Annotated in this window: 210 protein-coding genes, 1 tRNA gene and 5 pseudogenes (1 of these 216 cut by a window edge); 109 read left to right on the top strand and 107 right to left on the bottom strand. The window is 65.6% G+C overall.

The window, feature by feature from the left end; all coding sequences use genetic code 11:
• Nucleotides 1-248, top strand: the 3' portion of a protein-coding gene (locus AOA14_RS05175; protein WP_062901036.1) for a dihydroneopterin aldolase. 124 nt of this gene lie to the left of the window's left edge; 248 of the gene's 372 nt are visible here — the last part of the coding sequence; the start codon falls outside the window, past its left edge; it ends in the stop codon at nucleotides 246-248.
• Nucleotides 245-1,012 (top strand): SDR family oxidoreductase, encoded by a 768-nt coding sequence (locus AOA14_RS05180; RefSeq protein WP_062901037.1) that lies wholly within the window; start codon nucleotides 245-247, stop codon nucleotides 1,010-1,012. The genes AOA14_RS05175 and AOA14_RS05180 overlap by 4 nt, the downstream gene beginning before the upstream one ends.
• A 112-nt stretch (nucleotides 1,013-1,124) precedes the next feature.
• Here the strand turns inward: AOA14_RS05180 and AOA14_RS05185 are convergent, their stop codons facing one another.
• Both AOA14_RS05185 and AOA14_RS05190 read right to left on the bottom strand, forming a co-directional pair.
• Nucleotides 1,125-2,558, bottom strand: a complete 1,434-nt coding sequence (locus tag AOA14_RS05185) for an NAD-dependent succinate-semialdehyde dehydrogenase (RefSeq protein WP_058811182.1) — start codon at nucleotides 2,556-2,558, stop codon at nucleotides 1,125-1,127.
• Between the two features lie 76 nt (nucleotides 2,559-2,634).
• Nucleotides 2,635-3,234 (bottom strand): TIGR02466 family protein, encoded by a 600-nt coding sequence (locus AOA14_RS05190; protein ID WP_062903018.1) that lies wholly within the window; start codon nucleotides 3,232-3,234, stop codon nucleotides 2,635-2,637.
• 46 nt (nucleotides 3,235-3,280) lie between these two features.
• On the opposite strand from AOA14_RS05190, the gene AOA14_RS05195 reads away from it, so the two are divergent.
• The 3 genes from AOA14_RS05195 to AOA14_RS05205 are packed head-to-tail and all read left to right on the top strand — an operon-like array spanning nucleotide 3,281 to nucleotide 6,052.
• Nucleotides 3,281-4,201 (top strand): SMP-30/gluconolactonase/LRE family protein, encoded by a 921-nt coding sequence (locus tag AOA14_RS05195; protein WP_062901038.1) that lies wholly within the window; start codon nucleotides 3,281-3,283, stop codon nucleotides 4,199-4,201.
• 28 nt (nucleotides 4,202-4,229) lie between these two features.
• A complete protein-coding gene (locus tag AOA14_RS05200; RefSeq protein ID WP_062901039.1) occupies nucleotides 4,230-4,931 on the top strand; it encodes a VIT1/CCC1 transporter family protein in 702 nt (233 codons plus the stop codon).
• A gap of 14 nt (nucleotides 4,932-4,945) precedes the next feature.
• Complete coding sequence (locus tag AOA14_RS05205) at nucleotides 4,946-6,052, top strand: DUF2855 family protein (RefSeq protein WP_062901040.1); 1,107 nt, start codon at nucleotides 4,946-4,948, stop codon at nucleotides 6,050-6,052.
• Between the two features lie 32 nt (nucleotides 6,053-6,084).
• Here the strand turns inward: AOA14_RS05205 and AOA14_RS05210 are convergent, their stop codons facing one another.
• Nucleotides 6,085-6,831, bottom strand: a complete 747-nt coding sequence (locus tag AOA14_RS05210; protein WP_062903019.1) for an SDR family oxidoreductase — start codon at nucleotides 6,829-6,831, stop codon at nucleotides 6,085-6,087.
• Between the two features lie 118 nt (nucleotides 6,832-6,949).
• On the opposite strand from AOA14_RS05210, the gene AOA14_RS05215 reads away from it, so the two are divergent.
• Nucleotides 6,950-7,600, top strand: coding sequence for an HAD-IA family hydrolase (locus tag AOA14_RS05215; RefSeq protein ID WP_238929731.1), 651 nt, complete (start codon nucleotides 6,950-6,952; stop codon nucleotides 7,598-7,600).
• A 110-nt stretch (nucleotides 7,601-7,710) separates the two neighbouring features.
• Here the strand turns inward: AOA14_RS05215 and AOA14_RS05220 are convergent, their stop codons facing one another.
• Together AOA14_RS05220 and AOA14_RS05225 are read right to left on the bottom strand one after the other, a co-directional pair.
• Nucleotides 7,711-8,520: a universal stress protein gene (locus tag AOA14_RS05220; RefSeq protein WP_062901042.1), complete on the bottom strand. Its 810-nt coding sequence runs from the start codon at nucleotides 8,518-8,520 to the stop codon at nucleotides 7,711-7,713.
• A gap of 98 nt (nucleotides 8,521-8,618) precedes the next feature.
• Nucleotides 8,619-9,512 carry a LysR family transcriptional regulator gene (locus AOA14_RS05225; protein WP_062901043.1) on the bottom strand — a complete coding sequence of 298 codons (894 nt, stop codon included), beginning with the start codon at nucleotides 9,510-9,512 and terminating at the stop codon, nucleotides 8,619-8,621.
• Nucleotides 9,513-9,625: 113 nt separating this feature from the next.
• Between AOA14_RS05225 and AOA14_RS05230 the strand changes: the two genes are divergently transcribed.
• Genes AOA14_RS05230 through AOA14_RS05250 form a run of 5 tightly spaced genes read left to right on the top strand, consistent with a single transcriptional unit; the run spans nucleotide 9,626 to nucleotide 13,860 of the window.
• The gene (locus AOA14_RS05230) at nucleotides 9,626-10,336 is read left to right on the top strand and encodes a CoA transferase subunit A (RefSeq protein WP_062901044.1); all 711 of its coding nucleotides are present in this window, start codon (nucleotides 9,626-9,628) and stop codon (nucleotides 10,334-10,336) included.
• Complete coding sequence (locus AOA14_RS05235) at nucleotides 10,333-11,232, top strand: HAD family acid phosphatase (protein ID WP_062901045.1); 900 nt, start codon at nucleotides 10,333-10,335, stop codon at nucleotides 11,230-11,232. Before AOA14_RS05230 ends, AOA14_RS05235 begins: the two co-directional genes overlap by 4 nt.
• Nucleotide 11,233: 1 nt before the next feature.
• Entirely contained in the window at nucleotides 11,234-11,875 is a 642-nt protein-coding gene (locus tag AOA14_RS05240) for a CoA transferase subunit B (RefSeq protein WP_003042921.1), read from the top strand.
• Nucleotides 11,876-11,885: 10 nt separating this feature from the next.
• Complete coding sequence (locus tag AOA14_RS05245; RefSeq protein ID WP_062901046.1) at nucleotides 11,886-13,166, top strand: serine hydrolase domain-containing protein; 1,281 nt, start codon at nucleotides 11,886-11,888, stop codon at nucleotides 13,164-13,166.
• A gap of 13 nt (nucleotides 13,167-13,179) precedes the next feature.
• Entirely contained in the window at nucleotides 13,180-13,860 is a 681-nt protein-coding gene (locus AOA14_RS05250) for a glutathione S-transferase family protein (RefSeq protein WP_062901047.1), read from the top strand.
• Between the two features lie 120 nt (nucleotides 13,861-13,980).
• Here the strand turns inward: AOA14_RS05250 and AOA14_RS05255 are convergent, their stop codons facing one another.
• Entirely contained in the window at nucleotides 13,981-14,499 is a 519-nt protein-coding gene (locus AOA14_RS05255) for a sterol desaturase family protein (RefSeq protein ID WP_062901048.1), read from the bottom strand.
• A 135-nt stretch (nucleotides 14,500-14,634) separates the two neighbouring features.
• Between AOA14_RS05255 and leuC the strand changes: the two genes are divergently transcribed.
• The 5 genes from leuC (at nucleotide 14,635) to AOA14_RS05280 (ending at nucleotide 18,338) form a co-directional block, all read left to right on the top strand.
• Nucleotides 14,635-16,065, top strand: coding sequence for a 3-isopropylmalate dehydratase large subunit (gene leuC / locus AOA14_RS05260; RefSeq protein WP_062901049.1), 1,431 nt, complete (start codon nucleotides 14,635-14,637; stop codon nucleotides 16,063-16,065).
• Nucleotides 16,062-16,658: a 3-isopropylmalate dehydratase small subunit gene (gene leuD / locus AOA14_RS05265; protein WP_003042939.1), complete on the top strand. Its 597-nt coding sequence runs from the start codon at nucleotides 16,062-16,064 to the stop codon at nucleotides 16,656-16,658. Before leuC ends, leuD begins: the two co-directional genes overlap by 4 nt.
• A gap of 27 nt (nucleotides 16,659-16,685) precedes the next feature.
• Nucleotides 16,686-17,681, top strand: coding sequence for an NADPH:quinone oxidoreductase family protein (locus AOA14_RS05270; RefSeq protein WP_062903020.1), 996 nt, complete (start codon nucleotides 16,686-16,688; stop codon nucleotides 17,679-17,681).
• Nucleotides 17,682-17,749: 68 nt separating this feature from the next.
• Nucleotides 17,750-17,959 carry a DUF167 domain-containing protein gene (locus AOA14_RS05275; RefSeq protein ID WP_320248640.1) on the top strand — a complete coding sequence of 70 codons (210 nt, stop codon included), beginning with the start codon at nucleotides 17,750-17,752 and terminating at the stop codon, nucleotides 17,957-17,959.
• Nucleotides 17,960-18,044: 85 nt separating this feature from the next.
• Complete coding sequence (locus tag AOA14_RS05280) at nucleotides 18,045-18,338, top strand: hypothetical protein (protein ID WP_234181134.1); 294 nt, start codon at nucleotides 18,045-18,047, stop codon at nucleotides 18,336-18,338.
• Nucleotides 18,339-18,388: 50 nt separating this feature from the next.
• Here AOA14_RS05280 and sdhA read toward each other — a convergent pair whose 3' ends face one another.
• The 5 genes from sdhA to ald form a co-directional block, all read right to left on the bottom strand.
• Nucleotides 18,389-20,191, bottom strand: coding sequence for a succinate dehydrogenase flavoprotein subunit (gene sdhA, locus AOA14_RS05285; protein ID WP_062901050.1), 1,803 nt, complete (start codon nucleotides 20,189-20,191; stop codon nucleotides 18,389-18,391).
• A gap of 1 nt (nucleotide 20,192) precedes the next feature.
• The gene (gene sdhD / locus AOA14_RS05290) at nucleotides 20,193-20,597 is read right to left on the bottom strand and encodes a succinate dehydrogenase, hydrophobic membrane anchor protein (protein WP_003042951.1); all 405 of its coding nucleotides are present in this window, start codon (nucleotides 20,595-20,597) and stop codon (nucleotides 20,193-20,195) included.
• On the bottom strand, nucleotides 20,590-21,033 hold the full coding sequence (gene sdhC, locus AOA14_RS05295) for a succinate dehydrogenase, cytochrome b556 subunit (protein ID WP_062901051.1): 444 nt from the start codon (nucleotides 21,031-21,033) through the stop codon (nucleotides 20,590-20,592). Before sdhC ends, sdhD begins: the two co-directional genes overlap by 8 nt.
• Nucleotides 21,034-21,179: 146 nt before the next feature.
• Entirely contained in the window at nucleotides 21,180-21,410 is a 231-nt protein-coding gene (locus tag AOA14_RS05300; RefSeq protein ID WP_062901052.1) for a hypothetical protein, read from the bottom strand.
• A gap of 27 nt (nucleotides 21,411-21,437) precedes the next feature.
• On the bottom strand, nucleotides 21,438-22,553 hold the full coding sequence (ald, locus tag AOA14_RS05305) for an alanine dehydrogenase (protein ID WP_062901053.1): 1,116 nt from the start codon (nucleotides 22,551-22,553) through the stop codon (nucleotides 21,438-21,440).
• A 158-nt stretch (nucleotides 22,554-22,711) separates the two neighbouring features.
• Between ald and AOA14_RS05310 the strand changes: the two genes are divergently transcribed.
• The 5 genes from AOA14_RS05310 (at nucleotide 22,712) to AOA14_RS05330 (ending at nucleotide 27,297) form a co-directional block, all read left to right on the top strand.
• Nucleotides 22,712-23,185 (top strand): Lrp/AsnC family transcriptional regulator, encoded by a 474-nt coding sequence (locus AOA14_RS05310; protein ID WP_202988398.1) that lies wholly within the window; start codon nucleotides 22,712-22,714, stop codon nucleotides 23,183-23,185.
• A gap of 128 nt (nucleotides 23,186-23,313) precedes the next feature.
• Nucleotides 23,314-24,666: a methyl-accepting chemotaxis protein gene (locus AOA14_RS05315; protein ID WP_062901054.1), complete on the top strand. Its 1,353-nt coding sequence runs from the start codon at nucleotides 23,314-23,316 to the stop codon at nucleotides 24,664-24,666.
• Nucleotides 24,667-24,717: 51 nt separating this feature from the next.
• Nucleotides 24,718-25,425 carry an SDR family NAD(P)-dependent oxidoreductase gene (locus AOA14_RS05320; protein ID WP_062901055.1) on the top strand — a complete coding sequence of 236 codons (708 nt, stop codon included), beginning with the start codon at nucleotides 24,718-24,720 and terminating at the stop codon, nucleotides 25,423-25,425.
• Nucleotides 25,415-26,329, top strand: a complete 915-nt coding sequence (gene bla / locus AOA14_RS05325) for a subclass B3 metallo-beta-lactamase (RefSeq protein ID WP_062901056.1) — start codon at nucleotides 25,415-25,417, stop codon at nucleotides 26,327-26,329. Before AOA14_RS05320 ends, bla begins: the two co-directional genes overlap by 11 nt.
• On the top strand, nucleotides 26,326-27,297 hold the full coding sequence (locus AOA14_RS05330; protein ID WP_062901057.1) for a 50S ribosomal protein L11 methyltransferase: 972 nt from the start codon (nucleotides 26,326-26,328) through the stop codon (nucleotides 27,295-27,297). Before bla ends, AOA14_RS05330 begins: the two co-directional genes overlap by 4 nt.
• A 3-nt stretch (nucleotides 27,298-27,300) precedes the next feature.
• Here the strand turns inward: AOA14_RS05330 and phhA are convergent, their stop codons facing one another.
• The 5 genes from phhA to AOA14_RS05355 are packed head-to-tail and all read right to left on the bottom strand — an operon-like array spanning nucleotide 27,301 to nucleotide 30,948.
• Complete coding sequence (gene phhA / locus AOA14_RS05335) at nucleotides 27,301-28,170, bottom strand: phenylalanine 4-monooxygenase (RefSeq protein ID WP_062901058.1); 870 nt, start codon at nucleotides 28,168-28,170, stop codon at nucleotides 27,301-27,303.
• Between the two features lie 38 nt (nucleotides 28,171-28,208).
• Nucleotides 28,209-28,829 carry a molybdenum ABC transporter ATP-binding protein gene (locus tag AOA14_RS05340; protein ID WP_062901059.1) on the bottom strand — a complete coding sequence of 207 codons (621 nt, stop codon included), beginning with the start codon at nucleotides 28,827-28,829 and terminating at the stop codon, nucleotides 28,209-28,211.
• Nucleotides 28,819-29,514 carry a molybdate ABC transporter permease subunit gene (modB, locus tag AOA14_RS05345; RefSeq protein ID WP_202988399.1) on the bottom strand — a complete coding sequence of 232 codons (696 nt, stop codon included), beginning with the start codon at nucleotides 29,512-29,514 and terminating at the stop codon, nucleotides 28,819-28,821. Before modB ends, AOA14_RS05340 begins: the two co-directional genes overlap by 11 nt.
• A complete protein-coding gene (modA, locus tag AOA14_RS05350; RefSeq protein WP_238929732.1) occupies nucleotides 29,514-30,278 on the bottom strand; it encodes a molybdate ABC transporter substrate-binding protein in 765 nt (254 codons plus the stop codon). Before modA ends, modB begins: the two co-directional genes overlap by 1 nt.
• A 19-nt stretch (nucleotides 30,279-30,297) precedes the next feature.
• The gene (locus tag AOA14_RS05355; protein ID WP_082819832.1) at nucleotides 30,298-30,948 is read right to left on the bottom strand and encodes a Crp/Fnr family transcriptional regulator; all 651 of its coding nucleotides are present in this window, start codon (nucleotides 30,946-30,948) and stop codon (nucleotides 30,298-30,300) included.
• A 70-nt stretch (nucleotides 30,949-31,018) separates the two neighbouring features.
• Between AOA14_RS05355 and AOA14_RS05360 the strand changes: the two genes are divergently transcribed.
• The gene (locus AOA14_RS05360) at nucleotides 31,019-31,897 is read left to right on the top strand and encodes a sterol desaturase family protein (protein WP_062901062.1); all 879 of its coding nucleotides are present in this window, start codon (nucleotides 31,019-31,021) and stop codon (nucleotides 31,895-31,897) included.
• Nucleotides 31,898-31,972: 75 nt separating this feature from the next.
• On the opposite strand, the gene AOA14_RS19660 is transcribed toward AOA14_RS05360, so the two are convergent.
• On the bottom strand, nucleotides 31,973-32,143 hold the full coding sequence (locus tag AOA14_RS19660; RefSeq protein ID WP_202988400.1) for a hypothetical protein: 171 nt from the start codon (nucleotides 32,141-32,143) through the stop codon (nucleotides 31,973-31,975).
• A 19-nt stretch (nucleotides 32,144-32,162) separates the two neighbouring features.
• Here AOA14_RS19660 and AOA14_RS05365 point away from each other — a divergent pair.
• Nucleotides 32,163-32,825, top strand: a pseudogene (locus tag AOA14_RS05365) (nucleotidyltransferase domain-containing protein); the annotation flags it as partial.
• Between the two features lie 272 nt (nucleotides 32,826-33,097).
• Here AOA14_RS05365 and AOA14_RS05370 read toward each other — a convergent pair.
• Nucleotides 33,098-34,141, bottom strand: a complete 1,044-nt coding sequence (locus AOA14_RS05370; protein WP_202988401.1) for an IS110 family RNA-guided transposase — start codon at nucleotides 34,139-34,141, stop codon at nucleotides 33,098-33,100.
• A 77-nt stretch (nucleotides 34,142-34,218) separates the two neighbouring features.
• Here AOA14_RS05370 and AOA14_RS19175 point away from each other — a divergent pair.
• Nucleotides 34,219-34,521 (top strand): annotated as a pseudogene (locus tag AOA14_RS19175) (hypothetical protein); the annotation flags it as partial.
• A 34-nt stretch (nucleotides 34,522-34,555) separates the two neighbouring features.
• Here the strand turns inward: AOA14_RS19175 and AOA14_RS05375 are convergent.
• Nucleotides 34,556-35,919 (bottom strand): IS3 family transposase gene (locus tag AOA14_RS05375; RefSeq protein ID WP_409372266.1). Its coding sequence is split into 2 segments (ribosomal slippage): nucleotides 34,556-35,569 and nucleotides 35,572-35,919, totalling 1,362 coding nucleotides; the frame shifts between segments, so codons are not numbered across the junction.
• Nucleotides 35,920-35,995: 76 nt separating this feature from the next.
• Between AOA14_RS05375 and AOA14_RS19180 the strand changes: the two are divergent.
• Nucleotides 35,996-36,226, top strand: a pseudogene (locus AOA14_RS19180) (tyrosine-type recombinase/integrase); the annotation flags it as partial.
• 393 nt (nucleotides 36,227-36,619) lie between these two features.
• On the opposite strand, the gene AOA14_RS05385 reads toward AOA14_RS19180, so the two are convergent.
• The 5 genes from AOA14_RS05385 to groES form a co-directional block, all read right to left on the bottom strand.
• A complete protein-coding gene (locus tag AOA14_RS05385) occupies nucleotides 36,620-37,810 on the bottom strand; it encodes an IS91 family transposase (protein ID WP_062901064.1) in 1,191 nt (396 codons plus the stop codon).
• A gap of 5 nt (nucleotides 37,811-37,815) precedes the next feature.
• Nucleotides 37,816-38,724, bottom strand: coding sequence for a site-specific integrase (locus AOA14_RS05390; RefSeq protein ID WP_062901065.1), 909 nt, complete (start codon nucleotides 38,722-38,724; stop codon nucleotides 37,816-37,818).
• A gap of 211 nt (nucleotides 38,725-38,935) precedes the next feature.
• Entirely contained in the window at nucleotides 38,936-39,550 is a 615-nt protein-coding gene (locus tag AOA14_RS05395; RefSeq protein WP_202988402.1) for a hypothetical protein, read from the bottom strand.
• A gap of 450 nt (nucleotides 39,551-40,000) precedes the next feature.
• Nucleotides 40,001-41,620, bottom strand: coding sequence for a chaperonin GroEL (gene groL, locus AOA14_RS05405; protein ID WP_062901068.1), 1,620 nt, complete (start codon nucleotides 41,618-41,620; stop codon nucleotides 40,001-40,003).
• Nucleotides 41,621-41,668: 48 nt separating this feature from the next.
• Nucleotides 41,669-41,983 (bottom strand): co-chaperone GroES, encoded by a 315-nt coding sequence (gene groES / locus AOA14_RS05410; RefSeq protein WP_062901069.1) that lies wholly within the window; start codon nucleotides 41,981-41,983, stop codon nucleotides 41,669-41,671.
• A 263-nt stretch (nucleotides 41,984-42,246) separates the two neighbouring features.
• On the opposite strand from groES, the gene AOA14_RS05415 reads away from it, so the two are divergent.
• On the top strand, nucleotides 42,247-42,474 hold the full coding sequence (locus AOA14_RS05415; RefSeq protein ID WP_062901070.1) for a hypothetical protein: 228 nt from the start codon (nucleotides 42,247-42,249) through the stop codon (nucleotides 42,472-42,474).
• Nucleotides 42,471-42,740: an usg protein gene (locus tag AOA14_RS05420; protein ID WP_062901071.1), complete on the top strand. Its 270-nt coding sequence runs from the start codon at nucleotides 42,471-42,473 to the stop codon at nucleotides 42,738-42,740. Before AOA14_RS05415 ends, AOA14_RS05420 begins: the two co-directional genes overlap by 4 nt.
• 83 nt (nucleotides 42,741-42,823) lie before the next feature.
• On the opposite strand, the gene AOA14_RS05425 is transcribed toward AOA14_RS05420, so the two are convergent.
• The 17 genes from AOA14_RS05425 to ffh form a co-directional block, all read right to left on the bottom strand.
• Nucleotides 42,824-43,303 (bottom strand): Hsp20 family protein, encoded by a 480-nt coding sequence (locus AOA14_RS05425; RefSeq protein WP_062901072.1) that lies wholly within the window; start codon nucleotides 43,301-43,303, stop codon nucleotides 42,824-42,826.
• Between the two features lie 355 nt (nucleotides 43,304-43,658).
• Entirely contained in the window at nucleotides 43,659-44,150 is a 492-nt protein-coding gene (locus AOA14_RS05430; RefSeq protein ID WP_062901073.1) for a hypothetical protein, read from the bottom strand.
• 33 nt (nucleotides 44,151-44,183) lie between these two features.
• Complete coding sequence (locus AOA14_RS05435; RefSeq protein ID WP_062901074.1) at nucleotides 44,184-45,065, bottom strand: hypothetical protein; 882 nt, start codon at nucleotides 45,063-45,065, stop codon at nucleotides 44,184-44,186.
• 176 nt (nucleotides 45,066-45,241) lie between these two features.
• On the bottom strand, nucleotides 45,242-45,871 hold the full coding sequence (locus tag AOA14_RS05440) for a hypothetical protein (protein WP_202988403.1): 630 nt from the start codon (nucleotides 45,869-45,871) through the stop codon (nucleotides 45,242-45,244).
• A gap of 353 nt (nucleotides 45,872-46,224) precedes the next feature.
• On the bottom strand, nucleotides 46,225-47,613 hold the full coding sequence (locus tag AOA14_RS05445) for a PepSY-associated TM helix domain-containing protein (protein WP_062901075.1): 1,389 nt from the start codon (nucleotides 47,611-47,613) through the stop codon (nucleotides 46,225-46,227).
• A gap of 14 nt (nucleotides 47,614-47,627) precedes the next feature.
• Entirely contained in the window at nucleotides 47,628-49,640 is a 2,013-nt protein-coding gene (locus AOA14_RS05450) for a TonB-dependent receptor family protein (RefSeq protein WP_062901076.1), read from the bottom strand.
• Between the two features lie 69 nt (nucleotides 49,641-49,709).
• On the bottom strand, nucleotides 49,710-50,102 hold the full coding sequence (locus AOA14_RS05455; protein WP_202988404.1) for a hypothetical protein: 393 nt from the start codon (nucleotides 50,100-50,102) through the stop codon (nucleotides 49,710-49,712).
• A 49-nt stretch (nucleotides 50,103-50,151) separates the two neighbouring features.
• Nucleotides 50,152-51,321, bottom strand: a complete 1,170-nt coding sequence (locus tag AOA14_RS05460; protein WP_062901078.1) for a sterol desaturase family protein — start codon at nucleotides 51,319-51,321, stop codon at nucleotides 50,152-50,154.
• A 48-nt stretch (nucleotides 51,322-51,369) separates the two neighbouring features.
• Complete coding sequence (gene ligA, locus AOA14_RS05465; protein WP_062901079.1) at nucleotides 51,370-53,514, bottom strand: NAD-dependent DNA ligase LigA; 2,145 nt, start codon at nucleotides 53,512-53,514, stop codon at nucleotides 51,370-51,372.
• Entirely contained in the window at nucleotides 53,511-53,909 is a 399-nt protein-coding gene (locus AOA14_RS05470; RefSeq protein WP_318153197.1) for a putative quinol monooxygenase, read from the bottom strand. Before AOA14_RS05470 ends, ligA begins: the two co-directional genes overlap by 4 nt.
• Complete coding sequence (locus AOA14_RS05475; protein WP_062901080.1) at nucleotides 53,906-54,589, bottom strand: GNAT family N-acetyltransferase; 684 nt, start codon at nucleotides 54,587-54,589, stop codon at nucleotides 53,906-53,908. Before AOA14_RS05475 ends, AOA14_RS05470 begins: the two co-directional genes overlap by 4 nt.
• The gene (recN, locus tag AOA14_RS05480; RefSeq protein WP_062901081.1) at nucleotides 54,586-56,271 is read right to left on the bottom strand and encodes a DNA repair protein RecN; all 1,686 of its coding nucleotides are present in this window, start codon (nucleotides 56,269-56,271) and stop codon (nucleotides 54,586-54,588) included. The genes AOA14_RS05475 and recN overlap by 4 nt, the downstream gene beginning before the upstream one ends.
• A 49-nt stretch (nucleotides 56,272-56,320) precedes the next feature.
• On the bottom strand, nucleotides 56,321-57,115 hold the full coding sequence (locus AOA14_RS05485) for an outer membrane protein assembly factor BamD (protein ID WP_062901082.1): 795 nt from the start codon (nucleotides 57,113-57,115) through the stop codon (nucleotides 56,321-56,323).
• 96 nt (nucleotides 57,116-57,211) lie between these two features.
• Entirely contained in the window at nucleotides 57,212-57,925 is a 714-nt protein-coding gene (locus AOA14_RS05490; RefSeq protein WP_062901083.1) for a peptidylprolyl isomerase, read from the bottom strand.
• A gap of 84 nt (nucleotides 57,926-58,009) precedes the next feature.
• A complete protein-coding gene (gene rimM / locus AOA14_RS05495; RefSeq protein ID WP_062901084.1) occupies nucleotides 58,010-58,519 on the bottom strand; it encodes a ribosome maturation factor RimM in 510 nt (169 codons plus the stop codon).
• Between the two features lie 4 nt (nucleotides 58,520-58,523).
• Nucleotides 58,524-59,105: a 30S ribosomal protein S16 gene (gene rpsP / locus AOA14_RS05500; RefSeq protein ID WP_003043030.1), complete on the bottom strand. Its 582-nt coding sequence runs from the start codon at nucleotides 59,103-59,105 to the stop codon at nucleotides 58,524-58,526.
• 46 nt (nucleotides 59,106-59,151) lie between these two features.
• The gene (ffh, locus tag AOA14_RS05505; protein WP_003043033.1) at nucleotides 59,152-60,597 is read right to left on the bottom strand and encodes a signal recognition particle protein; all 1,446 of its coding nucleotides are present in this window, start codon (nucleotides 60,595-60,597) and stop codon (nucleotides 59,152-59,154) included.
• A gap of 267 nt (nucleotides 60,598-60,864) precedes the next feature.
• On the opposite strand from ffh, the gene AOA14_RS05510 reads away from it, so the two are divergent.
• Genes AOA14_RS05510 through AOA14_RS05530 form a run of 5 tightly spaced genes read left to right on the top strand, consistent with a single transcriptional unit; the run spans nucleotide 60,865 to nucleotide 66,234 of the window.
• A complete protein-coding gene (locus tag AOA14_RS05510; RefSeq protein WP_062901085.1) occupies nucleotides 60,865-62,496 on the top strand; it encodes a putative bifunctional diguanylate cyclase/phosphodiesterase in 1,632 nt (543 codons plus the stop codon).
• A gap of 51 nt (nucleotides 62,497-62,547) precedes the next feature.
• Nucleotides 62,548-63,354, top strand: a complete 807-nt coding sequence (gene dapF / locus AOA14_RS05515) for a diaminopimelate epimerase (protein ID WP_003043039.1) — start codon at nucleotides 62,548-62,550, stop codon at nucleotides 63,352-63,354.
• Entirely contained in the window at nucleotides 63,351-64,649 is a 1,299-nt protein-coding gene (locus AOA14_RS05520; protein ID WP_062901086.1) for a MiaB/RimO family radical SAM methylthiotransferase, read from the top strand. Before dapF ends, AOA14_RS05520 begins: the two co-directional genes overlap by 4 nt.
• Nucleotides 64,646-65,572 (top strand): signal recognition particle-docking protein FtsY, encoded by a 927-nt coding sequence (gene ftsY / locus AOA14_RS05525; protein ID WP_062764286.1) that lies wholly within the window; start codon nucleotides 64,646-64,648, stop codon nucleotides 65,570-65,572. The genes AOA14_RS05520 and ftsY overlap by 4 nt, the downstream gene beginning before the upstream one ends.
• On the top strand, nucleotides 65,569-66,234 hold the full coding sequence (locus AOA14_RS05530) for an inner membrane-spanning protein YciB (protein WP_082819833.1): 666 nt from the start codon (nucleotides 65,569-65,571) through the stop codon (nucleotides 66,232-66,234). Before ftsY ends, AOA14_RS05530 begins: the two co-directional genes overlap by 4 nt.
• 38 nt (nucleotides 66,235-66,272) lie before the next feature.
• Here AOA14_RS05530 and AOA14_RS05535 read toward each other — a convergent pair whose 3' ends face one another.
• The 5 genes from AOA14_RS05535 to AOA14_RS20255 form a co-directional block, all read right to left on the bottom strand.
• Entirely contained in the window at nucleotides 66,273-66,827 is a 555-nt protein-coding gene (locus tag AOA14_RS05535) for a gamma carbonic anhydrase family protein (protein ID WP_062901087.1), read from the bottom strand.
• A complete protein-coding gene (locus tag AOA14_RS05540) occupies nucleotides 66,824-69,079 on the bottom strand; it encodes a spermidine synthase (protein ID WP_062901088.1) in 2,256 nt (751 codons plus the stop codon). The genes AOA14_RS05535 and AOA14_RS05540 overlap by 4 nt, the downstream gene beginning before the upstream one ends.
• Nucleotides 69,076-69,618, bottom strand: a complete 543-nt coding sequence (locus AOA14_RS05545) for a GNAT family N-acetyltransferase (RefSeq protein WP_062901089.1) — start codon at nucleotides 69,616-69,618, stop codon at nucleotides 69,076-69,078. Before AOA14_RS05545 ends, AOA14_RS05540 begins: the two co-directional genes overlap by 4 nt.
• Nucleotides 69,615-70,613 carry a porphobilinogen synthase gene (gene hemB / locus AOA14_RS05550; RefSeq protein ID WP_062901090.1) on the bottom strand — a complete coding sequence of 333 codons (999 nt, stop codon included), beginning with the start codon at nucleotides 70,611-70,613 and terminating at the stop codon, nucleotides 69,615-69,617. Before hemB ends, AOA14_RS05545 begins: the two co-directional genes overlap by 4 nt.
• An 85-nt stretch (nucleotides 70,614-70,698) precedes the next feature.
• Nucleotides 70,699-72,285 (bottom strand): M23 family metallopeptidase, encoded by a 1,587-nt coding sequence (locus AOA14_RS20255; protein ID WP_275261242.1) that lies wholly within the window; start codon nucleotides 72,283-72,285, stop codon nucleotides 70,699-70,701.
• A gap of 241 nt (nucleotides 72,286-72,526) precedes the next feature.
• Between AOA14_RS20255 and AOA14_RS05560 the strand changes: the two genes are divergently transcribed.
• From AOA14_RS05560 to fdxA, 3 genes are all read left to right on the top strand, one after another.
• Entirely contained in the window at nucleotides 72,527-75,343 is a 2,817-nt protein-coding gene (locus AOA14_RS05560; protein WP_062903027.1) for a helicase-related protein, read from the top strand.
• Entirely contained in the window at nucleotides 75,343-75,672 is a 330-nt protein-coding gene (locus AOA14_RS05565) for an RNA-binding S4 domain-containing protein (RefSeq protein ID WP_062901092.1), read from the top strand. Before AOA14_RS05560 ends, AOA14_RS05565 begins: the two co-directional genes overlap by 1 nt.
• Nucleotides 75,673-75,753: 81 nt before the next feature.
• Entirely contained in the window at nucleotides 75,754-76,092 is a 339-nt protein-coding gene (gene fdxA, locus AOA14_RS05570) for a ferredoxin FdxA (RefSeq protein ID WP_003043060.1), read from the top strand.
• A gap of 395 nt (nucleotides 76,093-76,487) precedes the next feature.
• On the opposite strand, the gene AOA14_RS05575 is transcribed toward fdxA, so the two are convergent.
• The gene (locus tag AOA14_RS05575; RefSeq protein ID WP_238929733.1) at nucleotides 76,488-78,185 is read right to left on the bottom strand and encodes a Fic family protein; all 1,698 of its coding nucleotides are present in this window, start codon (nucleotides 78,183-78,185) and stop codon (nucleotides 76,488-76,490) included.
• Between the two features lie 550 nt (nucleotides 78,186-78,735).
• On the opposite strand from AOA14_RS05575, the gene tldD reads away from it, so the two are divergent.
• From tldD to AOA14_RS05620, 9 genes are all read left to right on the top strand, one after another.
• Nucleotides 78,736-80,178, top strand: a complete 1,443-nt coding sequence (tldD, locus tag AOA14_RS05580; protein ID WP_062903028.1) for a metalloprotease TldD — start codon at nucleotides 78,736-78,738, stop codon at nucleotides 80,176-80,178.
• A 213-nt stretch (nucleotides 80,179-80,391) separates the two neighbouring features.
• Nucleotides 80,392-81,603 (top strand): hypothetical protein, encoded by a 1,212-nt coding sequence (locus AOA14_RS05585; RefSeq protein ID WP_062901094.1) that lies wholly within the window; start codon nucleotides 80,392-80,394, stop codon nucleotides 81,601-81,603.
• An 88-nt stretch (nucleotides 81,604-81,691) separates the two neighbouring features.
• A complete protein-coding gene (locus AOA14_RS05590) occupies nucleotides 81,692-82,093 on the top strand; it encodes a hypothetical protein (RefSeq protein WP_062901095.1) in 402 nt (133 codons plus the stop codon).
• Between the two features lie 12 nt (nucleotides 82,094-82,105).
• Entirely contained in the window at nucleotides 82,106-82,684 is a 579-nt protein-coding gene (locus tag AOA14_RS05595; protein ID WP_062901096.1) for a DUF924 family protein, read from the top strand.
• Between the two features lie 28 nt (nucleotides 82,685-82,712).
• Nucleotides 82,713-83,288, top strand: coding sequence for a pyridoxamine 5'-phosphate oxidase family protein (locus AOA14_RS05600; protein ID WP_062901097.1), 576 nt, complete (start codon nucleotides 82,713-82,715; stop codon nucleotides 83,286-83,288).
• Nucleotides 83,289-83,501, top strand: a complete 213-nt coding sequence (locus AOA14_RS05605; protein WP_003043073.1) for a putative signal transducing protein — start codon at nucleotides 83,289-83,291, stop codon at nucleotides 83,499-83,501.
• A gap of 74 nt (nucleotides 83,502-83,575) precedes the next feature.
• On the top strand, nucleotides 83,576-84,292 hold the full coding sequence (locus tag AOA14_RS05610) for an endonuclease/exonuclease/phosphatase family protein (protein ID WP_062901098.1): 717 nt from the start codon (nucleotides 83,576-83,578) through the stop codon (nucleotides 84,290-84,292).
• A 218-nt stretch (nucleotides 84,293-84,510) separates the two neighbouring features.
• On the top strand, nucleotides 84,511-84,849 hold the full coding sequence (locus AOA14_RS05615) for a P-II family nitrogen regulator (RefSeq protein WP_003043080.1): 339 nt from the start codon (nucleotides 84,511-84,513) through the stop codon (nucleotides 84,847-84,849).
• A gap of 17 nt (nucleotides 84,850-84,866) precedes the next feature.
• A complete protein-coding gene (locus AOA14_RS05620; RefSeq protein WP_062903029.1) occupies nucleotides 84,867-86,237 on the top strand; it encodes an ammonium transporter in 1,371 nt (456 codons plus the stop codon).
• 440 nt (nucleotides 86,238-86,677) lie between these two features.
• On the opposite strand, the gene AOA14_RS05625 is transcribed toward AOA14_RS05620, so the two are convergent.
• From AOA14_RS05625 to AOA14_RS05660, 8 genes are all read right to left on the bottom strand, one after another.
• Nucleotides 86,678-88,264: a GMC family oxidoreductase gene (locus AOA14_RS05625; protein WP_062901099.1), complete on the bottom strand. Its 1,587-nt coding sequence runs from the start codon at nucleotides 88,262-88,264 to the stop codon at nucleotides 86,678-86,680.
• Nucleotides 88,265-88,360: 96 nt separating this feature from the next.
• Complete coding sequence (locus AOA14_RS05630) at nucleotides 88,361-89,278, bottom strand: sterol desaturase family protein (protein WP_062903030.1); 918 nt, start codon at nucleotides 89,276-89,278, stop codon at nucleotides 88,361-88,363.
• Entirely contained in the window at nucleotides 89,271-89,678 is a 408-nt protein-coding gene (locus AOA14_RS05635; protein ID WP_062901100.1) for a hypothetical protein, read from the bottom strand. The genes AOA14_RS05630 and AOA14_RS05635 overlap by 8 nt, the downstream gene beginning before the upstream one ends.
• Nucleotides 89,679-89,680: 2 nt before the next feature.
• On the bottom strand, nucleotides 89,681-90,109 hold the full coding sequence (locus tag AOA14_RS05640) for a protein tyrosine phosphatase family protein (protein ID WP_003043089.1): 429 nt from the start codon (nucleotides 90,107-90,109) through the stop codon (nucleotides 89,681-89,683).
• Between the two features lie 75 nt (nucleotides 90,110-90,184).
• Nucleotides 90,185-91,960: a DNA helicase RecQ gene (recQ, locus tag AOA14_RS05645; protein ID WP_062901101.1), complete on the bottom strand. Its 1,776-nt coding sequence runs from the start codon at nucleotides 91,958-91,960 to the stop codon at nucleotides 90,185-90,187.
• A 61-nt stretch (nucleotides 91,961-92,021) separates the two neighbouring features.
• Nucleotides 92,022-93,668, bottom strand: a complete 1,647-nt coding sequence (gene ybaL, locus AOA14_RS05650) for a cation:proton antiporter domain-containing protein (RefSeq protein WP_062901102.1) — start codon at nucleotides 93,666-93,668, stop codon at nucleotides 92,022-92,024.
• 763 nt (nucleotides 93,669-94,431) lie between these two features.
• The gene (locus AOA14_RS05655) at nucleotides 94,432-96,246 is read right to left on the bottom strand and encodes an ABCB family ABC transporter ATP-binding protein/permease (protein ID WP_062901103.1); all 1,815 of its coding nucleotides are present in this window, start codon (nucleotides 96,244-96,246) and stop codon (nucleotides 94,432-94,434) included.
• 131 nt (nucleotides 96,247-96,377) lie between these two features.
• A complete protein-coding gene (locus AOA14_RS05660; RefSeq protein WP_062901104.1) occupies nucleotides 96,378-97,598 on the bottom strand; it encodes a polyhydroxyalkanoate depolymerase in 1,221 nt (406 codons plus the stop codon).
• A 383-nt stretch (nucleotides 97,599-97,981) separates the two neighbouring features.
• On the opposite strand from AOA14_RS05660, the gene AOA14_RS05665 reads away from it, so the two are divergent.
• Together AOA14_RS05665 and AOA14_RS05670 are read left to right on the top strand one after the other, a co-directional pair.
• Entirely contained in the window at nucleotides 97,982-99,784 is a 1,803-nt protein-coding gene (locus tag AOA14_RS05665; protein WP_062901105.1) for an ABC transporter transmembrane domain-containing protein, read from the top strand.
• Nucleotides 99,785-99,786: 2 nt separating this feature from the next.
• A complete protein-coding gene (locus tag AOA14_RS05670; RefSeq protein ID WP_062901106.1) occupies nucleotides 99,787-100,326 on the top strand; it encodes a DUF1993 domain-containing protein in 540 nt (179 codons plus the stop codon).
• Nucleotides 100,327-100,368: 42 nt separating this feature from the next.
• Here AOA14_RS05670 and AOA14_RS05675 read toward each other — a convergent pair whose 3' ends face one another.
• The 3 genes from AOA14_RS05675 to AOA14_RS20295 form a co-directional block, all read right to left on the bottom strand.
• Nucleotides 100,369-100,791, bottom strand: a complete 423-nt coding sequence (locus tag AOA14_RS05675) for an ExbD/TolR family protein (protein WP_062901107.1) — start codon at nucleotides 100,789-100,791, stop codon at nucleotides 100,369-100,371.
• 271 nt (nucleotides 100,792-101,062) lie between these two features.
• Nucleotides 101,063-102,178 (bottom strand): OmpA family protein, encoded by a 1,116-nt coding sequence (locus AOA14_RS05680; protein ID WP_062901108.1) that lies wholly within the window; start codon nucleotides 102,176-102,178, stop codon nucleotides 101,063-101,065.
• A gap of 129 nt (nucleotides 102,179-102,307) precedes the next feature.
• Nucleotides 102,308-102,793, bottom strand: a complete 486-nt coding sequence (locus AOA14_RS20295; RefSeq protein ID WP_313906778.1) for a DUF2793 domain-containing protein — start codon at nucleotides 102,791-102,793, stop codon at nucleotides 102,308-102,310.
• A 286-nt stretch (nucleotides 102,794-103,079) separates the two neighbouring features.
• Between AOA14_RS20295 and AOA14_RS05690 the strand changes: the two genes are divergently transcribed.
• Entirely contained in the window at nucleotides 103,080-103,415 is a 336-nt protein-coding gene (locus tag AOA14_RS05690) for a hypothetical protein (protein WP_062901109.1), read from the top strand.
• Nucleotides 103,416-103,699: 284 nt separating this feature from the next.
• Here the strand turns inward: AOA14_RS05690 and AOA14_RS05695 are convergent, their stop codons facing one another.
• The gene (locus AOA14_RS05695; protein WP_062901110.1) at nucleotides 103,700-103,879 is read right to left on the bottom strand and encodes a hypothetical protein; all 180 of its coding nucleotides are present in this window, start codon (nucleotides 103,877-103,879) and stop codon (nucleotides 103,700-103,702) included.
• Nucleotides 103,880-104,123: 244 nt separating this feature from the next.
• A pseudogene (locus tag AOA14_RS19670) lies at nucleotides 104,124-104,243 on the bottom strand (phage major capsid protein); the annotation flags it as partial.
• 397 nt (nucleotides 104,244-104,640) lie between these two features.
• On the opposite strand from AOA14_RS19670, the gene AOA14_RS05705 reads away from it, so the two are divergent.
• From AOA14_RS05705 to AOA14_RS05720, 4 genes are all read left to right on the top strand, one after another.
• On the top strand, nucleotides 104,641-106,782 hold the full coding sequence (locus AOA14_RS05705) for a S9 family peptidase (RefSeq protein ID WP_062901112.1): 2,142 nt from the start codon (nucleotides 104,641-104,643) through the stop codon (nucleotides 106,780-106,782).
• Nucleotides 106,783-106,920: 138 nt separating this feature from the next.
• Nucleotides 106,921-108,570 (top strand): M28 family metallopeptidase, encoded by a 1,650-nt coding sequence (locus AOA14_RS05710; protein WP_062901113.1) that lies wholly within the window; start codon nucleotides 106,921-106,923, stop codon nucleotides 108,568-108,570.
• A 98-nt stretch (nucleotides 108,571-108,668) separates the two neighbouring features.
• Entirely contained in the window at nucleotides 108,669-109,247 is a 579-nt protein-coding gene (locus AOA14_RS05715) for a phosphoribosyltransferase (protein WP_062901114.1), read from the top strand.
• Nucleotides 109,240-110,268: an adenosine deaminase gene (locus AOA14_RS05720; protein WP_062901115.1), complete on the top strand. Its 1,029-nt coding sequence runs from the start codon at nucleotides 109,240-109,242 to the stop codon at nucleotides 110,266-110,268. The genes AOA14_RS05715 and AOA14_RS05720 overlap by 8 nt, the downstream gene beginning before the upstream one ends.
• On the opposite strand, the gene AOA14_RS05725 is transcribed toward AOA14_RS05720, so the two are convergent.
• From AOA14_RS05725 to AOA14_RS05740, 4 genes are all read right to left on the bottom strand, one after another.
• Nucleotides 110,265-112,373: a TonB-dependent receptor plug domain-containing protein gene (locus AOA14_RS05725; protein ID WP_062901116.1), complete on the bottom strand. Its 2,109-nt coding sequence runs from the start codon at nucleotides 112,371-112,373 to the stop codon at nucleotides 110,265-110,267. The two genes, AOA14_RS05720 and AOA14_RS05725, sit on opposite strands and share 4 nt — an antisense overlap.
• A complete protein-coding gene (locus AOA14_RS05730; RefSeq protein WP_186401242.1) occupies nucleotides 112,373-113,128 on the bottom strand; it encodes a hypothetical protein in 756 nt (251 codons plus the stop codon). Before AOA14_RS05730 ends, AOA14_RS05725 begins: the two co-directional genes overlap by 1 nt.
• Nucleotides 113,129-113,241: 113 nt before the next feature.
• A complete protein-coding gene (locus AOA14_RS05735) occupies nucleotides 113,242-114,942 on the bottom strand; it encodes a M56 family metallopeptidase (RefSeq protein ID WP_062901118.1) in 1,701 nt (566 codons plus the stop codon).
• Complete coding sequence (locus AOA14_RS05740) at nucleotides 114,939-115,247, bottom strand: BlaI/MecI/CopY family transcriptional regulator (protein WP_231292882.1); 309 nt, start codon at nucleotides 115,245-115,247, stop codon at nucleotides 114,939-114,941. The genes AOA14_RS05735 and AOA14_RS05740 overlap by 4 nt, the downstream gene beginning before the upstream one ends.
• A 207-nt stretch (nucleotides 115,248-115,454) precedes the next feature.
• Between AOA14_RS05740 and AOA14_RS05745 the strand changes: the two genes are divergently transcribed.
• From AOA14_RS05745 to AOA14_RS05765, 5 genes are all read left to right on the top strand, one after another.
• Nucleotides 115,455-117,269, top strand: coding sequence for a DUF885 domain-containing protein (locus AOA14_RS05745; protein WP_062901119.1), 1,815 nt, complete (start codon nucleotides 115,455-115,457; stop codon nucleotides 117,267-117,269).
• A 59-nt stretch (nucleotides 117,270-117,328) separates the two neighbouring features.
• Entirely contained in the window at nucleotides 117,329-118,300 is a 972-nt protein-coding gene (locus AOA14_RS05750; protein ID WP_062901120.1) for a magnesium and cobalt transport protein CorA, read from the top strand.
• Between the two features lie 130 nt (nucleotides 118,301-118,430).
• On the top strand, nucleotides 118,431-120,035 hold the full coding sequence (locus AOA14_RS05755; RefSeq protein WP_062901121.1) for an ABC-F family ATP-binding cassette domain-containing protein: 1,605 nt from the start codon (nucleotides 118,431-118,433) through the stop codon (nucleotides 120,033-120,035).
• Between the two features lie 59 nt (nucleotides 120,036-120,094).
• Nucleotides 120,095-120,170, top strand: a tRNA-Val gene (locus tag AOA14_RS05760).
• Nucleotides 120,171-120,282: 112 nt separating this feature from the next.
• Nucleotides 120,283-120,474 (top strand): YgaP family membrane protein, encoded by a 192-nt coding sequence (locus AOA14_RS05765; RefSeq protein WP_062903031.1) that lies wholly within the window; start codon nucleotides 120,283-120,285, stop codon nucleotides 120,472-120,474.
• On the opposite strand, the gene AOA14_RS05770 is transcribed toward AOA14_RS05765, so the two are convergent.
• The 8 genes from AOA14_RS05770 to AOA14_RS05805 form a co-directional block, all read right to left on the bottom strand.
• On the bottom strand, nucleotides 120,452-120,718 hold the full coding sequence (locus AOA14_RS05770) for a CBU_0592 family membrane protein (protein WP_003043326.1): 267 nt from the start codon (nucleotides 120,716-120,718) through the stop codon (nucleotides 120,452-120,454). The genes AOA14_RS05765 and AOA14_RS05770 overlap by 23 nt on opposite strands.
• A 71-nt stretch (nucleotides 120,719-120,789) precedes the next feature.
• Nucleotides 120,790-123,462 carry an aconitate hydratase AcnA gene (acnA, locus tag AOA14_RS05775; protein WP_062901122.1) on the bottom strand — a complete coding sequence of 891 codons (2,673 nt, stop codon included), beginning with the start codon at nucleotides 123,460-123,462 and terminating at the stop codon, nucleotides 120,790-120,792.
• Nucleotides 123,463-123,732: 270 nt separating this feature from the next.
• A complete protein-coding gene (locus tag AOA14_RS05780; RefSeq protein WP_062901123.1) occupies nucleotides 123,733-124,743 on the bottom strand; it encodes a LacI family DNA-binding transcriptional regulator in 1,011 nt (336 codons plus the stop codon).
• Nucleotides 124,744-124,795: 52 nt separating this feature from the next.
• Nucleotides 124,796-125,794 (bottom strand): DUF2891 domain-containing protein, encoded by a 999-nt coding sequence (locus tag AOA14_RS05785; RefSeq protein WP_062901124.1) that lies wholly within the window; start codon nucleotides 125,792-125,794, stop codon nucleotides 124,796-124,798.
• Between the two features lie 122 nt (nucleotides 125,795-125,916).
• Nucleotides 125,917-126,855 (bottom strand): DUF979 domain-containing protein, encoded by a 939-nt coding sequence (locus AOA14_RS05790; RefSeq protein ID WP_062901125.1) that lies wholly within the window; start codon nucleotides 126,853-126,855, stop codon nucleotides 125,917-125,919.
• Complete coding sequence (locus tag AOA14_RS05795) at nucleotides 126,852-127,532, bottom strand: DUF969 domain-containing protein (RefSeq protein ID WP_062901126.1); 681 nt, start codon at nucleotides 127,530-127,532, stop codon at nucleotides 126,852-126,854. The genes AOA14_RS05790 and AOA14_RS05795 overlap by 4 nt, the downstream gene beginning before the upstream one ends.
• Nucleotides 127,533-131,162, bottom strand: coding sequence for a hydantoinase B/oxoprolinase family protein (locus AOA14_RS05800; protein ID WP_062901127.1), 3,630 nt, complete (start codon nucleotides 131,160-131,162; stop codon nucleotides 127,533-127,535).
• Nucleotides 131,146-132,771 (bottom strand): CHASE domain-containing protein, encoded by a 1,626-nt coding sequence (locus AOA14_RS05805; protein WP_062901128.1) that lies wholly within the window; start codon nucleotides 132,769-132,771, stop codon nucleotides 131,146-131,148. The genes AOA14_RS05800 and AOA14_RS05805 overlap by 17 nt, the downstream gene beginning before the upstream one ends.
• Nucleotides 132,772-132,939: 168 nt before the next feature.
• On the opposite strand from AOA14_RS05805, the gene AOA14_RS05810 reads away from it, so the two are divergent.
• The 8 genes from AOA14_RS05810 to AOA14_RS05845 all read left to right on the top strand — a co-directional run bounded on the left by AOA14_RS05810 (nucleotide 132,940) and on the right by AOA14_RS05845 (nucleotide 142,465).
• On the top strand, nucleotides 132,940-133,593 hold the full coding sequence (locus AOA14_RS05810) for a glutathione S-transferase family protein (RefSeq protein WP_409372279.1): 654 nt from the start codon (nucleotides 132,940-132,942) through the stop codon (nucleotides 133,591-133,593).
• Nucleotides 133,590-134,231: an energy transducer TonB gene (locus AOA14_RS05815; RefSeq protein ID WP_062901129.1), complete on the top strand. Its 642-nt coding sequence runs from the start codon at nucleotides 133,590-133,592 to the stop codon at nucleotides 134,229-134,231. The genes AOA14_RS05810 and AOA14_RS05815 overlap by 4 nt, the downstream gene beginning before the upstream one ends.
• 168 nt (nucleotides 134,232-134,399) lie before the next feature.
• Nucleotides 134,400-136,535 carry a TonB-dependent receptor gene (locus AOA14_RS05820; RefSeq protein WP_062901130.1) on the top strand — a complete coding sequence of 712 codons (2,136 nt, stop codon included), beginning with the start codon at nucleotides 134,400-134,402 and terminating at the stop codon, nucleotides 136,533-136,535.
• Nucleotides 136,535-137,614 (top strand): PepSY-associated TM helix domain-containing protein, encoded by a 1,080-nt coding sequence (locus AOA14_RS05825; protein ID WP_062901131.1) that lies wholly within the window; start codon nucleotides 136,535-136,537, stop codon nucleotides 137,612-137,614. The genes AOA14_RS05820 and AOA14_RS05825 overlap by 1 nt, the downstream gene beginning before the upstream one ends.
• Before the next feature lie 106 nt (nucleotides 137,615-137,720).
• Nucleotides 137,721-138,095: an ArsR/SmtB family transcription factor gene (locus AOA14_RS05830; protein ID WP_062901132.1), complete on the top strand. Its 375-nt coding sequence runs from the start codon at nucleotides 137,721-137,723 to the stop codon at nucleotides 138,093-138,095.
• A complete protein-coding gene (locus AOA14_RS05835) occupies nucleotides 138,092-138,571 on the top strand; it encodes an SRPBCC family protein (RefSeq protein WP_062764366.1) in 480 nt (159 codons plus the stop codon). Before AOA14_RS05830 ends, AOA14_RS05835 begins: the two co-directional genes overlap by 4 nt.
• A 98-nt stretch (nucleotides 138,572-138,669) precedes the next feature.
• Entirely contained in the window at nucleotides 138,670-140,838 is a 2,169-nt protein-coding gene (locus tag AOA14_RS05840; RefSeq protein ID WP_062901133.1) for a primosomal protein N', read from the top strand.
• A 46-nt stretch (nucleotides 140,839-140,884) separates the two neighbouring features.
• A complete protein-coding gene (locus tag AOA14_RS05845) occupies nucleotides 140,885-142,465 on the top strand; it encodes an alpha/beta hydrolase (RefSeq protein ID WP_062901134.1) in 1,581 nt (526 codons plus the stop codon).
• Here the strand turns inward: AOA14_RS05845 and AOA14_RS05850 are convergent.
• The 3 genes from AOA14_RS05850 to AOA14_RS05860 are packed head-to-tail and all read right to left on the bottom strand — an operon-like array spanning nucleotide 142,459 to nucleotide 144,742.
• On the bottom strand, nucleotides 142,459-143,217 hold the full coding sequence (locus AOA14_RS05850) for an isocitrate lyase/PEP mutase family protein (protein WP_062901135.1): 759 nt from the start codon (nucleotides 143,215-143,217) through the stop codon (nucleotides 142,459-142,461). The two genes, AOA14_RS05845 and AOA14_RS05850, sit on opposite strands and share 7 nt — an antisense overlap.
• Entirely contained in the window at nucleotides 143,214-144,248 is a 1,035-nt protein-coding gene (locus tag AOA14_RS05855) for a bifunctional transcriptional activator/DNA repair enzyme AdaA (protein ID WP_082819837.1), read from the bottom strand. Before AOA14_RS05855 ends, AOA14_RS05850 begins: the two co-directional genes overlap by 4 nt.
• Entirely contained in the window at nucleotides 144,245-144,742 is a 498-nt protein-coding gene (locus AOA14_RS05860; protein WP_082819838.1) for a DUF1203 domain-containing protein, read from the bottom strand. Before AOA14_RS05860 ends, AOA14_RS05855 begins: the two co-directional genes overlap by 4 nt.
• 159 nt (nucleotides 144,743-144,901) lie before the next feature.
• On the opposite strand from AOA14_RS05860, the gene AOA14_RS05865 reads away from it, so the two are divergent.
• Both AOA14_RS05865 and AOA14_RS05870 read left to right on the top strand, forming a co-directional pair.
• Nucleotides 144,902-145,723, top strand: a complete 822-nt coding sequence (locus tag AOA14_RS05865; protein ID WP_062901138.1) for a DUF2306 domain-containing protein — start codon at nucleotides 144,902-144,904, stop codon at nucleotides 145,721-145,723.
• Between the two features lie 36 nt (nucleotides 145,724-145,759).
• On the top strand, nucleotides 145,760-147,319 hold the full coding sequence (locus AOA14_RS05870) for a S1C family serine protease (RefSeq protein WP_062901139.1): 1,560 nt from the start codon (nucleotides 145,760-145,762) through the stop codon (nucleotides 147,317-147,319).
• 27 nt (nucleotides 147,320-147,346) lie between these two features.
• Here the strand turns inward: AOA14_RS05870 and AOA14_RS05875 are convergent, their stop codons facing one another.
• Complete coding sequence (locus AOA14_RS05875) at nucleotides 147,347-148,015, bottom strand: dienelactone hydrolase family protein (RefSeq protein WP_409372280.1); 669 nt, start codon at nucleotides 148,013-148,015, stop codon at nucleotides 147,347-147,349.
• Nucleotides 148,016-148,284: 269 nt separating this feature from the next.
• Here AOA14_RS05875 and AOA14_RS05880 point away from each other — a divergent pair, with 269 nt between their 5' ends.
• Genes AOA14_RS05880 through AOA14_RS05900 form a run of 5 tightly spaced genes read left to right on the top strand, consistent with a single transcriptional unit; the run spans nucleotide 148,285 to nucleotide 153,220 of the window.
• A complete protein-coding gene (locus AOA14_RS05880; protein ID WP_062901141.1) occupies nucleotides 148,285-148,851 on the top strand; it encodes a F0F1 ATP synthase subunit delta in 567 nt (188 codons plus the stop codon).
• A 38-nt stretch (nucleotides 148,852-148,889) separates the two neighbouring features.
• A complete protein-coding gene (gene atpA, locus AOA14_RS05885) occupies nucleotides 148,890-150,419 on the top strand; it encodes a F0F1 ATP synthase subunit alpha (protein WP_003043389.1) in 1,530 nt (509 codons plus the stop codon).
• A 57-nt stretch (nucleotides 150,420-150,476) separates the two neighbouring features.
• Nucleotides 150,477-151,352, top strand: coding sequence for a F0F1 ATP synthase subunit gamma (locus AOA14_RS05890; RefSeq protein WP_062901142.1), 876 nt, complete (start codon nucleotides 150,477-150,479; stop codon nucleotides 151,350-151,352).
• 24 nt (nucleotides 151,353-151,376) lie between these two features.
• Complete coding sequence (gene atpD / locus AOA14_RS05895) at nucleotides 151,377-152,915, top strand: F0F1 ATP synthase subunit beta (protein ID WP_082819839.1); 1,539 nt, start codon at nucleotides 151,377-151,379, stop codon at nucleotides 152,913-152,915.
• Between the two features lie 47 nt (nucleotides 152,916-152,962).
• On the top strand, nucleotides 152,963-153,220 hold the full coding sequence (locus tag AOA14_RS05900; RefSeq protein WP_003043394.1) for an ATP synthase F1 subunit epsilon: 258 nt from the start codon (nucleotides 152,963-152,965) through the stop codon (nucleotides 153,218-153,220).
• 75 nt (nucleotides 153,221-153,295) lie between these two features.
• Here AOA14_RS05900 and AOA14_RS05905 read toward each other — a convergent pair whose 3' ends face one another.
• Nucleotides 153,296-154,012, bottom strand: coding sequence for a Crp/Fnr family transcriptional regulator (locus AOA14_RS05905; protein WP_202988405.1), 717 nt, complete (start codon nucleotides 154,010-154,012; stop codon nucleotides 153,296-153,298).
• Between the two features lie 156 nt (nucleotides 154,013-154,168).
• On the opposite strand from AOA14_RS05905, the gene AOA14_RS05910 reads away from it, so the two are divergent.
• Nucleotides 154,169-155,560: a DUF1254 domain-containing protein gene (locus tag AOA14_RS05910; protein ID WP_062901144.1), complete on the top strand. Its 1,392-nt coding sequence runs from the start codon at nucleotides 154,169-154,171 to the stop codon at nucleotides 155,558-155,560.
• A gap of 42 nt (nucleotides 155,561-155,602) precedes the next feature.
• Here the strand turns inward: AOA14_RS05910 and AOA14_RS05915 are convergent, their stop codons facing one another.
• Entirely contained in the window at nucleotides 155,603-156,787 is a 1,185-nt protein-coding gene (locus AOA14_RS05915; protein WP_062901145.1) for an SPOR domain-containing protein, read from the bottom strand.
• A gap of 258 nt (nucleotides 156,788-157,045) precedes the next feature.
• Here AOA14_RS05915 and AOA14_RS05920 point away from each other — a divergent pair, with 258 nt between their 5' ends.
• The 8 genes from AOA14_RS05920 to AOA14_RS05955 all read left to right on the top strand — a co-directional run bounded on the left by AOA14_RS05920 (nucleotide 157,046) and on the right by AOA14_RS05955 (nucleotide 163,364).
• A complete protein-coding gene (locus tag AOA14_RS05920) occupies nucleotides 157,046-157,768 on the top strand; it encodes an AAA family ATPase (RefSeq protein WP_003048766.1) in 723 nt (240 codons plus the stop codon).
• 17 nt (nucleotides 157,769-157,785) lie between these two features.
• Entirely contained in the window at nucleotides 157,786-158,502 is a 717-nt protein-coding gene (locus tag AOA14_RS05925; protein WP_062901146.1) for a hypothetical protein, read from the top strand.
• Between the two features lie 27 nt (nucleotides 158,503-158,529).
• The gene (locus tag AOA14_RS05930) at nucleotides 158,530-159,933 is read left to right on the top strand and encodes an SPOR domain-containing protein (RefSeq protein WP_062901147.1); all 1,404 of its coding nucleotides are present in this window, start codon (nucleotides 158,530-158,532) and stop codon (nucleotides 159,931-159,933) included.
• Nucleotides 159,934-160,209: 276 nt separating this feature from the next.
• Nucleotides 160,210-160,587: a fluoride efflux transporter CrcB gene (gene crcB / locus AOA14_RS05935; RefSeq protein WP_062901148.1), complete on the top strand. Its 378-nt coding sequence runs from the start codon at nucleotides 160,210-160,212 to the stop codon at nucleotides 160,585-160,587.
• Complete coding sequence (locus AOA14_RS05940; protein ID WP_062901149.1) at nucleotides 160,584-161,822, top strand: RluA family pseudouridine synthase; 1,239 nt, start codon at nucleotides 160,584-160,586, stop codon at nucleotides 161,820-161,822. The genes crcB and AOA14_RS05940 overlap by 4 nt, the downstream gene beginning before the upstream one ends.
• The gene (locus AOA14_RS05945; protein ID WP_062901150.1) at nucleotides 161,822-162,445 is read left to right on the top strand and encodes an FMN-binding negative transcriptional regulator; all 624 of its coding nucleotides are present in this window, start codon (nucleotides 161,822-161,824) and stop codon (nucleotides 162,443-162,445) included. The genes AOA14_RS05940 and AOA14_RS05945 overlap by 1 nt, the downstream gene beginning before the upstream one ends.
• On the top strand, nucleotides 162,442-162,678 hold the full coding sequence (locus AOA14_RS05950; protein WP_003048754.1) for a hypothetical protein: 237 nt from the start codon (nucleotides 162,442-162,444) through the stop codon (nucleotides 162,676-162,678). The genes AOA14_RS05945 and AOA14_RS05950 overlap by 4 nt, the downstream gene beginning before the upstream one ends.
• A complete protein-coding gene (locus tag AOA14_RS05955; protein ID WP_062901151.1) occupies nucleotides 162,675-163,364 on the top strand; it encodes an ATP12 family chaperone protein in 690 nt (229 codons plus the stop codon). The genes AOA14_RS05950 and AOA14_RS05955 overlap by 4 nt, the downstream gene beginning before the upstream one ends.
• A gap of 26 nt (nucleotides 163,365-163,390) precedes the next feature.
• On the opposite strand, the gene AOA14_RS05960 is transcribed toward AOA14_RS05955, so the two are convergent.
• The 7 genes from AOA14_RS05960 to mutM all read right to left on the bottom strand — a co-directional run bounded on the left by AOA14_RS05960 (nucleotide 163,391) and on the right by mutM (nucleotide 170,358).
• Nucleotides 163,391-164,194 (bottom strand): crotonase/enoyl-CoA hydratase family protein, encoded by an 804-nt coding sequence (locus tag AOA14_RS05960; protein ID WP_062901152.1) that lies wholly within the window; start codon nucleotides 164,192-164,194, stop codon nucleotides 163,391-163,393.
• An 11-nt stretch (nucleotides 164,195-164,205) separates the two neighbouring features.
• A complete protein-coding gene (locus AOA14_RS05965) occupies nucleotides 164,206-164,817 on the bottom strand; it encodes a 2-hydroxychromene-2-carboxylate isomerase (RefSeq protein WP_062901153.1) in 612 nt (203 codons plus the stop codon).
• Between the two features lie 29 nt (nucleotides 164,818-164,846).
• A complete protein-coding gene (locus tag AOA14_RS05970) occupies nucleotides 164,847-165,497 on the bottom strand; it encodes a TetR/AcrR family transcriptional regulator (RefSeq protein WP_062901154.1) in 651 nt (216 codons plus the stop codon).
• On the bottom strand, nucleotides 165,494-167,017 hold the full coding sequence (locus AOA14_RS05975) for an acyl-CoA synthetase (RefSeq protein WP_062901155.1): 1,524 nt from the start codon (nucleotides 167,015-167,017) through the stop codon (nucleotides 165,494-165,496). Before AOA14_RS05975 ends, AOA14_RS05970 begins: the two co-directional genes overlap by 4 nt.
• 193 nt (nucleotides 167,018-167,210) lie before the next feature.
• The gene (gene dnaA / locus AOA14_RS05980; RefSeq protein WP_062903034.1) at nucleotides 167,211-168,581 is read right to left on the bottom strand and encodes a chromosomal replication initiator protein DnaA; all 1,371 of its coding nucleotides are present in this window, start codon (nucleotides 168,579-168,581) and stop codon (nucleotides 167,211-167,213) included.
• A 503-nt stretch (nucleotides 168,582-169,084) separates the two neighbouring features.
• On the bottom strand, nucleotides 169,085-169,348 hold the full coding sequence (gene rpsT / locus AOA14_RS05985) for a 30S ribosomal protein S20 (RefSeq protein WP_003048739.1): 264 nt from the start codon (nucleotides 169,346-169,348) through the stop codon (nucleotides 169,085-169,087).
• A 197-nt stretch (nucleotides 169,349-169,545) separates the two neighbouring features.
• The gene (gene mutM, locus AOA14_RS05990; protein WP_062901156.1) at nucleotides 169,546-170,358 is read right to left on the bottom strand and encodes a bifunctional DNA-formamidopyrimidine glycosylase/DNA-(apurinic or apyrimidinic site) lyase; all 813 of its coding nucleotides are present in this window, start codon (nucleotides 170,356-170,358) and stop codon (nucleotides 169,546-169,548) included.
• Between the two features lie 92 nt (nucleotides 170,359-170,450).
• Between mutM and AOA14_RS05995 the strand changes: the two genes are divergently transcribed.
• The 8 genes and pseudogenes from AOA14_RS05995 (at nucleotide 170,451) to AOA14_RS06030 (ending at nucleotide 178,019) form a co-directional block, all read left to right on the top strand.
• Nucleotides 170,451-171,188, top strand: a complete 738-nt coding sequence (locus AOA14_RS05995) for a class I SAM-dependent methyltransferase (RefSeq protein WP_062901157.1) — start codon at nucleotides 170,451-170,453, stop codon at nucleotides 171,186-171,188.
• A complete protein-coding gene (gene ubiB, locus AOA14_RS06000; protein ID WP_062903035.1) occupies nucleotides 171,185-172,732 on the top strand; it encodes a 2-polyprenylphenol 6-hydroxylase in 1,548 nt (515 codons plus the stop codon). The genes AOA14_RS05995 and ubiB overlap by 4 nt, the downstream gene beginning before the upstream one ends.
• Before the next feature lie 58 nt (nucleotides 172,733-172,790).
• Nucleotides 172,791-173,972, top strand: coding sequence for a glycosyltransferase (locus AOA14_RS06005; RefSeq protein ID WP_322787189.1), 1,182 nt, complete (start codon nucleotides 172,791-172,793; stop codon nucleotides 173,970-173,972).
• Nucleotides 173,960-175,072: a hypothetical protein gene (locus AOA14_RS06010; protein WP_062901159.1), complete on the top strand. Its 1,113-nt coding sequence runs from the start codon at nucleotides 173,960-173,962 to the stop codon at nucleotides 175,070-175,072. Before AOA14_RS06005 ends, AOA14_RS06010 begins: the two co-directional genes overlap by 13 nt.
• Before the next feature lie 52 nt (nucleotides 175,073-175,124).
• Complete coding sequence (coaBC, locus tag AOA14_RS06015) at nucleotides 175,125-176,387, top strand: bifunctional phosphopantothenoylcysteine decarboxylase/phosphopantothenate--cysteine ligase CoaBC (protein WP_062901160.1); 1,263 nt, start codon at nucleotides 175,125-175,127, stop codon at nucleotides 176,385-176,387.
• Nucleotides 176,350-176,811, top strand: a pseudogene (gene dut / locus AOA14_RS06020) (dUTP diphosphatase); the annotation flags it as partial. The gene coaBC and the pseudogene dut, both read left to right, overlap by 38 nt.
• A gap of 105 nt (nucleotides 176,812-176,916) precedes the next feature.
• Nucleotides 176,917-177,666 carry a HesA/MoeB/ThiF family protein gene (locus AOA14_RS06025; protein ID WP_062901162.1) on the top strand — a complete coding sequence of 250 codons (750 nt, stop codon included), beginning with the start codon at nucleotides 176,917-176,919 and terminating at the stop codon, nucleotides 177,664-177,666.
• Nucleotides 177,645-178,019, top strand: a complete 375-nt coding sequence (locus tag AOA14_RS06030) for a DsrE family protein (protein WP_238929735.1) — start codon at nucleotides 177,645-177,647, stop codon at nucleotides 178,017-178,019. Before AOA14_RS06025 ends, AOA14_RS06030 begins: the two co-directional genes overlap by 22 nt.
• Here the strand turns inward: AOA14_RS06030 and AOA14_RS06035 are convergent.
• The 7 genes from AOA14_RS06035 to AOA14_RS06065 form a co-directional block, all read right to left on the bottom strand.
• Nucleotides 178,016-178,759, bottom strand: a complete 744-nt coding sequence (locus AOA14_RS06035; RefSeq protein WP_062901164.1) for a class I SAM-dependent methyltransferase — start codon at nucleotides 178,757-178,759, stop codon at nucleotides 178,016-178,018. The genes AOA14_RS06030 and AOA14_RS06035 overlap by 4 nt on opposite strands.
• A complete protein-coding gene (prfB, locus tag AOA14_RS06040) occupies nucleotides 178,759-179,886 on the bottom strand; it encodes a peptide chain release factor 2 (RefSeq protein ID WP_040590389.1) in 1,128 nt (375 codons plus the stop codon). Before prfB ends, AOA14_RS06035 begins: the two co-directional genes overlap by 1 nt.
• A gap of 61 nt (nucleotides 179,887-179,947) precedes the next feature.
• Complete coding sequence (locus tag AOA14_RS06045; protein ID WP_062901165.1) at nucleotides 179,948-182,464, bottom strand: penicillin-binding protein 1A; 2,517 nt, start codon at nucleotides 182,462-182,464, stop codon at nucleotides 179,948-179,950.
• A gap of 58 nt (nucleotides 182,465-182,522) precedes the next feature.
• Entirely contained in the window at nucleotides 182,523-183,146 is a 624-nt protein-coding gene (locus AOA14_RS06050) for a TetR/AcrR family transcriptional regulator (RefSeq protein WP_062901166.1), read from the bottom strand.
• Nucleotides 183,143-184,288 carry a DSD1 family PLP-dependent enzyme gene (locus tag AOA14_RS06055; protein WP_062901167.1) on the bottom strand — a complete coding sequence of 382 codons (1,146 nt, stop codon included), beginning with the start codon at nucleotides 184,286-184,288 and terminating at the stop codon, nucleotides 183,143-183,145. The genes AOA14_RS06050 and AOA14_RS06055 overlap by 4 nt, the downstream gene beginning before the upstream one ends.
• Nucleotides 184,285-185,553, bottom strand: coding sequence for a D-arabinono-1,4-lactone oxidase (locus AOA14_RS06060; RefSeq protein WP_062901168.1), 1,269 nt, complete (start codon nucleotides 185,551-185,553; stop codon nucleotides 184,285-184,287). The genes AOA14_RS06055 and AOA14_RS06060 overlap by 4 nt, the downstream gene beginning before the upstream one ends.
• A 71-nt stretch (nucleotides 185,554-185,624) precedes the next feature.
• A complete protein-coding gene (locus AOA14_RS06065) occupies nucleotides 185,625-186,893 on the bottom strand; it encodes an N-acetylmuramoyl-L-alanine amidase (RefSeq protein WP_062903036.1) in 1,269 nt (422 codons plus the stop codon).
• A gap of 602 nt (nucleotides 186,894-187,495) precedes the next feature.
• Between AOA14_RS06065 and AOA14_RS06075 the strand changes: the two genes are divergently transcribed.
• The 6 genes from AOA14_RS06075 (at nucleotide 187,496) to AOA14_RS06100 (ending at nucleotide 199,066) form a co-directional block, all read left to right on the top strand.
• Entirely contained in the window at nucleotides 187,496-190,114 is a 2,619-nt protein-coding gene (locus AOA14_RS06075) for an Rne/Rng family ribonuclease (protein ID WP_062901170.1), read from the top strand.
• Nucleotides 190,115-190,282: 168 nt separating this feature from the next.
• Nucleotides 190,283-191,689 carry a M48 family metalloprotease gene (locus AOA14_RS06080; protein WP_409372291.1) on the top strand — a complete coding sequence of 469 codons (1,407 nt, stop codon included), beginning with the start codon at nucleotides 190,283-190,285 and terminating at the stop codon, nucleotides 191,687-191,689.
• Nucleotides 191,690-191,745: 56 nt separating this feature from the next.
• The gene (locus AOA14_RS06085; protein WP_234179258.1) at nucleotides 191,746-193,359 is read left to right on the top strand and encodes a DsbA family protein; all 1,614 of its coding nucleotides are present in this window, start codon (nucleotides 191,746-191,748) and stop codon (nucleotides 193,357-193,359) included.
• Between the two features lie 11 nt (nucleotides 193,360-193,370).
• Complete coding sequence (locus tag AOA14_RS06090) at nucleotides 193,371-195,185, top strand: tetratricopeptide repeat-containing sulfotransferase family protein (RefSeq protein WP_062901172.1); 1,815 nt, start codon at nucleotides 193,371-193,373, stop codon at nucleotides 195,183-195,185.
• A gap of 142 nt (nucleotides 195,186-195,327) precedes the next feature.
• Entirely contained in the window at nucleotides 195,328-197,715 is a 2,388-nt protein-coding gene (locus tag AOA14_RS06095; protein ID WP_062901173.1) for a TonB-dependent receptor, read from the top strand.
• Between the two features lie 4 nt (nucleotides 197,716-197,719).
• Entirely contained in the window at nucleotides 197,720-199,066 is a 1,347-nt protein-coding gene (locus tag AOA14_RS06100) for an amino acid permease (protein WP_062901174.1), read from the top strand.
• Here the strand turns inward: AOA14_RS06100 and AOA14_RS06105 are convergent.
• The 3 genes from AOA14_RS06105 to AOA14_RS06115 are packed head-to-tail and all read right to left on the bottom strand — an operon-like array spanning nucleotide 199,043 to nucleotide 203,027.
• Nucleotides 199,043-200,647 (bottom strand): phytoene desaturase family protein, encoded by a 1,605-nt coding sequence (locus AOA14_RS06105; RefSeq protein WP_062901175.1) that lies wholly within the window; start codon nucleotides 200,645-200,647, stop codon nucleotides 199,043-199,045. The two genes, AOA14_RS06100 and AOA14_RS06105, sit on opposite strands and share 24 nt — an antisense overlap.
• A complete protein-coding gene (locus AOA14_RS06110; protein ID WP_263588151.1) occupies nucleotides 200,644-201,864 on the bottom strand; it encodes an FAD-dependent oxidoreductase in 1,221 nt (406 codons plus the stop codon). The genes AOA14_RS06105 and AOA14_RS06110 overlap by 4 nt, the downstream gene beginning before the upstream one ends.
• Nucleotides 201,861-203,027 (bottom strand): aromatic ring-hydroxylating oxygenase subunit alpha, encoded by a 1,167-nt coding sequence (locus AOA14_RS06115; protein ID WP_062901176.1) that lies wholly within the window; start codon nucleotides 203,025-203,027, stop codon nucleotides 201,861-201,863. The genes AOA14_RS06110 and AOA14_RS06115 overlap by 4 nt, the downstream gene beginning before the upstream one ends.
• Nucleotides 203,028-203,060: 33 nt before the next feature.
• Here AOA14_RS06115 and AOA14_RS06120 point away from each other — a divergent pair, with 33 nt between their 5' ends.
• Nucleotides 203,061-203,651, top strand: a complete 591-nt coding sequence (locus AOA14_RS06120) for a TetR/AcrR family transcriptional regulator (protein ID WP_238929736.1) — start codon at nucleotides 203,061-203,063, stop codon at nucleotides 203,649-203,651.
• 45 nt (nucleotides 203,652-203,696) lie between these two features.
• On the opposite strand, the gene AOA14_RS06125 is transcribed toward AOA14_RS06120, so the two are convergent.
• The 4 genes from AOA14_RS06125 to AOA14_RS06140 form a co-directional block, all read right to left on the bottom strand.
• Entirely contained in the window at nucleotides 203,697-205,070 is a 1,374-nt protein-coding gene (locus AOA14_RS06125; RefSeq protein WP_062901178.1) for a M20/M25/M40 family metallo-hydrolase, read from the bottom strand.
• An 84-nt stretch (nucleotides 205,071-205,154) separates the two neighbouring features.
• Nucleotides 205,155-205,346 (bottom strand): hypervirulence associated TUDOR domain-containing protein, encoded by a 192-nt coding sequence (locus tag AOA14_RS06130; protein WP_062901179.1) that lies wholly within the window; start codon nucleotides 205,344-205,346, stop codon nucleotides 205,155-205,157.
• A gap of 26 nt (nucleotides 205,347-205,372) precedes the next feature.
• On the bottom strand, nucleotides 205,373-205,768 hold the full coding sequence (locus tag AOA14_RS06135) for a bactofilin family protein (protein WP_086457467.1): 396 nt from the start codon (nucleotides 205,766-205,768) through the stop codon (nucleotides 205,373-205,375).
• Between the two features lies 1 nt (nucleotide 205,769).
• Nucleotides 205,770-206,975, bottom strand: a complete 1,206-nt coding sequence (locus AOA14_RS06140; protein WP_062901181.1) for a M23 family metallopeptidase — start codon at nucleotides 206,973-206,975, stop codon at nucleotides 205,770-205,772.
• A gap of 242 nt (nucleotides 206,976-207,217) precedes the next feature.
• Between AOA14_RS06140 and AOA14_RS06145 the strand changes: the two genes are divergently transcribed.
• A complete protein-coding gene (locus tag AOA14_RS06145; protein ID WP_234179265.1) occupies nucleotides 207,218-208,630 on the top strand; it encodes a methyltransferase family protein in 1,413 nt (470 codons plus the stop codon).
• Nucleotides 208,631-208,649: 19 nt separating this feature from the next.
• Here AOA14_RS06145 and nth read toward each other — a convergent pair whose 3' ends face one another.
• From nth to dapB, 3 genes are all read right to left on the bottom strand, one after another.
• Nucleotides 208,650-209,306: an endonuclease III gene (nth, locus tag AOA14_RS06150; RefSeq protein ID WP_062901182.1), complete on the bottom strand. Its 657-nt coding sequence runs from the start codon at nucleotides 209,304-209,306 to the stop codon at nucleotides 208,650-208,652.
• Complete coding sequence (locus AOA14_RS06155; protein ID WP_062901183.1) at nucleotides 209,303-210,463, bottom strand: M48 family metallopeptidase; 1,161 nt, start codon at nucleotides 210,461-210,463, stop codon at nucleotides 209,303-209,305. The genes nth and AOA14_RS06155 overlap by 4 nt, the downstream gene beginning before the upstream one ends.
• A 79-nt stretch (nucleotides 210,464-210,542) precedes the next feature.
• Nucleotides 210,543-211,268 carry a 4-hydroxy-tetrahydrodipicolinate reductase gene (dapB, locus tag AOA14_RS06160; protein ID WP_062901184.1) on the bottom strand — a complete coding sequence of 242 codons (726 nt, stop codon included), beginning with the start codon at nucleotides 211,266-211,268 and terminating at the stop codon, nucleotides 210,543-210,545.
• Between the two features lie 127 nt (nucleotides 211,269-211,395).
• Between dapB and AOA14_RS06165 the strand changes: the two genes are divergently transcribed.
• The gene (locus AOA14_RS06165) at nucleotides 211,396-212,100 is read left to right on the top strand and encodes an NAD-dependent deacylase (RefSeq protein WP_062901185.1); all 705 of its coding nucleotides are present in this window, start codon (nucleotides 211,396-211,398) and stop codon (nucleotides 212,098-212,100) included.
• Nucleotides 212,101-212,103: 3 nt separating this feature from the next.
• On the opposite strand, the gene tadA is transcribed toward AOA14_RS06165, so the two are convergent.
• Entirely contained in the window at nucleotides 212,104-212,559 is a 456-nt protein-coding gene (gene tadA / locus AOA14_RS06170; RefSeq protein WP_062901186.1) for a tRNA adenosine(34) deaminase TadA, read from the bottom strand.
• Nucleotides 212,560-212,688: 129 nt separating this feature from the next.
• Here tadA and rpmB point away from each other — a divergent pair, with 129 nt between their 5' ends.
• Nucleotides 212,689-212,982, top strand: a complete 294-nt coding sequence (gene rpmB / locus AOA14_RS06175; RefSeq protein ID WP_003050690.1) for a 50S ribosomal protein L28 — start codon at nucleotides 212,689-212,691, stop codon at nucleotides 212,980-212,982.
• A 37-nt stretch (nucleotides 212,983-213,019) separates the two neighbouring features.
• Here rpmB and AOA14_RS06180 read toward each other — a convergent pair whose 3' ends face one another.
• Nucleotides 213,020-214,021, bottom strand: coding sequence for an esterase-like activity of phytase family protein (locus tag AOA14_RS06180; RefSeq protein ID WP_062901187.1), 1,002 nt, complete (start codon nucleotides 214,019-214,021; stop codon nucleotides 213,020-213,022).
• 173 nt (nucleotides 214,022-214,194) lie between these two features.
• Here AOA14_RS06180 and AOA14_RS06185 point away from each other — a divergent pair, with 173 nt between their 5' ends.
• The 5 genes from AOA14_RS06185 to AOA14_RS06205 all read left to right on the top strand — a co-directional run bounded on the left by AOA14_RS06185 (nucleotide 214,195) and on the right by AOA14_RS06205 (nucleotide 219,230).
• Entirely contained in the window at nucleotides 214,195-214,596 is a 402-nt protein-coding gene (locus AOA14_RS06185; protein WP_062901188.1) for a glycine zipper 2TM domain-containing protein, read from the top strand.
• A gap of 175 nt (nucleotides 214,597-214,771) precedes the next feature.
• A complete protein-coding gene (locus AOA14_RS06190) occupies nucleotides 214,772-215,863 on the top strand; it encodes a Ppx/GppA phosphatase family protein (protein WP_082819843.1) in 1,092 nt (363 codons plus the stop codon).
• Complete coding sequence (locus tag AOA14_RS06195) at nucleotides 215,860-216,582, top strand: RlmE family RNA methyltransferase (protein WP_062901190.1); 723 nt, start codon at nucleotides 215,860-215,862, stop codon at nucleotides 216,580-216,582. The genes AOA14_RS06190 and AOA14_RS06195 overlap by 4 nt, the downstream gene beginning before the upstream one ends.
• 4 nt (nucleotides 216,583-216,586) lie before the next feature.
• Nucleotides 216,587-218,047 (top strand): S41 family peptidase, encoded by a 1,461-nt coding sequence (locus tag AOA14_RS06200; protein ID WP_062901191.1) that lies wholly within the window; start codon nucleotides 216,587-216,589, stop codon nucleotides 218,045-218,047.
• 19 nt (nucleotides 218,048-218,066) lie between these two features.
• On the top strand, nucleotides 218,067-219,230 hold the full coding sequence (locus AOA14_RS06205) for an iron-containing alcohol dehydrogenase (RefSeq protein WP_238929737.1): 1,164 nt from the start codon (nucleotides 218,067-218,069) through the stop codon (nucleotides 219,228-219,230).
• A gap of 561 nt (nucleotides 219,231-219,791) precedes the next feature.
• Here AOA14_RS06205 and AOA14_RS06210 read toward each other — a convergent pair.
• Together AOA14_RS06210 and AOA14_RS06215 are read right to left on the bottom strand one after the other, a co-directional pair.
• Entirely contained in the window at nucleotides 219,792-220,121 is a 330-nt protein-coding gene (locus AOA14_RS06210) for a hypothetical protein (RefSeq protein ID WP_062901192.1), read from the bottom strand.
• A gap of 11 nt (nucleotides 220,122-220,132) precedes the next feature.
• A complete protein-coding gene (locus AOA14_RS06215) occupies nucleotides 220,133-220,675 on the bottom strand; it encodes a recombinase family protein (RefSeq protein ID WP_062901193.1) in 543 nt (180 codons plus the stop codon).
• Between the two features lie 198 nt (nucleotides 220,676-220,873).
• On the opposite strand from AOA14_RS06215, the gene AOA14_RS19675 reads away from it, so the two are divergent.
• The 4 genes from AOA14_RS19675 (at nucleotide 220,874) to AOA14_RS06225 (ending at nucleotide 222,919) form a co-directional block, all read left to right on the top strand.
• Entirely contained in the window at nucleotides 220,874-221,173 is a 300-nt protein-coding gene (locus tag AOA14_RS19675) for a hypothetical protein (RefSeq protein ID WP_202988407.1), read from the top strand.
• Nucleotides 221,174-221,180: 7 nt separating this feature from the next.
• Nucleotides 221,181-221,816, top strand: coding sequence for a hypothetical protein (locus AOA14_RS19680; RefSeq protein WP_202988408.1), 636 nt, complete (start codon nucleotides 221,181-221,183; stop codon nucleotides 221,814-221,816).
• A gap of 102 nt (nucleotides 221,817-221,918) precedes the next feature.
• On the top strand, nucleotides 221,919-222,437 hold the full coding sequence (locus tag AOA14_RS06220; protein ID WP_202988409.1) for a hypothetical protein: 519 nt from the start codon (nucleotides 221,919-221,921) through the stop codon (nucleotides 222,435-222,437).
• A 2-nt stretch (nucleotides 222,438-222,439) separates the two neighbouring features.
• A complete protein-coding gene (locus tag AOA14_RS06225) occupies nucleotides 222,440-222,919 on the top strand; it encodes a hypothetical protein (protein WP_062901195.1) in 480 nt (159 codons plus the stop codon).
• Nucleotides 222,920-222,992: 73 nt separating this feature from the next.
• On the opposite strand, the gene AOA14_RS06230 is transcribed toward AOA14_RS06225, so the two are convergent.
• On the bottom strand, nucleotides 222,993-223,499 hold the full coding sequence (locus tag AOA14_RS06230; RefSeq protein ID WP_062901196.1) for a hypothetical protein: 507 nt from the start codon (nucleotides 223,497-223,499) through the stop codon (nucleotides 222,993-222,995).
• A 45-nt stretch (nucleotides 223,500-223,544) separates the two neighbouring features.
• On the opposite strand from AOA14_RS06230, the gene AOA14_RS06235 reads away from it, so the two are divergent.
• Complete coding sequence (locus tag AOA14_RS06235) at nucleotides 223,545-223,823, top strand: helix-turn-helix domain-containing protein (protein ID WP_202988410.1); 279 nt, start codon at nucleotides 223,545-223,547, stop codon at nucleotides 223,821-223,823.
• Between the two features lie 60 nt (nucleotides 223,824-223,883).
• Nucleotides 223,884-224,387, top strand: coding sequence for a hypothetical protein (locus tag AOA14_RS06240; protein WP_062901198.1), 504 nt, complete (start codon nucleotides 223,884-223,886; stop codon nucleotides 224,385-224,387).
• Nucleotides 224,388-225,109 lie beyond the last annotated feature (722 nt).

Raw genomic sequence — 225,109 nt, forward strand, 5'->3', positions numbered from 1 at the left:
CCGATCATTATGACCCGGCAACCCCGCTCAGCGCCTCCAAAAACTATATGAACCTGAAATTCGCGGCGACCGAGGGACTGCCCAAGGACGTGCATTTCGTGCTGATCGAAAGCGTCGCCGACCATATCATCGACACGCTGTTCCTGCAGGACGAAAAGGTCGAAGAGGTCGAGGTGAAGATCGTCAAGCTCGCGATCGCCGAGGACGGCGAAGAGATCGGCATCACGATGCGCCGGACGCGCAAATGACGGCGGCGCCGATCGCGCTCGTCACCGGTGGTCTGCACCGGATCGGCGCGGCGATCGCGGCGCGGCTTGCGCGCGGGGGTTATGCGCTCGCAATCCACAAGCGCAGCCCCGGCGAGGCCGACGCCGTGCTGGCCGAGGCGCTCGCCGAGACGGGCGCCGAATGTCACCGCTTCGCCGCCGATCTCGCCGATCCGGCCGCCGTCGATGCGCTGGTGCCCGCGGTGACCGCAAAGTTCGGCCGTGCGCCCGTGCTGCTCGTCAACAACGCCTCGCTGTTTCCCGAGGGCGAATGGGACACGCTCACCGGCGCCGCGCTGGCCGAAACGATGCAGATCAACCATCACGCGCCGGTGATGCTCGCGCGCGCGCTGGTCGCCGCGAACGAAGGCGGCAGGCGTCCCGCGATCGTGAACATCCTGGACCAGCGCATCGCCAACCCGGTGCCCGACCAGCTTGCCTACAGCCTGTCGAAGCAGGCGCTGTGGCAGGCGACGGCAACGCTGGCGGTCGCCTTCGGCGCGCGCGCGCGCGTCAATGCAGTTGCACCGGGGCTGACCCTCCCCACCGACGATTACAGTGCGGGACAGATGACGCGGCTTGCGGCGCGCATGCCGCTCGGCGCGCTGCCGACCCCGGACGATATTGCCGACGCCGTCGCCTGGCTTGCCCGCGCCGAGGCGGTGACGGGGCAGACGATCTTCGTCGATGGCGGCGCGCATCTGGCGCCGCTGGGCCGCGATTTCGTGGCGCTGGAGCGCGATTGACGCCCCGCCTGTCCCCGCGAAGGCGGGGACCCATAGCCAGATTAGGCGAGCTTCGCTTCAGGACGCTCCGGGCTCCCGCCTGCGCGGGAGCACACGCGAAGCTTTTGGCCGCTCAGTAAATATGCACCGCCTTGGCGACCAGATAACCGTCGAGACCCTCGGGTCCGCTCTCGCTGCCGAAGCCCGACTCCTTGATCCCGCCGAAGGGCATGTCATTGGCCGAGATGACGAAGCTGTTGATCCCGACCATGCCGCTTTCGATGCCGTCGGCGACGCGGTTGATGCGGCGGCCGTTTTCGGTGAAGGCGAAGGCGGCAAGGCCATAGGGCAGCCGGTTCGCCTGTTCGAGCGCGTCTTCTTCGGTCGCGAACGGCCGGATCAGCGCCATCGGGCCAAAAGGTTCGTTGTTCATCGCATCGGCGTCGAGCGGAACGTCGGCCAGCGCCGTCGGCTGGAAGAAATAGCCCTCGCCCGTCGCGGCGCCGCCCGCGATCACCCGTGCGCCCTTTGCGGTCGCATCGGCAATCATCGCCTCCAGCGCGGGGGCGCGGCGCGCGTTGGCGAGCGGTCCCATCTGGGTGCCGGCATCGAGCCCGCTGCCGATCTTCACGCGCGCGGTGCGTTCTGCAAAGCCCTTCACGAAGGCGTCGTAGATGCCGTCCTGCACATAGAAGCGCGTCGGCGAGACGCAGACCTGGCCGGCGTTGCGGAACTTCTGCGTCACGACGCGGTCGAGCGTCGTTTCAAGGTCGCAATCGTCGAACACCAGCACCGGGGCGTGTCCGCCGAGCTCCATTGTGATGCGCTGCACCCGGTCGGCGGCGAGCTTCATCAGATGCTTGCCGACCGCGGTCGATCCGGTGAAGCTGACCTTGCGGATCACCTCGCTGCCGAGCAGGTGGCGGCTGATCATGTCGGGATTGCCATAGACGAGCTGGACCACATCGCCAGGGATGCCCGCATCGGCAAGGCAGCGCATGATCGCGCTGGTGCAGCCCGGCGTTTCCTCGGGCGCCTTGGCGATCACGACACAGCCCGCGGCGAGCGCTGGCGCGACCTTCTTGATCATCAGATTGACAGGAAAATTCCACGGGCTGAACGCCGCGACCGGACCGACGGGCTGTTTCAGCACCATCGCGCGCTGACCCGCCGGACGCTGCACGACGCGGCCCTCGATCCGCTTGCCCTGTTCGGCAAAATATTCGAGCAACGACGAGGCCGAAAGCACTTCGCCGCGCGCTTCGGCGATCGGCTTGCCCTGTTCGAGCGTGAGCAAGGTCGCGATATGGTCGGCGCGTTCGCGGATCAGTCCGGCGGCCTTGCGCATCAGCGCGGCGCGCTCGTCAGGGGTCTTGGCGCGCCAGACCGGCCAGCCGCGCGCGGCGGCGGCAAGCGCTTCGTCGAGGTCGGCCGCGGTCGCCACCGGCAGCTCGGCGATCGTCGCCGCGGTCGCGGGGTTATAGACCGGCCGCGCCTCGCGCCCTTCGCCGCTCCGCCAGGCACCGTCGATGAAAAGCTGGAGGTCGGCGTCGTAGGTCGCGGTCATTGGGCAATTTCCTGTCTGATCCGTTCGCATCGAACGGGAAATGGAGGGTCATCAGATGGCGCCCATATAGGAGCGATCAGCGATAGTTAAAGCTGATGCTGATCCGTTCGTCCTTGCCGGCGTTCGGCATCACTTCGTGCCGCAGCCAGCTTTCCCACAGAAAAATGCGCCCCGCCGCGGGCGCGGCATAGATGAAGGGCTGCAGGCTCTCGGGCGCATCCTCGCTCCGCCCCGGCGCCGCCATCAGCATCGCGAGTCGCGGATCTTCGAGCTTCAGCGCCCCCGATCCGGACGGAACGGCGACATAGAAGGTGCCCGATACGATGCTGTGCGGGTGGATGTGCCCGCTGTGCGTGCCGCCGGGTTTGAGGACATTGACCCACAGGCTGTCGAGCTTGAGCGGCTTGGCGAGATCAAAGTGACACGCCTTGGCAAAGGCCTTCACATGCTTGTCGAGCAGGCGCTTGAGGTCGTGAAAGGCGGGGTCGCGGTCGGGCAGGTCGTCAAGGCTGGCGTAGCTGGTGTAGCCGCGATAGCCGTGCGCGCGGCTCCACGCCTTGCCCGCGCCATCCTCGCGAGCGAACAGCCGGCAGCTTTCCTCCAGCTCTTGCAATAGGTCGGGCGCGGCAATGTCGGCCTCGTAAAAATTTGTGGCGAAGAGCGTGCGAACGGGCATGATGCGCGCAAAGCACAGCAAGGGCATGAGAGCAAGGGAGACGAGAATGGCCGAGTTTGAACTGATCGCCGATGGATTGCGCTTTCCCGAGGCGCCGGTGGTGATGGACGACGGCAGCGTCATCGTGACCGAGATCGAGGCCGGCCGCATCACGCGCTGCTGGCCCGGCGGCCGCAAGGTGGTGGTCGCGGCGCCCGGCGGCGGCCCCAACGGTCTGGCGATCGGTCCCGACGGCAAGCTTTACTGCTGCAACAACGGCGGCTTCGAATATACCGAATCGAACGGCTATCTGGCGCCGCACGGCATCGCGAAGGATTATTCGGGCGGCCGCATCGAACGCATCGACATCGAAACGGGCGCGGTCGAAATCCTCTACAAATCGGGCGACAACGGCGTCGTGCTGCGCGGCCCCAACGACATCATGTTCGACAGCCACGGGGGCTTCTGGTTCACCGATCATGGCAAGGTCGATTATGAAAAGCGCTGCCACGACATCGTTGGCATCTTCTATGCCAAGGCCGACGGCAGTTTTATCGAGGAAGTGATCTTTCCGTCGAATAATCCGAACGGCGTGGGCCTCTCACCCGACGGCAAGGCGCTCTACGCCGCCGAGACCTACACCTGCCGCCTGATGAAGTTCAACATCACCGCGCCCGGCAAGGTCGCCCCCGACGCCGGTCCCGGCGGCCCCGGCATCCCGCTCTATCGCCCCGCCGGCTATAAATTCTTCGACAGCCTGGCGATGGAGGCGAGCGGCAATATCTGCGTCGCGACCATCGGCGAATGCGGGATCAGCGTCGTGTCGCCGTCGGGAGAGTTGGTGGAGTTCGTCGCGACCGACGATATTTTCACCACCAACATCGCCTTTGGCGGCGCCGACATGCAGGATGCCTATATCACCTTGTCGGGCACCGGGCGGCTGGTAAAGACGCGCTGGAACCGGCCGGGACTGACGCTGCAATATTGATCGGCCGCCGGTCGGAAAAGGGGAAGATATGCGCCGCGATACTCACCGCGAAACCCACGCCGTCGCGCGGATCGGATGGCTGCGCGCCGCAATCCTGGGCGCCAACGACGGCATCGTCTCGACCGCGAGCCTGATCGCGGGGGTCGCGGCGGCGGGCGCGGCGCAACCCTCCATCCTCCTCACCGGCACCGCCGGGCTGGTCGCTGGCGCGATGTCGATGGCGGCGGGCGAATATGTCTCGGTCAGTTCGCAGGGCGACGCCGAAAAGGCCGACATTGCAAAGGAACGGCACGAACTCGCCACCGACCCTGAATTCGAGCTGGAGGAGCTGACCCAAATCTATCAGGAGCGCGGGCTCGACCGTCCGCTCGCCGAACAGGTCGCCGCGCAGCTTACCGCGCATAATGCGCTCGACAGCCATTTGCGCGACGAACTGGGGCTGACCCACCATATGAAGGCGCGTCCGGTGCAGGCCGCCGTCGCATCGGCCGCCAGCTTCACTGCGGGCGCGGCGTTGCCTCTGCTGGTGGTTTTCCTCGATACGGGATCGTCGCTGCCATGGACGGTGTCCGGCGCGTCGCTCGTTTTCCTCGCAATCCTCGGCGCGCTCGGCGCGTGGGCGGGCAATGCGCCGATGCTGCGCCCCGTGCTGCGCGTTACCTTCTGGGGCGCCTTCGCCATGGCGCTGACCATCGCGATCGGATCGCTGTTCGAGGCGCCGCTGGGCTGACGGGAGAGAGAAGCATGAACGATACGGCCTGGACCATCGACATCGATCGCGACACGATTTCGAAGGCGGCACTTGCACGGGCAGATCATGCGCCGCTGCGCGCCGGCGAGGTTCGTGTGCGCGTCGACAGCTATGCGATGACGGCGAACAACATAACCTACGCCGTCTTCGGCAAGCCTGCGGGACTGTTCGGCAACGACCAGGGTTATTGGGACTTTTTCGCCGAGCGTGATGCGCCCGCCCGCCTGCCTGTCTGGGGGTTCGCCACCGTGATCGAGAGCGCCGCCGAGGGCATCGCGCCCGGCGATCGCTTTTACGGCTATTATCCGATGGCAAGTCATGCGGTGCTCAGCGCGGGCAAGATCGGCGCCAGCGGCTTCACCGACATCACGCCGCGGCGCACCACCCTGCCCCCCATTTACAATCAATATCAGCGGATCGAGGCTTTGCCCGACTATCGCGCCGATCATCATGATTATTGGCCGATCTTCCGTCCGCTCTTCCTCACCGGCTGGCTGATCGCCGACCAGTTCGAGGATGAAGGCGATTATGGCGCCGACCAGATCCTGATTGCCAGCGCGTCGAGCAAGACCGCGATCGGCCTCGGCTTCGCGCTCGCCCAGCGTGCGGGGCCCCGCCCCGTCAGCATCGGACTGACGAGCAAGGCCAATGTCGCGGCGCTGGCCGCGCAGGGCATCTACGACCGTGTGATCGCCTATGACGATATCGCTATGCTCGACGCTGCGGTGCCGTCGGCCTTTGTCGACATGGCGGGCAATGGCGCGGTCACCCGCGCGGTCCACGGACATTTCGGCGATGCGCTGAAGGTATCGATCATCGTCGGCAAATCGCACTGGGATGCCGAGGCCGACGCTGCGGCCTTGGCCGGCCCCGAACGGCAGGGCTTCTTCGCCCCCGGCCGCAGCCAGAAGCGCGTCGGCGACTGGGGCGCCGCGGGCTTCGGGCAGCGGATCGCCGAGGCATGGCTGGGCTTCATGGCGGTTGCGCCGCGCATCGCGCGCATCGACCGGCGCGAAGGTAGCGCCGCGGCGCTCGATGCCTATCGCGAAATGCTGTCGGGACGCGCCGATCCCGCGGCGGGGATATTGGTCATCCCCTGACGCAGCGCCCCCCCCCTGCGTCCCCCTCCCGGTCAGAGCTTGACCGCGGCGTTGCCGCCTTCGGCCCACAGCGCCGATCCCGAAACGAAGCTCGCCATATCGCTCGCCAGAAACAGCGCCGCCTGCGCGATCTCTTCGGGCTCGGCGATGCGCTTCATTGCGTGCAGGCTGGCGGCCCATGCCTTCGACTCGGCATCGCCCGCCATCGCCGTATCGGTCCCGCCCGGGATCAGCGCATTGGCGCGAATGCCCGCCGCGCCATAATCGGCGGTGATCCCGCGCACGAGCCCGAGCAGCCCCGCCTTGGCAGCGCCGTAACAGGCCATGCCCGGCAGGCCGACGCTGTTGCCGACAAAGCTTGAGGTAAAGATCAGGGCGCCCTTGCCGCGCGCCAGCATCGACGGAATCTGCGCGCGGGCGCCCAGAAAGGCGGCGGTCAGATTGGCCGCGATCACCGCGTCCCAATTGCCCGGCGCCTGATCGGCGAGCGGGGCGAGCGCGCCGACCGTACCCGCGTTGTTGTAGGCTATGTCGAGCCCGCCCCACGGCGCGCAGGCGGCAACCAGCGCCTCGTGCGTCGCCGCATCGGCAACGTCGCCCGCGACCGCGCGCGCCGTTCCGTTATCGGCGGCAATTTCGGCGACCACGGCATCAAGCCGCGCCCGGTCGCGTCCGCCGAGCACGAGCCGCGCGCCGTGACGCGCAAACAGCCGCGCGGCGGCGCGCCCGATTCCCGAACTGGCGCCGGTGATGATGACGGTCTTTCCTTCGAGCAGCATAAATCCTCCGGTGAATGAACAGCGCCGCCCCTTGCCGTAGCGGCAGGGGCGCGGCGTCCCGAAAGATGCGGTCAAATTCGCTTGATCTTGGACGATAGCGCGCGGCATGGCCGTCGGCATGGCTCAATATACGCATGTGATCTTCGACTTCGGCGGCGTCATCACCGCCTCGCCCTTCGAAGCCTTCAACCGGCTGGAAGCCGAACGCGGGCTACCGCGCGATTTCGTGCGCGGGGTGAATGCGCGCAACCCCAACACCAATGCCTGGGCGCTGTTCGAGCGCGCCGAGATCGACGCCGCGACCTTCGACACATTGTTCGCCGAAGAAGCGCGCGCGCTGGGCCACGACCTCGAAGGTGAAGCGGTTCTGGCGGTCCTCGCCGGCGCGGTGCGCCCGCAAATGGTTGCGGCGCTCGACACGTTGAAGGCCGGCGGTTTCACGATCGGCTGCATCACCAACAATGTGCCGTCGGGCAAAGGCGCCGGCATGGCGCGCAGCGAGGCGATGGCGGCCGAAGTCGCGGCGATCATGGCGCGCTTCGACCATGTCATCGAATCGTCGAAGGTCGGCGTGCGCAAACCCGACCCGCGCATCTATCAGATGATGTGCGCGGCGCTGGGCGTCGAACCCGCGGCGTGCATCTACCTCGATGACCTTGGCATCAACTGCAAACCCGCCGCGGGGCTTGGCATGCACGCGATCAAGGTGACGAGCGGCGAACAGGCGCTAGCCGACCTGTCCGCCGCACTGGGCGTGCCGCTACCCTGAGGGTCCAGAAGGGGACATTTGCCCGCGTCATCCCGGACTTGATCCGGGATGACGAGGGTGGATGTGGCAGGCTTCGGTCGTTCGCCGTCGTCCAGGCCTGTCTTTCCGGCCTAGTGCGCGAGCAGCAGCGGATAGCGGCCGCCCGTCACCAGATATTGCGTGGCGCCGCCGAAGATCGTCTCGCGCAGCCGGCTGCGACCGAAGGCCCCCATCACGATCAGACCGGCATCAAGCGCGCCGGCTTCCTTTTCGATCCGCTCCTCGGGGGTTTCGGCACCGCGCTCGATCGCGCGCAGTTCGGCGTGGATGCCGTGCCGTGAGAGATAGCGCGCCGCATCTTCGGCCGCGAAATCGCCCTCGTCGCCACCGATCGTGACGATCACGACCGGGCGGTCCTTCAGAAAGGGAACCGCGGCGCGCACCGCATGGGCGGCTTCGGGGCTGCCGTTCCACGCGATCAGCGCCGGCTTGTCGAAATCGAGCGCCTTGCTGTCCTGCGGCAGCGCCAGAACCGGAACCGAAGCGGTCAGCGCCAGATCGCCCGCAAGCATCGGCGGGCCGCTGCGGAAATCGCCCTTCGCCTTGGGCAGGCTGACGATCGCCAGATCGGCGAGCGTCGCGGCGCCCGACAAGGCGCTGACGATTTCACCGTCGGCCATTTCGATGTCCCACGGCACATCTTCCTTCGCCAGCCGGTCGGCAAGCCGGCTTTCGAGCGCCAGATCGTCGGCCTGCGCCTTCGCCAGCGCCTCGGCGGCGAAATAGGTGCCGCCGAACGGATCGAAGCTGACGAATTCGCGCAGCGGCGTCGCGATGAGCAGGCTGACATGGCCTTCGAAACGGCGGGCGCAATCGAGCGCGACCTGCAAACGTCCTTCGGACGCGGCATCGCTGTCGGCGTGAACCAGAATTGAGCGCATTGGGGGCCTCCTTTATCCAGTGAACATCAGAATAATGCGCCGCGCGATCCTATCGTTCATTGACCGGGGTCAAAAGCGGCGAATCTTCGCGTGCCGCGCTATCCCGCGGTCAGGCTGAGCCCCGCGGCCTGATCGAAGATGCGCGTCAGCACCGGTTCGGTATCGGACACGCGCATCGCGACGCGGAATTCGACCGGCGCGAGCGCGGGCAGCCCCGCCAGTTCGACGAGCGTGCCTGCGGCAACCTCGGCGCGCACCATCGGTTCGGGAAAGATGCCGACACCGCCGCCGGCGCGTGCGATGTCGATCATCATCCGGGCGTTGTTGCACAGGTTCAGCGATTTCTGCGCGATCCGCGATGCCGCGATCGCCTCGCGCATCCGGCCATGGATCGGCGAAGGGCTGGCGAGCGACCAGACGGGAACCTGCTGTTCGCCCGTTCCGCGCTCGAACAGCGCCGCGACCGCGGGATTGGCGAGCCAGAGCAGCGCAACCTCACCGATCGGGCTGGTCCGAAGCGCCGGATGCGCGATCGGCCCTGCCGCGAAGGCAAGGTCGGTGCGGCCGGTCAGCAGTTGCTGGATCAGATTCGCGGTCAGGTCGATCTCGATCTCGAGCGCTACATTGGGCATGTCGGCTTTCAGCGCCGCAACGAAGGGCGGCAGGCAGCTTGCGGCCGCGATCTCGCCCGCGCCGATCCGCACCACGCCGCTCGCCTCATTGAAGCCGCCGCTGCCGAGCAGCGCGAGCTGCATGTCGCGCAGCAGCGGGGTGCAGTCATTGACGAGTTTACGTCCCGCCGGGGTCAGCGACATGGTGCGCCCGTCGCGGCGGAACAGCGTCGAACCCAGGCGCTGCTCCAGCTCGCGCATCCGCGCCGACACCGCGGGCTGCGTCGTGTTGAGCCGTTCGGCAGCCGCCGAGAAGGTGCCGAGCCGGTCGATCCACAGCAAGGTTTCGAGATGATAGATGGAGATGCGATTGATCGACATCGGTTATGGATAATCGAAAAATAGAACAATTAGAATTGATGATTTATTTGCGCCAAGGTCGCCGCCGATCAGTGGGCCGATCCGCGAGCCGATCAGAGGAAGGGAGTCCCGTCATGGCGAACAAGCAATATCCCGATGCAGCATCCGCGCTCGAAGGGCTGCTCTTCGACGGCATGCAAATCTGCGCGGGCGGCTTCGGCCTGTGCGGCATTCCCGAACGGCTGATCGACGCGATCCGCGACGCCGGGACAAAGGATCTCACCATCGCCAGCAACAATGCCGGCATCGACGGCGAAGGGCTCGGCAAGCTGCTGCGTACGCGGCAGGTCAGGAAGATGATCTCCTCTTATGTCGGCGAGAACAAGGAGTTCGAGCGGCAGTATCTGGCCGGCGAGCTCGAAGTCGAATTCTGTCCGCAGGGCACGCTCGCCGAACGCTGCCGCGCGGGCGGCGCGGGCATCCCCGGCTTCTATACCAAGACCGGCGTCGGCACCGCGGTGGCCGAGGGCAAGGAGGTCAAGAATTTCGACGGGCAGGATTATATCCTCGAACGCGGCATCTTTGCCGACCTCGCGATCGTCAAGGGCTGGAAGGCCGACGAGAGCGGCAATCTGATCTTCCGCAAGACCGCGCGCAACTTCAACCAGCCGATGGCGACCGCGGCCAAGATCTGCGTCGCCGAGGTCGAGGAGATCGTCCCCGTCGGCAGCCTCGATCCCGATTGCATCCATTTGCCCGGCATCTATGTGAAGCGCCTGATCGTCGGCGCGCCCTATGACAAGAAGATCGAATTCCGCACCGTACGCCCGCGGGAAGCCGCATGATGCGCGCGCTTGCCCTGTCGGCCGGCCTGCTGCTCGCCGGCTGCGCCCAGACCGCTGCGACGACGGCGCCCGCCGCGCCCAGCGCCGAAGTGATCGCCTCGCAGGTCGGTGAAAAGCCGACGCCGACCTCGCCGCCGGCGGGACAGCAATGGCTCTATGGTTCGGCGGAGGGCGCGATTGCCTCGGCACAGGTCTATCGCACCATGGCCGATTATGTCCGCATGGCCGCGATTTCGGCGGCGCCGCGCCGCCAGGTCGTGCTCGCCGAAGGATCGACGCCTGTCGCGCCGAAGTTCGACGATTGCGGGGACAAGCCGCTCGCGGCGGTGTTCGACGCCGACGAGACGCTGATCTGGAACGTGGGCGCGATGCGCTACTTTGCCGAGCAGGGGAAGGATTTCGATCCTGCCGTCTGGGACCAGTGGGAAAAGACCGGCGCCGGCAAGGCGGTGGCGATGCCCGGCGTCATCGACGCGCTCGCGATCATGCGCGGTGCGGGGGTGACGATCATCGTCAACACCAACCGCAGCGCCGCCAATCCCAAGGGCAGCGAGGATACGCTGCGCGCCGCCGGCCTCGGCGACTTCAAGCATGGTGAGACGCTGTTCCTGATGGGCGACACGCCCGACGGCGCGAGCAAGGACGGACGCCGGGCGCTGATCGCCTCGCGCTGGTGCGTGATCGCGATGGGCGGCGACCAGCTCGGCGATTTCGCGCAGGCGTTCAACGCGCGCGGTCTGTCGGTCGCCGACCGCAGGACGATGGCGACGAGCGGACCGGTCGCGGGGCTGTGGGGCCATGGCTGGTTCCTCTTCTCCAACCCCGTCTATGGCCCGTCGATCCGCGGCGGCTTTGCCGACATCTTCCCCTCCGACAAGCAATGGGAGCCGAACTGACATGGCCTGGACGCGTGATGATATGGCGGCGCGCGCCGCGAAGGAATTACAGGACGGCTTTTACGTCAATCTGGGCATCGGCATCCCGACGCTGGTCGCCAACCACATCCCCGACGGGATGGACGTGACGCTGCAGTCGGAAAACGGCATGCTTGGCATCGGTCCTTTCCCGATCGAGGGCGAGGAAGACGCCGACCTCATCAATGCGGGGAAGCAGACGATCAGCGAACTGCCGCAGTCGGTCTATTTCAGCTCGGCGGAAAGCTTCGCGATGATCCGCGGCGGGCATATCGACCTCACTGTGCTGGGCGCGATGGAAGTCGCCGAAAATGGCGACATCGCCAACTGGATGATCCCCGGCAAGATGATCAAGGGCATGGGCGGCGCGATGGATCTGGTCGCCGGCGTCAAGAAGATCATCGTCGTAATGGAACATAATGCCAAGGACGGCAGCCCCAAATTCATCCCCGCCTGCACCCTGCCGCTGACCGGCAAGAATGTCGTCGACATGATCATCACCGACCTCGCGGTGTTCAAACGCGACGATCATGACAGCCCGTTCCGGCTGATCGAGCTCGCACCGGGGGTGACGGCGGACGAAGTCGCAGCTAAGACGACGGCCAAATATGAGGTCGCCGTCTGATCGAGAGTCCATGCTGCGTGCTTTGATGATATTGATTGCGGCCGGCGCGCTCGTTTTCGCCGGCTGGTTCGGGGTTCAGGCGCTGGGCGGCAGCCAGCCGCTGGCAAGCGTGCCGATCCCCTTCGCCGCTCCTGAAAATCTGCCCGACACGCCCGACAAATGGCGCGGGCGGATCGACTATCGCGCGCTCGACCGGCAATTGACCGATCTCGCCGCCCGCCCCGAAATGGCAGGGCTGGCGGTGGCGGTTGTCGAGGACGGCAAGCTGAGCTTCGTACGCACCTACGGCGTCGCCGACGCCGATAGCGGCGCGCCGGTGACGCCGCATACGCTGTTCCGCTGGGCGTCGGTGTCCAAGACCGCGACCGGCGCACTGGCGGCGGCGCTGAGCAAGGATGGCGCGGTGAACCTCGACCGGCCGGTCGCAAGCTGGCACAGTTCGCTGCGCCTCCCCGGCGGCGCCGAATCGCATGTGACGCTGGCCGAACTGCTCGCCCAGCGCACCGGCCTCACCAAAAATGCCTATGACGAAAAGCTGGAGGAAGGGCAGAGCCCGGCGCTCCTGCGCACCAGCCTCGCCGGCGCGCCGCTGCAATGCGAGCCCGGCACCTGCCACACCTATCAGAATGTCGCCTTCGACACGGCGAGCGAGATTCTGGGCGCCGCGGCGCACAAATCCTTCGGCGATGCCGTCGAGGACCGCTTTTTCCTGCCGCTCGGAATGGTCAGCGCCGGCTATGGCGCAGAGCGGCTAACGGGCGCGAAGGATTGGGCACGGCCGCACCGCGGGCGCCACGTCCAGCCGGTCAAGGAAGCCTATTGGCGCGTCCCCGCCGCCGCCGGCGTCGAAAGCGATATCGTCGATTTCGCGACCTGGATGCAGGCGATGATGGGTAATCGCCCCGACGTTCTGCCGAACGATGTGCTGCAAATCGCCCACCAGCCGCGCGTCGGCACAGCGCGGCTCTATGGCGGCGCGTTGCGGCAGGCGATCGGCGATGCCTCCTATGGCCTCGGCTGGCGTAACTTCACCTATGCTGGGCTCCACCTCCAGGGCCATTCGGGCGCGGTGTCGGGTTATCGCGCCACGATGATCTTCGAACCCGCGACGCGCACCGGCGTCGTCGCGCTGTGGAACAGCGACTGGGGCTTCCCCTTCCGCATCCCATTTGCCGCACTCGACAGCTACCACAAGCGCGCCGATGCGGCCTGGCTCGACCTCAGCGAACTGCCCAAGGTCAAGCGCGCGCCCGTCGCGACCGCCCCCAGCGCCGACGACAGCAATGGGTGAGGAGCCACCACGCATGTATGTGCTGATCACCGCCAACCGCAATTATTCGAGCTGGTCGCTGCGCCCGTGGATGCTGATGAAAGGGCTCGGCATCGGCTTCGAGGATCGCGTCGAGCCTTTCGCCAAACCCGTCAATTACGACGCCTTCCGCAGCTTTTCGCCGACTGGTCAGGTTCCGGCGCTGCTCCACGAGGGGCGCACCGTCTACGACTCGCTCGGCATTACGCTTTATCTCGCCGACCGGCACGATGGCGTCTGGCCCGACGATCCCGACGCACGCGCCTGGGCGCAATGCGCGGTGGCGGAAATGCACAGCGGCTTTGCCGCGCTTCGCAACGATTGCACGATGAACGTCGGCGTCCGCGTGACGCCCAAGCCGATGTCGGACGCCCTCACCGCCAATGTCGCGCGCATCCGCGAGCTGTTCGAGGAAGGTTTGACGAAGTTCGGCGGCCCATGGCTCGCCGGCGCCGACTTCTCGGCCGCCGACGCCTTTTTCGCACCGGTCGCCTTTCGCATCCGCACTTACGGCCTCGACGTCGGCGCGGGACAGGCGTGGGTCGACCATATGCTGGCGCACCCCGCCATGCGCGAATGGGAGCGGCAGGCGCTCGCCGAAGAGTGGCGCGAAGAAAGCCACGAAGCCGAGCTGGCAGCAGCCGGGGTAATTACGGCGGATTACCGGACCGCCTGAGCCCTCCTCCTTCGTCATTGCGACCCCGGCGAAAGCCGGGGGAAGCAATCTCCAGCGATCGGAATTTAACGCCGCCAGCCGGAAGTTGCTTGGTCGCTTCGCTCCTCGCAATGACGAGGTTCAGTCCGCCAGCGCCTCGCGCACCACGGCGACGCCTGCTTCACGCTGCGCCTTCAATTCGGCCTTCAGCCTGGCCGGGTCGCGCGCGAAGACGAAGCCGAAGCTGACCCCGCCTTCCTTGCCGATCGTCGCATGGTGCAGCTTGTGCGCCTGCACCAGCCGCTTGGCATAGCCGCGCCGCGGTACCCAGCGGAAATAGCGCTGATGGACCAGCCCGTCATGCACCAGCGTATAGATGATGCCATAGCAAAGGATACCGAGGCCGATCCACGTTCCTGGTTCCCACGCCGCCGCACCGAAGATCATCGGGCTACCGATCGCGAACATCGAAATGCTCATCGCGGCCCCGACGATGGCGAACAGGTCGTTCTTCTCCAGCCGACGCCCGTGCGGTTCGTGATGGTCGCGGTGCCAACCCCAGCCGAAGCCGTGCATGATATATTTGTGGCTTGCCCAGGCGACGCCCTCCATCGCGATGACGGTGGCAAGGACAAGGGCGATGATGGCGAGCGTCGACATGGGGGAGAGTATAGGCCGGTTAAGGCAGCCGCGCCATCATCTCCTCACTCCCCGCTATGGGTATCGGCGACCGAAAATTGCGTTTTTGATCGCCACTCGCTTGCAAAGTTGTGTGGGCAGCGTAAGTGAACCCGCATGACTCGGCCCCGCACGCTTTATGAGAAAATCTGGGACGCGCACGTCGTCGAACAGCGCCCCGACGGTACCTGCCTGATCTTCATCGACCGCCACCTCGTCCATGAAGTCACCAGTCCGCAAGCCTTCGCCGGGCTTCGCGCGAGCGGCCGTACGGTGCGCCGTCCCGACCTGACGCTGGCGGTTCCCGATCATAATCTGCCGACGACGGCGCGGCGCGATGCGGCAGGCAATCGGCTGCCGATCGCCGACCCCGAAAGCGCGGCGCAATTGGCGGCGCTCGAAAAGAACGCACCCGAATATGGCATCCGCTACATCGACGCGGTGGCGCCCGAGCAGGGTATCGTCCATGTCGTCGGCCCCGAACAGGGCTTCTCCCTGCCCGGCACGACGATCGTCTGCGGCGACAGCCACACCGCCTGTCACGGCGGCATCGGCGCGCTCGCCTTCGGCATCGGAACGAGCGAGGTCGAGCATGTGCTGGCGACGCAGACATTGCTGCTCCAGCCCGCAAAGACGATGGAAGTGCGCGTCGAGGGTGATGTCGGGCCCGGCGTCAGCGCGAAGGACATCATCCTTCACATCACCGGCGTGATCGGCGCTGCTGGCGGCACCGGCCACGTCATCGAATATACCGGCAGCGCGATTCGCGGCCTCAGCATCGAGGGCCGTCTGACTGTGAGTAACATGGCAATCGAGGGCGGCGCCCGCGCTGGCCTGATCGCACCCGACGATGTCACCTTCGCTTATCTGAAGGGCCGCCCCTACGCGCCGAAGGGGGCCGACTGGGAGGCTGCGGTCGCCTATTGGCGCAGCCTCGCGACCGATCCGGGCGCCAGCTATGACAAGACCGTCGTCATTGACGCTGCCGACATTGCACCGAGCGTTACCTGGGGAACCAGCCCCGAGGACGTGGTGCCGATCACCGGCATCGTTCCCGATCCTGCCAGCTTTGCCGACCCGTCGAAACAGGCCGCCGCCGCCAAATCGCTTGCCTATATGGGCCTCGAACCCGGCACGCGGATGCAGGACGTCGCGATCGAGAACATCTTCATCGGCAGTTGCACCAACAGCCGGATCGAGGACATGCGCGCTGCCGCTGCGGTCATCAAGGGCCGCAAAAAGGCCGACAATGTCCGCTGGGCGATCGTCGTTCCGGGATCGGGCCTGGTAAAGGCGCAGGCCGAAGCCGAAGGGCTCGACCGCATCTTCATCGACGCAGGGCTCGAATGGCGCGAGCCGGGCTGTTCGGCGTGCCTTGCGATGAACCCCGACAAAGTGCCCGCAGGCGAACGCTGCGCATCGACTAGCAACCGCAATTTCGTCGGCCGTCAGGGTCCGGGCAGCCGCACGCATCTTGTGAGCCCCGCCATGGCGGCGGCGGCGGCGGTGACCGGCAAGCTCACCGACGTGCGGGAGTTGATGGCATGACCCCACTGGAAAAGGTCGAAGGCCGCGCGATTCCGCTCGGGCTCAAGAATGTCGATACCGACGTCATCATTCCCGCGCACTGGCTCAAGACCACGAGCCGCGAAGGCATGGGCCGCGGCGCGTTCGAAAGCCTGCGCGCCGATCCCGACAATCTGTTCGACCGCCCCGAGAACAAGGGCGCTCCGATCCTGATCGCGGGCGACAATTTCGGCTGCGGGTCGAGCCGCGAACATGCCGCCTGGGCGCTCGGCGACCTTGGCATCCGCGTCGTCATCGCGCCCAGCTATTCCGACATCTTCTCGGGCAATGCGGTCAAGAACGGCATCTTGCCCGTGGTGCTGCCGCAGGCGGCGGTCGACCGGCTGATCGAGGTCGCGGCAACCGATCCGATTCACGTCGACCTCGACACGCAGACGGTGACGACGCCCTTTCAGGATCGCTTCACCTTCGAAATCGACCCGTTCCGCAAGATGTGCCTGCTCGGCGGTCTCGACGAGATCTCGCTCACCGAAAAGAGCGGCGGGGCGATCGACGCTTATGAGGCAAAACTGGCGGCCGAGCGGCCCTGGCTGCAGCCCGCGCTCACCGAATAACCAACGAAACAGGAAAAGGAGACGATGATGAAGGCTCTTCTGTCGACCGCGACCGGCGGCCCCGAAACGCTCGAACTGGGCGAGGTTGCGCGCCCCACCCCCGGCAAAGGGCAGATGGTCGTCGATGTGAAGGCCTGCGCGGTCAACTTCCCCGACGTGCTCATCATCGAGGATAAATATCAGTTCAAGCCGCAGCGCCCCTTCGCCCCGGGCGGCGAGGTCGCGGGCATCGTGGCCGAGGTCGGCGAAGGCGTGACCGATTTCAAGGTCGGCGACCGGGTGATTGCGGCGTGCGGCAACGGCGGCATGGCCGAGGCGGCGCTGGTCAATGCCGCCAATAGCTATCCGCTGCCCGAAGGGCGCGACTTTGCCGAAGGCGCGGCGCTCCTGATGACCTATGGCACCAGCATTCATGCGCTGGTCGATCGCGGCCATATCGAGGAAGGCGATACGCTGCTCGTCCTTGGCGCCTCGGGCGGAGTCGGCATTGCCGCGGTCGAACTGGGCAAGGCATTCGGCGCGCGCGTCGTCGCCGGCGTATCGAGCGAGGCAAAGGCCGACATCGCACGTCAGGCCGGCGCCGACGAAGTCGTCGTCTATGGCTATCAGCCGTTCGACAAGGAGGCCTCGAAGGCGCTCGCCAACACGTTCAAGGCGGCGGTCGGCGGCGACGGCGCCAATGTGATCTACGATGCGGTCGGCGGCGATTATTGCGAACCGGCGCTGCGCTCGATCGCATGGGAAGGACGCTACCTCGTTGTCGGCTTCCCCGCGGGCATTCCGCGCCTGCCGCTCAACCTGACCCTGCTCAAGAGCTGTGACGTCGCCGGTGTTTTCTGGGGGGCCTTCGCCGCCCGCGAGCCGCAGCGCAACCGCGCCAATATCGCGCGCCTGTTCCAGCTTTGGGAACAGGGCAAGATCAGCCCGCGCGTCACCGAACGCTTCGCGCTGGCCGATGGCGGCAAGGCGATCGCCAAGCTGGGCGACCGCAGCGCGGTCGGCAAGCTGGTCGTGACGATCTGAAATATCGCCCCGATCCCGCGCTGACCGAGGCGCTCGTCGCACTGGCGCGGCCGACCGGCCGGATCGAGGTGCGCGTGACGCCCGGCGCGGGGCGCGACGAGGTACGGATCGATGCCGGCGCCGTTTTGCTGCGCGTCACCGCCCCGCCCGCCGACGGCGCCGCCAACGAGGCGGTGCTGCGCCTGCTCGCGGCCGCGCTCGGCCGGCCACGCCGCGATCTGACGCTGCTGCGCGGCGCAACGGCGCGGATAAAACTGGTCGCGGTCGCGCTCGACTGATCGCAAAGCAAGGCCCCGCTTAACCATTTATCAGGGGCTCCCCCCTATCGTTCAATGCAGGACTATTGGGATTCAGGGATCAACGATGGCGGACCCCCGTTCGGCCAGTGATGGGCAGGCGATGAGCCTTGCGAATATTTCGCGGACTCGCCGTGCGCAGTTGATTGCCGAGTTCGAGGGCGAACTCGGCATCGATCACAAGGCGCGCGCGCGCGCCGCCTATGAAGAAAAGCGCTGGCGCATCATCAAGACGATCATCGTGTGGACGATCGCGCTGATGTTCTTCGCGGTTGCCTGCTACAAATTGTGGCTGATGGGCCTGCAGGTCGACAGGCCCTTTTCCGACCTCAATCCGATCGACAATATCCTGGGCAAATAGGCCGAGCGGCCGATCCGGGCACCCGAAGGCGCCCGGTCACAAACGCTTCCTCAGTAAACGCGCGCCTTCGGCTTGATATATTCGGCATCGTCGGTCAGCGTATATTCGTGGACCGGGCGGTAATCGAGCGTCACCTTGCCGTCCTTGCCGCCCCAGCCGTCGAACCAGCTGATCGTGTGCTTCATCCAGTTCGCATCGTCGCGGTTCGGGAAATCCTCGTGCGCGTGGGCGCCGCGGCTTTCCTTGCGGTTGAACGCCGAATGCATCGTCACCGTCGCCTGCGCGATCAGATTGTCGAGCTCGAGCGTTTCGACGAGGTCGGTGTTCCAGATCAGGCTGCGGTCGGCGACATGGACGTCGTTCATGCGCTCATAGGTCTTGGCAAGCTTGTCCTTGCCCTCGGCCATCAGCTCGTCGGTGCGGAAAACCGCCGCGTGCTGAGACATCGCGCGCTGCATCTCCGTGCGGATTTCGGCGGTCGGCGAATCGCCGCTCGCATTGCGGAAATGGTCAAGGCGGCCAAGCGCGAGGTCGGCGCTGTCCTTGGGCAGCGCAGGCTGCGCGGCGCCGGGCGCGACGATTTCCTTGAGCCGGTGCCCCGTCGCGCGTCCGAAAACGACCAGGTCGATCAGGCTGTTCGAGCCAAGGCGGTTCGCGCCATGGACCGACACGCACGCCGCCTCGCCGACCGCGAACAGACCGGGGACGACCGCATCGGGGTTGCCGTCCTTCAGCGTCACGACTTCGCCATGATAGTTACAGGGAATGCCGCCCATATTGTAATGGACCGTCGGCACGACCGGCAGCGGCTGGCGCGTCAGGTCGACGCCCGCGAAAATCTTGCCGCTTTCGGTGATGCCCGGCAGACGCTCCGCCAGCACCGCGGGATCGATATGATCGAGGTGCAGGAAGATATGGTCCTTGTGCGGACCGACGCCGCGGCCTTCGCGGATTTCGAGCGCCATCGAACGCGACACGACGTCGCGCGACGCCAGATCCTTCGCCGAGGGGGCATAGCGTTCCATGAAGCGCTCGCCCTCGGAGTTGGTGAGATAGCCGCCCTCGCCGCGCGCGCCCTCGGTGATGAGGACGCCCGCACCGTAAATGCCGGTCGGGTGGAACTGGACGAACTCCATGTCCTGGAGCGGCAGGCCCGCGCGCAGCACCATCCCGCCGCCGTCGCCGGTGCAGGTATGCGCCGAGGTGGCGGTGAAATAGCAGCGGCCATAGCCGCCGGTCGCGAGCACGACCGCCTGGCTGCGGAAGCGGTGGATGCTGCCGTCTTCCATGCACAGCGCGATCACGCCGCGGCACACGCCGTCTTCCATGATCAGGTCGAGCGCGAAATATTCGATGAAGAAGTCCGCGTCATACTTCAGGCTCTGCTGATAGAGCGCGTGGAGCATCGCGTGACCGGTGCGGTCGGCGGCGGCGCAGGTGCGCTGCACCGGCGGGCCTTCACCCATATTCTGCATATGGCCGCCGAACGGGCGCTGATAGATGGTGCCATTGGCGTTGCGCGAAAAGGGCACGCCGGCATGTTCGAGTTCGTAGACCGCGGCGGGCGCCTCGCGCACCATATATTCGATCGCGTCCTGGTCGCCCAGCCAGTCGGAACCCTTGACGGTGTCGTACATATGCCACTGCCAATGGTCGGGGCTGTTGTTGCCGAGGCTGGCGGCAATGCCGCCCTGCGCCGCAACGGTATGACTGCGCGTCGGGAACACCTTGGTGATGCAGGCGGTGCGCAGGCCGGCCTCGGCGCTGCCCATCGTGGCGCGCAGGCCCGAACCGCCGGCGCCGACGACGACGGTATCATAGGTGTGGTCGATGATCTTGTAGGCTTCGGTCATATCACATGCCCCCCGGGCCGAGCGCGGCGGGCGCCAGCGCGATGCGCACGATCGCGAAAATGCCATAGGCCGCGCCGCCGAACGCATAGAAATTCAACAGGACGATCGACAGCAGACGCGTCGCTTCGCCGTGGACATAATCCTCGATCAGCACCTGCAGCCCGAGGCGCAGGTGCCAGAAGACGCTGACCACGAGCAGGATCAGCGCAAAGGCGACCATCGGCTTCGACGCCCACTGCATCAGCGCGGCATGGTCGCCGAGCGGCAAGCGGAGCAGCGAGACGACGAACCAGGTGACGAGCAGCACATTGCCGAGCGCGGTCAGCCGCTGCTGCAGCCAGTGGCCGGTACCGTGGTGCGAAGCGCCAAGTCCGCGAACCCGGCCGAGAGGCGTTCCGTTACCCATTGAGCGCCTCCTTGGCGATATAGAGCCAGGTCGCGGCGGTCGCGAGGATCGCGCCCACGATCACGACGGTCGACCAGAGCTTGTTGGCCTTGAGTTCATAACCCGCGCCGGTATCGAGGACGAAGTGGCGCAGCCCCGAAAACAGATGCTGGAAAAAGGCCCAGGTCAGACCGACGAGCACGATCTTGCCCAGAATATTGGTGACCTGATGCACGCCGCCGCCCGCAGGGTCGTGCCAGACGCAGGCGACGAAGGCCGCATAGGCCTCGGGGCCCGCCGCGATCGCGCCGAGCCAGCCGAGAAACATCAGCGCACCGACGATGGCCAGCCCGTCACCGCTGACGCGGTGAAAGATCGAGACCGCCATGTGCGGCCCCCATTTATACACCTGGAGGTGCGGCGAGAGCGGACGCCCGCTCGGTTCTTTGCCAGCCATATCAGCCCCATTCCGTGACTCTAGTCGGTCGATGGGCGCCGGTTTAGCGCCGCGCGCACGATATGCAATTGCTTAGGGGGCGATGGAGGCAAGAAATCGCAGGCAGCCGGCCCCGCGATCGAAGGATCGTCCGGGGCCGACGCGCCTTATTTGATCTTGTCGCGGTTCGCGTAGAGCAGCGCCGCAAGCACTGCGGCCGAACCGACGCCGATCCCCGCCGCCGTCTTCCAGCCGATCTTGCGGGCGCCTTTCGCCGCCTCCCGGTCGGCCGCCTCGGTCGCCTCGGCGGCTTCCTTCTGGGCCTGCTGCTCGCGCGCGGCGCGCAGCACTTCATTTTCTTCTTCGTCCTGCGGGGGAGGCGGCACTTGCTCGGTCATCGTCTCTCTTGATCCTATGGTCTGGCGTCAGGCGAGTGCCTGCTCGACAGGCACATAGTCCGTTCCCACCGCTTCGGCTACGGCTTCGAACGTCACCTTACCATTCCATACGTTCAGGCCCTGCGAAAGATGCATGTCGCGGCGCAGCGCTTCTTTCCAGCCGAGGTCGGCGATGCGCAGCGCGTGCGGCAGGGTGACATTGTTGAGCGCATAGGTGCTCGTGCGCGCGACGGCGCCGGGCATGTTGGCGACCGCATAATGGACGATGCCGTCGACGACATAGGTCGGATCGGCGTGCGTCGTCGCATGGCTCGTCTCGAAACAGCCGCCCTGGTCGATCGCGACGTCGACGAGGACCGATCCGGGGCGCATCGTCTTCAGCATGTCGCGCGTGACGAGCTTCGGCGCTTCGGCGCCGGGGATCAGCACCGCGCCGATGACCAGATCGGCCTCGGCGACGCATTCGGCAAGGTTCGCGCGGTTCGAAAAGCGGGTCTTCGCGCGCGCTTCGAAAAAGGTGCCGACGCGTTCGAGCACTTCGGGATCGCGATCGAGGATCGTGACGTCGGCGCCCAGCCCCGCCGCCATCTGCGCCGCGTTGAAGCCGACGACGCCGCCGCCGATCACGCAGATTTTGCCCGGCGCCACGCCCGGCACGCCGCCGAGCAGCACGCCGCGGCCGCCATGCGCCTTTTCAAGCGCGGTCGCGCCGGCCTGGATCGACATGCGCCCCGCGACCTGGCTCATGGGCTTCAGGAGCGGCAGGCCGCCATGCGGGCTGGTCACGGTTTCATAGGCGATGCACACCGCGCCCGATTTCATCAGATCGCGCGTCTGCTCGGGATCGGGCGCAAGGTGGAGATAGGTATAGAGAATCTGGCCTTCGCGCAGCATCGCGCGCTCGACCGCCTGCGGCTCCTTGACCTTCACGACCATTTCGCAGCTCGCGAAAATTTCTTCGGCGCTGTCGACGATCTCGGCGCCCGCCTCGACATAGAAGCGGTCGTGAGCGCCAATGCCCTCGCCCGCGCCGGTCTGGACGAGGACGCGGTGACCATGTGCCACCAGTTCGCGGGCGCTCTCGGGCGTCAGGCCGACGCGATATTCGTGATTCTTGATTTCCTTGGGGGTGCCGATGATCATGCTGTCTCTCCGATTTGCCGGAACGGACGCGCGCATTTTCGCCTATCCGAAGCCTTCGGGCAAACATAACAGCGTATCGGCGGGATTTGCTTGCAAACTATCGTTCGCATGACGATAAACACGCAATATTTTTGCGTCTTTCTGGATAGACACGCGACATGATCGATCGAATCGATGCAAAGCTGCTCAACCTGTTGCAGCGCGAGGGGCCAAAACCCGTCGCTGAACTGGGCGAACGGATCGGACTTTCGGCCTCCGCCTGCCATCGCCGCATCCGCGCGATGGAGGCGGCGGGGATCATCACCGGCTATGCCGCGCGCATCGCCCCCGACACGATCGGCCTCGGTCTCGACGTGTTCGTCGACATCAGCCTGACCTCGCAGAGCGAAGAGGCGCTCACCGCTTTCGAAAGCGCGGTCAAAAGCTTCGACGAAATCCTCGAGTGCCAATTGCTGTCAGGCGCGTCCGACTATCGGCTGCGCGTCGCCGCGCGCAATGTCGCCGATTTCGACCGGCTGCACCGCCACTGCCTGTCGCGCCTTCCCGGTGTCGCCGCGATGCACAGCGCCTTTGCCCTGCGCACCATAAAGGGCTTCGAAGGCTATCCCGTCCAACCCACCGAGCGCCGCTGAACCGAGCGAAACCGGCCGCGCTGGTTAACGGTGAATTTACCAATTTCCTTCCATATCCGGCAGACGCAGTTTGGGATGATGGCGGGCGACAGACCTGCGCGTCCCGGGGTCGGCAAGGGAACAGGATCATGGTGAAGGAAAATCCGATTCATAAGCAGCAAATCGAGCCCGTTCTGATGGCCGATCGCTTCCCGACCTATGACCTCGACGGCCGGCTCGCCGCCGACGGGGCCGAAGTGCACATGATCCTGTCGGGGCTGGAGACGCAGCTGGCGACCGCCTATTGGGATGCCTTCAACGCGCTGCCCATCGTCACCCGCAAGATCGAGGGTGAACTGCTTGAATCCTATATTCGCGGCAGCGCGCGGCACATGCAGACCAAATATGCCGACGCCGGGGGGCAGGAGGCCGCGACCATTGCGTGCCAGAACACCCATATGGCGCTGCGCGTCGGCCTGCCGATCGCGACCGTGCTGTCGTGCATCGGCGAAAGCCACAAGCTCGCCATCCATTATGTGATCGAGGCGTGCGCCGGCGACACGGCGCGCCAGACGCGCCTGACCGCGGCGATCAACCGTCTCGCGCTGCTCGAAATGGACATCATGCTCGCCTATGCCGAAAAGCTCGACCGCGCAGCGATCTCGCAGGAGCGACAGGCGCTGGCGAGCGATTTCGACCGCTCGATCGCCTCGCTGGTCCAGGACAGCGACGGGGTGCGCCAGCAGCTCGCCAAACAGGCCACATCGGCCGATCATGCCGCGCGCGGCATGATCGCCAAGACGAGCGAAGTCGCCGCGGCGTCCGAGCAATCGGCGATGGCGATGCGCGAAGCCGCATCGACCGCCGCCGGGCTGATCCGCGCGATCGAGGATGCCCGCACCGAGGTCGAAGCATCGGCCAGCGTCGCGACGCGCGCCTCCGAACAGGCGGGCGAAGCGGTGGCCATGTCCGACGCGCTGTCGCGTCACGCCGAATCGATCGAATCCATTCTGGGCCTGATCCGCGAAATTGCGGGCCAGACCAACCTCCTCGCGCTCAACGCTACGATCGAGGCGGCGCGCGCGGGCGAATCGGGCCGCGGCTTTGCCGTCGTCGCGCAGGAAGTGAAGAGCCTCGCCAACGAAACCGCGCGCGCGACCGACGATATTGCGGGCAAGATCACCGCGATCCAGCAGGCAACGCGCGGGTCGGTCGCGGCGAACCAGTCGATCCAGCAGACGATCATCGAGGTGCAGCAGTCGGCGCAGCGAATTCGCGATGCGATGGACGCGCAGGCGCAGACGGTCACCTCGATCACCGCCGCCGTCGACGAAACCGCGCTCGCGGCCGACAGCATGTCGTCGACCATCGCCAGCATCCGCAACGATTCGGGCACCGTCGCCAGCGAAATCAGCGTGCTCAGCCAGGAATTTTCCAAGATGGGCGAGCGGCTGCAGGCACTGGAAACCGCCGCGAGCGAATTCAGCCGCCGCGTCGCCTGATCCGTCGCGCCCTGCTTGGCAAGCGGCCCGCCGCTCGCCTAAGGCGGGGGGATGAAAACCCACATCCTGATTACCGGCGCGAGCCGCGGCATCGGTGCGGCCATCGCCGACGCGCTTGCGACCGACGCGGCGAAGGTCGCCGCGCTGTCGAGCGCCGACGGCGACCTTGGCGACCCTGCGATTGCGGACCAACTATGGGCCAAAAGCCTCGACCGGCTCGACGGCCGGATCGACGTGCTCGTCAATAATGCCGGCGTTTTCGAAGCGAATCCGATCGACAGCAGCGATGCCGACTGGCTCGAAAGCTGGAACCGGACCCTCCAGATCAACCTGACCGCCGCCGCGCAGCTGTGCCGCCGCGCGGTGCAGCACTGGCAGGCGCGCCGGGCGGCAGGCGACACGAGCCATGGCCGGATCGTCAACATCGCCAGCCGCGCCGCCTATCGCGGCGACAGTCCCGCGCATTGGCATTATGCAGCATCGAAGGCGGGCATGGTCGCGATGACCAAGACGATTGCGCGCGGCTATGCTCATGAAGGCATCCTCGCCTTCGCCATTTGCCCGGGCTTCACGATGACCGGCATGGCCGAGGATTATCTCGCCAGCCGGGGCGGCGACACATTGCTCGCCGACATCCCGCTGGGCCGCGTGGCGAGCCCCGAGGAAATCGCCGAAATGGCGCGCTGGTGCGCGCTCGAGGCGCCGCCCTCGATGACCGGCGCGATCCTCGATGCCAATGGAGCCAGCTATGTCCGCTAAAAGTCTTGCCCTGGCCGCCCTGATGCTTGCTGCCCCGATGCTTGCCGGATGCGCGCCGCAGGCGAGCGCTCCGGCCGCGGCGCCTCCTGCCCCGACGGGCAAGGCGCTCGCCGCCGCCTGCGCCGATCGCGACGGCTGGAGCGATCCCGCGCCGCCGGCCAAGCTGTTCGGCAACACTTATTATGTCGGCACCTGCGGCATCACCGCGCTGCTCATCGACGCACCGGCCGGACCGATCCTGATCGATGCCGCAACCGCCGAAGCGGCGCCTGCGATCCTTGCCAATATCCGTGCGCTGGGCTTCGATCCCAAACGCATCCGCGCGATCCTGACCAGCCATGAGCATTTCGATCATGTCGGCGGTCTCGCGGCGCTGCATGCCGCGACCGGCGCGCCGGTGATCGCGCTTGCCGACGCCGCGCCGCAGCTCGAAAGCGGAACCCCCGACCCGCGCGATCCGCAGCGCGGCGCCCTCGATAGCTTCACCGGCGTGCCGGTCGCACAGCGCCTGCGCGACGGACAGCCGCTCGCCTTTGCCGACATCCGGATCACCGCCCACGCAACCCCCGGCCACACGCCGGGCAGCACGAGCTGGACGTGGCAATCGTGCGAAGGGTCCGCCTGCCGCACCATCGCCTATGTCGACAGCCTGACCGCCATTTCGGCCGACGGCTACCGCTTCAGCGACCATCCCGACTATGTCGCGATGCTGCGCGCGACCTTTGCCAGGGTGCCGACGCTGCCGTGCGACATTCTGGTCACCCCGCATCCCGGCGCGAGCAATTTGTTTGCGCGGTTGGCGGGCGAGGCTCCGCTGGCCGGCGCCGATGGCTGCGCCGCTTATGCCGCGGCAGCAAGCAAGCGACTCGACGATCGGCTGGCGAAAGAGGCGGCGACGCGATGAGCTGGATCGTCTCGCTGCCCTGCACGCGTGCGGAGGCCGAAGCGCTGTCGGGTGAAATCCCTGCGCTGGATGCTGCCCCCGAAGCGCCGGTCGTCGTGACGCGCGAGATCGACGAAGATGCCGGAACGTGGCAGCTCGACGCCTATATGGACGACGCGCCGGGCGATGATCTGCTGCGGCTGATCCAATCGCTCGCCCCGAGCGCGAAGGGCGTCGCGCCGACCGTCGCCGAATTGCCCGAAGAAGATTGGGTCACGCTGTCGCAGCAGGGGCTCGAGCCGGTGCGCGCCGGACGCTTTTTCGTCCACACCAGCAGCTATGCCGACCGCGTCCCGCCGGGCACGACATCCTTTCTGATCGATGCGAGCCAGGCCTTCGGCACCGGCGGGCACGACACCACTGCGGGCTGCCTCGCGATGCTCGACCGCCTCGACCGCGTGGGCGCCGCACCGCGCAATATCGCCGACATCGGGACGGGCACGGGCCTGCTCGCCTTCGCCGCCATGGCGCTATGGCCGCGCGCGCGCGTCATCGCGTCGGACATCGACCCGGCGAGCATATTCGTCACGCGTGACAATGCCGCGATCAACGATGTGCCACTGGGCCGCGGCGGCGGCCGGCTCGCGCTGGCGGTCGCGCCGGGGACCGACCATCCGGCCATAAGGCACCGGGCGCCCTATGACCTCGTCATCGCCAATATTCTCGCCGGGCCGCTCATCACTCTTGCTCCCGACATTGCCGCTGCGACCGCACCCGGCGGCCGCGCCATTCTTGCCGGCCTGATCGCGCGCCAGATGGATCCCGTAGTCGCCGCCTATCGCGCGCACGGCTTTCGCCTGTCCGCGCGCGGGGGCAGCGCGGAATGGCCCTGTCTGCTGCTCACCAAGCGGCGGCGCTACGGCTACCGCCGCAAGGAACGCGCCCTGCACCGCGCCAGCCCCTCGGACGCGAGCTTCGGGAGCTGGTGAAAATCAGGCTTTCGCCGCCGCATAGTCCTGCGTGCCGCGGGTGATGACGCTATCGTCCGGCAGGATGTCGGCGATCGGGATCGGCGGCAGCGCGGCGTTCGCGGCATAGAGCGGAGCAAAGTCGGTGTTGACCGTCGTCTCCAGAAGCTGGTCCAGACTATCGATCACGAAATAATTCTGCTGGAAATCGTCGATCCGGTAATCGGTGCGCATCACGCGCGCGAGGTCGAAACCGATGCGGTTGGGGCTGTCCGAATCGAGTGCGAAGACGCTTTCGGCGTAGGACGAGACGATCCCCGCGCCATAGATGCGCAGGTCGCCGCTCTCGCGGATCAGCCCGAATTCGACCGTGTACCAATAGAGCCGCGCGAGCTGCTTCAGCGCGTCGAACTGCAGGCTCCTGAGGCCGCCTTCGCCATAAGCGACCATATAATCGGCGAATATCGGGTCGGCGAGCATCGGGACATGGCCGAACACGTCGTGAAAGACGTCGGGTTCCTGCAGATAGTCGAGCTGCTGCGGTGTGCGGATGAAATTGCCCGCCGGGAAGCGCCGGTTCGCCAGATGGTCGAAAAACACGTCATCGGGGACAAGCCCCGGCACCGCCACGACCTGCCACCCCGTCGCCGCCATCAGCCGCGCATTGAGTTCGCGATAATCGGGGATGCCCGGCTTTTCGAGCTTGAGCACGTCGATCCCGCGCAGAAAGGCGTCGGCGGCGCGTCCCGGCAGCATCTCGGACTGGCGCGCGAACAGCCGGTCCCACATCGCATGCTCGTCGGCGGTAAAGGCGTCCCAATCCTGCGATATCGTCCAATCCGCCGCAGCGCCCGGCGGCGGCGTATCGTGGACGTGCGTAAACTGGCTTTCCATGCGTGCAATCTACCATCAATATGGTTTCAAGTGAAACTTTATTTGCCGACCTCGACGATTTGCGTTGCCAGCCGGTCGACCTCGGCCCGATCGTGGCTGACATAGAGGATCGGCACTTTCAGCTCGTCGCGTATCCGTTCGATCACCGTCATGATGTCGTCGCGCCGCGCCGCGTCGAGCGACGACAGCGGTTCGTCCATCAACAGGATTTGCGGCGCCGCGAGCAAGGCCCGGCCGATCGCGACCCGCTGCGCCTCGCCGCCCGACAGGCTTTGCGGCCAGCGACCGAGCAAATGGCCGATGCCCAGGAAATCGGCGGCCTCATCCAGCGTCATCCAGCGATTAGCCGGATCGGTGAGACGCCAGCCATAGAGGAGATTGGCCTTCACGCGCCGATGCGGAAAGAGACGCCCGTCCTGGAAGACATAGCCGACGCGCCGCGCCTCGGGCGGCAGGTCGGTGGCGCCGTCGAACAATGTCCGTCCGCCGATACGGATATGCCCGCGATCGGGGCGCAGCAGCCCGGCGACCATGTTGAGCAGGCTGGTCTTGCCGACCCCCGAAGGCCCGAACAGCGCGGTCAGTCCGGCTTCGGCCGTGAACTGCGCCGCGATGACGCTCGCGCCGAAGCGCCTTTCGACGTCGATATCAATCGCCATGCCGCGCCCTTTCGGCATGGGTGCGCCGCACCAGCCACTCGGACAGGATCAGCGCACCGAGCGACAGCGCGACCGACAGCAGCGCGAGCCGGGTTACCATCGCCTCCGCCCCCGGCACCTGCAGCGCCGAATAGATGGCGAGCGGCAGCGTCTGCGTTTCGCCGGGAATATTGGAAACGAAAGTGATCGTCGCGCCGAACTCGCCGATCGAGCGGGCGAAGCCGAGCACGAGCGCCGCCAGCACGCCGGGCAGAGCGAGCGGCAGGCTGACCGTCCGGAAGGCGTGCCAGCGCCCCGCCCCCAGCGTCCGCGCCGCGCCTTCGAGCTGCCGGTCGATCCCCTCGATCGACAGGCGCATCGCGCGTACCATCAGCGGGAGCGCCATGATCGCGGCGGCCAGCGCGGCGCCGGTCCAACGGAACATCAGCGTGACGCCGAGCCACTCCTGCAGCCGGCTGCCGATCGGGCCGAGCGGGCCGAAGGCGACAAGCAGCAGCCAGCCGGTGACGACTGGCGGCAGGACGAGCGGGAGATGGACCAGCGCGTCGAGCAGCAGCCGCCCCGGAAAGCGATAGCGCGCGAGCACCCAGGCGAGCGCGAAGGCAAGCGGCAGCGTCGCGAGCACTGCGACCCCGCCGACCTTGAGCGACAGCGCAACAATCCCCCACTCCTCGGCCGACAGCATCAGGGCGCCGTGAAGCCGTGGCGCGCAAAGATCGCGCGCGCCTGCCGCGACAACAGGAACGCGCGGAACGCTGCGGCCTCGCCGCTGCGCGACGTCTTGAGCAGCGCCAGCGGATAACGGATCGGCGGATGGCTGGCGGCCGGAAAGGTGCCAACGACGCGCACCGCGTGCGACGCCTGCGCATCGGTGGCGTAGACGATGCCGAGCGGCGCGGCGCCGCGTTCGACGAGCGCCAGTGCGGCGCGGACATTCTCGGCCGGGGCGAGCTTTTTCGCCACATCGCCCCACACGCCGAGCGCGGTCAGCGCGGCCTTGGCATATTTGCCCGCGGGCACCGCGTTCGGATCGGCAACCGCCAGCCGCCCGCCGCCGAGCGCGCGCGCCAGCGCGAAGCCGCGCGCGGGGGCAAGGTGCAGCCTGCTCGCCTTGGGGGCGATCAGCACGAGCCGGTTGCCGACCAGATTGGCGCGCGTGCCGGGACGCAGCAGTCCCGCCTTGGCGACGGCATCCATCCAGGGCTCGTCGGCGGAGATGAACAGGTCGGCGGGCGCCCCCGCCATGATCTGCCGCGCGAGCGCCGACGACCCTGCGAAGGACAGGACGGGGCGCGCATGCCCCTGCGCCGCCCACGCGTCGGCGGCGTCGGTCAGCGATTCCTGAAGGCTGGCCGCCGCAAGGATCAGCGGGCCGCGCTCGGCCGCTGCCGCCATGGGCGCCAAGGTGGTCAGCACAAGGAGGAGGAGCAGGCGCCGGAGGATCGTCATGGCGGCGACCATAGCCATGCTAGGCGGGGCGCGAAAGCGGCGGCAGGACACGAACATGGCGATAGCCGCGCTCGATCGTTCCACGCGCCGACAGATCGCGCAGCGCGGCGCCGAGCGTGACGCGCGACACGCCGAGCAGATCGGCGAGCTGTTGCTGCGTCGCGCGCACCGTCATCCCGTCGGCGGCGTCGGCGGCCATCGCCGCGAGCAGCCGCGCCAGCCGTTCGGCGACGGGCAGCCGCCGTTCGGCATCGATGATGTCGAGCGACACCGCAAGCTGGCGGCCCAGGCTGCGCAGCAGCAGCTCGGCCCAGCCGATGTCGGCGGTCATCAGCGCGCGAAGCACCGGGCGGTCGATGGCAACCAGCCGCGCCGGACCGCTGGCAATCGCGTCGACCTGGCGTTCGAGCCCGGTGAAGAAGGCCAGCTCGCCGAAGATATCGCCCGGCCCCAGCACGGCAAAGGCGGTGAACGCGCCATCCTCCGCATAACGTCCGACGAGTACATGCCCCTCGATCACGGCCCAGAAGGCATCGCCAGGATCGCCCTGATGCTGAACGAACTGACCATCCGCAAAGGATCTCGGCGACGTCATCGCGAGCAGCCGGTCGCGTTCGGTGCCCGACAGGCGCGTTCGCTCGGCAAGAGCCAATTGATAACTTCTTTGCATTGTCGAGTCGGTTTCTGTGCCACCGCGCGGTGAAAGACAAGTGGCACGATGCCATAGCGGGAGAATCGGGATGCAGCTTACCTCGGCCCAGTCGAGCCTGATCGTCGTTGCAATCTATGTCGGCTTCTGCCTGCTCGAGCTGATCCGCACGCGCCTGTTCGCCAAGTCCGAACAGTCGCGCCACGACGGCATCATCGAAATCGTCAGCACCTTCACGCTGCTGATCGCGACCCAGCCCGCAATCCTGCTGATCGTCAGCGCGCTCGGCCACGCCTGGTTTCCGCAATATGAAGGCGCGCTGGCGCACGCCCCCTGGTACGCCGCGCTCGCACTGTTCCTCGTCTTTGAAGACATGATGCAATATTGGTGGCACCGCGCGTCGCACAGCACCGCTTGGCTCTACAACCTGCACCGCGCGCACCATAATGCCCGCTATATGAGCGTCCGGCTCGTCTACCGGAACAACATCATCTATTATGCGATGATGCCGAGCATCTGGTTTGCCGGGGTGCTCGTCTACCTCGGGCTCGGCTGGTTCTACGCCTTCTATCTCATCGTGAAGATGGCGGTGATCATCGGCGCGCACAGCGACGTCGCCTGGGATGCGCCGCTCTATCGCATCCGGGCGCTCGCGCCGGTGATGTGGGTCGTCGAACGCACGATCAGCACCCCCGCGACGCATCATGCGCATCACGGCCGCCACGCCGACGACCCGGCGGTCAACTACAAGGGCAATTTCGGCAATCTTCTGTTTTTCTGGGACGTGCTGTTCGGCACCGCCAAGATCACGCGCAGCTATCCGCAAAGCTATGGCGTCGAAAATCTGCCGCCGGCCACGCTGGGCCAGCAGCTTTTGTGGCCGATCTTTCCCGAGAACAAGGATATGCATGCGGTCATCCCCGGCGCCGTGCCGGGGACCAGCGAACCGCATGCGGTCGCGGCGGGCTGAACGGGTCGCAGCACGTCCCGCCAGCGCGCGGCCCGGCACCTGTGGGGGATGCCGGGCCGTTTGCCGGTCGTGGGTTCAGCGTTCCGCCAGCTTGCCGAGCGCCATGGCGTCAGCATTACTGAGGTCGAGGACGCGATGATCCGCAGCTTGCGGGTCATTGCCCAGTCGGTCCACAGAAAGAACCGCAGGTGGCGGCAATTCTGTCGGCGTTAGCGCCGCTTCGACCTTGCCAAGCAGCCGCAGCACCGACAGGGTGCCGCCAGCGATGAAAACCGATCTCGACCATCTTCCAGCCAACAAGCAGCGCGAGCTGGAGCGCGTGAAGGCGATCATCTTCGAAGAGTTCGAGGATGCATTGGCGCTCGGCACGATGAGCTGGAAGAAGAAGGGGCGGATCGACAAGATCATTCTTTACGGCAGCTATGCGCGCGGCGGCTGGGTCGATGAGCCTCATACGGCAAAAGGCTATCGCTCGGACTTCGACCTTCTCATCATCGTCAACGACAAGCGGTTAACCGAGAAGGTCGATTTCTGGGGCAAGCTCGAAGACCGGCTCATTCGCGAGCTCGCGATCGACAAGACGCTCAAGACCCCCGTCAACTTCATTGTTCATACCCTGCAGGAGGTGAACGACGGGCTCGCCCACGGGCGCTATTTCTTCATGGACGTCGCGCGCGACGGGATCGCGCTCTACGAATATGACAACAAGCCGCTTCACACGCCGAAGCCCAAGACGCCCGATCAGGCATTGGCCATGGCGCGAGAATATTACGAGGAATGGTATCCTACCGCCGGACAGTTCCACGGCTCAGCAATGCATTCAATATCGCAAGGATGGCTTAAAAAGGCTGCCTTCGACATGCATCAAGCCACGGAGCGCCTTTACCACTGCGTCCTTCTGGTTTGCACCTTCTACACGCCGCATATGTGGACGGCCCCTCGCTTACAAGGTTCGAGCAGGATCTGATCGGATGGTTTGCGTTCATATGTCCGGCCTGTTGGTGCAGCCTCACATGACCGCTGGCCAAGATGGATTCCGCGGCGCCAGTTCCTAACACGTCCGCGACCTCGGGGGCCGATGAGGCGTACGGAGTATCTCGCGCTCTGGATCGATCGATCACACCATCTGCTCTTACTTGCAAGTTTCCGGTTATCGGCCTTACACGGTGCGCTTGCTGCGCTCCCCGTGGTCGGCTGATCTCATGCGGCGCTCGACAACGGCACTGCCGCGGTCGGAGCCCTGTAATCCTGGTCGCTCACCATCAGCTTCCATGCGACCCGCGCCATCTTATTTGCTAGCGCGACCGCGACGAGCTTCGGCGGTTTGCGCTTCAGCATGTCGAGGATCCATGGCGAAGCGTGTCGGCTTCGGCTGTTGCGGATATGGCGGAGCAGCGCGGTGGCGCCAACGACGAGCGTTCGCCTGAGCAGTGCGTCGCCAGCGCGGGTGATACTGCCGAGTCTCACCCTGCCGCCGGTCGAGTGGTCGCGCGGCGTCAGCCCGATCCAGGCCGCGAACGCGCGGCCCGACTGGAAGTCTTCGGGCGCCGGCGTCTTGAGCGCGAGCAGTGTTGCTCCGAGCGTGCCGACGCCCGGTATCTGCGCCACACGGCGGCTCCTCGCATCCGAGCGATGCCATGCCAAGAGCTTGGCATCGATATCCTTGATCCGCGCTCGCAGCAGCGTCAGTTCCTCGGCCTGCAGCGCGAACAGATCGCGCGCGAGCTGCGGCACATCGGGATCTCCGGCGACGCGCTCGAGCAGCGGTTCGACCCGGCAGGTTCCCGCACCGGCGACTAGCCCGAACTCGGCGGCGTTGCCGCGGATCGCGCTGCACAGCTGAGTGCGTGTACGGATCAGCCGGTCGCGCATCGTGACCAGCATCAGCGCCGCCTGGTTGTCGGCCGACTTGATCGGCACGAAGCGCATCGACGGCCTGCTCATCGCTTCGCAGATCGCTTCCGCATCGGCTGCATCATTCTTCCCGCGCTTGATGTAAGGCTTGATATAGGCAGGCGGGATCAGCTTCACGGCATGACCCATGCCAGTCAGCGTCCGGCCCCAGTTGTGCGACGCGCCGCACGCTTCGATCGCGACCTCGGTTGGTGGCAGCTTCGCAAAGAAGTCGATCATCTCCTTGCGGCGCAGCGTTTTGCGCAGCACGGCTTCTTCGGCGGCGTTGACGCCATGCAGCTGGAACACATGCTTTGACGTGTCCATCCCAATGCGGATAATATCACTCACGGACGGTCTCCTTCTTGAGCTCTTCAACGACTCTGTTTTGGCACATTTTGATGCCGTTTGGGGGCCGTCCACCCCAACACGTCCACAATCTTGCCTTCCTGCGCACCCAGGCCGAGCGCATTGATATGCGCCTCGTCGACGCTTGGCCACGCGAACTAAAATCGGATCGGTCTCGCTTCGAAAAGCTGAAGGAGGCCTATGTGAAGGCCCGCTATTCGAAGCATTACCGCATCACCGAAGAGGAGCTGACATGGCTCGGCGGCTGCGTCGAGGAACTCGGTCGCGCAGTTCACGCGGTTTGCTCAGAACGAATCGCAGCTTTGGAAGAGGGTGTACCCACTGTCTGTCGTCAGAACATTTGGCGCAGATCGCGGCGTTGATTAGCGGAGCGCGGGCCTCGTCCTGGGGTTGATATTAAGCGGCGAGCTTGCGGTGCTGCAAGCGTCGGTGTTCGATGGTCTTCCGTTTGATCCTTTCGCGCTGTTGGATGATGGCGTCTGCCCTGCCGAAGTAGGTGTCGGCGGGCGTCACATTGCCGAGGCTTTCGTGATATCGGCGGTGATTATAGTGGTCGATGAAGGCCTCGATCCGGGTCTCCAGATCGCCGGGCAGGAAGTAATTTTCCAGCAGGATCCGGTTCTTGAGGGTCTGGTGCCAGCGCTCGATCTTGCCTTGGGTCTGGGGATGCATCGGGGCGCCGCGGACATGGCTCATACCGTTGGCACCGATCCATTGGGCCAGCTCCTCGGCGATGTAGCTCGGACCATTATCGCTGAGCAGCCTGGGCTTTTGCACGACCCTGGCTGACGAACAGCCCGAGGCTTCAAGCGCCAGTTCCAGCGTGTCGGTGACGTCCCCGGCGCGCATGGTGGTGCAAAGCTTCCAGGCGATGACATAGCGGGAGAAGTCGTCGAGCACGGTCGACAGATACACCCAGCCCCAACCGATGATTTTGAAGTAGGTGAAGTCGGTCTGCCACATCTCGTTCGGCCGCGTCGTCTTGGTGTGGAACGCATCGGCCGCCTTGATCACGATGAAGGCCGGGCTGGTGATCAGGTCATGGGCTTTCAGAAGCCGGTAAACCGTCGATTCCGACACGAAGTAGCGCTTCTCGTCGGTAAAGCGCACAGCCAACTCGCGGGGCGATAGCTCGGACTCGTCCAGCGCCATCTCGACGATCTGCTGCTGGATATCGTTGCCGATGCGATTCCACACCCGGCTCGGCGCCGATGGCCGATCCTCTAGCGCCTCCGGCCCGCCTTCGAGGTAGCGGTCATACCATCGATAGAAGGTCCGGCGGGGGATGCCGAGCTGGTCCAGCGTCCGCTTGGCGGGCAGATGCGACTGCTCGACGATCCTGATGATCTCGAGCTTCTCAGATGCGGGATACCTCATTCTTCGTCGCCCCCATCCGCGATCATGCTTTTTTTGAGCAGACGGTTTTCCAGCGTCAGGTCGGCCACGCATTCCTTCAGGGCACGGGTTTCGCGGCGCAGATCGTGCACCTCGCCGGTGGTCGCAGCTCGGGCGGTATCGCCGGCCAGACGACGCTTGCCCGCTTCCATGAACTCCTTCGACCAGGTGTAATACAGGCTCTGGGCGATGCCTTCCTTGCGGCACAGCTCGGCGATGCTGTCTTCGCCGCGCAGCCCCTCCAGCACGATCCTGATTTTGTCCTCTGCAGAGAAGTGCCGGCGCGTCGCACGCCGTATGTCCTTCACCACCCGCTCCGCTGGGGCCTTCGGCGCCGATTTTTTCAAGGAGGATTTGGGCTTCATCTTCGTTCCTTCGTCACTACGACGAAGCCCAAATCCTCCTTAAATCACAACCTCAAATCTGTGCCATTGGCGCTGACGGCGGACAGCGCGTCTCGTCGATGAATGGGTAACGGCCGTTGGACTTCGAAGCGAAGACTACGGGACGCATTCGTTGCGCAGAACAAAAGCGTCGATCATTTACAAGGCGACCGGGAACTTGCGAGCTGTGCAGATTCTGCTCGGCCACACCAAGATTGAAAATACGGTACGATACCTCGGCGTCGATGTTGAAGATGCGTTGACGCTGGCAGAAGGCATCGAAGTCTAACCAGCAAATCGCGTATTCTGGAGAGCGAGCGTTCTAGCTCATGGTAGAACGTCCGCTCTCTTTGTTTGACACCTAAAAGCGGACTGTCTCCAAGCGTTGAGAGTTTCAGACGCCGCCAGGCGTCAGAAAGTCTTCGGTGGCCGAACCGCGGTGGTCATGGGCCGAGCTATGGGGAAAGCTGTTTTGCGCTGATGCTGGGGTAGCCAGATGCCGCCCAAAAGCAGGCGCATCTGAGAACGGTCCGTCTGGAAATGGGTCGCGAAAGCGGACGCTGAAAGTCGGACCGTCCGATTTTGCGGTTCCGGCGTCTGCTATTGGGCAGCACCGGCGCGAGCGGGTCCGCTTCCAGGCGCGGGTGCGCGCTGGATCGTGTCGGTGCCAGGCCGTGCCGGGTCACGGCGCATGTGTCCCGGGTGCGAGGGATGGCGGTGGCGGCGCGCGGGGCTGATAGCGGCGCTCGAACACTTCGATGATGATCATGATGCCGCCGCAGCACGGACAGGTCGGTCGGGGCTCTGCATCGTTGGCGGGCTCGACGGTCGGCGGAGGTGCGACATCGAGCAGGCGGCGCGCGCGTTCGAGATGATCCTTGCGGCGTGCGCTGGCGAGGAGGCCATAGTGGCGGATCCGGTGGAACCCGCGCGGCAGGGCGTGGAGGAGGAAGCGGCGGATGAACTCGTTGGCGGCGAGGGTCATGACCTGCTGCCGTGTGGCGCCGGCCTTGCGGTAATCCTTGTAGCGGAAGGTGACCCCGGCCTCGTCGAAGCGGAGAAGGCGGCTGTTCGATATGGCGACGCGGTGAGTGTAGCGCGCGAGGTAAGCGAGCACGGCCTCGGGGCCCGCGAATGGCGGCTTGGCATAGACCACCCAGCGCTTCTTCCTGACGGGTGAGAGGTGCCGCAGGAATGCACGCCGCTCGGCAAGATCCGACATGCTGCCGTAGAATGCGAGCTGCCCGCGATCATGGAGGGCGCGCAGCCGGGTGAGGAACAGGCGTCGGAAGAGCGCGCCAAGGACGCGGACCGGGAGCAGGAAGGCGGGGCGCGCCGATATCCAGCGCGTTCCATCGCGGGATATGCCGCCGCCGGGCACGATCATGTGGATGTGCGGATGATGGGTGAGCGCCGAGCCCCAGGTATGGAGGACGGCGGTGATGCCGATCCGGGCGCCGAGGTGCTTGGGATCAGCGGCGATGGTCATCATCGTATCGGCCGCGGCCTTGAACAAGAGGTCATAGACCAGCGCCTTGTTGTAATAGGCGATCGCGGCGACCTCAGCAGGCAGGGTGAACACGACATGGAAGTAACCGACCGGGAGGAGATCGGCCTCGCGCGCTTCGAGCCAGCTGCGCGCGGCGGCGCCCTGGCATCTGGGGCAGTGGCGGTTGCGGCAGCTGTTGTACGCGATCCGCCAGTGGCCGCAGTCGGTGCAAGCCTCGACGTGGCCACCCAAAGCGGCGGTGCGGCAATGTTCGATCGCCGACATGATCCTCAGCTGATGCAGGCTGAGATGCCCGGTATGGGACGTGCGATACGCAGGGCCAGCAGCACGGAAGATGTCGGCGACCTCGAGCGAGGCGCGCATCGGCCTCAGCCGTCGGGTGCCTCCTCGCTCGGTGATGCGAGCGCGAGCCTGTCGAGCGGACTGACGATCGACCGTACCGTCTTGGTCGCGACCTTCGTGTAAAAGGCGGTGGTGTTGAGTGCGGAATGACCGAGCAACACCTGGATGACGCGGATATCGACGCCATCCTCGAGCAAGTGGGTGGCGAAGCTGTGGCGCAGAGTGTGCGGTCCGACACGCTTGTCGATATCCGCGGCCTCGGCCGCTTCGACGACGATCCGATAGAGCTGGCGCGTGCTGATCGGCGCCGCAGCGCTCTGGCCCGGGAAGAGCCAGCCATCGGGAAGCAGCACGCCTTGCTGCCGTCCGGCACGCCACCAGTCGCGCAGCAGGAGGAGCAGGCCTTCGGGCAGCATGGCGTTGCGGTAGCGGCCGCCTTTACCGCGCTCGATCCGCAGCAGCATGCGCTTGCTGTCGATATCGCTGACCTTGAGCGCCGACACCTCGGCGACGCGCAGGCCCGCGCCGTAAGCGACCGACAGGGCCGCCTGGTGCTTGAGGGAGCGGGTCGCATCGAGCAGGCGCTTCACCTCGGCCATCGTCAGCACGACGGGGATCCTACGGACCTGCTTGGTGCGGATTAGCTTACGCGCGAGATCGGGGCGGTCGAGCGTGTGCGTGAAGAAGAACCGCAGCGCGCCAACGATGCTGTTCATCGTTGGTGCCGGGACGCCCGCCTGTTGCTGTTCGATCTGGAACTGCCGGACATCCTCGGCGCTCGCGGTGTGCGGCGAGCGCCCGAGCCAGGTCGCGAACCGGCCGACGTCGCGAAGATAGTTACGCTGCGTCTCCTTCGAGAAGCGGCGCATGGTCATGTCGTCGATCAGCCGCTGGCGCAGCGGGCTGATCGGGCCAATCTGGATAAGCTCGTTCATCGTTCGACTCCTCAGGTAAAGGAGTCGAAAGGGTCTGCCTCTGGCCGCCAGCGTTCAATCAGGCGTGACGCTCGCTGGGGTTCTTTACATCGAGGCTAGCACCAATCCGCGCAGCGGTTCGTGCACCGGCCAGACTCGGCGATTTCGCCAACGGGGAGGATCGCTCTTGTCTCAACGGCCAGAACCGGGTGGGATGCGGATGCTGGATCGTCTAAGTTACGTTGTCAGGCCTGGGCGCGGCATTACACTTTTCGACAAACCTCAGCACGTCGGACGCTCCGGCGCGGGCCCGAAGACTGTCCACACCGAAATCAGAAACTCCAATCGACGCATCTTGCGGTGCTCCCCTTTGAAACCAGCTGGCTATCGCGTCCTTGTCTTTCTCGAGCAATGGTGCGGTCACGATCGTGTCCACTTCGCCGAAGTCTATGATCGACGTCTTCGCCGTAAAGGAGTTGATGGTCACCAACCGGCCTTGGGACCGCTCCCAATCGAAAGTTACCTGAGCATGAGAGAAATATGAGTAGGGCCGTGGGCTAGCGTTGATATCTGCTCGTTCATCTGCCGTGTATGGTAACCGGGCTTTCGTCATCAAGCGGAGCCCGTCCGGAGTGCAGAGTAGCGACATCGATGCGCGCTTCAATGGATACCATCGAGACGCAATTTCAATCTTACTGGAAACTTTAAACGGAAGATGATCGGTCCCGACCCAGTCGACGAATAACCAACTCGGCCGAAAGCCGGTGACGAAAAGGATCAAAGCGAGAGACACAACTGCGACAGCGAACGCTCGGACGAGCCAACTTGATACTTTGCGTTCAATCATTGCGGCAGGATATAGGCGCTTGTTGTCAAGATCCCGTGAATACCCGCAATCGGTCTCTTCCAGCGCAGGTATTTGCCGCGAACGGCTGCTTTCTGAGATTCTCGCCCGAAAACGGCCTGACCGAAAACGGCCAAGACGGATTCTGCGCGGTGGCGCGGCGGTGACAACTTTATCATCCGTCGTGCCTATGGAACGCTAAGACGGCAGGCTCGCGAGGTCTTCAAGGACCGCGCTCCAATAAGCGATTTCCTGACCGTTGCCGCGTTCACGCGCCCATTCGAGTTGCCGAGCCACGAGCTGCTTGGCCTCGTTTCCGTGTCGCAGCTTCAGTTGGGCTGAGCAGCCGCGAACGCTTTGACTGCCGTAAAAGGGCATGACAGTTCCCTCCGCATTCTCCTTGGTTGCGAGCATGAAGGGGATAGGGCGGCGGTCGCCCGCCGCCCTATCTCGTCAGAAGTCCATCGCCGGCATCGGCGCGGCCTTCTCCTCCTTCGGCAGCTCGGCGACGAGCGCTTCGGTTGTGATCAGCAGCGAGGCGACCGAAGCGGCATCCTGCAGCGCGGTGCGCACGACCTTGGCGGGATCGATCACGCCGGCCTTGACGAGGTCCTGATACTCGCCGGTGGCGGCGTTGAAGCCCCAGTTATAGTCCTCGCTCTCGAGCAGCTTGCCGACGATCCACGCGCCGTCCTCGCCGGCATTGTCGGCGATCTGGCGCGCCGGGGCGCGGAGCGCGCGGCGGACGATGTCGATGCCCGACTGTTGGTCGTCGTTCGCGGCCTTCAGGCCTTCGAGGGCCTTGAGCGAACGGAGCAGCGCGATGCCGCCGCCGGGAAGAATGCCTTCCTCGACCGCCGCGCGCGTTGCGTGGAGCGCGTCGTCGACCCGGTCCTTCTTCTCCTTGACCTCAACCTCGGTCGCGCCGCCGACGCGGATCACAGCGACGCCCCCCGCGAGCTTGGCGAGCCGCTCCTGCAGCTTCTCGCGGTCGTAATCGCTGGTCGTCGTCTCGATCTGCTGGCGGATCTGCGCGATACGGGCGTCGATATCGGACTTCGAGCCGACGCCATCGACGATCGTCGTATTATCCTTGTCGATGACGACCTTCTTCGCGCGGCCGAGCATGTTGATCGTAACGCTCTCGAGCTTGATGCCGAGTTCCTCGCTGACGACATTGCCGCCGGTGAGTACCGCGATATCCTCGAGCATCGCCTTGCGGCGATCGCCGAATCCCGGCGCTTTGACCGCCGCGACCTTGAGGCCGCCGCGGAGGCGATTGACGACGAGCGTTGCGAGCGCGTCGCCCTCGACATCCTCCGCGATGATCAGCAGCGGCCGGCCCGACTGCACGACGCTTTCGAGCAGCGGCAGCATCGCCTGCAGGTTCGACAGCTTCTTCTCGTGGATCAGGATGTACGGATCGTCGAGTTCGACCTTCAGCTTCTCGGCGTTGGTGATGAAATAGGGGCTGAGGTATCCGCGGTCGAACTGCATGCCCTCGACCGTTTCGAGCTCGGTCGCGAGGCTTTTGGCTTCCTCGACGGTGATCACACCCTCATTACCCACCTTCTCCATCGCCTCGGCGAGGATGCGGCCGACCTCTTCGTCGCCATTGGCCGAGATCGTCGCCACCTGGGCGATCTCGCTGTTGGCCTCGACCGACTTGGCATGCGCCTTGAGGTCGTCGACGACGGTGGTCACGGCGAGGTCGATGCCGCGCTTGACGTCCATCGGGTTCATGCCCGCGGCGACCGCCTTCGAGCCTTCGCGAACGATCGCCTGCGCGAGCACGGTCGCGGTCGTGGTGCCATCGCCGGCCTTGTCGTTCTGCTTCGAGGCGACCTCGCGCAGCATCTGGGCGCCCATATTCTCGAACTTGTCGGCAAGCTCGATTTCCTTGGCAACGGTCACGCCGTCCTTGGTGATGCGCGGCGCGCCTAAGCTTTTGTCGATCACGACGTTGCGGCCCTTGGGGCCCAGCGTGACCTTCACTGCATTCGCAAGCGTATCCACGCCGCGCAGCATGCGATCACGCGCGTCCGACGCAAATTTCACTTCCTTGGCAGCCATTTTTTACCTCCTTCTTGCTGTCCTTTCAGTTGTTGGATGGATGTGGCGTCAGGCGGCCTTTTTGAGCGCCTCGGCCTCTTCGATGACGCCGAGGATGTCGCTCTCCTTCATGATGAGCAGCTCCTCGCCGTTGATGCGCACCTCGGTGCCCGACCATTTGCCGAACAGGATGCGGTCGCCGGCCCGAACGTCGAGCGCGGTCACCGTGCCGTCCTCGGCGCGGGCACCCGGTCCGACGGCGACGACTTCGCCTTCCTGCGGCTTTTCCTTGGCGGTGTCGGGGATGATGATGCCGCCCGAGGTCTTCTCCTCGGCTTCGATGCGGCGGACGACCACACGGTCGTGCAAGGGACGGAAATGCATGCATAACCTCCATGTTGCATAACGATATGATACAGACCGCGCGCCTGTCCGGGACGCGCGGCCGCCATGAACTAGGAAGCGCATTTTTTTGCTTCAAGAGGATCGCTCAAATTTATTGGCACTCCTACCAGCAGAGTGACAAAAATGCATGTTGTGGGCGGCCTGCGCCCCCTTGACTCGACTCGCTCCGTTACCAAACTCTGTCGTCGCGGCGCCATGCCGCACAACGAGAAAGGAATGGCGACAAGGAAGGAGGCACGATCATGTCGCAGCCATTTTCCCGGTTTCTACACCCGTTCGACGTAGCGCATCACCCGAGCCTCGAGCCCGAAGTCAAGCGCGCCCTTCTTGCATCCTGGGCATCGGACCGCGTGTCGGTCCGGGGCAAGCCCGCGCTGCGCAAGCCGCCGGGCGCGCGGCGCGCGGTGCCGGTCGACGATGTGCTCGCGGCGCTCCGCTCGCTCGACGGCGGCGAGGCGCGTTCGCCATGACCGACCGGGCGCTGATCGCACAGCTCGACGGCTACGGGCTGACCACCGCCGAGATCCATTATTACCGGCCCGATCATCCTTCGCTGCTCCAGCTGTACGTCTGGCAGGAATATGATCTTCCGCCGGACTTTCCGGTGCTGTTCGATTTTTTGGCGATGTGGCGCCGCCAGATCGAGGCGACGCTTCACTCGGTCCGGATCGCGCACAACAGGCTGATCAGGCCAGCCGAGTGGCGCGCGGCCGACGTCATCCGCGCGATCGACTGACCGAGCGATGGAGCGTCTCCAGCCCGTCAGCTGGACTTCACCAGATAAGCGGGGCCGCTGATGAACAGCGGCCCAAAGGATTGTCAGGCGTTTTCGAGCGTCTTTTCCTTCGATGATCCGATCCGGCGCGGTTCGGTGTTCCCGCTGCCGATCTCGATCTTGCGCGGTTTCATCGCCTCGGGAATGACCCGCTTGAGCTCGATCGCGAGCAGGCCGTCGGCGAAACTCGCGCTGCCGACCTCTACATAATCGGCAAGCTGGAAGCGCCGCTCGAAGGGGCGGCGGGCGATACCGCGGTGAAGGTAGTTGCTCTTCGCATCCTCTTCCGCCGGCTTGCCCGTCACGCTGAGCTGATTCTGCTGCGCGACGATCTCGATCTCCTCAGCCTTGAAGCCGGGGACAGCGAGCATGATGCGGAAGCGGTCGTCGGTCTCGCGCACGATGTCGAAGGCCGGGTAGCCGTCGGACGTCTCGCCGCGCTGCCCTTTTTCGAGCAGGTCGAAGAGATGATCGAAGCCCACCGTCGAGCGGCGGAAGGGGGTGAAGTCAAAATCGGTTCTCATTTCCAAATCCTCCTGATTGAAGCAATTCGGGCATGAGGCGCGCCGGTACATAGAGCCGACGCTCTCTATGTCCTCGGGACGCGGGAAATCCGGCGTCCGGGAAAAAATTAGGAAGCGGTTTTTCCGGTTTCAAGACCTGCGATCTATACCCGCCGGCAGCGCGTCGCAGAGCTCGCGAGGCCGGCCGCGACTGGAGCGCGGAGCCGCGGTGAAGCGCCCCAGTCTTCCGGATCAACGCAATGACCGCAGCATCAGTCGTGCGCCCCTTAAAGGCGACAAAGGAATGATCGCTCTTTGCTGATTTCCGCTTTCCGCTGCTTTCGATCCAAAAGCCGCCAGTCCGTTACCGGCCACCTCAAGCCCATCGCAGCAAGAAGTTGGTCAAGGCGACGTGCGGATATCGGGCGTCATCCCAAGGGATCGGGCGGTCGAGGGGATCTTCGTTCAGCGGACCATCGATATTCTGGAAATCGAGCGACAGTCCGGTGAGCGGCCGACCTGCTTGCATCATCGCGAGCAGCCGGTCGAAGGCGGCGGGCGACAGATCGATCGAAACCACATAGTCGGGCGCGTCGGGGGTGCCTGTCCCGAATGCGCTCCGGCGGATGCTGCCGCTCCAGTCGGAGCCGTCCTCTTCGGCGTCGAGGACGACCAGCATTCCTTGTAGCGCGCCGAGTAGCCGCGGCGCGCTGGTGATCGGCTGGCCCGCGATTGCACTGAGCGGAGCGGTCATGCACCGCTCCAGCCGTTCATAATCGCCATGCGCACCGCCCAGTTCGAGGCCGATCGCGCCGACCTCGAAACGGAGGAAATCCGGAACGATGGCGTAGGTGGCTGGGTTCGTCATGCCATCGTCCGATGGCGTGACGACGAACTCTTTTCAGAGATCACGGACTTTTTTCCAGTAGAGCGCCGAAATCTGGCTTCCATCGTCGGCCGTATACCAATCGACGACCGCCTTGCTGTGCTCGACCCGAAAGACGCGGTAGCCCTTCTCGGTCCGCAGATAATCGACCTTTTGTACATAGCCATATCCAGCGACCATCTTGCTTTCTTCGGCGCGTTTGGGATCGGCGATGCGGCGCAGCGACGCGGACATGTGGATCGTGGAAGGATAGTCGCTGCGGAGCCAGTAGAGGAGGATGGTATCCTCCAGCATCGCGCGAGACCGGGCGTTCGGATCAGCTGCAACGGGCGTGAACCGGATAGAGTCGTAGATGCGCGTTGAATCGGCGGGAACGTCGCCGGCGTCACCCCATACCCAGTTGAATGTGTAAAGCTTGTTTCCTCGCGCCACGATCAGATAGCGGTGGGTTGCCGGGGTGTTGAAATAGTCGATGGTGAACGAGAAGATGACCTCGCGGGCCGGGAGACCCTGGAAGGTCAAGGGACGGTTTTTCAGGACCTTGAAATTGTTGAGGCCGCCGCTGGCGATCTGATCGGCCTGGTCCTTCAGAAGGCCGGCGACGTCGGAAATTTCATAAATGCCGAAATCCACGACCCCGAAGTTGAAGCTGCTGCAGCGGCCGCCGATCTCTTTCCCGGGCCGCGCGCGCTCGGTTACCTCGACATTGACGAAATCTTCTGCCCCCAGGCTGTAGGTTTGATGCACATCGGTGCTGACGTCGAGCGTGACGCCGAGCCGAGGATCGGTGAAGCGTTGCCATTCCGGCCCGTAGCAATTCATCGTCGCGGCGGCTGGTGATGCGGCCAACACGCCCGCGAGAGCCACCAGGCCAAGGCGCCATTTCGTCATTTTCATTTCCCCAAAGCGCTTGCGATTAGCAAAAGCAGCAACCCCTTGGTCTGCATTGCCTATCTCGTCGCCGTTCGCAACATGCCTGTCTCTCGATGATGACGCTCTGTTTGCCGCGATCTTAGTCCGCTGCATCGGGCGGACGGTCGATGGCGGCTGTGGATCACGCCGTCACCGGCCGATCAACCGGCATATCTTCGATTGGCTTCGTAGGCCTCGAGTTCGAGTGGGGATTTGTCGTGGCCATGTTGGATCAATTCCGAGACATATTGGCCCGCATAGGCCGCGAAGCTCGTGCTCCGCTCGATCTGCCACACATGAACGAGCTCATGTGCGAGGCGCGGCTGGTCGAGCGTGAAGCCCTTCCGCACCCAGATTGTGTATCCAAAGGCCTGGGCGTTGTTGACGATGCCCGGACCGATGAAACCGAACGTCTCGCCGGCAAGCTTGATCTCGGGATTTTCCGTCGGGAAAGGGATTTCGTCGACGAAAACGAGGCGCACTTTTTCGGGATGTTTTATGCCGATCTCTGCGGCGAGGCGCGCTTGGTCCGGATCGAGAGGGATGCCCGTCGCTTGGCCGCGCGCTTCAATTTCCTCCGCCCATTTGACATAATAGGCCATGAATTTGCTCAGAAACTCTTCCTGGTTGGCCGAGACCGCTTTCTGACCTGCCTGCACTTCGGCTGCCAGAAGTGTGGCTGAGGGGGGCAAGGTGCACCCAACAAGTGCCGCGACCATGATGGCTTGCCTCAGCACGGAATGACGCTCTGGCCGTCCTGCAAAAGCAGGATGGGTGCTGATATGCTGCAATTTTTCGGCCTCCTGTTATGGAATGGTCTTCAGTGTTTGCAGGCGGCGTAGGTGCCGCGCCGCCGTCGACGGATGGAGCCGGCTGCTACGGCTTATTCATCGCTTCGTCGAGACGGGAAGCGCGAATGGCTCGCAAAGTCATTCATGCCATTGCAGCTGCGAATCCGGCGAGCCTGCTTCAGTTCGCAAGCTGGACCGAGGGGTTGGTCTGCAATAACGGCTTTTCGCAATCCTGTGGCTTTCGCCCCCGCGCCTCTCCAAGCTTATCTAGAAAGTCACCCACGCGCGCCACGACCTTTTCTCTGCCCTCGGGCGCAATGGCCGTGAAGGTCAAGCCCGCTGTGGCCATGAACTTATACTCTAAAAACCTCCCGCACCGCCGGAGCCATTCCCAGCCAGCGCGCCACCCGCGGCAGGCGCGGCAGGATCAGCAAGTCGACGAGCCACAACAGGATCAGCGACGCCGCAAGCAGCGGCAGCAGCGCGGCAAGGCACAGCACGATCGCCGCCACACCCTTCAGCCGCGCCGGATCGCGCGGCATGGGCGGCGCGCCGATCGCATCATAGGGCTTGCGGCGGCGCCACATCAGGAAACCCGACACGGCAAGCGTGATCATCGCAAGCGCCGTTGCGACGCCGACGAGTTGATTGACGACACCGAATAGCTGCCCTTCGTGCCAGGCGATGCCGTAGCCGACGGCGCGGTCGATCACATGCTTGTCGGCAAAACCGCTGCGCCCCACCTCGATCCCGGTCACCGGATCATAGCTGACCTTGCGCACGAGCGGGCGGTTCTGCGTCTGCGTCGTCAGCGTCCACACATTGCCGTTGGGCGGCCCGAACATATTGGGCGCCCCCGGCGGCTGGATGATCGCCGGCGCGGGCATATGTTCGGCCTGCGCGCGCAGCACGATCCGATCGAGCTTGACCCGCGGCGCATCGTTTGCATTCGCCATCCGATGCGCCGGCGTCGCCCCGTTCATTGCCTTGGCCATCGCGCCATGATCGTGCGCGGCGTGCGGATCTAGCCCCCCCTTCCAGTCCTGCACCCCCGACACCCAGCCCATCTCGGCGCGCACGGCGCGAAAGCCCGTCGCCCAGATGTCGGTCCACGGCAGCGCGGTGGTGAGGAGGACGAGCGCGAGGCCCGAAACCCAGAATCCCGTGACGGCGTGCAGATCGCGCAGCGCCGCGCGTCCGCCAAGGCGCAGCCGCGGCCAGACGACCCCGGCCAGTCCCCGCCCGCGCGGCCACCAGAGATAGAGGCCGGTCAGGATCATCACGATTGCCCAGCTTGCGGCAAGTTCGACCAGAATGCCGCCGCCCAGCCCCAAGAGCAGCTTGCCGTGCAACCGCGCAAGCCACGCCGTCCAGCGCAGCTCGGGATCGGCCGACCCGATGACGCCCCCCTGCGGCGACACCGCCACATCGAGCATTGTGCCGCCGGGCAGGCCGAGGTGGATCACCGCGGCGTCGCCCGGCGCTTCCGGGATGCGATAAGAGTGAAAGGCCGCGCCGGGAAAGGCGGCGAGCGCCGCCGCGACCTGCGCGTCGGCATCGACTGGCTGCGCGGCGGCCAGCCCGCGCCAGTCGCGCTCCTCCCACCGGTCGATCTGCGGCTTGAACAGATAGGCTGCGCCGGTCAGAGACAGGATCAGGATGAAGGGGATGACGAACAGCCCGGCATAGAAATGCCAGCGCCAGATCGTGCGATAGAGCGGCATGCGGCTGACGTCGGCCATCCCCCTCCTCCCCCTCAGAACCGCGCGCGAAGGCCGGCCGAAATGGCACGGCGTTCGACGGGGTAGTAGATCGCCGACCCCGGGGTAGCGGTGATCGTCGCGCTGATATCGCCGATGGCCTTTTTGCCGGTGATGTTGCGCACATCGACGAACGCGTCGATGCCGTCGGTAATCTGCGCACCGCCGGTGATACCGATCAGCGCATAGCCCGGCGTCCGCACCAGATTGCGATAATCGGCAAAGGGGCCGTCGGGCACCCATTCGACATTCGGCGCGACGTGCAACGCCTCGCTCCCCAGCCGCAACTCGGCGCGATAGACATGCTTCGGCACCACCGGCAGGCGGTTGTTGCCGAACTGGCTGTCGCCGCGGAAGCGGAAGTCGCTGTAGGTATAGATCTGGCGCAGCCGCACCCACGGCGCGAAATTGAGCTCGAGCGCCGCCTCTATCCCCTGATGCAGCGTCCGGTCGGCGTTGAAGGTCGCGGCCGGAATGCTGCTGTTCGTCGAGAATTGCAGCATCTCACCGGTCAGCGTCGAACGGTAGAGCGCCAGATCCCAATGCGCGATGCCGACGCTGCCGCGCGTACCGATCTCGGCCGTCCACGCGCGCTGCGGGCGGATGGCGGAGACGACGGCGCTGGTCGGCGGGGTGCCGATCGTCTGGAACACCTCGCCGAAACCGGGGAATTCGGCCGAACGGCTGTAGTTGGCGAAAATCTGGATGCGGCTCGATGGTTCGAACAGCAATCCGAATTTCGGCGAAAAGGCGTCGAGATCGACGCGCCCGTCGCTCGCCGGAGAGGCCGAAAAATTGACGTGCCGCTTGCGCCAGCCATCGGCATAGACGCCGCCCGCGATCAGCGAAAGCTGGGGCACCGGGCGCACGCGGACCTCGCCATAGAGGCTCGCCGTCTGCGCTTTCTGGTCGGCATCGAAGGTCAGCGCGCCGCGCGACCCGCTGATGTTGACGAACTGCTTCGCCTTGGTGCTGCCATGGCGAATTTCGCCGCCCAGCGTCAGTTCGACCGGCCCCGCCGCATAGTCGAGCCGCGCGAAGCTGCCGACATCGGTCGATTTCTGGTCGATCACCTGAAAGATCGGGTGGAACAGCGATTTGGCGTTGATGAAGCCGCCAACCTCCAGCGTCGCCGATCCGAAATCGAAGGTCGTGCGGTTCTGCAGGCGCAGCGAATCGATGTCGCGCTGCTGATCGCCCGCCGCACTGCCCGCGTTCGCCATTTTCGGCGTCGTGAGCGCCTGATCATAGGTCAGCGCGCCGGGAAGCTGCTGGTTGATATTGTTGAAGCTGGCGTAAAAGCGCGTCGAGACGGTATCGCTGAGCCGCAGGCCAACATTGGAATGAAAGCGAAAGCTCCGCCGCTTCGCATGATCCCGATCCCCGTCGGACGTGTCGGCGCTGACCGCGCCCCAGGCATCGACCGCTTCGCTCGCCACCCCGGCCGAGACGAGGCCGCGCAGCATCGAAAAGCTGCCCGCGTCGGCGCGCAGATAGACGCCCTCGGCGGTGCGGCCGGTCGGCGTCACACCATTGATCGCGCCGCCCAGCGTGCCCGATCCGAAGCGCAGCGCATTGGCGCCGCGATAGACTTCGAGATGGTCGAAGAAGATCGGTTCGAGTTCCTGAAAGTCGCCATTGTCGTCGGCAAGGTTGATCGGCACGCCATCCTGGAGCAGCGTGATGCCGCGCATGTGGAAACCGCGCGACAGGCCAGAACCGCGGATCGACAGGCGCACTTCCTGCCCATAGCGCGGCTGGAGATAGACGCCGGGGGAAAAGGCGAGCGTGTCGCGCAGGCTGACGATCGATTTGTCGGCATAATCTTCATAGGAAACGACATCGGTGCCGCCGGGCGTCCTCGCGGCGCGCGCTTCGGCCGCGTCGGTAAGCTGCGGCGCGGTGACGATGATCGTCGACTGGTCTTCGGCGTCCGCGGCATGGGCGGCAGGCGCCAGGGAAATGGCGAGCGCCAGCAACGGCGCCGCACGGGTAACGTGACTCTTCATGGAAAATCCTTCGCTTGAACACAGGCAGAACCGCGCCGCGCGAGGTGCGCGGACGGTCATCAAACCGGGTCAGGCGAAGGCGGGTGGTCCGGTGCTTGGCGGCAGCGGCGACGCGATCCCGGGCGCATAGCCCAGCGCGGGAATCGCGACCGGCGCGGGATCGGCCGCGGCGAGCGCGGCGGGGAGCACGGGCGTATCGGGAACGATCGGCGCGACCGCGAGCGCGCCCCACGGACAATGCTGCTGCCCCTTGCCGCTGTCGTGGTCGCCCGCCTTTTCAATGGGGATGGTCAGCGTCGCGCCGGGATTGGCGGGGTCCGAACAGACGCGCACCGTGATCGCGCCCTTTGCGTCGCTTTCGATCATCCAGCCGGGCGCGACGAAGACGCGCGCCGCCAGCGCCAGCAGCACGGGTAGCAGCAACAGCATGCCGGGACGGCGCAAGACGGCGAGAACCCCCACGCGCCGCGCCTTATGCCCGTCCACGCGCGCTGGCAAGCGGGCATGAGCCCTATTCGGCGGGCGCCTCGTCGATCTTCTTGCCCGTCCGCGTCCACGGATAGAGGAACTGGCTGCCATAGCTGCGCGGTACATCTTCGGGGATGCCATAATTTTCGGGCCAGCGATCCTTCGGCAGATGAAAGGTGCCGAACAGCTTGTCGAGAAAGGGAAAGTGGATCGCGAAATTGACGTCGAACGCCTCGCGTTCCAGCCCATGGTGCCAATGGTGAAAGCGCGGCGTTGCGATCCAGTGCCCCAGACGGTTGAAATCGCCGCCGACATTGGCGTGGAGCAGCGACGACCAGACATAGACGAAGCCGATATAGGCCTGCATCACCGACGGGCTGAACCCGAGCGTGAACAGCGGCAGCGAGGTGATCGAACGCAGGAGGATGATCTCGACGAAATGCATCCGCGATCCCGCGAGCCAGTCCATCGATTTTGCGCTGTGATGGATCGCGTGGAATCCCCACAGAAAGGGGATTTTGTGGAACAGCCGGTGATACCAATATTGCGCGAGGTCGGAGACGAGAAGGACGATGGCGAACTGCGCGATCCACGGCAGCGCCGCGACCCCGGCGCGGAATGCCGCCCAGCTGCTCGTATGATCATTGACGAACGCCTGCGGGGCGAGCGCAAGAAAGCCCAATATCTGCACGAACATCGTGCTGACGAGATAATAGAAAAGATCCTCGCGCCACTCGGTACGGAACAATCGCTGCGCACGGCGGTGCGGAAAGGCGCGCTCGAGCGGCGCGAACATGAAGCCGGTGACGAGCAGGTTGACGACGAAAAAGTCGAGCCCGAAGAAAATGCCCCAGTCTCGCGTCTCGGCGGGCTGGACATTGGCGCCGCCCATCAACGCCGCCGCAAGCCCGATCATCAGCGCGGTCAGCCCCAGCACCTTGCGCGGCCGCAGCAGCAGGCTGAGTAGCGACAGGCCATAGCTAGCGAGCAAAGTCAGGTGGACCATCCCGCGAAATCCGGTCCAGCCCTTGACGATCTCGAGCTCGGGCGTCGCGAACCAGTCGGGAAAGCGCAGCGCGACGACCATGAAAAAGCCGCTGATCGCAAACAGCAATCCGAAGAAGCCCGAAAGCCACCCGCTCCCGAACCGTCGCACCTCGGTATGCGATTCCAGATCGCGCATGAGGCTTTTCAGATAGTCGCTCTTCGCCATTTTGCCCCCCTCGCCCCCTCCGCATGACCAACCATATGCGCCGCGGTGCTATCCCGCCGCCGCCACAATTTCCGCCCACGCCGCTTCGTCGATCACGCGGATGCCGAGCGCGGCCGCCTGCTTGAGCTTCGATCCCGCGCCCGGCCCGGCGACGACGAGGTCGGTCTTGGCACTCACCGATCCCGCCGCCTTGGCGCCGAGCGCCTCGGCCTGCGCCTTCGCTTCGTCACGGCTCATCGTCTCGAGTTTGCCGGTAAATACGACCGTCTTGCCCGACACCTCGCTCTCGCGGGTTTCGACGACATAAAGCGGCGGCGATACTTCGCTGAACAGATCGTCCCAGAGCGCGCGGTTGTGCGGCTCATGGAAGAAATCGCTCAGCGCCTCGGCGACCGCGGGACCGATGCCGTCGGCGCGCACCTCGAGGATGGCCTTGATTGCGTCGAGCTTGCGGCTTGCATATTTGCCGTCGGATTCGTCCGAATCTTGCGGGTTCGCCTCGGTCCAGGCCCGCAATTGCTCGGCCTTTTCGGGCAATCGCCGGATGTCGCCGATCCCCTTGAGCAGATCGCGCGCGGTTACTGCGCCGACATGACGGATCCCGAGCCCGAACAGCAGCCGCGCAGCATCGGGCTGCCGCTTTGCCTCGATTGCGGCAAACAGCTTGTCGACCGATGTTTCCTTCCACCCCTCGCGTCCGAGCAGTTCGTCCCGGTGCGCCTTCAGGCGGAAGATGTCGGCCGGGCCCTTGTCGAGCCAGCCGAGGTCCATGAACTCCTGAATGCTCTTCTCGCCCAGCCCCTCGATATCGAGCGCGCCGCGGCTGACGAAGTGGCGCAGCCGCTCGAACTTCTGCGCCGCGCAGATCAGCCCGCCGGTGCAGCGGACATCGACCTCGCCCTCCTCGGCAACCGCTTCGCTGCCGCAGACGGGGCAATGATCGGGGAAGATATAGGGGTCGCGCGCCGTGTCGCGGGTGAGATTGTCGACCACTTGCGGAATCACGTCGCCCGCCCGCTGGACAATGATGCGGTCCCCCGGCCGGACACCGAGCCGTTCGATCTCGTCGCGATTGTGCAATGTCACGTTCGAGACGACGACGCCGCCGACGGTAACGGGGGTGAGGCGCCCGACGGGCGTGAGCTTGCCCGTCCGGCCGACCTGGATGTCGATCGCCTCGAGCGTCGTCTGCGCGCGTTCGGCGGGGAATTTATGCGCAATCGCCCAGCGCGGCGCCTTGGCAACGAAGCCGAGGCGCGCCTGCCAGTCGAGCCGGTCGACCTTGTAGACGACGCCGTCGATATCATAGGGCATCTCGGCGCGCTCGGCCTCGATTGTCCGGTAGTGCGTCAGCACGCCCTCGACGCTGTCGAAACGCTTCAACAGCGGCGATACGGGAACGCCCCACCCCGCGATACGCTTCATCATCGCAAATTGCGTCGCCTCCGGCACCGCGCTGACGTCGCCCCAGCCATGTGCCAGGAAGCGCAGCGGGCGCGACGCGGTGACGCTGGCGTCCTTCTGACGCAATGATCCCGCCGCCGCGTTGCGCGGATTGGCGAACTGTCGCGCCTTTTCGGGATCGTCAGCCTCGGCAAGCAGGCGCGCGTTGAGCGCCGCGAAATCGGCCTTGGCCATATAGACCTCGCCGCGGATCTCGAACACGTCGGGTACTTCGCCGCTCAGCGTTTCGGGAATGTCGGCGATGGTGCGGACATTGGCGGTGACATCCTCACCGACCGTACCGTCACCGCGCGTCGCCGCCTGAACCAGCTTGCCCATTTCATAGCGCAGCGAGCAGGACAATCCGTCGATCTTGTCCTCCGCGGTCAGCGCAATCGCCTCGTCCGCGTCCAGATTGAGGAAACGCCTTACGCGCGCGGCAAATTCTTCGACATCTTCCGCCGCGAAAGCGTTGTCGAGGCTCATCATCCGCACCGCATGCGTCACCTTGGCGAGGGGCGACGCCTCGACTGCCGCGCCGACCAGTCGGTTCGGACTGTCGGCGCGGACGAGATGCGGGAACGCCGCTTCGATCGCATTGTTGCGGCGCACGAGCGCATCATAATCGGCGTCCGAAATCTCCGGACTATCCTCGGCATGATAGAGTTTATTGTGATGCGCGATCTGTTTCGCGAGGCGCATCAGTTCGTTGGCGGCGTCGGCTTCGGTCAGCGATTCAATGTCGATCATGGACGCGCTTTTGCCACCGGCACGAACTCGGCGCGAGCGCCAAATCCGGAAATCAGCGGTCGCCCCTTCGCAATCGCCGCCTGAACCGACGGCAATTGCAGCGAGGCGGCATGGGCATCCTTGTCAGCCCAGAGCTCGACGATCCACAGCGCATCCGGATTCGCGCTGTCCTCGCCGACCAGATAGGCGAAATTGCCGGGCATCGCGTCCGTATCCTCGGTCAGGATCGCAGCCAGCGCGGCGCGCTGGCCGGGCAGCGCGATCATCTGGCCGATCAGGCCGTAATGGGGCTGTTCTTCGTCCATGATCGTCTCCAAGGCCAGCAGGTCGCGCGGTGCCAGAACGGCTGCTGCGAACGTCGCGAGCGCGGCAAGATGGGTGCGTCTGCCGATCACCGTGCAATCACCAGCACATGCACCTGTCGCCGTTCCCGAAAGCCGAGCGATTCATACAGCGCGATCGCGCCTTCATTGTCGGCATAGCTGTGCAGAAAGGGCGTCTCGCCGCGCTGCGCCATCGCGCGCATGACATGGCCGATCAACGCGCGCGCCAGTCCGCGGCCGCGGCAATCGGCCCAGGTCGCGACGCCGCTGACCTCCGCCATGCCGGGAACAAGCATGCGCTGCCCCGCCATCGCAAGCAGGCGCCCCTCTTCGCGTACGCCGAAGAAGGGGCCGTAGAGATGCGTCTTCGGCCCCCACGGCCCCGGCTTCGCATGCTCGGCGAGTGCGGTCATTTCAGCCGCATCGGCCTCGCCCAGCGGCACGATGGGGGGATCATCCGCGCGCGGTTCGGGCGGTGCTCCTTCCGCAACCATCTGCGTCAGAATGGCGCGCTTCATCTCGCGGGTTCCCGGCGGCAGCGGCCAAGCCTCGCCTTCGACCAGCCACATCTCGCCGTGCTCAGGAACAAGCGCCGCGAGCGCGGCTTGCGCCGCAGCGCCGGTGTCGGCGGCGGCACCGAACGGGCCGTAGTCCCCATCGATCCGCACCGCCCGCGCGTCGCCCTGTGCCAGATGTGCCTGTCGGCCGGTCAGGATGCTGAGGATCGGCCGGTCGAGGGGGTGCGCGCTCACCCCGCAACCTCGAGCAGGCGGTCTGCCTGTGCCCGCGCCTCCGCGGTCACTTCGGCCCCCGACAGCATCCGGGCGATTTCTTCGCGGCGCCCCGCTTCGTCGAGCGCGCGTACGCCGGTGCGCGTCACCGTTCCTTCGCTCGACTTGGCGATCATGAAATGCGTCGCGCCCTTGGCGGCGACCTGCGGGCTGTGCGTCACCGCGAGCAATTGCTTGCCCCCGCCCTTTCCGCTTCCGCCGGCCAGCCGCGCCAGCCGCTCGCCGATTGCGCTCGCGACCGCACCGCCGACACCGCGGTCGATCTCGTCGAAGATGATCGTGTCAGCACCGCCCTCTTCGGCAAGCGCAACCTTCAGCGCGAGGATGAAGCGCGACAATTCGCCGCCCGAGGCAATTTTGGCGAGCGGAGCAAAGGGTGTGCCGGGATTGGTCGCGATCAGAAATTCGACGCGGTCGATACCGTCCGCACCCCAACGCTCGGCAGGCAGGCGTTCGACGAGCGTGCGGAAGCGCGCCGCATCGAGCTTGAGCGGCGCCAGTTCGCCGGCGACCGCCGCATCGAGCCGCGCCGCGGCCTTCGTCCGCTGATCCGACAGCGCGGTCGCGGCATGAGTGTAGGCGGCGGCACCTTCGGCGACCGCTGCTTCGAGCCGGGCAAGCCCCGCGCTGCCGCCTTCGATCGCATCGAGCCGCGCGGCAAGGTCGTCGGTCAGCGCCGCCAGTTCGTCGGGCTGGACGCCATGCTTGCGCGCCATCGCGCGCAGTTCGAACAGCCGCGTCTCGGTCGCCTCGAGCCGATCGGGATCATATTCCAGGGCGCGTGCAGCCTCGTGCAGCTTGGCCTCGGCATCGTCGGCATCGATGATCGCGCGATCAAGGCTGGCGAGCGCTTCGGCAAGCAGCGGATGGTCGCCCGCCAGCCGGTCGAGCCGCCGCGCGGCACCGCGCAGCAGGGCGGGACCGCCGGCGCTGCCGTCGAATGCCTCCATGATCGCCGACAGGTCGCCTGCAATCCGCTCGCCCTTCTGCATCGCGGCGCGCGCCTCGGCGAGTTCGGCTTCTTCGCCCGGCTGCGGTGCCAGCGTTCGCAACTCGGCGACGCAATGTTCCAGCCATTCGCGGTCGCGCTCGGCCTCGGCAATCGCGGTCCGTGCAGCCGCCAGTCGCTCCTCGGCGCTGCGCCAACTCGCATGCGCCGCCGCCACCGCGCCGGCATCGGCGCGCGCATAGGCATCGAGCAGCGCGCGATGCCCCGCGGGCGCGAGCAGGCCGCGATCATCGTGCTGCCCATGAATTTCAACGAGATAGCTGCCGACTTCGCGCAGCAGCGCCGCCGAACAGGGCTGATCGTTGAGAAAGGCGCGGCTGCCGCCGTCGGCCTTGACGGTGCGGCGGATGAGCAGCGGTTCGCCATCCTCCAATATGACATCATTGTCGGCGAGCAGCGCGGCGAGCGGCGTGCCTGCTGTCGGCGGCGCAAAGCTGGCGGTGACCTGCGCGCGGTCGCTGCCCTGCCGCACCAGCGCCGTGTCGGCGCGCGCACCCAGCGCAAGTCCCAGCGCGTCGAGGAGGATCGACTTGCCGGCGCCGGTTTCGCCCGTGAGCACGCCCAGCCCGCCCTCGAAATCGAGGTCGAGCCGTTCGATCAGAACGATATTCGATATGGACAGCGCGGTCAGCATCCGGCCCCGCCTTACAATAGAACAAAGCGCGAATCTATCGCGCGATGCATCAGGCGCTGGGCGCGTGCTTTTCCATCAGCTTGTACGCGCGTTCGTACCATTTGCTGCCGGGATAATTGGCGCCGAGGACGGCCGCCGACTTCTTCGCCTCTTCGGGAACGCCGAGCGCGAGATAGCATTCGGTCAGCCGGAACAGCGCCTCGGGGGCGTGGCTGGTGGTCTGATATTTGTCGACGACTTCGCGGAAGCGGATCGAGGCCGCGAGCCAGTTCGAGCTGCGCTCGTAAAAGCGGCCGATTTCCATCTCCTTGCCCGCCAGATGGTCGCGGACAAGGTCAAGCTTCAACCGCGCATCGGCGGCGTAGCGGCTGTCGGGATAGCGGCGCACAATCTCGCCCAGCGCGGCCTGCGCCTGCTGCGTGATCTTCTGGTCGCGGGTCACGTCGCTGATCTGCTCATAATAGCTGAGCGCGATCAGATAATAGGCGTAAGGCGCATCCTTGTTGCCCGGGTGGATCGACAGGAAACGCTGCGCCGATTCGATCGACGGCGTATATTCGCGGTCCATATAATAGGAAAAGGCGCTCATCAGCTGCGCGCGGCGCGCCCAGGGCGAATAGGGGTGCTGACGCTCGACCTCGTCGAACAGCGCCGCGGCAATCTTGTACTGGCCGCGGTCGAGACGATCCTGCGCGGCGCGATAAAGCGTATTCACGTCACGCGCGACGTAGCGCGTGTCCTTCTTGACCCCACCCCCGCCGGCGCAGGCCGCGAGCAGCGGCGAAATCACGAGGGCGGCGGCGATCAGGCGCACGGCGGCGCGAGAGGAATGGCGCTGAGTCATGGGCGCGGTATAGCCACAGCGCAGATGAACGCAAAATAAATGATCATGTCTTTCGTCGGCATCGCGAACCAAATCGTCCGGCGGCGCCCGGGGGCGTCACGGCGCCGGAACCGGGGGCGCCTTCACCACACAGCCTTTGGGTGCATCGGCAGGCGCCGGAACGCGGCGCGCCGACAGGATGGTCACGGCCGGATCGAGGATCTGGCCGCGCATCACGCCCTCGCCCGCGGTCTCGGAAACCGGCATCGCGAAGATTTTTTCGGCGACGTCGCGCCCCGAAGCAATCTCGCCGAATACCGCGAAACCCGCCCCATCGCCGCCGGGCGCGTCGGCGTCGAAGCCCTTGATGCCGGACAGCAGCAAAAAGAAATCGGTCGTCGCATCGCCCGGGCGCAAATGCGCCATCACCAGCGCACCATCGCAATTGGTAAGGCCGGTTTTCGTTGTCGGCTCATGCGCGATGGGTGGGAAGTTGGTCCGCGGGTCGCCGCGGTTGCCCGCCTGAATCAGCTTGTTTCCCTCGCCCCAACTGCGCGTGGTTCGATAGAATTTGAACCCGTCCATCCGCTTGCTGTCGACATAGCGGAGGAAATTGGCGCTGGTGATCGGCGCCCGCTTGTCCTCCAGCCGAACGACGATCGTGCCCGCGTCGGTCTTGAGCGCCACATAAGGCCGCGTATCGGGCGCCGCGACTTCGACCGGGGGCGTCACGGCCGCCGGAACGGGCGGCGGCGGCGGGGGCAACTGCGTGGTCTGGGCTGGAACCGACTGCACCGCAAGGACGAGCGACAGGATCAAGGGAGCGAACATGGATCTCTCTGCGGACCTCTCTCTGGTTGGCGGGGGGTCAGGCTAGACGCCCCGGCAGCGAACGCCAAGCCTTTGCGCCGACACCTATTCGACGAAGGCCGCCGCCACGGTCACGCCCTCGGGGTTCCAGGCAGGAACCGCCTGCGCGGTCATCGGCACCATGAAGCGCTTCGGCTTGTGTCCCGCTTCGGCCGGACGTTCGATTTCCAATATGTCGCCGGCGCCGAAATTCTCGACCGCCACGACATGGCCGACAGCCTCGCCGTCGGTCGAAACGCAGGGCAGGCCGATCAGATCGTGATGATAATATTCCCCCGGCGCGAGCGACGGCAGCGCCGAGCGCGGGACTGTCAGCACCGTGCCGCGCAGCGCTTCGGCGGCGCTGCGATCGGCGATTTCGGCAAAGCTTGCCACCGCGCCCTGATTGGCGGGGCGTATCGATTTCAGCGTCAGCTTGCGGGCGCCGGCGTCGAAAACGGAAAAGGCGCGGAGAGCCTCCGCGCCTTCACCGAACAATTTGAGCCGCACCTCGCCCCGGACCCCGTGCGCGCCGGCAATGGCGGCCAGGGTGACGGGACGATCGGCGGCGGCCAAGGGTTTAGCCTTCGGCCTTTTCTTCGCCGGCTTCGGCGACGGGGCCGCCTTCGGCAACTTCTTCGGCGATCGCAGCCGCGTCGTCGGCGCTCGCGTCGGCCGGAACTTCCTCGGCAACTGCGTCGGCAACCGCTTCGGCGGTTTCTTCGCTCTTCACCGAGCCGGTCGCATCCGATTCAGCCGCTTCGGGAGCCGCTTCTTCGGCCGGAGCCGGAGCCGCAGCGGCGGCCGCCGCAGCTTCTTCGGCCTCGGCCAGCTTCGCGGCCTTTTCTTCGGCGCGTTCCTTGGCCTTTTCACCCGGGACAGCCTTGTTCGGGTTGTTGCGGGCCGAACGTTCCTTCACGCCTGCGGCGTCGAGGAAGCGGGCGACGCGGTCGGTCGGCTGCGCGCCAACCGAAACCCAATGCTTCGCACGTTCGGCGTCGAGCTTGACGCGGTCCGGATTATCCTTGCCGAGCAGCGGGTTGTAGCTGCCGATGCGTTCGATGAAACGGCCGTCGCGCGGGCTGCGCGAATCGGCAACGACGATCTTGTAGTAGGGGCGCTTTTTCGAACCGCCGCGCGAAAGGCGAATGGTGGTAGCCATGATATTTTCCTTCTGACTTGCTAACTTTGACTTTGATTTTTAAGGGTTATTTCTTCTTGTTCAGCAGATTGGCGAGATCGGGCGGAAGTCCGGCACCGCCAAGGCCGGGCAGTCCGCCGGCACCGCCGCCGCCGCCCATTCCGGGGATACCGCCGCCGCGGCCGAGGAGAGCGCCAAGGCCCTTGAGGCCGCCCATCTTGCGAATCTTCTTCATCGCGGTGGACATTTCCTGATGCATTTTCAGTACCTTGTTCACCTGCTGCACCGTGGTACCCGACCCGTTGGCAATGCGGATCTTGCGCTTCGCATTGATGATTTCGGGTTTCGCGCGTTCCTTTGGCGTCATCGAGCCCATGATCGCGTCGAAATGGACGAGCACCTTGTCGTCGGTGCCGCTCTGCGCCATCGCCGCCTGTGCTTTTTTGAGGCCGGGGATCATGCCCGCCAGCGCACCCAGCCCGCCCATGCGGCGCATCTGGTTCAATTGCGTGCGAAGATCGTCGAGGTCGAACTGACCCTTCGCCATCTTCTTGGCCATCGCCTCGGCCTCTTCGGCCTGAATCGTCTCGGCGGCGCGTTCGACGAGGCTGACGACGTCGCCCATGCCGAGGATGCGGCCCGCGATGCGCGAGGGCTGGAAGACTTCAAGGCCGTCAAGCTTTTCGCCGGTGCCGGCGAATTTGATCGGCTTGCCGGTGACGGCGCGCATCGACAGCGCGGCGCCGCCGCGCGCATCGCCATCCATGCGGGTGAGCACGACGCCGGTCAGCGGCACCTGTTCGGTGAAGCGCTGCGCGACCTGCACCGCGTCCTGACCGGTCAGGCTGTCGACGACGAGCAGCGTTTCGGCCGGATTCGCCGTGCGCGACACCGCCTGCATCTCGTCCATCAATTGCTGATCGACGTGGAGGCGGCCCGCAGTATCGAGCATCAGCACGTCGAAGCCCTGAAGCTTGGCCGCCTGCATGGCGCGCTGCGCAATCTCGACCGGCTGCTGCCCGGCGATGATCGGCAAGGTCGCGACGTCGATCTGGCTACCGAGGACGGCGAGCTGTTCCTGCGCGGCGGGACGATTGACGTCGAGCGACGCCATCAGCACCTTCTTGCGCTCCTTGTCCTTCAGCCGCTTCGCGATCTTCGCGGTCGTCGTCGTCTTGCCCGACCCCTGAAGGCCGACCATCATGACAACGGCGGGCGGCGTGACGGCAAGGTCAAGTTCAGCAGCTTCGGAGCCGAGCATTTCGGTCAGCGCGTCGCTGACGATCTTGACGACCTGCTGCCCCGGCGTGACCGAGCGCAGGACATTCTGACCGACCGCAAGTTCGGTGACCTGGTCGACGAAGCTGCGCACCACGGGCAGCGCGACGTCGGCTTCGAGCAGTGCGATGCGCACTTCGCGCATCGCCGCGCGCACGTCGGCCTCGGTCAGCGCACCGCGGCCGCGGAGCTTCCCGAATACATCGCCTAGCCGATTGCTCAGACTGTCGAACATGCGCTTCCAAATCCTTCTCTCGATCCGCAACGCAAAAGACGCCGGTGAGCGAAACCTCGCCAACCAGCGGCTATCCGTGGACAGAAATTCCGTCGCGGATGTCGATATGCCCACCCGAATCCAATAGGCGGACAGCGGCTCCTTAGGCGAGATCGCCCGCAAAGGCAAGTCGGACCGCCCGCTGGCTTCGCGATCACCACCAAGCCCCACTTAACGCAAATTTCACCGCTTTGCCGGCATATGCGAGGGAATGGTGGGGACTATAGCATGAATTCGACGATGAAGCCGCGAAACCGTAGCGAGGACGCCCGACGCGACATGATCGCAGGGGGAATCGTCGTCGCCGCGATCGTGATGTTCGTCGGCACCGGCGGCAATGTGATGCAGGCGGTGGTGCAGACGCTGATCGGCATCGGCGGCGGGCCGGACAAGGTCTTGTCGGCGGCGCTGATCCTGAATGTCGCGCTGATCCTGTTCGGCTGGCGCCGCTACGAAGACCTCAACCGCGAGATTCGCGAGCGCACCGAGGCCGAACAGCGCGCGCGCTATCTGGCCGACACCGATCCGCTGACCGGATTTCTGAACCGCCGCGCGCTGATCGTTGCGGGGCAGCAGCTCATCGCCAGCGCCGCGGCCGAAAAGCGCAATGTCGCCCTGTTCCTGCTCGACCTCGACCATTTCAAGACGGTCAACGATATTCACGGCCATGCCGCGGGCGACCGTGTGCTGCAGGTCGCGGCCGAGCGGATCACCGCCATCCTGCCGCCCAATGCGACCAAAGCGCGGCTCGGCGGCGACGAATTCGTCGCGATGATTCCGTTCGAGCCCGCCGCGCGCGCCAACATCGACGCGCTCGCCGCGGCACTGGTTTCGTCGCTCGAGGATTCGGTCGCCCATGATGCGCAGCATATCCGCATCGGCGCCTCGCTCGGCATCGCACTTGCCAATGATGCCAGCATGACGATGGAGACGATGATCCGCCAGGCGGACATCGCCATGTATCACTGCAAGGACGAGGGCCGGAACCGCTATTGCTGGTTCGAGCAGGGCATGGAAATGGCGGTCCAGGTCCGCAACCAGATCGAAAACGGCATCCGCGAAGGCATGCCGCGCGGCGAGTTCATTCCCTTTTTCGAGCCGCAGGTCGACATCGCGACCGGCCGCCTTGTCGGCTTCGAAATGCTGATGCGCTGGGATTCGCCCGAATATGGCATGATCCCGCCCGAACGCTTCATTCCAATCGCCGAGGAAAGCGGGCTGATCGGCGAATTGTCCCTGCTGGTCATTCGCCGCGCGATGGAAATCGCCAAAGGCTGGGATCCGTCGATCATTCTCGCGGTCAATATTTCTCCGCAACAGCTCAAGGATCCCTGGTTCAGCCAGAAGCTCACCAAGCTGCTGGTCGAAACGGGCTACCCCGCCAGCCAGCTTGAGGTCGAGATCACCGAAAGCTCGCTGTTCGAGAATCTGCCGCTGGTCCGCTCGATCGTCACCAGCCTCAAGAATCAGGGCGTTTCGCTCAGCCTCGACGATTTCGGCACCGGCTATAGTTCCTTGTCGCACCTGCGCGCGCTGCCCTTCGACCGCATCAAGATCGACCGCAGCTTCGTCGCCGCGATGCGGGGCAGCCCCGATGCGCAGGCGATTGTGGTGGCAATTGTCCGCCTCGGCGAAAGCCTGGCCATGCCGATCACTGCCGAGGGCGTCGAAGACGAAGCAACCGCCACCGAACTGACGCGGCTCGGCTGCGCGAAGGGTCAGGGCTGGTTCTACGGCCGCGCCGCATCGGCCGACGACACGGCGCGCATGCTTGCCGACCGCGGCCTTCTCCGCTCGCCCGCGCTGCCACAAACGCCGACCCCCGACGTCGACGAGGAAGTGCTGCGCAAGACGGCCTGACGCCGCCACATCGCTAGACTTCGCCCGTCGGCGCCCTTACATGCGCGGACTATGGCGGACCGCTTCACCAAGATGCACGGCCTCGGCAACGACTTTGTCGTGATCGATGCGCGCGCGAACAGCGTCGAGATGACGCCGGCGCGGGCGCATGCGATTGCCGATCGCCGCCACGGCATCGGCTGCGACCAGCTGATCCTGCTCGAACCGTCGTCGAAGGCCGACGTCAAAATGCGGATATTCAACGCCGACGGCAGCGAGGTCGAGGCGTGCGGCAACGCGACGCGCTGCGTCGCCACGCTGATCGGCAAGCCCGCGGTCATCGAAACGCTGGGCGGGATGCTGCGCGTGACCCCCGCCGACGGCGGCGCCGAAGTCGTGCTGGGTGAACCCGTCTTCGATTGGGAGCATATTCCGCTCGCCATGCCGATGGACACCCGCGACATGCCCGTCGCGTGGGACGAACTGGAACATGGTGCGGCGGTCAATGTCGGCAATCCGCACATCATCTTCTTCGTCCCCGAAGCCGATGCAGTCGCACTGGGCGACCTCGGCCCGCGGATCGAGACCGACCCCCTGTTTCCCGAGCGGGTCAACGTCAATGTCGCGAGCCTCGACGGCGAAAATCAGCTCCAGCTTCGCGTCTGGGAACGCGGCGTCGGGCTGACGCAGGCGTGCGGCACGGGCGCGTGCGCGACCGCGGTCGCCGCAATCCGCGCCGGCATCGTCAAATCGCCCGTCACCGTGTCGCTTCCCGGCGGCGATCTGGTGATCCGTTGGTCGCCCGGCGAGCCGATCGTGATGAGCGGCGCGGCGACCCGCGTGTTCGAGGGCGAGACCGACTGGGCGCAATTCGGATGAGCGTTGCCGAAGCCGGCCGGGTCGAGGTCGTCAATTTCGGGTGCCGGCTGAATCTGGCCGAAGGCGAAGCGATCCGCGCCGCCGCAACGCGCGCCGCAGCGCCCGACACGATCGTGTTCAACAGCTGCGCGGTGACCGACGAAGCGGTGCGCCAAGCTCGCCAGGCCGTGCGCCGCGCGCTGCGCGAGCGCCCTGACACCGCGGTGGTCGTTACCGGCTGCGCCGCCGAACTGGAGGCCGAGCGCTTTGCCGATATGGGTGCGCGGGTGGTCGCCAACGATGCGAAGGGGCTAACGGCAAGCTACCAAGTCGAAAATATTGCTTCGTCAAGCTCGGCACGAGCGGAGATGGATGACGCAGCTCCTCCTCCACCCTTCGCCCTGAGCCTGCCGAAGGGCCGTTCTTCCCTCCCCTACCTGCCTGCTCTTTCCGGCGCTGACCACGCCCGCGCTTTCCTGGGCGTCCAGACGGGCTGTTCGCATAGCTGCACTTTCTGCGCGACGGTGCTGGCACGGGGAACCGCCCGCTCGGCCACGGTCGGTTCGATCCTGACGGCGGCCCGAACGGCGATAGACCGGGGCCAGCGCGAGATCGTGCTGACCGGGGTCGATCTTGCCAGCTATGGCGACGACAGCGGCACCAGCCTTGCTGCGCTCGTCGAAGCCTTGCTGCGCCTGCCCCTCGAACGCCTCCGCCTTTCGTCGCTCGATCCGGCCCGCATAGACGATGCGCTGTTCGCGCTGCTGACGCAGGATGCGCGGATCATGCCGCACGTTCATCTCTCGCTGCAGGCGGGCGACGACATGGTGCTGACGCGCATGAAGCGCCGCCACCGCCGCGCCGACGCGGTGCGGCTGGTCGAAAGGCTGAAGGCCGCGCGCCCGGAAATCGCGATCGGCGCCGACCTGATCGCCGGTTTTCCGACCGAGGATGCCGCCATGTTCGCGAACAGCCTGGCGCTGATCGACGATTGCGACATCGTTTTCGGTCACATCTTTCCTTACAGCGCGCGCGGCGGGACGCCCGCGGCGCGAATGCCGCAGGTCGGACGCAGCGCGGCGCGCGACCGGGCGGCGCGGCTGCGCGAGGCCAATGCGCGGCGGCGTCATGCCTGGCTGGACCGACTGACGGGATCGACAACAACCATGCTGGTCGAGCGCGACGGCCGAACCGGCCATGCCGAAAATTTCGCCGCGCTGATATTGGCCACGCCCGCCGAGCCGGGCGCCATCGTGCCGGTCCGTGCGGGCGCACGCGACGGCGACAGAATGACTGCGGAAAGGATATCGGGATGAGCGGACCGAGCTGGAGCGAGCGGCTGCTCGGCGGCTTTCGGCGCACGTCGGAACGGCTTGGCGAAAATCTGGCCGGGCTGACGGGCAAGTCGCGCCTCGACGAAGACGACCTCGACCGAATCGAGGAAGCGCTGATTACCGCCGACCTTGGCCCCGGCATGGCGGCGCGTATCCGCGACCGCCTGTCCGAACGCCGCGACATTGCCGCTAACGGCACCGACGAATTGCGCCGGGTCGTGGCCGAGGAGATTGCGGCGGTGCTGCGTCCGGTCGCCGAGCCGCTGGAAATCGATGCTTTCCCGCGCCCCCAGGTCATTTTGGTGATCGGGGTCAACGGGTCGGGCAAGACCACGACCATCGCGAAGCTCGCGCATCTGTTCCAGGAACAGGATTATGGCGTGATGCTGGTCGCCGGCGACACCTTCCGCGCTGCCGCGATCGGCCAGCTCAAGGTGTGGGCCGAACGGCTGGGCGTGCCGATCGTCACCGGACCCGAAGGCGGCGATGCGGCGGGCATCGTGTTCGATGCGGTCAAGCAGGCGACCGCGACGGGCATCGACGTGCTGATCGTCGACACCGCCGGGCGGCTTCAGAACAAGCGCGAACTGATGGACGAGCTTGCCAAGATCAAGCGCGTGCTCGGCCGCCTCAACCCCGCAGCACCGCACGACGTCGTGCTCGTTCTCGACGCGACCACCGGGCAGAATGCGCTATCGCAGATCGACGTGTTCCGTGACGTGGCGGGCGTGACCGGGCTCGTGATGACCAAGCTAGACGGCACCGCGCGCGGCGGCGTCCTCGTCGCCGCGGCCGAACGCCATGGCCTGCCCATCCACGCGATCGGCATCGGCGAAACGATCGACGATCTGCGTCCCTTCGACCCCGACGAGATCGCGGGCATCATTGCAGGAAATATCCGATGAGCGAACCGCTCGACCAGCTACCCGGCGGCCCCGAAGCCGTCCCCGCCGCGCCGCCCGCCAAGCATGGCTGGCTGAACTTCGCGATCGATTTCGGGCCGCTGCTGGTGTTTTTCCTGACCTACAAGTTCACCGCCGGCGGCCAGGGCGCCTTCGCGGCGACTGCGGGCGCGATCAAGGGCACGATCGCCTTCATGGTCGCGATCCTCGTTGCGATGGGCATCTCGAAATGGAAGCTCGGGCGGATTTCGCCGATGCTGTGGATGTCGGGTATCCTCGTCATCGGGTTCGGCGCGCTGACCGTCTATCTCCACGATCCCAAATTCATCGTGATGAAGCCGACGATCATCTATGCCGTCTTCGCGCTGATGCTGCTCGGCGGCTGGTGGTTCAAGAAACCGATGCTCAAATATCTGCTCCAGTCGGCGCTCGACGGGATGACCGAACGCGGCTGGCTGCTGCTGTCGCGCAACTGGGGCCTGTTCTTCGCCGCGCTCGGCATCGCAAACCATGTGATGTACGTGCTCATCGAAGCCGGGCGGATGAGTTTCGATACTTGGCTGACGATCAAGGTCTGGGGCGTGACCGCCCTGTCCTTCCTCTTCACGCTGACGCAGGTGCCGGTGATGCTGAAGAACGGGCTGGCGGTTCCGGAAGAAGATTAACTTCTCCCTCCCCTCCCGCAATCGGGAGGAGGGAAGATTCAGCCGTCGATCGCCGCCTTGTGCATCCGTCCGTTGAGGACATAGTGGGCAACGCCCATCTGCATTCCCGCCGCCTGCGCGTCGCCGATTTCGCGCACCCGGCGCGCGGGCGACCCGGCCCATAGTTCGCGGTCGGGAATCTCTTTATTCTCGGTCAGCAGCGCGCCCGCCGCGAGCATCGCGTCGCTGCCGATGCGGCAGCCGTTCATCACCGTCGCCTTCAATCCGACGAAGGCGCGGTCGGCGAGCATGCAGCCATGCACCATCGCCATATGACCGATCAGCACATCCTCGCCGATGATCGTCGGATAGCCTTCGGGGCGGCCCGGCATCGGGCCGTCGCAGTGCACGACGCTGCCGTCCTGGATATTCGACCGCGCGCCGATAACGATATGGCTGACGTCGGCGCGCAGCACGCAATTATACCAGATGCTGACATCGGCGCCGATCGTCACGTCGCCGATGATCCGGCAACCCGGCGCAATGAAGGCGCTCGGGTCGATCTGCGGCGACTTGCCGTTGACGCTGATGATGCTGACGTCGGTGTAGGTCATTCATGTTTCCCGATCAGATTGCCCCAGAGAAGTATCGGTAGCGTGGACGCATAATCGTCGGTCCAGCGCTCGAACCCCGCCTCGCTACGCAGCGCGACCCAGGTATCGTTCGCGGCGGCATTCTGACGGGGGCGCAGGCCGTGCGTCAACTGGCCAAGGCGGGCAGGCGTCGCCGTCAGCGCCACCCAGTTCGATCCGGTGAGATCACCGAACTCGCTATCCTCCGGGCCGGGGTCGAGCCGGATCGCCGCGCTCCACCCGCGGCCTCGCGCCTCGGCGGCGAGCACGGGTTCGAGATCGAAGAAGCGGTTCGAGATATGGACGAGCAGGATGCCGCCGGGGCGCAGCGCGCGCGTATAGGCGTCAAACGCCTCGCGCGTCAGCAGATGCAGCGGGATTGCGTCCGACGAAAAGGCGTCGATGACCAGCACATCGAAGCGCGCGGGCGGCAGCTTCGCGATCTGCAGGCGCGCGTCGCCGATCACGATCGGCGTATCGGCGGCGCAGCGCGACAGGAAGGTGAATTTGGTGGGATCGCGCGCGATATCGGCCATGACCGGGTCGATTTCGAAGATCGTCCAGTGCTGCCCCGCCTTGCGATAGCAGGACAAGGTTCCCGTCCCCAGGCCGACGATGCCGACCGCGGCATCGGGCCCGGCGAGTTCGGGCAGCCTGTCGAGCGTCAGGCCGACCCCCGACTGATGGCCATAATAGGTGGTCGGATCGAGTTCGTGGCCGGGCGTCGTGCGCTGGAGTCCGTGCAGCGTCGTGCCATGCGCGAGCCGCCGCTGCTGATGATAGCGATCGTCGGTGACGGTGTAGATGCCGAAATAGCTGCGCACCCGCATCCCGTCGCGCCCCTTTTCGAGCGTCTGGACGCCCCCGAATCCGAGCATCAAGAGGAAGAGCGCGGCAACATAGGCCCAGCGCCAGCGAATGACGAGCAGACCGACCGCCACGATGATCGCCGCCCAGACGACATGCGCGCCGTGCAGCGTCCCGTCCCAGGTCTCCACAAGCTTCCACGATGCGAAGGCGGCAATCGCGACCAATGCGACGACGACGGGTAGCGGGCGGCGCAGTCCCAGCCATTTTTCCCACGGCAGCAATGCAGGCAACGGCAAAAGCATCGCCGCGGCAAGCACGAGCACCGGATGCTCATAGACCCAGTTGAAGACGAGCGGCGCCACCAGCGCCGCGAAGGCGCCGCCAAGGACGCCCCCCGCCGACATGATCAGATAGAACAGGGTCAGATACCGCGGTCCCGGCCGCAGGAAATAGAGATAGCCGTGAAGCGCGGTCGCGACGACGAACAGCATGACGAGGCTCGCCAGCGCGACGAGCATCGTTCCGCCGCCCGTTCCGAGCAGCGCCTGTCCGCCGACGACCAGCAGCAGCGCCGGGGCGATCGTGACGATGACGTTGGTGAGCGACGTCCAGCTGGAAAAAGCGATCACGAAGCTGAACAGATACAGCCCGAGCGGCAATACCCAGAGCAAAGGCATCGCGACGATATCGGTCGTAAGATGCGTCGTCGTCGACAGCATCAGGCCCGACGGAACCGCGGCGATCAACAGCCAATGCACCTGTCGCCGCCAGTCCGGCCTGGCTTCGTCGCCGGCCGTGTCAGTCGGCTGGGCGCTTTCCGGGCCGCGCCCCCAGCGCGCCGCGGCGGCGGCCGCAACCAGCATGAACAGCAGAACATAGCCCAGCGTCCAGCCGATGCTCTGCTTCTCGAGCGGCAGCAGCGGTTCGACGAGCGCGGGATAACTGATCAGCCCGGCGAAGCTGCCCAGATTCGAAGCCGCATAGAGGAAATAGGGATCGCCGGCGCGCGGATCGGCGGCGAACCAACGCTGCATCAACGGCGCCTGCGCCGAAACCGCGAAAAAGACCGGTCCGATGGAGGCAAAGAGCAGGAGCGGCACCCACAGCGCCTCCTGCCCCGGCGCCGGCGGTGCGATCCGTGCAAGGCCGACCGGCAGCCACAGCGCGGCAACGAGCAGCAGGCCGAGATGGATCATCGCCTGCCGCCGCACCGCGAAACGCCCGAGCCAATGCGCATAGGCATAACCGCCAAGGAGCAGCGCCTGATAGACGAGCATCGCGCTGTTCCACACCGCCGGCGCCCCGCCGAGCCGCGGCAGCACCATGCGTGCGACCATCGGCTGAACGAGGAAGAGCAGGAAACTGCCGACCAATATGGTCAGAACGAACAGGAGCCGACGCGGCCCACGGTCGGCGACGGTCATACGCGAAGCCAATCTGCGCGAGAAAGCGAATAGGTAACATGGCGGCGCAATCGGTCGCCCGCGTCGAGCTTGGGATGATCGAAGTCGAGCCCGGTGCAATAGCCCATACCGAGCCGCTCCATCACCGCGCGGCTGCGACCATTGCCCTCCCACGTGATGGCCCGAATTTCGTCATCGTCACGATTGGCGAAACTCCACGCCGTTGCGGCCCTGGCAGCCTCGCTCGCATAGCCGGCGCCCCAACAATCGCGTGCCAGGCGCCAACCGATTTCGAGCATGTCCCGCACCGGATCGATATCGCCGCGGATCACGCCGCACCATCCGATCAGCCGCGCATCTTCGCGGCGTTCGAGCGCCCAGAAGCAATGGCCATGCTCGCTTTCGTGCCGCTGCATCCATTCGATCCGCGTCGCCGTAGCCGCCATGTCAAGCGGCGGCCCAAGCGTTGCCATCACATCGGGATCGCTGCAAATTTGCTGAAAGGGCGCGAGATCGCTTTCGCGCCAAGACCGCAAAACCAGTCGCTCGGTTTCGATCATGCAGCGAGGAGCCTCGCCGCGTGCAGTGCGTGATAGCTCAAAACCCCCGACGCGCCGGCGCGGCGGAAGGCGAGCAGGGTTTCGAGGACGAGCGCGTCGCGGTCGCCCGCGCCTGCCGCGGCGGCGGCCTCGATCATCGCATATTCGCCCGACACCTGATAGGCATAGACTGGCACCGCGAAAGCGTCCTTCACCGCGCGCACCACGTCGAGATACGGGAGGCCCGGCTTGACCATCACGCTGTCTGCGCCCTCGGCCAGATCCTGTTCGACCTCGCGCATTGCCTCTTCGACGTTGGCGGGGTCCATCTGATAGGTTTTCTTGTCGCCCTTCAGCAACCCGCGCGACCCCACCGCATCGCGGAAGGGACCATAGAAGGCCGACGCATATTTGGCGGCATAGCTCATGATCTGGACATGACCGAAGCCCTCGATCTCCAGCGCTTCGCGGATCGCACCGATGCGACCGTCCATCATGTCACTGGGCGCGATGATGTCGGCGCCCGCGCGCGCCTGGTTGAGCGCCTGGCCGACCAGCACCTCGACCGTTTCGTCGTTGAGGACATAGCCCGCCGCGTCGATGAGCCCGTCCTGCCCGTGGCTGGTATAGGGATCGAGCGCGACGTCGGTCAGCACGCCGATCGCATCGCCGAGCGCGTCCTTGATCGCCGCGGTTGCGCGGCACATCAGATTGTCGGGATTGAGCGCCTCGGCGCCATCCTCGCTGCGCCGGTCGGGCTGCGTATAGGGAAAGAGGGCAAGACAGGGGATGCCCGCGTCGACCGCATCGCGCGCGCGCGCGACGAGCAGGTCGACCGACCATCGCGAAACGCCAGGCAGGCTGGTGATCGGTTCTTCGACGCCGTCACCCTGACAGACGAATAGCGGCCAGATCAGATTGGCGGGGGTCAACTGCGTCTCGCGCACCATCGCGCGGCTCCATGCGGTTCGGCGGGTGCGGCGCAGGCGCAGGTCGGGGAAAGCGGCGTGAGTCATGCCCCTGTGCATAGCGGCGCTTGGTCGCCGGGCAAATGGATATTGGATATCGGTGCGCCCCGCGCACCGACGGGAAAGCCCGACGTCAGATCCCTTCGCCGGCCCGCTTCGACGCGGTGTCGGCGAGCGAACCGAGCTTCCGTCCTTCGGCAGGCCGGGCGGCGACCGGCGCCAGCGCGGCGCCGACCGAGACCGAGGTGAGCTGGCGAATGCGGGCACGGAAGTCGGCGAGCGCCTTGCCTTCGAGCTGTGCGCGCGTCACGAAGCTGACCGACAGCGGGTTCACCGCGACGCCGTTGCGGTAGACTTCATAGTGAAGATGCGGGCCGGTCGATAGGCCACTCGACCCGATATAGCCGATGACCTGACCGCGATTGACATGCTGGCCGGGGCGCACCGCAATGCGGCTCATATGGCCGTAACCGGTGCCGAGACCGGCGCCATGGTTCAGTTTCACATAATTGCCGAAACCGCCGGTCCGCCCCGCGATCGTCACCACGCCGTCGCTGACCGCATAGATGGGCGCGCCGTAACCGCCGCCGAAATCGACGCCGCTATGCATGCGCGTATAGCCGAGGATCGGATGGCGGCGCATGCCGAAGGTCGAGGTGATGCGGCCGTTCGTCGGACGGATCATGCCGCCGCGCTGCTGCCCGATGCCCGAGGCCTCATACCATTGGGTTCGGCCGTCGACGGTCCATTCGATCATCGACAGCTTCGGCTTTCCGCCGCGCACCAGCCCGGCGTAAAGCAGCTTGCCAGTCTCGCTCTCGCCCGTTTCGGCGCGGCGATGGTCGAGGATGATGTCGAATTCGTCCGATGAGCGAATATCGCTGCCGACCGAAATCTGGCGGCTGATCACGCGCAGATAGGATTGGATCGCCTCGGGCGGCGCGCCAGCGGCGCGCGCCGAGCGATAGAGGCTGTCGCCGACCCGGCCGCGAATGCGCAGCGGCGTATTGTCGACCGCGATCGGGATGCGGCGCATCACCAACCGGCCGTCGATGCGCTCCATCTCGATCCGAAGGTCGAAGCGCGCCCGCATCGCGAGTGCATCGACCGGGCGCGGCATCGTGCGTGCGGCGCGGCGGCCGAGGATCAGGTCGATGCGCGTTCCCGCGGCAATATCGGACAGCGGGACGGCGCCCGCGACCTGGCTGGCGATCGCCTGCGCATCGGGGCTGCCGACGCCCGAGCGTTCGAGCACGCGGGCGAAGCTATCGCCTTGCCCCAGTGTCGCGGTGAGTTCGATCTGCGGCCGTTCGGGCGTCTGGGCCAGCGGGCGCACCGCGTCGGTTGCCGCCATATGGCGCCCGGTATCGCCGCCATAGGCGATCGGCACGATCATCTGCGCACGCGCTTCGTTGAAGTCCGATGCGTCGAGCGCCGGAGCGCCGCCGATCTCGAGCGGCTTCAGCCCCGGAAAGGTCGATATGGCCGTGCCGCAGAGCAAGGTGAGCGTGGCCAGCCCGCGCCACCATTCCGCCGATCCGATATTGTCGCCAAGGTCGGGGACGAGGTCGATATGCGCGAAACGGTCGCGCAGCGCGTCGATCCAGGACAGCGCGCGGGGCGGCTCGTCGGCAACACGGCGCAGCGAAATCGCCTGCGACATCGACAGGGTCGCGGCATTGCCCGACATACCCGCGATGGGTTCGTGACGCTGAAACAAATCGCAATCCCCGCTCGACGGGCCCCCAAAGCCCGGCCGTCGATCATGTTTTCGACCCGAGGTCTGTAAACAAAGGCCGTTAAAGTCAATTTAACGGCCACGCGAACGTGCGGGCTTGCGGCCAGTCGTGGCGCGTGCGGGTTATAATGTGCCGCAATCGGGAAATCGACCGGATCGACCCGCCTTCGTCGATCCGCTGTTGCGCCGCCGCGCCGCCCGTGCCAGCGTTGCATCCAAGAAAATGCCGTCCCACTCCTCCCACCCGGTCAAGGCTGTCCTTGGCCCCACCAACACCGGCAAAACCCATTTGGCGGTCGAGCGCCTGACGGCGCACGCCAGCGGAATGATCGGTTTTCCGCTGCGCCTGCTGGCGCGCGAGGTCTATGACCGGGTTGTCGCCATCAAAGGGTCGGCGCAGGTCGCGCTCGTCACCGGCGAGGAACGCATCTGGCCTGCCGAAGCGCGCTATGTGCTGGGCACGATGGAGGCGCTGCCGGTCGACCGCGACGTCGCCTTCGTCGGCATCGACGAGGCGCAGCTCGGCGCCGACCCCGAGCGAGGCCATGTCTTCACCGACCGCGTGCTGCGCGCGCGCGGCCGCGAAGAGACGATGATCCTTGGTTCGGCGAGCATCAAGGGGCTGGTGCGCGATCTGGTTCCCGAAATCGAGGTGATCAGCAGGCCGCGCTTTTCGACGCTGAGCTATGCCGGTGCCGCGAAGCTGTCGCGCCTGCCCAAACGATCGGCGATCGTCGCCTTCTCGGCCGAGGAGGTTTATGCGATCGCCGAGATGCTGCGCCGCTTCTCAGGCGGCGCCGCGGTGGTCATGGGGGCGCTCAGCCCCAAGACGCGCAACGCGCAGGTCGCGATGTTCGAAGCGGGCGAAGTCGACTATCTCGTCGCCACCGACGCGATCGGCATGGGGCTGAACCTCGACGTCCAGCATGTCGCTTTCGCGAGCCTGCAGAAATTCGACGGCCGTCGGGTCCGCCGTCTGACCATATCGGAAATGGCGCAGATTGCCGGACGCGCCGGGCGGCACCAGCAGGACGGCAGTTTCGGCACTGTCGGTCAGCCACAGGGCGGCTTCACGCCTGAGGAAATCGCCGCGATCGAAGGGCATCATTTCCCGCCGCTGACCAGCCTGTTCTGGCGCAATCCGGCGCCGCGCTTCGATACGCTCGACACGCTGATCGCCGACCTTGCGCGGCCGCCGGAGCACAAGGCGCTGCGCCCCGCCCCCGAGGCCGTGGATATTGCGGTGCTCAAGCATCTGGCGAGCGACATGGAGGTGCGTGCACGCGCTGGCGAAGCCGCTGCGGTGCAGCGCCTGTGGGACGTGTGCGGCCTCCCCGATTTCGAACAGCTCGGCCCCGAACATCATAGCCGCACCGTCCTCAAGCTGTGGCAGTGGCGCACGAGCGGCAACGGGATGATCGACCCCGACTGGTTCGCGCGCCGCCTCGCGCGGCTCGACCAGGTTGACGGCGATATCGACCAGCTCGCAAGCCGCATCGCCGCGGTCCGCACCTTATGCTTTATCGCCCAGCGCGGCGACTGGATCGAAGGCGGCGCCGGATGGACGGAGCGCACGCAGGACCTCGAATCGCGATTGTCCGACGCGCTGCATGCGGCGCTCGCGCAGCGCTTTGTTGATCGCCGCCTTGCGCTGCTGATCCGCGATGCGGGGCAGCGCCACGCCGCGCTGCCGGTCGCGGTCGGCGCCGACGGCACCGTCGCCGTCGACGGCGAAGCGATCGGGACGCTCAAAGGCTTTCAGTTCAAGGTCGACCCCGGCGCGCGCGCCAGCGATCACCGCCTGTTGCTCGCCGCCGCCGAGAAGCATCTGCGCGCCGAACTCGCGCGCCGCGCCGCGCTGCTCGCAAGCGGCGAGGACCAGGCGATCGAACTGGTCAGCGAAGCCGGCGCCCCGCCGCGGCTCGCCTGGCACGGCCAGACGATCGCGACACTCGCGCGCGGCCCGACGCTTGTACAGCCGGCAATCCAGATCGACCCGTCGCTGCGGCGGCTCGAACCGCAGCAGGTGCAGGCGATTGCCGAGCGGCTGCAGATTTTCGTCGCCGAACAGCTCGCGCGCCACGCCGCGCCGCTGGCCGCGATGGGCGAAGCGGCCGGCGACCTCTTCACCCCGCCGCACGTCCGCGCGCTGCTCGCCGCGCTCGTCGATGGCGGCGGCATGGCGCCGCGCGCGCAGGTCGAGGCGCAACTGGGCGCGATGAGCGCGGACGAACGCCCCTATCTGCGCAGGCTCGGGCTGACCGTCGGGTCGCTCGACCTATTTCATCACCTGCTGCTCAAGCCCGAAGCCGTGCGTTGGCGCGCCGCGCTGCTCGCGGCGCAACAAGGAAGCGCGCCGATCCCGGCGCTCCCGCCGCAGGGCGCGGTGCTGCAGAAGACCGGCAACCACGGCGGGCTGCGCATTGCAGGCTTTCGCCGCTGTGCTTCGGGCTGGCTGCGCATCGACATGGCCGAAAAGCTGGCGCGCCAGGCCCATGCCGCGCGCCTGAAGGCCTCGCATCCGCCGACCGAGCCCGTCGCGGGTGCAGCCGAACATCATGCCGACCATTCCGACGGCGCCGACGAAGGTCAGGGGGTTTCGGCCGCGCCGCCGCCCGGCTTCATCATCGACCCGGCGCTCGCCACATCGCTCGGGCTTGACGAGGAAACGCGCCGCGCGCTGCTGCAGGCGTTCGGCTTTCGCAGCGTCGGCGATCCCGCGCTCCAGCGCTGGCGCTGGTCGGGGCTTAAGGCCGCCGACAAGCGCAAGCGGCGCAAGCACAAGGTGGGCGACAATCGGCCTGAAGCAAAGGCCGCGCCCTCTACCGACGGACACCCGGCGCGGCACCGAGCCAAGCCGGGCAAGACCGGCAAGCCGACCACGGCAAAGGGTCAGCGGCCCCAAGGGCAGCAGCAGGGCAAAGCCGGGGTGCGGCCACCACGAACCGACCGTCCCGAGCGCCCGGTCCGGCGCGGCCCGTCGCCGAACAGCCCCTTCGCCGGGCTGGCCGCGCTAATGGCAGAGGCGCGCAAGGACTGATGGCGAGCCCCGGCGCAGCAGGCAGCATCCGGCTCGACAAGCTGCTCTGGTATTTGCGCTTCGCGCGCTCGCGCAGCATCGCGCAGGCGATGGTCGCGGCGGGCCATATCCGTCTCGACGGCCGCCGTGTCAGCCGCGCGTCGGTCGCGGTCCATCCCGGCGCGACGATCGTGCTGCCGGTCGGCGAACGCATCGAGGTGATCCGCCTCCTGACCCTGCCGCCACGCCGCGGTCCCGCGCCCGAAGCGCAGGCTTGTTACGAACGACTGGCCCCTGCGCCGGCCTCCCGGGGAAATGAGAGTGATTCGCAACTGGCGGCGGACCATTGACGCATCGCCGCCACGCGGCATAGGAGGCTGGGAATCGCAACAAGGGGCGGCAGCAATCCGCCACGAAGGGAGCCCTTACCCATGACCTATGTCGTCACCGACGCCTGCATCCGCTGCAAATATATGGATTGCGTCGAGGTTTGCCCCGTGGACTGCTTCTATGAGGGCGAGAATATGCTCGTCATCAACCCCAATGAATGCATCGATTGCGGCGTGTGCGAACCCGAATGTCCCGCCGAGGCGATTCTGCCCGATACCGAGAGCGGCCTTGAAAAATGGCTGGAAGTGAACAGCAAGTTCAGTGCCGAATGGCCGAACATCACGACCAAGAAGGACAGCCCTGCGGACGCCGACGAATATAAGGGCGTCGACGACAAATATGAAAAATTCTTCTCGCCCGAACCGGGCGAAGGCGACTGAGACCAAGAACAGGGCGCATTGTTAAGTTAAGACTATGTGATTGAAATAATTTTTCAAATCACATCCGCGTAATTTCAGACCCACACGGCCCCACCGCGCATCTGAATTCACGATACAGTCCGTTCCGTTCAATTCCTCTGCTATTGTTGTCTGAGATTGTCTATTCTACTCCATCGCGCAACGACAATAGGCCAAAGTATTTATCGCCATAAGATTTGAGGTCTGAAGTTGTCATGCGCAGCCTCGGGGGAGCGACCAGCGGGGAGGCGCGCGATGGGTAGGATTGGCCGATTGCGCTCGGGCGGCTTTCAGTGAGCAGACAACGAGAACGGACGTTCTGAGTTGCTGGAGAATGATTAGTCGAAAGCCGCCTCCCAAGTGCGACCGTCAATCAATCAACGCGCGGCGGGCAGCTCGGCCGTTGCCTCGCCGTTCAGCGCCCGCGTTACGAGGTCCGCGAGAAACTCGGCAAACGGCACAATATCCTGCTCGCTGCTCGCTGCTTCCAGTGCGACCATATAATCCTTGCGACGCTCGACCGGAATGACAGTCCAAGGGTAGCCGCCGGCCGCGAGCATGAGATTCATGAGGAAGCGGCCGGTTCGTCCGTTCCCGTCCATATATGGGTGAATATAGACGAATATGAAATGGCCGAGCACGACACGAACCGAGGCGTCTTTCTCCTCTCTCAAAAGCTCGAAGAACACTGGCATAGCATCACGCATCGCATCCGGACTCAGCGGTACATGAAGCGCTCCGCTCAGATAAACCTGTCCGCTGCGATATCCCGCAAGATCCTTCGCTTCGACCAGCCCCGCCTGAACGTTGGGGCTGAACATCGCCCGGTACCAGTCGCCATGATCCGCATCAGCGACTTCGCCGGGATTGGCACCGCCAAGCACATCGCGGACGCTATCCAGAACCGCTTGATAGGCGAGCCAGTAGCCGCGGGCTGCGAGGCCGTTCTTTAGCTCGCGGTCGGCGGCATCGGCATCGGGGTTCCAAGCGCCGCTGCGCACACGGTCGATAAGTTCGGGGCTTACGCGATATCCCTCGATCGACAGCGAGTGATAAGCGTCAGTAATATAATTGTCCTGAACGCTTTTGAGAAAGGCCTCGACGTCACCCGGAAGCCCGGGCGCCCTCGGAAAGCGCTCGATGATCGGGCCGCGCATCATATCCCACATGAGCCGAATGCGCCCGGCATAGGGCGAACGCTCGCGCGGCGGCATAACGGAAAGCTTTTGCTCGAACGGATCGGTTTCTCGAACCCGGTATCCCGCCCCGTCCATCGCCTTTAGAATATCGTCTGCAATCCGCCCGCGCCCGATGTTGCGGAATGCGCCGGCAAGCCGACCGGCAACGGTACTTTGCCCTTTATCGAGCAGGCGCTCGAGAAGCTCCGACGCGTCACGGATCGTCGCCAGCGCCGCGCGCGCGTCGATTGCATTGGCTTCGAAATAGCCCGGACTCGCCGCGATCAGCGCAGCGGGGATCGAAAAAAGCCTTAGCCCGTCCTGCACGACGAGGTCGTTTCCTTCAGGGATCGCAGCCCTCGTGTCGAAGAGCGATGTGCCGAGTAGTAGCCCGGTTGCCTTGTTACCGGCTTTCTTGGCCCGAACGAGCAACTGGCGGGGAACAGTCCGGTTGCCGGTCTGCAATGCGAGAGAAAGCTCGGGCGTAAGCGACCATGTTTCGCCGAACCGCTCGGCGAGATATTGGGCGCAGAAGCTCCAATAGGCGGTGTACCAGATACCGCTTTCGCCTTGCATGGTTTCCGGCGGGCTGGCGATGTACCAGCCTTTCATCACGGGCCTTAGAAACCCGCGCCGAATGAGGAGTTCACGCTGCGGCCTGTCGAGATCCTCGCTCCGAATTGCCACACGCCCATCATTTTGCAGCTGATGAAGCGCTTCGAGCGCGTTGGCCAATTTTTCCTGCGGGGTCGCCATTTGCATCTCTTGGAGTGATTTTAGGTTATTCGGTGGCACAGTTTTTAGGTTATTCAGATGTACGCTTTTTAGGTTATTATGCAAGACGAATTTTAGGTTTTCTTGTGGAGCGATTTTTAGGTAATTAAGATAGCCGCGCACAGCCGAGTCCACTACTCAGCTTGGCTGCAGGTCACGCTCATGGCTGCGCGGAAAGATGGCGCGCTGAGCGAGGAAGATTATCTGCGGGCCGTTCGGTGATCTTGCTTATATTCTGGCTCATCTGACACCCACGGGAGCAGATATCTTTTGGATCGAAAGCCCGGCTGGAGTGATATCGCACGATGACATAAGGACGGCTTACAAAGCAGGGCAGATTCATCTCGTAAATTAGCCAGTTGCTGACCACCTCGCGGGAAGCCGTCGCGCAACAACCGCGAGTAGCGAGAGTGATGCGATAGGCCGAATTGGCGGCAGATACCCGAAACGCCTCTCGACCCCGCAGCAAAGCTGGAGTTCTGAAAAACAGTTCGGGACTATGGGAGATTAGAAGGCCGCGGACAGGGCGGATTTCCCCGCCCTTTTCTTTTGCAGTTCCCGCCGCTGATACGGGGAGTGCTGCAAGGCCGCGCACCGCCTGTCGTTGAAGCGCCGCGGCACGGCGGCACCGAACGGGCTTTGCGCCATGGCTATGCGCGCCTATATCATGCGCATGACAAGCCCCACCGATCCCCGCCGCTTCCTGTACCGCACCGATGCGCTCGACCCCGATCTGGCGCAGAAACTCGCGCGCGAGGCACTGGCGAAGGCCGACGATGGCGAGCTTTATCTGCAATATCGCGCGACCGAGAGCTTCGGCTTCGACGACGGGCGCCTGAAGACCGCCGACTATTCGACCGACGCCGGCTTCGGGCTGCGCGCCGTGTCGGGCGAAATGACGGGCTTTGCGCACGCCAGCGACGTCAGCGCCGGCGCGATCCGCCGCGCCGCCGAAACGCTCGCGTTGCTCGATCCCGCAAAGCAGGCACCCGCCGGCCCGCCGCCGCGCACCAACCGCCACCTCTATGACGAGGCGAACCCGCTCGACCTTATCCCCTTCGCGAAGAAGGTCGACCTCTGCCAGAAGATCGACGCCGCCGCGCGCGCGCGCGATCCGCGCATCGTCCAGGTCTCGGTCGCGCTCGCGGGCAGCTGGTCGGTGGTCGAGATCGTCCGCGCCGACGGTTTCCTCGCAACCGACATACGCCCGCTCGTCCGCCTCAACGTCTCGATCGTCGTCGAGGAAAACGGGCGGCGCGAGAGCGGCTATTTCGGCCTTGGTGGCCGCTACATGTACGATCATCTGTTCGAGGATGCGCAGTGGAACCGCGCGATCGACGAGGCGCTGAACCAGGCGCTCGTCAACCTGCGCGCGGTCGACGCCCCGGCGGGCGAGTTCACCGTTTTGCTCGGCCCCGGCTGGCCAGGCGTGCTGCTGCACGAAGCGGTCGGCCACGGGCTTGAGGGCGATTTCAACCGCAAGGGCACCAGCGCCTTTTCGGGCCGGATCGGCGAGCGCGTCGCAGCGGCGGGCGTCACGGTGGTCGATGACGGCGCGATGGAAAGCCCGGTCGGCGGCGGCCGCCGCGGGTCGCTCAGCATCGACGACGAGGGCACGCCGACCGGCGAGACGATCCTGATCGAGGACGGCATCCTCAAGGGCTATATGCAGGACCGCCTCAATGCCCGGCTGATGGGGGTCGAGCCCACCGGCAACGGCCGCCGCGAAAGCTTCGCGCACGCGCCGATGCCGCGAATGACCAACACCTTCATGCGCGGCGGCAACGACGATCCCGCCGAGCTGCTGAGCCGCGTCAAGAACGGCATCTTCGCCAAGAGCTTCGGCGGCGGACAGGTCGACATCGTGTCGGGCAAGTTCGTCTTCAGCTGCACCGAAGCCTACAAGATCGAGAACGGCAAGATCGGGGACTCGATCAAGGGCGCGACCCTGATCGGCGACGGGCCGAGCGTGCTGACCAAAGTCAGCGGCATCGGCAACGACATGGCGATCGACGAAGGCATCGGCATCTGCGGCAAGGGGGGCCAGAGCGTCCCTGCGGGCGTCGGCCAGCCGACGCTGCTCGTGAACGGCCTGACGGTGGGCGGGACGGCGTGACAATCGCCTGACTGCGAGGAAAAGTGAAGAAGCAATCTCGATCGGCTGGCCTTGCGTGGCGGCGATGACTGGAGATTGCGTCGCTTCGCGCGCAATGCCGAAGACTGTGACTGCCCTCACTTGGCGTTCGCCCGATCCGCGCATATAGAGGGGCAAACAGAATAGATTTCGGTCGCATCATCCGTGGGGCACCCCCACAACAGGGAGGTTTGCATGCGTTCGAGTCTGCGTTTCGTGTCCGTCGCCGCCGTTGCCGCGATGCTCGCCGCCGTTCCGGGATCGGCGCAAAAGACCACCGGCCCCAAGGAACGTTATGAAATGGACGTCGCGACGATGTCCGGTTTCGCCGCAATGGCCGGGGGCGGTCGCGGCGGCCTGGGCGGCGCGATGAGCATGATGTTCGGCGGCGACCCGTCGAGCCGCGTCGCCTACACGCTCAACCTTCGTCTCGGCTCCGATCAGTCGCCGACCGCGCCGCCGCCCAAGGGCGATCATTATTTCGAACCGCAGGCCAAGCTCGGCAAATCGGTGCCGCTGATCGCGCCGCCGCGCGCCGAAGGCAGCTACACCACCGAATTCGAACGGCCCAAGGGGCGCCTGCTGCTCTATTGGGGCTGCGGCGCCAAGGCCGGTCCCGGCCAGCCCGTCATCATCGATTTCGCCAAGGTCGCGGCCGGACAGGTTCCGCCGGGCCTCTTCTCGAGCGCGGTGCCGATCATTCGCGAGGTCAGCCAGGCGAACAGCAAATCCTATGTCGACTGGCCGAACAGCAAGGGCGGCAAACAGCCGCAGGCGGGGTCGTCGCTGATCGGGGCGCACCGGATCAACAGCAATGTCGGGTCGGACATCAGTTTCAATCTGGCGCAGGATTATATGCCGGGTCTCCAGGCCTCGACCGCGCAACAGGCCGACGGATCGGTGATGATCCGCTGGGGGGCGCTCCAGGCCGCGACCGGTTACGTCGCATGGACGATCGGCGGCATGGACCGCGGTGGCGGCAATGGCGACATGGTCTGGTGGACGAGCAGCGCATCGAAGGAATTCGGCGGCGGCCTGTGGGATTGGCTCCCCCCGTCGGTCGTCGCCAACCTGATCACAAAGAAGATCGTGATGCCGCCATCGCAGACGAGCTGCCAGATCCCGGCCGAGGTCAAGAAAGCGTCGGGCGAAATGATGATCGGCAACCTCAACGCCTTCGGCCCCGAAGCCAATTTCTCCTATCCGCCCAAACCCGCGGGCAATGCGGTGTGGAATATCGACTGGACCGCCAAGGTGCGCTTCCGGTCACACACCATGCTGCTCGTCGGCGCCGATATGGGCGGCATGGGCGCGATGGGCGGCAGCGCCAGCACCCCCGTCGAACCGCCCAAGAAAAAGAAGTGCAAAGGGCCGCTCGGTATCCCGCTGCCCGACGGCGCCTGCTGATTTCCCCCGGCGCTTTCAGGCTCGGTTCACGCGTCTCCGTCTATGGGGTGGGGAAGGGTAGGACAATTCGAACCGCAGGAGCCCTGTCATGCGTCCGCTGATTACCGCCATCATCGCCGCCGCCGCCGTAGCGGCGGTTCCCGCTGCCGCCACCGCGCGCGAAAAGCTCGCGCCCGAGGCGCAGCTTGCCAAGCTGCTCGAAGGCCGCGTCGCCGGCAAGGCGCGCGACTGCATCTCGCTCTCGGCGGTCACGAGCAGCCAGGTCATCGACAAGACCGCGATCGTCTATCGCATCGGCGACACCCTCTGGGTCAATCGGCCCAAAAATGCCGACAGCCTCGACGAGGATGATATACTGGTGACCAAGACAACGACGTCGCAGCTCTGTTCGATCGACACGGTCGAACTGCACGACCGCAGCAGCCACATGTATAACGGTTTCGTCTCGCTCGGCGAATTTACCCCCTATCGACGCGCGGGATCGAACTGATAGATAAGGGGAATGTTCGACGACGACCTCCCCTCTCCCCCGCCGCCGCCCGCCGACTGGCCGCATCGGCTGATCGCCTTCTGGTTCGACAGCCACGGCATGGACGACTGGTATGGCGGCGGCGCCGATTTCGATGTCGCAGTGCGCGATCTGGCGGCCGACTGGCTGGCGGCGCTGCGCAGCCAGCCTGCCGAGGCCTTTTTGACCGACCCCGACACCGCGCTCGCCGCAACGATCCTGTTCGACCAAGTGCCGCGCAACATTTTTCGCGGCAGCGCAGAAGCCTTTGCATCCGACGATCTGGCGCGCCAGATCGCGCGCGGCATCGTCGCGCAGGGCTGGGACCAGCACTGGCCCGACGCACGGCGTCAATTTGCCTATCTGCCCTTCGAACATAGCGAGGATATCGCCGATCAGCGCGAATCGCTGCGCCTGATGTCCGAACTCGCCGATCCGGTCTTCCACGACTATGCGCAGAAGCATTTCGACATCATCGACCGTTTCGGACGCTTCCCGCACCGCAATGCTGCCCTCGGCCGTGAAACGCGTGCCGATGAGCAGGGCGCGATAGAAGAGGGCAAGAATTGGTGATAGACCGGCGGCCGAACGGAGCTTTGCCATGGCCGAATTTTTCGACGCGCTGACCGAAAAGCACGTCGCTTTCATCGAGAAGCAACCCATATTTTTCGTCGCGACCGCGGCCGCCGACGGGCGCGTCAACCTGTCGCCCAAGGGCTATGCCGACAGCTTCCGCATCTTGTCCGGCAGCCAGGTCGCCTATCTCGACCTCGGCGGATCGGGGAACGAAACCCATGCGCATCTTGCGGCCGAACAAGCCGAGCGCGGACGCATTACGATCATGTTTTGCGCCTTCGACCGCAGCGCGCTGATCCTGCGCCTCTATGGCCGCGGCCGTGCGGTGCTGCCGCAGGATGAGGAATGGGATGCGCTCGCGGCGCATTTCAGTCTGCTCCCCGGCACGCGCCAGATCTTCGTCATCGATATCGACAGCGTGCAGACGAGCTGCGGCTGGGGCGTGCCGATGATGGAACTGCAGCACGAGCGCGACACGCTGCAGAAATATCATCGTCAGGCCCATCCGGTCGAATGGACCGAAAAGTTCAAGGGCCGCACGCGCAGCATCGACGGACTGCCAACCCGGCCGACCGACCGCTATATCGCGGGCGAAGCCTGAATGGCGCTGGTCGAACTGGTGCGGATGCCGAACGGTGCCGAGGCCGAATTGCTGCGCGGCCGCCTCGAAAGCGCCGGGGTTCCTGCTGTCTGCTTCGACGCGGGGATGAATATCGCCGAAAGCGTCGGCCTCGCGATTCCCGTCCGCGTCATGGTGCTCGACGAGGATCTCGCCGACGCGCGCGCCTTGATGGCGGAGTTCGGGATCGCCTAGGATGCGGATGACGGCTGCAACCCGGAGCCGCCGCCGTTCGTCATTACCGCAATGAAAGCAGCCCGCCCTCTCCCATGATCCCGCCCCCTCCCACGATCAAGGTCGCCAGCTACAATATGCGCAAGGGTATCGGCCTCGACCGTCGCCGCGATCCGGGGCGGGTGCTGTCGGTACTCGGCGAACTCGATGCCGACATCGTCGCCTTGCAGGAGGCCGACCGCCGCTTCGGCACGCGCGCGAGTGCGATCCCGCCGCACATGTTCGAAGATCATAGTGACTATGTTCCCGTCGACCTGCTGGACGGCCGCCCCTATGCGATCGGCTGGCACGGCAATGCGCTGCTCGTGCGCAAGGGCGTCGTGGTCGAGGAGAGTCACGCGCTCCATCTGCCGACGCTCGAACCGCGCGGCGCGGTCGCCGCGACGGTGCGCGTCGGCGATACGCGGCTCCGCGTCGTGGGCATGCATCTCGACATTTCGGGGCTGCGTCGGCGCCAGCAGGCGCGCGCCATCCTCTCGCATGTCGCCGAGGGCGAAAAGCTGCCGACGGTGCTGATGGGCGACTGCAACGAATGGCGCAATCGCGGCGGCTGCCTCCATGATTTCGGCGAGCATCACCGCCTCGTCGACACCGGCCACAGCTTCCACAGCCGCAAGCCCGTCGCGCGTCTCGACCGCATCTTCGCCTCGCCCGATCTCGAAGCCCTGGATGCCGGCGTCCATCAGAGCGCGCTCGCCGCGCGCGCATCCGACCATCTGCCGATCTGGGCGCGGTTCAAGCCCGCCGGCTGACCGGCCGCGCCCTCCCAAGTCGGGCGGACAGGCATAAGCGCGAGGAGCGCATCGCTGCTCAATATTTAGGCAAATGCCTGCCTCGCCTGCCCAGGTTGCGACCGATTGCACCTGCCGGGCGGTTAAAACTCGTCACAAAATGTTAACTTTCCCGCCCTCGCCGCAATTTGGCACGGCTGTTGCACCGCAACATGGTGCCATAAGCAAAAGGGGGCATCATGAAGCTGATCCTTGCTATCATTAAACCGTTCAAGCTCGACGAGGTGCGCGAAGCACTGACCGGGCTGGGCATCGCGGGAATGACCGTCACCGAGGTCAAGGGGTTCGGCCGGCAGAAGGGCCAGACCGAAATCTATCGCGGCGCCGAATATGCAACCAACATGGTGCCCAAGGTGAAGATCGAGCTCGTCTGCGACGATGCGCTCGCACCGCGGGTCGTCGAAACGCTTCAGCAAAGCGCCGGAACCGGGTCGATCGGCGACGGCAAGATTTTCGTCCTCGACGTCGGGCAAGCCGTGCGCATCCGCACCGGTGAGACCGGCGAGGCGGCGCTGTGATGACGAAGGGGGAAAATATGACGTTCGCAAAGAAAATGGGGGTCGGTAAGATCGCGGCGAGCGCCGCGGCTGGCGGCCTCGCGCTGTTCGCGGCGCTGCCCGCCTGGGCGCAGGAAGCGGCCGAAGCCGCACCCGTCGTCGACAAGGGCGACACCGCCTGGATGATGACCTCGACCGTGCTCGTCCTCGCGATGATCCTGCCCGGCCTTGCGCTTTTCTACGGCGGCCTGACCCGCAGCAAGAACATGCTTTCGACGATGACGCAGATCGGCGCGGTCGCCTGTCTCGCGATGATCGTCTGGGTTTGCTACGGCTATGGCCTTGCTTTCGGCCCCGAAGGCAATGCCTTCATCTCCTGGGGCAAATTCTTCCTCGCCGGCGTCACGCCCGACAGCCTTGCCGATACCTTCTCGGACGGCTTCAAGCTGCCCGAATATGTGTTCATCTGTTTCCAGATGACCTTCGCCGCGATCACGCTGGCGCTGGTCCTGGGCGCGACGGTTGAACGCATGAAATTTTCGGCGGCGCTCGTCTTCGGCGTCATCTGGCTGACGATCGTCTATTTCCCGATCGCGCACATGGTGTGGGCAGCCGGCGGCTTCCTTTTTGAAGGCAAGATGTTCGGCACCGACCTTCCGGCGGCACTCGACTTTGCCGGCGGCACCGTCGTCCACATCAACGCGGGTGTCTCGGCGCTCGTTGCGGCGATGATCCTCGGCAAGCGCATCGGCTATCAGAAGGAAATCATGGCGCCGCACTCGCTGACGCTGACGATGGTCGGCACCGGCCTGCTGTGGGTGGGCTGGTTCGGCTTCAACGCCGGCTCGGCGCTCGAAGCCAATGGTTCGGCGGCGCTCGCGATGATCAATACCTTCGTCGCCACCGCCTCGGCCGGTCTCGCCTGGATGCTCGCCGAAAAGCTGGGCGGTCACAAGCCGTCGGCCCTTGGCTTCTGCTCGGGCATCATCACCGGCCTCGTCGCTGTCACTCCCGCGGCGGGCAATTCGGGTCCGTTCGGCGCGATCGTCCTCGGCGCGGTTGCAGCGTTCATCTGCTTCTATGTCGTCACGGTCCTCAAGCCCAAGCTCGGCTATGACGACGCGCTCGATGCCTTCGGTATCCACGGCGTGGGCGGCATCGTCGGCGCCATCGGCACCGGCATCGTCTACGCGCCGAGCCTCGGTGGTCCCGGTGGCGAGGATTTCGCGATGGGGCCCCAGGTCGTTACCCAGATCGTCGCTGTCCTCGTCGCGATCGTCTGGGCCGCCATCGGTACCGTCATCGCGGTCTATGTCGCCAAGGCGCTGACCGGGCTCCGCGTCACCGAAGAAGTCGAACGCGAAGGCCTCGACCTCGGCGAACATGGGGAACGCGCCTACAATATGTAATCACGAGACAGGATACCCGCCGCCGCTCTCTCCTCTTTCAAACGGGCGGCGGGGTCCTAACCAGGTTCCTCCTGCGAACCACTCATGGCCGGGATGCGAAAGCGCCCCGGCCATTTTTTTGTGCAGATTGCGCTGCACAATAAAAGGGCAGCGCTGCCGCGAAATTAGGCCTTCCCATCATGACATTAATATGGCATTCAGCCTGTCAACAGTTTCAGGAGGGGAGAGCCTGAAAGGCTGGGCCAGGACGCAAGTCCTGGCCCTCTTTTTTTGCCCGTTTCGCAGGCACCCCCGAAAAGCCGGGCTTTTTCAGGCCTCTCGAATAGTGAGACATCGCTGAGGGCTGCATGCCCCGGTCCGCCGAATCGGTCGCGCCCAGCGCCTCCGCCGCGAAAGACTCCGGCCGCCGCGATGCTTTTGCGCGCGGCGGCAAAGGCCGCTTATTGCAGCGCGGATTTGACGAAATCGGCGGCGCGTTCGCCGATCATGATGCTCGGCGCATTGGTGTTGCCGCTGACGAGGCGGGGCATGATGCTCGCATCGGCAACCCACAGGCCATCGACGCCATTCAGCTTCAGCGTCGGGTCGACAACGGCTTCGGCGTCGCTGCCCATGCGGCAGGTGCCCACCGGGTGATAGACGGTGTCGGCGCGGCTGCGGATCAGCGCGTCGAGCGCGGCGTCATCGTCGATATTCACCGGATGGCGATCGACCCCGGCATAGTCGGACAGCGGCGGCGCAGCGACGATGCGGTGCATCATCCGTACCCCGGCGCGCAGCGTTGCCATGTCGCGGTCGTCGGTCAGGAAGCCGGGATCGATCAAGGGCGCCGCCGCTGCATCGGGCGAGGCGAGCGTCACGCTGCCCCGGCTTTCGGGGCGCAGGACGCAGGCGTGGCACGAAAAGCCATGCCCCTTCACCTTGGTACGACCATGATCCTCCAGCATCGCGGGAACGAAGTGGAACTGGATATCGGGCGCGGCGACGTCGGGCCGCGACTTCCAGAAGCCGCCCGCCTCGGCGAAGGGCGTGGTCATGATGCCGGTACGCCCGGTGCGATGTTCAAAGATCGCCTTCAGCATTCGCCAGCTGCCCGCCAGACTATCGCCGAAGGGGTCGCCCGAGCGCGTTTCCCAGCTCGACACATAGTCGATATGATCCTGCAGATCGGCCCCCACCGCCGCACGGTCGGCGACCGGATCGATCCCCATCGCCTTCAGATGGGCGGCGGGTCCGATGCCCGACAGCATCAGCAGCTGCGGCGACCCGAAAGCACCGGCGGACAGGATCACCCCGCCCGCGGCGCGCAGCGTCTCGCGCGCTTTGCCGCGGCGGATCGCCACACCCGTCGCGCGGCCGTTTTCGACGATGATTTTTTCGACCAGCGCGCCGGTGCGAATGGCGAAATTGGCGCGCCCGCGCAGCGGTTCGACATAGGCGCGCGCCGCCGACCAGCGCTCGCCGCCCTTCTGCGTCACCTGATACAGGCCAAAGCCTTCCTGCTGCGCGCCGTTGAAATCGGGGGTGCGCGGCAATTGCAGCGCCGCCGCGCTCTCGACGAAGCGGCGGCTCGTCACATTGGGCCAGCGCTGGTCCATCACGTTGAGCGGGCCGTCGCCGCCGTGCCATTGGTCGGCGCCGCGTTCATTGCCCTCGCTGCGCTTGAAATAGGGCAGCACGTCGGCATAGCTCCACCCGCTCGCGCCAAGCGCCGCCCATTGGTCGTAATCGAAAGCGTGCCCGCGAATATAGATCATCGCGTTGATCGCGCTTGATCCGCCCAGCCCGCGCCCGCGCGGCTGATATCCTGTGCGGCCGTTCAGCCCCTTTTGCGGGAGCGTATCATATTGATAATTCGACTTCTTGGGGATGAAGGGCATGAAACCGGGCGTCTTCACCCACATATTGTCGTTCGATCCGCCGGCCTCGATCAGGCAGATACGCCGCGTGCCGTCCTCGGCAAGCCGCCCCGCCGCCGCGCTTCCGGCGCTGCCGCCGCCGATGACGATGATGTCGAACTGATCCATAAAGCCGCTCCCCTCGCCACCCGATCGGTGGTCAATTGCGACTTACATGAATGTCATTAGCCCGCGAGGCAAGCGCGTTGTCGCGGCGGGCGAGGACTATTCCGCAGCCGGCTCCTCGGCGGGGCGCCCCCCTGCCCATCGCTCCTTGATCATGGCGCTGGTCATCCGGCTGCCGTCGTGGCTCCAGCCGGGTTCGCGCCAGATATAGGACAGCTTGTGCCGCCACGGCGCGCTCCACACGTCTTTGGCGATCCCGACCCATTCGTGGACCGCCGCCCACAAAAGGTTGAAGCTGCCGAGCTGTTTGACGATGCCATAGCGAACCGGATCGTCGTCGCGTTCGGGAACGAAGCTGCCGAACATCCTGTCCCACACGATGAAGACCCCGGCATAGTTGGCGTCGAGGTAGCGCGGGTTGACGCCGTGGTGGACGCGGTGGTGCGATGGCGTGTTCATCACCGCCTCGAACCAGCGCGGCATCCGCCCGATCGCCTCGGTGTGAATCCAGAACTGGTAGATCAGGTTAAGCCCGCCGCAGAAGAAGACCATCGCGGGTGGAAAGCCGATCAGGAACAGCGGCAGACGGAACAGGAAAGCCAGGCTGAAAAAGCCGGTCCAGGTCTGCCGCAGCGCGGTCGACAGATTATAATGCTGGCTCGAATGATGGATGACATGGCTCGCCCAGAACCAGCGGACGCGGTGCGCGCTGCGATGAAAGGCATAATAGGCCAGATCGTCGAGGACGAAGCAGAGGATCCACGCCCACCACCATTGTTTGAGCGCGATGCCGATGTCGAACAGGTGGAATTGATAGACCCACACCGCCATGCCGACGACCGCCGCGCCGACCGCTGCACCGGCCACTTGACTACCGGTACCAAGCAGAAGCGAGGTCAGCGTGTCGCGCGTTTCGTACCGGCTCTTGTCGCGGCGCAGCGACACGATCATCTCGGCGATCAGCAGCAGGATGAAGGCGGGCACCGCATAGGTCACCGGGTTGGGAAGATCATCCATGCGCCACATCCCGCATCCGCGCCGCCCAGACGCCCGCCTCTTTCCCGAGTTGCAGCGTCACCGACCCGAAGCTTCGCTCGGGCATCGTCAATGTCAGGAAATCCTTGTCGAGCCGCCCGACCACGGCGGCATCGACCGGCCGCGCCGCGAAATGATTGCCGTGCGCACGCACCAGCATCATCTGACCGGCGGCGTTGCGGACGATCGCCGCAAAGCCCGCGCGGTCGCGCGCGACCTCTACCCCTCCGAACCCCGTCTCGGCCTCGTCGGCAAGGCGGATCGCATGGGCGGCGTCGGCAATCCGCGGATCAGCGCCCAGACCCATGCGCTTGACCAGCCAGGCGACGAACAAGACCGCCACCAGCGATCCCGCGAGCTGGATGAGGTCGCTCACCGTCATGGCTAACCTGCGAGCGCGTCCATCATCGGCCGCAGCGCCGACAGATCATAGCCGCCGTTCGCGGCCGCATCGCACAGCATGTCGATATCGTCGCCGGCCCGCGCGCGCGTCAGCGCCCACAAATGCGTCGAGCGCGTGCCCGACCGGCAATAGGCGAGCACGGGCCCGGTTGCATCGCCCAGCAGCGTATCGAGCGCGTCGAGCTGCGGATGGCTGAACCCCGAATGGCCGATCGGGATGGCGGCATAGGCCATTCCCTCGGCGGCGCAGGCATGCGCGATGGCATCGCCCTGCGGCGCACCCGGGTCCTCGCCGTCGGGGCGGTTGTTGACGATCATCGCAAAGCCAGCCGCCTTCGCCGCGGCGACGTCCTCGATGCTGATTTGCGGCGCGACCGAATAGGTCGGGGTCAAGGCTCGAAAGTCGCTCATGCCGCGATCTATAAACCTGCGCCGATTGCTGACAAGCGTGAAGGTGGCAACAAGGTCGGGCGATAACGATCTCTCCTAGAACCGCCGGATCACCTCCAGAAAGGCATCGCCCCACGCTTCGAGCTTCTTGGCGCCGACGCCGGGAATTGACGCAAGGTCGCTGCGCGAGGCGGGACGCTCGCTCGCCATCGCGCGCAGCACCGCGTCGTGGAAGATCACATAGGGCGGCACGCCCGCCTCGCTCGCGAGATCGCGCCGCGTCGCACGCAGCGCATCGAACAGCGGGTCTCCGACCGGGTTCGCCGCCGCGCCGTCGCCGCGCCCGGCGCGCGACAGGCGGCGCGCGGGCGGCTCGGCCATCAGTACGGGCACCTCGCCCTTCATCACCGCGCGCCCGGTGGGGCCGAACATCAGCCCGCCATGTTCGGTCGCGGCCAGCGCCTCGCGCGCCATCAGGCTGCGCACCAGCGGTTTGATCAGCCGCGCATCCTCCCCCTCGACGATGCCGAACACCGACAATTTGTCATGGCCGCGCGCGGCAATGCGCTCGTCACGCCGCCCGGTGAGCACCGCCTCGACATGCCCCGCGCCATAGCTTTGCCCGGTTCGATAGACCGCCGACAAAAGCTTCTGCGCCAGCACCGTCGCATCGACCTGCTTCGGCGGGTCGATGCAATTGTCGCAATTGCCGCAGCGCAGCGGCGGGTTTTCGCCGAAGTGGCGCAGCAGCAGCGCGCGGCGGCACTCGACCGTCTCGACCAGCGCCGCGAGCGCATTGAGCCGGGCGCGCTCGCCCGCCAGCCGGCCTTCGGGCAAATCGCCCAGCCGCATCCGCGCCCGCGCGAAATCTTCGGCGCCCCACAGCATCAACGCCTCGGCGGGATCGCCGTCGCGCCCTGCGCGCCCGGTCTCCTGATAATAGCTCTCGATCGATTTCGGCAGCCCGGCATGCGCAACGAAGCGCACGTCGGGCTTGTCGATCCCCATGCCGAAGGCGACCGTCGCGGTGACGATGCCATCTTCCGAAGCGACGAAATCATGCTGCACCCGCGCGCGCCGTTCGGGATCGAGTCCGGCATGATAGGCCGCGACGCTGCGCCCGGTGGCGGCGGCGAGCTTCGCGGCCATCCGTTCGGTCCCGTCGCGCGTCGGACAATAGACGATCCCGGGTCCCGGATTGGCGGCGATGAATTCGGTAAGCTGTTTTGCCGGCGCGCCGCGCGGCGCGATGCGATAGCGAATGTTCGGTCGGTCGAACCCCGCGAGAATCAGCCCTTCGGCGGGGATGCCGAGCTGGACCAATATATCCTCGCGCGTGTGCTTGTCGGCCGTCGCGGTCAGCGCGAGCCGCGGCACCGCTGGAAAGGCGTCGAGCAGCGGGCGGAGCAGGCGATAGTCGGGGCGGAAATCATGCCCCCATTCCGAAACACAATGCGCTTCGTCGATCGCGAACAGCGCGGGCGCACGCGCCGCCACCAGCGACCGAAACCCCTCCCCCGTTGCCCGTTCGGGCGCGATGTAGAGGAGGTCGAGCTGTCCGTCGCGATAGGCCTGACGCGTGTCGGCGAAATCGGCATCGACGCTGGTGAGACTGGCGGCGCGAATCCCCGCCGCACGCGCACCGCGCAGCTGATCGTGCATCAGCGCGATCAGCGGCGATACGACGACGACACAGCCGTCGAGGGCCACAGCTGGAAGCTGGTAGGTCAGCGACTTGCCCGCGCCCGTCGGCATCACCGCCAGCGTATGCGCGCCCGCCATCACCCGCGCAACGACATCGGCCTGTCGCCCGCGAAAGGCGTCGAAACCGAATGTGGATTTGAGCAGGGGGAGAAGAGCGTCGGGAGACATCGCTCGGGGCGATAGGGAAGATCGGGATCGAGGGAAACCCCAACCGCGTCTTTGCCGGCGCTCAGGTTCTGGCCAGCATCGCGCGTTCGGCCATCCGCGTCGCGGTTTCGCGTTCCGCCATCACCACATGGTCGGCGCCGCGGCGGACGAGATCGCCCACCTCCTCGTCCGAATGGGCTCGCGCTACGATGACCAGCTGTGGGTTGATCGCCCGCGCGCGCCGCACGATCGCGCCCGCCTCGACGCCTTCAGGGATGGCGATCAGCAGCGTCGCGGCGGTGTCGATCTTCGCTTGGCGCAGAACGCTTTCCTTGGTCGCGTCGCCGACGATCACCGTCGCCCCCGCGGCGCGGGCGGCGGCGGCCATATCCTTCTGATCTTCTATCACCACCAGCGCCTCGCCGCGCGAACAGAGCAGGTAACCGATATGGCTGCCGACGCGGCCGAAGCCGATCAGCACGGTGCGTGACGGCTCAGCCGCGGGCAACGCGGCCGCTTCTTCGGCAATATCGGGAAGATGCTCGGCGCGCACACGGCGAACGACGAGCGTGAAGAAGATCGGGTTGAACAGGATCGACAGAATCGACCCCGCCAGGATCAGGTCGCGCGCCATGTCAGGCATGACCTTGAGCCCCACCCCCAGCCCGGCGAGGATGAAGGAGAATTCGCCGATCTGCGCCAGGCTGACCGAGATCGTCAGCGCGGTCTGCGTCGAATGACCGAAGGCGCGCACGATGGCAAAGGCCGCGAGCGATTTGCCCACGATGATGATCGCAACGGTCGCGAGCACCGGTACCGGATGCTCGATCAGCACCCAAGGGTCGAACAACATGCCGACCGAGACGAAGAAGAGGACCGCAAAGGCGTCGCGCAGCGGCAGCGTTTCCTCGGCAGCGCGCCGCGAAAGCTGCGTCTCGCCCAGAATCATTCCGGCAAAAAAGGCGCCCAGCGCAAAGCTGACATCGAAGATCACCGCAGCACCGAAGGCGACCCCGAGCGCGGTCGCCAGTACCGCGAGCCGGAACAGCTCGCGCGAGCCAGAATGGGCGACCCAGTGCAGTACCCACGGCAGGATACGGCGCCCGAGGACGAGCATCATCGCGACAAAACCCGCAACCTTCAGAAAGACGATCCCTGCCGACTGAAGCAAGGCGGCGCTGTCCCCCGCGCCGCCCTCGTCGCCGCGCGCGCCGAACATCGCGGGAAGCAGGACGAGCGCCAGCACCATTGCCAGATCCTCGACGATCAGCCAGCCGACCGCGATCCGCCCCTTTTCGGTCTCGACCATGTCGCGCGCCTGGAGGGCGCGCAGCAGAACAACGGTACTCGCCACCGACAGCGCCAGACCGAAGATCAGGCTGCCGGCGAACGACCAGCCGAGCCACAGACCCAGCGCGGTCCCGAGCGCGGTCGCAGCAGCAATCTGCACGATCGCTCCGGGCACCGCGATCCGGCGCACCGACAAGAGATCCTTGAGCGAGAAATGAAGGCCCACCCCGAACATGAGCAGGATCACGCCAATCTCCGCAAGCTGGAGCGCCAGCCCAGTGTCGGCGACGAAACCCGGCGTGAACGGCCCGACAAGAACGCCCGCCAGCAGATAGCCCGCAATTGGCGAAATGCGCAGCCGATGCGCCAGCGCACCCATCAGAAATGCGACCACAAGGCCCGCGACGACGGTTCCGATCAAGCTTGTGTCATGCGGCATAGGGCAGCGTAAAAGCCACGAATGCGCATGGTCAAGCAACTCAAGCGATTTTGTTGCATTTTAGGGCTTGGTCGCGTGTAGGAAAGGCCGCTTTGGGATGGGGAGCGGACGTTTCGATTGCGAAGCCAATGCCCTCCGCATAGGGTTTCCCAATGTGGCGGAATCTTATTGGGATATTGGTCCTGCCTTGGCTGGCTGGTTGCGGCCCCGCACTTGTTTGGGGTGGAAATGACGCCACAAGGGAAAGATTGCTCAAGATTGTCCCAATCGGTTCGTCTGCCAAGAAGCTAGACGAGGCCGCGAAAACCAATGGCTGGAGGCTTAAGGTGCACGATAACCGCACCTTTGCGAAAGGTAAGCCTCATTATTTTGGTAACGGATGCCAGACCGCAGGCGGCATAACGCGAGATTCTGTTGTGGCGGAATACGGGGTCCTCACGACATCGGTCCAAGCGGTATGGCTTTTCGATGAGAAGGAACATTTGCGTCGGGTGTGTGTGCGCAGAACGACAGACGCGCTGTAGGACGCGATGTCCACAATCGGTCGCTAGCCGTTGAACCTATTATCGCGTTCGTGTCGAGCGAAGCCGAGACACCCATCGGCGCGACGCCTGGCCCGAGGAGCATCTCGACCTCGGCCAAAGGCCGTAGTTGGTCCTGAGCGCCTGCCAAGGCCCTCGAAGAGCTCGATGCGAACCGATCAGGATAGACCAGAAATTCCCCTTCCGTTCGAAAGCATGCGCCCGACTTCCATCCTCCCAGCCTAAACCGTGCCCTCTTCCTTTTCGGCCTGCTGACGCGCCCACATGTCGGCGTAGAGGCCGCGCATCGCGAGCAGTTGGTCGTGAGTCCCCGTTTCGGCGACGCGGCCGCGATCGAGAACGATGATGCGGTCGGCGCTCGTGACGGTCGACAGGCGATGCGCGATCACCAGCGTCGTGCGCCGTTCGGCGATCCGTTCGAGCGTGTCCTGAATCGCCGCCTCGGTCCGGCTGTCGAGAGCGCTCGTCGCTTCGTCGAGGATCAGGACCGGCGGATTCTTGAGCAGGGTGCGCGCGATCGCGACGCGCTGCTTCTCGCCGCCCGACAATTTGAGCCCGCGCTCGCCGACTTCGGTCTCATAGCCCTGCGGCAGCATAGCGATAAAGCCGTCGATTGCCGCGCCCTTCGCGGCCTCGGCGATCTCTTCGACGCGCGCATCGGCGCGGCCATAGGCGATATTATATCCGATGCTGTCGTTGAACAGCACCGTATCCTGCGGGACGATCCCGATTGCGGCGCGCAGGCTCTGCTGCGTTATCGCGCGGATGTCCTGCCCGTCGATCAGGATGCGGCCGCCCTGCGGATCGTAGAAGCGGAAGAGCAGCCGCGCGATTGTCGATTTGCCCGCGCCCGAAGGGCCGACAATAGCCAGCGTCTCGCCTGCGCCCAGCGCAAAGCTGACGCCGTTCAAAATGGTGCGGTCGGCCTCATAGCCGAAGACGACATTCTCGAACGCCACGGCACCGCCCGCGACGTGCAGCGCGGGGGCGCCCGGCGCGTCGGTGATCTCGCTCGGCGTGTCGATCAGGCGGAACATCGCCTCCATGTCGATCAGCCCCTGGCGGATCGTGCGATAGACCATGCCGAGCATGTCGAGCGGGCGGAAAAGCTGCGCGAGCAGCGTGTTGACGAGCACCACGTCGCCGACCGCGAAGATGCCGCGCGACCAGCCCCACACCGTGTAGCCCATCGCCCCCGCCATGGCGGCATTGGTGATGAAGCTCTGCCCGATATTGAGCCAGGCGAGGCTGTTCTCGCTTTTGACCGCGGCGCTCGCATATTGGCCCGCAACCTCGCGGTAGCGCGCCGTCTCGCGCCCCTCGGCGCCGAAATATTTGACCGTCTCGTAATTGAGCAGGCTGTCGACGCTGCGCCCGACGGTCAGCGTGTCGAGGTCGTTCATTCGCATCCTGAGCGCGGTGCGCCAGTCGGTCACCTTGCGCGTGAAGGCGATGTAGACGACGACCATCAGCGCAGTCGCCGCGGCAAGGCCGAGGCTGAATTTGGTCCAGAAGATGACGATGACCGCGGTCAGTTCGATGATTGTCGGCGCGATATTGAACAGCAGGAAATAGAGCATGGTGTCGATGCTCTTGGTTCCGCGCTCGATCACCTTTGTCACCTCACCCGTCCGCCGCGCGAGGTGGAAACGCAGCGACAGTGCATGCAGGTGAGTGAAGGTGGCGATCGCGAGTTCGCGCGTCGCATCCTGCCCGACGCGTTCGAAAACAACATTGCGCAGATTGTCGAACAGCACCCCGGCAAAGCGCGCGCCGGCATAGGCGACGACCAGCCCGATGGTCAGCGCGATGCCTTCCTGCATCCCCGGCGCCATACGGTTGATCGCCGCGCCATAGACGAAGCCCATCGACAGTTGCACCGCCTTTGACGCCAGCACCAGCAGCCCGGCCCCGATAATGCGCAACTTGTGCTCGCGATGCCCCGCCGGCCAAAGATAGGGCAGGAAGCGCCGCAGCGTCGCCAGGATCGGCGGCTCGCTGCGCGGGCTGGCGGAAGAAGCGGTGTCAGGCGGCATGAGCGCTCCATGTAGGGCGCCGGTCCCGCTTCGCCAAGCATGGGCGAAGACAATGCTCCCTTTTGCGTGAAAGGCGCGTGATTCCGGTCCGCCGCCGCCCGATCACGGGAATCGGGCGAGCGGGCATCCTGTCAGCCGCCGTTGGCGCGAATCCATTTTTCGACGACCGGTGCAATCTCTTCCCGCCACTTGCGGCCGTTGAAGATGCCGTAGTGGCCGACGCCTTTTGCCATCAGATATTTCTTCTTGGCGGTCGGCAGTTCGGTGGCGAGGGTCAGCGCCGCCTTGGTCTGGCCGATCCCCGAAATATCGTCACGCTCGCCTTCGATCGCGAGCAGCGCAATATCGTCGATCTTGCCAAGGTCGACGATCTTGCCGCGATGCTCGAATTCGCGCTTGGGCAACAGATGGCGCTGGAAAACCGCATCGACCGTCTGGAGATAGAATTCGGCGGTCATGTCGCAGACGGCGCGATATTCGTCATAGAATTCCTTGGTCTTGTCCGCACTCTCGCCATCACCGTCGACCAGATGCTTGAACATTTCCCAATGGCTCATCATGTGATTGCCAAGGTTCATCGACATGAAGCCGGCAAGCTGCAGGAAGCCAGGATAGACGCGGCGCCCGGCGCCCGGATACCAGGCCGGAACCGTTGCGATCACATTTTCCTGGAACCATGCATAAGGCCGCGTCGTCGCATGCTGGTTCACCGCGGTCGGCGCCTTGCGCGTGTCGATCGGCCCGCCCATCATCGTCAGCGTGCGCGGGCGGCACTTGTGCTTGTCGGCCGCCATGACAGCTGCGGCGGCGAGGCTCGGAACCGAAGGCTGGCACACGGCGAGCATATGCGCACCCGGCCCGATATGCTCGAGCCAGCCGATCAGATAGTCGATATAGTCATCGAGATCGAATTTGCCCGCTTCGAGCGGGACATTGCGGGCATCGCGCCAGTCGGTGATCCACACATCATGGTCGGGGATCATCCGCTCGACCGTGCCGCGAAGCAGCGTCGCATAATGGCCCGACATCGGCGCGACGATCAGCAGCTTGGGCTTGCCGGCGCTTGCCGCGTGCCGGAAATGCTTGAGCTGGCCGAAGGGCTTGCGCGCCTCGATCGCTTCATCGACGCGCAGCGTCTCGCCATCGACGAGCGTCTCGTACAGTTCGAACCCCGGTTTGCCGCGCGGCGCCGAGGCGTGTGCAAAGACCTCGAGCGCCGAGGCGAACATCGGGCTCGCGCTGAAATAGCCGAGCGGATTGGCGGGATGCTGGATGACCTGCGCGCCCGCGGTCGCCAATGCGCTCGCGCCCGCGAGCCAGCTGCGCTGCATGTCAAAAGCGTGGTACAGCATAATCTGAATTCCTTGCGTCCGGTCGGGCGCTCTTCCGGCATCCCTGTTGGAGCACAGTCTAGGGCAACATCGCCATTGTGCAATGCATCAAAATCATTGCGCGGCGCCTGATGGATAATATTCCGGGACAGCGGCGGCCTCGGCCTGTTCGAGCACCTTCCGCCGCCGCGGCTTCATCGCTTCGCGCAGCGGCATGCCCTATCGCATCACGCAGGCGGGCCTGCGTGCGGTGCCGGCGCGCAACTCGACAATCACTGAGCCGCAGGGCACGCGGGCAATCCGGCCCCGCGCTCCCTTTACGCAGCCTGGCTTCATGGTCCTTGAAGCAGATCGCCATTCTGCATCGTTGAGCGGCATCGGCGCGGCTGCTAGGGCGATGATCAATGGCGACCAAATCCGATAAACCGAACCCACCCCGCAAGCTATCGAGCCTGCGCATGGTCTGGCATCATGCCAGCCGCTATCCGCTCCAGCTGCTGATCGCGGCGATCGCGCTCGGCATCGCGGCGATCGCAACGCTCGCGATCCCCTATCAATTCAAGGAGATGATCGATTCGGGCTTCGTCGCCGGCGGCGGCGATGTCAGCCCGCATTTCCGGTTCTTCTACGTGATCGTTCTCATCCTCGCGATTGCGACGGCGCTCCGCTTCTATTTCGTGAGCTGGCTCGGCGAACGCACCGTCGCCGATATCCGCGAGGCGGTGCAGCGTAACCTTCTGCGCCTGGCCCCCGGCTTCTTCGAAGAAAACCGCCCCTCAGAAATCGCCTCGCGCATGACGGCGGACACGGCGATCATCGAACAGACCGTCGGAACCACGGTTTCGGTCGCACTGCGCAATACCGTTATGGGGATCGGCGGGATTGCCTATCTCTTCTCGCTCTCGCCGAAACTTACGGGCGGGATTCTGCTCGGCATCCCGATCATCATCATGCCGATCGTGCTGCTCGGGCGCCGCCTGCAAAACGTCTCGCGCTCAAGTCAGGATCGCGTCGCCGACATCGGTGCAACCACGGCCGAACAGCTCGGCGCAATGAAGATCGTCCAGGCCTTCGGGCAGGAAACGCGCGAGGCCGAACGCTTCACCAGCGCCGTCGAAGCCAATTTCGCCACCGCCAAACGCCGCATCCGGCTCCGGGCTACGATGACCGCGATTGTTATCGGGCTGCTGTTCGGAGCCATCACCACTTTGCTCTGGTATGGGGCCGAAGGCGTGGCCGCGGGCACGATCACGGGCGGCACCATTGCCGCCTTCGTCCTGACCGGCGGCCTTGTCGCGGGTGCGTTCGGCGCGCTGACCGAAGTCTATGGCGATCTGCTTCGCGCGGCCGGTGCCGCCGAACGCCTCAATGAACTGCTGATCGCCGAGCCGAGCATTGCCCCGCCGCCGGCCCCTCGCGCTCTGCCGGAGACCGCGACCGGTACGCTCGAATTTGATCATGTCGAATTCCGCTACCCGACGCGCCCCGACGCGCCCGCGCTGCACGATTTCAGCCTATCCATTCGCGCGCGCGAAACGGTCGCGATCGTGGGCCCCTCGGGTGCCGGCAAATCGACGCTCTTCCAGCTCGCCGAGCGCTTCTACGATCCGCAAGGCGGCGAAATCCGCCTCGACGGCGTCGCGCTGCCCGAGCTCGACCCCGCCGACCTGCGCGCCCGGATCGCGATGGTGCCGCAGGAAACGGTGATATTCGCGGCGTCGGCGCGCGACAATCTGCGCTATGGCAACTGGCTGGCCACCGACGACGAGCTATGGGCCGCCGCGCGCGCGGCCAATGCGGAAGAATTTCTGCGCAAGCTTCCCGATGGCCTTGATACTTTCATGGGCGAAGGGGGCGCCCGCCTGTCGGGCGGCCAGCGTCAGCGTGTTGCAATCGCCCGCGCGCTGCTCCGCCGCGCGCCGCTGCTGCTACTCGACGAGGCCACCTCGGCGCTTGACGCCGAGTCCGAAAAACTCGTTCAGGATGCGCTCGAGGCGCTGATGCACGACCGCACCACCGTCGTCATCGCGCACCGCCTCGCGACCGTCCGCGCCGCCGATCGCATCATCGTGATGGACGAAGGCCGTATCGTCGAGGAAGGTCGCCACGACGATCTCGTCGCCGCCGACGGGCTCTATGCACGGCTCGCGCGCCTGCAGTTCCAGGATAATCTTGCCGCCGATCAGGCAGCCGTGATGGAGAAATAGCGATGTCGCTCTATGATCTGACCGTTCCCGCCTACGTCAATGCGCTCGGCGCGCTCTCGGCGCAGCTTGCAAAGGCGCAAACATGGGGTTCCGACAATGCCGTGGGTGAGCTGCAATTCGCCGCCGGCCGGCTGGCCCCCGACATGTTTCCCTTGCCGACGCAGATCCGTTTCGCCTGCGGCCAGGCCGTCAGCGGGCTTGCCCGGCTCGGCGCATCGGGCGGTCCCGATTTCCCCGATGACGCCGCGGACTTTGCGGAAATGCAGGATCAGATCGCGCGCACGCTGACTTTTCTCGATACGATCGACCCCGCGTCGCTCGGCGAGGACGATGATCGACCGGTCAGCTTCGATCTGCCCAACGGCATGGTCTTCGACCTTACCGCCGCGACCTATGTTCGCGACTGGGCGCTGCCGCAATTCTACTTCCACGTCGTCGCGGCCTATGCCGTCATGCGTCATCTTGGGGTACCGCTCGGCAAGGCCGATTATGCCGGCTATATGATGCAACATCTACGCCCCGGCACAGCGCCGGCCGCCTGACCGGCGCGCCCGACATCGGATACCCGCGCAGGGGGCTGTAAGTCAGACCAGACCGCCGTACCGCTGAATGCCGGGAAACGCGATCTTGCTGCCCCCGTTGCGACGAATCGCGCCGATGGCCTGATCGACCCGCAGATAGCGCGCCCGCGCGTCGGGTTCGAACAGCAGCGTTGCCGGAACCGCCCGCTCGGACGCTGCCTTCACCAGTTGGCCCAGTTCGGCGAGGTCGACGGCGTTGCCGTTCCAGCGAATGATGTCGCTGGTGTCGATGCTGACGCGATTTTGGTCGCGAACTTCGAAAGGCGCCGGACCGGCGGGCAGCGTGACATCGACCTTGTGCGTCGGCGGCGGAATGGTGATGACGAACATCACCAGCATTACGAGCATGACGTCGATCAGCGGCGTGGTGTTGATGTCGGGGCTGCCGTTCGGATCGGCGCGAAAGATGCTGCGGCGTCGACGCATTCTGTCTCTCCCTGTCCATCGGGAGCGCCAACATTTCATCCTCGCGTGCCAGCGCGCCCGCCTTGTCCGAGGCAAACCCGTTCATCGAGGCGCCTCACAGATATGATATATCATTTATCCTGAGGAGCAAGGCTCAAATTCTGCGTCGTCGCCCCGGCAAGCCCCGCCATCAGCCGCAGGTGTCATCGAAGAGCCCAAATAAAGAAAGGGCGGCACCTTGCGGTACCGCCCTTCTTTTTCGTCCAATCCCCGTCGGGGATGGAAACCGGTCTTACATGCCCGAGTTTGGACCGTAAGTGATTTCCACGCGACGGTTCTGGTCGTTGCGGACGCCATCGGCGGTTGCAACGGCCGGGCGGGTTTCGCCGAACGCCTGCGTCGTGATCGAGCCATCGGCGACACCACGAGCCGTCATGTACGACTTCACGGCATCGGCGCGACGCTGCGACAGACCGACGTTGTACTTGGCCGAACCCGAACGGTCAGCGTGACCGGCGAGCATGACCTGCTGGCCACTGCAGCCACGGTTGTAAGCGCTGATCGCGTTGTCCAGCGTTGCAGCCGCTTCCGGCGTGATCGCCGACTGATCCCAGTCGAAGTACACGATATACGGTCCGGGTTCGCAAACCGGCGGCGGCGGCGGCGGCGGCGGCGGAGCCGGCGGCGGCGGCGGCGGCGGCGGCGGCGGAGCCGGCGGCGGCGGCGGCGGAGCTTCTGCGCCACCGAAGTTGTAGGTCAGCGTTCCGAGCAGCGAGTGCGAACGGAAACGACCCGAAACATCGCGGCCAAGCTGATCGACCATCTTCAGATCGCTGACATTGAAGAAGCGATACTTCAGACCGGCATCCCAATGCTTGGTCAGCGGTGCACGAACACCGGCGATTGCCTGCCACGCGAAGCGCGTGTCGGAATCGTCGAGGAAGTTGGTTGCGAAGACCGGCTGAACCGAAACGCGTGCAACACCGGCACCACCGCCGACGAAGCCCTGCAGGCCATCGTCGTCACCGAAGTCGAACATACCATTGGCCATGAAGCTCAACGCGTTCGAATCGCCGTTCAGCGGCGTATTGCCGGTGAAGAGCCCGCCCGTCGAGCTCGCCGGAATCCCGGGAGTCGAAAAACGACCACCGGTGATGTCGGCTTCACGATAGCCGACTTCGACTTCAGCGCGGAAACCGCCGAAGTCATAACCGACAGTGCCTTCGAAATCATAACCGGTACGATGATCGAGCGTTCCCGCATTAGCGACGGTGCCGATATCGAGGTCGATGTCCTCGACGATCATGACACCACCACCGACACCAACATACCACGAGTTGTCGCGCGCCATAGCAGGCGACGCAAGGGCAGTGGAGGCCAACGCCACAGCGACGGCAAGCTTCCTCATAATGGATTCCCCTTTCAATTGAGATTACGTCTCGACAGACGTCCTACTCGTGCCTTTGGTTCCACGCAAGTAAACAAATCGACAATCTGTTGCCAAAAAGTCGCACTTTCTGCGCGAACAGAAGCAAAATCAGTCAGCGATCATAATACCATGCGCCACCATAAGCGCAAGCAGCGCGTCTATTGCCGCACGCGCTTCCAGGTCGATCGTCGTGCCCCCATCGGGATTCGCAATAGCGATGGGTAGAGTCCATTTGGAGCCGCCGAAACGTAACGCGGCACCGTCGCTGATCCGTCTGACACGCATCCCGGACAAGGGCGCGACAATTCGCCATCCGCCCGCGGTCCAGAGCGCCAGCCGACCCGCCTCGCTGGCCCATGCACCGGTCGCGGCTCCATCCACGATCCAGCAATTGCCCGCGGCAGGGGCTTCGGGCGGGGTTGCCAGCGGCCCATCAACGGCGGCGGGGAAAGGCGGAAATCGCCGACCTGTTGAACGGAAAGCGCGCTTCCCGCCGGTATTGCTGCCAGCAGCGCGGCATCCAGGACCAGCTGGGATCCAGTGCAATCCCACGGGCCGAGCCCCGGCATCAAGGGCACCAGCATCGTCTGCCACAGCTCGCGGCCCTCGCCGGGCAGATCGACCTGGCCGCGCCAGCCGTTACTGGCGCGGCTACGCCGCACCCTATGCGCCTCGATCGCGCCATCGGCAGCCGCGCACACATCTCCATGCAGCGGCGACAGCGGCCGCAGCGCTCGCGCCGCCGATGGCACGGGCACATCGACCAGTTCGATGCCACCTTGCGCCGTTGCCGATCTGCAGCAGAAAGGCGCTCCCATTTTTAATAGCCATCGTCTACATCTCTTCGCACATAATCATCCGCAAACTGGGGAGTCGCAGGATGCTTGTTTTTTCCATTCTTCTCGCTGCCATGGCGCCGTCGCCCGCCGCCGCCGTCGACAATTCGCGTGCGGTCTTCACCAAATGCCTGCGCGATCACATGAAGAAGTCGCTCGAGGCAAAGATGGGCGAAGCCGAATATGAACTCGCGCTCAAGGAAACCTGCGGCACCGAACGCGATGCGTTCCGCAGCGCAATAGTCGCGCTCGATCGCGCCGATGGCGACACTGCCGCCGAAGCGGCCGAAGACGCCGATTCGCAGGTCGAGGATTACCACGCGACCTTCATCGACAAGTTCAAGGATTATACCGAAACCAAGACAATGCCCGCCGACTAGACGCGGGACGAGGCGGGCGGACCAATTCGGACCGTCCGGCCATCACCCGCCATGCGGTGGCGAACGACCCGACGGGTCTCGGCCGGTTGCGGAATTTCTGCCACCCTCCCGCAGGGGGGAGCGGTTGGCGGTGGGCTTGCGACTTTGAATATACCCACTGCGCTGCGGCTAGCGAGCAAGCTCGCAACGCTCACTGCCGCTCCCCTTTGCGGGAGGGGAGGACAGCGGACGCTTCAAGGCTCCGCTTCCCATCCCATCCCCGCCGCACTTGATTATTCCCTACCCTAACCATCCCCAAACAGGCAGCGGCATCGCAGCGCCATCTCGTGCCACCAGCCGCCGTCGCGCCCGAAGCGCGTTCGCGTCCGTTCGACCCGCGCCCCCGCCATCGCCCGGCCGTCGGCACCGCCGCGCAGCGCCCCCGCGATCGCCCCGCCGCGCCGGCAATCGTATAAGGGAAACATCTAGCGACAGGCTCGGCGCCCGCGAACCGGCGTTGGCCGGGCACCGCGCCGCTCGGCGTCAGCGAGCCGGTCCCGCCCTCGTTGCACAGCGCGCGCACCATATCGGCGAAAAAGGGGGTCGGCATGGCAGGACCATCCTGTCGAATATTGACCTAATTTTGGAGTGGAATGCCGGCCGGTAGGCGCCCGGCCCGTCCCGAAAGGGAAGGGAGCCGGGACCGGGCGCCCTCGCGCACCAGCCGCTTTAGCTGGCGGCGAACTTAAACAGCTTGATGGCGTTCGAATCGATGATCGCACCGCCCACCCTTTTGGTTGCATAGAAATGCACGAAAGGCTTGTTGCTGAACGGATCGCGCAAGATTCCCGCCACCCGCGCCGACGCCGCGACATTCGACGATTCTGCCAGCGATGCCAGAAAAATGTCCATCTGACTGCGAGCCGGACGTGGCCTGCCACCCGTCTCCCAAAACAAAGGGCCGGAACGCCCCTCCCGCATCGAAGGGTGCCGGCCCCAAACGCAGTTCTTCATGATGTGACCTCGTGCCATAAGAGCGTGGTAATATCAATAGAAAATAACCTATATGGCTATTAGCTTGTCCGACCAGGAGATGGCGCCAAGGTCGCGCGCTGATCTCCCCTCCTGCAGGCGGGAGGGGAGGAGAAAATCACAACCCACCATCCCTTTCCCACCCGCTCGATTGACGCGCCGCGCCAGATGGTTACACCCTCAACCATCCACCGGAAAAAGGGGCACCCATATTATGCGCAAACTCGCCTTGCTCGGCGCGAGCCTTCTCACCCTCGCAGCGCAGCCGCTTCACGCGCAGCAAGGCGCCGTTTCCGAGCCCGCGAGCGCGCCCGCCGCAACCGCCTCCGCGCCGGATGACGCAACCGGCAGCGCACAGACCGGGCCGCAGCGCCGGTTCACCGGTGAGGATCTTTTCGGCCTCGCCGCCGCATCGGACCCGCAGATCAGCCCGGACGGGCGCCACATCGCCTATGTCCGCCGCGCGAACGACATCATGTCCGACCGCGCGGTCAGCACGATCTGGCTGGTCGACACCCAGACCGGCGCCGAAGTCCCCGCTGCGGGACGCGGCGGTGATGCCTTTTCGCCGCGCTGGTCGCCCGACGGCAAGCGGCTTGCCTATGCATCGACCGAGGGCGGCAGCGTCCAGCTCTGGGTGCGCTGGATGGACGGAGGCGAGGCGGTAAAGCTCACCGGCCTGCCGACCAGCCCGTCGAGCATCACCTGGTCGCCCGATGGCCGGTCGATCGCCTATACGATGCTCGTCAAGGACGATGCGCCGCGGTTCGGCAAGGCCCCCGCGAACAAGCCCGAAGGCGCCAAATGGGCCGCGCCGCTGGAGGTCCACGACCTGCTCACCTACCGCGCCGACGGCCAGGGCTATATCGAACCGGGGTTCGAAAAGATCTTCCTTGTCTCGGCGACCGGCGGCGCGCCGCGCCAGCTGACCTTCGGCCCCTATCATGACGGCGGCCCGCTCAGCTGGTCGCGCGACGGCGCAATGCTCTATTTCAGCGCCGACCGCCGCCCCGACTGGGAAAGCGATCCGCTCGAAAGCAACATCTATGCGCTCGACGTCGCGAGCGGCTCGATCTCTCAGCTCACGACGCGCAAGGGCCCCGATGCCAATCCGCTGGTATCGCCCGACGGTCGGATGATCGCCTATCTCGGGTTCGACGACCGGCTGCGCGCCTATGAAAACACCGGCCTCTACGTGATGAACCGCGACGGATCGAACAGCCGCCGCATCGCCCCCGACTGGGATTTCAGCGTCGACGGCCTCGCGTGGGACGCCGACGGGCGGGGCCTCTATGCCCAATATGACGAGCATGGCGAAACCAAAGTGGCACGCATCGGCCTCGACGGATCGGTCCGCAACGTCGCCAGCGGATTGACGAGCAGCGGACTCGACCGGCCCTATTCGGGAGGCAGCTTTTCGGTCGCCGACAATGACGCGATCGCCTTCACCGGCGGCGGCCCGGCGCGGCCGGCCGAAGTCGAACTGGCGGCCGGCGGCAAAACGCGCGTCCTCACCGACCTCAACCGCACGCTGCGCGAGGTGAAGGCGCTGGGCGAGGTGCGCAAGATCACCGCCACGTCGAGCGTCGAGGGGCTGTCGATCGACGGCTGGCTCACCCTGCCGCCGGGCTATCGCGAGGGGCAGCGCGTACCGCTGATCCTGGAAATCCATGGCGGGCCGTTCGCCGCTTATGGACCGCATTTTTCGACCGATAACCAGCTTTATGCCGCGGCGGGCTATGCCGTCCTCTCGGCAAACCCGCGCGGCTCGACCAGCTATGGCGCGGCCTTCGCCAATGCGATCGACAAAAATTATCCCGGCAATGATTATTTCGACCTGATGAGCATCGTCGATCGCGCGATCGACCTCGGCATCGCCGACCCCGACGCGCTCTTCGTCACCGGCGGGTCTGGGGGCGGCGTGCTGACGAGCTGGATCGTCGGCAAGACCGACCGCTTCAAGGCCGCGGTAGCCCAAAAGCCCGTCATCAACTGGACGACGCAGGCGCTCACTGCCGACGGTCCCGCCTTCTTCGGCCGTTACTGGATCGGCGCGATGCCGTGGGAGGATCAGACGCCGTTCTGGAGCCATTCGCCGCTGTCGCTGGTCGGCAACGTCAAGACCCCGACCATGGTCGTCGTCGGCAGCGAGGATTATCGCACCCCGGTCAGCGAGTCGGAGCAATATTATACCGCGCTGCGTCTGCGCGGCATCCCGACGGTGCTGGTCAAGGTGCCGGGCGCCAGCCACGGCGGCATCGCAGCCCGCCCGTCGCAGGCTGCCGCAAAGGCATCGGCGATCCTCGCCTGGTTCGAAAAATACAAGAAGGGGTGGACGCCGGCCGCCAAGGATTGAGCGCGGGCTGGCGCCCGCGCGAGACTTGCTTGGTCGGACAGGTGGGTGCCTCTGGCCCCCGCCGCTCTACGGCGGTTCCAATTGCCGCGCATCCTGCTAGGGTCGGCGCTTCCCCAACCAACGGAGCCTGCTCCCCTGATGTTTCTGCGTCCTCTCGCCGCCCTGCTCGCTGCCGCCTTTGCCGTCCCCGCACTTGCGCAGGATATTAGCACCGCCAATCTGACCGAGACTGTCCGCACCCTCGCGTCGGACCAGTTTCAGGGCCGCGCCCCCGGAACGGTCGGCGAAGAGCGTACCGTCGGCTATCTGATCGGCCGGCTTCAGGCGCTCGGACTCGAACCCGCCGGCCCGAACGGCGAATGGACGCAGCCGGTGCCGCTGCTCCATACGCGCCTCGGCACCCCGACCGCGCTCGCCTTCGACCGGCAGGGCAGCGCCACCCCGCTCACCCTCGGCACCGACATCTATGTGTCGAGCCAGCAGGACAAGGATAGGGCGGCGATCGCCGATGCGCCGATGGTCTTCGTCGGCTATGGCGTCCACGCGCCCGAACGCGGCTGGGACGACTTCAAGGGCGTCGACCTCAAGGGCAAGGTCGCGGTCTTTCTGGTCAACGACCCCGATTTCGTCGCGACGAAGGGCGAAGACAGCTTCGGCAAATTCGGCGGCCGCACGATGACCTACTATGGCCGCTGGACCTACAAGTTCGAAGAAGCGGCCCGCCGCGGCGCCATCGCGGCGCTGATCGTCCACGACACCGACGGCGCAGGCTATGGCTGGAACGTCGTGAAAAGCCCTGGCGGCGAAAACTACAGCCTCGTCGTACCACCCGAAAAGGCGACCAGCCTTGCGCTTCAGGGCTGGATTTCGGGCGAGGCTTCGACCCGGCTGTTTGCATCAGCCGGTCAGGATCTCGCAAAGCTGCGCATTGCGGCCCGGCGCAAGGATTTTCGTCCCGTCGACCTCGGCACCGGCTTTCGGGCGTCGATTCCGGTCACGCATGAGGTCGTGCGCAGTCAGAATGTTCTCGCCAAAATCTCGGGCACCGACCGTGCTGACGAGGTCGTGATGTTTGGCGCGCATTGGGATGCCTATGGCGAGGGCAAGCCCGACGAAAAGGGCCGCATCTACCGCGCCGGTGCGAACGACGACGCGCTCGGCGTTGCGGCGCTGATCGAAATCGCACGCGGTTTCAAGGCCGCACCGCCCACCGATCGCACGCTGCTTTTCGCCTTCTGGACCGCCGAAGAGCGCGGCCTTCTCGGGTCTGAGGCCTATGCACAGGCGCCCGTCTATCCGGTTGAAAAGACGGTCGCGAACCTTGGCATCGACATTCTTCAGACGGCAGGCAAGTCAAAGGACGTCATTCTCGTCGGCAAGGGCCAGGGCACGCTCGAGGATGATCTCGCCCGCGTCGCCGCGATGCAGGGCCGCACCGTATCGCCCGAAAGCCTTCCCGAACGCGGCCTCTTCTTCCGCGCCGATCATTTCAGCATGGCCAAGCGCGGCGTCCCCGTGTTGCTGCTCATGGGCATCGCCGGCGTGTCCGACCTTGTCGAAGGCGGCAAGGAAGCAGGGCAGAAATGGGTCGATGACTATACCGGCCGCTGTTACCATCAAGCTTGCGACGCATGGGACGAAAGCTGGAACTTGGCAGGCGCCGCGCAGGATATCGCGCTCTTCTACACAATCGGCGACGAGCTCGCGCGTTCGGGCAAATGGCCCGGCTGGAAGAGCGGCAGCGAGTTCAAGGCGCTGCGCGACCAGACCGCCGCTACCCGCAAATAGCATCTTGGCTGCGAGGCGGCCGGGCGGTCGGTAGAGAGAGAGAAGACGCCCCGTCGCCGCGCCTTGCCCGGCGCTTCGCCTGCGTATAACTCCGGCCCATGACCACCGACAAGATCTACATCAGCGCCAACGACCTTCTTGCCGATTCGTTGCGGCTCGGGATGCAGGTGATCGACAGCGGTTTTGCGCCGACACATCTCGTCGGCATCTGGCGCGGCGGGGCGCCCGTCGGCATCGCGGTCCAGGAATTGCTCGAATATCACGGCGTTCACAGCGACCATATCGCGATCCGCACCTCATCCTATCACGGCATCGACCGCCAGGACACGCAGGTGAAGGTCTTCGCGCTCGGCTATCTGATCGATACACTCGATCCCGAGGACCGGCTGCTCATCATCGACGATGTTTTCGATAGCGGTCGCAGCATTCGAGCCTTTCTCGCCGAACTCAGGGCGCGATGCCGCCACAACATGCCGCGCGATATCCGGATCGCGACCGTCTATTACAAACCGCGCCGCAACGTCACCGATCTCAAACCTGACTTCTTCGTCCATGAGACCGACCAATGGCTGATCTTCCCGCACGAAATCGACGGGCTGACGATCGACGAGATACGCCGCCACAAGCCCGAGGCGGCGATCATCCTGCGCGAAGGAACGGAGACGCCGCATGGCTGACGATTTTGCTACCCCGGCGGACCGGGCGGCCTTCATCGCCGCGCTCCCGAAGGCGGAGTTGCACCTTCATATCGAAGGGTCGCTCGAACCCGAACTGATGTTCGAACTCGCGCGGCGCAACGGCATCGCCATCCCCTTCGCGACCGTAGAGGACGTCCGCGCTGCCTATGCCTTTTCGAACCTCCAGGATTTCCTCGACATCTATTATCAGGGAATGGGCGTCCTGCAGACCGAACAGGATTTCTATGACCTGACGGCCGCCTATCTCGCGCGCGCGCATGCCGACGGCGTCCGCCATGCCGAAATCTTCTTCGATCCCCAGGGCCATACTGCGCGCGGCATCCCCTTCGCGACCGTCATCGGCGGTATCACCCGCGCGCTCGACGATGCGCAGGCCCGTTATGATATGAGCTCGCGGCTCATCATGTGCTTTCTTCGCCATCTCAGCGAGGAGGAGGCAGAGGCGACGCTCGACGAAGCGCGCCCATGGCTCGACCGGATCGACGGAGTCGGTCTCGATTCGTCCGAAGTCGGCCACCCGCCCGCCAAGTTCCAGCGCGTCTTCGCCCGCGCCCGCAACCTCGGCCTGCGCCTCGTTGCCCATGCCGGTGAGGAGGGGCCGCCCGAATATGTGCACGAAGCGCTCGATCTGCTGGGCGTCGATCGCATCGACCACGGCAATCGCAGCCTCGAGGACGAAGCCCTCGTCGCGCGGCTCGCCGATGACGCGATGTGTCTGACCGTGTGCCCGCTTTCCAATCTCAAGCTTTGCGTCGTCGACGACATGACCGCGCATCCGCTCAAGGCGATGCTGGATGCCGGGCTTCTTGCCACCGTGAACAGCGACGACCCAAGCTATTTCGGCGGCTATGTGAACGCCAACTACACCGTCGTCGCCGATGCGCTCGATCTGTCGCGGGACGAGCTTGTCACGCTCGCCCGCAACAGTTTTCTCGGCGCCTTCCTCGATGACGACGCCAAGGCGCGTCATCTCGCCGCGATCGACGCCTACGCGGCCTAGAATTTCCCGCGAACCGAGAAAGCGAAGATCGGCCCGATCAACCGGTCGCGCTTTTCGACGAAGGCAATCGGGCTTTCGCCGCGCAATCCCGTCCATACCGTGCGGTCGCGCTTCGACCTTGCATTGAGGATGTTCGCCACCGTCGCACGGACCGTCAGACCGAACACATCCTTGTTCTCGACAAAGATGTTGGCGAACACAGGCCCTTCCCACGCGGTGTCGATCTGGTTGCGGCGATAGACCGGCTGGTAATGCGAATGGTTGGCGCTTGCGCCCCAGGCCCAGTCGCTACCGGGAATATCGTGGCGCAGACTCAGCTCGACGACCCGGTCGGTGAAGCCGTTCCACTGGCGCGTCTCGCCGGTGAAGGGGTCGCGCAGCGAGCTTTTCTGAAGTAGCAGCCGGGTTTCGATCTTCATGCCCTTGATGCCGGCCGGATCGAGATTGATCGTCGAGGTCCAGTCGATCGCGCCGGCGCGCGCCTTGGCAATATTGCCGACGCCTTCGCCATCGCCGATCGGGATCACGTCGACCCGGTCTTCGACATCGCGGTACACGAAGAACAGCTTTGTCGATCCCCACGCCCCGAACCGCTTGTTGACTTCCAGTTCATAGCTCCAGTCCTGCTGCGGCCGCAGATCGGTGTTGCTGCCATTCTGGTTGTCGTCGTTCAGGAAGGCGCGCGCGAGGAAATCGTAGAAGCTCAACTGCAGCACGCGGCGTCGGATCTTGAGCGACATGTCGAAATCGGGCGCCGGTGCCCAGGCGATCGACAGCGATCCCTTCGGTCGGAAGAAGCTGCGCGTCAGGCCGTTCGCGCCGCTTTGCGTGATCGTTGATCGCTCGGCGCCCGCAACGATCTGCACGTTCAGCTTGTCGGTGATCTTGCGGCCAAAGCTCAACAGGCTTTCGTAGCGATCCTCCTTCACGCCGCCGGTACCGCCCGGGAACGGAAGCTCGACGAAAGCCCCCGTCGGATCGAGCGTATAAAGCGCCGCAACATTGTCGAGCGTGTTGAACGCCGCCTCCCCCGACAACTCCCAATCGCCCCCCAGCATCTTCCACTGATATTCGCCGCGCGCGATCGTCTCGCCGATATCGCCCGTCTGGGTGAAGCGATCGCCGACCGCGGGCGATCCGTCCGAAAAGCTGGTGATTACTTCCTGCGAATAGGGTTCGTGGCTGAAGCGGCGCAGCCCGATCAGCTTCAGCTTTCCGGGGCCGACCCCGAACTGGTAATCGCCGTTGACTTCGTAATTCCAGCTGTTCGGATTTTCGCGAACGGTGCGATATTCGTCGGGGGCGCCATCGCGCGTCCGACGTCCGAATTCGACATAGGGATTATAGATGCGCTGATAATGGGCGCCCAGATGGCCTACCGTATCGGCGGGGCCGTCCCAGGTCAGCCGCCCTGAAAGCTTGGGCGTGTCATAGGGACTGCGCCAGACATCGTGGCGGCGCTCGATGATGTTGCCGTCGCCGTCGGTGATGATCGTCGGCCCACCCGCGGAACTGCGCGCCGAATCATTGTTATAGAGACCCAGTTCATATTCGATCGCTCCCTTGCGGCCGCGGACCGAAATGTCGCCGCGCGTGTAGAGCGGATGCGCATAATGAGCGCGAAACTCGGGCTTCCACGCAAATTGACCCGAAAAATCGTCGGCGCGATAAACGATATTGGCCACCTGACCCGATAGACCGGGGATATCGAGCGAGGCGCCGTCGACGATTTCGATGCGTTCGACATTCCCGGCGGGAATGCGCGACAGCAATGTCACCATATCGTCCGACTTCGTCGAGGGACGCTCGCCGTTGAACAGGACATTGCCTGTCGCCTGCCCGAGCCCGCGGAGCTGTTCATTGTCGCGGATCGAAAAGCCCGGAACCTGATTGAGCATGTCATAGGCGTTCTTGGGCGCGTAGCGGACGAAGTCGGCGGGGGTGAAGACCTGCCGCGCGCTGCCGCCACTCGCCGGAGCGGCGGCCGGAGCCGGGACCGGCGGCGGGGCTGCGCTGTCGACCGCCGCATCCTGCGCGCACGCAGTCGTCGCCGACATCGATGCGGCAAGGGCGGCCGCCAGCGCCATTGCGCTCGTCATCCGCATCACTGCGTGCCTCCGGCTGCCGCATTCATCGAGCGCGCATAGTCGGGGGTAATTCCCAACGCCTTCATGCTGATCACCTGGTCGGAGGTCAGCTTTGCATATCCGGCCGCTGCCAGCCCGCGCACATAGTCGCGGTCGACGCCCAGCGCCTTGCACGCGATCGCATCGTTGATCGAGGTGAGCCGAAGCGCGCCCGATTGGAGGTCGCGGACATAGGCGGGCGTCACCTTCAACGCTGCCGCCGCGACAAGTTCGCCGGTGTGCGGACGAAGCCCCGCGTCGATCAGGCCGTCGGCCAGTTCCACCGTCGCATCGACCATCAACATGGCGAGTTGTTCCTTGCGCGTCGGCGTGCCGACACCGCGGCTCTCCAGCGCGGTCGCGAAGCCGGCATCGGGCGCAAAGCGGCATTGTCCCTCGCCCTCATAGGCTGCGTGCAGACTGCCCGTGCAATCGAGGCGGCCCGCCGCGTGCACCACGCTGAAGCTGACCGGGCCGCGCCCGCCGCCCAGCGTGTCCCGCGCCGCGGAAAATTCCGCGCGGGCACCGTCGAGAGCGACACTGCTGGTTGATTGCTTGGCGCGAAGCTGCAGGCGCGGATCGCCGTCGCCGTCGTCGGGCTGCGAGACATCCCAGCGGATCGCGCTGCTCTCCTGGGCCGAGGCCGCGGTCGGCTGCGCAGGGGCGGCGCAGGCGATCAAGGTCAACAGCACGCTGCCGGCGGCGACGAACAATGTCTTCGATTGCGGTTTCATTGGGGGCACTCCTCCTCCGTGCGCCGGGCGAGCATCATCGCTCGCCGCCGCAGCGGCGTTTCAAAATCAGGCTTCGATGAGCGGCGGCTTGGCTTCGGCCAGTGGCCGAAGGGTCAGTCCTGCGGCGCCGCGGGATTTTCGGGCGGCGCTGGCGGGCGCGGCGGACTTATCCGCGTGACCTTGCCGTCGGCGCTGCGCGCCTCGAGCGTTCCGTCCGAGCCGATGCGCGCGGTCGCGCCCGAACTGGACCGGACTTCGCTATAGGCCCCGCCCCAATTGCCCAGCGCGCGCGCCTCGATCGCGTCGTCGGGGTCGCGCATCGCGCGGCCCGCGGCACGCATCTGGCGGACATAGTCGCCGGTGACGCCCATGGCCCGCATCGCCGTCAGATCGTCGAGATTCACATCGGGGAAATAGCGGCGCATGTCGCGGGCATAGGCCGGGTCGATGCCCACCGCTTTCGCGCCAACCAGATCGCCGACGTCGGCGTTCGGAAAGACACGGCGCATCGCGTTGATATAGGCCGGGTCGACGCCGGTCGCCTTGGCCGCGATAATGTCGTCGGCATCAGCATGGCCGCTTTCGCGCATCTTGCGGACATCGTCGGGTGTCACGCCGACCGCGCGCATGCCGACAAGATCGTCGGGCGACAGCGGCTTGCGGGCAGTAGCAGGGGCCGGCTTGTCGGTCCGCTCGCCCGCCGAACCCACGGCCGCGGCGGACTGCAATGCCGCGGCCGGGGCGGTTGCGACAGGGGTGTGGACAGGCCCCGACGCGGACGGTGTGGCAGTCGCGGAAAAGGCGGCGAGCGGCGCCGATACGCCGGCGAGCAGCACCAGGCTCATCAGAACCCAGCTCGCGCTGGCGGGTCCGCGCTTCAGGCTGCCGTCGAGGACGCGGGTGATCCGGCGCTTCAGGCTGTTCTGCGCCGGCGCGACCCCGTGGGCGGCAAGCAGCGCGCCCTGATTGTCGTGACGCGCCGCGCCGACGAGCAGCGAGGCATAGTCGGGACCGTCGATGTCGGCGAGCAGCACGGCATCATCGGCCGCTTCCTCGCGCAATTGATGGCTCTCGCGCGCCAGCATCCAGACGAGCGGATTGAACCAGAACAGCGCGCAGGCAAGGCGCGCCGCGAGCAGTTTCGCCCAGTCGAGCCGCGCGACATGCGCCAGTTCGTGCGCGATGATCGCCTCGGCCTCGGCCACGGCATCGACGGCGGCCGGGTTAAGCACGATCGTCGGGCGGACCACGCCCCAACTGATCGGCGAGCGCAGTTCGTTGCTGACCAGCAGCGCTGTCCCATGCTTGAAGCCCATCCGCCGCTGCGCTTCGGCGAGCGCCGACAGCCACGAAGGCTGAACCAGCACATCGGCTCGGCCGCGCATCGCGAACAGCCGCACCACGGCAACCGTCATCAAAAGGGCAAGCAGGAACAGGGGAAAGCTGTACACCCAGATGGCGAGGTCGGCCATCGCGGGCAGCGTCCAACCGGCATCGGCTTTGCTATCCGCAGCCATGGCCGGCGCCGCAGCGCCGGGCTGAGCCGCCGCCGCGGGAGGCGCCTCGACGACCGCCGGTGGCGCCGACATTGCAGGCGCAGATGCTTCGACCCAGTCGGCGGGCAGCGGGGCCCATTCGGGAAGCGCCAGCGTCGCCACGGGCAGCAGCAGCAGCGCCGCCAGCCCGGCATGCGCGATAAGCGAACGCTCGCCTGCCGAACGCGACCGCGCGAGGCGCAGCAACAGCAGCGTCAGCCCGGCGATGATCGCCGATTTCCAGGCAAGACCCAGCAGGGTCGCGGCGGTGATCATCATTTCGTCCTCCCTTCGCGCGCTTCGGCGATCAGCTTTTCCAGCTCATCGAGATCGCCCGCACTCATCTTGTCCTGCATGCCGAGCAGCGCCGCGGCGGCGCTGGTCGCCGATCCGTTGAAAAAGACGCGCACCACCTGGGTCAGCGCCGATTTGCTCGCCGTCTTCTCCTCGACGCTCGGCGCATAGAGAAAGCCGCGATCCGATGCCTCGCGCACGACGAAGCCTTTGGCCTCGAGCCGCTTGAGCATCGCGCGGATCGCCGATCCGGACAGTTCGGCGGGCAAAGCCTCGCCGATTTCGGTCACGGTCGACGCGCCACGTTCGTAAAGAATATCGACAATTTCGCGTTCCCGCGGGGGCAAGCTCGACAACATGCGAATCACCTTTCGCGCTACATTTGTAGCGTGCTACATTTGTAGCGCATGCTTGGCAAGGGGTTTTATTCGACCAACACACATGCTTGCGGCAAAGCCCCCGAAACCATAGGGTCGCGGCATGATAGGAGGACAACCATGATCGATTTCGCACTGGATCGCCGGACGCTGCTGGCGGGCATGGGCATGGCATCGGCGGGGCTTGCGATGCCGGCATGGGGTGCGGACAGCGCCGACGCGCGCCTCGATGCACTGCTCACCCGCCAGTTCGATCAGGCGCTGATCGATGACCCGACCCGCGCCGCGAGCCTGGGCCTCGATATCGGTGCGCGCGCCGGGCTGCGAGCGCGATTTCCCGACTGGTCGGCCGCCGCGCGGACCGCACGCGACCGCCGGATCGACACCGACCTTGCCGCACTACGCGCGATCGATCGCGGTGCGCTCGGCGATAATGCGCGGGTGGCCTATGACAGCGCCGAATTCGATCTTGTGGCCCGCCAGCGACTGGCCCGCTTCCCCTATCACACCGGCGGCTTTGCGCACCGCGCCGGTCCCTATGCAGTCACGCAGCTCGGCGGCTTCTATACCGGCGTCAGCACCTTTCTCGACAGCCAGCATCCGGTGAAGACCAAGGCCGACGCCGATGCCTATATCGCGCGAATGGAGGCAACGCCGGCGCTCCTCGACGATGATAGCGCGATCGTGCGCGCCAATGCCGCGATGGGCGTCGTCGCGCCGCGCTTCATCATCGAACAGGCCCTGCAGCAGCTCGGCCGTTTGCGTGACGGCGATGCGGCGTCGAAGACGATCGTCGCCTCGCTCGCCCGCCGCGCCAACGCCATCGGCCTCACCGGCTATGATGCGCGCGCGCAGGTGATATTCGAAGGTCCGATCCGCGCTGCTCTGACGCGTCAGATCGAGGTGCTGACGGCGCTGCTGCCTAAGGCCGGTGACGAGGCGGGCGTATCGCGCCTTCCGGACGGTCCCGCCTATTATGCGGCGACGCTGGCGCAGCACACGACCACCGACATGACCGCCGAGCAGATCCATCAATTGGGGCTCGACCAGCTTGCCGATCTGCACGCGCGCATGGACAAGCTGCTCACCGCGCAGGGCTTCAAAGAGGGCAGCCTACGCCAGCGGCTCGACGCGCTGACCGCAACCGACGGCCAGTTGTTCGCCAATGACGATACGGGGCGCGCGGCGCTGCTCGCCTATCTCAACGATCGGCTCACCACCATTCGCGCCCGCCTGCCGCAAGTGTTCAGCCGGATGCCGCGCGCGCCCTATGAAATCCGCCGCGTCCCGCCCGAGATCGAGATCGGCGCTCCTGGCGGTTCGGCGCAGGCCGGCACCCCCGACGGGTCGCGCCCGGGCATTTTCTTCATCAACCTGCGCGATACGCACGAGTGGCCGCGCTACACGCTGCCGACGCTCGCCTTTCACGAGGGAGCGCCGGGGCATCTGTTCGAAAATGCCCTGAAGTTCGAGGACGCGGCATTGCCGCTTTACCGCCAATCCTCTTACGTCACGGCCTATGGCGAAGGCTGGGGGCTGTATGCCGAGCAGGTTGCCGCCGAGCTCGGGATGTACGGCGACGATCCGCTCGGCGAGATCGGCTATCTGGCGTCCTATGCGTTTCGCGCCTCACGCCTCGTCGTCGATACCGGGCTGCACGCCAAGGGCTGGAATCGCCAGCAGGCGATCGAATTCATGGTCGAAAACTCGTCCGAAACGCCAAGTTCGGCGCGAACCGAGATCGACCGCTACATCGTCTATCCGGGGCAAGCCTGTTCGTACAAGGTCGGTCAGACCGCGATCAGCCGGCTGCGTGATGAGGTTTCGTCGCACCGGGATTATGACATCAAGCGCTTCCACGACGTCGTGCTCGGGGCCGGACGCATCCCGCTTGCGGTGCTCGAACGCCGCGTACGCGACGCCTTTCCGGCCTGAGTTATTTCCCTCGGCCGCCCGTGCCGCTATCTGCAGCGGGCAGTCGAGGGAGTTTGACGATGCCGATCAAGGCCGCCCGTCTCTATAATGATGGCAAGCTCGTGCGTGAGCTGGGCCCGAACGAGGCCATTCCCGATCATTGCGATCCGGGCGACTTTTTCTGGCTCGGCCTGTTCGAGCCGACCCCCGGCGAGCTGGAGGGGATCGCCAGGCGCTTCGGCCTGCATCCGCTGGCGGTCGAGGACGCGCTGAAGGCCAACCAGCTGCCAAAGGTCGAAGCCTATGGCGAGCAATTGTTCGTCGTCGCCAGCACCGGCAATCGCGATGGCGACACGATCCAGTCGGGCGAAACCGCCTTCTTCCTTGGTCGCCATTTCATCGTAAGTGTCCGTCACGGGTCGGCGCGGACGCACAGCGAGGTGCGCGCGCGGCTCGAATCCTTGCCGGCGAAACTGGCGCACGGCCCCGATTATGTACTTTATGCGATTCTCGATTTCATCGTCGACGGCTATTTCCCGGTGATCGACGCGATCGAGGACCGGCTGCTTACGGTCGAGGAAAGCGTCATGGACACGCCGCTCGACGCCGACGACATCCGGCATCTTTACGGCCAGCGGCACGAGATCATCCGCTTTCAACGCCTGGTCGGATTGATGAAGGATGTCGCATCACGCCTGACCAGCGATGCCGACCTGCCGTGCATCGACGATGCCGTGCGCCCCTTTTTCCGCGACATCTGGGACCATGTGCAGCGCGCCGAATTCCGCCTCGTCGGATTGCGTGATGTCGCGGCGTCGGTCGTCGACACCAACAATCTGCTCGAACAGCAGCGGCAGGGCGCGATCACGCGCCAGCTTGCGGCCTGGGCCGCCATTCTGGCCGTACCCACCGCGATCGCCGGCATTTACGGCATGAATTTCGAGCATATGCCCGAACTCGGCTGGACCTTCGGCTACCCCTTCGCGCTTGCCTTGATGGGCAGCGTGTGCGCGCTCCTCTATTGGCGCTTCAAGCGGATCGGCTGGCTCTAACGTCGGCCCGCTCTTGCCCGGTCGCCACCGGGACGTTATCTGTCATCCGTCATCTTTTTAAGGAGTCGGAGGATCATGGACCGCAACTGAACGCATCGCCCCTAGCCTTGCCTTCAGGAAAGCCTTTTCCATGTCTACGATCACCCTCTCCCGCCTCGGCTGGTCGACCCCCGACGGTCGCCGCATATTTTCCGATCTCGACCTTCAGTTTCGCCCGGAACGCACGGGTATCGTCGGTCGCAATGGCGTCGGCAAGTCGACCCTGTTGCGCCTGATCGCGGGTGAGGCAACGCCGACGAACGGCGCGATCAGCCGCGGCGCGCGCATCGCCATGCTGCACCAGACGGTGCAGGTTGCCGCCGATGCGACAATTGCCGACCTGTTCGGCGCGCGCCCGGCGCTGGCCCTGCTCGCGCGCGCCGAAGCGGGGACGGCGTCGCTCGACGACATCGCAGAGGCCGACTGGACGCTGGCTTCGCGGATCGACGAGGCGCTGGCCGGTGTCGACCTGCCGCTCGATGTCGCGACGCCGCTTGTGCATCTTTCGGGTGGGCAACGCACGCGCGCCGCGCTCGCCGGCGCGATATTCGAGCAGCCCGATTTTCTGCTGCTTGACGAACCGACCAACAATCTCGACCGGCAGGGCCGGGAGGCGGTGCGCGCGATCCTGCGCGACTGGCAGGGCGGCGCGATCGTCGTCAGTCACGACCGCCAACTGCTCGAGGAGATGGATGCGATCGTCGAACTGACCGCGACGGGCGCCGCGCGCTATGGCGGCGGCTGGAGCGCCTATTCCGCGCGCAAGGCGGTCGAACAGGCGGCCCTTGAGGCCGAGCTTGCCACCGCAGAGAAGCGCGTCGATCAGGCCCAGCGCCAAGCGCAGGCCGCCGCCGAGCGGCAGGATCGCCGCGATTCGCGGGGCCGGAAAAATGCGGCGCGCGGCGACATGCCGCGCATTGTGATGGGGGCAATGCAGCGCCGCGCCGAAGAATCACGCGCTGCCGCCGGGCGGCTGGCCGAACGCCAGCAGGGACAGGCCGAGCAGGCGCTCGCCGCGGCGCGCAGCCGGATCGAGATCGTCGATCCGCTGGCGATCGCGCTGCCGTCGACGGGTCTCCCGGCTTCGCGGACGGTCGTAGCGTTGGAGCATGTCCGCGCGGGCTATGACGGCGGCGCACCCGTCATCGATGATTTGTCGTTCACGATCACGGGACCCGAGCGATTGGCAATCACCGGCCCGAACGGATCGGGCAAATCGACGCTGCTCGCGCTGATCGCCGGAACACTGACGCCCTGGTCGGGGAGCGTGCGCGTCGGTGTGCCGTTCGCGCTGTTCGATCAGCGCGTCGCGCTGCTCGATCCGCTACTTTCGATCGCCGACAATTTCCTGCGGCGCAACCCCGGGGTCGGCAACAATGCCTGCCGCGCCGCGCTCGCACGCTTCCGCTTTCGCGCCGACGCCGCCGATCGCATCGTCGGCACGCTCAGCGGCGGGCAGGTGCTTCGCGCCGGGCTCGCCTGCGTCCTCGGCGCGCCGCAGCCACCGCAGATGCTGATCCTCGATGAACCCGGCAATCATCTCGATCTCGATTCGCTCGCCGCGATCGAAACCGGGCTCGCGGCCTATGACGGCGCGCTCATCGTCGTCAGCCACGATCCGGCCTTTCTGGACGCGATCGGGGTGAACCGCGAGCTGGCGCTGGGCGACGACTGCGGCCTGCCCTCACCCGGCTGACACGCCAGCGACTTGCCAGCGACGTCTGGCTGTGGCAGGGGCGCCGCTCCCACGGCGTGGGGCGCTTAGCTCAGTTGGTAGAGCATCTCGTTTACACCGAGAGGGTCGGCGGTTCGAGCCCGTCAGCGCCCACCATCCCCGGCCGGACCCGAATGGGGCGGGCCGCGTCTCTTGATCCAGCGCAATGACCGCGCGCCGCGCGCGCGTCAGAACTTCCGTGTCGCACATGCCAATCGGGAGTCTGGAGATGTTTGCACGCAATGTTGGCACAATCGACCGCCTGCTGCGGATCGTCATTGGCGTAATGCTGATCGTTCTCGCCGCGTACGAGCGTATCGGCCCGTGGGGCTATATCGGGGTGGTGCCGCTGCTCACCGGCCTGTCGAGCCGCTGTCCCGCCTATTCGCTGCTCGGGGTCAGCACCTGTCCGCGCGGCTGAGGCGACGCACGTTCCACAGCGTGAAAAGGCCGATCGCGGCCCAGATGATGTTGAGGCCGGCGGACGGCAGGGCACCGTTATAGCCCGAATTGATGACGAAGCCGGTGGCGCCGACGACGTTCATCCATTGATAGGCCGCGCCGCGCGGTTCGAGCTTGCCGAGCGAGAGCAGCACATAGCTTGCCAGAATGATCGCGGCCGCGGTCCAGCCGATCACCTCGATCATGATCTGAAGCAGGTTCATCGCCCTATTCCCAAAGAAAACGCCCGCCCCGGTAAGGGGGCGGGCGCGTGTTGCCGATTATCCTGCGGCAATCAGGCCGCGAGCTTGCGCAGCACATAGTGCAGGATGCCGCCGTTCATATAATATTCGACCTCGTTCGCGGTGTCGATGCGGCACAGCGTATCGAAGCTGAAGGTCGAGCCGTCGGGGCGCGTGACCTCGACCGTCACCGTCTGGCGCGGCTTGATGTCGGCGATACCCGTGATGGTGAAGCTGTCGTCGCCGGTCAGGCCCAGCGTCTCGCGGGTCTGCCCCTCGAGGAACTGGAGCGGCAGCACGCCCATGCCGACAAGGTTCGAGCGGTGGATGCGCTCGAAGCTTTCGACGATGACGGCGCGGACGCCGAGCAGGTTAGTGCCCTTCGCCGCCCAGTCGCGCGACGAGCCGGTGCCATATTCCTTGCCGGCGATCACCACGAGCGGGGTGCCATCGGCCTTGTGGCGCATCGCGGCGTCGTAGATCGGCATGACTTCCTGGCCATAACGCGACATGCCGCCTTCGATGCCCGGGACCATTTCATTCTTGATGCGGATGTTGGCGAAGGTGCCGCGCATCATCACTTCGTGGTGGCCGCGGCGTGCGCCATAGCTGTTGAAGTCGGCCTTGCTGACCTGATGTTCCATCAGCCATTTTCCGGCCGGCGAGTCCGCCTTGATGCTGCCCGCCGGAGAAATATGGTCGGTGGTGATGCTGTCGCCGAGGATCGCAAGCGGCTTTGCGCCGACGATGTCGCTGACCGGTGCCGGCGTCATCGACATGCCCTCGAAATAGGGCGGGTTGGCGACATAGGTCGAGCCAGCGCGCCACTGATAGGTGTCGCTGCCCTCGACCTCGATCTTCTGCCAGTGCGCGTCGCCCTTGTAGACGTGCGCGTAGCGCGCCTCGAACATGTCGCGGTCGACCGCGCCGGCGACCATGTCGGCGACTTCCTGGTTGGTCGGCCAGATGTCCTTGAGGAAAACGTCCTGCCCGTCCTTGCCGGTGCCGATCGGGGTGGTGGTGAAATCCTCGATCACCGTGCCCTTGAGCGCATAGGCGACAACGAGCGGCGGAGAGGCGAGGAAGTTGGCGCGCACGTCAGGCGACACGCGGCCTTCGAAGTTGCGGTTGCCCGAAATGACCGCCGCGGCGACGAGGCCATTCTCGTTGATCGCCTTCGAAATCGGCTCGGCAAGCGGACCCGAGTTGCCGATGCACGTCGTGCAGCCATAGCCCACGAGGTTGAAGCCGATATTGTCGAGATGCTTCTGCAGCCCGGCCTTTTCGAGATAGTCGGTTACGACCTGCGATCCCGGCGCGAGGCTGGTCTTGACCCACGGCTTGGGCTTCAGGCCCAGCTCGTCGGCCTTTTTGGCGACGAGCCCCGCGGCAACGAGAACGCCGGGGTTCGAGGTGTTGGTGCAGCTGGTGATCGCGGCGATGGTGACGTCGCCGTCGCCGATGTCGAAATCCTTGCCCTCGACCGGCACGCGCGTCTGCGCCTTGTTATAGACCTTTGCCATGTCGGCATTGAACACATCGTCGACATCGGGAAGCGAGACCCGGTCCTGCGGCCGCTTCGGCCCGGCGAGCGACGGGACGACGGTCGACAGGTCGAGTTCGAGCGTGTCTGTGAATACAGGGTCCGCCGCGCCGTCGACGATCCACAGCCCCTGCGCCTTCGCATAGGCTTCGACCAGCGCGATATTTTCTTCGCTGCGGCCGGTCAGGCGCATGTAATCGATCGTCTTGTCGTCGATGCCGAAGAAGCCGCACGTCGCGCCATATTCGGGCGCCATATTGGCGAGCGTCGCGCGGTCGGCGAGGCTCAGCGAAGCGAGGCCGGGGCCGAAATATTCGACGAAGCGGCCGACGACGCCCTTGGCGCGCAGCATCTGCGTCGCGGTGAGCACGAGGTCGGTCGCGGTGACGCCTTCCTTCAGCTTGCCGGTGAATTTGAAGCCAACGACTTCGGGGATCAGCATCGACACGGGCTGGCCGAGCATCGCGGCTTCCGCTTCAATCCCGCCGACGCCCCAGCCGAGGACGCCGAGGCCGTTGATCATCGTCGTGTGGCTGTCGGTGCCGACGCAGGTGTCGGGATAGGCGACGGTGGTGCCGTCGGCATCCTCGCTCGACCACACCGCCTGCGCGATATGCTCGAGGTTGACCTGGTGGCAGATGCCGGTGCCGGGAGGCACCGCCTTGAAGTTCGACAGCGACTTCGACCCCCATTTCAGGAAGTCATAGCGTTCGCCGTTGCGATAATATTCGATCTCGACATTCTGCTCGAACGCCTTGGGCGTGCCGAATTCGTCGACCATGACCGAGTGGTCGATGACGAGGTGGACGGGGACGAGCGGGTTGATCTTGGTCGTGTCGCCGCCGAGCTTGGCAATCGCATCGCGCATCGCGGCAAGGTCAACGACGCAGGGAACGCCGGTGAAATCCTGCAGCAGCACGCGCGCCGGGCGATACTGGATTTCGCGGTTCGAATGGGGATCCTTCTGCCAGTCGACCAGCGCCTGGACGTCATCGGTCGAAACGGTGAAGCCGCCGTCCTCGAAGCGCAGCAGATTTTCGAGCAGCACCTTCATGCTGAACGGCAGGCGCGAAACATCGCCCAGCTTTGCTGCCGCCTTTTCGAGCGAATAATAGGCGTAACTCTTGCCGCCGACATTCAGCGTCGAGCGGGTTCCGAGCGTGTCGTGGCCGGTGGTGGTCATAGGTCAGCAGTCCCCATGTTGGCGCGGCGGGGAATGACGGCCGGCCGCCCAAGCCAGGAGAGCGGGGCAAGCGGAGTCGCACGCGCGGGTTTATGTCCGCGCCGCCTTACGCCGGAAGGCAGGAATTGCAAGGGGGTGGCGGTGGACGATGCACGCGAACCCGGCCTTTCGTCCACGGGCGGCGCCCGAAATTTCCCCGGACCAGGACACAAAGCGCCGCGGTCCCGAAGCTTTGTTATTCGGGATGACGATCCCGCCCGAACAATCGCGTCAGGCAGTACCGCGCACCGCGAGGCGGACGGGTATGCGGGTGCCGTCGCGGGCGTGGGCATCATCCTCCAGCGCCATGGCGACGAGCGCCTCACCCGCGGCGTCGAGATCGGGCTCGATCGTGGTGAGCGCTGGGTCGGCGAGCGTGCCGGCGCGAATGCCGTCGAAGCCGATCAGCGCGACGTCGCCGGGCACGCTGCGCCCCATATCCTTGATCCCCTGTAGCACCCCCAGCGCGAGCATGTCGCTGGCAGCGAAAATACCGTCGATGTCGGGATGCGCGGCGAGCAGAGCACGCGCGGCGGCGATGCCCTCTGCATGGCGATCTTCCGCCGGCGGCGGCTCGGCGAGGATGGGGGCGAGGCCTTGCGCGGCGAGCGCTGCGGTGAAGCCGTCGCGGCGCTCGTCGAACTGGCGCTGCGGCGAGCGCTGCGGGCCGACGAAGGCGAGGCGGCGACGGCCTGAGGCGACGAGATGATCGGCGGCGAGGCGCCCGCCCACCTCATTATCGCTGCGCATCCAGTGGAAGTCCCCGCCGGGGCTGCCCCAGCAGGTGAAATCATGCCCCGATGCCTGCGCCGCGGCGAAATAATCCCACGCGGCGCGGTTGCTGGTCGTGCCGATGACGATCATCGCGTCGGCGAGCCCCGAGCGAACGAAATCGGCGCGGAAATTGGCTTCGCTCTCCTGAAAGGAAACGAGCAGGTTGAAGCCGCGTGCCGAGGTGGCGGCGGCGATGCTGCCGAGCAGCGCAAAGTAGAAAGGGTTGATCGCGCTGCGGTCTTCGCCTGGGCGGCAGATAGTAACGAGCGCGATCGTCTCGCTGCTTTTGAGGCGGAGCGACGAGGCGTGGCGATCGACAACATAGCCAAGCTCGGCCGCCGCCTGCGCGACGCGGGCGCGCGTTTCGGCGTTGACGCCGGGGCTGCTGCGCAGCGCGCGCGAGACGGTCGACTGCGACACGCCCGCGCGCTCGGCGACGTCGAACGATGTCGGGCGCAGGGTTTTCATGTGCAGTCCGTCTCCCCTCTTACGCCGTCTCTTGCGTCCACGCCGGGGCTTGTCAATCGGCGAGGCCGTCCAATGCCAGGAGCGCGAAGCTCGCGAGCCAATGTTCGCCCATATAGTCGCCGGTGACGTGCGGGAGCGCGGCGGCGAGGTGCTGCTCGGCGGCAGCTTCGGCGACGGGGGCAACGGGGTGCGCCGCGCCGAGCTTGGCGGCGATCGCACGCCAGCACCAGGCGCGGCTGAGATTGAGGCCGTCGAGATGCGCGATCTTGCCGTCGCTGCGGTCCGACACGGTGGCGGGGATGAAAAGCGTTGCGGGTTGATGCGCAGCGGCGCGGGGCAGGAAGACCTCGAACCACACCGGGAAGGCGTCGCCGAGCACGACCGCCATCAGATGCGCCTCGGTCAACGCCGAGGAGAGAAATTCGTCGCCGCCGGGTTCCCATGCCTGACAATCGCGGTCGCCGGCGAACCAGTCGCGCGCGCGGGCATCGACAAGCGCGACGAGCGCGGGGTCGCGGAGCGCGGCCCAGTGGCGCGCGAGGAGCAGCGCGAAAGCGATGTTGAAATGGGTGCCGACGCGCAAGGGATAGGTGAGCTTGGGCAGGAAGGCGTGGAAACGCGCCGCAAAGGCGAGCGCGAGCGGTTCGAGCGCGACGGCCCAGGGGGCGTTGTGCTGTTCGGCCTCTGCATGGAGCGCGAGGAGCCACGCCCAGCCATAGGGACGTTCGAAACCCGCCGACATCGGCCGGTCCAGAAAGGCAAGCTCGCCCGCGACCTTGCCCGGCACGAGCATCGCATCGGCGCGCGCGCGGATCTCGGCCGCAACGGGAAGATCGGGATAGAGGCGCGCAAGGCGAAGGATCTGCCACCAGCCATGGACGCAGCTATGCCAGTCGAAACTGCCGTGAAAGATCGGGTGATGCTCGCGCGGGGGCCGTGCGTCCTCCGGCCCGTTCAGCACCAGGTCCATCTTGTAGGGATATTCGCGGCCGAGATGCGACAGGGTCGCGGTGGCAAAGCGGACGGCGTGGTCGGGGGTGAGGTCGGTCATTACCGGAATTTCTCTATCCGTTTGTGCTGAGCTTGTCGAAGCACCGTTCTTCTCTTTCGACGCTGCAGAATGAAGAATGGCCCTTCGACGAGCTCAGGGCGAACGGAAATTTGAAAGCGGCGCTAAAACGCAAACAGCCAGATGAAGAGGATATTGACCGCGAGCAGCGGGATCGCGGTGCCGATCTGCACCTTGATGACGCCATAGGGGTTTTTCAGCTCGAGCAGCGCGGCGGGGACCAGGTTGAAGTTCGCCGCCATCGGGGTCATCAGCGTGCCGCAGAAGCCCGCAAGCATGCCGATCGCGGCGACGACCGCGGGGTTGCCGTCATATTGCTTGATCAGCAGCGGCATGCCGACCGCCGCGATCATCACCGGAAAGGCGGCGAAGGCGTTGCCCATCACCATGGTGAAGAGCGCCATGCCGAGCCCGAAGGCGACGACGGCGCCGAACAGGCTGCCTTGCGGGATCGCGGCGCCGATCAGGTCGCCGACGACTTCGCCGACCCCGGCGAGCGCGAACACCGCGCCGAGGCTGGCGAGCATCTGCGGCAGGATCGCCGCCCAGCCGACCGCGTCGAGCAGCCGCCGCCCCTGCTGCGCCGGGAGCAAGAGCGCGGGCCGCAGCTGCGCCATGCCTACGGCGAGCGCGATCACCACGCCGATGCCGAGCGAGATCAGCGTCGCCTGCTTCGGATCGGCGAGCCCCGGCACCCATTTGAAGAGGAAGGTGCCGGCGAGTGCGACCGCCGGGATGATGAGCGCGACGACAAGCAGGAAATTGCCGTATTTCGCTGCGCGTTCGGCCTGCACGCCCGCCGCCACGTCGCCGCCCGGCGCGCGGCCGATCTGGCCCGCCCCGGCGATCGCGACGAGTGCAAGCACGAGCAGCCCGTTGCCGAAATCGCCGAGCCGGTCGCCCGCGAGCATCGACAGTGCGAGCAGCCCCCAGAAGGCGGCGTTGCCAAAGCGTTTGGGATTGCTGCGATCACCGAGGCCGAGCGCGGCGAAGATCGCGAAGGTCAGTCCGGCGAGGACATAGACGAAACCGAGCGTGATCATGCGCCGATCCCTTGCCCCGGCGCGCGCAGCATCCGCTTTTCGAGCAGCCGCAGCCGGAAGCCGTGGATCAGGAAGGCCGCGATCGCGGTCGGGATCGCCCAGACCGAGAAATGCAGCGGTTCGATGACATAGCCATAGCCTTCGAGCAGCCCCTTCATCAGCAGGATCGACCCGATGGCGAGGAAGATATCTTCGCCGAAAAACAGTCCGACATTGTCGGTCGCGGCCGCATAGGCCCGGATCTCGTCGCGCTGGGCATCGCTCAGCGCGACGCCCTGCGCCTCCGCGGCGGCTTCGGCCATCGGCGCGACGAGCGGACGCACCGTCTGCGGATGCCCGGCCACCGACGTCAGCCCGACCGCCGACATCGCCTGGCGCAGCAGCAGATAGGAGGCGAGCAGCCGGGCGAGCGTCGCGCCCTTGATCCGCCCGATCAGCGAGCGCGCATGCTGCTGAAGCCCATAGGCTTCGAGCAGGCCGATGACGGGGAGCACGATCCAGACGATGCTGACATAGCGTGTGTCGTTAAACGCCTTGCCGAAGGCGGCGATGATCGCGGTGACGTCAAGCCCGGCGGCCAGACCCGTCGCGAGCGCCGACGCCATGATGACGAGCAGCGGATTGAAGCGGAGCAGGAAGCCCGCGATGATGATGGCAATCCCGATCAGGACAAGCATCTAATCCCCCTCCGCTTCGCCATAACCGCCGCCGCCGGGGGTTTCGATGACGAAGGCGTCGCCCGCGCTCAGGTCCGCGCTGGCAGTCGCGCCCAGTTCTTCGGTCGTCCCGTCCGCGCGCTCGATCCAGTTGCGGCCCGGTGCGCCGTCGGCCCCGCCCGCAAGGCCGCACGGCGCGATCCGACGACGATTAGCGAGAATATTCGCAGCCATCGGTTCGCGAAACCGGATGCGGCGCGTAGCGCCGTCGCCGCCGTGCCAGCGGCCCGCACCGCCCGAACCTTTGCGGATCGAGAATTCCTCGACGATCACCGGGAAGCGCGCCTCCATCACTTCGGGATCGGTCATCCGGCTGTTGGTCATGTGCGTCTGGATCACCGCGGTGCCGTCGAAGCCGAGGCCAGCGCCCGATCCGCCGGCGATCGTTTCATAATATTGGTAGGCCTCGTTGCCGAAGGTGAAATTGTTCATCGTCCCCTGCGCTCCCGCCATCGCGCCGAAGGCGGCGAACAGCGCGTCGGTGATGACCTGGCTGGTCTCGACATTGCCCGCGACAACCGCGGCTGGAAAGCGCGGCGAGAGCATTGAATCGTCGGGAACAATCAATGTCACCGGCGCCAGGCAGCCCTCGTTCATCGGTATCGGGTCGTCGAGCATCGTGCGCAGCACATAGAGCACCGCCGCGCGCACGACCGGCAGCGGCGCGTTGAAATTATCGGGGAGCGTCGCCGACGAGCCGGTAAAGTCGATGGTGACGTGGCGCGCCGCGCGATCGACTGACACGGTGACGACGACTTCGGCGCCATTGTCCATCGCATAGCGGAAATGACCATCGCCCAGCCGCGCGACGAGCTGACGCACCGCCGCCTCCGCCTGACGCTGACCATGTGCCATATAGGCGGCGACGGTCGCGCTTCCGTGCGCGGCGGCGAGGTCGGCAAGGCCGCTGGCGCCGCGCTGGCAGGCGGCGACCTGCGCCTTCAGATCGGCGATGTTGAGCGCCGGGTTGCGCGCCGGCAGGTCGCCTGCGGTCAGATGCTCCTGCACGGCGGCGTCGCGGAAATGGCCGTCATCGACGATCAGCATATTGTCGAAGATGATGCCTTCTTCTGCGATATTGCGGCTGCCCGGCGGCATCGATCCGGGCGCTATCCCGCCGAGATCGGCGTGGTGGCCGCGCGCCGCGACGAAAAAGGCGGGGGTATCGGCACCCGTATCGACGAACACCGGCATGATGACGGTGATGTCGGGCAAATGGGTGCCGCCGTCATAGGGGGCGTTGAGCGCATAGGCATCGCCGCGCCGGATGCCGCGTCCGTCGCGCGGGCGACCGTCGGCGCCCGGACCGCGCTGGCGCAATATGGTCCGCACGCTTTCGCCCATCGACCCCAGATGCACCGGCATGTGCGGCGCATTGGCGACGAGCCGCCCTTCGCCGTCGAACAGCGCGCAGGAGAAATCGAGCCGTTCGCGAATATTGATCGACGAAGCGCTGTGCTGAAGCGCGCCGCCCATTTCCTCGGCAATCGCCATGAACAGGCTGTTGAAGATTTCGAGGCGCACGGGATCGGGTGCTGCAGGATCGTCACTGCCTCCTTGCGATGGCAAGGCGACGGGACGAATGGCCGATGGCTTTGCGAGCCGCAGCGTCCCCTCGGGCTCGACCGTTGCCGTCCAGCCGGGTTCGACGACGGTCGTCGACAGCGGATCGACGATGATCGCCGGGCCAGTGATGCTGCGGCCGGGAGCAAGCGCGCTGCGCTGATGAAGTGGGACGGCGCAGGGTCCGCCCGCGAGCCAGGCGGTGACGGTTTCCGCCTCGACCTCGGCCGCTGGCGCGGGCGCGGGAAGAGCCGCGGGCGCGCCGCCCGCTTCGGTCAGTTCGACACGGATGCGATCGACGACCAGATCGTCATGCGGCGCATAGCCGAAACGCCCGCGGAAGGCGTCGATGAAGGCAGCGCGCACCGTGGCGGGATCTCCGGTCGGCAGCTCGATCGCATTGTCGCTGTCGGCAAGACGCACGAACAGCAGGGTTTCGTGCGTCACCGTTACGTCGGGTGCAAGATCGCCGCGCGCCTGAGCGACGAGTTCGGCCTCCGCGCGGTGCAGCGGTTCGACGCAGCTCGCGCCGAGCGGCAGCGCAAGCGTGCGCTCGCGGATCGCCGAGGGCCGTGCGAGGCCCATACCATAGGCTGACAACACCCCGGCGAGCGGGTGGAGCAGGATCCGGTCGATCCCCAATGCGTCGGCCACGAGGCACACATGCTGCCCCGCGGCGCCCCCGAAGCCGACGAGATGGTAGCCCTGTGTCACATCATGTCCGCGCGCGATGGTGATACGTTTGATCGCGTTCGCCATCTGCTGAACCGCAATCGCTAGCAGCCCCTCCGCAAGCGCCTCGGGCGTGATGTCGCCGACTTCGGCCGCCAGCGCAGCGAATTTTTCGGCGACGATGGCGCGATCGAGCGGCTGGTCGCCGGCCGGTCCGAAGAGCCTGGGGAAATGTTCGGGCTGAATCTTGCCGAGCAGCACGTTGCAGTCGGTGACGGTCAGCGGCCCGCCGCGGCCATAGGCGGCGGGGCCGGGATTGGCGCCCGCGCTTTCGGGTCCGACGAGCAGGCGCGCACCGTCCCAGCGGCAAATCGAACCGCCCCCGGCGGCGACGGTGTGGATACGCAGCATCGGCGCCCGGATGCGCGTGCCCGCGACGATGCTTTCGTTATCGCGTTCGAGCCGCCCGGCATAATGGCTGACGTCGGTCGAGGTGCCGCCCATGTCGAAGCCGATGAGGCGATCCTCGCCCAGCGGCGCGGCGCTGCCGACCATGCCGACGATGCCGCCCGCCGGACCCGAGAGAATCGCATCGCGGCCATGGAACGCCGCGGCCGATGCGAGCCCGCCCGAGCTTTTCATGAACTGCGGACGGCTATCGTCGCCAAGCTGGGCGCAGAACTGGCCGACATAGTGCCGCAGCACCGGCGACAGATAGGCGTCGGCAAGCGTCGTGTCGCCGCGCCCGACCAACTTGATCAGGGCGCTCACCTCATGGCTGACCGAAATCTGCGCGAAGCCGAGTTCGGCGGCAATCTCTGCCAGGCGCCGTTCGTGCGCGGGATAGCGATAGCCGTGCATCAATATGATCGCGATGCTGTCGATTCCCGCCGCACGCGCCTTTTGCAGCGCGGTGCGCGCGGCGTCTTCGTCGAGCGGGATCAGCAATTCGCCGTCGGGACCGACGCGCTCGGCGATTTCGGCAACTTGGGCGTGCGGCGGAGGTGTGCGGTCGAGCCGGCGCGCGAACAGGTCGGGGCGATCCTGATAGCCGATGGTCAGCGCATCGCCGAAGCCGCGCGTGATCGCGAGGAGGGTCGGCGCGCCCTTGCGTTCGAGCAGCGCGTTGGTCGCGACGGTCGACCCCATGCGCACCGCGAGCGGCGGCAGCGCGCCTGTCCCGGCGCCGGTCAGGTCGCGGATCGCACCCACCGCCGCGTCGCCAGGGCGCGCCGGGTCTTCGGAGAGATACTTGGCAGTGACGACCGCGCCCGCCGGCGAGCGCGCGACGACATCGGTGAAGGTGCCGCCGCGATCGATCCAGATATGCCAGCGCGGATCAGGCGGTGGCGACACGATCGGGCCAGCGAATGACGATGGACAGGCCGTGATCGGCGGCGGCGCGGGTCCATTGCCCCTTGAGCTGGCGTTCGATCAGCGAGCGGATGAACTGGGTGCCAAAGCTTTCGCTTTCGATGTGCGGGGTTTCGGGCAGGCCGCTTTCGATCCACGACAGCTCGACATCGCCGCCGTCGCGGCGCCAGCCGACCGCAAGATCGCCCTTCCCGCCGAGCGCGCCATATTTGACGCTGTTGGTCACCAGTTCGTGCACGGCAAGCGCAATAGCCTGCGCGCCCTCTTCGTCAAGCCGCACGTCCGGGCCTTCGACCGCGGCAAGCCGCTGTGCGTCCCAGCCCGCAATGTCGAGCTCGCGGCGGACGATACGGCCTAGGTCGACCGTATCGACCGCGCCGGTAACCAGCATCTGCTTCGAATCGGACAATGCGCGCAGTCGCCCGTCGAATTTCGTCTCGAACGCCTCGAGGCTGTCGACCTCGCGCAGCGTGATCCGCGCGAGCGCGCCGATGCGGGCGAAGGCGTTTTTCATGCGGTGCGCCATTTCGCCGATCATCAACTCACGATCTTCGGCATGACGCTCCTTCTCCTCCGCCAGCGCCTGCGCCGCGCCGAGGCGGCGATGCTGCAAGCGGTGCAACTGCACCGCGAGCCAGGCGAGCGCAGCGCCGAACAGCAGGATCGCGAGCGGACGGCCCAGCCGGTCGATGAAGCGGCCGTAGGACAGCCGCATCGTCCAGCGGCGATCGGCGACGCGCAGCGTCTCCTCATGCGCGTCCCAGCCAACCTTGCCATGACGGAAGACGAGCGGCGCCGACGGGCCTTCGCCGGCATAAACTTCGATCCCGTCGACCGTATCGAGCTGGTTTCCCAGCACCGCGCGCATCAGATTCTCGATGCGGAACGGCGCGTAGACAAAGGCCTCGATCGGTTGCCCGGCCGAGGGCGGCGGCACCGCCGAAGGCGCGGCGTCTGCAGCCACGGGCGGGTTGGCGTAGACGGGCACATAGATCAGGAAGCCCGGCTGCTTATGCTGCGCACTACGTTCCTGGATCAGTTCGACGATCCCGCTCGCTGCCGGCTGACCGGTCTGCCAGGCGCGGCGCATCGCCTCGCGCCGGATCGATTCGCTGTACATGTCGTAGCCGAGCGCCCCGCGGTTGCGAGCATTGTCGGGTTCGACAAGGACGATGGGAAAGCCGATCGGCTCACTTGTCCGCGGCCAGACCTTGATCTCCCTGCCGTAATTTTCGCGCAGCTGCGCTTCGGCCGCGGCGGGAGTATCCTGCTGGATCGCGACGGCGATGCCGACCCCCTGCATCCCCGGCGCGCGCACCTGCGGCCGCAGCGCCGCGAGGAAGGCGCGAACTCCCGGCCCGCTCGCCGCCGTGTCGGACTGATAGAGCGCGCGCACCCCTTCGAGCACCGCGAGCTGATCGCGCAGCCGGACGTTGACCTGCATCGCGACGCGGGTCGCCTGCTCATCCTCCTGCGCCTTGTTGTAGAAGAAGCTGGCGACCGCCGCGGCTAGGGCCGCTGCCAGGATGCCGAGCCCGACGAAGCGGACCGAAAGGGCCATCAGCCGATCTGCCCAGAGCGAAGGGCGCATTACACATATCCTGATGATTGCTGCCGTAGCAGCGCCCCCCTCTGTCACAAATAGGAGCATGCCAAGCGACCGATAGCAAGCAGCATTTCTTGCGCATCGCTGCAATCATCGAACAGGTTGCAGTGAGCAACCGACCGCCTATGCTCGGGCTGGAATCAGGAGGATGTCATGATGATAGTCTATGGGTCGATCGTATCGCCGTTCGTACGAAAATTGCTGGGGTTTCTGGGCGAAAAGGGCCTCGATTTCGAGCTCAAGGGCGTCGGCATCGGCGATCCTGATCCCGGCTTTCGTGCCGCTTCGCCGCTCGGCAAGATGCCGGCGATCGACGACGACGGCTTCCTGCTCGCCGATTCGAGCGCGATCATCCACTATCTCGAAGCGAAATATCCCGAACCGGCGCTGATCCCCGCCGACCCCGAAGCGCGCGGCCGCACCGTGTGGTGGGACGAGTTCGGCGACACCGTGTTCGCGGCCTGCGGCGGCAAGATGTTCTTCAATCGCATCGTCGCCCCCAAATTCCTGGGCCGCGAAGGCGACCTCGCCGCCGCCGCCGAAGCCGAAGCCGACGAACTGCCAAAATTGCTCGCCTATCTGGAAAGCGCGATCCCGGCGTCAGGTTCTCTGGTCGGCGACCGGCTGACCCTCGCCGATCTGGCGGCGGTGTCACCGCTGGTCAACGTCCGTCACTGCGGCGTAACGATCGATGCCGCAACCTATCCCAAAATCGCCGCGTGGAGCGAGGCGATCCTGTCGCGCCCGAGCATGGCGCCCTGGATCGCCAAGGAAGAGCGGATGATGGCGAAGGTGCTGGCGGGTTGATCCGGACCGGCGCGGCGATCGCGGGCGCGCTGGCGCTCGCATCCCCGGCGGCCGCGCAACCGTCGATGCCGGTGGCGCGTGCCACCGACGCCGACCGGTTGCTCGTCGGCCTCGCGGACGAAGCGGCGGGCGAAGCGATCGTAACGCTGCGCCATGACGAAGCGAGCAACGCGCCGACGTGCAAGGCTGGCAGCGTGCGAGGCGGGCCGGCGATCGCCGATGCGTCCTGCGCGCTCGCGCTCAAAAAGCTCGGCTGGGCAGCGGCGGGGGTCGATCGCAACGGTAAACGGCAAGCATTGCCGCGCCTACGCATCGCCTGGACCAAGCCCGACAAGGCAGGCGCCGAGCCCGACGCCACCGACGACGATGGCCTGACGCCAATAAGCCCCGAGCGCTGGGTCCTGCCTGCCGATTATCCCGGTACACGGGCGCAAGGTGCCAGCGAGTTCATACTGGATGTTGCACCTTCGGGCCGCCCGACCGCTTGCCACATCACAAAATCGGCCGGCAGCGACATCCTTGATCGCAAGACCTGCGAGGTCCTGATGCGAAGCGGGCTGTTCCTGCCCGCCCTCGACGCGCAGGGAAAGCCGCGCCCCGCGCAGTTCCGCTCGCGGCTGAGTTGGGCCATCGAATAGCGGGGGGGGGGGGCGGCCAGCGAGACGCAGCGTGTGCCGCTCTCGTCATCCCATGCGCTATCCAGGAAAGCGAAGCGGCAAAGGAATTGCGTTCGGCCAAACTTCGCCTTGAAATCCCTTGCATTTGCGAATCAGTCGCACTAGCGGCCTCCTCAACAGGAGTTGAGAATGATTCGCAAAATTGTCACTGCGGCGCTTGCCTGCACCGCACTTTCCTCCCCCGCGCTCGCGCAGTCCGCGGCGCCTGACACGAACGCCGAGGAACATATCGTCGTCACCGCGGCGCGCACGATCCTACCGCCCAACGCCCTGCCGCTGACGGTCGATGTCATCGGCAAGGACGCGCTCGATCAGCAGGTGCTGATTTCGGGATCGGTCACCGACGCGGTCGCAACGCTGACCCCCAGCTTTTCGCCGACGCGGCAGAAATTGTCGGGCGCGGGCGAGACGCTGCGCGGGCGCTCGCCGCTCTATGCCATCAACGGCATTCCCCAATCGACCCCGCTGCGCGACGGCAGCCGCGACGGCTTCACCATCGACGGCTTCTTCATCGACCGCGTCGAGGTCATTTATGGTTCGAACGCGCTGCAGGGGATCGGCGGCACCGGCGGCATCGTCAATCAGGTGACGGTCGGCGCGCCGAAGACCGAAGGCGTCAGCGGCCGGCTGCTGCTGCAGGGCACCGCCGACGACGAATTTTCCGAAGCCGGCATGGGCGGCAAGGCGGCGGGGCTGATCCAGTATCGGGCCGGTCGCTTCGACGCGTCGGTCGGCGCCGCCTATGAGGTGCGCGGGATCTTTCGTGACAGCGAGGGCCGCCCGGTCGGGATCAATCTGACGCAGGGCGAGACGCAGGATTCCAAGACGCTCTCGCTGTTCGGACGCTTTGGCTACGAGGTCACGGACACGATGCGGCTCGACCTGATCGCCAGCCGTTACGAGTTGAAGGGCGACGGCGATTATGTAGCGTTGGCAGGCAATCGTGCGACCGGCCTGCCGACCAGCGCAGCGCGCGGCACCCCGCCCGGCGATCCCGCCGCGAGCCGCACCGAAAGCCTGGCGCTGTCGTTGACCGACAGCAACCTTGGCGGCGGGAATTTCGTCGGCCAGATTTTCTGGAACCGTACCCGCGACACCTTCGGCGGCGAACCCAATCCGATCGCGACCTTCCAGGACGTCCAGATCGCGCCGGTCGGAACGCTGTTCGATCAATCGCAGAACCGCAGCCGCAAATATGGCGCCAAGCTGAGCTATGAGCGTGCGGTGCCCGGTTTCGAGGCACTGACGCTGATCGCCGGTTTCGACGCGCTGTGGGATTCGACCGAGCAGCGGCTGATCGCCACCGACCGCGTCTGGGTGCCGCCGACCGATTTCCGCAGCTTCGCGCCGTTCGGACAGGCCAATCTCAAATTGTTCGACGGGCTCGTCCGCGTCGCCGGCGGCGCGCGCTACGAGAATGTGAAGATCAGCATCGACGATTATACCACGCTCGCGAGCGCCGGCCGCACCTTCGTCAAGGGTGGCAGCCCGAGTTTCGACGACGTGCTGCTGAACGGCGGGGTTATCGTCGAGCCGATCCCCGGCATCCGCGCCTATGCGAGCTATGCCGAGGGCTATACCGCCCCCGACGTCGGCCGCATCACCCGCGCGGTGAGCACGCCGGGGGTCGAGATCGACAATTTCCTCAACATCCGTCCGATCGTTTCGAACAACCGCGAGATCGGTGTCGAGGTGAAGCGCGGCCCGCTCGATGCGAGCGCGACCTATTTCTGGTCGTCGAGCAAGGAGGGGCAATTGCTCGTCGCCCGGCCCGACGGCATTTTCGACGTGCTGCGCCAGCGCGTCGCGATCGAGGGACTGGAAATCAATCTGGCGGTCAAATTGCCGATCGACGGTCTGACCGTCTCGGCCGGCTATGCCCATCTCGACGGCAAATATGATGCCGACGGCGACGATGTGGTCGAAACCGACCTTGACGGTGCGAATATCTCGCCCGACCGGCTGAACCTCGCCGCCAGCTACGGCAAGGGGCCGCTGTCGGCGCGCGTCCAGACGCAATTCTATCTGGCGCGCAGTTTCACTGGCCCGACGCGCGACCCGCGCAACGATTTCGAGGGCTATAATCTGACCGACGCCTTCCTGCGCTACCAGACGCGGATCGGCGGCATCAGCCTGGCGGTGCAGAATCTGTTCGACCGGCAATATATCGCCTATGCGAGCGACACCCAGCGCCCGACCGACAATTTCTTCAACTTCGCCGGGCGCGGACGCACCTTCACGCTGGGCTGGGATTATCGCTTCTGATGCAGTTGCTCGACACGCTGCACCGCTGGACCGGCGGGCTGATCGGACTGGTGCTTGGCCTGCTCGGCCTCACCGGCGCGATCCTCGTGCACAAGGATGCGTGGATCGGGCTGCCGCATAGCGGCGATCCGCTGCGCAGCGACCTTGGCAGCGTGACGCGGGCGACCGAGGCGATCATGGCGCAGCCGGGCGCGCAGGGCATCATCTATGCCCGCGACGGCTTCGGTCTCCACCAGACCCGCTTCGACGAAGGCGCCGGCGCCTATGCCGACCAGACCGGACAGATCGTCACCCGCTGGGCGAGCCAGTGGGAGCGGCCCGAGCTGTGGATCTTCGATTTTCATCATCATCTCTTCGCCGGCGACAGCGGCGAGTGGGTGATCGGCATCGCCGGCCTGTGCGGGCTGTTCTTCATTGTGTCGGGCGTCATCCTGTGGTGGCGGACGCGCCGGACCTTCCGCCTGCGCCTGTGGCCCAAGCGGATGAGCCGGCCGGCGATCGTCACGCATCACCGCGACCTGGGGATCGTGATGGCACCGCTGTTGCTGCTTTCGGTCGTCACCGGGACGATGATGATCTTTCGCCCCTTCGCGATGGCTGTCGTCGCGCCCTTCGGTTCGATTGCCGCGGCAGAGAAGTCGATGGCGCCGCCCCAATATAAGGGCGGCCCGCTGGCTGCGAAGCCCGACTATGCGGCGATGCTCGCCGAGGCGCGCCGCCGCTTTCCGGACGGCGAGTTCCGCATCCTCAGCCTGCCGCGCAAGGCGGGCGACCCGATCATGCTGCGGATGCGCCAGCAGGCCGAATGGCTTCCCAACGGCCGGTCGACGCTTTGGTTCGATGCGCAGACGGGCGAGTTGCTCGGCGCGCGCGACGCGCTCGCCATGGCGCCCGCCGCACAGGCGTTCAACAAGGCCTATCCGCTGCACGCCGCCAAGGTCGGCGGACTCGGCTATCGCATCGTCATGACCCTGTCGGGGCTGACGATGGCGATGCTCGGCAGCTTTGCAGTGTGGACCTTCTGGTTCCGGCGACCGAAGCCCGTCCGCTCCCGTCCGCGCCGCACCGTCACCGCCTGATCTCCCGATCCGCCAGCGAAATCGCACCGCGCGGTGCCTGTCTCAATAGTTAGTCATTGACCTAAGTATTGGACCGAGCTAGGAGGGCGGGCGAAAGGAATGCGCCATGTCGACCATCCGGCCCGACGCCCCGATTGCGCCCGAACCGGCGATGATCGACGGCATCTTCCGCGCCCTCGCCGACCCGACACGGCGGCAGGTCCTCGAACGGCTGGGCGAACGACCGGCCTCGGTCAGTGAACTTGCGGCGCACCACCCCATGGCGCTCCCCTCCTTTCTCGCGCACCTCAAGGTGCTCGAAGGCTGCGGCCTCGTCCATTCGCGCAAGCTTGGCCGGGTCCGCACCTACAGCCTTGCCCCCGACCGGCTGCGGCTGGCCGAGGACTGGCTCGCGACCCAGCGCCGCCTGTGGGAAGGCCGGCTCGACCGCATGGATGCCTATCTGCTCTCGCTCAAGAACAAGAAGGAGACCTTCGAATGACCTTTCCGCTCAGCCCGGTCGACCCCGACCTCGACCTTGTCCTCGAACGCGTGATCGACGTGCCCGCCGACCTTGTATGGAAGGTCTGGACCACGCCCGAGCATCTGGTGCACTGGTTCGTGCCCAAGCCCTGGACGGTCACCGCTTGCGAGATGGACCTGCGCCCCGGCGGCGTCTTCAGCACGACGATGCGCTCGCCCGAGGGTGAGGAGTTTCCCAACAGCGGCTGTTATCTGGAAGTCGTGCCGGGCGAACGGCTGATCTTCACCGACACGCTGCTCCCCGGCTTCCGGCCGGCGCCGGCGCCCTTCTTCACCGCCGGCCTGTTCCTGACCCCGCAGGGCGACAGCACCCTCTATCGCGCCGTCGCGGTCCACGGCGACAGCGCCGCGCGCCAGAAGCATGAGGAAATGGGCTTCCACGACGGCTGGGGAACCGTGGTCGGCCAGATGGTCGACTATATCAAGGCGATGTGATCCGCCGGCGCACGTCGGCAGCGGACATCGGGTATCGGCTCGGCGAGGCATAGCGCGCTTTCCTATTTTCGCCGCGCTCCTATATCGTCATCGCTTCCATGACCCGCGCCCGCGTCCTCCTTCTGACCGCCGCCCTCGGCCCGCTCGACTATCGCGTCCCGCACGGCAGCGACGCGCCGCTCGGCAGCGTCGTCGTCGCGCCGCTCGGCCCGCGGCGGCTGGGCGGCGTGGTGTGGGAGGATGAAAGCTTCGGCGCCCCCGAACCCGTCGGCGACAACCGCCTGCGCAATCTGTTCGAGGTCGTGCCGGTGCCGCCGATCCGCGCCCCGCTGCGCCGCCTCGTCGAATGGACGAGCGACTATTATCTCGCACCCCCGGGATCGGTGCTGCGCATGGTTCTGCCCGGCGCCGCCTTTGCCGACGCGCGGCGCCCCATCGTCGAATATCGCGCCACGGGAGAGCTGCCGGCACGGATGACGCCGCAGCGCACCGTGGCGCTCGAAAAGATCGGCGCGCGCCAAGGCATTGTGCGCGAACTCGCGGCGCTGGGCGAAGTCAGCGAGGCGGTGATCCGCGGCCTCGTCCAGACGGGCGCGCTCGAGGCGGTGAGCGTGTCGGCCGATCAGCCCTACCCGGAGCCCAACCCCGGCTTCGCGCCGCCCGACCTCTCGGACGAGCAAGCGGCCGCCGCCGGGCAATTGCGCGACGCCGTCGCCGCCCGCGGGTTCGAGACGCTGCTGCTCGACGGCGTCACGGGATCGGGCAAGACCGAAGTGTATATGGAGGCGATTGCCGCCGCCATCGAAGCGGGCAGGCAGGCGCTGGTCCTGCTCCCAGAAATCGCGCTTACCGAACCGATGCTGACGCGCTTCGCGGCGCGCTTCGGCTGCGAGCCGGTGGCATGGCACAGCGGGCTGCGGTCGGTCGAGCGGCGGCGCGCCTGGCACGCGATCGCAAGCGGCGAGGCGAAGATCGTCGTCGGCGCGCGCTCGGCGCTGTTCCTGCCCTATGCCGATCTGGGCGTGATCGTCGTCGACGAGGCGCATGAAACCAGCTTCAAGCAGGAGGATGGCGTCCATTATCACGCGCGCGACGTCGCGGTGATGCGCGGCCATTTCGAGGGGCTGCCGGTGATCCTTGCGAGCGCGACTCCGGCGCTCGAAAGCCTCGCGCAGGTCGAGGCAGGGCGTTACCGCCATATCGTGCTGCCCGCCCGATATGGCGGCGCGACACTACCCGACCTGGCAGCAATCGACATGCGGCAGGATCCGCCAGATCGCGGCCGCTGGCTCGCCCCGCCGCTCGTTGAGGCACTCGCCGACCGGTTGCAAAAGGGCGAGCAGAGCCTGCTTTTCCTCAACCGCCGCGGCTTCGCGCCGCTGACGCTGTGCCGTACCTGCGGCCACCGCATCCAATGCCCTAACTGCACCGCGTGGATGGTCGAGCACCGGCTAGTCCATCGCCTCGCCTGCCACCATTGCGGCCATGTGATGCCGCCGCCGCGCCTATGCCCCGAATGCGAGGACGAGGACAGCCTCGTCGCCTGCGGCCCCGGCGTCGAGCGCGTCGCCGACGAGGTGAGCTTACGTTTTCCCGAGGCGCGCACCGCGATTGTCACCAGCGACACCTTATGGTCGCCCGCGAAGGCGGCCGAGTTTGTCGAGGCGGTCGAGGGCGGACTCGTCGACATCATCATCGGCACCCAGCTCGTGACCAAGGGCTATCATTTCCCCAATCTTACGCTCGTCGGGGTGGTCGACGCCGACCTCGGCCTCGACGGCGGCGATCTGCGCGCCGCGGAGCGGACCTTCCAGCAGATCGCACAGGTTGCGGGACGCGCGGGGCGCGGGGTGAAGCCCGGCGAGGTGCTGATCCAGACACGCGTGCCCGACGCGCCGGTGATGGCGGCGCTGGTCGCCAACGACCGCGAAGGCTTTTATGCCGCCGAAACGGCGGCGAGAAAGTTCGCCGGGGCGCCGCCCTATGGCCGCTTCGCCGCGCTCGTCATTTCGTCCGAGGATATCGAAGTCGCGCGCGGCGTCGCGCAGCGGCTGGGCGAAAAGGCGCCTGTCGCCGATGGTCTCGCTATCTATGGCCCCGCGCCCGCGCCGCTTGCGATGCTGCGCGGCCGCCACCGCTTCCGCCTCCTCCTCCACGCGCCGCGCAGTTTCGACCTGCAGGGCGCGATCCGCGACTGGATCGGTCGGATAGATTGGCCGGCAAAGGTGCGCCTCGCGATCGACGTCGATCCCTATAGTTTCGTTTAAGGCGAATCGGCATTTACAGGGCCGACATTGGGGCTAGACCTTTGTCATGTCCCGCTTGACCCTGCGCCTTGCGCTCGCCCTCGCCACCGGCCTCGTTGCCGTCAGCGCCACGCCGCTTCTTGCCGAGCCAATCGCGGTTCCGGTCGTCACGCCAAAGGATCTCGGCGATGAGGGCAGCGGGCGCCTGATCGTCTTCGCTCAAAAGGTCGAACCCGGCGCAAAGCCCCAGGACGCGGTCGACACGTCGCCGTTCGAGCCGACCGGCACCGCGATCGCGGCGATCGAAGTGAGCAGCCTCAAGCCGGGCCGGACCGCAATCGTCGGCACCGACGTCGATGCCTTTCCGGCCGCCTGGTCGACACTGGCGCCGGGCACCTATCGCATCCAGGCGGTGTTCGACCGCAACCATGATTATAATTATGGCGGGCGCGGCGCCGGCGATCTGGTTTCGCCCGTCGTCGAAGCCCGTCTGCCAGGGCCGGTGCCGACCTTGTCCCTCGATCGCGAGATCGCGGGCCAGGATTTTGCAGCCTGGCTTGCCGCGCTATCGCCCGAGGCGCGGGCGGGTATCGAACCCGGGCTGACGTCGGTCGAGCCGCTGTCCGTCCACAGCGCCGCCCTGTCGCGCTTCTGGGGTCGCGACACAGCGATCGAGGGATGGGTCGCCTTGCCGCCGGGCTATGCCAAGGGCGGCGACACCTACCCCACCGTCTATTCGGACGGCGGCTTCGGCAGCACGAGCGACAGCGCGCACGCAAGCGCTGCGCGCACAGCGGCGATGATGGCGAAGGGCGACCTTCCTCCGATGATCTGGGTCTTCCTCGACCATCATATCGCGACCGGAACGCACGAATTTGCCGATTCGGCCAACAACGGCCCGTGGGGAACGGCACTGACGACCGAGGCGATCCCCGCGCTGGAAATGAAATATCGCATGGACGCCCGTCCGTCGGGCCGCTTCCTGACCGGGCACAGTTCGGGCGGCTGGTCGACGTTGTGGTTGCAGGTCGCCTATCCGAAGCTGTTCGGCGGAAGCTGGCCGACCGCGCCCGACCCGAGCGATTTTCACGATTTCACGAATATCGACCTCTATGCGCCTGCCGCCAACGCCTATGCAGGCAGCGACGGAATCGACCGGCCGCTCGTTCGCGATGACGGCAAGGTCGTCGCGACCTTTCGCCAGTTCGCCCAACTCGAGGCGGTACTCGGTCCCTATGGCGGCCAGCTTGCAAGCTTCGACTGGGTCTTTTCGCCCAAATGCCCCGATGGACGTCCCTGCCCGATGTTCAATCGCGTGACCGGCAAGATCGATCCCGCCGTCGTCACCTATTGGCGCGATCATTTTGACATAGCGCATATCATCGCGCGTGACTGGGCACGGCTCAAACCCGATCTCGACGGCAAGATCCATCTGACCGTCGGCACCGCGGACACTTTTTATCTCAACCAGTCAGCCGAGCGGCTGAAGGCCGTCCTCGACGGCCTCGGCGCAAAGGCGAGCTTCCGCTTCGTTCCCGGCCGCACCCACTTCGATCTCTACAAGGAAGGCGACGATCGCTGGGCGCTCACCAAGACGATGGCAAAGGAAATGTACGCCGTGGCGCGGCCCGCAACGGCCACTCAATAATCGGGTTCGCCGCCGCCCAGCACCTGCTGCGCCTGACCGGTCAGCCACGCCATCGCCGCCGCCCACGGCTGATGCCCATGACTGATCCGCGCGACGCCGAGCGCCGCCAGTTCGGCATGGGTCGGCCCCGCCTTGGCGCGCAGGATATTGACCGGTAGCGGCGACGCCGCGCAAATCGCGCCAATGCAGCGCGCATCGCCGAGGAAGGGGACGAACAGCGAGCCTGCGCCGGCATCGGCATAGGCGCGGGCGCGCTCGAGCACGGCGGCGACGAGCCGGTCGCCCTCCTTCGCCGCATCGGCGCCGCGAAAGACATCGCAGCGGGCGTTGACGAAAATTCCGGTATCGGCCGCGGCACGGTAGCGCGCCTGCGCCTCCGCGATCGGCAACAGATCGTTCCGGCCGGGCATCCGGTCCTCCATATTGATCCCCGCCGCTCCCGCCGCCCTTGCCCGCGCGACCGAGGCGCCAACGCTGGCGGGATCGGCGCCATAGCCCGATTCCATGTCGATCGTGACCGGCAAGTCGGTGACCGACAGGATGCGCGCGAGATTCTCGAACACATCGGCAAGCGGAAAATCCTCGCCATCGGCGCGGCCCTGCGCGCCGGCGACGCCATAGCTTCCGGTCGCGATCGCCTTGACCCCCGCGGCGGCGACCGCCTTCGCGCTGCCGGCATCCCAGATATTGACCAGAATCAGCGGGTCACCGGGAATGTGAAGCGCACGGAAGGTCGCGATTTTGTCGGTCATTTAATTTCCCTTTTCAGAAGTTCGCGCTTGATCGGCAGGCCATAGGCATAGCCGCCGAGCGAGCCGTCGCTGCGCACGACGCGGTGGCACGGGATGAGGACCGCGACGTTGTTCGCACCATTGGCGCTGCCCGCGGCGCGCACCGCCTTGGGCTTGCCGACCGCGGCCGCGATGTCGGCGTAGCTGCGCGTCTCGCCCGCCGGTATCTTGCGCAGTTCGCGCCAGACCGCTTCCTGAAAGGCGGTGCCCTTCACATCGAGCGGAATATGGTCAAAACCGGCCGCCGGCGCCTCTACCGCATCGACCACCTGCTGCAGCAGCGCGGTGAAATCGGCGCCGCCCTCGACCAGTTCGGCGGCCGGGAAGCGCGCCTCAAGCGCATCGCGCCCTTCCGCAAAGCTGAGGCGGCACACGCCCTTTGCGGTCGCCGCGACGAGCATGTCGCCAAGGCTCGTCGATACCACCGCCCAGTGAATCGTCGCGCCCTTGCCGCCATTCACCCATGCCGAAGCGGTCATTCCCATGCGTCCCTCCATCGTGTCGTAAAAGCGCGACGGCCCCGAAAAGCCCGCGTCATAGATGGCGTCGGTCACGCGCCCCGCCTCGCTCAACGCCGCCCGGGCGCGCTCCTCGCGCAGCGCCCTTGCATAGGCAGCTGGCGAAAGGCCGGTGTGACGGGTGAAGACGCGCTGAAAATGGGTCGCCGAATAGCCGGTACGCGCCGCAAGATCGGCGAGCGCGAGCGGCTCCTCGCTGTCCTTGATCGCGGCGATGGCGGCGATCACGGCGCCTTCGTCGCGCGCGACATCGTCTGGCAGGCAACGCTTGCACGGGCGCAGTCCGGCGGCGCGTGCTGCGGCTCCGTCGGCGAAGAAGCGGACATTCGCGCGCGCCGGATGCCGCGCCGCGCAGCTCGGCCTGCAATAGATGCCCGTCGTCAGCACACCGGTGACGAAGCGTCCGTCGAGCGCACGGTCGCGGCGCTGCACCGCCGCCCAGCGATCGGCATCGGTCATGCTGTCGGCGCTCATGGCTCGGCTCCCTCGCTCGCATCCCGCTCGATCCGCGCGGCAAAGCATCCGTACGCGGCATTATGGGCGTCGATATAGGCGATGCCGGCGTCCGCGAACAGGTCGCGGATTGCGGCATCGGCTTCGCCCGGCCCTGCGACCCGCGCGGTTCGCAGCATGCCGTCGGCACCAAAGGCACGCATCGCGAGCGGGCGCCCCTCGAACACCGGCGGCGTCCGGTCGCGCCACATCGTGCGCGCCGCGCCGCGCCGGACATAAATGGCATAGGCGCTGCGATAGGGCGTGGCGACGTCGTGGCTGAGGTGATGCAGCAGTACTAGTTCCTCGCCCGCCCTTGCGTCCTCCAGGCTGACCCGGCAGGGAAAGCCGCGGTCGGCGGTGGCAATGACGCGGCGGGCGTTCCGCGCGCTCAGCGCCTCATCGTCGAGCGCGAAAAGCGGGGCGAAGGGCGCGGGGTCCAGCCCCTGAATTCGATAGCGCATTCGATCAGTCATATGCGGCTCCTTTGTCTGCTCGCCGATTTGTCATGCCAGGCGCGGCGATGCGTCCCGATGCTTGCGCTCAAAGCCGGACGATGCGCTCGCCTCTGATTTTTTCCACCAAACCAACAGTTTCGATGCCCGGCATCGACGGATGACATCGGAGACTATCGAATGACGACCATCGACGTATCGCAGACCGGCGGAAAGCGGGCGGCGCCGCGCGACTGGCTCCGGCTTTCCGCTACCCTCTGCTTCCTGTCGATCGCGGCGGGCCAGTTGCTCTTCACCGCCTTCATCCTGCTTTTCTACTACCCGTCCTCCTTGTCGGGTGACTTCGCCGCGTGGAATGCCAAACCGCTGATCAAGGGCTTCGTGCCCGGCGATGTGGGCGGCAATCTCTTCTTTGCGGCACATGTGCTGATGGCGGCGGTCATCACCTTCGGCGGACTGGTGCAGTTGGTGCCCGCGATCCGGGGACGCTGGCCCGCCATCCACCGCTGGAACGGCCGGCTCTATCTGCTCAGCGCGCTGGTGCTCGCGCTCGGCGGGCTCTGGCTGACCTGGGTGCGCGGCACTTGGCTGCACTGGGCGGGCGCGGTGGGAATCAGCCTCGATGCGCTGCTCATTCTTCTCTTCGGCGCGCTTGCATGGCGGGATGCCCGGGCGCGCCGGTTTGCGGCGCACCGGCGCTGGACGCTACGCCTGTTCGCGGTGGCGAGCGCAGTCTGGTTCATGCGCGTCGGCTATATGACCTGGGGCATCGCGGCCGGCGGCGCGGGGATCGGCACGGCGATGGACGGCCCGTTCGACATCTTCCTGGCTTTCGCCAACTCGCTGCTGCCGCTCGGCGTGACCGAACTCTATTTGCGCACCGGCGCGCGGGGCAGGCCCGCGGTGCGATCCGCCGTGACCGTAGTGCTGGCGACGAGCGCGATCGCCATTCTGGTCGGCAGCGCCGGGGCATGGCTGATCATGTGGCGCCCCTACCTCTAACTTGCCTTCGCGCGCGCAGCGACTAGGTTCGCGGCCATGACCCGTCTTCTCGCATTCTTCTTCGCCCCCCTGCTTGCTCTCGTCGCCTTCGCGGTTCCGGCCCGCGCTGCCGACGATATCAGCGCGGTTTCGCGCAGCGTCGTCCGCGTCGTCACCGTAGCGATGGTCGATGGCGAAGTCGTCGGCTTCGGGCATGGCAGCGGCATCGCCATTTCGCCGACCCGCATCCTCACCAACGCCCATGTCGTCGAATCGGCGGCCAAATATCCGAACAATGTCGCGCTCGGCGTCGTCCCCTCCGAAGGGAAGAAAAGCTATGCCGGCAAGCTGATCGCGATCGATACCAAGCGCGACCTGGCGCTCATCGAAATGACCGAGGGGCACGTGCCCGCCGCGGTCATCTATTCGGGGCCGTTCGAGGCGGGGGCAGAGGTCGTCGCGCTCGGCTATCCGGGCAATGTCGACCTTGCGACCGCGCAGAGCGCGACCGATTATATCACCCCGCGCAGCCCGGTGCGAAGCGAGGGCAATCTGTCGAACACCCAAGCGATCGAGGGCATCGCCACCTATGTCCACACGGCGAAGATCGCGCGCGGCAATTCGGGCGGACCGCTCGTCGACAGTTGCGGGCGCATCGTCGGCATCAACACCTTCATCACCCGCGCCGACGACGGCGATTCGCCCTTCGCCTTCGCGATCGCGGGCCGCGAGGTGACGCGCTTCCTTGGCGACGCCGGACAGAGTTTCGCGAGCGTCGGAACGCCGTGCCTGACGATGGCCGAGGCCGACGCCCGCGACCGCGCCGCGCTGGAAGCCGATGCCCGCGCGCTGGCGCAGGCCAATGCCGCGCGCGACGAAGCGGCGAAGCTCGACCATGACCTCAAGGCCGCGCGCGCCGAGGAAGCGGCGATGACCGCGCGTGAGAACCGCATGGCGCTCGCCGGGGTGCTGTTCGTGATCGGCGCGCTCGGCGCCGGGGCGGCGCTGATCTTCTACAATCAGAAGAATATGCGCCGCGCCAAGATCGCAGGGAGCGCCGGGGCCGCGCTGATGCTGTTCGCGGCGCTGCTCTTTGCGACGCGGCCCGATGCGCATGCGGCGCTCGACGCGGTCGAAGGCGATACGGCCGATACGGCGAAGCCCGAAGGGGCCAAGCTTGCCGAAGGTAATTATCTCTGCACGATCCGCCCTGACCGCAGCCGCATTACCGTGTCGTCGACCACCGACGTGCCGGTCGCGATCGCCGCGAACGGCTGCGTCAACGACCGCACCCAATATGCGATGGGCGCCGATGGCCGTTGGCAGCGTATCCTGGTGCCCAATGAGGAGGCGACCGTGACCGTCGCGTCGATCGATCCGGCGGCGAAGGATTATCGCGTCGACCGCTATCTGCTCGATGCCGACACCATGAAGCTGGCGCGCGAGGCGCGGGCGGGGATCACGCTCAAGGCCTGCACCACCGACCCCGACGCGCTTGCCGGGCTCGCGACGCAGCAGGATGCAATTCGCGCCGTACTGCCCGCCAGCCCGAACGAGCGGCTCGTCTACCAGTGCCAGAAGGCGGCGGCAGGGGCGGGAGCAAAGCCAGCGCCCTGATGCTGCGCGGGGTCGTGGCAGCGTCTGCTATCCCCCGCACGCCTTGAACAGCATGAGTGTGCGGTCCCTCGCGAGGTCGGCGCTCGGTTCGTGATAATCCTTGCGGCGGTCGCTGTTGAAGCCGTGGCCCGCCTCATAGACGAAGATTCGCGCGGTCGGATGATCGCGCGCGATCAGCGTCTCGACGCCGTCCATCGGAATGCCGCCGTCGAAGCGGCCGAAATGGGCGATGGCGGCGCACCCCGGCGCCTCATCCTTGAACATTGTCGGGACGAGGCTGCCGTAATAGGAGGAAGCGGCGGCCAGATCGGGGCTGATCTGCGCCATTCGCCACGCGACCGACCCGCCGTAGCAATAGCCGGTGATGAAGACCGGCCCCTTCGCCTTCAGGGCATCGATACAGGTCTGCGCGTCCTTTAGACTCTGTTCGAACGGATGGAGTTCGCGCGCCAGCTGCACCGCGCGCTCGAACTGCGGCCCCGAATAGTCGCTTTCGAACCCCGGATGCTCGCGGTCGAACAGCGCGGGCGACAGCACCTCATAGCCGTCGGCCGCATATTCGTCGCACAGCTCGCGAATATGATCGGTGACCCCGAAGATTTCCTGGATCAGGACGAGCCCGCCGCGGCGTTCGCCGACTGGCTGGGCGTGATAGACCGCGATTTCCGCGCCGTCGTCCATTGTCATACGGATCATTTCGCCCATCGGCCTTGCCCTCTTCCGTGCTTGCCGCGCCAGTCGTGGCGCGATCCGACTTTCGCGCCTGTTTGGAGAAAGTCGGCCGCTTCGACAAGCGCGACGCAAAGGGGGGCGGAAGGTGAAGCGGATTCCTCCCACCCCCACCTTGCATTGCAACAGAATCGTTGCTAGGCGCGCCGCGACTTCGCGCGGGGGTGGTTCGTCGAATTTCCCCGAAAACCGCGCGACCAAATCCCCCACGGGATCGTAGAGAAGGACTTTCGCGCGTGGAGAATTCCGGCGGCATTCAGGGCAACATCACGGCGGGCCTCGCGGGCCGCTATGCCAGCGCGCTGTTCGATCTGGCGAGCGAATCGAAGGCAATCGACGGCGTTCAGGCGAGCCTTGCAAAGCTGCAGACCGCGCTGACCGATTCGGCCGATCTGGCGACCCTGATCTCGAGCCCCGTCGTTACCCGCGGCGATGCCGAAAAGGCAATCGAGGCGGTGGCCAAGGCGTTGAAGCTCGATTCGCTGACCGCCAAATTCCTGGGCGTGCTCGCCGAAAATCGCCGCCTTGCCGATCTGCCCGCGATGATCGACGCCTATCATGCGATCGTCGCGGCGCACCGCGGCGAAGTGACCGCCAAGGTCACCAGCGCCCACCCGCTGAGCGCCGAGCAATTGAAGGCGCTCGCCGCCAACCTCAAGACCCGTGTCGGCCGCGACGTGAAGATCGCGACCACCGTCGACCCCGCCATTCTCGGCGGCCTCGTCGTCCAGCTGGGCAGCCAGCTGATCGACGGCAGCATCCGTACCCGTCTCAACAGTTTCGCCCAGGCGATGAAGGGCTGAAAAGCCCGACGCCAAATTGCCCGATGAAAGGCTGAATAATGGAAATCCGCGCCGCTGAAATCAGCAAGGTCATCAAGGACCAGATCGCCAATTTCGGGACCGACGCCACGGTCAGCGAAATCGGTTCGGTGCTCTCCGTCGGTGACGGCATCGCCCGCGTCTATGGCCTCGACAATGTCCAGGCCGGCGAAATGGTCGAATTCGCCAATGGCGTGAAGGGCATGGCGCTCAACCTCGAAGCCGACAACGTCGGCATCGTGATCTTCGGCTCGGACAGCGAGATCAAGGAAGGCGACACCGTCAAGCGCACCGGCACGATCGTCGACGTCCCCGTCGGCAAGGGTCTGCTCGGCCGCGTCGTCGATGGCCTCGGCAACCCGATCGATGGCAAGGGCCCGATCAAGGCCGACAAGCGCATGCGCGTCGAAGTCAAGGCGCCGGGCATCATCCCGCGCACCTCGGTTCACGAACCGGTCCAGACCGGCCTCAAGGCGCTCGACGCGCTCGTTCCCGTCGGCCGCGGCCAGCGCGAACTGATCATCGGTGACCGTCAGACCGGCAAGACCGCCGTCGCGATCGACACATTCATCAACCAGAAGGACGTCAACAAGGGCGACGACGAATCGAAGAAGCTCTACTGCATCTACGTCGCCGTCGGTCAGAAGCGTTCGACCGTCGCGCAGATCGTTCGCCAGCTCGAAGAAAATGGCGCGATGGAATATTCGATCGTCGTCGCCGCGACTGCGTCGGAACCCGCGCCGCTCCAGTATCTCGCCCCCTATGCCGGCGTGACGATGGGCGAGTTCTTCCGCGACAACGGCATGCACGCCGTGATCGTCTATGACGATCTGTCGAAGCAGGCCGTCGCCTACCGCCAGATGTCGCTGCTGCTCCGCCGCCCGCCGGGCCGCGAAGCCTATCCGGGCGACGTTTTCTATCTGCACAGCCGCCTGCTCGAGCGCGCTGCGAAGATGAACAGCGACAATGGTTCGGGCTCGCTCACCGCGCTGCCGATCATCGAAACGCAGGCGGGTGACGTTTCGGCGTACATCCCGACCAACGTGATTTCGATCACCGACGGCCAGATCTTCCTTGAAACCAACCTGTTCAACGCGGGTATCCGTCCGGCGATCAACGTCGGCCTGTCGGTGAGCCGCGTCGGCTCGGCCGCGCAGACCAAGGCGATGAAGAAGGTGTCGGGCTCGATCAAGCTCGAGCTTGCACAGTATCGCGAAATGGAAGCCTTCGCGCAGTTCGGTTCGGACCTCGACGCCTCGACGCAAAAGCTGCTCAACCGCGGCGCGCGCCTGACGCAGCTCTTGAAGCAGCCGCAGTTCCAGCCGATGCCGTTCGAAGAGCAGACCGCATCGATCTTTGCCGGCACCAACGGCTATCTCGACGCTGTCGCGACGACCGACGTGTCGCGCTACGAAGCGGCAATGCTCGCCTATCTGCGCAGCGACCATGCCGATGTGTTGAAGGCGATCCGCGACACCAAGGATCTTGGCGACGACACCAAGAAGAGCCTGGTCGCGGCGCTCGACGCCTTCGCCAAGATTTTCGCGTAAGCCAAGTTACCGTGAGCCCGGCCTCCTGCGCCGGGCTGACGAACAAGAGGGGCCGTAATGGCATCGCTTAAGGAACTCAAAGGGCGGATCGTCTCGGTCAAATCGACCCAGAAGATCACCAAGGCCAAGAAGATGGTTGCCGCCGCCAAGCTGCGCAAGGCGCAGGCCGCGGCCGAAGCTGCGCGGCCCTATGCCGAGCGGCTCGAAGGCGTCGTCGCCAGCCTCGCCTCCAAGGTCGGCGCGTCGGATTCGGCGCCCAAGCTGCTGTCGGGTACCGGCAAGAGCGACACCCACCTGCTGGTCGTGCTCAACAGCGACCGCGGCCTCGCCGGCGCGTTCAACTCGAACATCGTCAAGGCGGCACGCGACAAGGCTCTGGCGCTGCAGGCCGAAGGCAAGACGGTTCGCTTCTTCCTCGTCGGCCGCAAGGGCCGGCCGGTGATCGCCCGCCTCTTCCCCGGCCAGATCATCGAGAATTACGAAACGACCGGCATCCGCGATATCGGCTTCGATCAGGCGAACGAGATTTCAGCGAAGGTGATGGAGCTTTACGAAGCCGGCGCCTTCGACGTCGCGCACCTCTTCTATTCGAAGTTCCGCTCGGCGCTGCTTCAGATCGCAACCGGCCAGCAGATGATCCCGGTTCCGCCGCCCGCTGACGTTCCGGCGTCGAGCGGCGCTGCGGTCGAATATGAACCGGGCGAGGAAGAAATCCTTGCTGACCTCTTGCCGCGCAACGTCACCATCCAGATCTTCAAGGGCCTCCTTGAAAACGCCGCGTCCGAACAGGGCGCGTCGATGACTGCGATGGACAATGCGACGCGCAACGCGGGCGAGCTGATCAACAAGCTGACCATCGTTTACAACCGCACGCGTCAGGCGGCGATCACCACCGAACTTATCGAGATTATCGCGGGCGCCGAAGCGCTCTAACCGATCAACCCAAGGAAGAAGACCATGGCTACCGCTCCCGCTGAAAAGAAGGCTCCCGCCAAGAAGGCCGCCGCGCCCAAGGCTGCTGCGCCGAAGAAGGCCGCAGCGCCGAAGGCTGCTGCGACCGGCACCGCGACCGGCCGCGTTGCACAGGTCATCGGCGCCGTCGTCGACGTCCAGTTCACCGGCCCGCTGCCCGCCATTCTGAACGCGCTCGAAACCGACAACAATGGCAACCGCCTCGTCCTCGAAGTCGCGCAGCACCTTGGCGAGAACACCGTCCGCACGATCGCGATGGATGCGACCGACGGCCTGACCCGCGGCCAGCCCGTCACCGACACCGGTGCGCAGATTTCGGTTCCCGTCGGCCCGCAGACGCTCGGCCGCATCCTCAACGTCATCGGTGACCCGATCGACGAGCGCGGCCCGGTGAACAGCGACATGACCGCACCGATCCACGCCAAGGCTCCCGAATTCGTCGACCAGTCGACCGAAGCGGCGATCCTGGTCACCGGCATCAAGGTCATCGACCTGATCGCGCCCTACGCCAAGGGCGGCAAGATCGGCCTGTTCGGCGGCGCCGGCGTCGGCAAGACCGTTCTCATTCAGGAACTGATCAACAACATCGCCAAGGGCCACGGCGGCGTGTCGGTGTTCGCGGGCGTCGGTGAACGCACCCGCGAAGGCAACGACCTCTATCACGAATTCCTCGACGCCGGCGTTATCGCCAAGGACGCCGACGGCAACCCGACCCCCGAGGGGTCGAAGGTGGCGCTGGTGTTCGGCCAGATGAACGAACCCCCGGGTGCGCGTGCTCGCGTCGCGCTCTCGGGCCTGACCATGGCCGAATATTTCCGCGACCAGGAAGGCCAGGACGTTCTGTTCTTCGTCGACAACATCTTCCGCTTCACGCAGGCGGGTTCGGAAGTGTCGGCGCTGCTCGGCCGTATTCCTTCCGCCGTGGGTTACCAGCCGACCCTGTCGACCGACATGGGCGCGCTTCAGGAACGCATCACCTCGACCACCAAGGGCTCGATCACGTCGGTGCAGGCCATTTACGTCCCCGCGGACGACTTGACCGACCCGGCTCCCGCCACCTCCTTCGCTCACTTGGACGCGACCACGACGCTGAGCCGCGCGATTTCGGAACTCGGCATCTATCCCGCGGTCGACCCGCTCGATTCGACCAGCCGCGTGCTGACCGCCGCGACGGTCGGCCAGGAGCATTACGAAACCGCCCGCCGCGTTCAGGAAACGCTGCAGAAGTACAAGTCGCTGCAGGACATCATCGCGATCCTGGGCATGGACGAGCTTTCGGAAGAAGATAAGCTGGTCGTCGCCCGCGCGCGCAAGATCCAGCGCTTCCTGTCGCAGCCGTTCCACGTCGCCGAAGTCTTCACCGGCATCCCCGGCAAGTTCGTGCCGATCGAGGAAACGGTGAAGTCGTTCAAGGCCGTCGTCGACGGCGAATATGACCATCTGCCCGAAGCAGCCTTCTATATGGTCGGCGGCATCGACGAAGCGGTCGCCAAGGCCGCGAAGCTCGCCGAAGACGCGGCCTGAGGATAACGGCCCCTCCCTTTCGGGGGAGGGGTTGTAGGAATAGAGATATGGCTCTGAAGTTCGAACTCGTTACCCCCGCCCGCCTCGAGCGGTCGAGCGACGTCTATATGGTCACCGTGCCGGGCAGCGAAGGCGATTTCTCGGTGCTCGAAGGCCATGCGCCCTTCATGGCGACGCTGCGCAACGGCCCGCTGACCATCTATGCGACGAACGGCGCCCAGCCCGAAACGATCGAGGTCGAAGGCGGCTTTGCCGAAGTGAACGAAGCCGGCCTCACCGTCCTCGCCGAACATATCGCCGGCTGACGCCGCGCGTCGCTTGCCGGATCGAAAAGGGGCCTTGCGGCCCCTTTTTTTGTCGGCGGTGCCGGGGCGGGTCGCCTAATCGCGCTGCGCCGCGAGGCGATCGAGCGCCGCAGGGTCGCGGATGGTGATACGGTTGTAATCGATGGCGATCAGCCCCGCCTCCTCGAACCCGCGCAACAGCTTGTTCACGCTCTGGCGCGTGACGCCGAGCATCGCGCCCAACTGCTCCTGCGGCAATCGCAAACCCAAGTCGGTCCCCTGTTCGCCCGCGATGCCGTGGATGCGCGCGAGGTCAGCGAGCGTCCACGCCATGCGCTGGTCGAGCGATCCGAGCTGCTGGTCGTTGAGCAGCCGCAGGCTGTCACCCTGCCGCGCGCACATGAGCAGCGCGATGTCACGCCACAGGATCGGATCGGTGTCGAGGATCGCGCGCAGCCCGGCCACCGGCAGATGCACCAGCGTCGTATCCTTATGCGCGCGGTAGGCGAAACGGATCGGCGGATTGTCGAGCAGACGAACGAGCGCGAGCACTTCGAACGGTCCCGACAGGCTGAGCACGAACTTGCGTCCGGCGGCGCTGCCCCGGCTGACCTCGACCCCGCCTGCCGCGATCACGAAAATGTCGCGTTGTTCGGGATCGCGCGCGAAGATTTCGGCGCCGCGCGGATAGTCGGCGCTGCGCGCGATGCGGGCGAGGTCGGCAAGCCGCGCCTCCGGCCAGGCAGCGAAGAGCGGACAGCGGCGCAGCACGGCCAGCCGGTCGCCGTGCGTCGGCGCTGTGTCTTCCCCCACGCTTTCCCGCGACCGCGACGCCATCACCCGTCCTCCCGGCGCCCATAGTAGGATGCGGCGGCAATTTTCCCAACGAGATTGTCGGCCCGATGACAGACTGCGCCCGCCTGCCCCGCTACGGCGCCAATGCAAAGGTGGAAAGAGGAGTGAGGTCCTATGAAATATCTGTTGGCGCTGCTGGCGATGCTCGCGGGCACGCTGTCGGGCCCGGCCGTGCAGGCGGCCCCCGCGAGCGAGGAGGAGGCCTATGAGATCGGCCTCGACGCCTATACCTATGGCTATCCGATGGTGCTGATGGACACGACCCGGCTCGTATCGACCAATGCCGGTGCGCCCGGACGGCTGCGCGCGCCGATGAACGATTTCTCGCATATGCGAACCTATCCCGACGCGACCTTCAAGGATGTCGTGCGCCCCAACGCCGACACGCTTTATTCCTCGCTATGGTATGACGTGGGCAAGGACCCGCTCGTCCTGACGCTGCCGAAGACCGCCGGCCGCTATCATGTGGTGCCGATCATGGACATGTGGACCGAGGTGTTCGCGACGCTGGGCACGCGCACCACGGGCAACGACGGTGGTACCGTCGCTCTGGTCGGTCCGCATTGGCAGGGCAGGCTGCCCCAGGGGATGCGGATGGTGCGCAGCCCGACCGACATGGGGTGGATCATCGGGCGCATCCAGACCAACGGCCCCGCCGATTACGACCATGTCCACAGCCTGCAGGCAGGCTATGATGCTGCGCCGCTGTCGCAATGGGGCAAACCGCGCGCCGTCACAATGCCGAAGGTCGACAGCAGCGTCGACATGAAGACCCCGCCGGTGATCCAGGTCGCACAGATGACGCCCGGCGCCTTTTTCGCGCGCTTCGCTGAGGTGATGAAGCGCAATCCGCCGCACGCGACCGATTACGCGATCCTGCTGCGCATGGAGCGCGTCGGGCTGGTTCCGGGACAGGATTTCGACCTCGCAAAGGCCGATCCGGCGGTCCAGCGCGGCCTGACGCGCGCCGCGGCCGACGCCTATCAGCGGATGCTCGATCGCCGTAAACGGCTGGCGCTGACGCGCAACAATTGGGTCGCGCTGGGCAATGCGCTGGGCGTCTATGGCAATGACTATCTCCAACGCGCCTTCGTTGCCTATGCCGGGCTGGGTGCGCTGCCGCCCGAGGAAGCCATCTACCCGATGGCGCCGCTCGACAGCGAGGGCAAGCCGCTGACCGGTGCCGCACGCTATGTGCTGCATTTCGACAAGGACCAGCTTCCGCCCGCTGACGCCTTCTGGTCGCTGACCATGTATGGCGAAGATCAGTTCTTCGTCGACAATCCGATCGGCCGCTATGCGATCGGCGATCGCGACAAGCTGGCGTTCAATGCCGACGGATCGCTCGACCTCTATATCCAGAAGGACGACCCCGGCGCCGACAAACAGGCCAACTGGCTGCCCGCCCCCGCCGGGTCCTTTTCGATGAACCTGCGCCTCTACCTGCCCGAGCGCGCGGCGCGCGAAGGCCGCTGGACGCCGCCCGCAATCAAGCGGCTGCCCTGAAGCGGATTGAGGTAAGGCGAAGCGGGCCTGCCGCGCCGACGGCTATTTGTCGACGACGAGGCAGGCCTGTCCGCTCTTCTGGAGCGTAGCGCAAAAGCCCTGGGCATCGGCGCGGGTGGCAAAGCCAGTGGCGTGAAGCCGCGTGACCGACCCCGCCTTGACATAGGCGGGGGTCTGGGCCGCGACGGCGGGATATTTGCGCGCCAGCGTCGCCCACAATTTCTTCGCATTGCCATCAACGGCAAAGGCGCCGAGCTGTGCGCGCCAGGGGCCGGAGGTTGCGACGCGCACCGGCGCGGGCTTGGCCGCGGCATCGGGCGTCGCCGCCGGTTCGACGCGGATACGTTTGGGCGCCGGAGCCGCGGCCGGGGTTGCCGGCAGCGGGCCCGCCAGCGGCGGCGCAGCATAGCTGGTCCCTGGCTTGGCGGCGGCCGTCGCGGCGACGCCATCGGCTCTCGCTTCGCTCGCGGCGGTGGCGGCGTCGCGCGCCTTGGCGGGCTTCGCGGCGGAGGGCTGCGGTTCGATCAGCGGCGGCGGCGTATAGCTCGCGCCCGGTTGGGAGGCCGGCAGGCGGGCCGTGCGGATCGTCGGCGCGGGCGCTGCGTCGGGCGCCGGGGCGCCCGCACTGACCGCCGCGAGACGCGCACGCGCTTCGTCCTTTTCCATCTGCGGCAGCATGGCGAGCCCGCGCTGACGCTGGTCGAGCGGCACGAGCTGGTCGAGCTGGACCAGCCGCGCCGAGGCGACAGTCAGCCCGGCATCGCTGGCGCGTTTCGTCAGCGCATAGCTGCGCGGCCAGTCCTTGGCGATGAGGTCGCCGTTGAACAGCGCGGTGCCGAGTACATATTGCGCGCGCGGCTCGCCGCGTTCGGCCGAGCGGATGATATAGGGCATCGCCTCCTTCTGCCGCCCGGCGGTGAAGATGACGAGGCCAAGATTATCCTCAGCCTGGAGATGGCCCTGTTTTGCGGCGCGGCGATACCAGCTTTCGGCCTGCACCAGATCGACCGCCACACCGCGCCCGAGCTTGTACGCCTGGCCCAGATTGAACTGCGCATCGGCATCGCCGGCGAGCGCCAGCGGCCGCCATTCGGCCACCGCCTTCGCAAAATCGCCGGCCTGCCACGCGTCGACGCCATCCTTGACGTCCGCGTGAGCGGGCAGCGCGAAAGCGAGGGCCGAAGCGATCGGGAGCGCGAGGCGCAGCGCGGTGCGAAATGAACGCATCTTATTCTCCAATGACTTGCGCCGCACCGGGCGGCCGGCCGTCGCGGCAGCCGGTCCTAACCCCAAATGGCTAACAGCCCCTTAGCATAGAGGCCGGGCGCAGCGAAGTTGCCCCGCTTCGGCACATGTCGTTACTGACGCCTTGTTAACCAGATTTCTGCGCAATTCGTTCACCTTCTTTTTATCATCGTTAACCCAATTTTAGCTCCCTGCATGGCATTCCCCCGCCAATTCGTTGATTTTTTCAGGGGGACAGCAGTGCGCGTTCTGGCATTGGCTTCACAAAAGGGCGGGTCGGGCAAGACGACCCTGTCGGGGCATCTGGCGGTGCAGGCCCAGCTTGCAGGCGCCGGTCCGGTCGTCCTGATCGACATCGATCCGCAGGGTTCGCTTGCCGACTGGTGGAATGAACGCGAGACCGATCTGCCGGCCTTTGCGCAGACGACCGTCGCGCGGCTGGCGTCCGACCTCGAGATATTGCGCCAGCAGGGCTTCAAGCTCGCGGTCATCGACACACCGCCCGCGATCACCATGGCGATCCAGAGCGTGATTTCGGTCGCCGAGCTGATCGTCGTCCCGACGCGTCCGAGCCCCCACGACCTGCGCGCCGTCGGCGCCACCGTCGACCTGTGCGAACGCGCGGGCAAGCCGCTGGTGTTCGTCGTCAACGCGGCAACCCCGAAAGCCAAGATCACAAGCGAAGCGGCGGTTGCGCTGTCGCAGCACGGCACCGTCGCGCCGGTGACGCTGCACCATCGCACCGATTATGCGGCTTCGATGATCGATGGCCGCACGGTGATGGAGGTCGATCCGAACAGCCGTTCGGCCGACGAGATCCGCCAGCTTTGGACCTATATAAACGACCGGCTGGAAAAGAATTTCCGCCGCACCGTCTTCTCCGCCCCGATGCCGGCACAGCCCGGCTACGGCACCGTCCGCCCGATGGGCGGCGGTTTCGGCCGCCGCATGGCCGGCCAGTGAACGGGGGAGTAGAAAAAATGGGCGAACCCAAACCCCTCGCATCGCTGAGCGCCGGACTGCTGGCCCGCAAGGGCGCTGCACGGCCTGCCATGCGCCGCCAGCCACTCGGCAGCGGCCCCGCCGCGACCTTCGGCCAGCAGGGCTATGACGATCTGGGCTGGAACGACATGGGCTATGATGTCGATCCGCAGCAGTCGACGGAACCGGCACGTATGGTCGATCTGAAGCCGCTGCTCGCCGGATCGGTGCTCGATCACAATGCCGCTGCCGAACATGCGGTCGACGCCAGCACCGGCCACGAGCTGATCGCCGAAGAAACGGCCGACCTGACGCCCGCCGACATGGCGCCGCTCGATCCGACGCCGGTCGATCTGACTGGCGCGCCGGCGGCCGACTTTGCTCCCGAAGCAGTCGAAGTTCCCGAAATCGTTCGCCAGCAGGAATCGCTGATCGAGCGCGTCGCGGCCGTGGCCCGCAAGGTCGAGGCGCGGCCCGAGCCCAAGGCGAAGAAGGACAAGGCGCCGCGAACGCAGCGCGCTCGCGAAAAAGCGGCGTTCACGCTCCGCCTCGATGCCGAACGCCATTTGCGCCTGCGCCTTGCGAGTGCGGTGACCAACCGGTCGGCGCAGACGATCCTGACCGAACTGCTCGACGATTATCTGTCGGCCTTGCCCGAAATCGACGCGATGGCGAGCCGCCTGCCCGCCGCGCGCCCGCTGCGCAAGTCGGCCTGATCCGGACCAGATAAAGGGGGACCTGACATGAACCGCAACATGCTGATGAAGCTGGCCGTTTCGGGCTTTGTCCTGGGCGTTACCACGACCGGGTGCGCCGCACCGGGCAAGGTCGCCGCGGGGCCGAACGACGCCGCGGGCAAGCCCGAGGTTGCCGCCGCGTCGGCCGAGAAGGCGCGCGCCGCCCTTGAGGATGGCAAGGTCAGCAAGGCGGTCGGTCTTGCCGAAGCCGCGGTCGCGGCGAGCCCACGCGACGGCCATTACCGCGCGCTGCTCGGTCAGGCCTATCTGAACGACGGACGCTTCGCCTCGGCGACCGACGCCCTGTCGGAAGCGATGGAGCTGGGCGTCAAGGACAGCAACACGGTGCTCGCAATGACGCTGGCGCATATCGCGCAGGGCAAGACATCGCAGGCGGTGTCGCTGCTCAAGGAAAATTTCGATACCGTTCCGGCCCCCGACCTCGGCCTCGCGCTCGCGCTGGCCGGAGACACCGAATCGGCAATCTATATCCTGACCGAAGCCGCGCGCGCCGAAGGCGCGACCGCGCGCACGCGGCAGAATCTGGCGCTGGCGCTTGCCCTGTCGGGCCGCTGGGCGCAGGCGCGCATCGTCGCGTCGCAGGATCTGTCGCTCGCGAAGGTGGAAACGCGCATGGCCGAATGGTCGAAACTGGCCGAACAACCCAATTCGCAGCTTCGCGTCGCGAGCCTGATCGGCACGACGCCGCAACAGGATGCCGGTATGCCGGTGCGCCTTGCGCTCAGCAACTTCGCCGGTACGCAGATGGCCGCCGCCGATACCGCGCCGGCCGCCGACGCCCCGGTTCTGGCGAGCGCCGATCCCGCGCCGGTCGGTCAGTTTGCGCCGCCGCCGCCGCTGCTCGCCAGTGCCGACAGCGCGATCCGCACGGTCGAACTGCCGATGCCGCAGCGCGACGCCAATGGCGTCGTGCCGGTCACCGATCTGCCGCAGCCCAAGGCCGCGCCCGTCATCATGGCCGACGCCAAGCCCTATCGCGCCGCGCCGCGCGTCGCGGGCGATTATGTTCGCAAGCCGTCGCCCGAAGCGAAGGAACTGGCCGCGAAGGTCATGCCGCGCGTCGCCGCCTTCGATGCCGCCAGGCCGCAGGGCTGGGCCGTCCAGCTCGGCGCCTATGACAGCCTGGGCATCGCCAAGGAAAAGTGGGGCGTGTTGAAAAAGCGCAACGGCGTGCTGGCCGCTTATCCGGCTTCGAGCCATTCAGCGGTCGTCGATGGCCGCACCTTCTTCCGCTTGACCGTCAACGGTCTCGGCTCGCGCGCCGACGCCGTGAAGCTGTGCCGCAGCCTCAAGGCCCAGGGCCAGAGCTGCTTCGTCCGCGAAATGGGCGGCAGCGAGGCGATCCAGTGGGCATCGGCGGGCAAGCCGGTGCGCATGGCCGCGCGCTGAACAAAGTTATCCCCTTCCACCAGAGGAAGGGGTTTAGGGGGGAAAGGGGCGTAGCCGGGGGGCCGCGCCCCTTTCGCGTCTGCAGGCGCTCTCCCTGGCGCGCCAGCACCTATTCGCCGAGCGCCGACAGGCGGTAAGAAGGTCCGATCGGAACTTGTTTTGTTCTCATCGCCGTGCCCCCTTGGCGACGATCCCTGTCGCCGACAGGCAGCGATGCGATCAACAACGGGCGATCGCCGGCTTTGCGCCACGCGCTTTTACGGCTAGGGCGAGCGGATGAACGGACTTTTCCCTGTCATGGTCGGCGGTGCGATCGGCGCGGGTGCGCGGCACCTGGTCGGCCAGATCCTGCTCGCGCGGCTTGGCCCCGGCTTTCCCTGGTGGACCTTGTCGGTCAATATCGCCGGCAGCCTGATGATGGGGCTGCTGATCGGCTGGCTCGCGCGTAGCGGCGGCAGCGATCAGGCCCGACTGTTCCTGGGCGTCGGGGTGCTGGGCGGCTTCACCACCTTCTCGTCGTTCAGCATGGAGTTTTGGACGCTGTTCGAACGGGGCCAGATGGCGCAAGCGGCGGCCTATGTCGGCGCGTCGGTCATCATCGGTATTGCGGCGTGCGGCGTCGGAATGGCCATGATGCGGCAGCTTCCCGCATGAGCGGCGACAGCGCCATTGTCGCCGAGGAGGATGACGGCATCCGCCTCGACCGCTGGTTCAAAAGGCACCGGCCGGGCACGCCCCACGCGCTGATCGCGCGCTGGGCCCGGTCGGGTGAACTGACCGTCGACGGGCGCAAGGCCGATGTCTCGGACCGGATCGAGGCGGGGCAGACAATCGCGATGCCGGTACCGCCCACGGCGCCAACCGGCCCCCGGCCGCGCAAGGAAAAGGCGCTGTCGCCCGCCGATATCGCGCTCGCCGAAGCGATGGTCATCCACCGCGACAAGAGCGCGCTGGTGCTCGACAAGCCGCCGGGCCTCGCGACGCAAGGCGGAACCAAGACCGACAGCCATGTCGACGGCCTGCTCGGCGCCCTGCAGGGCGATGCCGCCGTGCGTCCCAAGCTGGTCCACCGGCTCGACAAGGATACGTCGGGCGCGCTGCTCGTCGCGCGCACTCCGCGCGCCGCCGCATGGTTCGCCAAGGCCTTTTCGAACCGCAGCGCTCGCAAGACCTATTGGGCGATCGTTGTCGGCGTCCCCGACATCGCGCAGGGCGAGATCGACCTGCCGCTCGCCAAGCAACCCGGATCGGGCGGCGAGAAGATGCACGTCGACGAGAAAGGCCTGCCGTCGAAATCGCGCTATCGCGTCATCGAACGCGCGGGGAACAGTGCGGCGTGGGTCGAACTGCAGCCGCTGACCGGCCGCACGCATCAATTGCGCGTCCATATGGCGGCGATCGGCCATCCGATCGTCGGCGACGGCAAATATGGCGGCAAGGGCGCGTTCCTGACCGGAACCATCAGCCGCAAACTGCACCTGCACAGCCGCCGGCTGCGCATCGACCATCCCGACGGCGGCGCGATCGACATCAGCGCGCCGCTGCCGCCGCATTTCGCCGAAAGTCTGGAGGCGCTGGGCTTCGACCCGCTGCTCGGCGACCTGCTGACCGAAGAGGCGCCGCGCGTATCGACCAAGACGGTGCAGAAGGCGAAGGCCAAGGCGCATGCGAAGCAGGTGCGCAAGGCACGACGCGGTGAACGGCGCGGCCGTGCCGAGGCGAAGGTCCAATCGAAACAGGGGACGGCGAAAGCAGCGAAGTCGAAACCGGGGACGGCGAAATCCGGCGCACCGAAGCCGGGCGGCAAACCGTCCGCAAAGCGCGGCCCGGCGAAGCCCGGCGCCGCCAAGACGGGCGCCCGTGGTCCGGCGCCGCGGAAGCCGCGCTGATGCACCCCAATCCGGCGTTCCGGCCCCGGCAGGACGATCTCGCCGCGCTGCTGGTGCGCGAGATCGGCTTTGCCGCCATTTTCGCGGCGACGCCCGACGGTCCGCGCGTCGCCCACGCGCCCGTCGTGCTCAGCGCCGACGCGACGACGCTGCAATTCCACCTCGCGCGCGGTAACGGGCTGACGAAGCATCTTGCCGGCGCGCCGGCGCTCGCGGTGGTGCAGGGCCCCGATGCCTATGTCAGCGCCAACTGGTACACCGACGCCGCAACCGCGGTGCCGACATGGAATTATGTCGCGGTCGAGATGGAAGGCGTGCCGCGCAAGCTCGGCGATGCCGAACTGGTCGCGCAGCTCGACACGCTGTCGATGCTGCACGAGGCACGCGTTGGCGAAAATCCGCCGTGGACGCGCGCCAAGTTGGACGCCAGCTATTTCGCGCGGTTGACCAGCGCAATCACCGGCTTCGAGATGCGGATCAGCGCATGGCGGCCGACGGTGAAACTGTCGCAGAACAAGGTTGCCGCCGAGCGCGAGCGCGTGGCAGCGGGAATCGAGCGGACGGGCCACGGCGCCTTGGCGCATTTGATGCGCCAGCTCGCAGGCGATAAGGCGGGGGCATGAGCAACGAACAGGACCGGCTGGCCAAGAAGCGCTTTTTCGCGCTGTCGGCGATGCGAATCGTCGGCGCGCTTTTCATCATGGCGGGCTTCGTGCTCATACGGGGCGGCTGGGCAATCGCCGGTCAGCCCACCGATCGCTGGATCGGTGTGATCGTTGTCCTGACCGGCGTGTTCGATTTCGCAATCATGCCGCGCATCCTGGCGCGCCGCTGGCGGACACCGCCCGCGCCATGAAACGCTTCTGGAAGAATGCCGCGACCGTCCCCCAGGACGGCGGCCGAGGCATCGCGCTCGACGGGCGCCCGGTGCGCACCCCCGCGCGCGCGCCGCTGGTGGTGCCGAGCGAGAGGCTCGCCGAAGCGATCGCCGCCGAATGGAATGCGCAGGGCAGCGACATCGACCCGGCGGCGATGCCGATGACCGGTATCGCCAACGCCGCGATCGATCTGGCGACGGGCGACCGCGCGGCCTTTGCCGAGACTATCGCCGCCTATGCCCAGACGGATCTACTCTGCTACCGCGACGACCGCGATGCCGCGCTGCAAGGCGAACAGGCTTCGGCGTGGAATCCGCTGCTCGCCTGGGCGGAGGCGCGGCACGGCATCGAATTCGCGCTGGCACAAGGCGTGCTGCCGATCGACCAGCCCGCCGCGACGGTCGCGGCGCTGCGCGAGGCGGTGCACGCGCTCGATCCCTTTCGCCTCGCGCCGCTGTCGCCTCTCGTCACCATCGGCGGGTCGCTCGTCGCCGGGCTCGCGCTCGTCGAGGATGCCTTCGCCGCCGACATGCTGTGGGAGGCGGTCAGCCTCGACGAACTGTATCAGGAACGCCGCTGGGGCGCCGACAGTGAAGCGCAAAAGGCGCGCGACCGCCGCGCCGCCGACTGGGGCAACGCGGCGCGGTTCTTGCGCTTACTCTGACGAATCCGATGCTCTGACGCCTCCGCTCAATCGGCGAAGTCGGGCTTGCGCTTCTGCATATGGGCCATCACCGCCTCCATCTGATTGGGGGTGCGGATGACCTTTATCTGTTCGTCGCTTTCGGCCTGCAGGATTTCGGCATCGCTCGCGTCGGCGAGCATGTTGCACAGCCGCTTGGCGCCGCGGATCGCATGTGGATTCTTGCCCGCGATCACCCCCGCAAGTTCCATCGCCTTGGCGAGCGGTTCTTCGGCGACATGCGTCGCAAAGCCCAGCGCCTTTGCCTCGACGCCGTTGAATTCGCGGTTGGTGTAGATCATCTCGCGCAGCACGTCGTCGGCGACCTGGGTGCGCCACAGCGCCATGCCGGCGACATCGGGGACAAGGCCCCAGCGCATTTCCATGATCGCGATCCGCGTATCGGGATGAACGATGCGGATATCGGCTGCGGCCATGATCTGGCTGCCCGCGCCAAAGGCGACGCCGTGCACCGCCGCGATCACCGGCACCGGCAGTTCGCGCCAGCCCCAGGCGGCATATTGCGCGTTGTTGGCAAGGCCGCGCGTCCGTTCGGCGAGCCCGCCGCCGGCGCTGGTCGCGCCCGGATCGCGCTCGCCGCCGAGGCTGGAGAGATCGAGCCCGGCGCAAAAGGCGCGCCCCTCGCCCGACAGGACGACGACGCGCAGCCCCGCGGTCGCCTTGAGCTGGTCGACCGCCGCTGCAAGCGCCTCCCACATCGCGCCGTCGAGCGCGTTCATCTTGTCGGTGCGGATCAGGCGGACGTCGGCGATGCCGTCGTCGAGCATGGTGATCGAAATACGGTCCTGCATGGAGAATCCTCTCAGGCTTTCAAAAGCGCCGCTTCGACGAGCGGCAGTTGGTCGTTGCCGAAATACATATCATCGCCGTCGACGAACATCGACGGCGAACCATAGCCGCCGCGCGCGATCACCTCGTCGGTATTGGCGCGCAGCCGCGCCTTGACCGAATCGCTCGCCGCCGCGTCGCGGATCGCCGCGCCGTCGAGGCCCGCGCGCGTTGCTGCCGCTTCGAGCACCGCGGGGTCGTCGAGATTGTCCTGCGCGCCGAAATAGGATTCGAACGCCGCCCGGGCGAAGGCGATCAGCGCCGGCTGATCGGGCTCGAGCGCGGTGGCGAAGCGCATCGCCGCGACGCTCTTTGCCGGATGCCAGCGGGAGGGGAAATTCATCTCCACCCCCGCAAGCCGCGCCCAGTCCCCCAGCACCTTCCAGCTATGTTGCAGCTTGCGATTGCCGCTCTGTTCGCGCGCCGCGTAGACCGATTGGTTCACAGCGTTGAACACCCCGCCGACCAGGATCGGCCGAAAGGTCGCGCTGGCGCCGGTGCGCGCGATCAGCGGCTGGACGTTGGTGAACGCCAGATAAGTCCAGGGCGACGATAGGTCGAAAAAGAATTCCAGCTGGCGCGGCATGATCGGTCCTTCGGAAATGGAGGGGCGCGTCAGGCCTGCAGGTCGGCCTGTTCGATCGCGCGGTGGAAGCGGCGCGCCGCAGCGGGATCGAGCCGGTCCTCGAACAAGGTCAGATGCCGTTCGACCGTCCAGCGCGCGCTATCGAGGTCGCCGACCGCCGCCGGGTCCATCTCGCGCTGATATTCGAGGCCGAAGCGCAGGATCACCAGCGCATTGGTGCAAAGATCGCCGAGCCGCGCGCGCGACCAGTCGAGGTAGCCGCGATCGATCATCGCGCCGAGATAGAGCATCAGCTGGCCGTGCACGCGTTCGTACCAGCCGTCGATGTGGTCGAGAATGATCGGACTCGATTCGCCATAATCGGCGCGGTCGCGATAGAGAAACCGGAAGGTATGGAGTTCGCGCTGCATGCAGGCGAGCAGTGCGACATATTCTTCGATCAGATCGCCGTCGTCGGACGGCTGCAGTTGTAGCCGCTCTTCGATCGCCTCGGCGAAATCGGCGCTGATCGCGTCGAGGAGTGCGCGCTTGCTGCGGAAATGATACCAGAGATTGCCCTCGGCGATGCCGACATCGGCGGCGATAGCCGCGGTGGATACGCTGCCGAAGCGCTGTTCGTTGAACAGGCGCAGCGCGGCAGCGAGAATGCGGTCGCGCGTCTTGACGCGGGGTGCGCTCACGCCTTCTTTTCCCAATATTGGTCGCGCAGCAGCCGCTTGTAGAGTTTGCCCGTATCGTGGCGCGGCAGCGCCTCCATGAAATCGATCCGGCGCGGCACCTTCACGCCCGACAGTTTCTGGCGCGCATAGGCGCCGAGCTCGTCGCGGAATTCATCGGTCGCGTCGGCCATGTCGGCGGGCTGAATCACCGCGATCACCTCCTCGCCCATTTCCTCGTGCGGGCCGCCGACGACCGCGACATCGGCAACCCTAGGATGGGTGACGAGATGGTTTTCGATCTCCTGCGGATAGATGTTCACCCCGCCCGAAATGATCATGAAGCTCTTGCGGTCGGTGAGATAAAGGAAGCCGTCGGCATCGAGCTTGCCGACGTCGCCGAGTGTCGACCAGCCCTTCGAATTGCGGCTCGACGCGGTCTTTTCGGGGTCGTCGTGATATTCGAAGACATTGTCGCTTTCGAAAAAGACCGCGCCCTCCTCGCCGACCGGCACTTCGGTTTCATTATCCTCGCCGACGATGTGGACGGTCCCCAGGATCGCGCGGCCGACGGTGCCCTTGTGCGCCAGCCAGTCCTGGCTGGTCGCAAAGGTCATGCCATTGCCCTCCGACCCCGCATAATATTCGAGCAGCACCGGCCCCCACCAGTCGATCATTGCCTGCTTGACCGGAACCGGGCACGGCGCCGCTGCGTGGATCGCGCTCTTCATCGACGACACATCATATTGCGCGCGCACCTCCGCGGGCAATTTGAGCATGCGGACGAAATGGGTGGGCACGAACTGCGCCGCATTGCAGTGATAATGCTGGATCGCCGCCAGCGCGGCTTCGGGGTCGAATTTCTTCATCAGCACGACGGTGCCGCCAAGCCGGTGGATCGTCATCGACCAGCGGAGCGGCGCCGCGTGATAGAGCGGCGCGGGCGAAAGATAGATGCTGTCGGCGTTGATGCCGAACGCCGCCGAAGCGAGCATCACCAGACTGTTCGGCGCGTCGATCTCCTCCTCTTCGGGGAGCGGCACCTTGACCCCCTTGGGCCGGCCGGTCGTCCCCGACGAATAGAGCATGTCGACCCCGGCGCGTTCGTCGGCGATACGCGTCGCGGGCATCGCGGCCAGCGCGTCCTCGATTCGGGGCCATCCGTCAATCGCGCCACCCATCGAATAGCGTTCGATCCGAGTTTCGAGCTGGAGTGCCGCGGATGCGAGGCTGGCCGAGACGACGAGCATCTTCGCGCCCGAATTTTCAAGGATATAGTCGGTCTCGTCCTGCGTCAGCCGCGACGAAATGCAGACATAGCGCAGCCCCGCGCGCTGTGCCCCCCAGGTCAGCCCATAATAATGCGGCGTGTTTTCCAGCATGAAAGCAACGACATCGTCATGCTTCAGCCCGTGGCTGCGAAACAGCTGCGCGGCGCGGTTCGACGCTGCGTCGAGTTCGGCATAGCTGATCGTCTCACCGGTTTCGGCGACGATTACTGCGGGTTTGTCGGGCGAGCTGGCAGCATGAACAGACGGGTGCATCGGGCATCTTCTCCAAGAGACTTTTGGTTTCTTTATGTCCCGCGATCAGTAGCAAGCTGAAACTTTCGGTCAAGCCGCCGTAGGGTGAAGACCCTAGGATATGCCGATGTCAAAATGGGCGCAGTTTCGCTACGGCCGAAGCGCCCGCCGATCCCGGCAAAAGTCCGGGATAAGCCCGGTATAAGTCTGTGGATCAGTTGTTGAGGCTGCGCCGGATCGCGGCGATTTCGGCGTCGAGTTCGCTGTCGGTCACGCGCAACGCCTCGACCGTGCGGACCGCGTGGATCACCGTCGAATGGTCGCGCCCGCCAAAGCGGCGGCCGATCTCGGGATAGGAGCGCGGCGTCAGTTCCTTGGCGAGATACATCGCGACCTGGCGCGGGCGCGCAACCGCGCGGACGCGGCGTTTCGACGCCATTTCGGCCTTGTCGAGCCGGTAATGGGCACAGACCGCACGCTGGATTTCCTCGATCGTGATCCGCGGGCGCGCGCTGCGGACATTTTCGGCAAGCCGATCTTCGGCGAGCGCCAGATCGACCTTGGCGCCGGTCAGCGCTGCATAGGCGAGCAGCTTGTTGAGCGCGCCTTCGAGTTCGCGGATGTTGCGCGTGAAATGGCGGACGAGATAGGCGACGACGTCGTCGGGCACTTCGACCATCGGCATGGCGGCAAGGCGCTGGCGGATGATGCGTTCGCGCAGATCGTCCTCGGGCGCCTCGATATCGGCGACAAGCCCGCCCGACAGGCGCGACAGCAGCCGCGCCTCGACCCCGTCGAGCATCGCGGGCGGCCGGTCGGCGGTGACGACGAGCCGCTTGCCCGCGGTCATCAGGTCGTCGATCGTATGGAGCAGCTCTTCCTGCGTCGAGTTCTTGCCGATCACGAACTGCAGATCGTCGAGGAGCAAGAGGTCGGCGGCGCGGAGCCGCGCCTTGAACGCCATCATGTCGCCGCCGCGCATCGCGCCGACGAATTCGAGCATGAATTTTTCCGCCGACATCAGGATGATGGTCGCGGTCGGGTGCGCGGCAGCATAGTCCTGCGCGATTGCCTGCAGGAGATGCGTCTTGCCCTGCCCGGTGCCCGAGCAGAGATAGAGCGGGTTGAACTGCGGCGTTTCCACCATCGCCATGCGGCGCGCCGCATTGGCAGCGAGGATGTTCGAGCGGGCGACGACGAAGCGATCGAAACAGAGCCGCGGATCGAAGCCGAGCAGCGCGGGATTGGCGGCGGGCACGGCAGCAGGCGCTGACGCCTCGAAGCTCGGCAGCGGCGCCGAGGCGAGCACGCTCGCCCGCTCGGCAGCGGCAACTCCGCCGCGCACCGACACGCTGCGCACCGCGGGCAGCAGCTGGCGCCACGCCAGTTCGAGGCGCTCGCCGAATCGTTCGTTGATCCAGTTGGCCGAAAAGCGGCTCGCGGTTTCCAGCGTCACGACGCCCGACAGGGTGCAATATTCGGCGAAACGGACGGGCTTCAGCCAATGATCGAAGGTGCGCGCACCCAGATCGCGGCGCAGCCCTTCGGCCACGCGCGGCCAAAGCGTCGCGGCATCGGCGTTCATCGTTTCCATGCCTGCCTTGTCGTCACGCCTGTCCCCGCTTTGCACCACAATCCATGCCCCCAATATGCCCCCACGGCGGCCCGATCGCCCCGCAGCCCACCACATGCCGATCCGGGCGCCCACGCCGGGGCGCAAGCATCCTGTCCCGGGCGCGCAGCCCGAAGCTTTCCGAATCATGTCGATGTGGCGGCCGCCGGCGAAGGCCAACGACGCCTTTTTCTAGGCAGGGGGAGACGAGTCGATCAAGGGTGCGGAGCGTAAAAAATCTGAAATAAAATTCTTGACTCGCAAGGGGACGCGGAAACGCGTTGCAGGGCAAAATTTCTTATATTTTTCAGATATTTAGTGCAGCGTAAAAACGTCATGGTAAACGAATCGCGATAAATCCGTCACTTACCGCGCTGCAACAGCTTTGCCATCGCGCTGTAACAAAAAAGGACCCGCGGGCGCTTGGCCGACGGGTCCTTTTTTGTGCCCTTTCGGGACGGTGCGGCGTGCGCGGATCAGGCGATCGCGTTCACGCTCTTGGTCAGGCGCGAATATTTGCGCGCAACCGTGTTCTTGTGGAGGACGCCCTTGGCAACGCCGCGCGCCATTTCGGGCTGCGCCGCTGCGAGCGCTGCAGTCGCGGCGGCCTTGTCGCCGGCGGCAACCGCGTTTTCGACCTTCTTCACGAGCGTGCGGATGCGCGACACGCGATTCTTGTTGATCAGCGTGCGCGCGCTGTTGCGACGGATGCGCTTTTTTGCCTGCGGCGTATTGGCCATAAGTTCCTCAAAATATCCAATCGGTTCAACGGTCGGAGCACAGCAGCAGCGGAGCAGCCGAATCGCGCGTGGACGGCGAATCAATGTCCGGATGCGGCCGGTTCCGGTTGACCGGACCCTGCTCGAAGGGTGGGCCCATAGCCAGCATGCCTCCGAAGGTCAACGCTTTTCGCTGGAAAAGCGGCATCCGATCACGCTCACCGCTGGCATTTGGGGCAATAGAAGGTGGACCGCCCCGACTGGACGATCCGCACGATCGTGCCGCCGCATTCGCAGCGCTCGCCCTCGCGGCCATAGACGCGCCAATCCTTGGCAAAATAGCCGAGGTCGCCTTCGGGACTGAGGAAATCGCGCAAGGTCGAACCGCCCGCAGCAATCGCCGCCGCCAGCACTGCCTTGATCGCCGGTACCAGCGTGCCGAGCTTTGCCCGCGAGACGTCGGCCGCAGGGCGGGTCGGCGCGATTCGCGCCATGTTGAGCGCCTCGCAAACATAGATGTTGCCGAGTCCCGCGACGATCGTCTGGTCAAGCAGCATCGCCTTGATCGGCGCGCGGCGGCCGGCGAGCGCGCGCACGAGATAGGCGGCGTCGAAATTGTCCGACAGCGGCTCCGGTCCCAGCGTTACGAACGCGGGAAAGATCGCGAGCGGATCGCCATTCACAAGATCGACCGACCCGAACCGCCGCGGATCATGGAGAAACAGGCGGTGTCCGGCGCCGGTTTCGAGCAGCAGATGATCGTGCTTGCCCGCCTCGCCGCCCTCGGTGCGCCACCGCCCCGACATGCCGAGATGGAAGATCATATGGTCGTCGCGGTCGGTCGAGACGATGCCATATTTGGCGCGCCGCGCGAGATGGGTGACCGTCGCCCCGGTCAGCCGCTGCGCAAGGTCAGCGGGAAAGGGACGCCGCAAATCGGGGCGGAAGGTGCTGACCGTGACGAGCCGCTGCCCCTCGAGAAAGGGCGCGAGGCCGCGCACGGTGGTTTCGACTTCGGGAAGCTCGGGCATTTCGCGCCAGCGGTATCTGGCATTTGCGCGCGCGGCAAGGCCCGGCTAAAGGCGCTGCTGAAAGAGGCTTTCCCCGCAAAGGCGCGCACCCGATGACCACCCCCGACTCCGTCAGCTTCGGCTATGAACAGGTCCCGGCGACCGCGAAGACCGCGATGGTCGGCGAGGTGTTCAGCCGCGTTGCGCGCAAATATGACATCATGAACGACGCGATGTCGGGCGGGATGCACCGGCTGTGGAAGGACCGTTTTGTCCGGCGCGTCAAGCCGCGCGCAGGCGAGGCGATCCTCGACATGGCGGGCGGCACCGGCGACATCGCCTTTCGCATGGAGCCGTCGGGCGCGAGCATCACGGTCGCCGATATCAATCCCGACATGCTGGGCGTCGGCATGGAACGCGCGGCGGAGCGCGGCATCGACACGCTGGTATGGTCCGAACAAAATGCCGAGAAGCTGAGCTTTCCCGACCAGTTTTTCGACGCCTATACGATCGCCTTCGGCATCCGCAACGTGACCGACATTCCCGCCGCGCTGAAAGAGGCGCACCGTGTTCTGCGCTATGGCGGGCGCTTCTTCTGCCTCGAATTTTCGACCAACGAATGGCCCGGCTTTGCGCAGGTCTATGACGCCTATTCGCACCATCTGGTGCCCAAGCTCGGCAAGCTGATCGCCGACGATGAAGACAGCTATCGCTATCTGATCGAATCGATCCGCCGCTTCCCGCCGATGCCGCGCTTTGCGCAGATGATTCGCGATGCGGGCTTTACCGCGGTGAAGGTCGAACCGATTTTGGGCGGACTGGTCGCGATCCATAGCGGGTGGAAGGCTTGACCCGACCCGTCACCCATATTGCCCGCCTGCTGAAGTGGGGCCGCATCCTGGCGCGCCACGGTGCGCTGCGCGGGATCGAGACCGCGCCGCAGACGCCGCCAGGGGTCAAGCGGCTGTGCCGCATCGCGCGGCTCGGCACGATTCAGCCCAAGGTGCCCGATTATGCCGCCGCCTTCCAGGCGATCGGACCGGCGGCGGTCAAGCTGGGACAGACGCTCGCGACGCGTCCCGATCTCGTCGGCGAAGAGGCGGCGCGCAACCTGCTGACCCTGCAGGACGCGCTCGCGCCCGTGACCTTTGCCCGCATCCGTGCCGAGATCGAGGCGACGTTCGAGGCACCGCTCGAAAGCCTGTACAGCGAATTTGATCCCGAACCTGTCGGTTCGGCCTCGATCGCGCAGGTTCACCGCGCGGTGACCACCGAGGGCCGGCAGGTCGCGGTCAAGGTTCGCCGACCCGGCATCGACAAGCAGTTCGCGCGCGACATCGAAACCTATGAATGGGCCGCCGCGCACCTCGAGGCACTGGGCGGCGAAGCCGCACGGCTGCGGCCGCGGCAGGTGATCGCCAATTTCCGCCGCTGGACGCTGCGCGAGCTCGACCTGCGCCGCGAAGCCGCGTCGGCATCCGAACTGCGCGAGGCAATGGCGGCCGAGCCAACCTACGAAGTGCCCGCGATCGACTGGGACCGCACCGCGTCGCGCGTCATGACGCTCGACTGGATCGACGGGATCAAGATTTCGCACCGCGAAGCGCTGGTCGCGGCGGGGCACGACATGGAAAAGCTGGCGACCAATCTGGTCCAGGCCTTTCTGCGCCAGGCGATCGCCGAGGGGTTCTTCCACGCCGACATGCACCAGGGCAATTTGTTCGTGAAGGCCGACGGGACGATCGCGGCGGTCGATTTCGGCATCATGGGGCGGATCAACCGACAGGCGCGCTACTGGCTCGCCGAGATCCTCTATGGGCTGACCACCGGCAATTACCGCCGCGTCGCCGAGATTCATTTCGAGGCGCAATATGTCCCCGACTATCACAGCGTCGAGGAATTCGCGACGGCGCTGCGCGCGGTCGGCGAGCCGATGCGCGGCAAACCGGTGAGCGAGCTGTCGGTCGGGCAGATGCTCGACGGACTGTTCGCGATCACCCGCGACTTCGACATGCAGACCCAGCCGCATCTGCTGCTGCTGCAAAAGACGATGGTGATGGTCGAGGGCGTGGCCACGATGCTCAACCCGCGGATCAACATGTGGGATGTATCGGGACCGTTCGTGCAAGGATGGATTCGTGACGAACTGGGCCCCGAAGCCGCGCTGGCCGATGGGCTGCGCGAACAGGGGCGGACGCTGGCGCTGATCCCCGACATCATCCGCCGCCTCGACGCGCAATTGCCGAAGCCGGGCGCTGCTCCGCCCGCGCCGCCGCTCCCCGATGTCCGGCTGATGTGGGAAAAGGGCGAAAAGCGGACAGCATGGCGCTATGCGCTGACCGCGCTCGCCGGGGCGGCCGCAGGTGCTGCGATCCTCCTTGCGCTGGGCGGTTGATCGCCGCCGCCAAGGCCGATTGTGATTACCAAAGATTTACCTTAATTCGCTAGCGTTTTTGAGGACCAACAGGGCGGTACCGCTCGATCGAACCGAGGCATCTTCACCCGATATGCACCACGAAACCGCCCTTGCCGACCCGATCGTGTCGGTTGACACCCTCCCGCTCGAAGTCGCGGTCGTCGTCCCGACGCTCAACGAGGCCGCCAATGTCGAGCGGCTAGTCGAGAAGCTGACGAACGTCCTTGCCGGTCGCGGCTGGGAAGTGCTGTTCGTCGACGATAATTCGCCCGACGGTACCAGCGACGTCGTGCGCCGCATTGCCCGCAACTCGCGCCACGTCCGCATCGTTCAGCGCGTCGGCCGCCGCGGCCTGTCGTCAGCGGTGATCGAAGGGGTGCTGGCGACGGCCGCTCCGGTGATCGCGGTGATGGACGGCGATCTTCAGCACAGCGAAGACGCGCTGCCGCGCCTGATCGACGCGGTGGCCTCGAACGACGCCGACATCGCCGTCGGCACCCGCTACGTCGATGGCGGCGGCGTCGGCGAATGGAGCGCGCTGCGCGTGTCGATGAGCCAGTTTGCGACAAAAATCGGCCAGATCGCGCTGCGCACCAAGGTGAGCGATCCGATGAGCGGCTTTTTCGCGATGCGCCGCGAAGCCTTCGACGCGGCGCTGCCACGCCTGTCGGCGATCGGCTTCAAGATACTGGCCGACATATTGGCGTCGTCGCCGACGCCGCTGCGCGTCGCCGAAATTCCCTATCAATTCCGCACCCGCGAAGCGGGCGAGAGCAAGATCGGCGCGCGCGTCATCGCCGAATATGCCGAACTGCTCGCCGAAAAGACGATCGGCCGCTTCGTGCCGGTCCGGCTGCTCAAATTCCTGATGGTCGGCGGACTGGGCGTCATCGTCCACCTGTCGGTGCTGTGGGCGCTGCTGACCGCCGGCAACAGTTTCATGATGGCGCAGACCGGAGCGGTCGTGACCGCGATCGCGTTCAATTTCTTCCTCAACAACAGCTTCACCTACGCCGACCGCAAGCTCAAGGGCTGGGCGGTGCTGGGCGGACTGGCGAGCTTCTATGCGATCTCGGCGGTCGGCGCGCTCGCCAATATCGGCATCGGCACCTGGCTCGCCGGGCAGAATGAGCGTTGGTGGGTCGCGGGCGTCGCCGGGGTCTTGGTAGGCGCGATCTGGAATTTCGCCATGTCTTCGGCGCTGACGTGGCGCAAATAGCGCCGACGGCCGCCACCGGCTGGAACCGCTTTTCGGCCATCCCGCGGCTTTGGGCCGCGGCCGTGCTGGTCCTGCTCGCCGCGCTGATGGTGGCCGGATGGAGCGGCGGCGTGGGCGGCAAGCGGGTACAGCCCGCCAAGCCCACATCGATGAAGTTCGAAGGCATGGTCGGCGATCATGCGCTGTACCTCAACATCCTGCGCAAGATGGAGGCGGGCCAATCCTATTATCCCGCCGCGACGGAAACGCAGCGCGCGCATCGCTATCCGCTGCATCCCTTCTTCACCGTACGCCTGCCCACCCAGGCCGAAATCATGGCGGTAATCGGCCTGCGCGGGTCGGTCGCGCTGCTGACGTTGACCGGTCTTGCGGCGTTTCTTCTGTGGCGAAAGCGGTTGATGGCCGGTGATCTGCCGCCTTATGCGCGCTTCGGTGCGTTCCTCATGGCGGTCAACATGTCGCAGATCGTATCGCGCCAATGGGTGCTGATGCACGAAGTGGTGGCGGGCGTGCTGATCGCGCTGGCGCTCGCCCTCTATCGCCCTGCCCGTCCCTGGCCGGCGATGGCGGTGATCGCGCTCGCGCTGGCGATGCGGGAAACGGTCCTGCCCGTGGCGATGTTGCTGGGCCTGTTCGCGCTGATCGACCGCGATTGGCGCGCCGCCACCGGCTGGCTTGGTATCGGACTGGGCTTCCTGGCCTTGATGGCATGGCATGCGACGACGCTGACCGCCTTCGTCCGTCCCGGCGATATGACCACCCCAGGCTGGAGCGGGATGGGGGGATGGCCCGCCTATCTGTCCTTCGTCCATGTATCATCGGTTTTCCGCTTTCTTCCGGCTTGGACGATGGTGCCGGTGGTGCCGCTGGCATTGCTCGGCTGGGCCGCATGGCGATCGCGGCTGGGCACGACGATGCTGATCGTCCAGCTCGGCTATGCGGCGATGCTGATGCTGTTCGCCCGCCCCAACAATTTTTACTGGGCGATGCTGATCGAACCGACATTGTTCGTGGGGCTGATCTTCGCGCCCGCCGCACTCCTTGCTCTGTACCGGTCGATCCGGGCGGTGCCGTCCCCAGTTTCCGTACCCGCGGTCTGAGCGGTCAGAATCTGCGTGGATCGCGGGCGCGGACATCCTATAGGATAGGGTCATGACCCATCGGCGTATCCTTCTGATCATCGGCGGCGGCATCGCCGCCTACAAGGCCATCGAGCTGGTGCGCCTGCTCCGCAAAGCCGGCCATAGCGTACGCTGCGTGCTGACGCGCGCGGGCGAGCAGTTCGTCACGCCGCTGACGCTCGCGGCCCTCTCTGAAAATAAAGTATATACATATCTTTTCGACCTGAAGGACGAGGTCGAGATGGGGCATATCCAGCTTTCACGCGAAGCCGACCTGGTCGTCGTTGCCCCCGCGACCGCTGACCTGCTGGCAAAGATGGCGGGGGGCATCGCCGACGATCTGGCGACAACCTTGCTGCTCGCGACCGACAAGCCAGTGCTCGCGGCGCCGGCTATGAACGTACGCATGTGGCTGCACCCCGCGACGCAGCGCAATGTCGCGACGCTGCGCGGCGACGGGGTGACGGTGATGGAGCCCGACGCGGGCGAAATGGCGTGCGGCGAATATGGCCCCGGCCGCTTGCCCGAGCCCGAAGCAATCAAGGCGGCGGTCGAGGCGGCGCTGGTGCAAGGCACGGTTGTCCGACCGCTCGGCGGCCAGCCCGATTTCGCGCCGTCGCGCCACCGCCCGCTCTTTGGCCGACGCATCCTCGTCACCGCGGGACCGACCCACGAACCGATCGATCCCGTCCGCTACATCGCCAACCGGTCGAGCGGCAAGCAGGGCTTCGCGATCGCCGCAGCCGCCGCCGAAGCGGGCGCGGAGGTGCTGCTGGTCGCGGGACCGGTACCGCTGCCGACGCCGCCGGGCGTGATTCGCGTCGATGTCGAAACCGCGCGCGAAATGGCGGCCGAGGTCGAGGCGGGACTGCCCGTCGACGCCGCGATCATGGTCGCCGCAGTTGCCGACTGGCGCGCCGCCGACATATCGGCGCAGAAGATCAAGAAGGACGGCAGCGGCGAGGTGCCACCGCTCGCCCTGGCAGAAAATCCCGACATTCTGGCGAGCGTCGCGAAGAGCGCCAAGCGCCCGCCGCTGCTCGTCGGCTTCGCCGCCGAAACCAACGACGTGATCACCCATGCTCAGGCAAAGCTCGCCCGTAAGGGCTGCGACCTGATCGTCGCCAACGATGTGTCGGCGGACCCGATGGGCGGCGAGACGAACCGCGTTCATATCGTCAGCAGGGCTGGCGTCGAGAGTTGGGACCGGCTGCCCAAGGAAGCCGTCGCCCGCAAATTGATGGAAAAAATCGCCTATGAACTCGATACCCGCGTCCCGCTTGCCGATGATTGAGATCCGCCTCCAGCGCCTGCCCAACGGCGGCGGCCTGCCGGTTCCGGCCTATGCGAGCGACGGCGCCGCGGGGATGGACATCGTCGCGGCCGAGACGCTGACGCTGCGCCCCGGCGCGCGCCACGCGGTTGCGACCGGCTTCGCGATGGCGATTCCCGCAGGCTATGAGGTGCAGGTGCGCCCCCGCTCGGGCCTCGCACTCAAGCACGGCATCACCTGCCTCAACACGCCGGGGACGATCGACAGCGACTATCGCGGCGAGGTGAAGGTGATCCTCGCCAATCTCGGCGACGAGGTGTTCGAAATCAAACGCGGCGACCGCATCGCGCAGATCGTGCCCGCGCCCGTCCAGCGCGCGACCTTTGCCGAGGTGGAGACGCTCGACGAAACGGCGCGCGGCGCGGGCGGCTTCGGATCGACCGGGGTCGCGAGCGGCACGGCCGCCGAACAGAGCGAAGGCGATCAGGATGCGCCCGCCAATGTCGGGTCGCTCTCGGCGATGAAGATGCGGCGGCCGGGCGAATAGGTCTTGCTCAGCGACGCCGAACTCGACCGCTATGCGCGCCAGATCATCCTGCCGCAGTTCGGCGGCGCGGGGCAGGCGAAGCTCAAGGCGGCGCATGTCGCGCTGATCGGCGCGGGCGGGATCGGCTGTCCGGCGATCACCTATCTGGCGGCAGCGGGGGTCGGCAGGCTGACGATCATCGACGATGATCGCGTCGAACTTTCCAATCTGCAGCGTCAGCCGCTGTTTACCGATGCCGACATCGGCCGTCCCAAGGCGGTCGTCGCGGCAGACGCCGCGCGGCGCATCAACCCCCATGTCGAAGCGGTGGCGGTCGAGGCGCGGCTCGATACGGGCAATGCCGAAGCGCTGCTGACCGATGCGAGGCTGATCCTAGACGGTTGCGACAATTTCGCCACCCGCCTCGCGGTCAACCGCGCGGCGGTCGCGCGCGAGATTCCGCTGCTCAGCGCCGCCATCGGCGCGTTCGAGGGACAGATCGCGCTCTATGAAGGCTGGCGCGGCGACAGCCCCTGCTACGCCTGTCTGGTCGGGGACGATCCCGACCGACCCGGCATCAACTGTGCCGAAGCGGGCGTGATGGGCGCGCTCGCCGGAATGGTCGGAACGATGGCCGCGCTCGAAGCGGTGCGCGCGCTGACCGGCTGGGGCCAGCCGCTGACCGGCCGCCTCGCCATCCTCGACATGCTCGATCGCCGCTGGCGCGAGGTCGGTGTCGCAAAGGAGCCGACATGTCCGATATGCAGCGCCTGAGCATCATCGTCGCGAGCTGTGACGGTGCGCGCTTCTATGCCGCGCTGGAGACAGGGATTGCTGCCGCGGCGCTCGGCCGCCCGGCCCGGCTGTTCCTGCAGGGCGAGGCGGCGGCGCTGCTGCGCACGCCCGTCACCTTTGCCGGCGACGGTGCGCGCGAGGCGGTTGGTCAGCCGGGGCTTGCCGCATTGATCGCCGAGGCGATGGCGATGGATGTTGACCTGTTCGTCTGTCAGTCGGGTATCGCGCTCGCGGGCATGACGGCGAACGACCTGGTGCCGCAGGTGCGCGCCGCCGGCCTCGTCAGCTTCCTTGCCGACGCCCGCGCCGACGACAGGCTGCTGGTCTATTAGGGGTTCTTGCAGACCTTGATGGCTGTAGGCGCTGGGCGCTGACCGTCGGGTACAAAGCGCGCGAGATAGCCGCCCGCATGTGCCTTGTCGTCATAGGACAGAAGCTTGAAGCCCACCGCCTCGAATTCGCAGACGAGCAGGCGAAAGGGTGTCCCATGCTGGGCGATCGGACGATCGCCGTCGACGACGATCACCTGCCCGTCCTGGCGCAGCGCCGGGCGCAGGCACCACAGAAAGGCATAGGGCTCGCCGATCTCGTGATACATATGGACCATGAACACGCGGTCGAAGCTGGCCGCGGGCAGGCGCGGATCGTCGACCGCACCAAGTTTGAGCGAGACATTGTCGAGCCGTTCGCGCGCGACACGGTCGGCGAGCCGCTCGATCACTTCGGGCTGGATATCCTGCGCCAGCACGCGGCCCGACTGGCCGACCCGCGGCGCGAGCCGCACGGTATAATAGCCGTCGCCGGCGCCGATATCGGCCACCGTCATGCCGGGGCGCACGTCGGCCGAATCCATGATGTCGTCAGCTTCGTTGACGCGGTCCCGCGCCTCTTCGGTCGACCATTTGGTCGAGGTGATCGGCGCGACCGGACGGTCAGCAGGCGGAAAGTCGCGCGCGGTTTCGGGGCGGTCGCTATTCTCGCTCCACGGCGCCTTGCATCCCCCGAGCAGCGACAGCGCGGCCAGCGCGGCGAACAGCGGCAGCGCCGCAGGCCGGGCCGCGCGGCGGCGCATCAGTCGATATCCTCCACCTCGACCTTTTCGCCTGTCACCTTCTGCGACAGCGCCGCTGCCATGAAGGGGTCGAGCGCGCCGTCGAGCACGTCGGAGGGCGCAGTCGAGGTCACGCCGGTGCGCAAATCCTTCACCAGCTGATAGGGCTGGAGGACATAGGAGCGGATCTGGTGACCCCAGCCGATTTCGGTCTTGGCCTGATATTCGCCCGAAGCCGCGGCTTCGCGCTTCTGGAGCTCCGCCTCGTACATTCGCGCCTTCAGCATCCCCATCGCGGTCGCGCGGTTCTTGTGCTGCGACCGGTCGTTCTGGCTGGCGACGACGATGCCGGTCGGGATGTGCGTGATACGCACTGCCGAATCGGTCGTGTTGACGTGCTGCCCGCCCGCGCCCGACGCACGATAGGTGTCGATCTTGAGGTCGCCTTCGTTGATCTCGATCTCGATATTGTCGTCGATCACCGGATAGACCCAGACGCTGGAAAAGCTGGTGTGGCGGCGCGCCGAGCTGTCGTAGGGCGAAATGCGGACGAGGCGGTGAACGCCGCTCTCGGTCTTGGCATAGCCATAGGCATTCTCGCCCTTGACCAGCATCGTCGCCGATTTGATGCCCGCCTGTTCGCCCGCCTGATATTCGATCAGTTCGACCTTCATGCCGCGCTTTTCGGCCCAGCGCATATACATACGCTGCAACATTTCGGCCCAGTCCTGGCTTTCGGTGCCGCCCGCGCCGGCGTGAACCTCGATATAGCAGTCATAGCTGTCGGCTTCGCCCGCGAGCAGCGCCTTGATCTTGTCCTCTTCGGCGCGCGCCGCCAGCGTGGCGAGCGACTGCACCGCGTCATCGACCAGCGCCTCGTCGCCCTCCATCTCGGCAAGTTCGATCAGTTCGACCGTATCGCCCATCTCCTTTTCGATCGACCGCGTCGCGGTGATCGCCTCGTCGAGACGGCGGCGCTCGCGCATGACATCCTGCGCCGCCTTGGGATTGTCCCAAAGCGTCGGGTCCTCGACCTTCGCATTAAGTTCGTCGAGGCGGCGCACCGCGCGGTCCCAGTCGAGGAAACGGCGCAAGAGCGCCAGCGCGGCGTTGATGGTATCGACATGATCCTGCGCTTCGGCGCGCATGGTCTTTGCTCCTGAAACTGTAGGCGACGGCCATAGTGGCTCCGCCGCGCGAGGCAAGCCGTCAGATGATACCGCCGCGGTCGTCGAGGAAGTCGGCGTCGCTGCGCCGGCCATTGCCTTCCTGCACCGGGGCATCGGGTCGCTTGGCGGAGGCGGCAGGCTTGATCTCTTCTTCGCGGATCGTCCGGCGCGGTTCGCTTTCGGGCTTAAAGGCTTCCCAGATGATCGCCGCCTTGGGATCGGTCCCCGGCCACGCGCCATAGACGCGGCGGCCCGACTGGCGGTCGATGCGCACCATGCGGATATTCTTCGGCGCAATGAACGGCACCGGCGGCCGGTCGGTCAGCGATTCGAGGAAGAATTGCTTGAATACCGGCGCGGCGAGGCTGCCGCCCTGCGCATAGCCGCCCATGCTGCGCGGCTGGTCATAGCCCATGTAGAGGCCGGCGACGACGTCGGGGGTGCCGCCGACGAACCAGACGTCGGTCGGGCCGGTGGTCGTACCCGTCTTGCCGAACAGCGGCACGTTCAGATCGCGCAGCACCTGCGCGGTCCCGCGCTGAACGACGCCTTCGAGCATATGGACCACCTGATAGGCGGTCATCGGGTCCATCAGCTGCTTGCCCGACGGCGTGAAGCGCGGCATCGGCTTTCCATCCCAATCGTCGCTGTTGCACCCCTCGCAGGGCCTCCAGTTCTTGGGAAAGATCACCTTGCCGCGGCGATCCTGGACATAGTCGATCAGTCGCGGCTTGAGCTCGCGGCCGTGGTTGGCGAGCATCGAAAAGGCGTTGACCATCTTTTCGACCGTCGTCGACCCGGCGCCGAGCGCGGTCGACAGATAGGGTTCGTGCGTCCCGATCCCCATCGTCTTGATCGTTTCGACGATCGGTTCCATCCCGATCTGGCTCGCCGTCCTGACCGTCATCAGATTGCGCGACTGCTCAAGGCCCCAGCGCATCGTATGTTCGCCGCTGCCGCTCGCGCCGCCGAAGTTGCGGAAGCATTTGTTGCCGAAGCGCGCGCCCTGATAGACGCAGAAGGGGCCGTCGACGATCAGCGTCGCGGGGGTCATGCCATTGTCGAGTGCCGTCGCATAGACGAAGGGCTTGATCGTCGACCCCGGCTGGCGTTCGGCCTGGGTCGCCCGATTGAACGGCGACAGGCGAACGTCGAACCCGCCCTGCATCGCATAGATGCGGCCCGAATGGGGGCTTTCGACGACCATGCCGCCCGACACTTCGGGGATGTTCTTCAGCGTATAGACGCCGGGCCCGGTCGCCTTGACCGCGATCAGGTCACCCGGACGCATCGCCGAAAAGGCGCTGCCGCCCGTCTTGCGATAGCCCATGCTCGCGGCACCGGCGGGCAGGCGCCCCTCTTCGCCGTCGGCAAAGCCGATGCGCGCCTCGCCGGCCGTTTTGGCGAGCACCGCGGCAACGCGCCAATTGTCGTAGTCGATGCCGATGAAGCTCGACGCGAGGCGGCTGCGCCATTTGTCGTCGGCCTCGATCCGCGCGATCGGTCCCGACCAGCCCTTGCCGGTGTCGTAGCGGACGAGGCCGCGGCGCAGCGCGCCGGTCGCGGCCCGCTGCATCTTGTCGTCATAAGGGGTGCGCACCCAAAGCCCGCCGCCATAGACGCTGAGCGGGCCGTCCTCGGGGGTCTCGCCGAACTGGTCGATCAGCTGGCGGCGCACCTCTTCCATATAATAGCCGCCGACCTGCGCGACCGCCTTGTTGCCCGTTTCAGAGAGGCCGAGCGGCATCGCCTGCGCGGCGTCGCGCTGCGCCGCGGTGATCCAGCCGTTGCGGAACATTTCGGAGAGCACGAAATTGCGCCGCGCGATCGCCTTGTCGGTATTGCGCGCGCGGCCATAGGTTTCGGGTGCCTTGGGCAAAATGGCGAGGAAGGCCATTTCGTGAAGCGCGAGCTGGTCGACATCCTTGTCGAAATAGGCGCGCGCGGCCGCTTGGACGCCGAAGCTGCGGCGGCCGAGCGGAATTTCGTTCAGATACAGTTCGAGGATCTGCTGCTTCGTAAGCGCCGCCTCGATCCGCTTGGCGAGGATCGCCTCGCGAATCTTGCGGGTATAGCTGACCTCGCCCGTCAGCAGCAGATTCTTCGCCACCTGCTGCGTGATCGTCGAGGCGCCGACCGGGCGGCCGTCGCGCTTCAGATTGGTCAGGATCGCGGTCGCGATGCCGGGATAGTCGATCCCGCCATGTTCGAAAAAGGTGCGATCCTCGGCCGCGAGAAAGGCGCGGACGAGAAGCTGGGGATATTCGGCATATTCCAGCTGGACGCGGCGCTCGCGTGCATAGCTGTGGACGGGCTTGCCCTCGCCGTCGCGCACCATCGTCGGCAGCGGCGGCTGATAGTCGCGAAGCTGGTCGACCGAAGGCAGGTTACGGGCGAAAATCGTCCACAGCAGCGCCAGTGCGGCCACGCCCGCCAGCGCCAGATAGCCGAGCCAGCGGAACCAGCGCCGCGTCCACATCTGCCGGAACCAGCCAATGACGGCGTTGCTGTCGCGACGCAGGCGGTAACGGAAGTGGGACGTGCTGTCGGCGACCATGATTGGCTTGCCTCTAAAGCCTGCTTCGCCGAAAGGGAAGCGGCTTGCGCCCGGACGGTCAGCCGTCCGTCGCGAGATCCTGGAGCGACGCCTTTAGCAGACGCGCAGCGTCGGCGAGCACCGCATCGGCGGCGACCCGATCTTCCTCATAGAGCATCTCGTCGGCGGCGAAGCCGATCTCGACCGCGAGGCGCAGCCACCGCCAACAAGTCTCGCGCGGCACGCCGACGAGCCAGGGCAGACATGCATCGGTCAGCCGGTCGGTGACGTGGCGATGCGATTCGAGCCGGACATGGACGAGTCGCGGGGTCGCGTGGAGCGCGCGCAAGGTCCACACCGCGCCCGGCTCGGCGCGCGTTACCGTGGCGGTTTTGGCGAGCAGTTCGCCGATATGATCGGCCATTGCCGCGATGCCGCCGCTCCGGTGCCGCTCGATCCACGCCTCCAGCACTGCATTCTGCCGCTCCATCAGCCGGCGGCCCAACGCTTCGAGAACCGCATATTTGTCGCCGAAATAGCGATAGAGTGCGGGCGGGCTCAGCCCTGCCTCGGCGGCGATCCGGTTGGTCGAAATGCGTTCGATGCCCTCTTCGGCGAGGAGCAGGCCCGCGACATCGAGCAGCCTGTCATAGGTGGCGCGCGCGCGGTCCTGCTTCGGCGGCGCCTTCGCCGCGACGCTCATCGCGCGCGCCCGCGCGCACTGACCGGCCAGATGGCGACGAGCGTGTCGCCTGCGACGACATGATAATGGTCATAGAGATTGACGGTCGGGTCGCAGTGCGGGACGGTCAGCGTCACCGGATCGCCCGGCGCCATCCGTTCGCCGATGCCGGGCGCGACCAGCGCCGCATGTTCGTCGCCCATGAAGGCGAAGAAGCTGTCCGTGGGCGCGCCGCGCCGCACCACGGCGACCCCGCCGTCGGTCGACAGCGATTTGAACCCCGCGTCGATGGTGACAAGGCCGCTATGATTGGCGCTGACGACGCGCGCATCGACACCGAGCGCAACCTCGAACGGCGGCGCGCCGTCGCCGGTCAGATCGCAGTCGCAATATTGCTTGTCCATGAAGACGTAGGAGCCCGCCTGCAGCTCGGTAAAGACGCCGAGGTCGAGGTCGATATGGTGCGTTCCGGTCCCCGAGCCGCTGACGATTTCCGCCGCGAAGCCCGCGTCGGCAAGCGCGGCGAGGGCCGTCTTCAGATAATCGGTGCGCTCGGCGATCGCGGCGCGGCGCTCGGCATAATCCTCGATATGTTGCTGCGACCCGCAATAATATTGGACGCCGCGCCAGCGCAGCGTCGGCAGCGCGGCGATGGCGCGGGCAAGGTCGACGGCCTTTTCGGGCGAGGCGACCCCGGTGCGCGCGATACCGGGATCGATGTCGATCAACACGTCGAGCGTCGCGCCTTGGACCGCAAGCGCGGCATCGATCCGCTCCGCAACATCGGGATGATCGACCGTCGCCATCAGCAGGTCCGCGCGCGTGGCCAGCGCCGCAAGCCGCTCGATCGCGCGCGGCGCGGCGACCGGCGAGGTGATGAGGATGCCGGTGATGCCGCCGTCGGCGAGTGCCTCCGCTTCGCCGATCTTCGCGCAGCAGACCCCGGCGGCGCCCGCTGCAAGCTGGCGCTTCGCGATATCGACGCTCTTGTGGGTCTTGGCATGGGGCCTCAGGCCAATACCGCGCGCGGCGGCCAGCCCGGCCATCGCCGCAATATTGCGGTCGAGCGCCTCGATATCGAGGACGAGTACCGGCGTATTGAGGTCGGCGCGCGACCCCTGCCGACCGACAAGATGGGCGTGCAGGGTCAGATCGTCGCTCATGAAAACAGCGCCTCCAGATGCGGGTTCAGAAATTTGCCGTGGGGATCGGCAGCACGGCGGACCGCGCGATAGCGCTCGGCCATCGGATAAAGCGCATCGACATCGGCGCGCGTCAATGTGTGGCGCTTCGCCCAATGCGGCCGCCCCCCATGCGCCCGAAAAATCGCTTCGGCGCCAGCAAAATGATCAGCCCATGGCATTTTTGCATATTGATGCATCGAGATCGCAGCGACCGGCCCCGCGTTCATCGGGCTCATCCAGATATCGTCGGCGGCGACGGTGCGATATTCAAAGGGAAAGGTCACGGGCAAACGCCGGGCGCGAATCCAGCCGATCACCGCGTCGAGCGCGGCAAGGCCGACGGCGCGCGGCAGTTCATATTCCATTTCCTCGAAGCGGATCGTGCGGTCGGACGGAAAGATGCTGTGCGCGGGCCCGCGACGCTCGCCATCGAAGCGCGTCTTCATCATCGCGCGCTGGAGCAGCGGGGTCAGAAAAGGCGCGAAGGCCGCGACGTCGAGCGCGCGGCGGAAAGCGCTTTCGTCGACATCGCTCGTCGAGCGGGGCGGATCGCACGGGTCGCACGGCGTCAACGTCTTCAGGATCACATGTTCGGCGTGCGGAAAAATCCAGAATTCGATGTGGCGGTGCTGCTCGGCAAGCTCGTCGTAGCTTTCGCGGATTTCGTCCCAGCGCCTTTTCTCGATCTGTTCGACCAGATGAAAGGCGGGGACGACGGCGACCTCGATCTCGGTCGCGATGCCGAACAGCCCGAGCGACAGCCGCTGGGCCGCGAATAGATCGGAGTTTTCCTGCGCGTCGCACCAGCGCGCCGCGCCGTCGGCGCCGATCAGCCGGAAGCCGCGTGCAAAGGTTGACAGCGAGCCGAGATCGACGCCGGTCCCGTGCGTGCCCGTCGCCATCGCGCCCGCCAGCGCCTGCGGATTGACATCGCCCTGGTTGGCGAGCGCAAGGCCGTGCTGCCACAACGCCTCGGTCAGCCGCTTGATACTCCATCCTGCCGGGATGCGCGCGGTCTGACGATCGGGGGCGATACTGAGCTCGCCCGCCATCGCGTCGAGGCTCACGATCAGTTCGTCCGACTGGCATAGCGGCATGAAGCTGTGCCCGGCGCCGACCGCGCGCACCTTGGCGGCCTCGCGCACCAGCGCGGAAAGCGCCGCCTCGTCCGTCGGTCGCGCCACCGTTGCCGGGGCACGGACGCTACCCGACCAGTTGCTCCATCCTGCCTCCGCCGTCGCCATGTCGCTCTCCCGCCGCGAACCGGGCGAAAGCTGCGCGCACGTCAAAAGTTAGTCAAGACTAACTTTCTGGTTCAGCGGCCGACTGCGGCGATCTGCCGCGCAAAATGAAGCTGGATGGCATCGCGGACGCCCCGCGCAACCTTCTTCTGCCCCGCCGCCGAGGCGAGAAATTCCGCATCCTCCTTATTCGAGATGAAGCCGGTTTCGAACAGGATCGACGGCGTATCGGGGGCCTTCAGCACGACGAAGGATGCAAAACGGTGCGCGGTGGTGCGGAAGGTGACATCGTCCGCCGCCTCACGCTCGAGCAGACGGGCGAAGTCCGACGCGACATTCATCGTCTCGCGCTGCGTCAGGTCGAGCAGGATCGACGAGACTTCGCCGCTGTGCGCGCCCAGGTCGACGCCGTTGATGATATTCGCCTTGTTCTCGCGCGCCGCAAGCCGAGCCGCCTCGCGGTCGGAGGCGACTTCGGACAGCGTATAGACCGACGCGCCATGCGCCTCTTCATTCTCGGCCGCGTCGGCATGGATCGAAATGAACAGATCGGCCTTCAGCCGCCGCGCGATGCCATAGCGTTCCTCGAGCACCAGAAAGCGGTCGTCCGAGCGCGTGAGCGCAACGCGGACGCGGCCGCTGGCGACCAGATCGTCGCGAATCGCGCGCGCGATCCCCAGCGTGATATCCTTTTCGCGCTTGCCGCTGTGCGGCGAAATCGCGCCCGGATCGTGCCCGCCATGGCCAGCGTCGATGACGACAAGCGGCAGGCGCGGATTATTCGGCCCTTCGATCTTGGGCAGCGCCGGCGCCGGCTTGGGCGCGCCGATCGGCACGGTGACGCTGTAGCGCTTTTCGGGCGGCTTGGCGCGAAAGTTGAGCGGCGGCTGCCATTCGGTGCGCGGCGTCTTGGCGGCGCGTTCGAACTCGTCGGCCGAGACGGGACGCAGGCGCAGCGAAAGGCTGCGCCCGTCGGCGGCGAAGCGCGCGTCGGTGACCACCGCGGGCCGCGCCAGATCGAGCACGACGCGCGCCGTGTCGGCGGCCGGCCGCCCCTGGCGCACCGCGCTGACAAGCCCGCTGCCCTGCGGCGAACGGCCAGGATCGGCGCCCAGAATGTCGAGCGCGATGCGGTCGGGTCCGGCGAGGACGAAGGCCAACGCGCCCGCGACGACGTCGGCAAAGCGCAGCGTCACCTCGCGGTCGCCGATTTCGACCGCGCGAATATCGCCCGCGATCGCCGCCGGCATCGACAGGATCGTCGCGATCAGGACAAGGATCAGGCCCATCACCCGGTTATGCCGCCCCCGGCGCGCGATGGTCCAGCGCTTATTCGAAAACATGAGCGCTCCGGCCGCAAAAAAGGATGAACCAGCCATTAGCCATCGCCCGTCAAATCACGGTCAACCGGCACGGTTAACAGGCTATTCAGTATGAATTACGCGAAACGCCTTGTCGGCGCGCGCGAACATTCCCATGTGACTGCCGTGCTTTGGGTTGCCGTTGGTCCGTGCCGATGCTAGCACCCGACACACTGACGGTGTCCGACCCGATCCCGTCCGGCCTTTTGAGGGGAAAGGCTGACCCGCGCGATTCGCGGTTCATGGCCTCCCTGGCGCCGGACATGCGGGGAAAGGCATATCCGTCAGTCCACCCGGATGACCGGGCGGCGGCCGACCCCATTCCAGCGTCGCCTGCCATAACGGTCACCCCGTAACAGGTTGATGCCGTATGAGGCTTGCCATGCCCTCTTCCCATGCCGACGCAGTCGCATTTGCGCCGCGCGTCGACGTGACGGAAGACCGCATGCGCGTCCAGGACCGGACGCGGGCCACGCGCGGCAATAACGTCTTTTTCCGTTTGAACCCTATCGACCGCAGCCGCCCTCCACGGGCGGCGGCGGCCTTTTTGTTTGGCGCGCTGCGGCGCGCCTGGAGTAATAATAATGACCACGCGCATGTTGATCGACGCGCGGCACCGGGAAGAAACCCGGGTCGCCGTCACCAAGGGAAACCGCATCGAGGAGTTTGATTTCGAGTCCGCCGAGCACAAGCAGCTCAAGGGCAATATCTATCTGGCCAAGGTAACCCGCGTCGAACCGTCGCTGCAGGCGGCGTTCGTCGAATATGGTGGCAATCGCCACGGCTTCCTGGCCTTCAGCGAAATCCACCCCGATTATTACCAGATCCCGAAGGAAGACCGCGAAGCGTTGCTGCGCGAAGAGGCGGAGCATGCCGCCGAAGCCGCGATGCGCGCCGAGGAAGATCTCGACGAGCTGGAAGGCGATGTGGCCGATGTCGACGAGCCCGGCGACGATGACGCCGCCGTTGCCGCCCCCCAAACCATCGGCGAGGACAGCGACGATGATGGCCGCGAAGATTCCGCGGACGACGCCGACGGCGAAGATGGCGAAGAATCGCGCGACGATCGCGACGACAAGGGTCGCCGGGGCCGCGGGCGTGGCCGGGGGCGCAAGGGCGGCCGCGGACGCGGACGCCGCGACGAGGACGAAAATGGCGAAAGCCGCATGTCGCTGCGCCGCAAGTACAAGATTCAGGACGTCATCCGTCGCCGCCAGGTGATGCTGGTGCAGGTCGTCAAGGAAGAGCGCGGCAACAAGGGTGCGGCGCTGACCACCTATCTGTCGCTGGCCGGCCGCTACTGCGTGCTGATGCCCAACACGATGCACGGCGGCGGGATCAGCCGCAAGATTTCAAATGGCGCCGATCGCCGCAAATTGAAGGCGATGATCGACGAGCTCAACCTGCCGCCGTCGATGGGCTGCATCGTCCGCACCGCGGGGATGAGCCGCACCAAGACCGAGATCAAGCGCGACTTCGACTATCTCGCCCGGCTTTGGGACGAGATCCGCGAAAAGACGCTGGGGTCGAGCGCGCCGGCGCTGATCCATTCGGACAGCGACCTTGTGAAGCGTGCGATCCGCGACATCTATCACCGCGACATCGAGGAAGTGCTCGTCGAGGGCGAAGAGGGCTATAAGGCGGCGAAGCAGTTCATGAAGCTGCTGATGCCCAGCCACGCCCGGCGCGTGAAGCAATATGCCGACCCCGTTTCGCTCTATCAGCGCTATGGCGTCGAGGATCAGCTTGCGGGGATGCTCAATCCCGTCGTCCAGTTGAAATCGGGCGGCTATCTGGTCATCAACCCGACCGAGGCGCTGGTGTCGATCGACATCAACTCGGGGCGCTCGACGCGCGAGCATAATATCGAGCAGACCGCACTCAGCACCAACCTCGAGGCAGCGCACGAAATCGCCCGCCAGCTCCGCCTGCGCGACATGGCGGGCCTGATCGTCATCGACTTCATCGACATGGATCATGGCTCGAACGTCCGCAAGGTCGAGCGCGCGATGAAGGATGCGCTCAAGAATGACCGCGCGCGCATCCAGGTCGGCCGCATCTCGGGCTTCGGCCTGATGGAAATGAGCCGCCAGCGGCTGCGCACCGGCGTGCTCGAAGCGTCGACGCGACCCTGCCCGCATTGCGAAGGCACCGGCCTCGTCCGCACCGCATCGTCGGCGGGTCTCAGCGCGCTGCGCCTGATCGAAGAGGAAGCCGCACGTGGCAAGGGCAGCAAGATAATCCTGCGCGCGAGCCAGGAAGCAACCTTCTATCTACTCAACGAAAAGCGCCGCGAACTGCGCGACATCGAGGATCTGTACGGCGTCAGCGTCGAAATCCTGCCCGACGGAGAAACCGAAGGCGCGCGCATGGCGATCGAGGTCGGCGGCCCGCCGCCCGTTCAGCGCCGCAGCTTCGCCCCGATCGCGCCGATCGAGGATGATGATGACGACGATATCGTCGACGAAGAGGATATCGAAGAAGAGGAAGAAGAAGCCGAACGCCCCGCGCGCCGCGAACGCGAGCGTGACGAGGGCGATGCCGATGGCGAAGGCGGACGCAACAAGCGCCGCCGGCGTCGCCGCCGCGGTCGTCGCGGTCGCCGCGATGACGAGGGCAACGAAACCGCCGAGGGCGAAACGGCTTCCGAAGAGGCCGAGGACGGCGACGACGAAGTCGGCGCCGATGGTGCGGTCGAAACCGTAGCCGCCGAAGCGAGCGAGGAAGGCGAAGCCAAGCCGCGTCGTCGCCGCGGTGGCCGCGGTCGCAAGAAGGTCGAGGCCGAAGCCGAAGCAGGCGACGCGGACACGACCGCGCCCGAACCGGAAGCCGTCGAAGCTCCCGCCCCCGAAATGCCGCCGGCTGACGAAAAGCCGAAGCGCAAGCGCGCGCCGCGCAAGACCAAGGCGGCGATCGCTGCCGAAGCGGCCGCTGCCGAAGCGAGCAGCGAAGCGCCCGACGCTCCTGTCGCCGAAGTGCCGGTAGAGGAGGCGGAACCTGCCAAGCCTGCGCCGAAGAAGCGCGCCAGCCGCAGCAAGAAGGCGGCCGCCGCCGAGGCGCAGCCCGCCGAAGCGACGGCAAGCGCACCGCAGGGCGATGCGGCGGACGAAGCCGTCTCCGTCCCCGCCGAGGCCGATGCCGACGGCGACGCCCCAGCGGGCGAACCCCGCCGAGGCTGGTGGCAGCGCACCTTCGGCAACTGACGCGCCTGCATCGCGTAAAAAGATGGGCCCCCGTGCAAGCGGGGGCCCCTTTTTTGGACTGTCACCGCGGCGGCGACCATCTCTCGCCTTGCGCCCGCGCGGCTGGCGCCCCAATAAGTCTCCATGGCTTCAGTCGAGGTTCAGACGCGCGGCGCAAGACAGGCGGCGATGATCGCCCCGTCCCCGTCCCACATCCTGGCCCGGCTGGGCGCCTGGCGCGCCGCGCTGCGCCTGTTGATGACGCTCCTCGCCATGGTGGCCGTTGCCGCGCGGCCGGTGATGGCGCAGTCGATGCTGCGCGACGCCGAAACCGAGGCGCTGTTCCAGGACATGGTCGACCCGCTGCTCGTCGCGGCGGGGCTGCGTCCCGGACAGGTGCGCGTCCACCTGCTCGGCGACCGCAGCATCAACGCGTTCGTGGCGGGCAGTCAGGACATCTATGTCTTTAGCGGCCTGATCGAGACCGCCGACAGCGCCAACGAAGTGCAGGGCGTACTCGCCCACGAGCTCGGCCATATCATGGGCGGCCACGCAATCCGCGCCAGCGACGGCGCCAAGACCGCAACGGGCATCTCGCTGCTCAGTATGCTGCTCGGCGCCGCGGCGATCGCGGCGGGCGGCGGCGACGCTGGAATGGGCATCATGATGGCAGGGCAGCAGGCCGCACTCGGCAAATATCTGGCGTTCAGCCGGGTCCAGGAAGCGACCGCCGATGCCGCCGGCGCCCAATATCTGTCGAAGGCGGGGATCAGCGGCAGGGGCAGCCTCGATTTCTTCAAGAAGCTGCAGAACCTCGAATTTCGCTATGCCGTCAAACAGGATGATGATCAGGCCTACAGCCGCACGCACCCGCTGTCTGGCGATCGCATCCAGGCGCTTCGCGAAGTCTATGTCGTCGATCCGGCGTGGGACAAGCCGAGCGACCCCCAGCTCGAGGCCCGCTTCCAGCGCGTGAAGGCCAAGCTGCTCGGCTATATGGAAGAGCCCGAGCGGACGCTGCGCAAATATCCCGAAAGCGACAAGAGCGTGCCCGCGCGCTACGCCCGCGCTTACGCCTGGCACAAGAGCGCCTATCCGCAAAAGGCGCTGGACGAGGTCGATGCCCTGATCGCCACCAATCCCGAAGACCCTTATTTCCTCGAACTCGAAGGCCAGGTTCTGCTCGAATCCGGTCGGCCCAAGGAAGCGATCCCGCCGCTGCGCAAAGCGGTCGCCAACTCGAAATCGCAGCCGCTGATCGCCTCGACCCTCGGCCATGCGTTGATCGCGACCGAGGATCCGGCCAATTTTCCAGAGGCCGAGAAGGTGCTGAAGACCGCCGTCGCGCTCGATAACGAGAATCCGTTTGCCTGGTATCAGCTTGGAATTGTCTATGCGAACCGCGGCGATCAGGCGCGCGCCGCGCTCGCCTCGGCGGAACGCTACAGTCTCGAGGGTGGACAGCCGATGCTCGCGCTGCGTAATGCCGAAATGGCGATGCAGGGCCTGCCGCAAGGGTCGCCCGACTGGATTCGTGCACAGGATATTTCGATGGTTGCGCGCGCCGAGGTAGAACGGACGCGCAAACGGCGCTAGATTCACGACGAAATTCGGGGATGCATCGCAATTTCGCGAATGCACAAGGGCGACAAGTGACAGACAAGAAAGACGAATATTACCAGCCGTGGTTGCGCGACCCGACGCCGGCGCCCGATCCCCTGCCGCGCGCCGACGAGGGGCTGGCGAAGCCGAAGGACGCGCCCCCCGTCGGCATCGACGTCGGCCGCTATACGCCGCAGCCCGCTCCGGCGCGCGATCCGCGCGTCACGGGCGAGCAGCTGAAGGCGGGTGCGGCGCGGCTATGGAGTGCGATCCGGCACGGCGCTGCGGCCTTTGCCGACTGGACGATCGATGTCGGCGAACGCGCCGATATTCCCGCCCGCGTCGAGGCAATGGAGATACCGCGGCGGACGCGCGACCTTGCGCAGCGTTCGGGCCGCGGCGCCGCGCGCGCCGCGCGCGCCATCGGACGCGGATCGGCGAAGGCGGCGCGCAGCGCAGCAAGCGCGAGCGGCGAGGCGTGGGGCAAGATGGCGCTGGGCGACAAGGTCGCGAAAATTTCCAGCGAAGCCGGACGCGGGATCGGCGAAGTCGCGGGCAAGACGAAGGCCGGAATCGGCCAGGTCGCAGGTCAGGTTGCGCGCGCCGGCAAGGACGGCATCGGCGACGCCGCGAACAAGCTGCGTCCCGCCGCCGAAGAGCTTGCGCCGCCGCCCTCGGGGCTCGAACAATTGCTCGCGCGCGAAGAGGCAGAGGCGCGCGCCGCCGACGCCGGGAACGCGGGCGACCTGCCGCTCTTCGCCGGCGAAGCGATCCCCGCGACGCTGGCGGAAACGCCGGCCAAGGCAGCGGCAACAGCAATCGCGTCGGACGATGATCGCACCCCGCATGTCACGCCCCCGGCCAAGCCCAAGCCCGCGCGGACCAAGGCGATGACCGCGGGCCGCCTGCCGCAGCGCCAGGGAGGAATGATGGACGGCGTATCGACGCGAACCCTGCTGATCGGCGGCATCGCCGCGCTCGCGCTGCTCGGCGCGACCTTCTGGCTTGGCGGCCGCTTCGGCGGCGGCATGAGCAAGAGCGAGGTCGAGACGATCGTCGGCGACTATATTCGCGCCAATCCCGAAATCATCCCCGAGGCGCTGGAGGCGCAGCGCGACCGCGAAATGGCGAAGGCGATCGACGCGATCCGCCCCGCGCTCGAAAAGCCCTATGCCGGCGCCTGGGCGGGCAATGCCGACGGCGACGTCACGCTGGTCGTCTTCACCGATTATGCCTGCGGCTTCTGCCGGGCGAGCGTGCCCGATGTCGACCGGCTGGTCCGCGAGGACAAAAGGCTGAAGGTCGTGTTCCGCGAATTGCCGATCATCTCGCCGCAAAGCCGCGATGCCGCGCTGATGGCGCTCGCCGCCGCGCGGCAGGGTAAGTATGACGCCTTCCACCACGCGATGTTCGCAGCGAGTTCGCTCGACCCCTCGGCGATCGCCGCAGCGGCACAGCGCGCGGGCGTCGTTACCGACGGCAGCGCCGACGCGACCGCGAACGAGGCGTTGTTCCAGCGTGAACTCGACGCGAATCTGGCGATCGCGACCCAGCTCCAACTCAACGCGACTCCGACCTGGGTTATAGGCAACCAACTGCTCCAAGGCCAGGTCGGCTATGACACGCTGAAGCGCGCCATCGCCAAGGCCCGGTCCAAGAGCTGAGGCGCGCGGGTTTGGCGACCGTCACGCACGATCAGGCGCTCGCCAACGCCCGGCATCTGCTGGCGGGTCAGCCTGCCGCGGCGCTGGCGCAGGCTCGGGCGATTATCGAGGTTGTTCCGACATCGGCCGCCGCCCACCGCCTTGCCGCGCACGCGCTGCGCGCGCTCGGACGAGAGGATGAGGCGCAGGCGGCATCGCTCGACGCCGTCGGCGCGGCGATCCACGATCCCGAAATGATCGCAGCGGCGCTCGCCCTTGCCGAAGATCGGCTGCCCGATGCCGAGGTCGCGCTACGCGGGCGCCTGCGCGACGACGCCACCGATGTCGCAGCGATCCGCATGTTGGCCGAGGTCGCCGGGCGTATCGGCCGTTATGGCGATGCCGAAAAGCTGCTGATGCGGGCGGTCGAACTCGCGCCGGGGTTCGGCGCCGCCCGCGCCAATCTGGCGACGGTCTATTACAAGCAGAATCGCTTTGCAGAAGCCGTCGCGGCGCTCGATTCCGTGCTCGGCGACGATCCCGTCAATCCGGCCCACGCCAATCTGAAGGCCGCCGCCCTCGGCCGTATCGGCGGCTATGACGAAGCGATCGCGCTGTACGAAGAATTGACCCGCCGCTTTCCCGGCCACGCCAAATTGTGGATGAGCTATGGTCATATGCTCAAGACGGTCGGGCGGCAGGACGACAGCATCGCGGCCTACCGCCATGCGCTCGCTACCGATCCCGGGCTGGGCGAAATCTGGTGGAGCCTCGCCAATCTGAAGACCATTCGGTTCGACGCCGCCGACCGATCCGCCATGGAAGCTGCGCTCGCCGATGCGGCGCCAACGGACGAGGCGCGCGCGGATGACCGGCTCCATCTGCACTTCGCGCTTGGCAAGGCCTATGACGATGCCGGCGATCATGCCGCAGCCTTTCGTCACTACGCAGCAGGCAATGCGATCCGGTCGGCGCAACTCGGCTATGATCCGGCAGATACGCGCGCCACGGTCGATGCCATCATCGCCCATTTTCCGGCCGAACGCTTTGCGGCAATGGCCGGTGCGGGCGCGCCCGATCCCGATCCGATTTTCGTCCTCGGCCTGCCGCGCGCGGGTTCAACGCTGATCGAGCAAATTCTGGCAAGTCATAGTGCCATCGAAGGCACGATGGAATTGCCCGATATTCCGGCGCTGGCGCTTAGCCTCGGGCGCGATGCGAAGGGCGACCCGCGTCGCTGGGTCGAAGCACTGGCCGATCTGCGCTCCGATGCGCTGGCCGACCTCGGCCGGCAATTTCTGGCGCGCACTGCAGTCCAGCGCAAGACGGACAAACCCTTCTATATCGACAAGCTTCCGAACAACTGGCTTTACCTGCCCTTCATTCGCCTGACCCTGCCCGGCGCAAAGGTCATCGATGCTCGGCGCCACCCGCTCGATTGCTGCTGGTCGAACTTTCGCCAGCATTTCGCCAAGGGTCAGGCGTTCAGCTATGGGCTGGCGGATATCGGCGCCTATTATCGCGACTATGTCCGCCTGATGGCGCATATCGACGCGGTCCAGCCGGGCCGGGTTCACCGCGTGATTCACGAGGCGCTGCTCGACGATCCGGAGGGCGAGGTTCGCGCGATGCTTGCCTATCTGAACGTCCCGTTCGAGGAGGCCTGCCTGGCCTTTTACACCAATGATCGCGCCGTGCGTACCGCATCCAGCGAACAGGTGCGCCGCCCCATCAACCGCGACGGCGTCGATCAATGGCGCCCCTATGACGCATGGCTCGACCCGCTAAAGTCGGCGCTCGGTCCGGTGCTGGAGGCTTATCCAGGGGTTCCACCGCTCGCCGACTAGCCCGCCGCGCGCAAATTCGTTGCCTTTGAGCAACAGCAGCCGACATTTTCGACTAACGCGCGCGCCGTTGCGATGACAATGCTTGCGCTTGCGCTGCACCGCGTCATTCTCCGTCACATTGTTGTCATCGAGGGGGGTCTCTATGCGGAATGTTTCAGCAGTGTTGACGAAAGGCAGCGCGCTGCTGCTCGGCAGCACGATCCTGTGCACGTCGGGAACGGCGCTCGCACAGCAAACGACGCCGGCCAATGGCGACGACATCGTCGTCACGGCTTCGAAGCGCGAGCAGAATCTGCAGGACGTGCCGATGGCGATCACCGCGATCGGCACCGAAAGACTGGCCGAGTTGCAGGTCAAGGAATTTCAGGACGTCGTCAAATTCCTGCCGTCGGTAACGATCCAGACGGCCGCCCCGGGTTTTGCCCAGGTCTATTTCCGCGGCGTGTCGTCGGGCGAGAATGCAAACCATTCGGCCTCACTGCCGACCGTCGGCACCTATCTCGACGAAATGCCGGTGACGACGATTCAGGGCGCGCTGGACATCCATGCCTATGACCTTTCGCGCGTCGAGGCACTCGCCGGGCCGCAGGGCACGCTGTATGGCGCAAGTTCGATGGCGGGCACGATCAAGCTTGTCACCAACAAGCCCGACGCCAGCGGCACCTATGGCGAGATCGGGGCCGAGATCAATTCGGTCGCGCACGGCAATTTCGGCGGTGTCGCCGAAGGCTTCATCAACGCGCCGCTCGGCGAGCGCGCGGCGCTGCGCCTCGTCGGCTGGTACCGGCACGATGCTGGCTATATCGACAATATTCCGGGCAGCCGCACCTATCCGACCAGCGGCATCGTCCAGAATAATTCGGCCTATGTCGAAAACAACTACAACGACGCCGACACCTATGGCGCGCGCCTCGCGCTCGGGATCGAGCTCGACGACAATTGGACGCTGCGTCCGACGATCATGGGCCAGATCCAGAAGACGAACGGTAGCTATTCGCAGGAACGGTCGAGCGCCGTTACCGGCCAGCTGCAGACCGTCCAGTACAATCCCGAATGGAGCAAGGACAAATGGCTGCAGGCGGCCCTGACGATCGAGGGCAAGCTCGGCAATTGGGATCTGACCGTCACCGGCGGTCACCTGCGCCGCCGCACCGACGTCGCGAGCGACTATTCGGATTATTCCTATTTCTATGACGCGCTCTACGGTTCGGGCTATTATCTGCGCGACAATGCGAACAATCTGATCAGCCCCAACCAATATATCAACGGCATCGACCGTTATAAGAAGAGCTTTGTCGAGGCGCGCATCGCATCGCCAGCCGACGCACCGATCCGCTTTATCGGCGGCGTGTTCTGGCAGCGCCAGAGCCATAATATCGAACAGAATTATATCATCGACAATCTGGCCGACGATCTGAAGGTGCCCGGCACGGCCAGCGACATCTGGCTGACTAAGCAGTTCCGCGTCGACCGCGACTATGCCGCGTTCGGCGAGCTCAGCTACGACATCACCGACAAGCTGACGCTGACCGGCGGCGGCCGTCTGTACAAGTTCGACAACAGCCTGGTCGGCTTCTTCGGCTATTCGGCGGGCGTATCGAGCCGAACCGGCGTCGCCGCCTGCTTCGGTCCGGCGATCGTTGCCGGATCGCCCTGTACCAACCTCGACAAACGGACCAAGGACACCGGCTTCATTCACAAGCTGAACCTGACGTACAAGCTCAGCGACAATGCCTTGATCTATGGCACCTGGTCGCGCGGCTTCCGTCCCGGCGGGATCAACCGCCGCGGCACCCTGCCGCCCTATGGTCCGGACACGCTCGACAATTATGAGTTCGGCTGGAAGACCAACTGGGGTCCGGTGCGCTTCAACGGCGCCATCTATCAGGAGGACTGGAAAGACATTCAGCTTTCCTTCCTCGGGCTCAACGGTCTGACCGAAATCCGCAACGCGGGCGTAGCGCGCATTCGCGGCATCGAACTCGACCTCGGCTATCGCGAGGGCGGCTTCTCGATCAACGCCGGGATGAGCTACAATGATGCACAGATTCGCCGGGATTTCTGCCTGATCGCAAACAGCAGTTTCGACTGCACCCTGCCCGGCAGTGACGGCGCGACCAATGCGCTGCTCGCCCCGTCGGGAACGCAGCTTCCGGTGACGCCGAAGTTCAAGGGCAATCTGGTCACGCGCTACGAATTTCCGATCGGCGGCCTGGGCGGGCATGTCCAGTTCGCGCTCAACCATATCGGCAAGCGGCGCAGCGACCTTCGCATCTTTGAAAATGCGCTCAAGGGAACGCTTAAATCCTATACCACCGCCGATATCAGCATCGGCGTGAAGGGAGAGGATTGGAAGGCCGAACTGTTCGCGACCAATTTGTTCGACAGCAACGGCATCATCAATACGGGTGTCCAGTGCCTCGAAACCACCTGCGGCGATCCCGACGGGCTGACCGGCACCGGGGGGGTATTCTACGACACGCCGATCAGGCCGCGACTGATCGGGATCAAGGTCAGCAAGGAATTCTGACCGGGTGACGAACCCCGCACAGCAACAGGGCGAGGCCGGGCAGAAGCTCGGTCTCGCCATGTGCGTCGCGCTCGTCATGGGCAATATGATCGGGTCGGGGGTGTTCCTCCTGCCCCGGGACCTGGCGCCGCTCGGCTTGAACGCGGTCATCGGCTGGGGCGTGACGATCACCGGCACCCTGTGCCTCGCCATCGTCTTTGCGCGGCTTGCGCGGCGATTGCCCGGCGGCAGCGCGACGTTCACCTATGCCAATGCAGCCTTCGGCCCCGGCACGGGATTCACCGTCGCCTGGAGCTACTGGATCAGTTGCTGGACGGCGAATGCGACGCTCGCCGTCGCGGCGGTCAGCAATCTTTCGATCGTCATCCCCAGGCTGGGCGACAAGGGGCAGCTGCCCGCGCTGGTCGCGATCGGCTTCCTGTGGCTGTTCACGCTCATCAACCTGTCGGGCATCCGCCGCGCGGGCGAGACGCAGATCATCACGCTGCTGTTGAAGCTGGTGCCGGTGATCGGCGCGGTGCTGGTCGCGGCTTGGCTGCTCGGTACCGGCGAAAGCCATGCCGCAGGGATGGCGCATACCCAGCCGGTCAGCCTGTCGGCAGTGAGCGGCGCGGCGACGCTGACGCTGTTCGCGCTGCTCGGCTTCGAAAGCGCCGCCGTCGTTGGCGACCGGGTGCGCGATCCCGAGCGGATGATCCCGCGCGCCACACTGATCGGTGCCGCGGCGACCGGCCTCCTCTATCTCCTGTCCTGCACCGCGGTCACCATGCTGCTGCCCGTCGAAACGCTGCAACAGTCGAACGCCGCCTATGCGACCTTTTTCGGAACGCTGGTCAGCCCGCTGGCGGGTGATATCGTCGCGGTCTTTGCCGCGATCGCCGCGCTCGGCGCGCTCAACGGATTCGTGATGCTGCAGGGCGAGATTCCGCGCGACCTCGCCCATCGCGGCCTGCTCCCTTCCCTTTTCGGGCGCGACAATCGTTTCGGGTCGCCGCAAATGGCGCAGATCGCGTCGAGCCTGCTCGCGAGCATCGTCGTCTATGCCAATTATTCGCGTGGCCTCGCCGAACTTTTCACCTTCATGGTGCTCATCACCACTTCGACCGCGATCATTCTTTATGTCGTCGGCAGCCTGTCGGCGCTGCGGCTCGAACAGGCGGGCAGCCTGCGCGTCTCGCCGGGCTTTGCAGCGCTGACCCTCGTCGGCTTCGGCTACAGCTGCTGGGCCTTCTACGGCGCCGGGATCGAGGCGAGCCTGTGGAGCGTCGCGATGACCGCGGCGGGGCTACCCATCTATCTGCTGATGCGGCGCCGCGGGGGCGCGGCCTCAGCGCCAGCGGGGCGCGAATAGACCGCGGTCGCGCAGGATCACCTGCGCCGCATTATGCCCCGGCGCGCCGGTGACGCCGCCCCCCGGGTGCGTTCCCGCCCCGCACATGTAGAGCCCCTTCACCGGCCCGCGATAGCCGCCATTGCCAAGCACCGGCCGCGCCGACCAGAGTTGATCGAGGCTCATATTGCCGTGCATGATGTCGCCGCCGACCAGCCCGAACTTGCGTTCGAGACCCTTGGGGCTGAGGCGCGTCTGCCCGACGATGCTGGCGCGGAAGCCCGGCGCATGCTTTTCGACCGTGTCGATGATGCAATCGGCCGCGGCTTCCTCCTCATCGTCCCAGTCGCGCCCGTCCGGCAATTCGGGTGCGAACTGCTGGCAGAAGAGGCTGGCGACATGGCAGCCTTCAGGGGCAAGGCTGTCATCGACGGTCGAGGGGATGAGCATCTCAACGATCGGTTCCTTCGACCAGCCGTCGCGCTTCGCATCCAGAAAGGCGCGGTCCATATAGTCGAGCGTCGGCGCGAGGATGATCCCCGACTGGTGATGCTCGCCCGGTTCGGGGAGGCAGGTGAATCTGGGGAGTTCGGACAGCGCGACATTCATCCGGAAGGTGCCGCTGCCTGCCTTGAAACCCTTGATCCGGCGTTCGAAATCGGCAGGCAGGTCGCCCGCGTCCATCATCCGTTCGTAAAGCAGCTTGGGTCCGACATTGGCGATCACCCGCGCCGCCGCAATCTCCTCGCCGCCGACGAGCTTGACCCCCACGGCCTTGCCGCCGTCGACGAGCACTTTCGCTACCGGGCTTTCGAGGCTGATTTCGACGCCATGATCGCGGCAGACCTTGGCCATGATCTCGGTGATCTTGCCCATGCCGCCGACGCTGTGGCCCCACGCCCCCTTCTTGCCGTTCACCTCGCCGAAGACATGGTGGAGGAGGACATAGGCGCTGCCCGGCGTGTCGGGGCTGGCATAGTTGCCGACGACGGCATCGAAGCCGAAGGCGGCCTTGACCGCCTCGCTCTCGAACCAGCTGTCGAGCATTGTACGCGCCGACTTGGTGAACAGGTCGAGCACATCGCGCTGCTGTTCGAGGCTGAGCGTCGCGAAGCGCCGCCCCTGCCGCGCGCCGTCGAGCAGCGTGCGCATGCCTTCGCCGACATTGGGCGGGACGCGCAGCGCAAGATCGCGGAGCAGTTCGGCGACATTTTCGAGCGCGTCATAATATTGCGGCAGCACCTCGGCATCGCGGGCGCTGAACTTGCGGAACTCGGCCTGCGTGCGTTCGAGCCCGGCGCCGAGTTTGAGATAGCCGCCATCCTCCTGCGGAAGGAAATTGCTGATCGGCCGCTCGATGACGCGATAGCCATGATCGGCGAGCTTCATGTCGGCGATCACCTTCGGCTGCAGTAGGCTGACCGTATAGCTCGCGACCGAATTGCGGAAGCCCGGCGCGAATTCCTCGGTCACAGCGGCCCCGCCGACGACGTCGCGCGCCTCCACGATACGGACCTTCAGCCCCGCCTTGGCAAGATAAAAGGCACAGACAAGGCCGTTGTGGCCGGCGCCGATGATCAGCGCGTCATAGGCTTTGGTCATGAAAAATCTTTCGCAAGTGGGGACTGAACATGCTGCCGCCCGAAGCCGAGGCCGACTATGCGGCCGGGAATCCGGCGCAGCAGCGGGATATGGTCGAGCAGGCGGATCGCGAGCGGTACATGATCGATCTTGCCGCGCAGCACAGGTTCGACGACGCGCCGGTGCGCAAAACGCTGCAGCGCCTGCATCTTTGTCGTGGGCTTCCATCGGCGGTCCTGCACCCGCGCGAGCAAGGGATCGGGGTCCGCGCCGGCGACGAGCGGCGCCGCAAGGATGTTCGCGGCGGCCACTGCATCCTGCACCGCAAGGTTGATCCCGACGCCGCCGACGGGCGACATGGCGTGCGCGGCATCGCCGATCGCGAGCAATCCGGGCTGCCACCAGCGGGTCAGCCGATCGAGCGCGACCGACAGCAGCTTGACGTCTTCGAAGCCGCCGATCGCGTCGATCCCGGCGGCGAGGCCCGGCGCTATCGAAACGATTGTCTCACGAAAGGCCGCGATACCGCGCGCCTCGACCGCCGCGAAGCCGCTCTTTTCGATGATCTGCGCGCACTGCCAATAATCGCCGCGCGGTATCGCGACGACCATGCCGCCTTTGTCGATCGTACCGAGCGGGACTTCGGTCATGTCCAGATCCGCCGGCATCGGCACCCGGAACCATAGCACATCCATCAGTGCGCCAAGATCGTCGAGCGGCAGCCTGGCGGCATCGCGCAGCACCGAGCGGCGCCCGTCCGCGGCGATGACAAGGCGCGCGGGCAGCGTTTCACCGCTCGCCAGCGTGACGCCGTCGACGCGGCCGGCGGCATCGTGGCGCAATCCCGTCGCTTCGGTCGACATGCGCAGGTCGAAGGTGGGATATTTGCGGCCTTCGCGCGCGATGAAGTCGAGCAGATCCCATTGCGGCATCATCGCGACAAAGGGTGCGGCAACGGGCAGATGCTTGAGCGTCGCGATCGTGTAGCGGCGCCCGAGCAGGTCGAGCGTCATCGTGTCGATCGCGGCATGCGGAAGCGCGAGCAGCGCGCCAAGCAGGCCGATGTCGTCGAACAGATCGAGCGTCGAGGGGTGCACCGTGTCGCCGCGAAAATCGCGAAAAAAGTCGGCGTGCTTTTCGAGCACCGTCACCGCCACCCCGGCGCGCGCGAAGAGCAGCCCCGCGACCATCCCGGCGGGACCGCCGCCGACGATCACCACGGGCGCCGTGCCGGTCAAGCGCGGCTCCACCCCGCCGCCGGCGCCTGCTCCAGCCGTGCTTCGGGGATGATCGCGCGCATCCGGGCACAGAAATGCTTGAGGCAGACTTCCTTGTCGCTGAGCGGTCCCATCTGGAAACTTTGCGATTGCATGCCCTGCTGGACGCGGGTGATCAGCGCCGTATCTTCGGCATTGACCTGACGATTGATGCGCCAGTTCAAATAGCGCGCGGCCTTCATCTCGCGGCGGGCATCGGGAAGCACGTAACTGATTTCGCGGATCAGGCAGCTCGTCGGGCCGGTCGGCAGCCACTGCATGAAATCGACCTGATCGGGGTAGATGTCGAAGGCGACATTGGGCCACAGCTTGAAATAGAGCCAGTGCCGCTGGTTCGCTTGCGGCAGGTGCGGGACCGGCGGCAGCAACCGCTGATAGAGCCGCTCGGACCAGTTCGCCGACGGTCGGTCGGCGAGGTCGCCCCACATGCGATCGACGCGATCTTCGGCTTCGACGCCATAGCTTTTTCCGAATAATCGCGTCAGGCCGGGGTGGGCGACGGGAATGTGCAGGCCGTCCGAATAATTGTCGCCGACATTCTTCCAGTTCACATCGCGCGGGCGCAGCGTGACGCGCCCCAATGCGCCGAGTTCCGCGAAACGATAGGGTTCGACCATCGCTTCATAGGGCGCCATCATCGCGGCGACCGACGGGCCGCCGTCGTCCTCCAGCCGCACGAACCAGAAGCCGCGCCATTGTTCGAGGCCGACGGGCGCGAGCCCCGCCTTTTCCTTGTCGAGCGTCGGATAGCTCGCCGAATCGGGAACGCCCGAGAGTCGCCCGTCGAGTTCGTAGGTCCAGGCGTGATAGGGGCAAACGAGCTTCTTCGCGCAGCCCGCCGCGCCGTCGACCAGCCGCGACCCGCGGTGGCGGCAGACGTTGGTGAAGGCGCGCACGACGCGGTCGGCGCCGCGCACGACGATCACGCTTTCGCCGCAATAATCGATGCTGTGCCAGTCGCCCGCCGCGGGAATGTCGCTGTCATGACAGACGACCTGCCAGCTCGGGCGGAAGATGCGCGCCATTTCGGCGGCGTAGAAATCGGGGTCGCTATAGGTCCAGGCCGGGAGCGACCAGCCGTCGAGCGGATCGGGATGCGAATCGCGAAGGGGTGCAGTTGCCATGGCTCGTTCCTTGTTATACACATGTATAACAATATGACCGCCGCTCGCCAAGCCTTTACGCGCGAAAGTGCCGACGCCCGCCGGGCCGACCTGATCGACGCGACCGCGGCATGTCTTGCCGAGCTTGGGCTGGCGGGAACGAGCGTCCGCGCGATCTGCGCGAAGGCGGGCGTGTCGCCCGGGTTGCTGCGCCATTATTTCGGCGGCATCGACGATCTGATCGCCGCAGCCTATCAGGCGACGAGCGACCGGATCGATGCGGTCTTCGCCGCCGCCACCGACGCGGCGGGCCCCGATCCGCACACGCGGCTGACCGCCTATCTGACTGCCAGCTTCCGCCCGCCGGTGACCGACCCGCAATTGCTCGGCGCGTGGACCGCTTTCTGGGCGCTCGCGCGCAGCGATGCGCGCATGGCGGCCATCCATGCCGATAGCTATGCCGGTTATCGCGCCCGGCTGCGCGACCTGCTCGCGCCGTGCGGCGCGCGCGACCCCGACCAGCTCGCGATCCTGCTTACCGCCATGGTCGACGGGCTGTGGCTCGAACTGTCGCTCGACGCGAGCAGCTTCGGCGCCGATGCGGCGGCGGCGATGGTCGAGCGGGCGGTGGCGGCGCTCATATAATCGTCGCCCCCGCGCGGGCGGGGGCGACGGCATAGGTTCGGACGATTATTTCGCCAGGTCGCGCAGCAGGCTGTCCCAATGCGCAAGCGCGCCGGGAATGGCGTTGACCGGCACCCTCTCGTTGAGCCCGTGCGCGTAGCTGTCGCTCGCCTTCGAAAACAGACCCGCGACGCCATAGCTCGGAACGCCCAGCATACGGAAATGATAGCTGTCGGTCGCCCCTGCGCTCATCGACGGTATGATCGGCAGGCCCGGGAAGCGCCCATGGACGGCCTTCGTCACCGCCGCCATGACATCGGGGCGCAGCGGCGAGGCGTCGCTCGCGCTCGCGTCGGGATCGGGCTTCACCGCCACCGCGGGGTCGGCGATCACGCGTTCGAGTTCGGCGCGCACCGCCTCGACAGGCACGCCAGGGAAGATGCGGCAGTTGATATTGGCGGTCGCCCGCTGCGGCAGGGCGTTTTCGGCGTGACCGCCGTTGACCAGCGTCGGGACGCAGGTGGTGCCGATCTGGCCGACATATTCAGGATCGGCGGTAATCGTCGCGATCGCCGCCGCGTCGGCGGGGTTTGCGGCAAAGGTCTTGAGCGCTGCGCCGATCGCACCGCCGACCTGATCGGCAACAATCGGCATACCGACCTTGGTCAGTTCGTTCTGCTGCGGCTGGAAATGATGGGCGCCCACCTTGGCGAGTGCATTCGACAATTGAACGATGGCATTGGTCGGCGACGGGCGCGAGCTGTGACCGCCGGGGTTCGTGACCTCCAGCGTGAAGTCGGCATAGGTTTTTTCGCCGGCCTGCAGAGCGTAATATTGCGCCTTGCCGTCTTCACCGATCAGGCCGCCGCCGCCGTCGCCGTTGAGCGCGAGTTCGGCGCCCTTATATTTGGCGGCGAGCGCACGCGTCGTCATCATCGACGTTTCCTCGTCGCCCGACAGCAGCAGGATGATCGAGCGCTTGGGCTTGAAGCCGTCCTTCCTGAGCTGCGCCATGGTGGCGACCATCATCGCGACGTCGAATTTATTGTCCTCCGACCCGCGCCCGAAAATATAGCCATTCTCCTCGACCGGCACGAACGGATCGCGCGTCCAGTCCTTCGCGTCGGCCTCGACGACATCCATATGGCCGAGCAGCAGGATCGGCTTTTCCTTCGTCGTTCCCTGCAGCGTGGCGGCGAAGGTCGCGGTTTCGCCCATCGGGGTGATGACGATGTCGCTGTCGGCATAGCCCGCCGCCTTCAGCACCTCGGCATAATAGGCCGCAAGTTCGGGCACCTTGCCGCGTCCCGCGACGGTCGGGATCGCGACGCTGTCGATCAGGATCTTTTTCGCGGTACCCGCATCGGCGGGTTTGGCATGGACGGGCGCGGCGGCCAGCAAGGCGGCGGCGAGGGCGAGCGGAGCGGTAAGGGTGCGCATGGTTCGCGACTATGGCGTCTGCGCGGGGGCGCGCAAGACCCGAAGTTGGGCAGATCCCCCCTGCCCCCCAATCGCCGCCCGCGGTCAAGCCGGCGCGAGTTCACTCGCAAGCTTGAGCACGCAGCGCCCGTCGAGCATTTCGATCAGATAGGCGGGATTCCCCGCGCTCCCGTTGCGCACGATCCGGCTACCCTTGATCGTGCGTTCGACGCGGCGGTCGAAGCGCTCGGCGATCACGCCGCGACCTTCGCCGCGGCCCCATTGCCAGCACACCATCGTGCCGACCGGAAAATCGCGGTCGGTCAGGCGCCGAACGAGGCCGGCTTTTCGCCGACGACTTCGAGCGCCGGAGGCGCCTTGGCCGCACCCGCGCGGCGGTGCGACAGCTTGCCGTCGACCTTGCCGCCATTTTCGATCGTGATCGTTTCGTAGGTCACGTCGCCGGTGATCCGCGCGCTGGCGTGGATGATCAGCGTCTTGGCCTCGATCGACCCGTCGACCAGACCCGCAAGCTTAGCGGTCTCGGCGACGACACCGCCCTTGATCTCGCTCGCCTCGCCCTGGACGAGGTTGGCGCATTTCAAGTCGCCCTCGATCTTGCCGTCGACGTGCAGGTCGACACTGGCCGACACATTGCCGGTGATGACCACATCCGACCCGATGATCGAGAAAGTGGTATGACGGGCGCCGGTCGCCATCTTAGCGGGCACCGGCGGAAGCGAGGGCGCCGACCCGCTGTCGGGCGTCGTCTTTGACTTTGAGAACATCGGCTTTGGCCTCCAGAAAACGCCGCGGATTGACCGCGACCCCGTTCAAACGGACTTCGAAATGCAAATGGCTGCCGGTCGAGCGGCCGGTGCTGCCCATGCGGGCGATCTGCTGCCCCGCGGTGACGCGGTCGCCCACTTTGGCGTTGAAACCCGACAAATGGGCATAGCGGGTCAGGATACCCTGACCATGATCGACCTCGACGACATTGCCATAGCCCGACTTCTGGCCGACGAAGCTGACACGCCCGGGCGCGGCGGCGAGGATCGGCGCGCCGATCGGCCCCGGGAAATCGAGCCCCGCGTGCATCGCACCGGCGCCGGTGAAGGGATCGCTGCGATAGCCATAGCTCGATGAGAGCATCAGCACATGCGCCGGCTGACCCGAAGGAATCGCGACGAGGGTGCGTTCGAACACTTCCATACGGAACAGCGCGCCTTCGAGCGCGGCGAAGCTGGTGCCGAGCGCGCCCGCATTGCCGCCGCGGCGCTGGAAGGGGATGAGCGGACCACCACGACCCGACGAGGCGTCGCGAACGAGCGCGCGCGGATCGAGCCCGAGCTTGGCGACCGCGCTTTCGGCCTTGGCGGCGCGGGCGTTGACCGCGGCGAGCAGGCGCGACGAAAAGGCCTCCTGCCGCGCCTCGATGCGCGCGAGCGCCTGTGCTTCGGGGGGCAGGCGCGGATCGATGGCGCTGGTCTTGAGCGGCGTCGCGGCGTCGCCGTCGGCTTTTGCACCATCGGCCGCCTTCGCCGGCGCGGGCAGCGCTTCGTTGCCGAAATAATCCTGCTGCCACTGTTCGAGCTGCTTTTGCCGCTCGTCGAGGTCGGCGGCGATTTCGCCGACGCGGTCGCGATAGCGCGCGATGCGCTGCTCGGCAGCCGCGGCAGCCGCCTGCTTCTGCGCGACTTCGGCGCGCTCGTCGGCGGTGAGCAGCTGGTTGACGAACACAGCGAGCGTAATCGCAGCCCAAGCGAGCAGCACCGCGCCAGCGATCAGCGCAACGCGCTTTTGCCAAACGGCGCTGATACGCAGAAACCGGACATGGCCGTGCGTGCGAATGAAGATTTCATGGTCCTGGAACAGCGCATTAAAACGCTGGCGCCAATGGCGCAGACCCGTCGATTGGGAAGACAAGCTACGACCCCGTCTTGTTGTTCTGATGGAGCCCTCCGCCCCGACTTGGTGGGGCCTTTACCAGCGCCGGCGGGGCATCGCGACTCTTCAGCGGCCGAGTCGGGTTGAATCGAACCTGACTCGCGGTGAACGGTGTCAAACCGTCGCAACTATGATCGATCGGGCGGCATTTTCGCCGCGAATCGGGGATTATCGTTGACGGCTTGCTTACCATTTCGGCCTAGGACGAGGGGGTGACCCATATGCCCGATCTTGCCGTTCCGGCGGCCGCCGAGACGGCGGCTGACGCCATCGAAGCGCCCGCTTCGCGCCCCCGATCGGCGGTCAGCGCCGGGGTCGGGATCGTCGGTATCCTGGGCCTGTTTTCCTATCTGCTGATCGCGCGCTACGCGCCCGAAATCGCGGCCTATCTGGGCGTCGACTGGGGACAGCGCGGGCCGATGAACGGCCCCAATTCGGCGATCGCCAGCGTCCTTGCCTGCGGCGTTCCAATGGTGCTGTGGTCGCTGTTCGTCGACAAGGTGCACCGCAATCCGTCGACCGGCATCGACTGGTCGCTGCGCCGCCCGTGGCGCGAGACGGTCGACATCAGCCTGACCAAGATCGCCGGGCTGTGGACGACCTGGGCGCTGATCGCCGGATTCTATGCCGTGATGCGCTATTATTGGGAGGGCAATTACGCCTTCTCGATGGACCTGCTCGAACGGGTGGTGCCGTGGCTGCTGCTCGTATCGGTGCCCTATATGCTGTGGCTCGACCGCCGCATGGTCGAACCGCGCGACGGCTGTTACCAGTTCGGACGCTGGCTGATCGCGCCGCGCCAGTCGGGCCGCGCCCAGCCCGTCGATGGGCGCGCGATCGCGCATCATCTGCGCGCCTGGGCGGTGAAGGGGTTCTTCACCGCCTTCATGCTGTCGATCGTGCCGGGCAATTTCTCGTCACTGGCCAGCGTGCCGATGCGCGACGTCCTCGCCAATCCCTATATGACCGGCATCTGGACGATCAACCTGCTCTATCTGGTCGATGTCCATGTCGCGACCGTCGGCTATATCCTGACCCTCAAGCCGCTCGACGCGCATATCCGCACCGCCAATCCCTATGGCATGGCGTGGGTCGCGGCGCTCGTCTGCTACCCGCCCTTCATTCTGATGAACGGCGGGCCGCTCGATTATACGGTGAACGGGTCCGACTGGGGCTATTGGCTTCAGGGGCACGACACGCTGATGACATTGTGGGGCGTGGCGCTGGTATTTCTGGTCGGCATCTACGCCTGGGCGACGATGGCGTTCGGCATCCGCTTTTCGAACCTGACCCACCGCGGCGTCATCACCCACGGCCCCTATGCCTTCACGCGGCACCCCGCCTATGTGTCGAAGAATCTGAGCTGGTGGATCGGCTCGCTGCCCTTCCTCGTCACATCTGGCAGCGCCGCCGACGCGGTGCGCAACACCATCCTGCTCGCGGCGGTCAGCGGCGTCTATTACTGGCGCGCCAAGACCGAGGAAAAGCATCTGCTCGGCGATCCCGCCTATCAGGCCTATTGGGCCTGGGCGCAGCGCCACGCCCTCGTCCCGCGCCTGTTCGCGAAGCTGAGTGGCCGCGCATTGCCGCGGATACGGCTCGATCCCGATCCGCGCGTCGGGCCGGTCGCCTGACCGCCCGGCGGACGCGCTATCAGGGAGCCTGCCAGCCCTTCGGGGCGGGCGTCTTGGGCTTGTAACGGCACAGATCGGCAACGGGGCAGCGCCAGCATTCGGGGGTGCGCGCCTTGCAGATATAACGACCGTGCAGGATCAGCCAGTGGTGCGCGCCGACGCGAAAGGGCTGCGGCGTTTCCTTGTCGAGCTTTTTTTCGACCGCGAGAGGCGTCTTGCCGGGCGCAAGGCCGGTGCGGTTGCCGACGCGGAAAATGTGCGTGTCGACCGCAAAGGTTTCCGCCCCGAAGGCGCAGTTCATGACGACATTGGCGGTCTTGCGCCCCACGCCGGGCAATTCGACCAGCGTATCGCGGTCGGCGGGCACTTCGCCGCCATGGTCGCGGACGAGAATTTCGCTGAGCGCGATGACATTCTTCGCCTTCGCGTTGAACAGCCCGATCGTCTTGATGTGCTGTTTGAGGCCGTCTTCGCCAAGGTCGACCATCTGCTGCGGGGTCTTCACGTCCTGAAACAGTCGCCGCGTCGCCTTGTTCACCCCGACATCGGTCGCCTGCGCCGACAGCACCACCGCGACGAGCAGCTGGTACGTGTTGCCAAATTCCAGTTCGGTTTCCGGACTCGGGTTGAGTTCGGCAAGGCGGCGATAGAATTCGAAGATGTCGGCCTTCTTCATTCGGCCGCGGGCGGGTGCGCCGCCTTCCAGTCCATCGCGACGCGCACGCGCCGTTCGACCGAAGGATGGTCGTAAAAGATCGTCTCCTCGACCGCGCCGGGGCGCGGGTTGCGATATTCGGCGGTCTTGACGAGCGCGGTGGCAAGCGCATCGGGCCGGTTTTCGGTCTTGAGCGAATAAAGGTCGGCCTCGCTCTCGTCGATGCGGATCAGCGTGTTAGTGATCGGCAGGGTGACGAGGCCGAACAGCGACAGGAAGAAAATCAGGACAGGAAAGCCGCGCGGATCGCCGATCTCGGCATCGCTGCCGAACAGCCGTGCGAGGCGCGGAAAGAGCCGGTCGGCCAAAAAGAAAAGCAGCACCGCGAGCGCCGCAAAGACGAAAACCATGCGCCAGATATGGCCGAGCACATAATGGCCGATCTCGTGCCCCGTCACCGCGCGCACCTCGTCGAGCGAGGCCTTGCCGATCGCAACGTCCGAGATCGCGATGCGCGCCGAATGACCGATGCCCGAGACATTAGCGGTGAAATTGTTCGATTGGCGCGATCCATCGAACATATAGATACGGTCAGCGGGTATGTCGGCCTTTGCCGCCATCTCGACGAGCGCATCGCGCACCGGCCCATCGGGAACCGGTGTATATTTGTTGAACAAAGGCTCGATCGCGATCGGCGCGACGAGCAGAAACGCCGAAATGGCGATCGCCGCCAGCCCGCCCGACCAGATCCACCAGCGCTTGCCCGTGCGCCGGATCAGCGCATAGACGCCGAGGAAGAAGAGCCCGCCGAGCAGCGCGGTGATGACGGTCGAGATCGCCGCCTGACCGAGCCAGTCGCCGAGCGGCTGGCTGGTGCGATCATAGGCGGTCTCGCGAATCCAGCCGGTGTAAATGTCCCACGGCAGAGTGACGAGCGCCGAAAGCAGGAAGAAGACCGCGCACAGCACCCAGGTCCGCAGTGCCCAGCCGCGCCGCGCCAGACGCGTATCGATGCGATCGAGAACCCGCAGCCGCACGAAAAGCAGGGTCACGGCCGCCGCGACGAGCAAGCCCCACAAGAGCAGCCAGTGATTGCCGTGCGTATAGGCGGCCGCCTTCGCCAGCGCCTGCGGCCCGAGGCTGTCGATGTAGCCCGCGGTTTCTGCGGCTGGGTTCATCGCGATATCTCCCCTCAACTTTGGCAGCGATGCCGTATTAGGAGAGCAATACGCCGAAATCGGCGCGCCGCAAGCCCGTTCAGAGGCCGAGCACCTGCGGCATCGTGTAGCGACCCGGCGGCTGGTGGATCAGCCACAGCGCCGCCCGCACCGCGCCGCGCGCGAAGATCATGCGGTTTTCGGCGCGATGCGACAGAGTGATCATTTCCTCCGGCCCGGCGAAGATGACATCATGGTCGCCGGCGATGGTCCCGCCGCGCAGCGATGCGAAGCCGATCTTGCCATGGCCACGCGCCCCGGTGACGCCATCGCGGCCACGTTCGGAGCAGCGGTCGAGGCTGATGCCGCGCCCCTCGGCGGCTGCCTGACCAAGCAGCAGGGCGGTGCCGCTCGGCGAATCGACCTTCATCCGGTGATGCATTTCCAACACCTCGATATCCCAATCGGCGTCGAGCCGCGCCGCCGCCTCGCGCACCAGATGCGCAAGCAGCGTGACGCCAAGCGAAGTATTGCCCGTCTGGAGCACCGCGATATCCTTCGCGGCATCGTCGATCAGATAATGGTGACGCTCCTCAAGCCCCGTCGTGCCGATGACGATGGGCTTCCTTGCGGTAATGCAGGCGTCGAGCGTCGCCTCCAGCGCCCCCGGCGACGAGAAATCGACGAGCACATCGGCGGCGGCAACGAGCCGTGCGACATCGCCGCCCTTGTCGACGCCGCAGCTGCGCTGCCCCGCCTCCGAAATCGCGGCGGCGAGCGCGACGCCCATCCGTCCCTGACTGCCGATGATGCCGATGCTCGTCATGACGCGTCCCCTTACCCCATCCCCCTTAGCGCTTCCGATCGCGCAAAGTCGAGGCGCGGCTCGCCCGGCACGGGCCGGATTGATGAAAAAGGATGAAGCCGCCACTGCGTCTCGATAGAGAGGCCGCATGAGCGGCGTCCATAACATCGTGATCCTGACCGGCGCGGGCGTGTCGGCCGAAAGTGGTATCGACACCTTCCGTGACGGCGGCGGGCTTTGGGAACAGCATCGGGTCGAGGATGTGGCGACGCCCGAAGCTTTCGTCCGCGATCCCGATCTGGTCCACCGCTTTTACGATGCGCGCCGCGCCGCGATCCAGACCAAACAGCCCAACGCCGCCCATGCTGCGCTGGCACGGCTCGACGCGCATTGGCCCGGCGAGTTGCTGATCGTCACGCAAAATGTCGACGATCTGCACGAGCGCGCGGGCGCGAAGCGGTTGATTCACATGCACGGCGAACATCTGAACGCGTGGTGCACCGCGTGCGACCGACGCAGCCCATGGTCCGGCACGTTGATCGACCGGCCCGCCTGCCCGGCGTGCGGCCTGGTCGGCTATCTGCGCCCCGACGTCGTGTGGTTCGGCGAGATGCCCTATAGGATGGACGACATATATCGCGCCATCAACCGCGCCGACCTGTTCGTTTCGATCGGCACCTCCGGCGCGGTCTATCCCGCCGCGGGTTTCGTGCGCGAGGCGCGGCAGGCGGGTGCCCGCACGCTCGAGCTCAATATGGAGCCGAGCCAGGGCAGCTATTGGTTCGACGAGGCGCGGCAGGGACCGGCAACGCAGCTGGTACCGCAATGGGTCGATCAATTTCTGGGGCTCTGACGGTCAGCGACGCGCCGCGAAGAAATCGCGGAGCAACATCGCCGCTTCACCGGCACCGATCCCGTCGTAGATTTCGGGGCGATGATGGATCGTCGGCTGCGCGAAGACGCGCGGACCATGCGCGACCGCCCCGCCCTTCGGATCGTCGGCGCCATAATAGAGGCGCGCGATGCGAGCATGGGCGATGGCACCCGCGCACATCGCGCAGGGTTCCAGCGTGACATAGAGGTCGCAGCCGTCGAGCCGCTCGTTGCCGAGCTTCGCCGCGGCCGCCCGAATCGCCACAATCTCCGCATGCGCGGTGGGATCGTGCGATTCGCGCGGGCGGTTATGGCCTTCGGCCACGATCGCACCGTCCTTGACGACGACCGCACCGACCGGCACTTCGCCCCAATCTGCGGCGATCCGGGCAAGGTCGAGCGCGCGGCGCATGGGTTCGGGAAGGGGGAAAGAGGGCATTTCCTACCGCTAATCGCTTGACGAATCTCCGGCAAGCCGATAAGCGCGCGCCTTTCCCGGCCCACCCGGTCCCTTCGGCGCCTTTCGCGCCAACCGGCACGCCGCCCAGATTTTGTGAGGAAGAAGACGATGTCGCGCATTTGCGAACTGACCGGCAAGGGCCGCCAGGTTGGCCACAATGTCAGCCACGCCAACAACAAGACCAAGCGTACCTTCCTGCCCAACCTGCAGAATGTGACGCTGCTGTCGGACGCGCTCGGCAAGGGCGTGAAGCTGCGCGTGTCGACCCACGGCCTGCGTTCGGTTGAACATAATGGCGGCCTCGACAACTGGCTGATGAAGACCGGCGACAATCTGCTTTCGGACAACGCCCGCAAGATCAAGAAGGAAGTCGCGAAGAAGCTGGCCGAAAAGGCCGCCTGATTCGTCCTTCGACGTGCTGCGACAAAAGGCCGCCGGTTTACCGCGCGGCCTTTTTGCTGCCCGGCAGGTCGACGAGTTCGAATTCGACGAGCAGGCTGCGCTGCCAGGCGTTGAAATTATTGTCCGCGACGAGCCAGACGAACGTGCGGCCATCCCTCCGCATAACGGCCGCCCCTTCATAATTGTCGGCGAGCGGCGCCGGAACCTGACCGATCGCCATCGACCGGACGGGAGCGTCCTTCGCAATATCGGCGGGGTCGACGATCGCGAGGATCGTCGTGAAGATCGGGGAGAGGCCCAGCCGCCGGTGAACGAGCAGAACGCGGCCGTCGGGTAGCGGCGCGGCATCGCTGACCAGCCCCTTTCCTTCTGCCTCATAGAAGAAGCGCAGCGGCGCCGGCCCCGGTGCGGCCGGGTCGCCCGTGTAGAGCAGCGCCTCTCGTCCCCGCGGATCGCGGTGCGCGTCTTCGGAAAAGATCAGGGTCCGGCCGTCGGCCAACCGTGCCATCGCCTCCGGCCCGCTGTTCGACGGCCAGGCCGGTTCGGGCAAGGCGCGGCGCGATTCGATCTTCGTCAGCGCCGGATCGAGCCGCCAGACCTGATTGAGCCCTTCTAGCGCCAGCCAGGTCCGGCCGCTTAGCGGGTCGACCAGCATCGATTCGACGTCGCGCTGCGATTTGTTGCGCTCGCCGCCGGTCGGGGACGGCCCGGCCGGTGACGGAATCGTGCCGATGTGCGCGGCGCGCGGCCGGCCGTCTTCGGTCAGGGTCATGCGGACCAGGACGCCGTTATCCCCGGCTAACTGAAACCGGTCGGGGCCGGTCAGCGCCAGCGCGGAAAAGCCGCCGAACATGGCATTGGGGCTGACGAGCTGCCAGCCGCGCACGAAGCGCAGCGTTCCGGTCTGCCCCGCCGGATAGACCAGGGGCCGCGCCTCGATCCGTTGCGAGGTGCGGTCCATGACACGCAGCCGCTGCTCGGTTCCGGGCAGCGGGCCAAGCAAAAGGAAGATGGCGGCGGCGGAGAGAAGGCGGCGCATCGCCGCGGCGATAGGCCCGAACCTTCCTCGCAGGCAAGCCCGGTGTCCGGCGCGCGAAGCTGAACAAATGCCAACAATGGCGTTCAGGCTTCCCTCAAGACGAATCGGGCAAAACCCTTTCATCGACCCACCGCCCGCACCGGGCAGACGCAAGAGATTGAAGGAGAAAGACGATGAAAAAGATGATGACGCTCTCCCTCGCCGCCCTGATGTCGACCGCGACGCTGGGCGTGGCGACGCCGGCCGCCGCCCAGCAGGGCTATTACGACGGCAGCTATGGCACCTATTACAGCGGCTATGGTCGCGACGACCGTCGCCACGACCGTTACGAGCGCCGCTATGACCGCCGCGACTATCGAGCCGACCGCCGCTACGATCGTCGCTACGACCGCCGCAATTATCGCCAGTGCGACAATGGCACCGGCGGCACCATCATCGGCGCGATCGCGGGCGGCCTCGCAGGCCATGAAATCGCCGGCCGTGGCGACCGCACCGTCGGCACGATCATCGGCGGCGCCGTCGGCGCCATCGCCGGCCGCGCCATCGACAAGGGCAATGACGGCTGCCGTCGCTAAGGCAGGCCCGAGCCCCAACAAAAAACAGTCTCCCTTGCCCCGTCCGGCCCCGCGCCGGGCGGGGTTTTGCTGCGCCATGCGCCTTGCCATCGCGGCGGGGCGCGCCTAGGTTCGGTCCCAAGTGCACACCCGCGGCTGATCGCGGGTGGGTGAGTTGAGACAGGTCATTTAAATCATGCGGCAAATGGCAGCGCCATCGGGCCGACCGCCGCGGTCAGGACAGGCGGCAAAAGGACGAAACAAGACGGCACCGCCCCCGCGGCCCGTGCCGGTCGTACGGCCGCGCAGCTATGCCGCCATCGACCTTGGCACCAATAATTGCCGTTTGCTGATCGCGCGCCCGCAGGAGGGCGAACTGGTCGTCATCGACGCTTTTTCGCGTATCGTGCGCCTCGGCGAAGGGCTGCACAGCACCGGCCGGATCAGCGAAGCCGCGATGGACCGCACCGTCGCCGCGCTCGCCATCTGTGCCGACAAGCTGCGCCGCCGCCATGTCACCCTATCGCGCGCGGTGGCGACCGAGGCGTGCCGCCGCGCCGCCAACGGGGTCGAGCTCGCCGACCGGGTGCGCCGCGAAACCGGTATCGTACTCGACATCATCTCCGCCGCCGAGGAAGCGCGACTTGCCGCGCTGGGTTGCCACAATCTGATGGAACCCGGCGACGGTCCGGCGCTGATCTTCGACATCGGGGGCGGTTCGACCGAGCTGATGCACGTCGATATATCCGACCATGATGTTGCGATCCGCGACTGGATCAGCGTGCCGTGGGGCGTCGTCTCGCTGACCGAACATGCGCCGCCAGCTGAGGATAATCTCTCGGCCCGGCAGGCGAGCTATGCCCATATGCGCGCGGTGACGCGCGAGGCCTTCGCCGGTTTCGCCGAACGGGTGAAGTGCTACGAAGGCCAGCCGCTGCGTTTGCTCGGCACGAGCGGCACGGTAACGACCCTGGCGAGCGTCTTTCTTGATCTGCCTCGGTACGATCGGCGCGCGGTCGACGGGCTGGTCGTTCCCACCGACGCAATGCGCGACATCAGCCGCCGGCTCGCCGAGGCGAGCCTCGACGACCGTGCCGAAATCGCGTGCATCGGCCGCGAACGCGCCGATCTGGTCGTCGCGGGCTGCGCGATCCTTGAAAGCATCATCGATCTGTGGCCCGCATTGCGCGTCGGCGTTGCCGATCGCGGTATTCGCGAAGGGATATTGCGCACGCTGGCGATGCAGGGGCGCGACATTCCAGTCACCCGGCGCGAGTATCGCAAATGAGCGGACGCAAGGGCGGAGGCGGGGGCGGAAGCGGGCGCGGCGGACTGCACGAGCGCGTCAAGACCGCGCGTCGGCGCACCGCATCCTCGACGCGCTGGCTGCAGCGTCAGCTCAACGACCCTTATGTGCGGCGCGCGCAGGCCGAAGGCTATCGGTCGCGCGCCGCGTACAAGCTGATCGAGCTCGACGACAAATTCGGCTTTCTCAAGAAGGCGCGTGCGGTTGTCGATCTGGGCATCACGCCTGGCGGCTGGTCGCAGGTGGTACGCAAGGCCAACCCCCGCGCGCGCGTCGCCGGTATCGACCTGCTCGCCTGCGAACCGATCGAAGGCGTTGTGATCCTCGAGATGGATTTCATGGACGATGCTGCCCCCGACGCGCTGATCGAGGCGCTCGGCAGTGCGCCCGACCTCGTGATATCGGACATGGCGGCCAACACCGTCGGCCACCCGCAGACCGACCATCTGCGTACTATCGCTCTCGCCGAGACGGCCGCCGATTTTGCGGTCCAGACGCTGTTGCCCGGCGGTGCCTTCGTCGCCAAGGTGTTCGCCGGAGGCGCCGACCGCGAATTGCTGATGCTGCTCAAGCAGAATTTCGCGAGCGTGAAACATGCCAAGCCGCCTGCAAGCCGCAAGGGGTCGCCCGAGCTATATGTGATCGCGCAAGGGTTCAAAGGACGCGGCGATAGCGCGCCGGAGCATGACGAAGGGGAGTAGGGACATGGCGAAACCGAGGGTGCCGCTGACCGCATTGACGATGGCGGCGCTGATGCTTGCCTCGTGCGGCGGAGGAGGAGGTAGCAGCACGGCGGGGAGCGGGCCGGTAACGGTCACCCCGACACCCAGCCCGACCCCCACGCCCGCAAGCTGCGGTCTGTCGGCACAGCAGTCCTTTGCCAAGTCGGTGATCGACGAATGGTATCTCTTCCCGAACGATGTCGCGACGAACGTCAATCCGGCCAGCTATTCGACGGTGCAGGATTATATCGACGCGCTGGTGGCGCCTGCGCGAGCGCAGAGCAAGGATCGCTATTTCACTTACGTCACCTCGATCGCCGAAGAAGAGGCCTATTATAGCAGCGGGTCGAGCGCCGGTTTGGGCGTCCGCCTGACTTACGATCCCTCGACCCAGCGCGTGATTATCGCCGAAGCCTATGAAGGCGCCCCCGCCCTCGCCGCCGGGATCGATCGCGGCACGCAGATATTGGCGATCGGGACCAGCGCCGCCAATCTGCGCAGCGTCGCCGACATCGTCGCGAGCGAAGGGACCGCGGGCATCACCAATGCCCTGGGGCCAAGCGATCCGGGCGTTACGCGCCTGCTGCGGATCAGCGATGCAGGCGGCACCCGCGATGTCAGCGTCACCAAGGCCGACTATAATATCGACCCCGTGTCCGACCGCTATGGCGCCAAGGTGATCACCGAAGGCGGCCAGAGCTATGGCTATATCAATCTGCGGACCTTCATCAGCTCGGCCAATGATCAGTTGAAGGACGCTTTTCTGAATTTCCGCAGCCAAGGGATCACCAATGTCGTGGTCGATCTGCGCTACAATGGCGGCGGCCTTGTGGCGACCGCAGAGTTGTTCGGGGACCTGCTCGGCCGCAACCGCGCGGCAAGCGACGTCTTTTCGCGGACCAGCTTTCGCGCGTCGAAATCCGCGAACGATGAGACCCACAATTTCACGCCGACCACGCAGTCGATCGCGCCGACGCGCATCGCCTTCATCGGCACCGGATCGACTGCGTCGGCGAGCGAACTCGTCATCAACGGCATGCTGCCCTGGCTCGGCACCAATATGACGCTCGTCGGCAGCAACACCTATGGCAAGCCGGTGGGCCAGATCGCGCTCGACAAAAGTGAATGCGACGAGCGGATGCGCGTGATCGCCTTTTCGACGGGCAATGCGAGCGGGCCGAGCGACTATTTTACCGGGTTGGCGCCCAAGATAGCGAACAGCTGTGCGGCCGCGGACGATCTCGATTATCCGCTCGGCGACGTGCGCGAGGCATCGGTACGCGCCGCAATCGATTTCCTGTCGGGACAAAGCTGCGCGGCGCACATCGCAAGCGCATCCGCCGGCATCGCCGCGCGCAGCTTCGCCGCCGCACCGGCCGCGCCGGAGATGCTGATGCCGGCCGACCCCCGCGCCGCGCAGCGCGAATTGCCGGGCCTGTTTTGACGCTGCGGCGCGAAGGAGCATGACCATGGCCTCGATCTTCCTGCCGCGGTCGATCCGCATCGGCGGCGGCACGATCGCCGAGCTGCCGGCGGCGCTCGCCCAGTTCGGCCTCGCCGCTCCGGCGATCCTGACCGACCCCTTCCTGGCGCAAAACGGCACGCTCGAGCGGCTGCTCGCGATCCTTGACGACGCAGGGATTGCGGCGCGCGCCTATTGCGACGTCATCTCCGACCCCACGGTCGCATCGGTCGAGGCGGCGCACGGCTTTGTCGCCGAAGGCGCGCATGACTGTGTGATCGCGCTCGGCGGCGGCAGTCCCATCGATACAGCGAAGGCGGTGGCTGTGCTCGCCGTACGCGGCGGCACGATGCGCGCGCGCAAGGTGCCGCATCAGGAAGATGCCCCCGCCCTGCCCATCGTCGCGATCCCGACCACCGCCGGCACCGGATCCGAAGCGACCCGCGTGACGGTCATCACCGACGAGACCAATGACGAAAAGATGCTGTGCGCGGGCCTCGCCTATCTGCCGACCATCGCGATCGTCGACTATGAGCTCACCCTGACCAAGCCGCTGCGCCTCACCGCCGACACCGGGATCGACGCGCTGACGCACGCTATCGAGGCTTACGTGTCGCGGCTCGCCAATCCTTTCTCGGACGGCATGGCGCTCGCCGCGATGCGTGCGATCTGGCCCAATTTGCGTACCGCCTGCGCCGAACCCGGCAATCGCGCCGCGCGCGAGGCGATGATGGCGGGGTCGCTGCAGGCCGGAATCGCCTTTTCGAACGCCTCGGTCGCCTTGGTCCATGGCATGAGTCGCCCGATCGGCGCGCATTTCCATGTCGCGCACGGCCTGTCGAACGCGATGTTGCTCCCCGCCGTCACCGCCTGGTCGGCACCGGCGGCGCTGCCGCGCTATGCCGACTGCGCGCGCGCGATGGGGCTCGCGGCAGAGGGCGAAGGCGACCAGGCGGCCGTGGCGCGGCTGGTCGAAGCGCTACGAGACGTCAACCGCGACCTCGCGGTCCCCACCCCCAAAAGCTATGGCATCGACGAAGCGCGCTGGAGCGAATTGCTGCCCCTGATGGCCGAACAAGCGCTCGCATCGGGATCGCCGGGCAACAATCCCCGCATCCCCGACACCGCGACCATCGAGGCGCTGTACCGCGAAGCGTGGGCCTGACCGGCCCGCCGTTGAAATTCCGATGTCAGCGAAGAATGGAGCGGGCGAAGGGACCGCATCGGCTGCGATGATCTGGGGATCATCCTGACCATCCTCGGACGCCTGTTTCGAGCGTATTTCGATGGTTGTTGATGATGCGGCATCATCGATCTGGTCAGCGTGTTGGTCGGTCATTTCGTGATCGTCGCACAGATCGCGGAGGCGTCAACGAGTTCGATTGGGCGATGATCGGCGGACGCTCTTGGTCGTTAATTTCTTCGCCTGCCGATTGTGCTATACGATTCGTGCGACCCAGAGGGGGGTTCACCTTGCACATCGTGTTCGCCCCTTGCCTTATGGCGGTGCCTGTAGGGGTGCCGCCATATTGCTATGTGTCGGGCTGATGTGACCATCGATGTCGGCATTCGAGGCATTTTCGATCTGGATCATCGACCATCACGACGCAGCCGCCGAGCGCGACCTCTTTCTGCTTTTCCTTTCGGAGCAGTCTCTTGCTCGGGAAGCCGTATATGATGGGGACGCCCGTCTTCTGCGTGCACTTGGGGCAGGTGAAGCGTGTGATCATGGGGCCAATGCGCGTGCCTGCTTCGCCATTGTAGAAGGAACGATCTTCCCCACAAGGAAGGCTTCACGATCCTTCTGAGGGATGAGATGCCAGTTCCACACAATGCTTCGGATATCATGGAACATGACATTAAGAGCGTTCTTGTCTCGATCTGCCATTCGATACCATCTCACGGCTCTTTTAAACTCGGCGAGAACGGGATCGAGCTTTTCATCACCAATGATCACGCGATTGATAATTGTACGGATGACAGCCCGTCGGGCTTCGACGCTGTTTCGCCACTCCGATAGCTGGAACACATCTCCCGCATTCAACGAGGCCCCCATTCTAACTCCCCTTAAGCTGCCAGCGCGCGATAGACGGATGCCCGACCTATGCCCATGGTCTTCGCGATCTGCGACGGCCCCAGACCGTCATCTCGAAGCGTCTTCACGCGGGTGACATCGACAGTCGGCTTCCGTCCTTTGTATTTTCCTTCGACCTTGGCCTTGGCGATGCCTTCGCGTTGCCGTTCGAGGCGGATGTCGTTTTCGAAGGCCGCGACAGCACCGAGGATCGCGAGCATCAATCGCCCCGTCGAGCTATCGGTATCGACGCCGCTCTGGTTCAGGCATCGGAACGCGACCTTCTTCTCGGTCAGCTTCTCGATAATCCGATGAAGGTCGCCGACGCTCCGTGCCAGACGGTCGAGCCGTGTCACGACAAGGGTATCGCCTTCCCGAACGAAGTCGATGGCTCGGGCCAATCCTTCGCGGTCGTGGGTCGAACGTCCTGACACCTTCTCAGCGAACATCTTCTCGCACCCTGCATCGGTCAGGGCTTCATGCTGGATGTCGAGCGACTGTCCTGTCGAGCTTACACGCGCATAGCCAACGAGCATCGGGCCTCCTGTCTCAATGAGATTTAGACCCAGACTCTCACATGTCCCAGATTTGTCGAACTTATTCTAATGAGACGGTCGATCCGTCTCGCAACATCGTCCCGTCAGGGTTTAGCTATCCGGCACAAGGGGGGCAAGGTATGGGCCTGATACGTTAATGCTGATATGAGAGAGTGCGATACTTTTCGGAAGGACGATATGACCGACGGCCCACTCGACGGTAACAAAGGGGGCTTCTTTGAGAGCCAAAAGGGCATTTCTGATCGTCGTGCGGCACGAGGTATCCCGCCCGATGTAGGCCGAAACACGAACTCTTCCGATGGTGGCAATGCCACAGGCGGTGGCGGGAACCTCATTCCTATGTTGCTGTTCGGTGCATTGTGGCTCCTTTGGAAGGTGGTGGAACTCCTATTCCCGATCCTGCTTGCGCTGGCACGCGAGGCTGCCAAGCTCACAGGTCAGCTAATTATGGCGGCCATGAGTCGCAAACGGCGGTGAAGGACCCATGGATATAAAGGAAATCGTTGCCTTCTGGCGGGGTCAGCAACAGATCGATTTACAGGGCGAATGGACGCATCGTCTTGATAGAACGGTGCTCGAAACTGGCCCTCACAGTTTCAACCTTGATCATCCAGTTTGCCCGTATATTGGCGATGTGATCAATGCGCCGGTTATCATACTCAATGCAAACGCAGGCTACGATGCCGATTTGACGCCGACCGAATTTCCCGACGCTTCTACCGTCGATGCATATATAGCGCGCGTTGATGAACCTTCAGGGTCTGATTGGTCGTTCGTGTCTCAATACTACGACGACACTAACTACGGTCACCTTATCGCGTCGGGAAAGGCCGTTGCCGTAAATGCATGCGCCTATCGAAGCCCGAAGATCAGCAATGAGAAGGACAACCGCCGGATTATCCCTCGCCTGCCATCGGCGATCTTTACTCGTCGATGGCTGCTCGAAGCCGTGCTGCCAATGGCGGCCAAGGGAGAGAGGTTGGTGGTCGCCAATCGAAGTGGCCTATGGAAGCTCGACACTGCATCAAATGCAAACGGATTGGTCCGCGATGCCTGCCCAGTTAGCCCACGCATTACCGGCGTAGCTCTGTCAGCAATGAATGATTTCCTCTCTCGCTAATAGCTTCCACTCATTTTCAAAATGAGTTAGCACGGTTTAATAGGCCGCCACGCGCCAATTGTAGCGCAACAAAGTCAAGCCATGAGCGGTGCAGTGAGGACTATGGATCGCTATTCCAAGGCCGTTTTCGCAAGTGCAATTTTCGCGGCCGTTATCCTCATTTTCTATTTTTACTTTCGCGGTTCGACCGGAGGCGAGGTTGCGGAAACTGCCATCAAAGATAGCGCTCCCACCCAAATGCCCTCCGCACTCCCGCCGCCGATGGCAAAGCCAAAAGCGCGAGAACCCGACGAACCAGATAAGCAAAAGGTTACCGCGAGCGCGAAGTGGCTCGCAGGCTGGTGGTCTGAAGACGGATTCTGCGAGGGCGATGCTGGCGAAACATTTTTAGAAAATGGGGATTGGGGACGATGGGGCGTGGACGGGAATTGGAAATTGGATGGCTACGTCTTAACGGTCACCGAGACGACTCTCGTAGCCGACACTGAATCGGGCGAACCCGAGCCGATTAATCCACCCGTCGTTTCAAGCGGCACCATATCAAACATCACCGCGAACAGCTTCGATCTTAAGAAAGGCGGTAGCGTCTTACGAATGGCTCGCTGCCCTGAGGGAGAGTAGACGTGCGAACCGCAGGAGCAGTTCTGGTCGCGTTGGCTGCGCTACTGCTAATAATCGCGGTATCCTATGAGACGACCGTCACAAGCTTCGATTCTGATTTTTTGCAAAGAGAGACGTATAATCTGGGCAAGCTTCAAACCCAGATAATGTTTTTACATGCAGGACTCGGCTTTCTTATCACAGGCTGCATTCTGATCGGTTTCGGAGCAGTTGCCGAGCGGATGGACGCACTGAATCTGCCAAGATTTAAACAGGAAATCGACGACTCGGATCAGATATTCCCCAACGCCGAAGTTATTGAATCCACCCCCATCGCTCCACAAGAAATCGTTTCAGAACCAGAGATCTCTACCGTTGAAGCGCCTGATGAAGAGATCACTTCGACGGTAGATCAACGCCGGAAATCACTCGCGGTCGTGGCCATTGCAGCTATATTTGCAATCGTAGCCTTTATCATTTTGAAGAATGAAAATCTGATATGAGGGTGCCGACAAGATGCTGCCACGACAAGCTGTCGAACAAGGGTCGGTAGTGTCCGTTTATCGTCGTTGACGGCTAAAATGGGCTTTGCACGATTTCCACACCACACTTCCGAAGCAAGTCCACCTCTTCAGCGAAGCAAGCATTGGCAGCGAGAGACGCGCCCGACCCTCCTGCCGTCATCCGCTCGCATGCCGCTTTAATCTGGCCGTAGCTTTGGACCTCGCCCGCCGCTCGCGCAGCTTGGCAATCGGAAGCGCTCGGCATCACCTCAGTTTCGGCTGCGACGGTGCTGGCAGGCTCCTCCGCTGAGCGACTGAACGGACCTTTATCGGTCGCGATGTTGCCCCAGATTGCCACAGAAGCAAGAATGGCCGATCCGCCCGCCAGCGCCAAAGCGTTGTTCCTATGTATCGTCTGCTTGCGTTCGGGATCGCCTGCCTTCTTGAACTCGGTGTAGGCGAAATATGCTCCCACGGCAGCGAGAGGTAGGCCGATCCAGAGCACGGCTACCCATAGCGCGTAGATGCCTATCGCCAGCAGAATAAACCCGATGCATCCGAGGTTTGAATTGTCCCGCATTCCTAACTGCCCCCTCAATCCATATGCGATTATCGCATATGGACGTTGCGCATTTACCGCAACCGCGAGATGCGAAAATCCGTCTACAGTGAAGAAGGCAGGCTGCTCGCGGAGAGCCTGACGGAGGCAAGGAAGCGGGCTGGGATGCATCAGGCTGATGTCGCGGCAAAGATGGGCAGCGACCAAACCGTCATCTCGAACATCGAACGCGGGCACAGGCGGATCGACGCTATCGAATTCTTCGAATTTGCGAACGCAGTGGATTGCGATCCAGTCGAATTATATCGATCTATCGTCGAGAAGTGGCGTGGCCTTCCTCGCTAAAGGGGCCTGATAACCAGTTCATTTTATTGACGGATTTCTCGTTCGTGATAGCTCCCTTCTATGGGCGCTGAACTCACAAACCAAATCAAATCTACGAAAGCTGGGACGAACCTGAAAGTCGAGCAGTTTCAGTCTTGGCTGAGCGGAAACGGCCAGATTTCCGAGCTTCAGCGCTATCAGAATATTGGATGGGACGTTGATGCAACAATCTACGAGCATCCGCATGCGCCCCTGTTTTGGCGGTATATAACCGACAACCCGTTCGGTCAGCGCCATCATATTGTGACCTTCAGGACTGGTCGCATGGTGAGGGATATATGGCGTGATCTCGCTCGCGCTGGATCGCCGTTGCTCCCGCTGCATTTTCATTCGATCAACTCAGTGCCTGAAGAGATGTGGCTGAGCTTTCAGATGCATCGGCAGGGCCTGCATCCCTACCCATTCTGGAAGGGGAAAACCTGCCACGAGTTGGGTATCGAAGTGCTGATCGATGATGCGACGATGGATGTGTGGGCGGGATGCAGCGAGCATTGCATCGACTATTTTCATCCCGACATGCTGTAAGTTGAGTGGCGACGGTCAGCCGAGCAATCATCCAGTTCACTAATGACTACTGCTCGCGCGTCCCGCGCACGAGACATTTAATAATATAAAGAGATGCCAATGGAGCATATTTCGCTATTTAACTTCTCATTTTTATATAAATATTCACAGTATTACAGAGACTAAATACTTTTGAGAAAAATAAATACAGTTTTATATGGAATGCGGAATTGATCCCATGATATATAGTAAGACATAATTTGTTCAGGGCTTATCTGCCGATGTGGCCCGCATCAAAACAAGCTGAACGGCTTGCTGCCGCATCAGTGTATTGGGAGAGCAACCCGTCCGCGCTTATGGCGATGCGGATGCCGGTCAGGAGACCGACTAAAAAGAAGTCATAAAAAAGAGGAGAGCCATGTCTTTAGCTGACAACTCTCCACTGTATGTGCGTCAAAGGTAACAGGCGGCGTGCATGCAGCGCTTCATTCAATTGATAACCGTTGCGAGCCGAAAGGCTCAGGAGTGCGCACCAATACAGGGTCTCGGGCAACCACCTGTTAAGCTATAAAGGCCGTAAGGTGCGAGCCAATCCATCGATACTCACGGAAATGTGAAATCATCACTCCCCCTCCAAGGTAGCCGCCGATAACCCGCTTGGAATCGTTTGCTTGTTTTTCGTAAACACGCGCCCCCGTGTTGGGGAAGGCTGCCTTGGAGGGGGGATTAGTGTGTCATCTCAA

It is taken from the genome of Sphingopyxis terrae subsp. terrae NBRC 15098 (genome assembly GCF_001610975.1).
GTDB lineage: Bacteria > Pseudomonadota > Alphaproteobacteria > Sphingomonadales > Sphingomonadaceae > Sphingopyxis > Sphingopyxis terrae_A.

What these genes read in the sequence shown, in the direction of transcription:
- AOA14_RS05180 (WP_062901037.1), top strand. Translation starts at nt 245, where the DNA reads ATGACGGCGGCGCCGATCGCGCTCGTCACCGGTGGTCTGCACCGGATC.
- AOA14_RS05185 (WP_058811182.1), bottom strand. Translation starts at nt 2,558, where the DNA reads ATGACCGCGACCTACGACGCCGACCTCCAGCTTTTCATCGACGGTGCC.
- AOA14_RS05190 (WP_062903018.1), bottom strand. Translation starts at nt 3,234, where the DNA reads ATGCCCGTTCGCACGCTCTTCGCCACAAATTTTTACGAGGCCGACATT.
- AOA14_RS05195 (WP_062901038.1), top strand. Translation starts at nt 3,281, where the DNA reads ATGGCCGAGTTTGAACTGATCGCCGATGGATTGCGCTTTCCCGAGGCG.
- AOA14_RS05200 (WP_062901039.1), top strand. Translation starts at nt 4,230, where the DNA reads ATGCGCCGCGATACTCACCGCGAAACCCACGCCGTCGCGCGGATCGGA.
- AOA14_RS05205 (WP_062901040.1), top strand. Translation starts at nt 4,946, where the DNA reads ATGAACGATACGGCCTGGACCATCGACATCGATCGCGACACGATTTCG.
- AOA14_RS05210 (WP_062903019.1), bottom strand. Translation starts at nt 6,831, where the DNA reads ATGCTGCTCGAAGGAAAGACCGTCATCATCACCGGCGCCAGTTCGGGA.
- AOA14_RS05215 (WP_238929731.1), top strand. Translation starts at nt 6,950, where the DNA reads ATGGCTCAATATACGCATGTGATCTTCGACTTCGGCGGCGTCATCACC.
- AOA14_RS05220 (WP_062901042.1), bottom strand. Translation starts at nt 8,520, where the DNA reads ATGCGCTCAATTCTGGTTCACGCCGACAGCGATGCCGCGTCCGAAGGA.
- AOA14_RS05225 (WP_062901043.1), bottom strand. Translation starts at nt 9,512, where the DNA reads ATGTCGATCAATCGCATCTCCATCTATCATCTCGAAACCTTGCTGTGG.
- AOA14_RS05230 (WP_062901044.1), top strand. Translation starts at nt 9,626, where the DNA reads ATGGCGAACAAGCAATATCCCGATGCAGCATCCGCGCTCGAAGGGCTG.
- AOA14_RS05235 (WP_062901045.1), top strand. Translation starts at nt 10,333, where the DNA reads ATGATGCGCGCGCTTGCCCTGTCGGCCGGCCTGCTGCTCGCCGGCTGC.
- AOA14_RS05240 (WP_003042921.1), top strand. Translation starts at nt 11,234, where the DNA reads ATGGCCTGGACGCGTGATGATATGGCGGCGCGCGCCGCGAAGGAATTA.
- AOA14_RS05245 (WP_062901046.1), top strand. Translation starts at nt 11,886, where the DNA reads ATGCTGCGTGCTTTGATGATATTGATTGCGGCCGGCGCGCTCGTTTTC.
- AOA14_RS05250 (WP_062901047.1), top strand. Translation starts at nt 13,180, where the DNA reads ATGTATGTGCTGATCACCGCCAACCGCAATTATTCGAGCTGGTCGCTG.
- AOA14_RS05255 (WP_062901048.1), bottom strand. Translation starts at nt 14,499, where the DNA reads ATGTCGACGCTCGCCATCATCGCCCTTGTCCTTGCCACCGTCATCGCG.
- leuC (WP_062901049.1), top strand. Translation starts at nt 14,635, where the DNA reads ATGACTCGGCCCCGCACGCTTTATGAGAAAATCTGGGACGCGCACGTC.
- leuD (WP_003042939.1), top strand. Translation starts at nt 16,062, where the DNA reads ATGACCCCACTGGAAAAGGTCGAAGGCCGCGCGATTCCGCTCGGGCTC.
- AOA14_RS05270 (WP_062903020.1), top strand. Translation starts at nt 16,686, where the DNA reads ATGAAGGCTCTTCTGTCGACCGCGACCGGCGGCCCCGAAACGCTCGAA.
- AOA14_RS05280 (WP_234181134.1), top strand. Translation starts at nt 18,045, where the DNA reads ATGGCGGACCCCCGTTCGGCCAGTGATGGGCAGGCGATGAGCCTTGCG.
- sdhA (WP_062901050.1), bottom strand. Translation starts at nt 20,191, where the DNA reads ATGACCGAAGCCTACAAGATCATCGACCACACCTATGATACCGTCGTC.
- sdhD (WP_003042951.1), bottom strand. Translation starts at nt 20,597, where the DNA reads ATGGGTAACGGAACGCCTCTCGGCCGGGTTCGCGGACTTGGCGCTTCG.
- sdhC (WP_062901051.1), bottom strand. Translation starts at nt 21,033, where the DNA reads ATGGCTGGCAAAGAACCGAGCGGGCGTCCGCTCTCGCCGCACCTCCAG.
- AOA14_RS05300 (WP_062901052.1), bottom strand. Translation starts at nt 21,410, where the DNA reads ATGACCGAGCAAGTGCCGCCTCCCCCGCAGGACGAAGAAGAAAATGAA.
- ald (WP_062901053.1), bottom strand. Translation starts at nt 22,553, where the DNA reads ATGATCATCGGCACCCCCAAGGAAATCAAGAATCACGAATATCGCGTC.
- AOA14_RS05310 (WP_202988398.1), top strand. Translation starts at nt 22,712, where the DNA reads ATGATCGATCGAATCGATGCAAAGCTGCTCAACCTGTTGCAGCGCGAG.
- AOA14_RS05315 (WP_062901054.1), top strand. Translation starts at nt 23,314, where the DNA reads ATGGTGAAGGAAAATCCGATTCATAAGCAGCAAATCGAGCCCGTTCTG.
- AOA14_RS05320 (WP_062901055.1), top strand. Translation starts at nt 24,718, where the DNA reads ATGAAAACCCACATCCTGATTACCGGCGCGAGCCGCGGCATCGGTGCG.
- bla (WP_062901056.1), top strand. Translation starts at nt 25,415, where the DNA reads ATGTCCGCTAAAAGTCTTGCCCTGGCCGCCCTGATGCTTGCTGCCCCG.
- AOA14_RS05330 (WP_062901057.1), top strand. Translation starts at nt 26,326, where the DNA reads ATGAGCTGGATCGTCTCGCTGCCCTGCACGCGTGCGGAGGCCGAAGCG.
- phhA (WP_062901058.1), bottom strand. Translation starts at nt 28,170, where the DNA reads ATGGAAAGCCAGTTTACGCACGTCCACGATACGCCGCCGCCGGGCGCT.
- AOA14_RS05340 (WP_062901059.1), bottom strand. Translation starts at nt 28,829, where the DNA reads ATGGCGATTGATATCGACGTCGAAAGGCGCTTCGGCGCGAGCGTCATC.
- modB (WP_202988399.1), bottom strand. Translation starts at nt 29,514, where the DNA reads ATGCTGTCGGCCGAGGAGTGGGGGATTGTTGCGCTGTCGCTCAAGGTC.
- modA (WP_238929732.1), bottom strand. Translation starts at nt 30,278, where the DNA reads ATGACGATCCTCCGGCGCCTGCTCCTCCTCCTTGTGCTGACCACCTTG.
- AOA14_RS05355 (WP_082819832.1), bottom strand. Translation starts at nt 30,948, where the DNA reads ATGCAAAGAAGTTATCAATTGGCTCTTGCCGAGCGAACGCGCCTGTCG.
- AOA14_RS05360 (WP_062901062.1), top strand. Translation starts at nt 31,019, where the DNA reads ATGCAGCTTACCTCGGCCCAGTCGAGCCTGATCGTCGTTGCAATCTAT.
- AOA14_RS05385 (WP_062901064.1), bottom strand. Translation starts at nt 37,810, where the DNA reads ATGCGCGCCTCGCTCGAGGTCGCCGACATCTTCCGTGCTGCTGGCCCT.
- AOA14_RS05390 (WP_062901065.1), bottom strand. Translation starts at nt 38,724, where the DNA reads ATGAACGAGCTTATCCAGATTGGCCCGATCAGCCCGCTGCGCCAGCGG.
- AOA14_RS05395 (WP_202988402.1), bottom strand. Translation starts at nt 39,550, where the DNA reads ATGATTGAACGCAAAGTATCAAGTTGGCTCGTCCGAGCGTTCGCTGTC.
- groL (WP_062901068.1), bottom strand. Translation starts at nt 41,620, where the DNA reads ATGGCTGCCAAGGAAGTGAAATTTGCGTCGGACGCGCGTGATCGCATG.
- groES (WP_062901069.1), bottom strand. Translation starts at nt 41,983, where the DNA reads ATGCATTTCCGTCCCTTGCACGACCGTGTGGTCGTCCGCCGCATCGAA.
- AOA14_RS05415 (WP_062901070.1), top strand. Translation starts at nt 42,247, where the DNA reads ATGTCGCAGCCATTTTCCCGGTTTCTACACCCGTTCGACGTAGCGCAT.
- AOA14_RS05420 (WP_062901071.1), top strand. Translation starts at nt 42,471, where the DNA reads ATGACCGACCGGGCGCTGATCGCACAGCTCGACGGCTACGGGCTGACC.
- AOA14_RS05425 (WP_062901072.1), bottom strand. Translation starts at nt 43,303, where the DNA reads ATGAGAACCGATTTTGACTTCACCCCCTTCCGCCGCTCGACGGTGGGC.
- AOA14_RS05430 (WP_062901073.1), bottom strand. Translation starts at nt 44,150, where the DNA reads ATGACGAACCCAGCCACCTACGCCATCGTTCCGGATTTCCTCCGTTTC.
- AOA14_RS05435 (WP_062901074.1), bottom strand. Translation starts at nt 45,065, where the DNA reads ATGAAAATGACGAAATGGCGCCTTGGCCTGGTGGCTCTCGCGGGCGTG.
- AOA14_RS05445 (WP_062901075.1), bottom strand. Translation starts at nt 47,613, where the DNA reads ATGGCCGACGTCAGCCGCATGCCGCTCTATCGCACGATCTGGCGCTGG.
- AOA14_RS05450 (WP_062901076.1), bottom strand. Translation starts at nt 49,640, where the DNA reads ATGAAGAGTCACGTTACCCGTGCGGCGCCGTTGCTGGCGCTCGCCATT.
- AOA14_RS05460 (WP_062901078.1), bottom strand. Translation starts at nt 51,321, where the DNA reads ATGGCGAAGAGCGACTATCTGAAAAGCCTCATGCGCGATCTGGAATCG.
- ligA (WP_062901079.1), bottom strand. Translation starts at nt 53,514, where the DNA reads ATGATCGACATTGAATCGCTGACCGAAGCCGACGCCGCCAACGAACTG.
- recN (WP_062901081.1), bottom strand. Translation starts at nt 56,271, where the DNA reads ATGCTGACCGCGCTGTCCATATCGAATATCGTTCTGATCGAACGGCTC.
- AOA14_RS05485 (WP_062901082.1), bottom strand. Translation starts at nt 57,115, where the DNA reads ATGACTCAGCGCCATTCCTCTCGCGCCGCCGTGCGCCTGATCGCCGCC.
- AOA14_RS05490 (WP_062901083.1), bottom strand. Translation starts at nt 57,925, where the DNA reads ATGTTCGCTCCCTTGATCCTGTCGCTCGTCCTTGCGGTGCAGTCGGTT.
- rpsP (WP_003043030.1), bottom strand. Translation starts at nt 59,105, where the DNA reads ATGGCTACCACCATTCGCCTTTCGCGCGGCGGTTCGAAAAAGCGCCCC.
- ffh (WP_003043033.1), bottom strand. Translation starts at nt 60,597, where the DNA reads ATGTTCGACAGTCTGAGCAATCGGCTAGGCGATGTATTCGGGAAGCTC.
- AOA14_RS05510 (WP_062901085.1), top strand. Translation starts at nt 60,865, where the DNA reads ATGAATTCGACGATGAAGCCGCGAAACCGTAGCGAGGACGCCCGACGC.
- dapF (WP_003043039.1), top strand. Translation starts at nt 62,548, where the DNA reads ATGGCGGACCGCTTCACCAAGATGCACGGCCTCGGCAACGACTTTGTC.
- AOA14_RS05520 (WP_062901086.1), top strand. Translation starts at nt 63,351, where the DNA reads ATGAGCGTTGCCGAAGCCGGCCGGGTCGAGGTCGTCAATTTCGGGTGC.
- ftsY (WP_062764286.1), top strand. Translation starts at nt 64,646, where the DNA reads ATGAGCGGACCGAGCTGGAGCGAGCGGCTGCTCGGCGGCTTTCGGCGC.
- AOA14_RS05530 (WP_082819833.1), top strand. Translation starts at nt 65,569, where the DNA reads ATGAGCGAACCGCTCGACCAGCTACCCGGCGGCCCCGAAGCCGTCCCC.
- AOA14_RS05535 (WP_062901087.1), bottom strand. Translation starts at nt 66,827, where the DNA reads ATGACCTACACCGACGTCAGCATCATCAGCGTCAACGGCAAGTCGCCG.
- AOA14_RS05540 (WP_062901088.1), bottom strand. Translation starts at nt 69,079, where the DNA reads ATGACCGTCGCCGACCGTGGGCCGCGTCGGCTCCTGTTCGTTCTGACC.
- AOA14_RS05545 (WP_062901089.1), bottom strand. Translation starts at nt 69,618, where the DNA reads ATGATCGAAACCGAGCGACTGGTTTTGCGGTCTTGGCGCGAAAGCGAT.
- hemB (WP_062901090.1), bottom strand. Translation starts at nt 70,613, where the DNA reads ATGACTCACGCCGCTTTCCCCGACCTGCGCCTGCGCCGCACCCGCCGA.
- AOA14_RS05560 (WP_062903027.1), top strand. Translation starts at nt 72,527, where the DNA reads ATGCCGTCCCACTCCTCCCACCCGGTCAAGGCTGTCCTTGGCCCCACC.
- AOA14_RS05565 (WP_062901092.1), top strand. Translation starts at nt 75,343, where the DNA reads ATGGCGAGCCCCGGCGCAGCAGGCAGCATCCGGCTCGACAAGCTGCTC.
- fdxA (WP_003043060.1), top strand. Translation starts at nt 75,754, where the DNA reads ATGACCTATGTCGTCACCGACGCCTGCATCCGCTGCAAATATATGGAT.
- tldD (WP_062903028.1), top strand. Translation starts at nt 78,736, where the DNA reads ATGACAAGCCCCACCGATCCCCGCCGCTTCCTGTACCGCACCGATGCG.
- AOA14_RS05585 (WP_062901094.1), top strand. Translation starts at nt 80,392, where the DNA reads ATGCGTTCGAGTCTGCGTTTCGTGTCCGTCGCCGCCGTTGCCGCGATG.
- AOA14_RS05590 (WP_062901095.1), top strand. Translation starts at nt 81,692, where the DNA reads ATGCGTCCGCTGATTACCGCCATCATCGCCGCCGCCGCCGTAGCGGCG.
- AOA14_RS05595 (WP_062901096.1), top strand. Translation starts at nt 82,106, where the DNA reads ATGTTCGACGACGACCTCCCCTCTCCCCCGCCGCCGCCCGCCGACTGG.
- AOA14_RS05600 (WP_062901097.1), top strand. Translation starts at nt 82,713, where the DNA reads ATGGCCGAATTTTTCGACGCGCTGACCGAAAAGCACGTCGCTTTCATC.
- AOA14_RS05605 (WP_003043073.1), top strand. Translation starts at nt 83,289, where the DNA reads ATGGCGCTGGTCGAACTGGTGCGGATGCCGAACGGTGCCGAGGCCGAA.
- AOA14_RS05610 (WP_062901098.1), top strand. Translation starts at nt 83,576, where the DNA reads ATGATCCCGCCCCCTCCCACGATCAAGGTCGCCAGCTACAATATGCGC.
- AOA14_RS05615 (WP_003043080.1), top strand. Translation starts at nt 84,511, where the DNA reads ATGAAGCTGATCCTTGCTATCATTAAACCGTTCAAGCTCGACGAGGTG.
- AOA14_RS05620 (WP_062903029.1), top strand. Translation starts at nt 84,867, where the DNA reads ATGACGTTCGCAAAGAAAATGGGGGTCGGTAAGATCGCGGCGAGCGCC.
- AOA14_RS05625 (WP_062901099.1), bottom strand. Translation starts at nt 88,264, where the DNA reads ATGGATCAGTTCGACATCATCGTCATCGGCGGCGGCAGCGCCGGAAGC.
- AOA14_RS05630 (WP_062903030.1), bottom strand. Translation starts at nt 89,278, where the DNA reads ATGGATGATCTTCCCAACCCGGTGACCTATGCGGTGCCCGCCTTCATC.
- AOA14_RS05635 (WP_062901100.1), bottom strand. Translation starts at nt 89,678, where the DNA reads ATGACGGTGAGCGACCTCATCCAGCTCGCGGGATCGCTGGTGGCGGTC.
- AOA14_RS05640 (WP_003043089.1), bottom strand. Translation starts at nt 90,109, where the DNA reads ATGAGCGACTTTCGAGCCTTGACCCCGACCTATTCGGTCGCGCCGCAA.
- recQ (WP_062901101.1), bottom strand. Translation starts at nt 91,960, where the DNA reads ATGTCTCCCGACGCTCTTCTCCCCCTGCTCAAATCCACATTCGGTTTC.
- ybaL (WP_062901102.1), bottom strand. Translation starts at nt 93,668, where the DNA reads ATGCCGCATGACACAAGCTTGATCGGAACCGTCGTCGCGGGCCTTGTG.
- AOA14_RS05655 (WP_062901103.1), bottom strand. Translation starts at nt 96,246, where the DNA reads ATGCCGCCTGACACCGCTTCTTCCGCCAGCCCGCGCAGCGAGCCGCCG.
- AOA14_RS05660 (WP_062901104.1), bottom strand. Translation starts at nt 97,598, where the DNA reads ATGCTGTACCACGCTTTTGACATGCAGCGCAGCTGGCTCGCGGGCGCG.
- AOA14_RS05665 (WP_062901105.1), top strand. Translation starts at nt 97,982, where the DNA reads ATGGCGACCAAATCCGATAAACCGAACCCACCCCGCAAGCTATCGAGC.
- AOA14_RS05670 (WP_062901106.1), top strand. Translation starts at nt 99,787, where the DNA reads ATGTCGCTCTATGATCTGACCGTTCCCGCCTACGTCAATGCGCTCGGC.
- AOA14_RS05675 (WP_062901107.1), bottom strand. Translation starts at nt 100,791, where the DNA reads ATGCGTCGACGCCGCAGCATCTTTCGCGCCGATCCGAACGGCAGCCCC.
- AOA14_RS05680 (WP_062901108.1), bottom strand. Translation starts at nt 102,178, where the DNA reads ATGAGGAAGCTTGCCGTCGCTGTGGCGTTGGCCTCCACTGCCCTTGCG.
- AOA14_RS05690 (WP_062901109.1), top strand. Translation starts at nt 103,080, where the DNA reads ATGCTTGTTTTTTCCATTCTTCTCGCTGCCATGGCGCCGTCGCCCGCC.
- AOA14_RS05695 (WP_062901110.1), bottom strand. Translation starts at nt 103,879, where the DNA reads ATGTTTCCCTTATACGATTGCCGGCGCGGCGGGGCGATCGCGGGGGCG.
- AOA14_RS05705 (WP_062901112.1), top strand. Translation starts at nt 104,641, where the DNA reads ATGCGCAAACTCGCCTTGCTCGGCGCGAGCCTTCTCACCCTCGCAGCG.
- AOA14_RS05710 (WP_062901113.1), top strand. Translation starts at nt 106,921, where the DNA reads ATGTTTCTGCGTCCTCTCGCCGCCCTGCTCGCTGCCGCCTTTGCCGTC.
- AOA14_RS05715 (WP_062901114.1), top strand. Translation starts at nt 108,669, where the DNA reads ATGACCACCGACAAGATCTACATCAGCGCCAACGACCTTCTTGCCGAT.
- AOA14_RS05720 (WP_062901115.1), top strand. Translation starts at nt 109,240, where the DNA reads ATGGCTGACGATTTTGCTACCCCGGCGGACCGGGCGGCCTTCATCGCC.
- AOA14_RS05725 (WP_062901116.1), bottom strand. Translation starts at nt 112,373, where the DNA reads ATGCGGATGACGAGCGCAATGGCGCTGGCGGCCGCCCTTGCCGCATCG.
- AOA14_RS05730 (WP_186401242.1), bottom strand. Translation starts at nt 113,128, where the DNA reads ATGAAACCGCAATCGAAGACATTGTTCGTCGCCGCCGGCAGCGTGCTG.
- AOA14_RS05735 (WP_062901118.1), bottom strand. Translation starts at nt 114,942, where the DNA reads ATGATGATCACCGCCGCGACCCTGCTGGGTCTTGCCTGGAAATCGGCG.
- AOA14_RS05745 (WP_062901119.1), top strand. Translation starts at nt 115,455, where the DNA reads ATGATCGATTTCGCACTGGATCGCCGGACGCTGCTGGCGGGCATGGGC.
- AOA14_RS05750 (WP_062901120.1), top strand. Translation starts at nt 117,329, where the DNA reads ATGCCGATCAAGGCCGCCCGTCTCTATAATGATGGCAAGCTCGTGCGT.
- AOA14_RS05755 (WP_062901121.1), top strand. Translation starts at nt 118,431, where the DNA reads ATGTCTACGATCACCCTCTCCCGCCTCGGCTGGTCGACCCCCGACGGT.
- AOA14_RS05765 (WP_062903031.1), top strand. Translation starts at nt 120,283, where the DNA reads ATGTTTGCACGCAATGTTGGCACAATCGACCGCCTGCTGCGGATCGTC.
- AOA14_RS05770 (WP_003043326.1), bottom strand. Translation starts at nt 120,718, where the DNA reads ATGAACCTGCTTCAGATCATGATCGAGGTGATCGGCTGGACCGCGGCC.
- acnA (WP_062901122.1), bottom strand. Translation starts at nt 123,462, where the DNA reads ATGACCACCACCGGCCACGACACGCTCGGAACCCGCTCGACGCTGAAT.
- AOA14_RS05780 (WP_062901123.1), bottom strand. Translation starts at nt 124,743, where the DNA reads ATGAAAACCCTGCGCCCGACATCGTTCGACGTCGCCGAGCGCGCGGGC.
- AOA14_RS05785 (WP_062901124.1), bottom strand. Translation starts at nt 125,794, where the DNA reads ATGACCGACCTCACCCCCGACCACGCCGTCCGCTTTGCCACCGCGACC.
- AOA14_RS05790 (WP_062901125.1), bottom strand. Translation starts at nt 126,855, where the DNA reads ATGATCACGCTCGGTTTCGTCTATGTCCTCGCCGGACTGACCTTCGCG.
- AOA14_RS05795 (WP_062901126.1), bottom strand. Translation starts at nt 127,532, where the DNA reads ATGCTTGTCCTGATCGGGATTGCCATCATCATCGCGGGCTTCCTGCTC.
- AOA14_RS05805 (WP_062901128.1), bottom strand. Translation starts at nt 132,771, where the DNA reads ATGCGCCCTTCGCTCTGGGCAGATCGGCTGATGGCCCTTTCGGTCCGC.
- AOA14_RS05810 (WP_409372279.1), top strand. Translation starts at nt 132,940, where the DNA reads ATGATGATAGTCTATGGGTCGATCGTATCGCCGTTCGTACGAAAATTG.
- AOA14_RS05820 (WP_062901130.1), top strand. Translation starts at nt 134,400, where the DNA reads ATGATTCGCAAAATTGTCACTGCGGCGCTTGCCTGCACCGCACTTTCC.
- AOA14_RS05825 (WP_062901131.1), top strand. Translation starts at nt 136,535, where the DNA reads ATGCAGTTGCTCGACACGCTGCACCGCTGGACCGGCGGGCTGATCGGA.
- AOA14_RS05830 (WP_062901132.1), top strand. Translation starts at nt 137,721, where the DNA reads ATGTCGACCATCCGGCCCGACGCCCCGATTGCGCCCGAACCGGCGATG.
- AOA14_RS05835 (WP_062764366.1), top strand. Translation starts at nt 138,092, where the DNA reads ATGACCTTTCCGCTCAGCCCGGTCGACCCCGACCTCGACCTTGTCCTC.
- AOA14_RS05840 (WP_062901133.1), top strand. Translation starts at nt 138,670, where the DNA reads ATGACCCGCGCCCGCGTCCTCCTTCTGACCGCCGCCCTCGGCCCGCTC.
- AOA14_RS05845 (WP_062901134.1), top strand. Translation starts at nt 140,885, where the DNA reads ATGTCCCGCTTGACCCTGCGCCTTGCGCTCGCCCTCGCCACCGGCCTC.
- AOA14_RS05850 (WP_062901135.1), bottom strand. Translation starts at nt 143,217, where the DNA reads ATGACCGACAAAATCGCGACCTTCCGTGCGCTTCACATTCCCGGTGAC.
- AOA14_RS05855 (WP_082819837.1), bottom strand. Translation starts at nt 144,248, where the DNA reads ATGAGCGCCGACAGCATGACCGATGCCGATCGCTGGGCGGCGGTGCAG.
- AOA14_RS05860 (WP_082819838.1), bottom strand. Translation starts at nt 144,742, where the DNA reads ATGACTGATCGAATGCGCTATCGAATTCAGGGGCTGGACCCCGCGCCC.
- AOA14_RS05865 (WP_062901138.1), top strand. Translation starts at nt 144,902, where the DNA reads ATGACGACCATCGACGTATCGCAGACCGGCGGAAAGCGGGCGGCGCCG.
- AOA14_RS05870 (WP_062901139.1), top strand. Translation starts at nt 145,760, where the DNA reads ATGACCCGTCTTCTCGCATTCTTCTTCGCCCCCCTGCTTGCTCTCGTC.
- AOA14_RS05875 (WP_409372280.1), bottom strand. Translation starts at nt 148,015, where the DNA reads ATGATCCGTATGACAATGGACGACGGCGCGGAAATCGCGGTCTATCAC.
- atpA (WP_003043389.1), top strand. Translation starts at nt 148,890, where the DNA reads ATGGAAATCCGCGCCGCTGAAATCAGCAAGGTCATCAAGGACCAGATC.
- AOA14_RS05890 (WP_062901142.1), top strand. Translation starts at nt 150,477, where the DNA reads ATGGCATCGCTTAAGGAACTCAAAGGGCGGATCGTCTCGGTCAAATCG.
- atpD (WP_082819839.1), top strand. Translation starts at nt 151,377, where the DNA reads ATGGCTACCGCTCCCGCTGAAAAGAAGGCTCCCGCCAAGAAGGCCGCC.
- AOA14_RS05900 (WP_003043394.1), top strand. Translation starts at nt 152,963, where the DNA reads ATGGCTCTGAAGTTCGAACTCGTTACCCCCGCCCGCCTCGAGCGGTCG.
- AOA14_RS05910 (WP_062901144.1), top strand. Translation starts at nt 154,169, where the DNA reads ATGAAATATCTGTTGGCGCTGCTGGCGATGCTCGCGGGCACGCTGTCG.
- AOA14_RS05915 (WP_062901145.1), bottom strand. Translation starts at nt 156,787, where the DNA reads ATGCGTTCATTTCGCACCGCGCTGCGCCTCGCGCTCCCGATCGCTTCG.
- AOA14_RS05925 (WP_062901146.1), top strand. Translation starts at nt 157,786, where the DNA reads ATGGGCGAACCCAAACCCCTCGCATCGCTGAGCGCCGGACTGCTGGCC.
- AOA14_RS05930 (WP_062901147.1), top strand. Translation starts at nt 158,530, where the DNA reads ATGAACCGCAACATGCTGATGAAGCTGGCCGTTTCGGGCTTTGTCCTG.
- crcB (WP_062901148.1), top strand. Translation starts at nt 160,210, where the DNA reads ATGAACGGACTTTTCCCTGTCATGGTCGGCGGTGCGATCGGCGCGGGT.
- AOA14_RS05940 (WP_062901149.1), top strand. Translation starts at nt 160,584, where the DNA reads ATGAGCGGCGACAGCGCCATTGTCGCCGAGGAGGATGACGGCATCCGC.
- AOA14_RS05945 (WP_062901150.1), top strand. Translation starts at nt 161,822, where the DNA reads ATGCACCCCAATCCGGCGTTCCGGCCCCGGCAGGACGATCTCGCCGCG.
- AOA14_RS05950 (WP_003048754.1), top strand. Translation starts at nt 162,442, where the DNA reads ATGAGCAACGAACAGGACCGGCTGGCCAAGAAGCGCTTTTTCGCGCTG.
- AOA14_RS05955 (WP_062901151.1), top strand. Translation starts at nt 162,675, where the DNA reads ATGAAACGCTTCTGGAAGAATGCCGCGACCGTCCCCCAGGACGGCGGC.
- AOA14_RS05960 (WP_062901152.1), bottom strand. Translation starts at nt 164,194, where the DNA reads ATGCAGGACCGTATTTCGATCACCATGCTCGACGACGGCATCGCCGAC.
- AOA14_RS05965 (WP_062901153.1), bottom strand. Translation starts at nt 164,817, where the DNA reads ATGCCGCGCCAGCTGGAATTCTTTTTCGACCTATCGTCGCCCTGGACT.
- AOA14_RS05975 (WP_062901155.1), bottom strand. Translation starts at nt 167,017, where the DNA reads ATGCACCCGTCTGTTCATGCTGCCAGCTCGCCCGACAAACCCGCAGTA.
- dnaA (WP_062903034.1), bottom strand. Translation starts at nt 168,581, where the DNA reads ATGAACGCCGATGCCGCGACGCTTTGGCCGCGCGTGGCCGAAGGGCTG.
- rpsT (WP_003048739.1), bottom strand. Translation starts at nt 169,348, where the DNA reads ATGGCCAATACGCCGCAGGCAAAAAAGCGCATCCGTCGCAACAGCGCG.
- mutM (WP_062901156.1), bottom strand. Translation starts at nt 170,358, where the DNA reads ATGCCCGAGCTTCCCGAAGTCGAAACCACCGTGCGCGGCCTCGCGCCC.
- AOA14_RS05995 (WP_062901157.1), top strand. Translation starts at nt 170,451, where the DNA reads ATGACCACCCCCGACTCCGTCAGCTTCGGCTATGAACAGGTCCCGGCG.
- coaBC (WP_062901160.1), top strand. Translation starts at nt 175,125, where the DNA reads ATGACCCATCGGCGTATCCTTCTGATCATCGGCGGCGGCATCGCCGCC.
- AOA14_RS06030 (WP_238929735.1), top strand. Translation starts at nt 177,645, where the DNA reads ATGTCCGATATGCAGCGCCTGAGCATCATCGTCGCGAGCTGTGACGGT.
- AOA14_RS06035 (WP_062901164.1), bottom strand. Translation starts at nt 178,759, where the DNA reads ATGCGCCGCCGCGCGGCCCGGCCTGCGGCGCTGCCGCTGTTCGCCGCG.
- prfB (WP_040590389.1), bottom strand. Translation starts at nt 179,886, where the DNA reads ATGCGCGCCGAAGCGCAGGATCATGTCGATACCATCAACGCCGCGCTG.
- AOA14_RS06045 (WP_062901165.1), bottom strand. Translation starts at nt 182,464, where the DNA reads ATGGTCGCCGACAGCACGTCCCACTTCCGTTACCGCCTGCGTCGCGAC.
- AOA14_RS06050 (WP_062901166.1), bottom strand. Translation starts at nt 183,146, where the DNA reads ATGAGCGTCGCGGCGAAGGCGCCGCCGAAGCAGGACCGCGCGCGCGCC.
- AOA14_RS06055 (WP_062901167.1), bottom strand. Translation starts at nt 184,288, where the DNA reads ATGAGCGACGATCTGACCCTGCACGCCCATCTTGTCGGTCGGCAGGGG.
- AOA14_RS06060 (WP_062901168.1), bottom strand. Translation starts at nt 185,553, where the DNA reads ATGGCGACGGCGGAGGCAGGATGGAGCAACTGGTCGGGTAGCGTCCGT.
- AOA14_RS06065 (WP_062903036.1), bottom strand. Translation starts at nt 186,893, where the DNA reads ATGTTTTCGAATAAGCGCTGGACCATCGCGCGCCGGGGGCGGCATAAC.
- AOA14_RS06075 (WP_062901170.1), top strand. Translation starts at nt 187,496, where the DNA reads ATGACCACGCGCATGTTGATCGACGCGCGGCACCGGGAAGAAACCCGG.
- AOA14_RS06080 (WP_409372291.1), top strand. Translation starts at nt 190,283, where the DNA reads ATGATCGCCCCGTCCCCGTCCCACATCCTGGCCCGGCTGGGCGCCTGG.
- AOA14_RS06095 (WP_062901173.1), top strand. Translation starts at nt 195,328, where the DNA reads ATGCGGAATGTTTCAGCAGTGTTGACGAAAGGCAGCGCGCTGCTGCTC.
- AOA14_RS06105 (WP_062901175.1), bottom strand. Translation starts at nt 200,647, where the DNA reads ATGACCAAAGCCTATGACGCGCTGATCATCGGCGCCGGCCACAACGGC.
- AOA14_RS06115 (WP_062901176.1), bottom strand. Translation starts at nt 203,027, where the DNA reads ATGGCAACTGCACCCCTTCGCGATTCGCATCCCGATCCGCTCGACGGC.
- AOA14_RS06120 (WP_238929736.1), top strand. Translation starts at nt 203,061, where the DNA reads ATGACCGCCGCTCGCCAAGCCTTTACGCGCGAAAGTGCCGACGCCCGC.
- AOA14_RS06125 (WP_062901178.1), bottom strand. Translation starts at nt 205,070, where the DNA reads ATGCGCACCCTTACCGCTCCGCTCGCCCTCGCCGCCGCCTTGCTGGCC.
- AOA14_RS06130 (WP_062901179.1), bottom strand. Translation starts at nt 205,346, where the DNA reads ATGGTGTGCTGGCAATGGGGCCGCGGCGAAGGTCGCGGCGTGATCGCC.
- AOA14_RS06135 (WP_086457467.1), bottom strand. Translation starts at nt 205,768, where the DNA reads ATGGCGACCGGCGCCCGTCATACCACTTTCTCGATCATCGGGTCGGAT.
- AOA14_RS06145 (WP_234179265.1), top strand. Translation starts at nt 207,218, where the DNA reads ATGCCCGATCTTGCCGTTCCGGCGGCCGCCGAGACGGCGGCTGACGCC.
- nth (WP_062901182.1), bottom strand. Translation starts at nt 209,306, where the DNA reads ATGAAGAAGGCCGACATCTTCGAATTCTATCGCCGCCTTGCCGAACTC.
- AOA14_RS06155 (WP_062901183.1), bottom strand. Translation starts at nt 210,463, where the DNA reads ATGAACCCAGCCGCAGAAACCGCGGGCTACATCGACAGCCTCGGGCCG.
- dapB (WP_062901184.1), bottom strand. Translation starts at nt 211,268, where the DNA reads ATGACGAGCATCGGCATCATCGGCAGTCAGGGACGGATGGGCGTCGCG.
- AOA14_RS06165 (WP_062901185.1), top strand. Translation starts at nt 211,396, where the DNA reads ATGAGCGGCGTCCATAACATCGTGATCCTGACCGGCGCGGGCGTGTCG.
- tadA (WP_062901186.1), bottom strand. Translation starts at nt 212,559, where the DNA reads ATGCCCTCTTTCCCCCTTCCCGAACCCATGCGCCGCGCGCTCGACCTT.
- rpmB (WP_003050690.1), top strand. Translation starts at nt 212,689, where the DNA reads ATGTCGCGCATTTGCGAACTGACCGGCAAGGGCCGCCAGGTTGGCCAC.
- AOA14_RS06180 (WP_062901187.1), bottom strand. Translation starts at nt 214,021, where the DNA reads ATGCGCCGCCTTCTCTCCGCCGCCGCCATCTTCCTTTTGCTTGGCCCG.
- AOA14_RS06185 (WP_062901188.1), top strand. Translation starts at nt 214,195, where the DNA reads ATGAAAAAGATGATGACGCTCTCCCTCGCCGCCCTGATGTCGACCGCG.
- AOA14_RS06190 (WP_082819843.1), top strand. Translation starts at nt 214,772, where the DNA reads ATGCGGCAAATGGCAGCGCCATCGGGCCGACCGCCGCGGTCAGGACAG.
- AOA14_RS06195 (WP_062901190.1), top strand. Translation starts at nt 215,860, where the DNA reads ATGAGCGGACGCAAGGGCGGAGGCGGGGGCGGAAGCGGGCGCGGCGGA.
- AOA14_RS06200 (WP_062901191.1), top strand. Translation starts at nt 216,587, where the DNA reads ATGGCGAAACCGAGGGTGCCGCTGACCGCATTGACGATGGCGGCGCTG.
- AOA14_RS06205 (WP_238929737.1), top strand. Translation starts at nt 218,067, where the DNA reads ATGACCATGGCCTCGATCTTCCTGCCGCGGTCGATCCGCATCGGCGGC.
- AOA14_RS06210 (WP_062901192.1), bottom strand. Translation starts at nt 220,121, where the DNA reads ATGGGGGCCTCGTTGAATGCGGGAGATGTGTTCCAGCTATCGGAGTGG.
- AOA14_RS06215 (WP_062901193.1), bottom strand. Translation starts at nt 220,675, where the DNA reads ATGCTCGTTGGCTATGCGCGTGTAAGCTCGACAGGACAGTCGCTCGAC.
- AOA14_RS19675 (WP_202988407.1), top strand. Translation starts at nt 220,874, where the DNA reads ATGACCGACGGCCCACTCGACGGTAACAAAGGGGGCTTCTTTGAGAGC.
- AOA14_RS19680 (WP_202988408.1), top strand. Translation starts at nt 221,181, where the DNA reads ATGGATATAAAGGAAATCGTTGCCTTCTGGCGGGGTCAGCAACAGATC.
- AOA14_RS06220 (WP_202988409.1), top strand. Translation starts at nt 221,919, where the DNA reads ATGGATCGCTATTCCAAGGCCGTTTTCGCAAGTGCAATTTTCGCGGCC.
- AOA14_RS06230 (WP_062901196.1), bottom strand. Translation starts at nt 223,499, where the DNA reads ATGCGGGACAATTCAAACCTCGGATGCATCGGGTTTATTCTGCTGGCG.
- AOA14_RS06240 (WP_062901198.1), top strand. Translation starts at nt 223,884, where the DNA reads ATGGGCGCTGAACTCACAAACCAAATCAAATCTACGAAAGCTGGGACG.